The following is a 225,204-nucleotide window of genomic DNA, read 5'->3' as shown; positions in this document are numbered from 1 at the left end:
ACCTCCCTGACCGACGGCTTCGTCCAGATCGACGGGGGCGAGGCGTGGCTGCACAACGCCCACATCCCGGAGTACCACCAGGGCAGCTGGACCAACCACTCCGCGCGCCGCAAGCGCAAGCTGCTGCTGCACCGCGAGGAGATCGACAAGCTGGAGTCGAAGTCCCAGGAGACGGGTCACACGATCGTGCCCCTCGCCCTGTACTTCAGCAACGGCCGGGCCAAGGCCGAGATCGCCCTTGCCCGAGGCAAGAAGGAGTACGACAAGCGGCAGACGCTGCGCGAGAAGCAGGACCGGCGGGAGTCGGACCGGGCGATCGCGGCGGCCAAGCGCAAGGAGCGGGGCCAGTAGGGCGAGGCCGCCGGGAATACGGTGGCATCGGCGTGCGTTGGTCACGTACGATGGAGTCAACACCGGCCGTGGTCGGTGGGCGCATTGAAAACACAACATGGGGATGATCGGTTTCGACAGCGGCTGTTGAAGCAGGGGAAGCGTGTCGAGGAAGCGGCAATGATCTCGTTAACCATATGTCGCAACCAATAATCGCCAATTCCAAGAGCGATTCCCGCGCCTTCGCCCTCGCTGCCTAATAAGCAGTGAGTGAAGGCCCTAACGGGTGTCAGCCCGGGGGTGTTCCCGACCCGGACCCTGGCATAATCTAGGGGACTAAACCATTGAGCCCGGTCACGGGGTTCAATGGGAAATCAAACAGTGACTGGGCCCGTCGGCGACTTGTTCGCGTGATCGCCGGGGCCGAGAAAATCGCAGCGAACTGCACACGGAGAAGCCCTGATTCTGCACCGTTGGACGCGGGTTCGATTCCCGCCATCTCCACTCGTCCCTCCGGGGACAACCCCATGTGGGCGAAGGCCCCGCTGCTTCACGGCAGCGGGGCCTTCGTCATGTCCGGCCTTCACCGGCTTGCAGTCCGCCCCTCGCCGACCCGTCACGCCACCGTCCGTCGCCCCGTGCTTGCCCGTTCCGTCATTCTCGGTGGCAGCAGTGTCGACTCCGGTACGGCTGTTCCGGCGAGCTTCTTCATCAGGAGTTCCACGGCCCGCTCACCCACCTCCGTCGACGGAAGCGTCACCGACGTGATCGGGACGCGGGCCGATGCGGCGAGGTCGTCGGGGCAGATCGCGGTGACGGAGAGGTCGGTCGGAACCCGTAGGCCGAGGTCGGCGAAGGCGTCGAGCAGGGGCTCCAGCAGGGCCTCGTTGTGGACGACCACGCCCGTCAGCGCGGGCTGTTCGCGCAGGAGCCGCTCGGCGACCTCGCGGGCCGCGCCCGGCTTGCAGGGGTGGACGGTCGACGCCATCCCGCCGCGGTCCGCGGCCGCCGTGAAGCCCTCGACGACCCGCTGGGCGAAGGCCGTCCGGCGCACGTACACCTCCGGCGGGGAGCCCACCAGGGCCACCGACCGGTGCCCCAGCCTCGCCAGATGCTCCACGCACGCCTCGCCCGCCGCCCTGAAGTCGAGGTCGACGCAGGTCAGGCCCGCGGAAGAGGCAGGGAAGCCGATCAGCACCGACGGCAGGTCCAGGGACCGCAGCAACGGCAGCCGGGGATCGTCCAGCTGGACGTCCATCACGATCAGCGCGTCGACCAGTGCCGTGTCCGCGACCCGCGTCAGCCCGTCCTCGCCCTCCTCCTGGGTCAGCAGCAGCACATCGTGGTCGTACCTCCGGGCCGTCGTCACCACCGAGACCGCGAACCGCATCACGGTCGGCACATGGATCCCGTCCCGGAAGGGCACGACCAGCGCCAGCACGTTGGACCGCCGGCCGGCCAGGGCGCGGGCGCCCGCGTGCGGCCGGTAGCCCAGCTCCCGGATGGCGTCCTCGACCCGCTGCCGGGTCTCCTCGGAGATCGGGCGCTTGCCGCTGAGGGCGTAGGAGACGGTGCTGGGGGAGACCCCGGCCCGCCGCGCCACATCCGTGATCTTCACCATCAGCCCAGCTCCAGGGAGAGGAACCCGGTCCCGGCCCGCGCCCGCGCCGCCCTGTCCCCGGCCGCCAGGCCCCAGGGCGCCGACGGGTCACCGCAGGACGCCCGCAGTGTGTCCCCTTCGCGTACGACGGTGAAGGCGACCCCGTCGACCTGTACCGTCACCTGCTCGCCCCGCCCGAGACCGAAGGCCCGCAGGGTCACCCCGTCGGCGTGGTCGTAGTCGGGGCGGTCGTCCACCGCGCCGACCGGGATCACCGCACCCGGCCTGACCAGCAGCGGCACGCTCATGAAGTCGTGCTTCTCGCGCACCCAGCGCGGCCCGGTGACCGTCTCCCCGGTCACGAAGTGGGTCCAGGTGCCCTCGGGGACGTAGTAGGAGACCTCGCCCTCGTCGTCGAACACCGGCGCCACCAGCAGGTCCGGGCCGAGCATGTACTGCCGCTCCAGGTGCGCGCACCCGGGGTCGTCGGGGAACTCCAGGACCATCGCCCGCATCACCGGCACGCCCTCGGCGTGGGCGGTGCGCGCGGCCTCGTAGAGGTACGGCATGAGCTTCAGCTTGAGGCGGGTGAAGTGGCGCAGGACGTCCACGGACTCCTCGTCGAACAGCCACGGCACCCGGTAGGAGGAGCTGCCGTGCAGCCGGCTGTGGGAGGAGAGGAGTCCGAAGGCCAGCCAACGCTTGAACAGCGCCGGCGTCGGGGTGCCCTCGAAGCCGCCGATGTCGTGGCTCCAGAAGCCGAAGCCGGAGAGCCCCAAGGACAGCCCGCCGCGCAGCGACTCGGCCATCGACTCGTACGTCGCCTCGCAGTCGCCGCCCCAGTGCACCGGGAACTGCTGGCTGCCCGCGGTCGCCGAGCGGGCGAAGACCACCGCCTCCTGTTCGCCGCGGTGCTTGCGCAGCACGTCGAAGACGGTCCGGTTGTAGAGGTAGGTGTAGTAGTTGTGCATCCGCTCGGGGTCGGAGCCGTCCGACCACTCCACGTCCAGCGGCACCCGCTCGCCGAAGTCGGTCTTGAAGCAGTCCACGCCCTGCGCGAGCAGGGCCTCCAGTTTGGAGGCGTACCAGTCGCGGGCGGCCGGGCTGGTGAAGTCGACCAGGGCCATGCCCGGCTGCCACAGGTCCCACTGCCACACGCTGCCGTCGGGGCGCTTCAGCAGGTGGCCGAGCGCCTTGCCCTCCGCGAACAGCGGGGATCTCTGGGCGATGTACGGGTTGATCCACGCGGACACCCTCAGGCCCCGCGCATGCAGCCGGGCGAGCATGCCCTCCGGGTCGGGGAAGACCCGCGGGTCCCACTGGAAGTCGCACCAGTTGAACTCGCGCATCCAGAAGCAGTCGAAGTGAAAGACGGACAGGGGCAGTTCGCGGTCCTTCATGCCGTCGATGAACGACGTCACCGTCTCCTCGTCGTACGACGTCGTGAAGGACGTCGACAGCCACAGACCGAAGGACCAGGCGGGCGGCAGCGCCGGACGGCCGGTGAGGGCCGTGTACTTGCGGATGATCTCCTTGGGAGACGGGCCGTGGATGACGTAGTACGTCAGTTCCTGGGTCTCGGCGCTGAACTGGACCCGGGAGACCGCTTCCGAGCCGACCTCGAAGGAGACCTTGCCGGGGTGGTCGACGAAGACGCCGTAGCCCGCGTCCGTGAGGTAGAACGGGACGTTCTTGTAGGCCTGTTCGGTGGCCGTGCCGCCGTCGGCGTTCCAGATGTCGACGACCTGGCCGTTCTTCACCAGCGGCCCGAAGCGCTCGCCGAGGCCGTAGACCGAGGTGCCGACGGTCAGGTTGAGCTGCTCGCGCAGGTAGTGCGCCCCGGTCGCGTCCCGCAGGATGCCCATGTTCTTGGTGCCGCTGCTGGTGAGGACCCGGCCGTCGGCGAGGAAGTCGACCTGCCAGGGGCCGGTGCGGGCGAACCGGACCGACAGGGTGCCGGAGGTCAGGGTCGCGGAGTCCTCGTCGGACCCGGTGTGCGGAGCGAACTCCTCCTTCCTGAGCTCGAATTCGGGGCGGTCCGGCTGCTCGCCCTCGAAGTGGGTGAAGGTGACGCCGATGACGTCGGGCATCGGGGCGTGGGCGCTGATCGTCACGACCGGTCCCTTCAACAGGTCGCCGCGGTGGCGGATGGGCTGGGACGGCGCATGGATCTCGAGGCCGCCGTCGGAGGCGACGACCTCGTGGACCACGGCCGGATGGTCCGCGGTGACGCCCTCGCGCAGCAGCCAGTAGCCGTCGGTGAACTTCATCGGTGGGGGGTCCTTACTTCACGGCACCCACGGCGATACCGCGGGTGAGAGTTCGCTGGAAGACGAGGAAGAACACGATCGCGGGGAGCACCCCGAGCAGGGCGGCCGCGTTGGTCATCGTGGCGTCCATCAGGCGCTGGCCCTGGAGGACGCCGAGGGCGACGGACACCGTCTGGTTGTCGTTGGAGATCAGCATGACCAGGGGGAGCAGGAACTCGTTCCAGGTCCAGATGAAGAAGAAGACCAGCAGCACCCCGAGGGTGGGGCGGCTGACGGGGACGACGATCCGCCACAGGACCTGCCACTTGTTCGCGCCGTCGATGCGGGCCGCCTCGAGGATCTCGCGGGGGAACTGGCCGAGCACCGAGGCCAGCAGATACGTGCCGAAGGCCGCCTGGATCACCGTGAACACGATGATCACGCTCAGCCTGGTGTCGTAGAGGCCGACTTCCTTGCTCAGGTAGTAGACCGGGTAGACCAGCGCCTCCTGCGGCAGCATGTTCGCCAGCACGAAGAAGGCGAGGACCCAGGTGCGGCCCTTGATGCGGCCGATGCCGATCGCGTAGGCGTTGAGGACCGACAGGACCACGGCGAGCACCGCCACCGAGCCGCTGATCAGGACCGAGTTGGCCAGCTTCCGGCCGAAGTCGACGCGCTCCCAGAAGTCCTTGATGCCCTGCGTGTAGAGGCCGTCGGGGAGGCTGAGGGGGCCGTTCTGGGCGTACTCCGCGGGGGACTTGAACGCGTTGACCGTGACGACGAGGAACGGCACGACCATGAACAGGGCCGCGAGGCACAGGGCGATCAGCACCGGGTAGCGGCGCAGGGCGGTGGTCATGCGTCGGTCCTCTCCTGGAGCCGCAGACCGATCAGGGAGAGCGCCAGGATGATCACCGTCAGCACGGTGGAGATCGCGGCGCCGTAGCCGACCTGCGTCTTCTCGAAGAACGTGGTGAAGGAGAAGTAGGACGGCACGTTCGTGGCGCCGCCGGGTCCGCCCTTGGTCAGGACGTACACCGCGCCGAAGACCTTGAGCGCGGCGATCGAGCACCAGGTCAGGACGACGTAGATCTCCGGGCGGATCTGCGGCAGCGTGATGTGCCAGAAGCGGCGCCACCAGCCGGCGCCGTCCAGCTCGGCCGCCTCGTGCAGCTGGGGGTCGACGCGTTGCAGGCCGGCCATGAAGACGACCAGCGGGAAGCCGAGTTGGACCCAGACCATGACGCCCATGACGCTGTAGAGGGCGAGGTCGGGGTCGCCCAGCCAGTCCTGCTGCCAGGAGCCGAGGCCGATCGCCTTGAGGAGCGCGTTGAGGGAGCCGTTGTCCGGGGCGAGGATCCAGCTCCAGACGATGCCGGCGACCGCGATCGGCAGGACCTGGGGCAGGTAGAAGCAGGCGCGCAGGACGGCGGCGATCCGGGTGCCGAAGTGCCTGCCGACGTAGTCGAACAGGGCGGCGGCGAGGACGAGTCCCAGAGCCGTGGGGATCGCCGCCATCGCCACGACCATGAACAGGCTGTGCCGGAAGGACGCCCAGAACTCCGCGTCGTCCATCAGCTCGCGGTAGTTGGCGAGCCCGGACCACTCGGGGGAGCCCACGCCCTGCCAGTCCGTGAAGCTCACATACGTGTTCATCACGAACGGCAGGACGATGATCGCGGCGAAGGCGAGGGCGCCCGGCAGGAGGAAGAGGGCGTAGGAGTCGCGGGGGCGGCGCGGGGGCCGGGGGGCGCTGCCCTTGCCGACCGCCCGCGCACCGCGTTCGACGGTCACCGTCATTGCTTCGGCGCGCCCTTGTCGTAGGCGTCCTGGAGGTCGTCGAGGTAGCCGTCGGGCTTCTCGCTGCCGGTGATCAGCTTCTGGGTCCCGGAGACGAGGACGTCGTAGAACCCGGGGACCGGCCAGTCGGGGTAGAAGGCCAGGCCGTCGTTCTCCGAGAGGGCGTTGAAGTTCTCGATCAGGGTCTTGGACTGGGGGTCGGTGATGGCGGAGGCGTCCGCCGCGACCGGGACACCACCGGAGTTGCCGAGCAGGTTCTGGATCTTCTTCGACATGGTGATGTCGATGAAGTCGTAGGCGAGGTCCTTGTTCTTCGAACCCTGCGGCACGACCCAGAGGTTGCCGCCGGAGCCGAGGGTGAGCTTCGAGCCGGGCCAGCGGAAGGTGCCCCAGTCGAACTTGCTGTCCGTCTTGAAGCGGCCGTACCACCAGGTGCCGGAGAACAGGATCGGTGCCTTGCCGGAGGTGAAGGAGACCCCGGCGGCCTCCTCGTTCTGGCCGCTGGAGGTCTTGCTGAAGTAGCCCTTCCTGACCCAGTCGGCGAAGGTCTCGGCGCCGTAGGTCCAGGCCGCGTCGTGGAAGTCGGTCCTGCCCTTGTAGAGCTGGTACGCGTCGACCCAGGAGCGGTCGGCCTTCGACAGCGCCAGTTGGTAGAGGTACTGCTGGGCGGGATAGGCGGCGCCGCCGTTGGCGAGGGGGGTGACCTTGTTCTCGACGAAGGTGTCCATCGCGGCGGTCAGTTCGTCGAACGTCTTCGGCTCGGCGATGCCGTACTTCTTGAAGAGGTCCTTGTTGTAGTAGACCAGCGTGTACTCGGCGTAGTTCGGGATGCCGAACCACTTGCCGGAGCCCATCACGCCGTTGGTGTCGTAGAGGCTGGTCGTACGGACGCTGGGGCTGAGCTTCTTGTCCCAGCCGCGCTTGGCGGCCTCCTGCGTGAGGTCGGTGAGCAGGCCCTGCTTGGAGAGCAGGCCCGCGGTCGCGTTGCCCTTGTTGTACTCCATGAGATCGGGCGCGTCCGAGGAGTTGAGGACCATCGGGGCGGTCTTCTGGATCTGGTCGAAGCTCTTCTCCTCGAACTCCACCTTCACCCCGGGGTGCGTGGCCTCGAACTCCTTGATGGCCTCCTTCCAGGCGATGCCCATCGCGCTGCTCGGGCCCTCGTAGTGCCACAGCCGCAGTGTCTTCCCGTCGGAGGACCCGCTGTCGGAGCCTCCGCAGGAGGTCATCAGCAGCGATCCGGTCAGGACCGCCGCCGTCGCCACCGCACGCCTTCGTGCCGTCAACATCCCGTACCTCCGGGGAGTCGGATGGTGCTTCGGGCCGGGCGCCGCGCAGGAGTCGTCGAATCGACTCGATTCGACGACCCCTGTCGAAGCGCTTCGACGAAGGAACGTATGTGCCCCCTTCAAGGGTCGTCAATGGGTTATGCAGGATCAGGTGAAGCGGTTCGACGACTGGGGTGTCGCGAGCGGGGGGATCGGCGCTGCCGCGCGGGTGCTGTGGCGGGGGCTGCGGGCTGGGGCATTGGCCGGCTGGGGGCGGTCCGCTGCCGGGGGATGTGCTCCGGCGTACGGCCGCCGGGGGACGTGCTCTGGGCGTACGGCCGCCGGTCGCGTAGCTCCGGGCGGGCCCGGCAGGGTGGGGCCGTCAGAGCGCGGGGCGTGGCCGTGCGGGTTTCGTGCAGGTGAGCGCGATCATCAGGGCCGTCGCGGCCGCGGTGACCGGGACGCCGAAGCCCGCCACCGGCGACACGTGCTCCGCCGTCCAGCCGCCGGCCGCGCTGCCGCAGGCGATTCCGCCGAGCAGACCGGTCACCGCGAGGGTCATGCCCTCGTTGAGCCGGCCCGGCGGAGTGCGCCGCTGGACCAGGGTCATCCCGGTGACCATCGTCGGGGCCGTCGCCATCCCGGCGACCAGCAGCGCGGCCGCCAGGGCGAGCAGGGAGCCGGTGAGGGAAGCGGCCAGCAGGGGAAGCGTCAGCAGGGCCGTCATGGCGGCGACGCACCACACGTACCGGTCCTCGGCGGACCCCGTCCGTCGCACCGCCCCGTACGCCAGCCCCGCCGCGCACGAACCGGCCGCCTGCAGCGCGAGCACGACCCCCGCCGCCGAACGGTGCCCCTGCGCGTCGGCGAAGGCGATGGTGACGACCTCCATCGAGCCGAAGACGGCACCCATGGCGAGGCAGACGGCGAGCAGGGGCGGGATGCCGGGCGCGCGGAACGGCGACTTCGCGAGGCCGTGCCGGTGCACCGGCGGCTCCGTCGAACGCTGAGCCGCGAACACCAGCGCGCCCGTCACCAGCAGCACCACCCCGGCCAGCGTGCCCGCCTCCGGGAACAACGCCGTGCACAGGAAGGCCGCGAGGACCGGGCCCAGCATGAAGCACGCCTCGTCCACGGCCTGCTCGAAGGAGTTCGCGACATGCAGCGACCTCTCGTCGCCGGCGAGGAGGTGGGCCCAGCGGGCGCGGGACATGCCGCCGAGGTTGGGGGTCGTGGCGGTGGCGGCGTACGACACGAAGAGCGTCCAGGCGGGCGCTCCGAGGCGGACGCACAGCAGCAGGGCGAGCGAGCCGAGCGCGGCCAGCACCGTGGCCGGTACGGCGATCTTGGCCTGTCCATGACGGTCGACGAGCCGCGCGGTCCACGGCGCGACGACCGCGGTGGCCGCCAGTCCGGCCGCGACGACGGCGCCGGCGAGGGCGTACGACCCACGCGTCCCGGCGATCATGACGACCGCGCTGACGCTGAACATGCCCATGGGGAGCCGGGCGAGGAGATTCCCGATGGTGAACGCGCGGGCTCCGGGGGTGGCGAGAAGACGGCGGTAGGGGCCGGGGGCGCGGGCGGCGCCTCTGGGGCCGAAATCGACCACGACGAGTGCGTCGGCGGTCGTGGTGAACAGCAGCGGTCGGTCGGGTTGCGGCATGCTCCTACCGTCGCGTGGAGACGATCAAGGGGTCCAACACCTTCTCCGCACCGATTCACGCACCTGTGTTGTAAGTTCGCCCGATGTCCGTGCCCAGCCCGAGCCCCGGCCCCCACGGCCACCACATCGACCCTCGTCTCCTGCGCGCCTTCCTCGTCGTCGCCGACGAACTGCACTTCACGCGCGCGGCGGCCCGGCTCTACGTCGCCCAGCAGGCCCTCAGCCGCGATGTACGGCGGCTGGAACGGGAGCTCGGCACCGAGCTGTTCGTGCGCACCACCCGGCAGGTCGCGCTCACCGTCGACGGTGAGCGGCTGGTGCCGTACGCCCGCCGGGCCCTGGACGCCCAGGACGAGCTGCTCGCCGCCTTCGCCGAGGCCCGCCCCCTGCTCGTGGACCTGAACTTCCCCGACCAGGCCACCGCCCGTGCCGTGCTGCTGCGGGCCCGGGAACTCGCCCCTGAGCAGGAGCTGATGGCCCGCTACGAGAGCGGGCTGACCGGCGCGGCGGGGGAGCTGCTGGCCGGTCGCCTCGACGCGTCCTTCGGCCGGTTCACCGGTCTGGCCCCGGCCTTGCGGGCCGGCCTTGGCCACCAGCCCGTGCGCTACGAGCCCATGGCTGTCGTCCTGCCCGAGGACCACCGGCTCGCCTGCCTGGAGCGGGTGCCGCTCGCCGCCCTGGAGGGCGAGACCGTCTACGCCGGGGCCGGAAATCCCCGCACTCCGGAATGGACCGATCTCGCTCGTCGGCTGTTCGAAGGACGGGGCATCCGGATCGCCCCGCCGGCCCCGCTCGCGATCGGCGACGAGGAGTTCCGGCGCATCATGGCGAAGACCCGCAACCCCATTCTCGCGGTCGTGGACTTTCCGGCCATGCCCGCTACCGTGCTGCGTCCGCTGGTCGAGCCGGTGCCGCTGTCGCCGGTGTCGCTGGTGTGGCGCAAGGGTCTGGTGCACCCCGCTTTTGACGCGCTCCGGCGAGCCGCAATCGAACTCTCCGTCGAACATGGCTGGCTTCATCGGCCCGTCGATGGATGGATTCCAGCCACCGATGAGCCCGATATGAACATCCACAAATGACACGTGGCAAACACGCATCCTCCGTGTGCGCTACATTCGTGGCCTGAGCACGGTGTGGTAAGGGGGGCGCTCGGACCGGGTGGGGGCCCGGTTCAGCCGACGTGTGCTCAAGGTCGAAACGCGCCCAGAACAGCCCGTGGGGGGATTTGCGTGCGCGTGAAAAAGTGGCGAGAAGAAGCCCAACCGGAATGGCCCGAGGTCGCATCAGGCACCCAGGACATGGCGACAACGGGGGGCGCGACGCAGACGTTCCCGGAAACCGGAGCGAGCGGAGCCGTTAAGGCGGCCGGCTCTCCCGGAGGCACCGGCTCTGCCGGAAGCAGTCGCTCGGCCGGAGGCAGCGGCGCGAGTGGTGGGGCCGGAGTGAGTGGAGAGCCGGCCGTGGACTTCTTCGGGGCGGCTCCGTCGAAACGCCGCTCCGGCTCGACCGCGTCTGCGGGACCGGCCGCTTCGGCCGCGTCCGATGGCGCGTCCGCTTCGGCCGCGTCCGGTGACTCCTTCGGCTCGGCCGTGTCCGCCGGATCCGTCAACTCGGCCGAGTCCGCCGGCTCCGTCGCGTCCGAAGGGCCCGAACCGACGCCCGAGCGCACCGAGGTGCTGTCCGGGGAGAGCGGCGACCGGGACTTCCCGGGGGCTCCGAGGGCGGACCGCGGGGACGACGTCCTCGAACCGGCCGGCCGCAGAGCCGTCGTACGCGACCCGTGGGACGAGTCCGGCAGCGGTGGCGGGCACACCCACGACCCGCACGAGGTGACCGTCCAGCTCGACGCGATCAGCATGAACGGCGACGGCCGTATCGAGGGCGGCGGCCCTGCGGGCGACAGCGGCTCCGAGGGCTCCGACGGCCCCGTCTTCGTCGACGAGTCGGGCCGCCGCAGCCGCCGCTTCCGCCGGATCGGCATCGCCGTGGGCCTGGCCTGCGCGGTCTACGCCGTCGTCATCGTCGTCACCCTGCTGTCCGGCAACTCCAACGCGCCCTGGCTCCCCGTGACCGGCCCGAAGGACGACGCCCCGGCCGGGAAGGTCGACTCCAGCCCCATGCCGGCCGAGTCCGCCGAGTCCTCCGTCCCCACGGGGGTGATCCCGGGGACCACCCCGACGGTCAGCGGCGGGGTGACCCCGGCGCCCGGTGTCAGTGGTACCGCGCCCGGAGCCACCGTGAGCCCGGGCAGCTCGGGCGTGTCCGGCGCCCCCTCGGCGACCGCCACCAAGCCGGGCGGCAACCCGTCGGCCAGCGCCGACCCGTCGACCCAGCCGACCCAGTCGGCCACCCCGCCGCCCAGCCCCTCCGTCACCCCGCCCGTCACCACCAGCCCCGACCCGTCGGTCGCCCCGACCCAGACCACGGGCGGCGACAGCGCCGGCCCCGGCACGGTCGCCAACGGGCCGGCCGAGCCCTCGCCCATCGCGTCGGAGACCTCCGGCACCTCGGCCCCCGCGCCGTCCGGCGCCCCGCTCTCCTCCCCGTCCCCGGAGAACATCCTCTGATGGCATCCCGCACCCGCCGCCCGGGGACCGCACCAGGAGCCCCCGACGGCTCCAGGCGCCGTCGCCTGCCCATGCGCCTGCTGCTGCCCGTGCTCATCCTCGTCGCCCTGATGGCGATGCTGATGCTGCGCGGCTACGTCCACAGCGAGATCCTCGCCGACCACCGCATCCAGGCCGAGGCCTCCTCGGACAAGGTGCCGGAGAAGATCATCGACGGCGGGCCGGTGATCGACACCCGCAGCGGCAAGGCCACCAGCCTGAAGATGCCGGACCACAGGCTCGTCCTCACCTTCGACGACGGCCCCGACCCGACCTGGACCCCGAAGGTCCTGGACGTCCTGAAGAAGCACGACGCGCACGCCGTCTTCTTCGTCACCGGCACCATGGCCTCCCGCTACCCGGACCTGGTCAAGCGCATGGTCGACGAGGGCCACGAGATCGGCCTGCACACCTTCAACCACCCCGACCTGTCCTTCCAGTCGAAGAAGCGCATCGACTGGGAGCTCTCCCAGAACCAGCTCGCCCTCGCCGGCGCGGCGGGCATCCGCACCTCGCTCTTCCGTCCGCCGTACTCCTCCTTCGCCGACGCCATGGACAACAAGTCCTGGCCGGTCACCGAGTACATCGGCACCCGCGGCTACATCACCGTCGTCAACAACACCGACAGCGAGGACTGGCAGAAGCCCGGCGTCCAGAAGATCATCAGCAACGCCACGCCGAAGAACGGCAAGGGCGCGATCGTGCTGATGCACGACTCCGGCGGCGACCGCCACCAGACGGTCCAGGCCCTCGACCGGTTCCTGCCGGAGATGGGCGACAAGGGCTACGAGTTCGACAACCTCACCGAGGCCCTCGATTCACCCAGCGCGCACACCACGGTCGCCGGGCCCGAGCTGTGGAAGGGCAAGGCGTGGATCTTCCTGGTCCAGGCCTCCGAGCACATCACCGACGTCCTCGTCGTCGGCCTCTCGATCATCGGCTCCCTGGTCATCGGCCGCTTCGTCCTCATGCTGCTGCTCTCGGGCGTCCACGCCCGCCGGGTGCGCCGCAAGGACTTCCGCTGGGGAGAGCCGGTCGTCGAGCCCGTGTCGGTGCTGGTCCCGGCGTACAACGAGGCCAAGTGCATCGAGAACACCGTGCGTTCCCTGATGGCGAGCGAGCACCCCATCGAGGTGCTCGTCATCGACGACGGTTCCAGCGACGGCACCGCCCGGATCGTCGAGGCGATGGGCCTGCCGAACGTCCGGGTCGTGCGCCAGCTCAACGCGGGCAAGCCCGCCGCGCTCAACCGCGGTCTGGCGAACGCCCGTTACGACATCGTCGTGATGATGGACGGCGACACCGTCTTCGAGCCGTCCACGGTCCGCGAACTGGTCCAGCCCTTCGGCGACCCGCGCGTCGGCGCCGTCGCCGGCAACGCCAAGGTCGGCAACCGGGATTCGCTCATCGGGGCCTGGCAGCACATCGAGTACGTGATGGGCTTCAACCTCGACCGCCGGATGTACGACATCCTGCGCTGCATGCCGACGATCCCGGGCGCCGTCGGAGCCTTCCGCCGGTCCGCCCTGGAACGCGTCGGCGGCATGAGCGACGACACGCTCGCCGAGGACACCGACATCACCATGGCCATGCACCGGGACGGCTGGCGCGTGGTCTACGCCGAGAAGGCGCGCGCCTGGACGGAGGCACCGGAGTCGGTCCAGCAGCTCTGGTCGCAGCGCTACCGGTGGTCGTACGGCACCATGCAGGCGATCTGGAAGCACCGCAAGGCGCTGGTGGAACGGGGCCCCTCGGGCCGCTTCGGCCGCGTCGGCCTGCCCCTGGTCTCCCTGTTCATGGTCGTGGCCCCCCTGCTGGCCCCCCTGATCGACGTGTTCCTGCTCTACGGTGTCGTGTTCGGCCCGACCGAGAAGACGATCGTGGCCTGGCTGGGCGTCCTCGCGATCCAGCTGGTCTGCGCGGCCTACGCGTTCCGCCTGGACCGCGAACGCATGACCCATCTGATCTCGCTGCCCCTGCAGCAGATCCTCTACCGCCAGCTCATGTACGTCGTGCTGCTCCAGTCCTGGATCACGGCCCTCACCGGGGGCCGGCTGCGCTGGCAGAAGCTGCGCCGCACGGGGGTCGTCGAGGCACCGGGCGGACCGGTGCCGAGGCAGCGGGCACGCAGTGAGAGCGACGAGCGGAGGCCGGTCGGATGACGCAGGAGTACACGGGCACGGCGGGGCAGCGGGAACAGCGCGAGGCGACCGCCGCGCCCAAGGCACCGGGCCGGGACCGCTATCTGGATCTCCTCCGCTCCCTCGCCCTGGTCCGCGTCGTCCTCTACCACCTGTTCGGCTGGGCCTGGCTGACCGTGCTGTTCCCGTCGATGGGCGTGATGTTCGCGCTGGCGGGCTCGCTGATGGCCCGTTCGCTGAACCGTCCGGCGCTGAGCGTGATCAGGGGCAGGATCCGCCGACTCCTGCCTCCCCTCTGGGCGTTCAGCGCGGTGGTGCTGCCGCTGATGTTCGTCGGCGGCTGGAAGCTCTCGGAGGACCCTGACCACAGCGGCACCTGGGGCCTGCTGGAGCTGGTCAACTACGTCATCCCGATCGGGGCGCCGCCGTACCCCTGGGAGGTCGGCTTCCCGAAGGACCTGCTGGAGACCACGTGGGCGGACCAGGCGGTCGGCCCGCTGTGGTACCTCCGCGCGTACCTCTGGTTCGTGCTGGCGTCCCCGCTGCTGCTGTGGGCGTTCCGCAGGGTGCCGTGGGCGACCCTGCTCGCCCCGCTGGCCCTGACCGCGGTCGTGGGCACCGGAATCGTCACCATCCCGGGCGAACTGGGCAACGCGGTCACCGACTTCGCGGTCTACGGCAGCTGCTGGGTCCTCGGTTTCGCGCACCAGGAGGGTGTGCTGGCGAAGGTCCCGCGCTATCTCGCCGTCTCCGGTTCGTTCCTGGTGATGGCCTTCGGCCTGTGGTGGGCGTCCGGCCATCTGGGCCCCGAGGGCTGGGACCTCAACGACATCCCGCTGGCCCAGGCGGCCTGGTCGTTCGGTTTCGTGGTCATCCTGCTCCAGTACTCCCCGTCCTGGCAGGAACTCCCGGGCCGCCTGGCCCGCTGGGACAAGCTGGTCACCCTCTCCAACAACCGGGCCGTCACGATCTACCTCTGGCACAACCTGCTCATCATGGCCACGGTCCCGATCATCGACCTGGCCTACGACCTGCCCTTCATGCAGAGCGACCGCGCGGTCGCGGCCCTCGACTCGACGGACACCCTGTGGATGTTCTTCCTGGTGTGGCCGCTGATCGGGCTCGCCATCCTGGCATTCGGCTGGATCGAGGACCTGGCGGCGAAGCGGAGGCCGAGGTTGTGGCCGAACGGTTCGCGGCGGGGTCGGGCCCGGCGCGCGGCGACTGCGGGACAAGAGGCTGCCTGACCGCTCCGGGCTCCGCCCCTTGCGGGAGGCGGAGCCCGGCCGTGCTCATCCGATGGAGAGCCGTTTCGGCCAGTAGGTGTTCGGGTTGATGACCTGCGTACCCGAGCCGGACAACGCGGTCTTGCTCCCTGGATGGAACATCACGGCACCGTTGGCCGCGACGGCCCAGATGTCGGGGATGCCATCACTGTTGGCGTCAGGTGTGCCCATCAGCAGTGGAACGTCGGCGGTGTACCAGCCGGACGCACCGTACTCGGTGTCGATCTTGCCCGAGGAATTGGCGGCGGAGGCCAGGGAGTTGAGGTCGGTGCCTCCTGCGCTCGCGGCGATTCCCTGGCGGAGCAGTAGCCGCCCGGACGAGTCGGTGCGGTAGATCATGTCGGCGATGGTGTCGCCGCTGACGTCCATGACGGTCACCAGATCACGGCTGGTCCACCCACCGGACAGCAGGACTGCTTGGTCGACTGTCGCCCCGTGGTAACCGGTGAAGGCCCACAACTCATCCCCGGCGGTGGCGAAGAAGTCGGTCCGGCCATCGCCGGTGACGTCTCCGGCCGCGACGATCTGAGTCAGGGCCGAAGGGCTCGGAGCACCCGACGGCAGCAGGATCTCCTGACGTCTGTCGATGTTGACCGCACCGTAGCCGTCGCCCGGATAGACCCAGAGCCTGCCATCCACCCGGACGACGAGGTCCTGGAGGCCGTCCCCGCCGTAGATGTCGCCGTTGTGGGTGATCAGGGCACCCTTGAAGTGGTCCTTGGGGGCGGCGACGTAGGGCGGCAGATTGTCGGTGCCGTTGGGGTCCTTGTCGGGGTTCGGCCAATAGGCACCGGGCATCGAGTAGTTCAGATCGCCCGAGCCCTTGTCCGCATCCGTCGTTGTCGCTTCGGAGGGGTACAGCGCGAGATTGCCCTCGTCAGTGACGACCATCATGTCGGGGAACTGGTCACCGGTGAAGTCGCCGGGTTTGTCGGCCTGGTCACGGGGAGTGACGTAGAAGAAGTACTTGGTCGGCTCGGAGATGTTGCCGGCGGCGTCGATGGTTCGGACATAGAGCACGTTGGGCCCGGCAGCGGGTGGCTTGGCATTCCCGATGGTCGCGGAGACGCTGGTGGACGTGCCGTTGGTGCGTGACACGCTGCCCGAGTACGAGGCTGAGTTGTAGCCGTACTCGTAGCGCACCACGTCGGCGTTCACGGCACGTACGGAGAAGCTGCCTGCCGTGCCGAACTTCTTGACGGACCACTTGGAGTCCTCACCGCCGCTGCCGAAACCGTTCTGGCTTGCGTCCGCGTTGGGAAAGTCGGTGGACGTCACCACGGGCGGGCGCGGTGCGGTGGTGTCGAGGACGAAGCGGCAGGGTGTCTTCGGGTACCAGCCGGAGGTGACTCCAGCGTCGTCGAGAGCTCGGACTCGCCAGGAGTACGTGGCGCCGCTCTTGAGCTTGCTGGTGGCGAATCCGTTGGTGGTGCGCAGCGCGGTGCTGGTGTCACCGCCCACGGAGACCTTGCCGGTCGTCTTCAACAAGTCACCGGTGGAGTCCCACTTCTCCGTCTCCCACAAGTCGAAGTCGAAGTAGTCGAGGTTCTTGTCCTTGTCCGTGGCCTTGGCCGTGAAGGTCAGGTCACCGGAGCCCATACGGACGTAAGGCTTCGTGGTGGTGCACCTGCCGTCCGGGCCGAGGTCGAGAGAGTCGGAGACGATCGACGGCGGGCGGTTGTAGACCAGTTCGAGCACGGGAGCGTAGTCGCCGTTCGCCTGGAACTTCTTCCACGCGTACTGGGCGTTCTCGTCGCGAGCGCGCAAGCCGAAGGTGATCATGCTCTCACCCTTGTCGGCCCGCTTCTGTGCGCCCTTCTTCACGTCGAAGGTCTCGAAGGCATCGCGGCAGCCGGACTTGTAGCCGTGCGCGAAGCTCTTGGTTGCAAGCTTGTTCCCGTCATGGAGCTCGGGCGCGTTGTTCCAGTTGGTGTGCGAGTCGATCTCGCCCGTGATGTGCACGCTCATCGAGCGTGCCTGGCAGGACCAGGAGTAGGTCTCCAGCATGCGCAGCTTGGCGCTGGTGATCCTGGTTCCCTTGAGATCCTTGTCGAACTGGATGTTGAAGAACGATCGTGAGGTGCCCCAGGTGTCGGACTCGAAGCCGACCCGTGCCTCGTGCGTGCCGCCCTTGTTGAAGCCCTTGCCGTTGTAGAACGTGGCCTTCGGGAAGCGGTTGTAGGCGGTCGTCCAGTTCTGGGTGTGTTTCTTGACCGAGGGGTCGATGAAGACCGGGTAGGTGGTGGCAGGGTCGGTCAGGAAGTCCTGGTCCGGGGTGAGCGTCCACTGCCCGGCGGACAGGCCGGCCTTCACCACGTCACCGCGTGAGTCCGGCGAAGGACCGTCGAGAGACGTCAGGCCCAGCGTCGCGGAGGAGCCGCTCTGGGAGGGCGCGGGGGTCGGTTCGGCCGGCGCGGTGGGCAGTGGAGACTCCGAGACGCTCGGTGCCGGGCCGTCGGTCGCCGGCGGCAAGGTCTCGATGTCCGTATCGCTCTGTTCGTCTGACTCCACCTCTTCATCCTCGGAGGCGCTGGGGCTGTCCGAGATGGTTGGTGAGTCGGTCGGGTTCGGGGACTCGGACGTTGTCGGCTGCGCGGTGGCGCCGACAGCGCCGTCGGTGACGGCGGGGGCCCCGCTGCTGTCCCACATCAGCGGGGTGGGGGACACGGCCACCTCGTCGCGATAGCCGTTCACCGCGGTGACCACACCTGACAGGGGGTCCAGACTGAAGCTGAGGTTGGACGAGTTCAGTCCGTAGGCGAGTTGTTGGACGTGAGGGTCGGAGGCGGCCTGACGATTCTTGACCACGACCACCTGGCCGAAGCCGTCGTCGTCCGCAGTCAGCACCAGGTCGCCGCCCGGGAAGATCTCCGGGTACAGGATGCGGTCGCGGTCGACTATGGGTGTCGGTACCGTGCCTGGCCAGGTCAGCTGGACCTGGTAGCCGTCGTTCTCGCCGACATAGAGGGTGACGAGTGGGGTCCCGGCGTCAGCGGCGTCTTTGAGCAGGGAAACACGGCGTACGGTCGCGCGTGAGGCCCGCTGCCCGCTCCGGTCCTCCGACCCGGCTGAGAACACCATCCGGGTGTTGGTGGCTTTCGGTTCCCACCCTCGATCGGTGCGGCGCAGACTCGTGTCGATCTTCTTCCACTCGCCACCCACCTTGGCCCGAACCGGGGACGAGTACAGCTGTTTCGTCATCTGGCCGTCGGGCCGGGCCCAAGTGGTACTGCGCGCGGTCCGTGCAGCGGTCACCTCGACGGCCTTCCCCGTCCGTATCGCCTGGGTGAGCGCCGTGGATTCGGTGACTGTCGCAGTGCTGGGACCGCGGTGGGTGCCTTGGTGAGCGGCGTCGTCGGTCAGCCGGAAGCCGACGTAGACGACACCGGTCGTGGTGACCGCGGCGGCGAGCAGTGCCGCTCCGGCCCGACGGCCGGGCAGGCGGCGCCGGTTGTGCGTCATCGGGCGGGTTCCCCTTCCCCCTCGTGTGGCCAGCTGATGATGACCTATGGGGGAACTGTCGTCACCCTGTGGAGATCTCTGGAGGTGCTTGCGTGGTGCCGGTTTGGCGTCCCGCCTGAAGCGCCAAACATCCGCGAGTTCAAGTCCTCGAAATACGCGAGAAGGGACAATTTGACTGCACTGAGGGGGCTTACGTAAGCAAGGGTTCTAAATTTTCTCAATGGGCGATAAGGGTGAAGTCAAGCCCAGGTAAGTTCATATTCCACCTTGCGGCGCATTCGTAAAGTAATGATGCGTTACGCACGGCGATGATCATCACATCGATCCCGCATATCTGGCGCTTTTTCACAGAGTGATCACAGAATCTGTGCTCTCTGATAAGTCGTCACGCGTGGTCCTTCACCGGTCCCGCTTCAAGTGGTCCGGGGGGACCTGGTCGTGTTCGATCGACTTTCGCATGCTCGCAGGCGCCGTATGGCACGCGCAGCCGTCCCGGTCACGGCTGCGGCGCTGCTGGTCGGGCTGCTGCCCGCCCAGGCGATGGCGCTCCCCCCGGATCCGGCGAAGGCGGAGGTCGGCCGAGAGACCCTGACCCTGGAGGATCTCGATAAGGAGAAGCCGATCCCGGGCAAGGATTCCGGCCCGGATCGCTCGACACTGCGCGCCGAAGTACCCAAGGACCAGCTCGAAGCGGCAGCCAACACAACGATCACGCCCGCCGGATCGGCACCCGTCACCTTCGGTTCCACCACGACGACGGCTTCGGCCCGAACCGCCGGACCGACAGCGTCACAGACCGCGCTGACACCTGCTGGCACCCTGCCAGTGAGCCTGGGGCAGGCGGCCGGCCAGCCGGCGCCGACCGGCACCTGGCAGGTCACGATCCCGCAGCGCACCGCTTCGACGGCACAGGGAGTCGACGGCGCCGTCATCGTCGTAGAAGCCCCCGCCGCCGGGGCGGTCCCGATCTCGGTGAAACTGGACTACAACAAGTTCGAGAGTCTCTACGGCGCCGACTGGGCATCGCGGCTGCGTTTCGTGCAGTTCCCCGACTGCTACCTGACCACGCCGGACGACGAGGCATGCCAGACGTACGAGGAACTGGAGACCTCGAACGACCCGGCCTCGGCATCCGCGACGGCCACCGTCGACCCTGCGGCCGACGGCACGGTGACACCGGCCTCGGTAAAGCCCACGCCGTCCGCGAACTCCGGGGTTTTCCAAGCCGCTTACCGGAAGACGGCACAGATCGCCGCCGCTGGCAGTAGCACCGCGGTCGTCGGTGCGATCGATTCCGGCACCGGTGGCGGCGGCACCTTCAAGGCGACCCCGCTTGCCACGGACGGCAAGTGGACGGCGGGCGGGTCGTCAGGCGCGTTCTCCTTCTCGTACCCGCTGACAGTGCCGGAGCCGCCGGGCGGACCGGCGCCCCAGATCGCCTTCAACTACAACTCGCAGACCGTGGACGGGCGTACGGCCGTCTCCTCGCCCCAGGCGTCCTGGATCGGCGAGGGCTGGTCCTATGACCCCGGCTACATCGAGCGTCGTTACCGTCCCTGCCAGGACGACCGCAAGACCCTCGGCGCGAGTCTTCCCAACAACACAGCCAAGAAGGACAAGACATCCGACCTGTGCTGGGTGTCGTACAACGCGGTGATGTCGTTGGGCGGAAAGACCACCGAGCTGGTCAGGGACGCGCCATCCGGAAGCAAGCCCGAGTCGGAGACCGAGGCCTATCGTCTCCAGCAGGACGACGGCACCCGGGTCGAGCATCGCGTCGGCGGCACCAACGACGACAACAACGGCGAGTACTGGGTGGTCACCACGACCGATGGCAACCAGTACTACTACGGTCTGAACGCGGTCGGCGGTGGTCATGCCACCACCAACTCCGTGTCGACCGTCCCGGTCTTCGGCAACCACCCGGGCGAGCCCTGCAACGCCTCGGTCTTCGCCGACTCCCGCTGCGGCGCAGGAAAGCAGCAGGCCTGGCGTTGGGGCCTGGACAAGGTCGTGGACGTTCACGGCAACACAATGATCCTCAACTGGGCGCAGGAGTCCAACTGGTACGCCGTCCGTAAGAAGTTCAAGGCGCCCGAGCAGTACGACCGTTATGCCTACCCGACGTCGATCGAATACGGCATGCGCCCGGACGGGCTGACCAAACCGTCGGCGACCGTGGACTTCGGCGTCAAGCAGCGCTGCCTCAAGTCGGACACGGCGTGCGCGGCGACCAATTTCGCCAAGACCGACGACCCGGGCGCCTACCGCGCCTGGTGGGACACTCCGGGCAACCTCAACTGCAAGTCCACGTCCAAGCTGTGCCCGGCGTTCCCGTCGTTCTGGACCCAGATGCGTCTGGACACGGTGACGACCAAGGCGGCCCGCGCGGGTCAGACCGGCCTGGGTCCGGTCGACAAGTACACGCTCCGCCAGTCCTTCCCGGAGGACTGGTATGACACGGCGCCCGGCTTGTGGCTCAACTCCATCACCCGCACCGGATACGCGCCCGGCGACACCACCGGCACACTCCAGTCCAGCCAGGGCGTCAGCTTCGCGCCGTACACGGTTGGCTCCACTTCCCCCCTCGCCTCCCGCCTCAAGGACCGCCAACTCCCCGGCCTGGTGCTGAACGGCAAGAACGACCAGCGCCCCGGCTTCACCCGCCCCCGTATCGGTGTCGTCTCCACCGAGAGCGGCGGTGACATCGAAGTCGAGTACACGGGTGGTTGCGCCAGTCCGCCCGCTGAGGACAAAGGCAAAGCCAACGGCACCTGCTACCCGGTGCGTTGGTCCCCCGACGGCGATGAGAAGACTCCAGCGAAGGCGTGGTTCAACAAGTACGTCGTCGATTCCGTGACCGAGATCGACAAGGTCACCTCGCATGGCAGGCCGATCACCACGAGTTACTCGTACGAGGGAGCGGCCTGGGCCAGAAGCGACGACGAGTTCTCCCGTCCCTCGCTGCGCACCTACAGCGACTGGCGCGGCTACCGGCAGGTCAAGACCATCAAGGGCGCACACCTTGAGTCCACGGTGGGCGAAGGACAGACCCAGTCCCTCTCCGCGACCCGCTACTTCCAGGGCACCGGCGGCGAGGTCAAGGACTCCACCGGCACCTACACGCTTCTCGCGGACGACGCCCCGCAATACGCCGGCATGGCCGCCGAGACCGTCACCTACCGCGACTCCGACGGCCAGGACCTCAGGCGCACCCTGAACTACCCGTGGTCGAAGCAGACCGCTTCCCGCGCCCGCGAGAACGAGGACGGCACGACCGCGGACCCCCTGCTCGCCCACCGCACGGGCGTCAAGCGCTCCGACGAGTTCCAGCGACTGGAGGCCACTGGCTGGACCAACTGGCGAGCCGTCCGGACCCTCACCACGGTCGACGACACCTATGGTCTGCCCACTCAGGTCGAGACGTCCGTCGTCAAGCCCAACGGCAGCGGCGAGACCCTCTCCAACCAGACGTGCACCAAGACGTCGTACGTTCACAACACCACGGCGTGGTTGATCGGGTTGCCCACGGAACAACGCACCACCGCCACCTCCTGCTCCGGCTATGCCACCGCAGACCCGGCCACCAAGCTCATGGCCTCGACCCGCTACACCTACGACAGCCTTGCCTACGGGGCGGCGCCGACCAAGGGCATGGTCACCTCGACAGCCGAGATCGACGGGGCCGGCACCTCGCACTCGGTCGTCACCGCTACTACGTACGACGATCTCGGCCGCGTCCGTACGGTCACCCAGCCGGGCCTCGGTACCACCGAGACTCAGTACACGCCGGCGGGCGGCGGCCCGGTCACCGCCACCACGACCATCAACGCCAAGAGTCAGGCCACCACCACGACCTTCGAACCCGGACGCGGCCTTGCGCTGACGACCGAGGATCCCAACCACCGGGTGACGCGCACCGAGTACGACGCGCTCGGCCGCCTGGTGAAGGGCTGGTCAGCGTCCCGCTCCGGCGGGCTGTCGCCGAACGTGACGATCTCCTATCAGCCCGCGACCGCCGGCTCCGACGGGAGCAGGCCGGCCGCGGTGACCGTCAGAACCCTCAAGGACGACGGCTCCTACAGCACCGGCATCACCCTCTACGACGGCCTGAACCGCGAGGTCCAGCAGCAGACCGAGGCCCACGGCCCGGGCCGGGTCATTGTGGACACCACCTACGACGACCACGGCTTGGTCTACGAAAAGACCAGTGGCTACCTGGCGAAGGGCCAACCTGAGCCGGTCATGTTCGCTCCTCGGTCGAAGACGCTGGTGCCGTCCTTCACCAAGTACCGCTACGACGGCCTGGAACGCCAGGTGCGTGCCTCGGTCTACCACGAAGGTGGCTTCGAGTACTCGACAGCGACCACGTACGGCCTGTACAGCGTGATCGAGGATCCGGCGGGGTCCACGACGCCGAAGACACAGACGTTCAATGACGCGCTGGGCCGGACCACGTCCGTCAAGCACTTCACCCAGAGCGCCTCCGACGCGGGCCGCACGACCAACTACGAGTACGACGCTCGCGGTAACCGCTCCAAGGTCACCGACCCGGCGGGCAACGCCTGGACGTACACCTACGACGCCCGCGGCCGGGTGACCTCCGCCGGCGACCCCGACACAGGCACGACGGACACCTGGTACGACGCCGCTGACCGCCCCAACCGGGTGCGAGACGCGCGCGGTCAGGAGACCTTCACCGAGTACGACGTCCTCGGCCGGGTGCGCTACGTACGCCAAGGCTCGGCGACCGCCACACCCTCCAAGGAATATCTCTACGACGAGGCACCGGGCGGCATCGGTCGACCGACCTCCACCAAGCGCCACACGGACACCGGTGACTACGTCAGTCGTGTCACCGGCTACGACGCCGAGTACCACCTCACGGGCGCCGAGACGGTCATCCCGGCCAACTCGATGACCACCGGCCTCTCCGGCACGTACGCCTACACCTACACGTACACCTCCACGGGCAAGCCCCTATCCGTCACTCTGCCCGCCGTGGGCGGCCTGGCGCGCGAGAAGGTAGTCACCCGTTACACCGGCGACGGCCTGCCGGAGTCGACCTCCGGTCAGACCTGGTACACGAGCGACGCGACCTACTCGCCCTACGGCGAAGTCCTGCGCACGGTCTCCGCCGCCCAGCCCTACCGCGTCTGGACGACGAACTTCGTGGACCCGCACACGGGTCGTCTCCAGCGCACGGTCACCGACCGCGAGACTGCCGACCCGCACCGCATCACCGACAGCTACTACTCCTACGACATCGCCGGCACGATCACCTCCCAGGCCCGCCAACTGTCGGACGCGGCCTGGGACACGCAGTGCTTCACCTACGACGTGCAGGGTGAGCTGGTCCACGCCTGGACCTCGGGGACCACACCGAACGGCCAGGGCACCGGCTGCAAGTCGGCGAACGGCACCACTTGGGGTCCACGCACGGACTACGCGGCCTCCTCCGGGCCGGTGGCCGAGGCTCCGGATGCGGCAGCGGACACCTCCACCCCTGACAGCGCTCTGTCCGCCTCCCGCTCCGCAGCGGCCCCCGACTCGGCCGGCATCTCCACCGGCGGCACCTCCTATCGCCAGTCCTACACCTTCGACTGGCTCGGCAACCGCGCCGCGATGACCGACGGGGACACCGCTTACACGTACGGCTACGGCACGACAATCGCCGCGACGCCGACCACCCCGGCGTACAAGACTCAGCCGCACACGATGGTGTCGATCAGCTCGAACCCTTCAGGAAAGGGCAGCTCGTACACCTACGACGCGTCGGGCAACACCACGGACCGGGCCCTGGCCGATTCCACGCAGAACCTCACCTGGACCGCCGAGAACAAGCTCGGCACCATCACCGACGACGGCACGACGACGACGTACGTCTACGACGCTGACGGCAACCGTCTGCTGGAGAACTCGCCGTCGGGCTCGACCCTGTACCTCGGCGAGACCGAGATCACGACGAACGCCACAGGCACGGTCACGAAGGCATCCCGCTCCTACGCCCAGGCGGGCGCTCCCACGGTGGTCCGTACGGCGACGAACGGTTCGACGACCGGTCACAAGCTCAGTGTCCTGATCACCGACCACCTGGGCACGGCGAACACCTCGGTGGACGTGGCGAGCGGCCAGACGGTCACCAGACGGGACTTCAAGCCGTACGGCGAAGTACGCGGAGCGAAGCCGGCGTCCTGGCCGAACAAGCGGAGCTACCTGGGAGTCGGTGTCGACGACTCGGCAACCGGACTGACCCATATCGGAGCGCGGGAGTACGACCAGAGCAGCGGTCGCTTCCTCTCCGCAGACCCGATCATCGACCTCGCGGACCCGCTTCAGATGAACGGCTACGCGTACTCGAACAACAGCCCGGTCAGCTTCAGCGACCCTTCGGGCCTGTGCAGGCGAGACATCTGCGGAGACGGCTATCCGGTGGCCGGAGACGGGGAGCGGGCGGGTTACACGGGCCAGCGCAAGGGCGAGAAGCCCTGCTCGTACTGCAATGGCCCACAGGCCAGCTACCACTACGACCCGGCTGAGGTATTCCCCGGTGTCACTGTCCCGACGAAGTGGAATGGGCGCGCCGAGTTCATCCGGCGTTTCTACTACTACGTGAACACAGTCAAATCCACCAACGGTCGTCTGCCGGGATATCTGACCGACGGAACGAACCCTGAGGCGGCCGCAAACCAATTGGGCTACTGGGGTCTGAACGTTTGCTGGTCCATGAAGTCGTGCCCCAAGAGTGTGATGACCCAATTCCGCGACATGTCCATGGGATATGGCGGTGCGGTCAGTGCTGTAGCGGGCAGCCCCTTGCACGCCAGCGCAGAAAAACCGATGTCGGGCGGCAGTTCCAGGAAACCGGCGGGCGGTTGCACCCAGTGTTTCCTGGCAGGCGCCGATGTTCTGATGGCTGACGGGACCACCAAGGACATCGAGGACATCAAGCTCGGTGACGAGGTTGAGGCCACGGATCCCCGGACTGGTGAGTCAGGCCCCAGAAAGGTCACCCGCCTCATCGTCACGGAGGACGACAAGCAATTCAACGAGCTGTCCATCGCAACAGGGGACGGCATCGAGAAGCTGACGGCCACCTTCGAGCATCCGTTCTGGTCTCCGTCCGAAGGTGACTGGGTCGACGCGGGGGCACTGAAGTCGGGCATGACCCTGCTCACCGATGAGGGTGCGACCGTCATCGTCACCGGCAACCGTGCCTTCACCAAGTACGCACGTACTTACAACCTCACCGTCGACGACTTGCACACGTACTATGTGCTGGCGGGGGCAACGCCGGTACTTGTTCACAACAGCAACTGTGTGCCCGAGGTTCGGACCCTCCCGAGTCGTAGCTCGGCCTTCAGGGCGGCGAAGAGGGATCTTGGGATTCCGAACGGCCAGCAGCCTGACGAGTTGAACATGGTGCCAATGACGAACCGTAAGGGGGAAAATATCTTGAACCCCGACGGAACTCGAGTGATGACCCGCGAATACGTATTCACGCGCGGCGGCGGCGATCGCGTGATCATTCAGGATCATTCATACGGCCACTACTACGGCGAAGGGGGCGTGGGCGATCAAGGGGCGCATTTCAATGTCCGCCCGTACAGCAATCCGAGGACTGGGAAGGTCCCGGGTACGGCTCAGCATTATGAGTACTAGAGAGGGTGTTTGAGTTGCAGTGGATTGACGCCATCAGCAACCCGAAGCCGGTGCTGGCCATCTACGGAGAAGACGTACCTGCGCTCGAGGGTGTACGCATCGAAGAGATCTGCTTGAGTCCGAATGGTCCTACGCTTCGCCTGCGATTCGATCTGCCAACTTTCCCAGGGCAGCCCCCTGCGAAATGGCGGCGCGATGGCATGAACGTGGTTCAGCTCGAAGTCTCCTTTGGTGGTCTGCATGAGATCTCGATTGACAGACTGGCGACCAACTCTTTGTGTGATCTGAAGGTGGAAAAGAGCGGCTTGCTTCAGTTCTCCGCCGAATCCGATTCCGTAAGGCTTCGAGGCGCCGCGGACGAAGCGACGATCTTGCGGATCTCTGCGTACGCAGCAGGGAGCTTCTGACGGCGCAACACGGAAGCACGCGTCGGAGGGTTGCCATGCGAATTTGACTTGGTTTCCCTTGTGTGGGACGGCGTTCCTGAGCGCCCCTGACGGCAGTAGTTGACGGCAACGGCGGCGGACACCACGCGTCCGCCGCCGTTGCCGTGCGTATGTCAGGGACGGCCGAGGGCGCGGCCGAGGAGGTCGATGGCATCGCGCTGGAGGCGTAGTCGGACGTGGGCATAGACGGTGGCGGTGACGCCGATGTAGGCGTGGCCAAGGAGTTCCTTGATCACGATGAGTTCGACGCCGTGTCCAGGAGCAGGGTGGCGGTGGAGTGGCGGAGGTCGTGGAAGCGGATGCGGCGGAGGCCGGCCTTGTGGAGGAGCGTGAGGAAGGTGCGGGTGAGGTTGGTCGGGTCGATCGGTCGGCCCTGTGTGGTGGTAAACGCGTGCCCGTCGTGCTGCCATGTGATGCCCGTGGCCTCACGCTGCCGCTGCTTGTGTTGGAGCTTCAGCGACTGGACGCAGCGGGTGGGAAGGGCGATGCGGCGTGTGCAGCTGACTATCACCGATTACGCCTGAGTCGTGGTCTTCCGCTTGAGGCGTTCGTAGGGTGTCTGGCCGCCGAGACCGCCGTGCGGGCGACGGTAGTTGTAGTAGTCCTCCCACTCACGCAGCTTGTCGTTGAAGACCTCGGCATCGTCGATGATGACGCCGTCGAGGAGCCGGTAGAACTCCTCAGCGTCGATCCGGGGAGAGCGCTCAACCTTGCCGTTCAGGCGCGGGGTGGGCGGCTTGATGTAGGTGTGGGCAATGCCCTTGTCCAGAACGTGCCAGTGGAGCGCAGATTGGAACTCGGCGCCGTTGTCCGTCTGGATCACCTTGATCTGGAACGGCAGACGCTGGATGACGTAGTCGAGGAACTGGATCTCGGTGGCCTGGTTCAAGGTCGGGTAGATCCGCAGCACCCGTAGCCTCGTGCAGTCGTCGATTGTGGTGAACTGGAAGTACTTGTTGCGACCGCTGCGGCGGCCCCGGGGCATCGAGGCGAGCGGTTCGATGAACTTCACGTCGATCTGCACGCGGTGGCCGGGCAGTTGCTTCTCGTAGCGCTTCCATCGGCGGTCGTGGCGCTTGTAGCGCCGGGAGGTCGGCAGGCGGCCCATGTCCAGGCGGTTGAGGATCCGCCACACACCCGACTTGCTGATGGTGGCGTCGTGGTATCGCTTGAGGTGCATCGCGATCTTCTCGGGCCCGAAGTGGTAGTTCTGCCTCAGGTAGATGATCTTCCCGACCACCTCGACGTGCGTCGCGGTGGGGCTGTGCTTGGGGGCCTTGGAACGGGGGCGCAGGCCCTCGACGCCCTCGGCCCGGTAGCGGCGGTACCAGGTGCAGTACGCCTGCCAGCTGATCCCGAAGTACCTGTCAGGACATCGCGACGTTGCCGGTGACCTCTTCGACGTGGTGTATTACCGCCAGGCGCCGCTCGGTCTCACGGTCAAGGGGCGGATGGTTGGGCTGGGCTTCGGCATGTGGATCTCTGTAGTGATCGGAGACCCAGGTGTCAACGATGATCGGCAGTTCTAGATGCTCGACGTCACAGGGACAGGACTCACCGGCCCAACCGCGTACACGGTGGCCCGACAAACTCCGTGGTGACCGGCGGGCGAGCAATGGCACCAGTGCCAGCCGCCCGACTCCTGACGGCGGTAGCGACAGCAACCCCCACGGCTTCTCCCGCACAACCACGGACGCCAGCAGAACGTAAATCATGCGCTGACCTGCGACGTGTCTCACGCACGACCGTGCGGGTAACCGGTGACGTAACAAAGCTCGCCCCGTTCGCGCCGATGACCAGACCCCGGTGTCCTGGCCGTAGCCGATCTCGACGCCGTACTCCTTGAACCGGTGTGCCAGGCCGAGGCAGGACAGTGAGCGAGCCGCGGTCCCGTCGGCCGGGATGGCGGGCCGGATCTGGTTGGTGCCGGAGGGATCCCCGTGTTGTCGCGCGAAGTCGGCTGCCATCGCCTTCAGGACGGCTGGGACCCTGGTCATCCACGAGGTGGGCCAGACACTCACCGGGCACCAGACCAAGCTGGAGAGATTCGAGGTCAGTAGTGGACGCCGTCCCGAGCCCTTTCTCCCTGCTGATGCGCACCCTCCTCGACCGCGGTCTCCCCCAAGACGTGATCGACGTGCACGCGGCCTGCCAATACCGCTCCGCGATAGAGCTGGAGCAGTTGGGCGAGCTCGACCCGTGGGAGCTGGGGGAGCTGCGGGAGCGGCTCGAGAGTGTCGTATGGGTCGGTGACGAGGAGTTCGCCGCCTGTGGGCTCAGCCCCGAAGGCATCGCTGAGCTGCGGCGATGGGCTCTGGACTGGGAGTCCGATCTCGGGCTGCGGATCCTTGAGGAGTACGACGACTCTCAGGACGGTGAACACTGACGCGGAGGTTTTCGTAACACAAAGTACCCACGACCTCTCATCCCGCCCGTCCCCGGGGTGAGAGCGAAGTTCCTTTCCGGTCACCCGGTGAAACACAGGCAGGAAACGCGCCCTCCCTACCTTCGGGGTCAGTCACTCGTAGCAGGACCTGAGACCCGTCGCACCGTGGAGGCGTCATGACAGCCCCTAGTACAGCCCCCGCACCCCAGAACAGGGGCGGCCGCTGGATCGAGCAGTGGGATCCGGAGGACGAGACCTTCTGGAAGGAGACCGGCGAGAAGGTCGCGCGGCGGAATCTCTTCTTCTCCGTGCTCTCCGAGCACATCGGATTCTCGATCTGGACCCTGTGGTCCGTGCTGGTGCTCTTCATGGGCCCCGAGTACGGGCTGACCCCGGCCGACAAGTTCCTGCTGACCTCGATGGTGACGCTGGTCGGCGCCGTGGTCCGGGTTCCCTACACCTTCGCCGTCGCCATCTTCGGTGGCCGGAACTGGACGATCATCTCGGCCGGTCTCCTGCTCATCCCCACCATCGCCGCCTTCGCGGTGATGAAGCCGGGGACCTCCTTCTCCACCTTCCTGGTGGTGGGCCTGCTGGCCGGCATCGGTGGCGGCAACTTCGCCTCCTCCATGACCAACATCAACGCCTTCTTCCCGCTCAAGAAGAAGGGGTGGGCGCTCGGGCTCAACGCCGGTGGCGGCAACATCGGTGTCCCGGTCATCCAGCTGATCGCGCTCGCCATCATCGGTGCCAGCGGCGGACCGCGCGTGCTCCTCGGGATCTACATCCCGCTGATCCTGGTCGCCGCCGTCCTCGCCGCCCTCTACATGGACAACCTCTCGTCCGTGAAGAACGACACCGGCGCCGCCAAGGACGCCGCGAAGGACGCCCACACCTGGATCATGTCCTTCCTCTACATCGGGACGTTCGGGTCGTTCATCGGCTACGCCTTCGCCTTCGGCCAGGTGCTCCAGGTCCAGTTCGGCCGTACCCCGCTGCAGGCCGCGTACCTCACCTTCATCGGCCCGCTGCTCGGCTCCCTCATCCGTCCCTTCGGCGGCTGGCTCGCCGACAAGTACGGCGGCGCGAAGATCACCCTCTACAACTACGTCGCCATGGCCGCCGCCACCGGCATCCTGATCGTCGCCAGCATGCAGAAGTCGCTCCCGCTGTTCGTCTGCGTCTTCGTGGTGCTGTTCGTCCTCAGCGGGCTCGGCAACGGCTCGACCTTCAAGATGATCCCCGGCATCTTCCAGACCAAGGCGCTCGCCAAGGGCCTGGAGGGCGAGGCGGCCGCCGCGTACGGCCGGCGCCTCTCAGGTGCCTCCATGGGCCTCATCGGCGCCGTGGGCGCGCTCGGCGGTGTGGGCATCAACCTGGCCTTCCGCCAGTCCTTCCTCACCAACGGCTCCGGCACCGGCGCCTTCGTGACCTTCCTCCTCTACTACGCCCTCTGCTTCGGGGTGACCTGGGCCGTATACCTTCGCCGTACGGCCGTCCAGGGCCAGGCCACGGCCGCCGCGGAGACGAAGCCGCAGCTCAGCTACGCCGAGGTGTGACGTAACACTGGCGACATGAACCGGAACCGAGCCTGTCACGAGCCGTTGACAGGCTCGGTCGGCATGTAGGGACGACCCACGTACGACCGTGTACGACGACTCGAGTGCGGGACGAGAGCCATGTACGAGCAACAGCAGGCAGAGCACGGCCCCCTCGCGGGGTTCACCGTGGGAGTCACGGCCGCGCGCCGGGCGGACGAACTCGGTGCGCTGCTCCAGCGCCGCGGGGCCGCGGTCCTGCACGCGCCCGCCCTGCGGATCGTGCCCCTCTCCGACGACAGCGAGCTGCTGGCGGCGACGAAGGACCTCATCGACCAGGCCCCGGACGTGGTGGTGGCCACCACGGCGATCGGGTTCCGGGGGTGGGTCGAGGCGGCCGAGGGGTGGGGGCTCGGTGAGGCGCTCCTGGACCGGCTGCGCGGGGTGGAACTCCTCGCGCGCGGCCCCAAGGTCAAGGGATCGATACGGGCCGCCGGGCTGACGGAGGACTGGTCGCCGTCGTCGGAGTCCATGGCCGAGGTCCTTGACCGGCTGCTGGACGAAGGCGTCGAAGGGCGCCGGGTCGCCATCCAGCTGCACGGGGAGCCGCTGCCCGGCTTCGTGGAGGCGCTGCGGGCCGGGGGAGCGGAGGTCGTGGGCGTGCCGGTGTACCGGTGGATGCCGCCGGAGGACATCGGGCCGGTGGACCGGCTGCTGGACGCGACGGTCTCGCGGGGTCTGGACGCGCTGACCTTCACGAGCGCGCCGGCCGCGGCCTCGCTGCTGTCCCGGGCCGAGGACCGGGGGCTGCTGCCGGAGCTGCTCGCCGCCCTCAGCCACGACGTGCTGCCGGCGTGTGTCGGGCCGGTGACCGCGCTGCCGTTGCAGGCGCGGGGCGTGGACACCGTGTCGCCCGAGCGTTTCCGGCTCGGGCCGCTCGTGCAGCTGCTGTGCCAGGAGCTTCCCGGCCGGGCCCGGTCGTTGCCCGTCGCCGGCCACCGGGTGGAGATCCGGGGCCATGCGGTGCTGGTCGACGGGGGGCTGCGGCCGGTGCCGCCGGCCGGGATGTCGTTGCTGCGGGCGCTGTCCCGGCGGCCCGGCTGGGTGGTCTCGCGCGCGGAGCTGCTGCGGGCGCTGCCTGGCGCGGGCCGGGACGAGCACGCGGTGGAGACGGCGATGGCCCGCCTCCGTACGGCCCTCGGTGCCCCGAAGCTGATCCAGACGGTGGTGAAGCGGGGCTACCGCCTCGCCCTGGACCCGGCGGCCGACGCGAAGTACTCCGACGCCTAGCCGGTACTCCGACGCCTAGCCGGTCGGCCGACCGGTCGCGCCGGCGGCCCGACCGCCCGTGCCCGTCGCTTTCACCAGCAGGCCCAGCGCCACCGTCAGCAACACCGTCCGCACCACGTTCCACGCCACCCACGGGTCCTCGAACTCCTCGCTGAGCGCGCCGTAGGAGTCGTTCTTCGTGAGGCCGTCGTTCAGGGGGATGTTGAAGACGACGGTGACGAGGAAGGCCAGGACGGAGGCGGCCAGGGCCGCCCACACCCATCGTCGGTGGGCCCTGCCCCGCGCCTGCCAGGCCGCGATCGCCGTGAGGACCGGTGCGCCCAGGAAGGTCAGGAAGAAGACCGGGTTCTGGATGACCTCGTTGATGTCGCGCATCACCTCGACGTAGACGCGATCCTCGCTTCGCGCCAGGGCGGGCATCACGGCGCACGCGAAGATGTAGAAGGCCCCGGCGATCAGGCCGGTGGCGGCCGTGGCCGCGCCCAGGACGAATCGGCTGCTCCTGCTGGTCTGTGTCATGTCTCAAGTCAAGGGCGCCACCCCACCGCGCCGACATGGCCGAGACGCGCCGCCGCATACGTGTCCGTCCATGCATCGCTCCCGGTACGAGGGGTTCCGGCGGCGCGGGCGGGAAGGCACTGTAAGAGGGAGCCCCGGAACAGCCCCACACAGCCTCGAAGCACCTCACCGACCCCATACGACCGGGGCACCCCTAGGCGGTGACAGGCACATGGCACTGGGTACGGCCACGGTCGCGTACGAGCTGCGGTTCGACGCCGGACGGATCTGTCTCGATCTCCTCGCGACCACCCACCCCGAGGAACGCCTGGACTCGACGGAGGTGCTCGGCGCCTGGATCGTCGGCTCGGGGCTGGTGCCGGAGGGCACGGACCTGACGCACGCGGATCCCTCCTGGCTCCTCGGCTTCCGCGAACTGCGGCGATGCATCGGACAGTTGGTGCGAGGCGCCCCCGGCCACGGCTACGACCTCGCGCTCGCCCACGTCAACGACGCCGCCCGCGCCGCGCCCCCCGCCCCCCGGGCCGTACCGGGTGAAGGCGGTGCGCTGGTGCGCGAGTTGGACGGTCCGCCCGGCTGCGCGGCGCTGCTCGGGGCCATCGCCAGGGACGCCGTGGGGCTGCTGACCGACCCGGTCGCGAGGGCCGGGATCAGGGAGTGCGAAGGGGACAACTGCCCCATCGTCTACCTGGACACGTCACGGGGGCGCAGGAGGCGCTGGTGCTCCAGTGAGGTCTGCGGGAACCGCGAAAGAGTGGCCCGGCATCGTCGACGCGCGGCTCTCTCGCGCAACTGACTGGTCGTTATGTCCCTTCTGTGGAGGTGCTGTCGAAGTGATTTCGATTACATCTTGTTTACTCACTCAACCTCACGGGCCGTAGTCGCGATCTTGCCTGTGTGGCGGAAATGTAAAGATCGCGCGGCGGGAATGTGCGCGCATGTCCTGTCTCGTCACGTCACTCAGAAGAAAACTGTCGTCGCACTTTGAACACCCAACTCCTCGCGTGCGTACCTCTCGTCGAGCGACCGACTGGGGGAACCCGGGACATCGGAGGTGGGCGTGCGCAAGGATTCCGTCGTGGCCAATGAACGTGGATCGAGGGCCCGACATCGCATGTCCCAGCCCTCGGAACCTGATGAGGAGCTGATGCGTGCCCTGTACAGAGAGCACGCCGGGCCTCTCCTTGCGTATGTCCTTCGGTTGGTTGCGGGCGACCGCCAGAGAGCCGAGGACGTGGTGCAGGAGACGCTCATCCGTGCCTGGAAGAACGCCGGACAGCTCAATCGAGCGACCGGATCGGTACGCCCCTGGCTGGTGACGGTCGCCCGGCGCATCGTCATCGACGGACACCGCAGCCGGCAGGCCCGGCCGCAGGAGGTCGATCCGTCACCGCTGGAGGTCATCCCCGCGGAGGACGAGATCGACAAGGCGCTGTGGTTGATGACGCTGTCGGACGCGCTCGACGACCTGACCCCCGCCCACCGGGAGGTGCTCGTCGAGACGTACTTCAAGGGGCGTACCGTCAACGAGGCGGCCGAGACGCTGGGCATTCCCAGCGGCACCGTCCGCTCGAGGGTGTTCTACGCCCTGCGGTCGATGAAGCTCGCACTGGAGGAGCGGGGGGTGACGGCGTGATGGGTGTGTACGGGGGTAACCAGGGATTCGGCACAGGTGGTTCGGGTATGTCTGGTTCCATGATGGGATCTCCGGTGCCGAACGAGCACGAGACCGTCGGTGCCTACGCCCTCGGGATCCTGGACGACGCCGAGGCCACCGCTTTCGAGGCGCACCTCGCGACCTGCGAATGGTGCGCCCAGCAGCTCGACGAGCTGGCCGGCATGGAGCCGATGCTCGCCGCCCTCGCGGACCTGCCGGGTTCCGGCACCCCCGCGATCGGTGAGTCGCTCTCCGCCAAGCCCAGTCCACGGATCGTGAACAAGCTCGTGGACGAGGTCGCGGAGCGCCGTGCGCAGAAGCGGCGACGCAGCTTCTACATGGTCGCGGCCGCGGCCGCGCTGATCATCGGCGGTCCGTTCGTCGCGATGGCGGCGAGCGGCGGCGACTCGGGCGGCGGCGCCAAGCAGGGACAGGTCCTGGCGGCCACCCCTCAGGAGCTCTTCAACTCCATGCCCGACAAGGTGTCGGCGACCGACTCCTCCACCGGCGTCAGCGCGACCGTCGCCATGGCCCAGAAGAACTGGGGCACCTCCCTCGGCCTGGAGCTCAAGGGCGTCAAGGGACCGCTCAAGTGCTCCCTGATCGCGGTGGGCACCAACGGCGAGCGCTGGACGGCCTCCACCTGGTCCGTCGGCAAGTGGGGCTACGGCCTCCCGGACGGCAAGACCCCGGAGTCCAAGAAGCCGCTCTACATCGGCGGCGCGGTCGCACCGGCCCAGAACGAGATCGACCACTTCGAGGTCGTCGACTCCGACGGCAACAAGCTCGTCCAGGTCGACGCGTAGCTTCCGGGGCCCCCTTCGCGTACGGTTGACGGCTGCCCAGCACGTCAGAAGGGGGCCCGGTGGCCGCTCAGGCTCAACCAACTGCGGTCGGCTCGGTTCAGGACTCGGTTCGGGACCGTGAGATCAGCGTCGAACAGGAACATCTGGACCGGGTGTACCGGCGCCTCGAGGAGAAGATCCACGAGGCGGAGTTCCTGATGAACGACGCGGCCAAGCGTGGCCAGGTCGGCACACCCGGCGCGCTCGCCGAGCGGGACGCCCAGGTCTTCCGGGCCGGCGTCCACCTCAACCGGCTCAACAACGAGTTCGAGGACTTCCTCTTCGGCCGGATCGACCTGCTCCTCGGCAAGGACGGCAAGAAGGGTCCCGACGGCGCCTACACCGCCGTGGAACCCGCCGAAGGCGCGGTACGGGACGACAACACCGCGGACATCGCGGAGACCCTGCACATCGGCCGGATCGGAGTCCTCGACTCCGAGTACGCGCCCCTCGTCATCGACTGGCGGGCCCCCGCCGCAGCCCCCTTCTACAGGTCCACTCCGGTGGATCCCGGGCGTGTCGTACGACGCCGGGTCATCCGCTCCAAGGGCCGCAAGGTCCTTGGAGTCGAGGACGACCTCATGCGCCCCGAGCTCAGGGCCTTCCTCGACGGCCACCAGCTGCCCGTCATCGGCGACGGCGCCCTCATGGCCGCACTGGGCCAGGCCCGCAGTCACACCATGCGGGACATCGTCGCCTCCATCCAGGCCGAGCAGGACCTGGTCATCCGCGCCCCCGCCGCCTCCGTGACCTACGTCGAGGGCGGACCCGGCACCGGCAAGACCGCCGTGGCCCTGCACCGCGCCGCGTACCTCCTCTACCAGGACCGGCGCCGCTACTCGGGCGGCATCCTCATCGTCTCGCCCACCCCCCTGCTGGTCGCGTACACCGAGGGCGTCCTGCCCTCCCTCGGCGAGGAGGGCCAGGTCGCCATCCGCGCGATCGGCTCCCTGGTCGACGGCGTCGAGGCCACCCTGTACGACTCCCCGGCCGTCGCCCGCGCCAAGGGGTCGTACCGGATGCTGAAGGTGCTGCGGAAGGCCGCGCGCGGAGCGCTGGAACTGGGCGCCGACGGTTCCGGCCGGGCCCCCGGCCGGGCCCCCGGCCGGTCCTCCGACTCCGGGCAGCTCGCCTTCGGTGACTCCGGTGATCCCGACGACGGTGCCGGGGGCGGGAACGGCGCCGCTACCGCCGTATCCCCGAAGTCCGGACCCCCCACCCGCCTGCGCGTGGTCGCCTTCGGGCGGAGGCTGGAGCTGGAGGCGGACGAGCTGGAACGCATCCGCCGCAACGCCCTCAGCGGCACCGCGCCCGTCAACCTGCTGCGCCCCAGGGCCCGCAAACTGCTCCTCGACGCGCTGTGGGCGCGGTCGGGCGCCGGGTCCCGGCACACCGATCCGGAGCTGGCCGCCGAGCTGCGGTCCTCGTTCGACGAGGACATCGTCTCGGAGGACAGCTTCATCGAGTTCCTCGACGCCTGGTGGCCCGAGCTCACCCCGAAGGACGTGCTCGCCGCCATGGCCGACGAGCGGCGGCTCGGCCGCTGGGCCCGGCGCATCCTCAACCCCGGCGAGGTCCGCAGGGTCGCCCGCTCGCTCCGACGCGACGGCCTCTCCGTCCACGACATCGCCGTCCTCGACGAGCTCCAGGCGGTCCTCGGCGTCCCCGCCCGCCCGAAGAGACGGCGCGAGCTCGACCCGCTCGACCAGCTCACCGGCCTGGAGGAGCTGATGCCGGTCCGCGAGGAGACCCAGCGCGAGCGCGCCGAGCGGCTGGCCCAGGAGCGCGTCGAGTACGCCCACGTCATCGTCGACGAGGCCCAGGACCTCACGCCCATGCAGTGGCGCATGGTCGGCCGCCGCGGCCGGCACGCCACCTGGACGGTCGTCGGCGACCCGGCCCAGTCCTCCTGGTCCGACCCCGACGAGGCCGCCGAGGCCCGCGACGAGGCCCTCGGCACCCGCCCCCGCCGCCGCTTCCAGCTCACCGTGAACTACCGCAACCCCTCCGAGATCGCCGACCTCGCGGCGAAGGTGCTGGCACTGGCCATGCCGGGCTCCGAGTCCCCGAGGGCCGTACGGTCCACCGGCGTGGAGCCCCGCTTCGTCGCCGTGGGCCGGTCCCTGGCGGAGACCGTCCGCGCCGAGGCCGCACGCCTGCTCGAACTCGTCGACGGCACCGTCGGCGTCGTCGTCGCCATGCAGCGCCGCGAGGAGGCCGCGCGCTGGCTCGCCGGACTCGGCGACCGGGTGGTGGCGCTCGGCAGTCTCGAGGCCAAGGGTCTGGAGTACGACGCCACAGTCGTCGTGTCGCCCGCGGAGATCGCGGACGAGTCGCCGGCCGGGCTGCGGGTGCTGTACGTCGCCCTCACCCGGGCGACCCAGCAGCTGACCGTGGTCTCCGGGGACCGCGACCAGCCGGACACCCAGGGTGTCCCGGACCTTCTCAGGGACTGATCCGATGACTCTCAGGGACTGATCCCGATGAACTGTCGAGACGGGAATGGCCTTACGGGATCTGTTTGTTAGCCTGGATGTGGCACCGGCCCGATCCAAGCCCCCGGGCCCAACCTTCGTCCCTCAGAGGGACCACTTGCCGCGAGGCGAGCATGGCGGGTCGGTGCCACTTGGCTGATGAGAGGCCCACGTCCATGTGACGTGGGCCTCTTTCTCATGCACGACCACATGAACAAAACGTTCGCAATCCAGGGCGGCTAACGCCTACCCGGCAGTAGGTGCGACCATCGGACGGCATACAGCTCCGCAGGTGAAAGCAGAGGAAGTCGGCCATGGCAACGGCGCCCAGCGTCTCCTACTCGATGACGGTCCGGTTGGAGGTGCCCGCGAGCGGAACCGCTGTCTCGCAGCTCACCACCGCCGTGGAGTCCTCCGGAGGCTCGGTGACCGGCCTCGACGTCACCGCGTCCGGTCACGAGAAGCTCCGGATCGACGTCACGATCGCGGCCAGCTCGACCACGCACGCCGACGAGATCGTCGAGGAGCTGCGCGGCATCGAGGGCGTCACGCTCGGCAAGGTCTCCGACCGTACGTTCCTCATGCACCTCGGCGGCAAGATCGAGATGCAGTCCAAGCACCCCATCCGCAACCGTGACGACCTCTCCATGATCTACACCCCGGGCGTGGCCCGCGTGTGCATGGCGATCGCCGAGAACCCCGAGGACGCGCGCCGCCTCACCATCAAGCGCAACTCCGTTGCGGTCGTGACGGACGGCTCGGCCGTGCTGGGCCTGGGCAACATCGGCCCCAAGGCCGCCCTGCCGGTCATGGAGGGCAAGGCGGCCCTCTTCAAGCGGTTCGCCGGCATCGACGCCTGGCCGCTGTGCCTGGACACCCAGGACACCGACGCGATCGTCGAGATCGTCAAGGCGATCGCCCCCGGGTTCGCCGGCATCAACCTCGAGGACATCTCCGCGCCCCGCTGCTTCGAGATCGAGGCCCGGCTGCGCGAGGCCCTCGACATCCCCGTCTTCCACGACGACCAGCACGGCACCGCGATCGTCGTCCTCGCCGCCCTGACGAACGCACTTCGCGTCACCGGCAAGGCAATTGAGAACATCCGGGTCGTCATGTCCGGTGCCGGCGCGGCCGGTACGGCCATCCTCAAGCTGCTGATCGCCGCGGGCGTCAAGAACGCCGTCGTCGCCGACATCCACGGTGTCGTGCACGCCGGCCGCGAGGACCTCGTCGACGCCGCTCCCGGCTCGGCGCTGCGGTGGATCGCGGACAACACCAACCTCGAGAACCTGACGGGGACGTTGAAGGAGGCCGTGCGCGGCGCCGACGTCTTCATCGGTGTCTCGGCCCCGAACGTCCTGGACGGCGACGACGTGGCCGCCATGGCCGAGGGTGCGATCGTGTTCGCGCTCGCGAATCCCGACCCCGAGGTCGACCCGGCGGTCGCCCGTCAGACGGCGGCCGTCGTGGCCACCGGCCGCTCCGACTTCCCGAACCAGATCAACAACGTGCTGGTCTTCCCGGGTGTTTTCCGCGGTCTGCTGGACGCCCAGTCCCGCACGGTCAACACCGAGATGATGCTCGCGGCCGCGAAGGCCCTCGCGGACGTCGTCACCGAGGACGAGCTGAACCCGAACTACATCATCCCGAGCGTCTTCAACGACAAGGTCGCGGGCGCGGTGGCCGGGGCGGTGCGGGACGCGGCGAAGGCCGCGGGGGCGACGGCGTAGGGCCAGCGGGCGGGGGCCCCGGCCCCGCGTCTACAGTGGGCGTCGTATGTTTGTTCGGCTGTGAGGATCGCCACGGCGGTCCTTCGGCCCGGCGCGTCGCGGAACCGGGCGCTTCGCGGCACCCTCTAGGGTGGCGCCACGCCCAGGCCTCTGTTCGTGTGACCCCCTAGGGTGTTCATGCGAGTCCTACGGGTGCCGGATTGGCTTTCCCGCAGCAGGTAGGGGCAGGATGCGTCCCTGGGCGCGAGCGCATCGGCTTCGCTGTGCCTCGTGTGCGGCACCGCCGCGAGGCACACCCCAACGGCAAGAAGAACACGGGAGTAACAACATGAACCGCAGTGAGCTGGTGGCCGCGCTGGCCGACCGCGCCGAGGTGACCCGCAAGGACGCCGACGCCGTTCTGGCCGCGTTCGCCGAGACCGTCGGCGAGATTGTCGCCAAGGGTGACGAGAAGGTCACCATCCCCGGCTTCCTGACCTTCGAGCGCACCCACCGTGCCGCTCGCACCGCGCGCAACCCGCAGACCGGCGACCCGATCCAGATCCCGGCCGGCTACAGCGTCAAGGTTTCGGCGGGCAGCAAGCTCAAGGAAGCCGCCAAGGGCAAGTAAGCGCTCCGCTTCGAGCGCCGGGTGACTGCGGGCCGTCCTTCGGCTGACGGGATCGCCGTGGCTGGTCGCGCAGTTCCCCGCGCCCTTTCGGGGCGCTCAGCACAACGCCGATGGGGCGGTCACCCGGACTCGGGTGACCGCCCCATCGGCGTTCGTATGACTGCTGCGGCTAGCCGAGTGCCTTGCCCGGCAGTTCGACCTTCGCGCCCAGCTCGACGAGCTTCTCCATGAAGTTCTCGTAGCCGCGGTTGATGAGGTCGATGCCGTGGACGCGGGACGTGCCCTGGGCCGCGAGGGCGGCGATGAGGTACGAGAAGCCGCCTCGGAGGTCCGGGATGACCAGGTCGGCGCCCTGGAGCTTGGTGGGGCCCGAGACGACCGCCGAATGGAGGAAGTTGCGCTGGCCGAAGCGGCAGTTCGAGCCACCCAGGCACTCGCGGTACAGCTGGATGTGAGCACCCATCTGGTTGAGCGCGGAGGTGAAGCCGAGGCGGGACTCGTACACCGTCTCGTGGATGATCGACAGTCCCGTGGCCTGCGTGAGGGCGACCACCAGCGGCTGCTGCCAGTCCGTCTGGAAGCCCGGGTGCACGTCCGTTTCGAGCGCGATGGACTTCAACTGGCCACCGGGGTGCCAGAACCGGATGCCCTCGTCGTCGATCTCGAAGGCACCGCCCACCTTCCGGTAGGTGTTCAGGAACGTCATCATCGAGCGCTGCTGGGCGCCGCGGACGTAGATGTTGCCTTCGGTCGCCAGCGCCGCGGACGCCCAGGAGGCGGCCTCCAGACGGTCCGGCAGGGCGCGGTGGTTGTAGCCGCCGAGCCGGTCCACGCCCGTGACGCGGATGGTTCGGTCGGTGTCCATCGCGATGATGGCGCCCATCTTCTGCAGCACGCAGATGAGGTCCTCGATCTCCGGCTCCACCGCCGCGTTCGAGAGCTCGGTGACACCCTCGGCGAGGACCGCGGTGAGCAGCACCTGCTCGGTCGCGCCCACCGACGGGTACGGCAGCGTGATCTTCGTACCCCGAAGCCGCCGCGGCGCCTCCAGGAACTGCCCGTCCGCGCGCTTCTCGATCGTCGCGCCGAACTGCCGCAGCACCTCGAAGTGGAAGTCGATGGGCCGGCCGCCGATGTCGCAGCCGCCGAGGCCGGGGATGAAGGCGTGGCCCAGGCGGTGCAGCAGCGGGCCGCACAGGAGGATCGGGATCCGCGAGGAACCCGCGTGGGCATCGATGTCAGCGACGTTGGCGCTCTCGACATGCGTCGGGTCCATCACCAGCTCGCCCGGTTCCTCACCCGGACGGACCGTCACCCCGTGCAGTTGCAGCAGACCGCGTACGACACGCACGTCACGGATGTCCGGAACGTTGCGCAGTCGACTCGGCTCGCTGCCCAGCAGGGCGGCGACCATGGCCTTGGGTACGAGGTTCTTCGCACCGCGGACACGGATCTCGCCCTCCAGCGGGGTTCCGCCGTGGACAAGCAGTACGTCGTCAGAGCCGTTGACGGTCATGTATCTCGCGTTCCGATGAGTCGGGCAGGGGCCAGAAGGGACAAGGGTAATCGCCGCCCACCCCCCTTCCGTAAGCCCAAGTGCCGCCCAGCCACGTCATAGCTCTGTCACAACACGGCCTGCTAGCCGACGGGCACATGGGGTCACCGGCGCCCGGCGTGCGCTCACGGCGCATCGGTGCGCTCTGAGCTGCATCCACCGCCGAACAGGCATTGCCTCCCCACGCGGAGGGAAGATGCGGGATCATGTCTGGCATGACCGAGGTGTCCTCGCTCACAGGGCGGTTGCTCGTGGCAACGCCCGCCCTGGCGGACCCGAACTTCGACCGTGCGGTGGTGCTCCTTCTCGACCACGACGAGGAGGGCTCCCTCGGTGTCGTCCTCAACCGGCCCACCCCGGTGGACGTCGGCGACATCCTGGAGGGCTGGGCCGAGCTCGCGGGCGAACCGGGTGTCGTCTTCCAGGGCGGCCCGGTCTCCCTGGACTCCGCCCTCGGGGTCGCCGTCATCCCCGGCGGCGGGGCCGTCGACGGAGCCCCGCTGGGCTGGCGCAGAGTGCACGGCGCGATCGGCCTGGTCGACCTGGAGGCCCCGCCCGAGCTGCTCGCCTCGGCCCTCGGCAGCCTGCGCATCTTCGCCGGGTACGCCGGCTGGGGCCCCGGTCAGCTGGAGGACGAGCTGGTGGAGGGTGCCTGGTACGTCGTCGAGTCGGAACCCGGCGACGTCTCCTCCCCGTCCCCCGAGAGACTCTGGCGCGAGGTCCTGCGCCGCCAGCGCAACGAACTGGCGATGGTGGCCACGTACCCGGACGACCCTTCGCTGAACTGATCCATGTGACCTTCAGTACTCTTGGCGATATGAGCACTCTCGAGCCCGAGCGCGGGACTGGTACGGGGACCCTCGTCGAGCCCACGCCGCAGACTTCCCACGGCGACGGCGACCACGAGCGCTTCGCCCACTACGTCCAGAAGGACAAGATCATGGCGAGCGCCCTCGACGGGACTCCCGTCGTGGCGCTGTGCGGCAAGGTCTGGGTACCGGGCCGCGATCCCAAGAAGTACCCCGTGTGCCCCATGTGCAAGGAGATCTACGAGTCCATGGGTTCCGGGGACGACGACAAGGGCGGCGACAAGTAGGACTGCCGTCCGGCTGAGCTTCGCGAGGCCCCCGAGGCGCGTTTCGTGCGCCCCGGGGGCCTCTCGCGTGTCACGAAGTGGTTGAGACCTCTTGTGGGCGTGTTCATGCAAGCCATAACCTCCGTTGCGTTGAGCGAAATCGTCATTGCGTATGTTGCAACGCATGCTCCGGAGGAATCACTCCATGAAGCTCTCCCCCCGCATCCCCGCCCTGCTCCTGACCGCCCTGGTGGTCACGGCCTGCGCACCCCAGACCTCCTCCAACTCCTCCTCCGACAAGGACGAGAAGGACGGCACCCTGCGCGTCTGGCTCTTCCAGGAGGTCGGCAACAAGCCGAAGGAGAAGGTCGTCGACTCCGTCGTCGCCGCCTTCGAGAAGGCCCACGACAACACCAAGGTCGACGTCGAGTACATCCCCGTGGAGACCCGCGCCCAGCGCGTCAAGGCCGCCTTCAACGACCCCTCCTCCGCGCCCGACGTGATGGAGTTCGGCAACACCGACACCGCCGGCTATGTGAAGGACGGCGGACTTCTCGACGTCACCGAGGAGTTCGGCGACTGGAGCGAGGCCAAGGACACCGACCCCACGGCGAGGACGTCGGTCACCGTGGACGGCAAGGTGTACGGCTCGCCGTTCTACGTCGGCGTCCGCGCCCTGTACTACCGGACCGACGTCTTTCACGCCCTCGGTCTCCAGGTCCCGAGGACGATGGCCGAGCTGGCGGTGACCGCCCGCAAGATCCGCGCCGCGAAGCCCGAGTTGTACGGCCTGGTCGTCGGCGGCGCCTACACCTACGGCGCGATGCCCTTCATCTGGGCCAACGGCGGCGAACTCGCCACCGGCAAGGGCGGCTCCTACGCCTCCGCGATCTCCACCGCGGCCGCGCAGAAGGGCATCAAGGAGTACACCTCGCTCTTCACCGACGACAACTGCCCCGCCGCCAAGTGCGCCGGCATGGGCGGCAACGACACGATCACCGCGTTCGCGGCCGGCAAGGCCGGCATGGCGATCGGGGGCGACTTCAGCCATACGGCGGTGGAGGCCGGGAAGGTCAAGGGCAAATACGCGGTGGTGCCGCTGCCGGGGGTCTCCGCGGGCTCGATCGCACCCGCGTTCGCCGGCGGCAACAACATCGGAGTGCTCAAGAGCACCTCGCACCGGACGCTGGCGGTTCAGCTGATGGAGCAGCTCACCTCGAAGAAGACGCAGGCGGCGATGTTCGACGCGATGGGGTTCCTGCCGACCTTCGCTGACGTCCGGCAGCAGGCCGCGGCCGACCAGCCGTACGTGAAGCCGTTCGCACAGACCCTCGCGGCCGGGACGAAGTTCGTGCCCGCGTCGCCCGCCTGGTCGCAGATCGACTCCTCGCTGGTGCTGCCGACGATGTTCCAGGAGGTCATCAGCGGCAAGAAGGGGGTGGCGGCGGCCTCCGGGGAAGCCGCGAAGAAGATGAACGCCGCGTTCGGATCCGCCGGGTGACCTCTGTGAACCACCGCACCACCTGGACACCCTGGCTCTATCTCGCCCCCGCTCTCGTCGTCCTCGGCGGACTCCTCGTCTACCCCGTCTGGCAACTCGGCCTGATCTCCTTCTTCCAGTACACCCAGGCCCAGGTCAGCGGCGGTGAACCGACCACCTTCCAGGGGTTCGGGAACTACTCCGCGCTGTTCTCCGACCCGGAGTTCTGGCGGGTGCTGCTGGCCACCGTGCTCTTCGCGGCGGGCTGTGTCGGCTCGACGCTCGCCGTCGGGTGCGCGCTGGCCGTGCTGCTCACACGTGTGCGCGCCGTGCCGCGGCTGGCGCTGATGCTGGCCGCGCTCGGGGCCTGGGCCACCCCGGCGGTGACCGGCTCGACGGTCTGGCTCTTCCTCTTCGACCCCGACTTCGGCCCGGTGAACCGGCTGCTGGGGCTCGGCGAGCACTCCTGGACGTACGGCAGGCTCAGCGCGTTCTTCCTCGTCCTGCTCGAAGTCGTCTGGTGCTCCTTCCCGTTCGTCATGGTCACGGTCTACGCCGGGATCCGCGCCGTACCGGCCGAGGTGCTGGAGGCCGCTGCGCTGGACGGGGCCTCGCAGTGGCGCGTCTGGCGGTCGGTCCTCGCGCCGATGCTGCGGCCGATCCTGACCGTCGTGACCATCCAGTCGGTCATCTGGGACTTCAAGGTCTTCACCCAGATCTACGTCATGACGAACGGCGGCGGCATCGCGGGCCAGAACCTCGTCCTGAACGTCTACGCCTACCAGCAGGCCTTCGCCTCCTCGCAGTACAGCCTCGGCTCGGCGATCGGAGTGGTGATGCTGCTCATCCTGCTCGCGGTCACGCTGGTGTACCTGCGACTGCTGCACCGCCAGGGGGAGGAGCTGTGAATCCTCTACGGCGTCCCTGGCGGCTGGCCGCGGAGGCATCTGCGTTGCTCATCGCGGTCGTCGTCGCCTTCCCCCTCTACTGGATGGTGCTCGGCGCCTTCAAACCGGCCGGAGAAATCGAGTCGACCGCGCCCCGGCCCTGGACGCTCGCGCCCTCGCTGGATTCCTTCCGGCGCGTGTTCGAGCAGCAGGATTTCGGTCGGTATTTCGTCAACAGCCTTGTCGTCGCGTGCAGTGTCGTGATCGTCTCTGCGTTGATCGCGTTTCTCGCGGCGACCGCTGTCACACGATTCCGCTTCCGCTTCCGGAGCACCTTGTTGATCATGTTTCTGGTGGCCCAGATGGTGCCCGTGGAGGCCCTCACCATCCCCTTGTTCTTCCAGATGCGGGACTTCGGTCTGCTGAACACGCTGGGCTCGCTGGTCCTGCCCCACATCGCGTTCTCGCTGCCCTTCGCGATCTGGATGCTGAGGGGGTTCGTGAAGGCCGTTCCGGAAGCCCTGGAAGAGGCCGCGTACATCGACGGGGCGAGCCGTGCGCGATTCCTGTGGCAGATTCTGTTCCCGCTCGTCCTCCCCGGCCTGGTGGCCACGAGCGTCTTCTCCTTCATCTCGGCCTGGAACGATTTCCTCTTCGCCAAGTCGTTCATCATCAGCGACACTTCGCAGTCGACGCTGCCGATGGCCCTGCTGGTCTTCTACAAGCCGGACGAGCCCGACTGGGGCGGGGTCATGGCCGCGTCCACGGTGATGACGATTCCGGTGCTGGTGTTCTTCGTACTCGTACAGCGACGCCTGGTCTCGGGACTGGGCGGAGCGGTTAAGGACTGACGTGACGTCACTGATTCCGGCGCCGTCGAGCGTCGACACCTCGGACGGGCAGGTGTTCGTCCTCGACGAGGCCACCGAGATCGAGGCCGGCCCCGGCGCCGGAGGCGTGGCCCGCTGGCTGCGCACGACGGTCGGCGCGGCCACGGGCCTGCCCCTGGAGCCCTACGCCTCGGGCGAAAGCCGCATCCAGCTGCGGATCTCGCCGCCCCTCGCCGAGGAACTCGGCAGCCCCGAGGCGTACCGCCTCACCGTGGACGAGCACCAGGTCGTCGTCGAAGGGGCGAGCCCGCAGGGCTTGTTCCACGGCGCCCAGACCTTCCGTCAGCTGCTCGGCCCCGCCGCTTTCCGGCGCGCCCCCGTCACCTCCTCGCGCGCCTGGGAAGTGCCCCCGGTCACCGTCCGCGACGCCCCGCGATTCCGCTGGCGCGGTCTCATGCTCGACGTGTCCCGGCACTTCATGCCCAAGGACGGCGTGCTGCGCTACCTCGATCTGATGGCCGCGCACAAACTCAACGTCTTCCACTTCCACCTGACGGACGACCAGGGCTGGCGCATCGAGATCAAGAGGTACCCCCGGCTCACCGAGGTGGGCTCATGGCGGGCGCGCACCAAATTCGGCCACCGGGCCTCGCCGTTGTGGGAGGAGAAGCCGCACGGCGGCTTCTACACGCAGGACGACATCCGCGAGATCGTCGCCTACGCCGCCGAGCGGCATATCACCGTCGTCCCCGAAATCGACGTACCGGGGCACTCGCAGGCGGCCATCGCCGCGTACCCGGAACTCGGCAACACCGATGTCATCGACACGACCTCCCTCACGGTCTGGGACAGCTGGGGCATCTCTCTGAACGTACTCGCCCCCACTGACAACACCCTTCGCTTCTACGAGGGCGTGTTCGAGGAACTGCTGGAGCTGTTCCCTTCCGAGTTCATTCACATCGGCGGCGACGAATGCGCCAAGGAGCAGTGGCGGGAGTCACCTCTCGTCCAGGCCCGGATCGAGGAACTCGGCCTCGCGGACGAGGACGAGTTGCAGTCCTGGTTCATCGGGCACTTCGACAAGTGGCTCTCCGCGCGCGGGCGCAGGCTCATCGGCTGGGACGAGATCCTGGAGGGCGGGCTGGCCGACGGCGCCGCGGTCTCCTCCTGGCGCGGCTACGAGGGCGGGATCGCCGCCGCCCGCTCCGGCCACGACGTCGTGATGTGCCCCGAGCAGCACGTGTACCTGGACTACCGGCAGGACGCGGGCACGGACGAGCCGGTCCCCATCGCCTACGTCCGCACCCTGGAGGACGTCTACCGGTTCGAGCCCGTTCCACCGGAGTTGACGCCCGAGGAGGCCGTGCACGTCCTGGGCGCGCAGGCCAACGTGTGGACCGAGGTGATGGAGGACCAGGGGCGCGTCGACTACCAGACCTTCCCCCGGCTGGCGGCCTTCGCCGAAGTGGCCTGGAGCCCTCTGCCCGCCCCCGCGGAACGGGACTTCGCCGACTTCGAGCGGCGGATGGCCGCCCACTACGAGCTGCTCGACGCCCTGGGCGTCGGCTACCGGCCGCCCACGGGTCCGCACCCGTGGCAGAAGCGGCCCGGGGTGCTCGGCCGGCCCATCGAGGGGGCGCCCCCGAACAGGTAGGGGAAAAAGACCTCAAGAGTCACCGAAGAGTGTCAATCGGTGCGTGCCGGTGATGCCGTGCGAAAACGGAACATCTCCCTGATGGGGCGGGCGAAAGCCGCCGAACGCCTCCTAGCGGACCCCTGTCTTCGGGTGTTGCGAAGATGTGCCAGAGTTGCCACGTCCGCCCTGTCAGCACGTACCGTACGGCAGCAACAGGGCAGGACCAGGTGGGGCAGCGGGAAGGGGCAGCCGGTTTGACCACGCACGCACCGCAGGCGGCGCAGGCCGTCACGCTGCCCACGACGCTGGACGAGGCCGTGGCGGCGCTGACCGCCATGCCCGCCGCCGTGCCCGTCGCCGGCGGCACCGACCTGATGTCCGCCGTCAACTCCGGACAGCTCAGGCCCGCCGCTCTCGTCGGCCTCGGCCGGATCAGCGAGATCCGCGGCTGGCAGTACCAGGACGGGCACGCCCTGCTCGGCGCGGGACTCACGCACGCGCGCATGGGCCGCCCCGACTTCGCCGCGCTCATCCCCGCGCTGGCCGCAGCCGCCCGCGCCGCGGGCCCGCCGCAGATCCGCAACGCGGGCACCCTGGGCGGCAACATCGCCTCGGCGGCCCCCACGGGCGACGCGCTGCCCGTCCTCGCCGCCCTCGAAGCCACCCTGATCATCGCGGGCCCCGACGGAGCCCGCCGCGAGATGCCGGTCTCGCACCTGCTGGCCGGCATGGAGATGCTGCGCGCCGGCGAACTCATCGGCTACGTGCGCGTGCCGCTGCTGCACGCCCCGCAGGTCTTCCTCAAGGTCACAGGGCGCACCGGACCGGGCCGCGCGATGGCCTCCGTCGCGCTGGTCCTGGACCCGGCCCGGCGCGGGGTCAGGTGCGCCGTCGGTGCCATAGCGCCGATGCCGCTGCGGCCCCTGGACGCCGAGCAGTGGGTCGCCCGGCTCATCGACTGGGACAACAACCGCGCGATCGTCCCGGAGGCCCTGGAGGCCTTCGGCGAGTACGTCGCCGCGGCCTGCATCCCCGACCCGGCACCGGGCCCGGACGGCTCCGTGTCGCAGCATCCGCCCGCAGTACTGCACCTGCGGCGCACCGTCGCCGCGCTGGCCCGACGAGCACTGGGGAGGGCACTTTCGTGACCGACGACCAGCACGGAGAGGGCACGCCCCGGGCTGCGGGCCGCTGGGACCCGCTCCCTCAGGGCGACTACGACGACGGCGCGACCGCCTTCGTGAAGCTCCCCGAAGGGGGCATCGACGCCCTCCTGGCCTCCGCCGACAGTCCGCTCGCCGCGCCCGGTCACGGCTATGTGCCGCCGCAGATAACGGCCGCGCCGGGCGACGGGACCGACCCGGCGGGCAACGGCGGCTGGGCCGTACCGGCCGAGGGCGCGCAGTGGCCGGACCCGAGCACCCTTCCGCAGGGCCACACCGGGCAGTTCACGTACAACCCCGCGACCACCCAGCAGTGGAACGTCGAGGAGACCGCGGCCGCGCCCGCGCCGGGCCACGACGTCACGGGCCAGTGGTCGATCCCCGTCGCCGGCGGCGACCTCCCGGACGAATCGGGCGAGTTCACCACGTCGTCCCTGGTCGAGCAGTGGGGCGGCACCCCGCCGGCGACCCTGCCGGGCGGGGCTGCCGCACCCTGGGCGACCCCCCAGGTCCAGCCGTGGGGGGACCAGCCCCAGGGCGGCCCGGGAGCCGGACCCGAGCACGGTGGACCCGCCGGGGAAGGGCACCCGCACCTGCCCCACGGTGACGGGCACACGGGCGGCTTCGACAACGGTCAGGGCGGTCCGGCCGTCGACGGTCCCACCGGTCAGGGCGGCGACGGCCACCCGCGCGTGCCCGCCGACGGACCGGACGGCGAGGCGGACGAACGGCACGGAGACCCGGCCGCGGCCGCGCACGCCGTGACGGACGACACGCACCCGCCGTCCGCCGCGCACCCGGACGCCCCGCGGCCCCCCGAGGCGGGCGAGGCCTCCCACGGCCCCGCGCACCCGCACGGCGACGGCCACGGCGCCACGCTCGCCGACCCGCACGACACCGCCCAGCCCCACGACTCCGCCGAGTCCTACCCGGACAGCGCCTCCGCAGCCGCCTCACAGCCCTCACCCGGCCCTGGCGGGGCCTCGGTGGTCCAAGAGGCCGCCGAGGGCGCCGAAGAGGCCGTGGAAGCCGCTGAGAGCCCCGCCGAGCCCGGCGCGGAGCACGCCCCGGCCGACGGCGTCGACGCAGCGGCGCCGGAGGGCACGGAGGAACACGCGGGCGACTCCGACGAGGACCCCGACGACCCGGCTCCCGCGCACCCCGGCGAGGAACACCCCCTCGCCTCCTACGTCCTGCGCGTCAACGGCGTCGACCGCCCCGTCACCGACGCCTGGATCGGCGAGTCGCTGCTCTACGTGCTGCGCGAGCGCCTCGGACTCGCGGGCGCCAAGGACGGCTGCTCGCAGGGCGAGTGCGGGGCGTGCAACGTCCAGGTCGACGGACGGCTCGTCGCCTCCTGCCTGGTGCCCGCCGTGACCGCCGCAGGCAGCGAGGTCCGCACCGTCGAGGGACTCGCCGAGGACGGCCGCCCCTCCGACGTGCAGCGGGCGCTCGCCCGGTGCGGCGCCGTGCAGTGCGGCTTCTGCGTGCCCGGCATGGCGATGACCGTGCACGACCTGCTGGAGGGCAACCCCGCGCCCACCGAGCTGGAGACCCGCCAGGCGCTGTGCGGCAACCTCTGCCGCTGCTCCGGCTACCGGGGCGTGGTCGACGCCGTCAAGGAGGTCGTCGCCGAGCGCGAGGCCCACGCGACGGGCGACGCTGAGTCGGACGGCGACGAGGCACGTATTCCGCACCAGGCGGGTCCCGGCGCCGGAGGCGTCAACCCGTCGGCGTTCGACTCCCCGGGGTTCCCGGGCACCGCCGGACCGCATGAGCAGGCGTACGGACAGGGACAGGACGGAGGCCAGGCGTGAGCAACGAAGCCGCCACCGCGACCACCGCCGCGGAGGCAGCACCCGCCCCCGAGCCGATTCCGCACGGCATCGGCGTCTCCCTGCCGGCCGCCGACGCGCGCGCGAAGACCGAGGGCACCTTCCCGTACGCGGCCGACCTGTGGGCCGAGGGCCTGCTGTGGGCGGCCGTCCTGCGCTCCCCGCACGCGCACGCGCGCATCGTGTCCATCGACACCTCCCACGCGCGCGAGATGCCCGGAGTCCGCGCGGTCGTCACCCACGAGGACGTGCCCGGCAGTCCGGTGCACGGCCGCGGCCGTGCCGACCGCCCGGTGTTCGCCTCCGAGGTCGTGCGCCACCACGGCGAGCCCATCGCGGCCGTCGCCGCCGACCACCCCGACACCGCGCGCATGGCCGCGGCCGCCGTCATCGTCGAGTACGAGGTGCTCGACCCGGTCACCGACCCCGAGCAGGCCTTCGAGGCCGAGCCGCTGCACCCCGACGGCAACCTGGTCCGGCACATCCCGCTCCAGCACGGCGACCCCTCCGTGACCGGCGAGATCGTCGTGGAGGGCCAGTACCGCATCGGCCGCCAGGACCCCGCCCCCATCGGCGCCGAGGCCGGCCTCGCCGTGCCCCGCCCGGACGGCGGCGTCGAGCTCTACCTCGCCTCCACCGACCCGCACACCGACCGCGACACGGCAGCCGCCTGCTACGGCCTCGAACCCGAGCGCGTCAAGATCGTCGTCACCGGTGTGCCCGGCGCCACCGCCGACCGCGAGGACCAGGGCTTCCAGCTCCCGCTCGGCCTGCTCGCGCTCAAGACCGGCTGCCCGGTCAAGCTGACGGCCACGCGCGAGGAGTCCTTCCTCGGGCACGTCCACCGCCACCCCACGCTGCTGAGATACCGCCACCACGCCGACGCCGAGGGCAAGCTGGTCAAGGTCGAGGCGCAGATCCTGCTCGACGCGGGCGCCTACGCCGACACCTCCTCGGAGGCCCTGGCCGCCGCCGTGGGCTTCGCCTGCGGGCCGTACGTCGTCCCGAACGCCTTCATCGAGGGCTGGGCCGTCCGCACCAACAACCCGCCCTCCGGCCATGTGCGCGGCGAGGGCGCGATGCAGGTGTGCGCCGCCTACGAGGCGCAGATGGACAAGCTGGCCAAGAAGCTGGGCGTCGACCCGGCGGAACTGCGCCTGCGCAACGCCCTCGCCACCGGGGACGTCCTGCCGACCGGCCAGACGGTCACCTGCCCGGCCCCCGTCGCCGAACTCCTCCAGGCCGTACGGGACTTCCCACTGCCCGCGCTGCCCAAGGACACCCCCGAGGACGAGTGGCTGCTGCCCGGCGGCCCCGAGGGCGCCGGCGAACCGGGCGCCATCCGCAGGGGCGTCGGCTACGGCCTCGGCATGGTGCACATGCTCGGCGCGGAGGGCGCCGACGAGGTCTCCACAGCCACCGTGAGGGTCCAGGACGGCGTCGCCACCGTCCTGTGCGCCGCCGTCGAGACCGGCCAGGGCTTCACCACCCTGGCCCGTCAGATCGTCCAGGAGACGCTCGGCATCGACGAGGTCCACGTGGCCCCCGTCGACACCGACCAGCCCCCGGCGGGCCCGGGCTGCCGCGGCCGCCACACCTGGGTCTCGGGCGGCGCGGTGGAGCGCGCGGCCAAGATGGTCCGCACCCAGCTCCTCCAGCCCCTGGCGCACAAGTTCGGCATGTCCACCGAGCTGCTCCAGATCACCGACGGCAAGATCACCTCGTACGACGGCGTCCTGTCGACGACCGTCACCGAGGCCATGGACGGCAAGGAACTGTGGGCCACCGCCCAGTGCCGCCCGCACCCGACCGAGCCCCTCGACGAGGCCGGCCAGGGCGACGCCTTCGTCGGCATGGCGTTCTGCGCGATCCGCGCGGTGGTCGACGTCGACATCGAACTCGGCTCCGTCCGCGTGGTCGAGCTGGCGCTCGCCCAGGACGTCGGCCGGATCCTCAACCCCGCCCAGCTGGAGGCCCGTATCGAAGCGGGCGTCACCCAGGGCGTCGGGATAGCGCTCACGGAGAACCTGCGCACCGCGCGCGGGCTGATCCGCCACCCGGACCTCACGGGGTACGCGCTGCCGACGGCCCTGGACGCGCCGGAGATCCGGATCGTCAAGCTCGTCGAGGAGCGGGACGTGGTCGCCCCGTTCGGCGCGAAGGCGGCCAGCGCGGTGCCGGTGGTCACCTCACCGGCGGCCGTCGCCTCCGCCGTACGCGCGGCCACGGGCCGTCCGGTCAACCGGCTCCCGATCCGACCGCAGGCCGCGGTGGTGACGGACCGATGAGCTCTCCCGGCGGCCAGGAGCCCCGCGAGTACGAACCGCCGCCCGGTCTGGGCAAGCTGGCGCTGTGGATCCTGCTGTTCGTGGTCGCGGCGATCGTGGTCGTGCTGGGCGGCGTGTACTTCGCGTGATGCGCGGGGTCGTGGTGGTCACGGGCGTGATGGCGGCCGGGAAGTCGACGGTGGCGCAGGCGCTGGCCGAGCGGTTGCCGAGGGCGGCGCATGTCCGGGGGGACGTGTTCCGGCGGATGATCGTGTCCGGGCGCGCGGAGTACCTGCCCGGGGCCACCGACGAGGCTGCGGCCCAACTCCGGCTGCGGTACCGGTTGTCGGCCGCGACGGCGGACGCGTACGCCGAGGCCGGGTTCACGGCCGTCGTGCAGGACGTGGTGCTGGGCGAGGACCTGACGACGTACACCGGGCTGGTCAGGACCCGGCCGCTGTACGTCGTCGTCCTGGCACCGGACCCCGGGACGGTGGCCGCCCGGGAGGCGGGCCGGCCGAAGACGGGCTACGACGGCGAGGCCTGGACGGTCCCCGCGCTGGACGAGGCGCTGCGGACGTCGACTCCGCGGATCGGCCTGTGGCTGGACACCTCCGCGCAGACCCCCGACCAGACGGTGGAGGCGATCCTCGCGGGGCGGGAACGCGCGCAGGTGCTCTGACGTCTCCTTGGTACGGGGGCGTTGTCAGTGGCGGCGCGTAGTGTTTCGAGCAGTGGGGGACGAGCGCAGGCCCGACGGGTTCGCCGTGCCGTGCCCGGCCAGGGGACTGCGTACGAAGCACACGGGGGAGCCATGAGCACGACCGAAGCCGCCGTAGCGGCGATCACACTGACCGAGGACGAACTGCAGCCGTACATCTCACATGTGTCCACCCGCCGCTGGCTCAGCGGCCCCGGACTGCCCGGCGACAGCGACCTGTTCACCTTCGAGGAGCTGCGCCGCGAGGGCCTGCGGACGGTGGCGGACGCGACGGACGACCCGGGCGGACGGCTCAGCGAGGAACTGCGCCGCCAGCTGGTGATCGGCGGACTCACGGACCTGCGGGGCCGGGAGACGGAGTCGGTCCTGCTGGACGGGGTGACGGGCGAGGTCTCGACGACGGCGTTCTTCCCCGCCCGCCCCGACCTGATGGGCCGCACCCCACTGGCCCCGTCGCTCCCCACCCTGGTCCGCTTCGTGACGGCGACGGACGAACTGACGGAGGTCCGCGGCCAGTTCGCCGCCTACGCCGGCCGCTTCGGCCCCACCGCCGTGGAGGACGCCACGCGTCAGCTGATGACGGTGTTCGAGGAGGGCACGGGCGGCGAGGTGCCGACGTTCTGGAGGATCGCGGCGCTGATCCGCCCCCTGGCCCTGGTGGCGGGCCCGGGCACCGACTCCGGCCTGGCCCTGGACCTCCCGCCGCGCCTGCTGGACCACGAGTTCGGCCGCAACCGGGTCGCCCGCTTCGAGGACATCGACTTCCCCTCCACGCTCACCCACGCCCCGACCCGCCGCTTCCTGGCGGAGACGGGCCTGCCCGAGGACGGCGTCCTCTTCCACACCGACCCGGACGCCCCGCTGCCGACCCTCGCGGAGCACCAGGCCGACCGGCTGGTCGCCCTGCCGGCCGGCGCCGAACACCTGATCGTCCTCGGCCATCTGATCGAGGACAACACCCTGGTCGTCGACGGCGCGACGGGCGCGGTCCTGAACTGGAGCGAGCGCGAGGGGACCCTCCACCCCCTGAACACCGACATCTCCACCCTGGCGTTCACCCTCTGGCTCCTGCACCGGGAACGCCAGATGGACGAGTCGCTCGCCCACGAACTCACGAACACGCTGTACGCCCAGGTCGCCAAGACGATGATCCGGGCCCTGTCGACCATCGACCCCACGGGCACGACGACGGACGCGGACTGGCACTACTGGACGGAGCTGTTCCAGGACGAGGTGGGCGGGGTGCTGTGAGGCACCGGACCCACGCCATCACCCTCGGCCGGCTCGACATGCGACGCACCCCCCTCGCCTACGACATGCCCGACCTGGAACTGCCGCAGCCGTGAGCCGGCCCAGCCGTCCTTACGCGCCGTACGGATCCACGCGCGAAAACTCAGGTGGCCACGGCGCGCTATCCGGATAGGGTCGCCCGATGCCCGAGCTGAAGCGGCTCCACCCCGGTCACGCCCCGGCGGTCCTGGCCTTCGAGGTGGCGAACCGCGCCTACTTCGCCGCCTCGATCTCCGACCGCGGGGACACCTTCTTCGCGGAGTTCACCGCCCGGTTCGAGGCCTTGCTGGCCGAGCAGGAGGCCGGCATCTGCGCGTTCCATGTGCTCGTGGCCGAGGACGGATCGGTTCTCGGCAGGTTCAACCTCGTCGACATCGAGGACCACACCGCGGAACTCGGCTACCGGGTCGCCCAGCGTGCCGCCGGCCGCGGCGTGGCGACCGCGACCGTCCGGGAACTGTGCCGACGGGCGGCGACCGAGTACGGGCTGCACACACTCCGGGCGGCGACCTCCCACCAGAACACCGCGTCCCGCAAGGTACTGACCAAGGCCGGTTTCACCCCGATCGGCCCGGCCGACCCGTCCCACCTGGGCGGCAAACCCGGCATCTGGTACCAGCGCGCCCTGACACCGACCGAGCCGGAAACCGAGACAGAAACTGAGACGGACGACTGAAAGGGCGGCACCCGTCACGGGTGCCGCCCTTTCAGTCCTGGCTGGTCAAACACTTGAGGCCGTGGCGGGAATCGAACCCGCGTAACTCGCTTTGCAGGCGAGTCCCTGAACCACTCGGGCACACGGCCGGGTCGGTGGGAGTGGGTGCTCCTGCCGAGCTCGGTGGAATGACCGTACGGCCGGGGTGAGGAGGGGCTCAAGGGGAGCCCGGGGGCTGCAACGGGACTGCCACACGCCGTTCATGAACGGACGCGGGGCGGCAGTGGTCGTACGACCAAGGTCTCAGGCCGGAGCGGGCTTTCGACAGGGGTCAAAGGGGGCTGTGGACCTTACGCTGGCGGGCATGGCTGTCCTGGAACCGCGTGACGCCGGTGTCACCGATGACCCTGAGGTCCCGTCCGTCGACGAGCGGGAGGAGGGGGTGCTGGGGCGCTCGTACCGGGCGTTGAGCATCGGCATCGTCTCCGTCGTGCTGCTGATCGCGTTCGAGGCGACCGCCGTGGGGACCGCCATGCCGGTCGCCGCGCGGGAGTTGGACGGGGTGGCGCTCTACGCGTTCGCGTTCTCCGGGTACTTCACGACCAGCCTGTTCGGGATGGTGCTGGCCGGGCAGTGGGCCGACCGGAAGGGGCCGCTCGGGGCGTTGACCGCCGGGATCGCCGGATTCGGTGCCGGGCTGCTGCTGTCCGGGACGGCCGGCGCGATGTGGCTGTTCATTCTCGGGCGGGCCGTGCAGGGGTTCGGGGGCGGGCTCGTCATCGTCGCGTTGTACGTGGTCGTGGGGCGGGCCTACCCGGAGCGGCTGCGGCCCGCGATCATGGCCGCGTTCGCGGCGGGCTGGGTGGTGCCCTCGATCGTGGGGCCGCTCGCGGCCGGGGCGGTGACCGAGCACCTCGGGTGGCGGTGGGTGTTCCTCGGGATCCCGGTGCTCGTGGTGTTTCCGCTGGTGCTCGCCCTCCCGCAGATACGGCGGCTGGCGGGCGGCCCGGTCGACGCCGACACCGGGCGGGCCTCCTTCGACCTGCGGCGCATCCGGCTCGCCCTCGGGATCTCCCTCGGCGCCGGGCTCCTCCAGTACGCCGCCCAGGATCTGCGTCCCCTCGCCGTGCTCCCCGGTCTCGCGGGCGTCGCACTGCTCGTGCCCGCCGTGCTCGGGCTGCTCCCGCGCGGCACGTACCGGGCGGCGCGCGGGCTGCCCTCCGTCGTGCTGTTGCGCGGGGTCGCGGCGGGGTCCTTCGTGGCCGCCGAGTCCTTCGTGCCGTTGATGCTGGTCACCCAGCGGGGGCTGTCGCCGACCCTGGCCGGGTTCTCGCTCGCGGCGGGCGGGGGTACGTGGGCGCTGGGGTCGTGGGTGCAGTCGCGGGCGCGGGTGGAGCCGTACCGGGAGCGTCTGATGACCGTGGGGATGGTGCTGGTCGCGGCCGCGATCGCCGGTGCGCCGAGTGTGCTGATCGACGCCGTGCCGGTCTGGATCGTCGCCGTGGCCTGGGGGTTCGGCTGTTTCGGGATGGGGCTGGTGATCTCCTCCACCAGTGTGCTGCTGCTGCAGCTGTCTGCCCCGGAGGAGGCCGGCACCAACTCCGCCGCCCTCCAGATCTCCGACGGTCTCTCGAACTCCGTGCTGCTGGCGGCGGGCGGGGCGGCCTTCGCTGCGCTGGGCGGCGGCACGGTGAGCCACACGGCGACGGAGGCGTCCGGCTCGCACCCGGCCGCGTTCGCCGTGGTGTTCCTGCCGATGGCGGGCGTCGCGCTGGTGGGGGCGTGGGTGACGACGCGGCTGCACGCCAGGACGGCGCCGACGCCGAGCGGTACGACCTAGTGCCGGGGCCGAGCAGTTCGCGCCGGACGTCTGCCAGGGCCGCTTCCGGCGTACCCGGACTCACGGCGCGTCCGACGTCCGACGCGCTCCGCGCGATGACTGTGACCTCGGTCCCACCCAACGCCGACCCGGCCCCGTCCGCGCGTTGACGCGGCCGGGCCGCCGGTAAGGTGACCCGGTCGTCATACACAGGCGAAGAAGAAGCCGCAGAAGAAGAAGCCGCAGAAGAAGAAGCCGCAGAAGAAGAAGCAGCCGACCAGACGCCGCAGAACAAGACACCGCTGAGCCGCTCGACCCCGACGGAGACCGTGACTACCACCGCCGCCTCCTCCAGCCACCACCTTTCCCCCGCCTTCCCCGGCCGTGCCCCCTGGGGCACCGCCAGCAAGCTGCGTGCGTGGCAGCAAGGGGCGATGGAGAAGTACGTCCAGGAGCAGCCGCGTGACTTCCTGGCCGTCGCGACGCCCGGCGCGGGCAAGACGACCTTCGCCCTCACCCTCGCCTCCTGGCTGCTGCACCACCACGTCGTGCAGCAGGTGACCGTCGTCGCGCCGACCGAGCACCTGAAGAAGCAGTGGGCCGAGGCGGCCGCGCGGATAGGGATCAAGCTGGATCCCGAGTACAGCGCCGGGCCCCTCGGCAAGGACTACCACGGCGTCGCCGTCACCTACGCGGGCGTCGGCGTCCGGCCCATGCTGCACCGCAACCGCGTCGAGCAGCGCAAGACCCTCGTCATCCTCGACGAGATCCACCACGCCGGTGACTCCAAGTCCTGGGGCGAGGCCTGTCTGGAGGCCTTCGAGCCCGCCACGCGCCGGCTCGCGCTCACCGGTACGCCCTTCCGGTCCGACACCAACCCGATCCCCTTCGTGACGTACGAGGAGGGCAACGACGGGATCCGGAGGTCGGCCGCCGACTACACCTACGGCTACGGCAACGCGCTCGCCGACCACGTCGTCCGGCCCGTCATCTTCCTGTCCTACAGCGGGCAGATGCGCTGGCGGACCAAGGCCGGTGACGAGATCGCCGCCCGGCTCGGCGAACCCATGACCAAGGACGCGATCAGCCAGGCCTGGCGTACGGCGCTGGACCCGCGCGGTGAGTGGATGCCGAGCGTGCTGCGCGCCGCCGACCAGCGGCTCACCGAGGTCAGGAAGGCCATCCCGGACGCCGGTGCCCTCGTCATCGCCTCCGACCAGGACTCCGCGCGCGCGTACGCCAAGCTGATCCGCGAGATCACGGGCAACAAGGCCACCCTGGTCCTGTCCGACGACGCGGGCGCGTCCAAGCGGATCGACGACTTCAGCGAGAGCAACGACCGCTGGATGGTCGCCGTGCGGATGGTGTCCGAGGGCGTCGACGTGCCCCGGCTGGCCGTCGGGGTGTACGCCACCACCATTTCCACGCCCCTCTTCTTCGCCCAGGCCGTCGGGCGTTTCGTACGGTCCCGGCGGCGCGGCGAGACCGCCTCCGTGTTCCTCCCGACCGTCCCGGACCTCCTCACCTTCGCCAACGAGATGGAGGTCGAGCGCGACCACGCCCTCGACAAGCCGAAGAAGGAGGGCGAGGAGGACCCCTACGCCGAGTCCGAGAAGGAGATGGAGGAGGCGAACAAGGAGGAGGACGAGGACACCGGCGAGCAGGAGCAGTTCGCCTTCGAGGCGCTGGAGTCCGATGCCGTCTTCGACCGCGTCCTCTACGACGGTGCCGAGTTCGGTATGCAGGCGCACCCGGGGAGCGAGGAGGAGCAGGACTACCTCGGCATCCCGGGCCTGCTCGAACCCGACCAGGTGCAGTTGCTCCTCCAGAAGCGGCAGGCCCGGCAGATCGCGCACAGCCGCAAGAAGCCGGACACCGAGGCGGACCTCCTCGAGCTGCCCGCCGAGCGACGCCCCGTCGTCTCGCACAAGGAGATGATGGAGCTGCGCAAGCAGCTCAACACCATGGTCAGCGCGTACGTCCACCAGAGCGGCAAGCCCCACGGCGTGATCCACACCGAGCTGCGCCGGGTGTGCGGCGGGCCGCCGAGCGCCGAGGCCACGGCCGGGCAGCTGCGGCAGCGGATCGCCAAGGTGCAGGAGTGGGCCACCCGGATGCGGTGACGCGGACCGCCGGCCGGGGCGCGGCAGCGGACCGTACGTATCAGGACAAACGGAGTGGTCCGTACCGGCAGATGCCCGGATTCTGGACGGAGGCTTCCGCTGAGCGAACCCGCTTCGCTACTGTCCCGCTACGCACACGCCCCGTGGCAGCGCCGCCGCGGAGCGCAGCCGTGAAGCGACGCGGCCCGGAAAGAGACCGGGTCGCCGGCCGATCGGCGGCCTCTGAAGCGCGTGACCGACGGGACTCGGTGACGCACTGCCGCTCGGAGGCTGTCGACCTCACCACTTGGAGGAGTGGGCGTCGTGACCGCGGAGACCTCTCAGACGCTTGACCGGGGACTGCGTGTCCTCAAGCTCCTGGCCGACACGGACCACGGGCTCACCGTCACGGAGCTGTCCAACAAGCTGGGGGTGAACCGGACCGTGGTGTACCGGTTGCTGGCCACCCTGGAGCAGCACGCCCTCGTCCGGCGTGATCTGGGCGGCCGAGCCCGGGTGGGCCTCGGAGTGCTGCGGCTCGGACGGCAGGTGCATCCGCTGGTACGGGAGGCCGCGCTGCCGGCCCTGCGCTCGCTCGCGGAGGACATCGGGGCGACGGCTCATCTCACCTTGGTGGACGGGTCCGATGCACTGGCCGTGGCCGTCGTGGAGCCCACGTGGACGGACTATCACGTGGCCTACCGGGCCGGGTTCCGGCATCCCCTGGACCGGGGTGCCGCCGGGCGGGCGATCCTCGCGGCCCGGCAGCAGGGGTTCGGGGAGCCGGGCTACCTGCTCACGCACGGGGAGCTGGAGGCCGGCGCCAGCGGGGCGGCCGCTCCTCTGCTCGGGGTCACCGGCGTCGAGGGCAGCGTCGGGGTCGTGATGCTGGCGGACGCGGTGCCGGAGCGGGTGGGGCCCAGGGTGGTGGACGCGGCCCGGGAGGTCGCGGAGGCGCTGCGCTGACGTTCCTGGGCTCAACCGGCCGGCGTGCCGCGTCCGAGCCCGGCCAGTGTCCGCAGCTGCAGCCACAGCACCAGCCGTTCGTCGGGGTCGTCCAGGTCGATCCCGATGTGCTGCCGCACCTGCTTGAGCCGGTAGCGGCAGGTGTTCGGATGCACGGCGAGCAGCTTCGCCGCGCCCGCCATGTCGCATCCGGCGTCGAACCAGCTCATCAGCGTGCGCGCGTGGTCGGTGCCGTGCCCGGCGTCGTACGCCAGCACCCGCCGCCATGCTCCGGCGCTCAATTCCCGCCGCTCGCCGAGCACTTCGGTCAGCCGCAACAGCGTGACCCGTGGCCGCACCTCGTCGATCGTGGCCACCGGCAGCGACGGCCCGAGCACCCGCAGCACCAGATCGGCGTCCGCCCGTGACGCGGTCACCTCCGCGAGCCCCGCCACCACCTCGCCCAGCCCGGCCCGCACCGGCACCCTCAGCGCCTGCCCGGCCCGCGCCACGATGTCCTCGGCCAGCCGCCTGTGGCGGGCCCCCGGCGCCGGCAGCACCGCGTACACCACCCCGTCGGCCAGGACACACGCGTGCCGCCCGTACCGTGCCTCGCACTGCAGCCGTACGACGTCCAGCAGCCGCATCCCGGTCTGCTCGGCGTCCGGAAGGCCGGCCGCCTCCAGGACGAAGGCCGCCACCCGCACAGGACCCTCGATCCCCAGCCCCACGGCGGACGTCGCCGCGTCCGCCGTGCCGTCCAGCACCCGCCGCAGCAGATCGCTGTCGCGGTGCCGCGCCAGCTCCCGTGCCGCACGGGCCCGCAGGAGCAGCAGTGCCGCCGTCGACGCGCCCTGGGCGAGTGTGTCCGCCGCGTCCGCCGCGAGGGTGCCGTCGTCGACGACCCACACCGAGCCGAGGGTCTCCCCGCCGGCCCGGACGGCGACCGCGAGACGCGGCAGCACACCGTCGCGCAGCGCGGGCAGCCGCACCGGGCCCTCGGCCGCGAACAGCTCCCGGTACTGCTCGGAGTTGTCCAGGCTGACCGGCACCCGCAGGCCCAGGATGCCCTGCCGGCGGTCCTCGTCGACCGGCTGGCCGGGGACGGTGGAGTAGGCGAGGATCCGTTGGCGCGGGTCCTCCACGGCGGTGGCCCCGCCGGTCGCCGCCGCGATGGCGTCGGCGAGCGCGAAGAGGTCGCCGTGGCCGCCCGTGGACGAGGCGGGCCGGGCGCCGATCGCCGAGGCCAGCAGCAGGTGCGCCTGGTGCCAGGCCAGGTCCCCGGGGACGGACAGCAGTGCCACGCCGTACGTCTGAGCCTCGGCCGTCGGCCCGTCCGCACCCCGGACCACCAGGCCGGTCATCCCGGCCCCCGCGGCCGCCCGCACCAGCGGCCCGGCCGCGGCCGCCCGCACCCCGACCGCCAGCAGCAGCGCGCCGGGCACCGGGGGGAGCGGAGCGCCCGCGTCGTGGAGAAGCACCTCCGTGACCGGCGCGGTGAGCCCGGCGGGCGCGGTGTGCAGGCGTACGGAGGTCCCGCCGACGACGTCCAAGAGGTCACCGAGGGTGCAGGCGTCCATGGGCAGCTCCAGAGGAAGCAGTGGCCGACCGCGCGAGCTTTGGCCGATCCGCAAAGCAAGGTCCGCAGATGTTGTACGGCCGCACAACCCAGGATGCCCCACTGGGCCCAAGACTCGGCACATGACCGCAGTGAGCATCCGTACCGTCCACGACGTCGCCGGCCTCGATGCCGTCAGCGCGTACTTCGGCAGGGTGTGGCGGACCCCGTCGGCCCCGCCCTATCCGGCCGAAGTGCTGCACAGCCTGGTCCACGCGGGCGGCGCCGTGCACGCGGCCCACGACGGCGAGCGCCTCGCCGGAGCCTGTGCCGCGGTGTTCGGGCCACCGGGCTCGGGAGAGGCGTACTCCCTGGTCGCCGCCGCGGAGCCCGGGCTCGGCCAGGTGGTGAAGCAGGCACAGCGGGCCTGGGCGCTCGGCCTCGGCGCCCGCACCATGCGCTGGACCTTCGACCCGCTGGTCGCCCGCAACGCCCGCTTCAACCTGGCCAAGCTGGGCGCGGCCGGCACCGAGTACCTCGTCGACTTCTACGGCCCCATGCGGGACGGCGTGAACGGCGGCGACGAGAGCGACCGGCTGACCGTGACATGGGACCTGGCGGCGCCCGCGCAGCCGTACGAGATCCCCGGCCGCGAGGCCGCACCGGTGACCCACCGTGCCCCCGACGGGGCGGCCCTCGCCCGCCGCGACCTCGCCGACGTGCATGTCTGGTGCCGGGTCCCGGACGATGTCGTCGGGCTGCGGGCCGCCGACCCGCAGCTCGCGCTGCGCTGGCGGCGGGCTGTGCGCGAGGTGTTCACGGAGGCGTTCGGGCAGGGGTTCAGGGCGACCGGGATGTCCCGGGACGGCTGGTACACGCTCACCCGCGACCACGACGAGGAAGGCACCGTATGAAACTCGAACGCGTCGAGGTCGTCCACGTGGCGATCCCGCTGGTCAGCCCCTTCCGTACCTCCTTCGGCACGATGACCACGAAGGACACCTTCCTGCTGCACGTCGTCACGGACAGCGCCGAGGGCTGGTCGGAGTTCGCCGCCGACCCCCAGCCGCGGTACTGCTCGGAGTTCGTGGCGGGCGCGGAGCTGGTGCTGCGGGACTTCCTGGTGCCGAGGGTGGCGGCGCTGCCCGCGCTCACGGCACCGCTGGTGGGACCCGCCGTCAGCGGCATCAAGGGGCACGAACTGGCGAAGGCCGCCCTGGAGACGGCGGTCCTGGACGCGGAGCTGCGGTCGTACGGCATGCCGCTGGCGGTGTACCTGGGCGCGGTGCGCGAGCGGGTGCCGGCGGGGGTGTCGGTGGGGATCAAGGACTCCGTGCCGGAACTGCTGGACGACGTCGAGCGGTATCTCGCCGAGGGGTACGTCCGGATCAAGCTGAAGATCGAACCGGGCTGGGACCTCGAGCCCGTACGGGCCGTGCGCGAGCGCTTCGGCGCCGGGCTGCCCCTCCAGGTCGACGCCAACACCGCGTACACGCTCGCGGACGCGGAACACCTGCGGCGGCTCGACGAGTTCGGCCTGCTGCTCATCGAGGAGCCCCTGGACGAGAACAACCTGTACGGCCACGCGCGCCTCCAGAGCCGTATCGCCACCCCGGTCTGCCTCGACGAGTCCCTGCACAACGCCCGGGACACCGCCTCCGCGATCGCGATGGACGCCTGCCGGGTCGTGAACATCAAGCCCGCGCGCGTGGGCGGCTATCTGGAGGCCCGCCGCATCCACGACGTGGCCCGCGCCCACGGCGTGCCGGTGTGGTGCGGAGGCATGCTGGAGACGGGAATCGGCCGCGCCCCGAACCTCGCCCTGGCCGCCCTGCCCGGTTTCACGCTCCCCGGGGACACCTCGGCGTCCGCCCGCTACTTCGCCGAGGACATCACCGAGCCGTTCGTCCTGGAGGACGGCCACCTGCCGGTACCGCGCACCCCGGGCATCGGTGTGGAACCGCTGCCCGATGTCCTGCGGCGCTTCACACGCGCGCGGCGGGACCTGTACGGGGGCTGACCGGCTCGTGGCCGGAAGTGACCGCCGCGTTAGATTGATCCCGTGCTCTCTCGCCTCACGCGCCCCCGGGCCGTCGCCGTCTGTGCCCTGCCCGTCGTGGCGCTGATCGCCACGGCCCTCTTCGTGCCGCTGCCGTTCTCGCTGGCGCAGCCCGGGATGACGGCGAACGTCCTCGGCGACAACAAGGGCGCGGAGGTGATCACGATCGCCGGGGCCAGAACCCGTGCGACGAGCGGGCAGCTGCGGATGACGACCATCGAGGCGACCGGGCCCGACACCCATGTCTCGCTCGGTGACCTCTTCGACAGCTGGTTCCGCACCGACCGGGCGGTCATGCCCCGTGACGCGGTCTACCCGAGCGGGCAGAGCGTCAAGGAGATCGAGGAGCACAACACCGCGCAGATGAAGGAGTCCCAGGACGCGGCGACCGAGGCGGCGCTGAAGTACCTGGACCTGAACGACGGGAAGGTGAAGGTCACGCTGAAGCTCGCGGACGTCGGCGGGCCGAGCGCGGGGCTGCTGTTCACGCTGGGGATCATCGACAAGCTCGACGGTGACGGCGCCGGGGGCGACCTCACGGGCGGCCGCACCATCGCCGGGACGGGGACGATCGACGAGGACGGCACGGTCGGAGCGGTGGGCGGCGTGGCGCTGAAGACGCAGGCCGCGAAGCGGGACGGGGCGACGGTGTTCCTGGTCCCGAAGGAGGAGTGCGCCGACGCGAAGGCGGAGCTGCCGAAGGGGCTGCGGCTGATTCCGGTGAAGTCCCTGAAGGGGGCGGTGAGTGCGCTGACCGCACTGGAGTCGGGGAAGGGGTCCGTCCCCGCCTGCTAGTGCGCGAGGGCCGGCCGGGGGGAGGAGGCCAGCCGGAGTCCGACCTCCACGAGGGTCCAGCCGAGCCGGGTCCGGATGGCGTGCGGCCGCCTGGCCTCGGCGGCGAGGCGGTAGGCGTCGGCCTCGGCGCGCAGGTCCGCGGCGCGGAGGTGGTGCTGGGCGAGGTGGGTTCCGGTGTGCATGGCGGGGCTCCTTCAGTCCGTGGCGGAGGGGAACAGGTGCGTGTGGACGCGTACTTGCTCGGTGCCGGGGTCCTCGTCGGTGACCCGGCCGCGGTAGTCGTTGATCAGGGCGTGCATCCTGCCGATGAGTTCGGCGGCCAGCTCGGGGGTGAGCTGGAGCGTCATGTCGCTCATGTCGGAGCTCTGGGCCCACTCGGCCGGCCAGCGGTCCCGGGTGCTGAGCCAGCCGGACAGCTCGCGGGCGTGGGTGGCGGCCACCTCGTGCAGGTAGATCTCCGCCATCCCGCGCACTTCCGGTCCCGCGCCCTCGAACTCGGCGGTGTCGAAGGTCAGTCCCTGGTCCACGGCCTTCCACCACCGCTCGCGCCCCTTCCCGTGCTCCGGGGCGTCCGCGATGAAGCCGTGCTCGGCGAGCTGGCGCAGGTGGTAGCTGGTCGCGCCGCTGGACTCGCCCAGGCGCTCGGCGAGCATCGACGCGGTCGCGGGACCGCGCCGGCGCAGGGCGTTGAGCAGTTCCATCCGCAGGGGATGGGCCAGCCCGCGCAGTGAACGGGCGTCGAGTTTCCGTACGTCTGGCTCTTCCGGCATGCGTACAAAGATAGCGTTGCAAAGAGTCCTTTGCAACGGCTTCTTTGTAACTCGCGCGGTCACTCCCGAAGGGCCGGATCCGCCGCCTGCTCCACCAGCGGGATGATCCGCAGCGGAACGGGGTTCTCCATGACGATCGCGGTGGCGGCCCGGACGATCCCGTCGAAACCGACGACCCGGTCGATCACGCGCTGGAGATCGGCGTTGGAGCGGGCCACCAGTCGGCACAGCATGTCCCCGCTGCCGGTGGTGGTGTGCAGCTCCAGGACCTCCGGCACGGTCGCCAGGTGCGCCCGCACGTCGGCCCCCTGGCCCTGCCGGATCTGGAGCGTGGCGAACGCAGTCACGGGGTAGCCGAGGGCCGCCGGATCGACCTGCGGACCGAATCCCCGGATGACCCCGTTCGACTGAAGCCGGTCCAGGCGCGCCTGTACGGTCCCGCGGGCCACCCCCAGTCGCCGGGACATCTCCAGCACCCCGATCCGCGGCTCGCGCGCGAGGAGCACGATGATCCGCCCGTCCAGCTCGTCGATCCCCACGGCAGCCTCCCGCAGCGTTGGTCATCCTGTACAGAAAGGCCGTCTTCACGGCCGTACTGCTGAACAGATTGTCCAGTGGATATGCGAACTATTGCGCACCTTGCCGGGCGGAGCCAGGCTTCGAGCATGACGCAGACCACACACCGCACTCCCGACACCGCCCGGCAGGCCGACCCCTTCCCGGTCAAGGGAATGGACGCGGTCGTCTTCGCCGTCGGCAACGCCAAGCAGGCGGCGCACTACTACTCGACCGCCTTCGGCATGCGGCTCGTCGCCTACTCCGGACCGGAGAACGGCAGCCGCGAGACCGCGAGCTACGTGCTGGAGAACGGCTCCGCCCGGTTCGTGTTCACCTCGGTCATCAAGCCCGCCACCCCCTGGGGCCACTTCCTCGCCCAGCACGTGGCCGAGCACGGCGACGGGGTGATCGACCTCGCCATCGAGGTCCCGGACGCCCGCCGCGCCCACGCCTACGCCGTCGAGCACGGCGCCCGCTCGGTCGCCGAGCCGTACGAGCTGAAGGACGAGCACGGCACCGTCGTCCTCGCCGCGATCGCCACCTACGGCGAAACCCGCCACACCCTGGTCGAGCGCAGCGGCTACGACGGCCCGTACCTGCCCGGCTACACCGAGGCCGCCCCGATCGTGGAGCCGCCCGCCCACCGCACCTTCCAGGCCGTCGACCACTGCGTCGGCAACGTCGAGCTCGGCCGGATGAACGAGTGGGTCGGCTTCTACAACAAGGTCATGGGCTTCACGAACATGAAGGAGTTCGTGGGCGACGACATCGCCACCGAGTACAGCGCGCTGATGTCGAAGGTCGTGGCCGACGGCACCCTCAAGGTGAAGTTCCCGATCAACGAGCCCGCCATCGCCAAGAAGAAGTCCCAGATCGACGAGTACCTGGAGTTCTACGGCGGCGCGGGCGTCCAGCACATCGCGCTGAACACCAACGACATCGTGCAGACCGTGCGGACCATGCGGGCGGCGGGAGTCCAGTTCCTCGACACCCCGGACTCCTACTACGACACCCTCGGCGAGTGGGTCGGCGACACCCGCGTCCCCGTCGACACGCTCCGGGAGCTGAAGATCCTCGCCGACCGCGACGAGGACGGCTACCTGCTCCAGATCTTCACCAAGCCGGTCCAGGACAAGCCCACCGTGTTCTTCGAACTCATCGAACGGCATGGCTCGATGGGCTTCGGAAAGGGCAACTTCAAGGCGCTCTTCGAGGCCATCGAACGAGAGCAGGAGAAGCGGGGCAACCTCTAGCCCCCGATGATCGAAGGGGGACCGTGACCGACCGCTTCGACCTGTCCGTACCGGCCGACCACCGGCTGCGGAAGAAGCCGCTCCACGAGGCCACGGTCCTCCAGTCCTTCGCCTGCGACGAACTCGCGCCGGGCAGCGGCGAGCAGGGCGACCCGCATGGGCGCGCAGAACGCCGCCGACGGCACCGTGTGGATCCGGGCCGAGGCCGCCGCGCAGAAGGGCTACGGCCAGCGCGTCACCCGCTTCCGCCTCCTCGACGGCGCCACCCGCACCGGCGAGGACGTCGCCGTCCGCAGGCCGATCGCCGGGTCCACCGACAACCAGCCGTCGGTGTGCATGACGTCGAAGCGCGTGGCTGTCCGCCACCGCGTCGACAACGAGCCCCGCCACCGGACCCGGGACCTCGACGCCTTCGTGACCCGCGACCACGCCGCGGTACGCCCTCTACAGCGACCACTTGTACCCATTGGCCGGCACCCCACGGCTGTACCCGGGGCTCGCCTCGGGTCCGGTGGGCATCCGGCGATTCTCGCTCTACCGCAAGCCGCAGTCCGCGGAACGCTCGTAGGCTGGCCGTATGGCCAGGATCAACGACGTGGGCGGCACGCAGGGGTTCGGCGCGATCGACACCACCGACGACACCGAGCCCTTCCACGCGGACTGGGAGGCCCGGGTGGTCGGGCTCTTCAACACCCTGCGCGCACAAGGGCTCTTCAACACCAACGAGTTCCGGGACGCGATCGAGTCGATGCCGCCGGCTGAGTACCTGGCGGCGTCCTACTACGAGCGCTGGTTCACCGCGATCTGCGCCCTGCTGGAACGCAAGGGCGTGCTCGAGCCGGGTGAGCTCGATGACTGACGCGCACCCGGCACCCCCCGACCGTTTCCCGCCCGGCACCCGCGTCCGCACCTACCGCCACGACCCGCCCCACCACACCCGCCTGCCGCGGTACGCGCGCGGCAAACAGGGCGTGGTCGTCGAGCCGGAGGGCCCGGACGAACTGCCCGACATCAGCGCCCGGGGGCGCGGGGACGCACCCGTCGAGCAGATCTACGCGGTCCGCTTCGAGGCCCGCGACCTGTGGGGCGAGGGCGACCACCACGTCGTACTGGACCTGTGGGAAAGCTACTTGGAAGCGGACGAAGGGAGCGGGGCCCGATGAGCGGTGACCACCACACCGATGCGACGATCGCCCGGCGGGTACGGCGACTGGAAACCCTCCTGGAGGAGAAGGGGCTGATCACCGGCGAGCGGCTGGACGAGGCGATCGACGCGTTCCTCGCGGAGTCCTCCCCGGCGAACGGGGCCCAGGTCGTGGCCCGCGCCTGGACCGACGACTCCTACCGGGCCCGCCTGCTCGCGGACGGCACCGCCGCCGTCCAGGAACTCGGCTTCATGGACGGCTCGTACCAGCGCCTGCGGGTCGTGGAGAACACCGGGTCCCTGCACAACGTCATCGTCTGCACCCTCTGCTCCTGCTACCCGCTCCGCCTCCTGGGCCCGTCCCCCAGCTGGTACAAGTCCGAGGCCTACCGCTCCCGCGTGGTCCGCGAACCCCGTGCCGTCCTGCGGGAGTTCGGCCTGGAACTGCCCGCCGACACCGAGATCACGGTCTGGGACTCCAGCGCGGAGACCCGCTACATGGTCCTGCCCCGCAGGCCCGAGGGCACGGAAGCACTCGGCGAGCAGGAGCTCGCCGCGCTGGTGACGCGGAACGCCCTCATCGGTACGGCCGCGGTGTGACCCCCTTCGCGTCCATCACCGGCACGCCCTCGTCCGGCACGTCCCCCAGGGCCGCCAACGCCTCCCGCGCCGCCCGCGCCCGCGAGAGCGAGAACCAGGGGTTGATCCGCAGGGCCTCCTCGAGGTGCCGGCGCGCGGGGGCGTACTGTCCCAGCTCCCGCTCGATCATGCCCAGGTGATAGGCGTACGGCGCACTGCGCACCCCGCCCCCGTGCGCCTTGTCGGTCGCGATCCGGGCGTACCGCAGGGCCTCCTGGTCCGCGCCCGCCCGGTGCAGCGCCCAGCCCAGCGCGTCGGCCACCGCGATCCCCGGCTGCCGTCGCCACTCGGCCCGCAACCGCCGTACGGCCGCGGCCGGTTCGCCGTGGTCCGCCTCGAACTGCCCGAGCACCAGCTCCTCGTCGGCGCCGCCCGCCGCCGCGCGTTCCGCCGCCGCCCGCAGCAGGTCGTACTGCACCCGGGCCGCCTGCCCCAGCCCCAGTGACTCGTACAACTCGCCCAGCTCCAGGGCGTACTGCGGCAGCGGCTGCTTCGCGAACGCCATCCGGTAGGCGTTCAGGGCCTCCGTCGTGCGGCCCAGCGCCGCCAGCGCCCGCCCCTGCCCGGCCTGCGCGGCCCGCTGGTCGGGGTCGAGCCGGACCGCCTCCTGGAAGTACCGCAGCGCGTTCTCGCGGTCGCCGCGCTCCCACGCGAGCTGCCCCGCCCGCTCCAGATACGCGGCCCGCTCGGCCGGCGCCCGCGCCCCCGCCGCCGCGTCGGACAGCTGAGCCGCCGCGTCCTCACGCCACCCACGGTCCCGGTACACGGCCGCCGCCCGGGCCATCACCGCGGGACCCGAGCGCAGTTCCAGCAGCCGCTCCAGCGTCCGATGGGCCGCCTTGTAGTCGCCGAGCCCGGTGTACGCGTCGATCAGCGCCGGATATGTCGTCCACCGCTTCGGCTCCAGCCGCCGTGCCGCCTCGGCCCAGGTCCGCGCGGCCCCGAAGTCCCGGCGCGCGTTCGCGAGAGCGGCCAGACCTCCGAGGGCCCCCGCGCTCCTGCGCACCTTCAGGGACGTCCGCAGCGCGTCCTCGGCCTTCGGATAGAACGCCGTGTCGGCCGTACGCCGCCCCTGCTCGACGTACGCCGTCCCCAGCACCGCCCACGACTCGGCGTCCCCGGGGTGCCCGCGCAGATGGCTCTCCCGCTCACCGATCAGCGCCGCCAGGTCGGGCAGGGCGGCCGGCACCCCGGCCGTGACCGCCGTCAGCGCCTGGGCCCCCGGGGCCGGGGCGGGAGCGCGGGCCGCCGGAGGCTCGGCGGGCAGCAGCATCAGCACCGTACCGAGCACCGCGCAGCCCGCGAGCGCGGCGATCACCACCCGTCCGTGCAGCCGGGCCCGGCGCTCCTCCGGGCGCTCCTGCGGCAGCTCCTTCGGCCGGTTCTGCGTGGCTTGGTTCTCCATGGCGCTCACTGTGCGTCAGTACGACGAGCCCACCCCGGCATCCGGCAGCTGCCGTTGGTGGGGTTCACACCGATGGCCCCCGGTGCGACGCTGTGATCATGAGCCGTATCGAAGCCCCCCGCGACGAGGTCACCGGCAACCTGGTGGACCGCCTGCTCAGCGGTCTGCCCGCCGAGGCCGTCCTCATCGACCCGGACGTCACGGCCGCCTACGCCAACGACATGGCGAGCTTCTGCCCGGCCGGCATCCCCGCCGTGGTCGTCCTGCCGCGCACGGTCGAACAGGTCCAGCACGTCATGCGCGTCGCCACCGAACTGCGCGTCCCCGTCGTCCCCCAGGGCGCCCGCACGGGCCTGTCGGGCGCGGCCAACGCCTCCGACGGCTGCATCGTGCTGTCCCTGACCAGGATGGACCGCGTCCTGGAGATCAACCCGGTCGACCGCATCGCCGTCGTCGAACCAGGCGTCGTCAACGCGACCCTCTCCCGCGCGGTCGACGAACTCGGCCTCTACTACCCGCCGGACCCCTCCAGCTGGGAGATGTGCACGATCGGCGGCAACATCGGCACCGCGTCCGGCGGGCTGTGCTGTGTGAAGTACGGGGTGACGGCGGAGTACGTCCTCGGACTGGACGTCGTCCTCGCCGACGGACGGCTCATGTCCACGGGCCGCCGCACCGCCAAGGGAGTCGCCGGATACGACCTGACCCGCCTCTTCGTCGGCTCCGAGGGCTCGCTCGGCATCGTCGTCCGGGCGGTCCTGGCGCTCCGGCCGAAGCCGCCCGCGCAGCTGGTGCTGGCCGCCGAGTTCGCCTCCGGGGCCGCCGCCTGCGACGCGGTGTGCCGGATCATGGAGGGCGGGCACGTGCCGTCCCTCCTCGAACTGATGGACCGTACGACGGTCAAAGCGGTCAACGACCTGGCGCACATGGGGCTCCCGGAGACCACCGAGGCGCTCCTCCTGGCCGCCTTCGACACCACGGACCCGGCGGCCGACCTCGCCGCCGTCGGCGCGCTGTGCGAGGCCGCGGGCGCCACCCAGGTCGTCCCGGCCGACGACGCGGCCGAGTCCGAGCTGCTCCTCCAGGCCCGCAGGCTGTCCCTGACTGCCCTCGAAGCGGTCAAGGGCACCACGATGATCGACGACGTGTGCGTGCCCCGCTCGCGGCTCGGCGAGATGCTCGAAGGGACCGAGCGGATCGCCGAGAAGTACGGGCTCACCATCGGTGTCGTCGCCCACGCCGGAGACGGCAACACCCACCCCACGGTCTGCTTCGACGCCGCCGACCCGGACGAGTCCCGCCGGGCCCGCGAGTCCTTCGACGAGATCATGGCGCTCGGCCTGGAGCTCGACGGCACGATCACCGGGGAGCACGGGGTGGGCGTACTGAAGAAGGAGTGGCTGGCGCGCGAGATCGGACCGGTGGGGCTGGAGATGCAGCGGGCGGTGAAGGGGGTCTTCGACCCGCTGGGGATCCTGAACCCGGGCAAGCTGTTCTGAGACCTCGCGGTACGGCTCACTCCCCGTCCGCCGACTCGTCGCTCGGCCACGGGTCGCACAGCCACAGGTCGTCGGCCGGGGTACGGGCCAGCAGCTCGGCGAGGCCGTCGTCGATGCCGAGCTGCTCCGCCTCGGAGCCCGGGGGGACCGCCCTCAGCGTGCGCTCCAGCCAGGCCGAGACCTGGGCGGCCGGGGCCTCCAGGAGGGCGTCGCCGTCGGGGGAGCTCAGCGCCATCAGCACGACACCGCGGCCGGCGACCTTCGTCGGCCACACCCGCACGTCCCCGTGCCCGCACGGGCGGAACACCCCCTCCACGAGGAGTTCGCGGGCGAAGGTCCAGTGGACCGGGTGGTCCGAGCCGATGTGGAAGGTGACGTGGACGGCGAAGGGGTCGTCGCTGCGGTAGCCCAGCCGGGCCGGGACCGGGATGCTGCGCTCGGGCGACAGGATGAGTTTGAGCTCCAGTTCGCGCTCTACCACCGTGTGGTGCATGTCGTTCGTTCCTCTCTCGGCTCTCGTGCGGGTCCTGCGGTGGGCCCGTACGAGTGGAGAGAGGGGAGGGGCCGGGATCATTACGCGGGTTCGGCGAACTTTTTTCCGGCGGTATCACGCTCGTGCTCAAAAGGGGTGGGTCCGGTGGGACTGGCGGTGGGTCTTGCGCCGGTCTGATAGATGTGGAGCCCCCTCTATTGACCCCCGAGCAGATACGGGACGACGGACATGAGCGCCCCAACCCCGGCACCCGGTGACGACAGGCCCCGCGAGGGCTATTACCCGGACCCGTCCATTCCTGGATATGTCCGTTACTGGAACGGCGCCTCCTGGGTGCCGGGCACCAGCCGTCCCGCCCCGGCGGACGGCGAACCGCTCGCGCCCCCGCCCGGCAGCGGCCCCGCGCCGGCCCCGTCGCCGGTGGAAGAGACGGGCCCGCACTTCTTCGACGAGGACCCGGCCGAGGCACCCCCGCACCCGGACACCCAGCACGGCAGCCGTCCCGAACCCGCGTCCGCGTGGGCCGCCGACCGGGCCCACCAGGCGGGCTTCGGCGGCGACCAGGACCGCCGGGTCTCGTGGGGGTCCCCGCAGGCCCAGCAGGGGACGCCTCAGGGGATTCCTCCGCAAGGGGCCCAGCAGGGGCCGCAGGGCGCTCAGCACGGCGTGCCACAGACTCCGCAGGGCGCCGACCCCAGGGTGCCCGGCCCGGGGCGGCCCGTCGGCGACTCCTCCCCGGCCCGGCCGGACGGGCACGCGGCCCGTACTGACGGCACGGCGACGATCCCGCCCGCCGAGCCGGACGAGGACGGCGGCACCCGCGTCTTCCGCAGGCCCGCGGCCGCGTCCGGGGGAGCGGGAGCCGCCCGGCAGTCCGACGAGGGCACCATGACGTTCCGCGCGCTCTCCCCGCGCACGGCGCAGCAGGGCGCGGGTCCCGGGGCGCAGAACGGGAGCACGCCCGGACCCGCGTATTCCGGTCCCACCGCGCAGGGCGGCCCCGCCGTCGGCGCCCAGCCCTCCGCGGCGGGCGGCACCGCCACCCCCGAGAACTCCGGTGCACCCGGTTTCGGGGCCGGCAAGGCCGCCGCCCAGCGCGCCGCCGCGGGCCCCCAGGGTCCCGCCTCCGCCGCCGCTACGGCCCTGCCAGGCCCCCAGCAGTCCGCCCCCGCCTCCGGCCCGCAGACGGCCCCTCCGGGCGTGCCCCAGCAGGGCGTCGGAGCCCAGGTGGCCGCCACCCCCATGAGCCAGGGCCCCGGTGGCGGTCAGCCCTCCTGGGCGCAGCAGGTGCACCGGCTCGCCGGGCCCGACGAGGAGCAGCCCGCGCCCTGGAAGCCGCCGGTCGAGGACATCTTTCAGGCCGCCGCCCGCCGCCAGGCCTCCGCCAGGCCCGCCGGACTCGGCAAGCGTCTGGCCGCACGGCTCCTCGACACCCTGGTCGTCGGCGCGATCACCGCCGTGGCCGCCGTCCCCCTCGGCACCAAGGCGGCCGACCACATCAACGAGAAGATCGACGCGGCCAAGCTGTCCGGGCGGACCGTGACGGTCTGGCTCCTCGACGGCACCACGTCGGTGTACCTCGGCATCGTGGTCGCCGTGCTCCTCGTCGCCGGTGTGCTGTACGAGGCGCTGCCCACCGCGAAGTGGGGCCGCACCCTCGGCAAGAAGCTGCTCGGTCTGGAGGTGCGGGACATCGAGGGCCACGAGCCCCCGGAGTTCGGCGCGTCCCTGCGTCGCTGGCTCGTCTACAGCGTTCCGGGCCTGCTCGGCATCGGCCTCGTGGGCGTCGCCTGGTGCCTGTTCGACCGGCCGTGGCACCAGTGCTGGCACGACAAAGCGGCGCATACGTTCGTGGCGGGCTGAGCGGGTCCCTCGAACGGCGTACAGGATTCGGTACTCCGGACGGCCGCTCGCCGGATGCGGAGCCGGGGGGTTCGCGGTCGACTCGGGCCATGAGCAGTGAACCGCCCCCCGGCCCCGGCCCGCAGCAGCCGGATGACGACCCGTTCAGGAAGCAGCCCCCGCCTGCCGAGGGCTCGGGATCGCCGTACAACACCCCACCGCCACCGCCGTCGTACGGCGGAAGTCCCTACGGCGCCGGTGACCCGTACGGCGGCGGACCCACCGACCCGCTGGCCGGCATGCCCCCGCTGGCCCCCAGCGGCAGGCGCACGCTCGCCCGGATCATCGACCTGATCCTGGTGGGCATCGTCGTCTGGCTGATCACCTGGGGCTTCGGGGTGAGCGAGTACAACGTGGACAGCGACGACATGCAGTACGGCAAGTCGCTGGCCCAGTCGGCGCTCGCCGCGGTGCTCTACATCGCCTACGACACCGTCCTGATGTCCCGGTCCGGGCAGACGCTCGGCAAGAAGTGGCTGGGCATGCGGGTGGCGAACCTCGACAACGGCTCCACGCCCTCCGTGCAGACCACGCTGATCCGCTCGGCGGTCCTGTGGATCCCCTTCGCCTTCTGCTGCGCCTGCATCTGGACCGCCATCTCCGGCGGCTGGAGCTACTTCGACAAGCCCTACAAGCAGGGCCTGCACGACAAGGCGGCGAAGACGGTGGTGGTCACCGTCTGACCCACCGCCTCCCGGGGCACCCACGGCCCGGAACATGGGCGCAGCCGCCGGGCAACTGCTCCCGCGCGGCGCGCCCAGAGCCGTGACTTCGGGCCGGCGCGCTCGGTGTGAGCCGGGGTCGGCGTGGCCCGGGGGCGTGGTGCTGGAACGCCGGGTCGTGTTCTCCGGTCGGTGCGCTCGACGCAGGGATCGGGGGTGCGGTCCAGCTTGCCCCGGAGAGCGGCGCGCGGTGCGGCGAACTCGGGTTCAGGCGGCCGTCTTGGAGCTGGTGGCCGCCGGCGCTGGGCAACTGCCCCGCGCGGCGCGCCCAGACCGTGACCTCGGGTCGCCACACTCAGCGCAGGGGTCGGGGGGTACGGTCCAGTTCGCCCCGGAGAGCGGCGCGCGGTGCGGCGAACTCGGGTTCAGGCGGCCGTCTTGGAGCTGGTGGCCGCCGCGGGTACGGGCTCCTGCGTCGGCTGCTCGACGGGCCTGCTCACCGCGACGACGCGGGGCTTGGGCTGGGGCACCGTCATGGCGACCAGCAGGCCGAGGGCGAGCGCCGAGACGGCGATGACCGCTGTCCCCACGGCCGAACTCGTCTCTGACAGCAGCAGCATGGCGAGCGTCGAGAAGATGACGGTGATCGAACCGTAGGCGAGCTGTGCGGCGGTCGGACGAGGCATGGCAATCGTGTCCTCGGAATTGGGGGTCCACGGGGGGTGTCGGCCTGGCATTCCGCCGACATCCGGGCGTTCCGCCAATCGACTCTAATCGCCTGTCTGCCCGAGTGGAACGAACGGTAAGCGTGACCTAACCAACAGTGCCGGAGCACAGGGGGCGCACGGAGTCATGGCGTCCACCAAGTGGACATCTGTGCGCGCCCGTTCTGTTGCGGTCATGTGTCCGCAATACGAACACCAGCTCCCGATAATACATTTGACGGGTCCAAGTCAAGGTCTGTCTTTTCTCCCCAACCTTTAGTCAAATACCGGTCACTTGCCTGATAGGGGAGAGGTACAAGTGACTGACAGATCCTGGACGTTCAGGACGGCCGCGACGGTCGTGGCGATAGCCGCGGCCTCGGCCACGTTCTCGACGTTCGCCGTCGCACAGGCCGCGGACAAGCCCGCGAAGACCTCCGCGGCAGACCGGCAGGACCCGCAGCCGGCGAAGGCCAGGGAGCACGACTTCGACGGCCCTTACAGCCGTACACAGGACGCCCAGCGCGAGGAGGCGCTCCAGCAGGTCATCGCCGGCCAGGCCACGGTCAAGGAGAAGGACGGCTCGAAGGTCGTCCAGCTCAAGGGCCGCAAGGGCGACAGCAAGTACGTCGAGCTCGGCCGCGAGAAGACCGACAAGATCTTCACGATCCTCGTCGAGTTCGGCGACCAGGTCGACCCCCGCTACGGCGGCACGCCCGGCCCGCTGCACAACCGGATAGAGGCGCCGGACCGCAAGACGAACAACAGCACCGACTGGCAGGCCGACTTCGACCGGGCCCACTACCAGGACCTGTACTTCGGCGACGGCAACGCCACGCTCAAGTCGTACTACGAGAAGCAGTCCTCGGGCCGCTACTCGGTCGACGGCGAGGTCACCGACTGGGTCAAGGTGCCCTACAACGAGGCCCGTTACGGCTCCAACGACGCCGCGACCGGTGCCTGGTACGCGGTCCAGGACGGCGTCAACGCCTGGGTCGCGGAGCGCGAGGCCGCCGGTGACACGGCCGCCGAGATATCCGCGGAACTCGCCGAGTTCGACCAGTGGGACCGCTACGACTTCGACGGCGACGGCGACTTCAACGAGCCCGACGGCTACATCGACCACTTCCAGATCGTGCACGCCGGCGAGGACGAGTCCGCGGGCGGCGGCGCCCAGGGCGAGGACGCCATCTGGGCGCACCGCTGGTACGCGTTCGGCACCGACAAGGGTGTCACCGGCCCCGACACCAACAAGCGCGGCGGCACCCAGATCGGCGACACCGGCGTCTGGGTCGGCGACTACACCATCCAGCCCGAGAACGGCGGCCTGGGCGTCTTCGCCCACGAGTACGGCCACGACCTCGGCCTGCCCGACGAGTACGACACCTCCGGTGGCGGCGAGAACTCCACCGGCTTCTGGACGCTGATGTCCTCCGGCTCCTGGCTCGGCACGGGCAAGGACTCGATCGGCGACCTGCCCGGCGACATGAACGCCTGGGACAAGCTCCAACTGGGCTGGCTGGACTACGAGGTGGCCAAGGCCGGCAAGCGCTCGAGCCACAAGCTGGGCGTCGCGGAGTACAACACCAAGAACCCGCAGGCCCTCGTGGTCCAGCTGCCGAAGAAGTCGGTCACCACCGAGGTGACCACCCCGGCGCAGGGCGCCACCCAGTGGTGGAGCGACACCGGCGACGACCTCGAGAACACCCTGACCCGCACGGTCGACCTCACCGGCAAGTCCGCCGCGTCTCTCACCCTCGACGGCTGGTGGGACATCGAGCAGGACTACGACTACCTGTACGCCGAGGTCTCCACCGACGGCGGCGCCAACTACACCCCGATCGACGGCACGTTGGCCGACGGCACCGCGATCCCGCGGGACGGCAGCGGCAAGCCGGCCCTCACCGGCTCGGTCGAGGCCTACCAGAAGCTGACCTACCCGCTGAACGCCTACGCGGGCAAGAAGGTCAGCCTGCGCTTCCGTTACGCCACCGACGGCGGCACCTCCCTCAAGGGCTTCGCGGCCGACGAGATCACGGTGACCGCGGACGGCACGGCCCTCTTCTCGGACAACGCGGAGAGCGCGGACACGGCCTGGACGGCGAAGGGCTTCCGCCGGGTCGGCGCGTCCTTCACCGATGAGTACGCGCAGTACTACATCGCCGAGAACCGCCAATACGTGTCGTACGACAAGGTGTTGAAGGTCGGCCCGTACAACTACGGGTTCTCCACGACCCGTCCGGACTGGGTGGAGCACTACGCCTACCAGAACGGCCTGTTGATCTGGAAGTGGGACACCTCCCAGAAGGACGACAACACCAGCGCCCACCCCGGCCGGGGTCTGATCCTGCCGATCGACTCCCACCCGACCGCGCTGAAGTGGTCCGACGGCACGCTGATGCGCAACCGCATCCAGGCCTACGACTCGACCTTCAGCTGGTACCCGACGGACGGCATCACGCTCCACAAGGCCGACGTCCCGACGAAGATCAAGTCCAAGCCGGGCGTCCCGGTCTTCGACGACGGCACGTCGAACTACTACGACGCGACGAACCCGCTCGCCGGGGTCAACATCACTGACACCAACACCCGGATCAAGATCGTCAAGGAGCCCCTGAACGGCTCGACGATCACGCTCCAGGTCGGACCTTCGGCCAAGAAGAAGTAAAACCGCAGGTCAGAAGCGTATCGGCGGCAACCCCTGGCGGGTTGCCGCCGATCGTGTTTAGGTGCGTCCTGTGGCTTCCTTATTGACACCGACGCACACGGGGGTGTGACCGCATGGCCGCAGGAGGTTTCTGCAAGCTGCCGAACGGCAGGGTGGTGGTGGCGCTGAACCTGCCCCGCCCGCCCGCCGACGGCTACGGCAGCGTGCGGGTACTCGTCCACGCCCACAACCGGGCGCGCGCCCTGACCAGGCTGCGCAATCTGGGGCTGCGCGCGGTGTACCTGCGCGGCAACGGCGCGCCCCCGACCCCGGACGAGATCACGGCCGTGCTCCACCACCCGGACGGGCTGATATGGCGTACTGCCCCTGACAACGCTGTCGCGGGCGGACCCGAGCTGGTCCAGGAGCTGTGGCATCCGATCAGGTCACTGCTGAGGAGGCCGACGGCACCGGTCTGAGCGCCGGCCCCGCCACCGCGCGGCCGCTCCGGACGACCTGCTTCCCGCCGAGCGGCCGTTCCCTAGACGACCGGCTTCCCGGAGAGCTCCACGCCCGCCTCCCGCAGCTCCTCGATCGCCCGTTCGGTCGTCGCCTCGGCGACTCCGGCGGTGAGGTCGAGGAGGACGTGGGTGCGGAAGCCCTCCCGGGCCGCGTCCAGGGCGGTGGCCCGTACGCAGTGGTCCGTGGCGATCCCGACCACGTCCACCTCCGAGACCTCGCGCGCCCGCAGCCAGTCGCCCAGCGTGACGCCGTTCTCGTCGGCGCCCTCGAAGCCGCTGTACGCCGCCGCGTACGCCCCCTTGTCGAAGACCGCGTCGATCGCCCCGGAGGCGACGGCCGGAGCGAAGTTCGGGTGGAAGCCGACCCCCTCGGTCCCGGCGACGCAGTGCGCGGGCCAGGAGTGCACGAAGTCGGGGTTGTCGGCGAAGTGGCCCCCGGGGGCGATGTGGTGGTCGCGGGTGGCCACCACGTGCTGGTAGCCGGAGCCCGCCGCCTGCCCGATCAGTTCGGTGACGGCGGCGGCCACATCGGCACCTCCGGCCACCGCGAGACTGCCTCCCTCGCAGAAGTCGTTCTGCACGTCGACGACGATCAAGGCGCGGCGCATGGTGGGTGTCCTTCGACTAAGAGTGAACTTACGAGCCTAGAGACTTCGGGGACCGGGCGGGAGGGGGCATGGACGGGCGCGTTCGGGGCGACAGCCGCTAGTTACCCGTGCGCCCGTTGACATACTCCGTCGGAATGACGGGCTCCCCGCGCGAGAGCTGGGTCGCCGACAGCGGCAGGTTGGCCCGGGCGGCGGCGTGCCGGTCCCGTACGACGTCCAGCGGCTCGCGGGCGACGACCTCGCCGCCCTTGACCAGCTCCACCAGCAGCTGCCGCTCCGCGAGCCCCGGCGGCACCGGCCCGGTGCCCACCACCTCGGCCTCCGCGTACCCCTCCGCGTCCAGCCGCCTGGCCGCCCACTTGCGGCCGCCGACCGAGGTCTTGCCCCCGGACGACTTCTTCGCGACCGGGATCAGCGACGCCTTCGGGTCGTCGGACTCGGCGCGCGCGACCAGCTTGTAGACCATCGAGGCGGTCGGGTGCCCGGACCCGGTCACCAGCTGGGTGCCGACGCCGTACGCGTCCACCGGGGCCGCGGCCAGCGAGGCGATGGCGTACTCGTCGAGGTCGGAGGTGACGATGATCCGCGTCCCCTTCGCGCCCAGCTCGTCCAGCTGCTGCCGCACCCGGTGGGCGACCAGGAGCAGGTCTCCGGAGTCGATGCGCACGGCCCCCAGCTCGGGCCCGGCGACCTCGACGGCCGTACGGACGGCCTCGGTGACGTCGTACGTGTCCACCAGCAGGGTCGTGCCCCGGCCCAGCGAGTCCACCTGGGCCTGGAAGGCGTCCCGCTCCTGGTCGTGCAGGAGGGTGAAGGCGTGGGCGGAGGTGCCGACCGTGGGGATGCCGTAGCGGAAACCGGCGGCGAGGTCGGAGGTGGTGGCGAAACCGCCGACGTAGGCGGCGCGGGCGGCGGCCACCGCGGACAGCTCGTGGGTGCGGCGGGCGCCCATCTCGATCAGCGGCCGGTCGCCCGCTGCCGAGGACATCCGGGAGGCGGCCGCGGCGATCGCGGAGTCGTGGTTGAGGATCGACAGGATCACGGTCTCCAGGAGCACGCACTCGGCGAAGGAGCCCTCCACTCGCATGATCGGCGAGCCGGGGAAGTACACCTCGCCCTCCGGGTAGCCCCAGATGTCACCGCTGAAGCGGTAGGAGGCGAGCCAGTCCAGGGTCTCCTCGTCGACGATGTCCCGCTCCCGCAGGAAGCCGAGCACGTCCGCGTCGAAACGGAAGTTCTCCACCGCGTCCAGCACCCGGCCGGTGCCCGCGACGACGCCGTAGCGCCGCCCGTCCGGCAGCCGCCGGGTGAAGACCTCGAAGACACTGCGCCGTTCGGCGGTACCCGCCTTCAGGGCGGCCTGCAGCATCGTCAGCTCGTACTGGTCCGTGAAGAGCGCCGTCGAGGGAACGTCCACCGGCAGCCCAAGGTCCGCTGTGTTCATAACAAGAGATGCTACCCCACTTCGCGTCAGTGTGACGATTTGTGGGGTGCGTGGCAGCATGGGCCGTGTGACGTCACCCGCTCCCGTAGAGATCGAACGCACCGAGTCGGCGGAAGAGGTCTTCGCCGTCCCCGAGCCGGACGTTCCCTGGGTCACGATCGTCCACAACGACCCGGTCAACCTCATGAGCTACGTGACCTACGTCTTCCAGTCGTACTTCGGCTACACGAAGGACAAGGCCACCAAGCTGATGCTCGACGTCCACCACAAGGGCCGCGCGGTGGTCTCCAGCGGAAGCCGCGAGGAGATGGAACGCGACGTGCAGGCCATGCACGGCTACGGTCTGTGGGCCACCCTTCAGCAGGACCGGAAGTAGCGACAAACCCTGATGCCAGGAACCTTCGAACCGCTCCCCGGCGGCGGCGCGGCCGTCGCCCTCGACGACGTCGAGATCTCCATCATCCGGTCGCTGGCCGTCCAGCTCCTGGAACTCATCGGCCCGGGGCCCGCCGAGGACGCCCCCGACGACCCGCTCGCCGAGCTCTTCGCGGACGGGCCGAGCGAGCCGCCCTCCGACCCGGTGCTCAAGCGGCTCTTCCCGGACGCCTACAGCGACCCCGAGGGCACCCCCGAGGCCAAGCAGGCCGAGGAGCAGCGGGCCTACTCCTCGGAGTTCCGCCGCTACACCGAGAACGACCTGCGGGCCGGCAAGCGCGAGAACGCCCTCGCGGTGGTCCGCACCCTGGACGCGCTTCATGTCGCGGGCGACGGCGGGGCGGTCCTCAAGCTGTCCACGCCCGAGTCCCAGCAGTGGCTCGGCGCCCTCAACGACCTGAGGCTCGCGATCGGCTCCCGCCTCGACATCACCGACGAGGAGGACACCGACCTCCTCTACCGGCTCCCGGACGAGGACCCCCGCAAGCCGATGGTGATGGCGTATCTGTGGCTGGGCGGCCTCCAGGAGACCCTCGTGACAACGCTTATGCCGTGAAATGTGACGGTTCTGTGTTCGCTCAGAGGACGCTCAAATCCGGATAACGATCACGTCACCGCACTGACGGCTTTCGCGCATTCCGGGCGCCGTTTGTCCGCTTCTTCCTGTGTCCTGCGCCACATGCCGCTCGGGCGATCAACGTTGCGGCCGTGATAAATCTTCACGACCGCCCGGGCGAACACCACCCGAATGTTCGGCCGGGTGCGCCACCGAGCCGGTGATCGCCGGCCAGGCACCGCTCCATCATCCGGGGGGATCGAGAACCGATCCGAGGCCGACGAGAGGCCCGGTTCGGCATGGAGAAAGGCGCACCACCACATGACCTCCGCTCAGGTCGACACAGGCTCGGACTCGGAGAAGACCTCCGAAGAGGGGTACGAGCGCGGACTCGGCAGCCGCCAGGTCCAGATGATCGCGATCGGCGGCGCCATCGGCGTCGGCCTCTTCCTCAACGCCGGGGCGAACATCGCCAAGGCGGGTCCGAGCCTCATCCTGATGTACGCCGTCGCCGGCGTGATCATCTTCTTCATCATGCGGGCACTGGGCGAGCTGCTGCTCTACCGCCCGGTCTCCGGCTCCTTCGCGGAGTACTCCCGCGAATTCCTCGGCCCGTTCTTCGGCTACTTCACTGGCTGGACGTACTGGCTGCTGTGGGTCGTCACCGGCATGGCGGAACTCACCGCCGCCGCGATCTACGTCAACTACTGGTTCCCGGCCGTCCCCCAGTGGACGACGGCCCTGGTCTTCCTGGTCGTCCTGTTCGTGGCCAACCTGATCTCGGTGAAGCTGTTCGGCGAGATCGAGTTCTGGTTCTCGATGATCAAGGTCACCGCCCTCATCGGCATGATCGTGATCGGCCTCGGCGTCCTCACCTTCGGCTTCAGCGCCGCCGGTGACACCGCCGCGGTCTCCAACCTCTGGGCCTTCGACGGCTTCTTCCCCAAGGGCATCGGCTCGTCCCTGATGACCCTGCAGGGCGTGATGTTCGCCTACCTCGCCGTCGAGCTGGTCGGCGTCACCGCCGGTGAGTCCGAGAACCCCGAGAAGACCCTGCCCAAGGCGATCAACACCCTGCCCTGGCGGATCGGCCTCTTCTACGTCGGCGCCCTCACCGTCATCCTGTGCGTGGTCAAGTGGACCGAGTTCGCGGCCGGCGTCAGCCCCTTCGTGAAGGCGTTCGCCGTGATCGGCATCCCGGCGGGCGCCGGCATCGTGAACTTCGTCGTCCTCACCGCGGCCCTGTCCTCCTGCAACTCCGGCATGTACTCCACGGGCCGCATGCTGCGCACCCTGGCCGACAGCGGAGAGGCGCCGCAGGCCTTCAACAAGCTCTCCGTGACCCGCACCCCGGCACTGGCCATCACGGTCTCCGTGCTCTTCATGGGCATCGGCGTGGTCCTGAACTACGTCGTGCCGGAGAAGGCCTTCGGATACGTCGTCTCGGTCGCCACCGCGGCGGGCATCTGGACCTGGCTGATGATCCTGATCAGCCATGTGCGCTACCGCCGCGAGGTGGTGGCCGGCCGCCTGCCCGCCTCCTCCTTCCCGGCCCCGGGCGGCTCGGTCGGCAGCTGGATCGCCATCGTGTTCCTGCTCTTCGTGACCTGCCTGATCGCGTACGACGCCGACTCACGGGTGTGCCTGTACGTGATGGCCGGCTGGGCCGCGGCGCTGGGCGTGGGCTGGGCCGTGCTGAAGTCCCGCAACCCGGGGATCGCCGCACGGCCGGAGTCGGAGTTCGAGAAGATCGGTTAGCCCGCCGGCCGCGGCTGCGCGGGTGAGTGTCCGGCATGTGGGCCGCTTCGTACCGTCCCTCGGTACGAAGCGGCCCTCTGCTTATCCTTTTCCCCATGCTGACCATCACCCAGGACCTCGTCGACCGGATCGTCGCGCACGCGCGCAAGGACCACCCCGACGAGGCGTGCGGAGTCGTCGCGGGACCGGCGGGGTCGGACCGGCCCGAGCGCTTCATCCCCATGCTCAACGCGGCCATGTCGCCCACGTTCTACGAGTTCGACTCCGGCGACCTGCTGAAGCTCTACCGCGAGATGGACGACCGCGACGAGGAGCCGGTGGTCATCTACCACTCCCACACCGCCACCGAGGCCTACCCGTCCCGTACCGACATCTCCTACGCCAACGAGCCCGGCGCCCACTACGTCCTCGTCTCCACCGCCGACACCGACGGCCTCGGCGACTTCCAGTTCCGCTCCTACCGGATCGTGGACGGCGAGGTCACCGAGGAGGAGGTCACGGTCGTAGAGACCTACTGATCTCACAGTTCGGTCAGAATTCATCCAGCATGCGAGATCACACTCCGGGACCCCGGCCGGGAATCGATACGATGAGCCCATGGTTTCTAACGACGTGAGCGAGAAGACGCCGGGCGCCCTGCTCGTGGCGCGGCTGCACGTCGACCTGTGCAGGCTCGCCAGCGCCATCTGTTGACGCTGCCCCTGCCGCCGCACGGCCGTGAGCCGCGGCGCGCCACACATGCACGACCTGCTGTACCAGCGCTGCCGCGCGCCCACCGACCAGACACCATCCGACAGGAGCCCTGAGCCATGGCCATCGAGGTCCGCATCCCGACCATCCTCCGCACCTACACCGACGGCCAGAAGGCGGTGGAGGGCACCGGGAACACCCTCGCCGAGCTCTTCGCCGACCTCGAGACCCGGCATGCGGGCGTCCAGGCCCGCATCGTGGACGGCGGCGAGCTGCGCCGCTTCGTCAACGTCTACCTGAACGACGAGGACGTCCGCTTCCTCGACGGCATCAACACCAAGCTCACCGACGGCGACAACGTCACGATCCTGCCGGCCGTGGCCGGCGGCATGGCCTGATCGTCGATGCGTTACGACTCCCCGCTGGCCGCGGTGGGCAACACCCCTCTGGTGCGCCTGCCGCGGCTCTCGCCGTCCGCCGACGTACGCATCTGGGCCAAGCTCGAGGACCGCAACCCCACCGGCTCGGTCAAGGACCGCCCCGCCCTGCACATGATCGAGCAGGCGGAGAAGGACGGCCGCCTCACCCCCGGCTGCACCATCCTGGAGCCCACCTCCGGCAACACCGGCATCTCGCTGGCCATGGCCGCCAAGCTCAAGGGCTACCGGATCGTCTGCGTGATGCCCGAGAACACCTCGCAGGAGCGCCGGGACCTGCTCGCCATGTGGGGCGCCGAGATCATCTCGTCCCCCGCAGCGGGCGGCTCCAACACCGCCGTACGGGTCGCCAAGGAGCTGTCCGCGGAGCACCCCGACTGGGTGATGCTCTACCAGTACGGCAACCCCGACAACGCGGGCGCCCACTACGCGACCACCGGCCCGGAGATCCTCGCCGACCTCCCCTCGATCACGCACTTCGTCGCGGGCCTCGGCACCACCGGCACCCTCATGGGCGTCGGCCGCTACCTGCGCGAGCACAAGCCGGACGTGAAGATCGTCGCCGCGGAACCGCGCTACGACGACCTGGTGTACGGGCTCAGGAACCTCGACGAGGGCTTCGTGCCCGAGCTCTACGACTCCTCCGTCCTCACCACCCGCTTCTCGGTCGGCTCGGCCGACGCGGTCACCCGCACCCGTGAGCTCCTCCAGCAGGAGGGCATCTTCGCGGGCGTCTCCACGGGCGCCGCCCTGCACGCGGCGATCGGCGTCGGCAACAAGGCGCTCAAGGCGGGGGAGTCCGCCGACATCGCCTTCGTCGTGGCCGACGGCGGCTGGAAGTACCTGTCAACCGGCGTCTACACGGCGGCCACGACGGAGGAAGCGATCGCGACGCTGCAGGGCCAGCTCTGGGCCTGACCCGCTAGGTCGCCAGGTGACGGACCTGGTCCCACAGGACCGGGTCCACCACACCCGCCTTCCGCCGGAAGTCCCGCACCGGCACCTCCCGCAGCTCGTCCGTCTCCAGGAAGCTGGCCCGCCCCCGGGCATCGCCGACGGCACCCGGCGGCAACGGGATCACCCCGGTCCGCTCGTCGTGGTACTTGCTGGTGATCTTCGCGACCGTCACCCGCTCGCCGCGCACCAGGAGCACCAGACAGGGCCTGTCCTTGCCACCGGGCCCGTCCTCGTACGGCACGTTCGCCCACCAGATCTCCGCGGGCCGCGGCCGCAGCCCCGTACGCCCGGCCGGCCGAGTCGAGCGGTCCGCACGCCCTCGGGGCCGATGCCCCCGCCCCCACCCGTCCACCAGCGTGGCGACCAGCGCGAGCAGCACGACTGCGGCGAGCGCGAGCCACCAGGACGTGTCCATGAGGACGACGTTACCGGCGCGCGATCTGCCCCGCGCGCCCTCTGTGGAACCCGTGATCCCTCTCTCACTCCTCACGCGCCCCTGGTCCAGCCGAACCGGTGACACCACAGGTGAGTTCCCCCACAACAGCCCTTGGCGGAGGAGCGACCGGAGGTTTTGCGCCTTACGCTCGACGGACCGCACGACCCCCGTCTCTATCCCAGAAAAGTCCCGCCAGCGGAGGTTTCTGTTTCATGAAGCTCACCGTCGTCGGCTGCTCGGGGTCGTTCCCGTCCGCGGAATCGGCCTGCTCGAGCTACCTCGTCGAGGCCGACGGCTTCCGGCTGCTTCTCGACATGGGCAACGGTGCCCTTGGCGAGCTGCAGCGCCACTGCGGTCTCTACGACCTCGACGCGATCTTCCTCAGCCATCTGCACGCCGACCACTGCATCGACATGTGCGCGTACTTCGTCGCGCGCTACTACCGCCACGACGGCGGCCGCTGCGACCCCATCCCGGTCTACGGCCCCGAAGGCACCGAGCACCGTCTGACCACGGCCTACGCCGACACCCCCACGGCCTCCTCCATGAGCGAGGTCTTCGACTTCCACACGGTCAAGCCGTCCACCTTCGACATCGGGCCGTTCACGGTCCACACCGAGCGCGTGGCGCACCCGGTCGAGGCGTACGGCATCCGCGTCGAGCACGGCGGCAAGTCGCTGACCTACTCCGGCGACACGGGGCTGAGCGGGGCGTTGACCGAACTGGCCCGCGACACCGACCTGTTCCTGTGCGAGGCCGCCTTCACGCACGGCAAGGAGAACATCCCCGACCTGCACCTCAACGGCCGCGAGGCGGGTGAGACGGCGACCCGGGCAGGAGCCCGCCGCCTGGTCCTCACCCACATCCCCCCGTGGACCGACCCGCAGGTCAACCTCGCCGACGCGCGCGCGGTGTTCGACGGCCCGGTGTCCCTGGCGGCGCCGAGGGTGTCGTACGACATCTAGCCCCTGCGACATGCCGAAGGCCCCCGGAGCGGTTCAGGGCTCCGGGGGCCTTCGCATGCCGTACGGCCGGCCTACGCCTTGGTGAGGTCCTCGACCTCTTCCTCGGGCTCGCGGCCCGGGGTGGGGAGGTTGAACTTGACGATGGCGAAGCGGAAGACGACGTAGTAGATGGCGCCGAAGACCAGGCCGATCGGGATGATCAGCCATGGCTTGGTGGCCAGGTTCCAGTTCAGCCCGTAGTCGATGACGCCCGCGGAGAAGGTGAAGCCCGCGTGGACGCCCAGCGCCCAGGTCACCGCCATGGAGACGGCGGTCAGGACCGCGTGGATCGCGTACAGCACCGGCGCGATGAACATGAACGAGAACTCGATCGGCTCGGTCACACCGGTCACGAAGGAGGTCAGCGCGAGCGAGATCATCATGCCCATCACGGCCTTGCGGCGCTCGGGGCGGGCGGAGTGGGCGATCGCGATCGCGGCGGCCGGCAGACCGAACATCATGATCGGGAAGAAGCCGGACATGAACTGGCCGGCCGTCGGGTCGCCGGCGAAGAAGCGGTTCAGGTCGCCGTGGACGATGGTGCCCGTCGCGTCCTTGAAGTCGCCGAGCTGGAACCAGGAGACGGTGTTCACGAACTGGTGCATGCCGATGGGGATCAGCGCGCGGTTGATCAGGCCGAACAGTCCCGCACCGACGGCGCCGAGACCGGTCATCCACTCACCGAAGTCGGAGATGACCTCACCGATCGGCTCCCAGACCAGCCCGAAGAAGACGCCCATGAGGGTGCCGACGAAGGCCATGATGATCGGCACCAGGCGGCGGCCGTTGAAGAACCCGAGCCAGTCCACCAGCTTGGTGCGGTGGAAGCGCTGCCACAGCACGGCCGACAGCAGCCCCATCAGGATGCCGCCGAGGACGCCGGGGTTGTTGTAGGTCGCGGCTATGTCGGCGCCGGCCTGGACCTTCGCCTCGGTGACCGGGAACGCCTTGAGGACGTTGCTGTACACCAGGAAGCCGACCAGGGCCGCCAGTGCGGTCGAGCCGTCGGACTTCTTGGCGAAGCCGATCGCGACGCCGATACAGAACAGCATCGGCAGATTGTCGAAGATCGCGCCACCGGCGGTGGCGAACACGGACGCGACCTTGTCCCAGCCGAAGCCGTCCTTGCCGAACACATCGGGCTGGCCGAACCGGAGCAAGAGCCCCGCCGCCGGCAACACGGCGATCGGGAGCTGCAGGCTTCGGCCGACCTTCTGCAGGCCCTGGAAAAGACCGGATCCCCGCTTCTTGGCGGGGGCCGCCGTCTCGGTGGCGGTGCTCATAACGCTTCCTCCATCGGGTGGTGGTCTACACCACTCAGTGGTGTAGACCTGTTGTACACGATGGGGGCGTTATAAGGAACCCGTCAGTTCTGCAACCGGAGGACTACAGCTTGGTGACGTCCTCGACCTCCTCCTCGGGCTCCCTGCCCGGCGTCTTCAGGTCGAACCTGGTGATGGCGAACCGGAAGATCGCGTAGTAGACGGCCGCGAAGCACAGGCCGATCGGGATGATCGCCCACGGCTTCGTCGCCAGATTCCAGTTGATGACGTAGTCGATGAGCCCGGCCGAGAAACTGAATCCGTCGTGCACCCCGAGCCCCCACGTCACCGCCATCGACACACCCGTCAGCACCGCGTGCACCACGTACAACAGCGGCGCGATGAACAGGAACGAGTACTCGATCGGCTCGGTGATCCCCGTCACGAAAGAGGTCAGGGCCACCGAGAGCATCAGACCGCCCACCTCCTTGCGGCGGGCCGGCTTCGCGCAGTGCGTGATCGCCAGCGCGGCGGCCGGCAGCGCGAACATCATGATCGGGAAGAACCCCGAGGTGAACTGCCCCGCGTTCGGATCGCCCGCCAGGAACATGTTGATGTCACCGTGCACCTGGGAGCCGTCAGGCTTGGTGTACGTCCCGAACTGGAACCAGATGGGCACGTTCAGGAACTGGTGCAGACCGATCACCAGCAACGCCCGGTTCGCGACACCGAACAGCCCCGCACCCCACGACCCCGCGCCCTTCAGCCAGTCGCTGAAGTTCTCCAGCCCGTTCCCGATCGGCGGCCACACCCACAGACACAGCGCCGCGAAGGCGATCGCCACGAACGCCATGATGATCGGCACCAGCCGCCGCCCGTTGAAGAACCCGAGCCAGTCCACCAACTTGGTGCGGTGGTACCGCTGCCAGAAGAACGCCGTCAGCAGCCCCATCACGATGCCGCCGAACACCCCCGGGTTCTGATAGGTGAACGACACCACCGTGTGGTCCACCGTCGCCTGGCACCCGATGCCCTGCACGGTCGTCGACCCGCTCGGACAGTCCTCCGGAAACTGCCGCAACACCGAGAAATAGACCAGGAATCCGGCCACCGCGGCCAGCGCCGTCGACCCGTCAGACTTCTTCGCCATCCCGATCGACACACCCACGCAGAACAGCAGCGGCAGCCCCAGCGAACCGTCGAGCAGCGCACCGCCCGCTCCCGCCATCACCTTGGAGACGTTCGTCCACCCCAGGCCGTCGTCCCCGAACACATCCGGCTGGCCCAGCCGGTTGAGGATGCCCGCGGCCGGCAGCACGGCGATGGGCAGCTGCAGACTGCGGCCCATCTTCTGCAGTCCCTGGAACGCCGACTGCCACCGTCGGCGCGCGGGAGAGACCTCGGTCTCGGCGCTTGAGGGCTGGCTCATGAGTTGGCGACCGCCTGTCAGGTGGTGTAGACCAGTCACGGACGATTGGGTTGCTGTGACGTCATCTTTCGGTACGTACGGCGCAATCGCTCGCGAAGTTGGGCCAACTGTGCGTGAGGAGACCGACATGGCCACCAAGGCAGAGAAGATCGTCGCCGGACTCGGCGGCATCGAGAACATCGAAGAGGTCGAGGGCTGCATCACCCGCCTGCGCACCGAGGTCGTCGACGCGGGCAAGGTCGACGAAGCCGCCCTCAAAGCCGCAGGCGCCCACGGCGTCGTCAAGATGGGCACCGCGATCCAGGTCGTCATCGGCACCGACGCCGACCCGATCGCCGCGGAGATCGAGGACATGATGTGAACCACCCGTTCACTTGAAAGGGCCCCTTCCCACCGCGGGAGGGGCCCTTTCCCCTGGTGCCGATAGGCTCGGCGCCATGTCTCGAATCGACGGCCGCACCCCCGAACAACTCCGCCCTGTCACCATCGAACGCGGCTGGAGCAAGCACGCCGAGGGCTCCGTCCTCGTCTCCTTCGGCGACACCAAGGTCTTCTGCACCGCCTCCGTCACCGAAGGCGTCCCCCGCTGGCGCAAAGGCAGCGGCGAGGGCTGGGTGACCGCCGAGTACTCCATGCTGCCCCGCGCCACCAACACCCGCGGCGACCGCGAATCCGTCCGCGGCAAGATCGGCGGCCGCACGCACGAGATCAGCCGCCTCATCGGTCGCTCCCTGCGCGCGGTCATCGACTACAAGGCGCTCGGCGAGAACACCATCGTCCTCGACTGCGACGTCCTCCAGGCCGACGGCGGCACCCGCACCGCGGCCATCACCGGCGCCTACGTGGCACTGGCGGACGCCGTCTCCTGGGCCCAGGGCAAGAAGCTGATCAAGGCCGGCCGCAAACCCCTGACCGGAACCGTCAGCGCGGTCTCCGTGGGCATCGTCGGCGGAGTCCCCCTGCTCGACCTCCGCTACGAGGAGGACGTCAAGGCCGACACCGACATGAACGTCGTCTGCACCGGAGACGGCCGCTTCGTCGAGGTCCAGGGCACCGCCGAAGCCGAACCCTTCGCCCGCGACGAGCTCAACTCCCTCCTCGACCTCGCCGTCCTCGGCTGCTCCGAACTCGCCGCCCTGCAGAGCAAGGCGCTTGATACGGTCCTCGAAAGGTAAAGGGACCGCCAAGAACGGTGGGCCGGTACGCGCAACCCGACCGGCCGTCCCGGCGTCTTCGGGAGTACGGGCGCCCGCTGTGCACAACGGGCGCCCGGCCAGTCAACGGGGGCCTCCTGAGGCCTGCCACAGGGAGGGAACAGATCCATGGCCGCCAGCCGACGCCGCCGTAGTCGCCTTGTCACCATCGCCGCAGCGGTGGCCGCCGTAGGACTCACGGTCGGCCTCACCACAGGCTGCGACGCCGTCAGCAAGGCCCTGGACTGCGTCCAGACCGCCGAGGCCGTCGCCGACAGCGTCACCGACCTCCAGCAGGCCGTCGAGAACGCGTCGAACGACCCCACCCAGATCGACGAGGCCCTCACCTCCATCGACCAGAACCTCGACGAGATCGGCGACAAGACCGACAACGCCGACGTCAACCAGGCCGTCGACAACCTCGGCACAGCCGTGACCAACGTCCGTACGGCCGTCAAGAACGGCGACGAGACCCCGGACCTGAGCCCCATCACCGACGCGGCCGGCGAACTGACCAAGGTCTGCACGCCGTAATACTGGTGGGCATGACCCGCCTGATCCTCGCCACCCGCAACGCCGGGAAAATCAACGAGCTCCACGCGATCCTCGCCGACGCAGGTCTGCCCTTCGACCTCGTCGGCGCGGACGCGTACCCCGAGATCCCCGACGTCAAGGAAACCGGCGTCACCTTCGCCGAGAACGCCCTCCTCAAGGCCCACGCCCTCGCCCAGGCCACGGGCCTGCCGGCGATCGCCGACGACTCGGGCCTCTGCGTGGACGTCCTCAACGGCGCCCCCGGCATCTTCTCGGCCCGCTGGTCAGGGACGCACGGAGACGACGTCGCGAACCTGAACCTGCTCCTGGCCCAACTGTCGGACATCGCCGACGAACACCGCGGCGCCCACTTCGCCTGCGCGGCGGCACTCGCCCTGCCGGACGGTACGGAGCGGGTCGTCGAGGGCCGGCTGCGGGGCGTCCTGCGCCACGCCCCTGTGGGCACGAACGGCTTCGGCTACGACCCGATCCTCCAGCCGGACGGCGAGACACGGACCTGCGCCGAGCTGACGGCGGAGGAGAAGAACGCGATCAGCCACCGGGGGCAGGCGTTTCGGGCGTTGGTGCCGGTGGTGCGGGAGTTGTCGGGCTGAGGTGCGTACGGAAACGGCCTGCGCATCGATCCTTCGATTCGCAGGCCGTTTGTGTGCGGCGGAAGGGATTCGAACCCTCAAGCCCGATCAAGGGCCACAGATCCTAAGTCTGCTGTGTCGCCATTGCACCACCGCCGCTAGGCGTCTGCCATCGTACCGGGAGCCGCTCGGCGCCTGTTGCCTCCCCTGCACCAGGTGCTGGTGATCGCGTGGCAGTTGGGGCAGAGCAACCGCAGGTTCTCGCGCCGGTCGTCGCTCCAGTCCCCGTTGATGTGATCGACCTCCAGGGTCATGGGCTTGCCGAGCCATTCGGGGCCGACGCCGCAGTCCGCACACTCTTCGGGGACGCCGACTTCGCACAGAGCACGGCGCAGCAGGTGGGTCCTCGTTCGGCGCCTGCCGTCGTGTTGTACCAGGATCTCCTCCGGGTGCTTGAGGACGGCTGGGCGAGTCTTCCCTCGTTGATGGGCTTGCCCCAAGAAGTGCGCAGTTGTGAGGCCCTCCTCGGCGACCCACTGACGTAACAGCGCGCGCTGCCTGCCGTTGTCCGGGCGCTCCAAGCGGCGCAGCGCCTCCGCGATGGATTTGGACCTGGCGATTGCGCCGCGCAAGTCGTCGGGGGTGGGGCGGCGCTGCCCGCCGTTGGGGCTGAAGTGCGAGACGTCGATGCCGAAGTGCGCGAACCGTCGGATGAGGTAGCGGCGGAGTGTGGTGTACGGCTGGGTACCGAAGAAGGCGATGACCTCTTCGATGTCGGAGCACCGTGCTGCGGCTTCGGCCAGCCGCTCCCGGGTGTACTGCACACCGCTGCTCATGAAGCGCGCCCCTTGCCGCGCCCGCGGTAATTGTCCGTTGTCGAGTGGCAGTTGGGGCACAGAAGCCGCAGGTTCTCGGCGCGGTTGTCCCGCCAGTTGCCGTCGATGTGGTCGACCTCGAGGGGCAGCGGATACCCCCGCCAGACTGCTTCGACACCACACAGGGCACACCGCTCGGGTACACCGACGCTCGTCATCGCCCGCCTGAGGCGATCGCTATGGATGCGCCGGGCGTTGTCCGCGGGCTGCTCGGTGAGCAGTTCGCCCGGCGTCCGGCGACGCAACGCGTCCCCCCGCTGGATCGGCACCTGGAAGTGCGAGACATCGATGCCGTACGCCTTGATCCGCCGGCTGATGTGTGTGTGGTGCCCGCCCACCACCTCGAGTCCCAGCCGACGCAGCACCTCGCACATGTTCGTCGACGCCGAGACGGCTTCCTGGAGGATCTCCCGCGTCCACTTCACCCCCTCCCGCTCGAAGTGCGAGATGTCCACGCCCAGCTTCTTCATCCGCTCGGCGACGTACCGCCGAGTCGAACTCCGCGGATCCACCCCCAACCTCTGCAACGCCTCGGACAAGGTCCGAGCTCCCCGAGCCGCCTCCTCCAGTCGCTCCCTGGTGTACGCACTGGCCCCCACCGAACCCCCTCCGTCCCCGACCGCATGTTCGCGACCTCGTACGGAGTAACGAACCGCTTATCGGACAGTCACGCCCGAAACGTAAAGCGGCTCGCCCCGGGTGTTCCGGTGCGAGCCGCTCGGCAGGGGGACGTGGGGGCTCAGATACCCAGGTCCTTGATGATCTTCGCCACGTGGCCCGTCGCGCGGACGTTGTACAGGGCCCGTTCGACCTTGCCCTCCTCGTCCACGATGATCGTGGAGCGGATGACGCCCATGTAGGTCTTGCCGTAGTTCTTCTTCTCGCCGTAGGCGCCGTAGGCCTCGGTCACGGTCTTCTCCGGGTCGGCGAGGAGGGTGACCTTCAGGGACTCCTTCTCGCGGAACTTCGCCAGCTTCTCCGGAGCGTCCGGGGAGACGCCGATGACGTCGTAGCCCGCGCCGGCCAGCACCTCCAGGTTGTCCGTGAAGTCGCAGGCCTGCTTCGTGCAGCCGGGGGTCAGCGCGGCCGGGTAGAAGTAGACGATGACCTTGCGGCCCTTGTGGTCCGACAGGGACACCTCGTGGCCGTCGGCGTCGGGCAGGGTGAAGGCGGGGGCCACGTCCCCGGGCTGGAGTCGCTCGCTCATTGGGCCAGAGTAACCGGGGGTCCTGACAGTGCAGTCGCGCGCGGAACTGACAGACTGTCCAGGACAAGCAGAAGCGACCCCGGAGGCTCTACCGTGGCGGACACGTCGGACATCAGAACCCCGGCGCAGATCGAGGCGGACATCAAGCGCCGCCGCGACATGCTGGCCGAGACGCTCGACGAGATCGGGGTGCGGGTGCACCCGAAGACGATCGTCGGCGATGCCAAGGCCAAAGTAGTCTCCAACATCGACCACACGCTCGGGCGGGCCTACGTCTCCGTCAACAAGGCGGTCACCGACGTGAAGGCCCAGTTCGTGGACGAGGACGGCGCTCCCCGTCTGGAGCGTGTCGTGCCCGTCGCCCTCGTCGCCGTGGGACTCGTGGGGCTGCTCGCCCTGGGAACCCGGCGCCGCAAGGGCTGACCCGGCCGCGTACACGGCCGCCGAGGACAGGTAGGTTCAGTGGCGTGAGCGCCAAGAGAAACGACACCCCGCACGACAAGCTGCCCATCCGGATGCTGCACGACCGCGTACTGGTCCGGCAGGAGAACGGCGAGGGCGAGCGGCGGTCGGGCGGCGGCATCCTCATCCCCGCCACCGCGGCCGTCGGACGCCGGCTGGCCTGGGCCGAGGTCGTCGCCGTGGGTCAGAACGTACGGACCGTGGAGCCCGGGGACCGGGTGCTGTACGACCCGGAGGACCGGGCCGAGGTCGAGGTGCGCGGGACCGGGTACGTCCTGATGCGTGAGCGCGATCTGCACGCGGTGGCGGCCGACCGGTTCGAGGGCTCCGAGGACTCGACCGGCCTCTACCTCTGATTCAGCGGTTCAAAAGGGCTGGTGACCATCGTCACCAGCCCTTTTTGTCGTTCCTTTGCTAGTTTTGAAAGTGCCAGCCCGACGAGACGCGCCGTACCGGGACGGGAAACAGCCGTAGGCAAAGACGACGCACTCCCTGTCAGAGATCGAAGTCTCGGAGGTGCTCGTCATGGCCTGGGTTCTGCTCGTCGTCGCCGGTCTGCTCGAGGTCGGCTGGGCGGTCGGCATGAAGTACACCGACGGTTTCACCCGGCTCGTGCCGAGCCTGTTCACCGGCGCGGGCATCGTCGCCAGCATGCTGCTGCTGTCGTACGCCGCCAAGTCCCTGCCCATCGGTACCGCCTACGGCGTCTGGGTCGGGATCGGGGCGGCCGGGGCGGCGGTGCTCGGCATGGTGGTGCTGGGTGAGCCGGTCACCGCCGCCCGGATCTTCTTCGTCTGTCTGCTGGTGGTCGCCGTCGTGGGGCTGAAGGCGACCTCCGGTCACTGAGGGGCGACCGCGGGCACTGAGGCGCGGTCACTCCCGCCGGGTCGTGCCCACCAGGTTCTGGCCGCCGGTCGCCGCGCCGCCGCTCGGTGAGTCCCCGGTGGTGCCTCCGGTCGCGTCACCCGTGGTGCCGCCGTCGGTCGTGCCGCCACCGGTCGAGGTGTCCCCGGCGGTGCCGCCCGTCGTCGTGCCGCCGTCGGTCGTCGTGCCGCCGGTGTCGCCGCCGGTCGTGGTGTCGCCGGTGGTGCCGCCGTTGTCCTGGCCCTGGGTCTGCCCCTGGGACTGGCCCTGGGTCTGCCCCTGCGTCTGGCCCGGGGTCTCCTGGCCGCCGGTGGTGTCGCCCGTGGCGCCGCCGTTGTCCTGGCCCTCGGTGCTCGGGTCGACGGGGGCCTGGGTGCTCGGGGCCCGCTGCTCGGCGCCCGGCTGGAGTTCGAGGTCGAAGTCGCTGACCGACTTCCCCTTGAGGGCGGCCTTGGTGTACTGCGCCCAGATCTCGGCGGGCGGCCCGCCGCCGTTGACGCGCTCCAGGCCCATGGCGCCGTACAGCGACTTGTGCGCGGCGGTCACCGGGTCCTGGCCCATCACGGAGACGACCGTGGCGAGTTCGGGGGTGTAGCCGGCGAACCAGGCCGCGGTGTCCTCCTCGGCGGTACCGGTCTTGCCCGCGGCGGGGCGGTCCGCGCCCTGGGCGGCGGTGGCGGTGCCGTTCTCGACGACGCTCTGCAGGATCGAGGTGGTGGTGTCGGCGGCCTCGCGGCTGATGGCCTGACGGGTCTTCTGAGCGGGCAGCTCCACGGTCTCCTGGCCGTCCTTGGTGATCTTGTCGATCATCGTGTACGTGCCGTGCCTGCCGTGGTTGGCGAGTGTCGCGTAGGCCTCCGCCATGTCGAGGACGCTCGCGGTGTTCACACCCAGCGCGATCGAGGGGGTCGCGGTCAGGTCCGGGGTGTCGGCCGGGATGCCCAGGTCGATCGCGGTCTGCTTGACCTTGTCGGAGCCGACGTCGACGGCCATCTGCGCGTACACCGAGTTGACGGACTTGTCGGTGGCCTCGCGCACGGTGATCTCGCCGTAGGAGCCCTGGTCCTCGTTCTCGGGGGCGTAGTTGCCGCCGCTCCAGCCCACGACCGGACGCTTGTTGGTGCCGTCGTAGTAGGTGTTCGGGGTGATGGTCTGGCCGTCCTGCGTCTCGGAGTCGTTCTGGACGGCCGAGGCGAACACGATGGGCTTGAAGATGGAGCCGACCTGGAAGTCGCCGCGGGTCGCGCCGTTCGTGTACTGCTTGACGTAGTCGATGCCGCCGTACATCGCGACGACCTTGCCGGTCTTCGGGTCGACGGAGGCGCCGCCCGCGCGGACGTAGTTGTCGACCTTGTTGTCCTTCTTGTCGAGCTTCTTCATCACCTGGTCGTTGACCGCCTTCACGAAGGCGTCCTGCTTGCTCTTCTGCAGGGTGGTGGTGATGCGGTAGCCGCCCGCCTCCAACTGGTCCTTGGTGAGGATCTTGTTGTTGATGATGTAGTCCTCGACGGCGTCCTTGATGTAGCCGCGCTGCCCGGACAGACCGGTGGAGAGGGTCTGCTCCTTGGGCATCGGGAACTTCAGGCCGGTGCGCGCGGACTGGGCGAGCCAGCCCTTCTTGACCATGCCGTCCAGGACGTAGTTCCAGCGGGCCTCGGCCGCCGCCTTGTTCTCGGGGTGTGCGACGACGTCGTACTCGCTCGGGGCGTTGACCAGCGCGGCGAGGTAGGCGGCGTGGGCCGGGTCGAGGTCCACGGCGTCGACGCCGTAGTAGGCCTGGGCGGCGGCCTGGATGCCGTAGGCGTTGCGGCCGAAGTAGCTGGTGTTGAGGTAGCCCTCGAGGATCTCGTCCTTTGACTTCTCGCGGTCCAGCTTGATCGAGATGAAGAACTCCTTGGCCTTGCGGGTGACCGTCTGCTCCTGGGCCAGGTAGTAGTTCTTCACGTACTGCTGGGTGATCGTCGAACCGGACTGCTTGCCCTTGCCGGTCGCGGTGTTCCACGCGGCCCGCAGCATGGCCTTCGGGTCGATCGCGGACTCGGTGTAGAAGTCGCGGTCCTCGGCGGCGAGGACGGCGTGCTGGGCGTCCTTGGAGACCTGCGAGAGGGAGACGTTCTCGCGGTTGACCTCGCCGTCGCGGGCGAGCTGGCTGCCGTCGGCGTACAGGTAGACGTTGGACTGCTTGGTGGCGAGCGCGTTGGCCGGCGGGATCTTGACCATGGAGTAGCCGAGGTAGAACAGTCCGGCCAGGGCGATCAGCCCGAGGACGAAGGTGCCCAGCACCATGCGCCAGGTCGGGATCAGCCGTCGCCAGCCGGTCCGCTTGGGCCGCTTGGCCTTCTTCTTCCCGCCGGGCTCTTCAGCCTGCTGCGTCTCTCTCGGTGCCCAGCCCTCGGTCGGCTGCTGCGGCTGGTCGCTCATCTCGTGCACGGACTCCTGTTTCGCGTCGTACGTTCCCGTACGACCTCGTTACGCCTTCTGCGTCCCCTGTTGAAGACTCTCGCACCATGCGTTCCGTTCCCGGATATGGCGCGCGTCTCGCCCGGGAAAATGGGTGGCTCGCCCCATCACCTGCGCACTAGGCTCCTGCGCTTTGGTGTCGGCGCGCCGAGGAGGGCTGTTGATGTGGGTTCCTGGCGGTTGTACGCGGCCGTCGCGGCAGGGGGATTCAGACGGTACGCGACGTATCGCGCGGCCACGTTCGCAGGGGTGTTCACCAACACGGTCTTCGGTGTGATCCTCGTCTACACGTATCTCGCGCTGTGGGACGAGAAGCCTCACCTGGGAGGTTACGACCAGGCGCAGGCGGTGACCTACGTCTGGCTGGGGCAGTGCCTGTACTCGACGCTGGCCCTCCAGGGCGGCGGCGCCGAGAAGGACGTGATCGAGCGGATCCGCACGGGTGAGATCGCGGTCGACCTGTACCGTCCTGCCGACCTCCAACTGTGGTGGCTGGCGAGCGACTTGGGCCGCTCGCTGTTCCAGCTGATCGGGCGCGGGGTGATCCCCTTCGCCTTCGGCGCGCTGTTCTTCCCGATGGCGCTGCCCACCGACGTCATGTCCTGGGCGGCCCTGTTCGTGTCGCTGCTGCTCGCGATGATCGTCAGCTTCGGGATCCGCTATCTCGCGGCGCTGAGCGTGTTCTGGCTGATGGACGGCATGGGCATCATGCAGGCCGTGATGATCACGGGCGTCTTCTGCTCGGGCATCGTGTTCCCGCTCAACGCCTTCCCGGGGGTGCTGGGCGACATCGTGCGGGCGCTGCCGTGGGCGGCGCAGCTCCAGATGCCGGCGGACGTGCTGATGGGGGAGACCGACCCGCTCGGGGCGTACGCCTTCCAGGCGACGTGGGCGGTGGTGCTGCTGGCGGCCGGGCGGCTGCTGCAGTCGGCGGCGACGCGGCGGGTGGTGGTGCAGGGTGGCTGAGACGTCCCGGCTGGGCGAGGGGGTTCGCGCCTACTGGCTGATCGCGGGCATGTGGATCCGCTCCGCCATGACCTACCGCACCTCCTTCGTCGTCACGATGTGCGGAAACCTGCTGATGACCGGCCTGGACTTCGCCGGGATCCTGCTGATGTTCTCGCAGGTCGACTCGCTGGGCGGCTGGGGGCTGCCCGAGATCGCCTTCCTCTACGGCCTCTCGGTGACCGCCTTCGGGATCGCCGACCTGGTGCTCGGCTCGATGGACGTGCTGGGCTCCCGGATCCGTGACGGCTCCTTCGACATCCTGCTGGTGCGGCCGGCGCCGGTGCTCGCGCAGATCGGCGCGGACCGTTTCGCGGTGCGCCGGCTGGGCCGGATCACCCAGGGCACGGTGGTGCTGGTCTGGGCGCTGGCCTCGGTGGACGTCTCCTGGAGCGCGGCGAAGGTGCTGCTGGTGCCGGTGATGGTGGTCAGCGGCGCGGTGATCTTCTGCGCGGTGTTCGTGGCGGGCGCGGCCTTCCAGATCTACGCGCAGGACGCCTCCGAGGTGCAGAACGCGTTCACGTACGGCGGTACGACCCTGCTGCAGTACCCGCCGAGCGTGTTCGGGAAGGACTTCGTGCGCGGGGTGACGTTCGTGCTGCCCCTGGCCTTCGTCAACTGGGTGCCGGCCTCCTATGTGCTGGACAGGCCGTACCCGCTGGATCTGCCGCCGTGGGCGGCCTTCGCACCGCCGCTGGTGGCGGTGGCGTGCTGTGCGCTCGCCGGGTTCGCGTGGCGGGCGGGGCTCGGGTCGTATCGGAGTACGGGGAGTTAGTGGTGGACGTGGCGATGGATGCCTTCATCGAACTGGATCGCGTCGAGAAGGTCTTCGACGTGCGCAAGAAGACCGGCTTCCTGAAACGGGAGCGGCGCCAGGTGCGCGCGGTCGACTCGATCTCCTTCACCGTGGCGCGCGGCGAGATGGTCGGGTACATCGGCCCGAACGGCGCCGGGAAGTCGACGACGATCAAGATGCTGACGGGCATCCTGACGCCGAGCGGCGGCCGTCTGCGGGTGGCGGGCATCGACCCGTCCCGTGAGCGCACGCGCCTGGCCCACCGCATCGGCGTGGTCTTCGGGCAGCGCACGACCCTGTGGTGGGACCTGCCGCTGATCGACTCCTACAAGCTGATGCACCGCATGTACCGCATCCCGGACGCCCGTTACCGCGAGAACCTCGACCGCTGCGTCGAACTCCTCGAACTGGGCGAGCTGTTGGACGTCCCGGTGCGCCAGCTGTCCCTGGGGCAGCGGATGCGGGGCGACATCGTGGCGGCACTGCTGCACGACCCCGAGGTGCTGTACCTGGACGAGCCGACCATCGGGCTCGACGTCATCTCCAAGGCCAAGGTGCGTGGATTCCTGCGCGAGTTGAACTCCGAGCGCGGCACCACGGTCCTGCTGACCACCCATGACCTCCAGGACATCGAGCAGCTCTGCTCGCGTGTGATGGTCATCGACCACGGCCGTCTGATGTACGACGGTCCGCTCGCCGGTCTCCACGAGGTGGGCGAGAGCGAGCGCACGCTGGTGGTGGACCTGGAGCGGGAGTTGCCGCCGATCGAGGCGGCGCCCGCGCGCGTGGTGCGGGTGGAAGGGCCGCGGCAGTGGCTGGCGTTCCCGGCGTCCGAGTCGGCGGCGGCGCTGGTGGCGCGGGTCGCGGCGGAGTATCCGCTGGTGGATCTGTCGGTGCGGGAGCCGGACATCGAGGCGGTGATCGCGAAGATGCTGCATTCATTGGGGGACGCCCCCGAACCCCCGTCCGGAGAAGCGGAGAAAGCGGTGTCGTAGCCGTGCGGTGAGGTACCTCGTAGGCTGCTTCGTATGACGGAAGAACTCCCGGAGCTGCGTGCTTCCGACGCCGATCGTGAGCGAGTCGCCGAGGTCCTGCGGGACGCCCTCGCGGAGGGGCGGCTCGACATGGAGGAGTTCGAGGAGCGGCTGGAGGCGACGTACAAGGCGCGCACGTACGGCGAGCTCGCGCCGATCACCCGGGATCTGCCGGTCGGCCAGGTGGTCGCTCCCAAGGTGGACATGCAGAAGCGGCCCGAGCCGGACGGGAGTTGGGCGTCCCGGATCGTCGGCGGGGAGGGCTCCTCGACGTGGGCCGTCGCCGTGCTGTCCGGGTTCCAGCGCAGGGGGCGGTGGACCGTGCCCCGGCGGTTCAACTGCTTCGCCTTCTGGGGCGGCGGGGAGATCGACCTGCGGGAGGCGAACTTCGCCGACCGGGAGGTCGTGATCAACTGTGTCGCGATCATGGGCGGACTGCAGGTGATCGTGCCGCCGGGGGTGGAGGTCGTGGTGCGCGGGATCGGGATCATGGGCGGCTTCGACCAGCGCGAGGAGGGCGTGCCGGGTGAGCCGGGGGCGCCTCGCGTGATCGTGACCGGGTTCGCCTTCTGGGGCGGGGTCGGGGTCGAGCGCAAGCTCAGGAAGGCCGACCGGCAGCGGCTGCGGGAGGAACGGCGGCAGGAGAGGCTGGAGCGCCGGGAGGCGGCCCGGGAGCTGCGACGCGGGGAGCACTGAGCGGTCGGGGGCGGGGGAGCACCAGCGGTCGGGGGCGGGGGCGTGATCGGCCCCCCGCCGGCCCGTGGCTACAGCCTTGCCGCCGTCGACCCCTTCAGGAACCGCAGCTCGAACGCGGCCGCCATCCGCTCGTACCCCTTGTCGTTGGGGTGGAGCCGGTCCCCCGAGTCGTACATCGCGAGGAGACTGCGGGGGTTGTAGGGGTCCCTCAGCGCCTTGTCGAAGTCGATCACCGCGTCGTAGACCCGGCCCGAACGGATCTCCGCGTTGACGGTCTGGCGGACGCCCTCGCGGGCCTCGGTCCAGGTGGTGCGCCTGCCGACGGGCATGAGGGTCGCGCCGACGACCTTGATGCCGCGGGCGTGGGCCTGGCGGACCAGGTCGCGCAGGCCGGCGAGGAGCTTCTGGGGGTCGACGGTGCCCGGTGTGCGGAGGATGTCGTTGATGCCGAGGTCGATGACGACGATCTTGACGTTGGGCCGGTCGAGCACGTCCCGCCGGAAGCGGCGGATGCCGGCCTGGTTCTCCAGCGGGCGTCCGCGGGCGTCCGCGAGGACCCGGTTGCCGCCGATCCCCTCGTTGACCACGCTGTAGCGGGGCAGATTTTGGCCCGCGGCGAGCGCGGTCCGAAGGCGCCGGTTCAGGAAGTCGGGCCAGCGGGCGTTCGCGTCGGCGGTGGAGTTCTTGCCGTCGGTCAGCGAGTCGCCGAACGCGACCACCGTGCCGTCGGCCTCGTCGCTGAGCACGTCCAGCGCGGTCAGATACCGCCAGTGGTCGACCTGCTGCGTGTACCCCGTCCCGCTGCCGTCCTCGGTGAGGTCGCCCTCGCCGGCGTACGACGTCTGCCGGGCCGTCGGGTGGTAGGTGACCGGGCCGGACAGGGTGGGGGAGTAGGTGGTGACCAGGACGTCGCCGCCGGCCGGGACGGAGAGGGCGACGGCGTCGCTGAGCACCTGCCCGCCCGCCGCGATGACGACGGTGGTGTTCCCGGCGAACGTGAGCCGGCGCATGGTCCCGGGCTGCGCCGCGGCGGTCCGTGTGCCGGCGGCCAGGGCGAGGGAGGCGTGAGTGATGGTCAGCGCGGTCCGGCCGTAGAGATTGGACAGCGTGATGCGGGCACTCGTACCTCCGACGCTGGTGTGGACGACGTTGCGGACGGAACGGCCGGTCATGCCCTCGGCCTCGGTGCCGGGCTCGGCACCGACCGGGGAGGCGGACCAGGTGCCGACCCAGACTCCGGCGGAGGCGGGTGCGGCGGAGGGGCGTGCGGGCCGGGAGCCGGACAGCGAGGTCCGGTCCGCGGTGCCGTTGTCGGCCGCCACTCCGACGTAGATGGCGGTGGACAGGGCCACGATCACGGCGACGATCGCGGCGAGAAGGGCGTAACCATGACGCCGAGTCATGTGGTGCTGTTCTCCTAGGGCGATGGGAGCCCGAGGCTCCGATCTGATCAACCCATGATGAGGCATGAACCGGGGGACAAGTGACGTGACCCCCTCAGGTTCCCTCGTCCGGATTGACGCCGGGAACTCCTGTTCCGTTCCGGGAGTAGGTCAGGAAGGGACAATGTGTGGAGGATCACCGAACGGGTGGAGCGGATGGAACGCACGAAACCTGAGGACACGGGACCGTCCGACGTGGAGCGACGGGCGCGGACGGACGGACCGATGCCGTCCGCGAGCCGTGCCGCCCCCGCCTCGCCCGTCCGCGCGATGAACACCTTCAGCGAGGCGGACCTGGAGAAGCAGCGCGGGGTGCGGCGCATGAAGCTCACCGCGACCGGACTGCTGCTGCTCGTGGCGGTCGTGTACGTCCTGGCCGAGTGGGCGCACAACTCCGGGGCGGGCCCCTGGGCGGGCTACGTCGCCGCGGCCGCCGAGGCCGGCATGGTCGGCGCGCTCGCCGACTGGTTCGCGGTCACCGCCCTCTTCCGTCACCCCCTCGGCCTGCCCATCCCGCACACCGCGATCATCCCCACCAAGAAGGACCAGTTGGGGGTCTCACTGGGCGAGTTCGTCGGCGAGAACTTCCTCTCCGAGGACGTCGTACGGCAGCGGCTGCGTGCCGTCGGGATCGGCAGCCGGCTCGGCGCCTGGCTGGCCGAGCCCGAGCACGCCGACCGGGTCACGGCCGAGCTGTCGGCCGCGCTCAGGGGCGCCCTGACCGTCCTGCGGGACTCCGACGTCCAGGCCGTGGTCGGCGAGGCGATCACCCGGCGCGCCGACGCCCAGGAGATCGCGCCCGGCATCGGGAAGATGCTGGAGAAGGTCGTCGCCGACGGCGGGCACCGGCGGGTCGTCGACCTGGTGGTGACCCGGGCCCACGACTGGCTCGTCCTCCACGACGAGCAGGTCATGCACGCCGTGCAGGGCGGCGCGCCCGGCTGGACCCCGCGGTTCGTCGACAAGAAGGTCGGCGAGCGGGTCTACAAGGAGCTGCTGCGGTTCGTCACCGAGATGCGGGACATGCCGTCCCATCCGGCGCGCGGTGCGCTGGACCGGTTCCTGACGGACTTCGCCTCCGACCTCCAGTCCGACACCGACACCCGCGCGCGGGTCGAGCGGCTCAAGGGCGAGGTGCTGGGGCGCGGCGAGGTGCAGGACCTGATCGCGTCCGCCTGGACCGCCGTACGGTCGATGATCGTCGCCGCCGCCGAGGACGAGCGCAGCGAGCTGCGGCTGCGGGTGCGGGCCTCGCTGCTGTCACTGGGCGCGCGGATGGCCGTCGACCCGAAGGTGCAGGCGAAGGTCGACGGCTGGGTGGAGGGGGCCGCGGTGTACGTGGTCACCACCTACCGGCGCGAGATCACCTCCCTGATCACGGACACCGTGGCCGGCTGGGACGCCGAGCACACCACCAAGAAGATCGAGGCGCACATCGGCCGCGATCTGCAGTTCATCCGGATCAACGGCACGGTGGTCGGTTCGCTCGCGGGACTGTTGATCTACACGGTGGCGCGGGCGCTGGGGGCGTAGACGGGCTGGTCGGGGGCACCCGCGTGAGGTTCGCTCGACGAGGAGGGAGCCCATCCGTGACCACCGCCCAGGCCGGTACCGGCCGCACCGTGACGACAGACATCCCCGCCCGGCTCGACCGGCTTCCCTGGTCCCGCTGGCACTGGACGATCGTCATCGGACTCGGAACCGTGTGGATCCTCGACGGCCTGGAGGTCACGGTCGTCGGCAACATCGCGAGCCGGCTCTCGGAACCCGGGAGCGGGCTGGCCATCTCCTCCGGGCAGGTCACCGGGATCGCCGCGGCGCTGTATGTGGCCGGGGCGTGCCTGGGGGCGCTGTTCTGGGGGCGGCTCACGGACAAGTGGGGCCGCAAGAAACTGTTCATGATCACGCTGGCCGTGTATCTCGCCGCCACGGCGCTCACCTCGGTCGCCTTCGAGTCGTGGTGGTTCTTCCTGTTCCGCTTTCTGACCGGGTTCGGGATCGGCGGGGAGTACGCGGCGATCAACTCCGCGATCGACGAACTGATCCCGGCGCAGTACCGGGGCCGGGTCGACCTGATGATCAACGGGAGTTTCTGGCTGGGCGCGGTGGGCGGCTCGCTGCTGTCGATCGTCGCGCTGAACACTGACTTCTTCGCGAAGGACGTGGGGTGGCGGCTGACGTTCGCGCTGGGCGCGGTGCTGGCGTTCGTGATCCTTCTCGTACGGCGGCATGTGCCGGAGAGTCCGCGGTGGCTGCTGATCCACGGGCGGGACGACGAGGCCGAGCGGATCGTCTCCTCGATCGAGGAGCGGGTGGAGGCGGAGCGGGGTGGTGAGGCTCTGCCGCGGGCCGAGGGGGAGATCACGATCCACCAGCGGCGGAGTGTTTCCTTCGCCGAGATCGCGCGGACGGTGTTCTCCGACTACCGGCGGCGGTCGGTGCTGGGGTTCTCGCTGTTCATCGGGCAGGCCTTCCTCTACAACGCGATCACGTTCGGGTTCGGGGCGATCCTCACGCAGTTCTTCGACGTGCCGACGGGGGACACGGGGTACTACTTCGCGGTCATCGCGGTCGGCAACTTCTGCGGGCCGCTGCTGCTGGGGAAGCTGTTCGACACGGTGGGGCGGCGGGTGATGATCTCGTCGACGTATCTGCTGTCGGGGCTGCTGCTGTTCGGGACGGCGTGGCTGTTCGACCGGGGGTCGCTGAGCGCGGGCACGATGACGGCGTGCTGGTGTGCGGTGCTGTTCTTCGCTTCGGCGGGGGCGTCCAGTGCGTATCTCACGGTGTCCGAGGTGTTCCCGATGGAGACGCGGGCGATGTCGATCGCGTTCTTCTACGCGCTGGGCACGGCGGCGGGTGGCATCAGCGGGCCGCTGCTGTTCGCCGACCTCACGAGCACGGGGAAGGTCGGGGACACGGTGCTGGCGTTCCAGATCGGGGCGGGGCTGATGTGTGCGGCGGGGCTGGTGGCGGCGTTCCTCGCGGTGCGGGCGGAGCAGCGGTCGCTGGAGGACATCGCGAAGCCGCTCACGGCTGCGTGAGCCTGCGGCGGCCTGTGCGGGTGGGGTGGGGGCGTGCGTAGCGCGTGCGGGTGCGTTGTGGGTCGGGGCCGGGGTGGGGGGGGTATCCGTCCTCGGTCCGGCGGTTGCTGTTGCCTGGTCTGGTCTGGATAACGGACGCCGGCCGCTGCGGGCGGACACCCCCCACCCCGTCCCCTGCGCGCCGTCGGCGGCTTGCGGCCCGCCGTGCCGCACGGTCCGGCGAACGGCTGGTGGTGCCGCGCGGTCCGGCGAACGGCTCGTGGTGGCGTGCGAGGTGGCCTTCGGTCCGTGGTGGCGAACGGCCCGTCCTGGCGCTGGGTCACTGCAGCTCCCCAGGGGCGCGGGGAACTGCGCGACCAGCCCCCACCGGCCGGTAGCCACCCGACCACCTCACCTGGCACCCCCATAGGCGCCCGGCCCAAGCCCAGCGCAGCTGCCCGCGGGGAACTGCGCGACCAGCCCCCACCGGCCGGTAGCCGCCCGACCACCTCACCTGGCACCCCCATAGGCGCCCGGCCCAAGCCCAGCGCAGCTGCCCGCGGGGAACTGCGCGACCAGCCCCCACCGGCCGGTAGCCGCCCGACAACCGAACCCGGCACCCCCATAGGCGCCCTACTCCCCCTGCCGAACCCGATCCCGCCGCCGCAGCAGAAGCAGTCCCCCCGCGACCGCAGTGATCCCCGCAGCCGCAGACCACCCGACGATGTCGGAGGAACCGGTGGCGGCGAGGTCCCGCCCGGCGGTCGGCGTCGAGGAGGCGCTCGCGCTGGTCGTGGGGACGGGAGCGGCCCCGGCCGACGCCGCTCGGTCCCGCGTGAACGCCAGCGTGCCGAAGCCCAGTTGGTCGTAGCCGCCGCTGTTGGGGCCGTAGTCCCCGCCGCCCCCCTCCGGCGCCGACTTCGCCGCGATCCGGGTGACGTACGACGCCGGAAGTCCGCGGCGTTTGGTGTAGTGGTTGGCGATCATCGCCCAGATGGGCCGGGTCATCGCGGGGTCGACGCCGGCCGCCGCGGATGCCGTCTCTCTGCCCGACCAGCCCCCGACCGCCCCCTTCGCGCGGGTGTTCGCGGTGTAGGAGACCTCCCCTCCCAGGCTCCACTTCGCCACGTACTGGGCCCCCTTGAGGAACCGGCTGTCGTCGTGGCCGTAGAGGTCGTACCCCTGGTTCCACGCCATCTCGCAGAACGTGCCCATCAGGCCGACCCCGAGGAGCGCGTGCCCCTGGTCCCGGCCCGCCTCCAGCCACTCGGCGAGGCCGTCGTCGTGCACGACGGGGATGGCGTGCCGGAGGGAGCCGAGGCCGTCGCCGTGCTTGAAGTAGTCGACCGCGCGGGCGACCTGGGACCGGTCGTCGCAGAAGATGCCGGTGGCCAGGACGCAGGCCATGGCGGTGAGGTCCCAGTTGGGCCAGTAGTTGGTGATGACTGCGCCGTTGTGGCGGGCCAGGAAGTCCTCGCTGAGCGGGGCGAAGACCTTGGTGAGCATTTCCTGGAAGCGGGCGAGGTCGAAGTCCGGGTGGTCGCGGACGAGTTCGGCGGCGTTGGCGAACTGGTAGCCGTAGAGCCCGGCGGCGAGGAAGCGGTCCGCGGACCCGGCCAGTGACGTCAGTCGCGCCGACCAGGCGTTGAGGATCGCCACGGCCGTGTCGGCGTGCGCGCCGTCGCCGCCGACGTGGTGGCGGAGGGCGTTCTGGTAGGCGGCGTGGATGTCGTTGTAGAGCGTCGCGTAGTTCTGGGGGCTGCCCGCGCCCCGGTACACCGTCGTCTGCGGCTGGGGCGTCCAGCCGCTCTGCGCATGGCGGTTGGCCGTCAGTTTCGCGAAACCGGCCGTGTAAGGCGCGGCGCCGGCCTTCACCTTCGCGGCCATACGGGCCAGGTCGGCCCGCGTGTGCAGCAGGCCCGGGTGCGCGAAGCCGGAGTCGGCGGCGGTGGCGGGCAGGGCCGTCGCGGCGGTCACCGCGACCCCCGTGGCTCCCGCCGCCTTGAGCATGCTGCGGCGGCTGATCTGTGCAGTCGAAGTCACGAACGTCATTCCTCGCGTGCCGGTGGCTGGGACGGTCAGGAGACGCGAGGGTGGGACGGTCGATAACGGAAAAGGAACAGCGAAGGAGCCGCGCCCGTGAGTATTCGCAGGATCATGCCCGACATCCATGTCAGGTCCGGGGAGGCCCTGAGCGCCAACCGCGACTTCTACGGCCTCCTCGGCTTCGAGGAGGTCATGGACATGGGGTGGGTCGTGACACTGGCCTCACCCGCCAACCCGACCGCCCAGATCAGCTTCCTCACCGAGGAGCGCACCGCGCCCGTCGTCCCCGACCTGAGCGTGGAGGTCGAGGACGTCGACGCCGTGTACGCGCGGGTCGTGGCATCGGGCGCGGAGGTCGTACGGGAGCTGCGGAACGAGGAGTGGGGCGTACGGCGGTTCTTCGTCCGGGATCCGAACGGGCGGGTGGTGAACGTGCTCACCCACCGGGACGGAGGAGACCGGTGACCTCTCGGGTGTGGCGGTCGGGGGCCCCTCGGGCGTAGCGGTCGGCGGCCGCTCAGGCGCAGGGGTCGGCGGCTCTCAGGCCTTGCGGTCCGCCACCGCCCACGACGCCAGGGCCACCGCGCCCGCCACGCCGAACACCGCGGGCCACGCGCCCACCTTCTTGGCCAGCGGGTGGGAGCCCGCGAAGGCGGCGACGTACGCGGCCGACAGTGCCCCGGCCGCCTTCGAGCCGGCCCGCGCCCGCCACTGCTGGGCCGCCGCGGCCCCGGCGACGGCCAGCACCGCCCCGCCCAGCTGCCGCTTCTTCGTCCAGCGGGCCACGCCGTACCCGCCGACGAGCCCGCCCGCCGCGACCACCGCGCTGGGAACCCTCGCCATGTCTGCCTCCTCGGTCGATGTGTCCCGAGGCTAACTCCGGATCAGGACCGTCACCCGAACCTGAGTCGGGGCTTGTCAAGTTTCCTGGCTTCGAGCTATATAAGAAGGCGTAGGGCATCGCACCGCAGAGTCTGTGGAAAGGAGATGGACTGTGATGCTCATGCGTACCGACCCCTTCCGTGAGTTCGACCGGCTCGCGCAGCAGGTCCTCGGTTCCAGCAACCGTCCCGCCGCGATGGCCATGGACGCGTACCGGTCGGGGGACGACTTCGTCGTCCACTTCGACCTCCCCGGTGTCGACCCCGAGACGATCGACCTGGACGTCGAACGCAACGTCCTGAACGTCCGCGCCGAACGCCGAGTCCCCGCCCCCGAGGGCGCGGAGATGATCGTCGCCGAACGCCCCACTGGCTCCTTCACCCGTCAGCTCTTCCTCGGCGACACCCTCGACACGGAACGCATCGACGCCTCGTACGACGCCGGCGTCCTCACCCTGCGCATCCCGGTGGCCGAGCAGGCCAAGCCGCGCCGCATCCGGATCACGGGCGGCGACAGCGACCGCAAGCAGATCAGCCGCTGATCGCGGCGGCCGAAGAACGTACCCAGGCAGTCGCGCCCCCGCGGGCCGGCATCCGCCCGCGGGGGCGCAACGACCCCCAGGAGATCCGTACATGAGCGCACTCAGCGCGCAACGAGCGACCGGTACGACACGGTGGAGCGTCCTCGTCGACGCCGTGCGGGACGCCGGGCAGTACACGACCGCGGCGGAGGCGGAAGAGGTCGTCCGTGTCGTCCTGTCCGCCCTCGGCGGCCTGGTCACCGGCGACGAACGTGTCGACCTCGCCCGGGCCCTGCCCGAGGAGGCCGCCAGGCTTGTCGCCTCCCGGATCCCGCTCAACAGACCCCTGACGGCACCGGAGTTCGTCGACACGGTGGCCGGCCGGCTCGAGGACGCGACCCCGGCGACGGCCCGCTGGCACGTCAGCTCGGTCCTGAGCGTGCTGCCCGAGCTGGTGGGCGACGAGCTGGTGGACCGGGTGCTGGCCCAACTGCCCTCCGGTTACGCCCTGTTGTTCGGCAAGGCGGAGCTGGTGCCGATGGGCTGACCCGCCGCCCCGTTCAGGAGGCCCCGCCCTCGCGTGCCCCGGCGCGCAGCTGCAACTCCGCCATATAGGCGGAGGCGACGGCACAGCCGACGGCGGCGAGGGCGCAGCCCACGGCGACCGGATTGACGTACCCCGGGATCACCCCGGCCGAGTAGCTGCCACCGCCCGTCGTCTCGCAGTCGAAGGAGAGGGGGAGGAAGCTCACCGAGTAGTCGATGACATGGACGACCTGCGCGTTCCCACGGCACGGCGGCAGCGGCGCGGAGTTCGCGCCGCCGTCCTCCGCCTCCAGGATCGAGCCGGCGAGATGCAGCAAGCCCCAGATGTACACGACGAGCCCCACGAACGCCGCCAGCGTGGCGACTCCGCGCAGCCGCCGAATCAGCGACGACATCCCGGCCCCCTGACCACTCGCCTTCCCGGGCCCGCCGAGTCCAGCAGCCCGTTGACCGAACGGCTGTGACGGAGCCCACAGTTCCGGCAACAGGGCTGTCACAGACGAGCGCGCGCAGCGTCCGTAGGGGGCAGGGGCAGGGGCAGGGGCAGGGGCAGGGGCAGAGCCAGAGCCAGGGCCCGGGGCAGGGGCGAGAGGGCCATAGCGGCCGTAGCAGGTGACGTCGACCGATGCCGGCGGCTCCGGTCGTGGTGCTCAACCCGGCCGCTGCGCAACGCAGTTCATGAGAGTTATGCTCGCCCCGAACCTCAGTCGTCCGGTCCCCGGGGAGGCGACAGCGTGCACCGCGCCCTCCTCTACCTCGACGTCGACGGTCCCCTCAACCCCTACGCGGCCCGGCCCGAACGCCGTCCCGAGGGCTACACCACCCACCGCATGAAGCCCGAGGGCTGGATCGCCCAGCACCCCGGCCTGTCGCCGTCGGCCGTCAAGCCCCTGCGGGTCTGGCTCAACCCCGGCCACGGACGCGCACTGCTGGCCCTGACGGATCGCTACGACCTCGTCTGGGCGACCACATGGCGCCAGGAGGCCAACACCTTCATCGCTCCCGTCCTCGGCCTGCCGCCCCTCCCCGTCGTCGACTGGCCCACGACACTCGTGCCCGGCCCGGACGGCACCTTCTGGAAGACCCGCCACCTCGTCACCCACGCGGCAGGCCGTCCCTTCGTCTGGCTGGACGACGAACTGGACCACAGAGACCAGGAGTTCGTCGCCCGCCACCACGACGGCCGGGCTCTGCTGCGTCGAGTCGATCCCCGAGTCGGCCTGCGCGCCCCGGACTTCGACGCGGTCGCGGGTTTCGCCAGGGAACTGTGAGCGCCTGTCAGGGAATGAGCGTGAAACTCGCCCGGTCCTCATTCTGACAACGGCCGCCGCAGCCCACAGGGCGGAATCGAGCCCCCTCCTGGGCCCCCTTCCGAGCGCCTTCCCGAGTCCCTTGTCGAGTCTCCTGCCGCCAAGTGCCGCCTCACACCTCGTCCAGCAGCGCCGCGAGACCGTGGTCGAGATCCGGGCCCAGGTCCTCGGTGCCGGGCTCGACGACGTCGTAGGAGCGCAGCAGGAAGCGGCGGAGGGTGGCCGTGCCGAAGCGGATCACGGCGAGGCCGAGCGGTGAGTGGAACTCGATGACGGTTCTGGCCCGTCCGCACGGCCGTATCCGTACGTCCCCCTCCCCGGCCGCTGTCCCGAGCCCCTCCTCCAGCAGCGCCCGCCCGAACATCCACGTCACGCCCTCGCCGTCGGCCGAGACGTGCGCGGGGAAGTCGATGTGCACGGCGAACGGCTCGGCGGAGCTGTAGCGCAGCGTGGGACGCACCGGGAGTTCCGGGTGGTCGGAGGTGATCAGACGGGCGCGGACGGTCTGTTCCAGGGTGGTGAGGCGCATGGCGGCGGGTCTCCGTCTCGGGTGCGAGGTATGGCGGTTGTGTGTCGATTGCCCTGTCGAGCCGCGGGAGTGTCCCTTGATTACGCGGAGGCTCGCGTTCCTTCCTGTGATCTGAGTCACGGCCGGAACTGAATGATTGAAACTTTTGTCATCTACGCTGACAAACTCTTCCGCGCCCCGACCGCCGGGAACTGGAGCGTTCCTGCATGACCGACCAACCCGCCAGAGTGCCCGCTCAGACGTCCTCCTCCGCGACCGCCGCCTACGTGCGCGTCTACGAGGAGGAACAGCCGCGCCTCGTCGCGTACGCCCGCTCGCTCACCCGCAACACCTGGGCGGCCGAGGACCTCGTCGCCGAGGCGCACTTCCGCGTCTGGCGGCGGCTGTCCGCCGGGCACGAGATCGACAACGTCCCGGCGTACCTCATGACGACCGTCCGGCACCTCGCGTCCTCCGTCGCGAGCGCGACCCACGAGACCCCTCGGGATCCCCAGGTCCCCGAGCAGGCGTCCACCGGTCACGGGGAGGACCCCGCCGAACAGGTCTCCGCCACCGACCTGTTGGTCCGCGTCCTCGGTGAACTCCCCGAACGCTGGGTGCGGGCCCTGTGGCTCGCCGACGCCGAGGGCCAGCCGCTCGAGACGGTCGGCCGGCAGATCGGCGCCAAGCAGGGCGCGACGGCCGTACTGCTGCACCGGGCCCGCGAAGGCATGCGCCAGGCGTTCCTGCGCTCCCAGACCGAGGCGCCCGACGATCCCGCGTGCCAGGTCCATTGGAGCCGGATGCCGGCCTACGTCCGCGGCAACGCGACCTCGCGCCAGTCCGAGCGCCTCCTCGCCCACGTCGACGCCTGCGACGACTGCCGCGGGCGCCTCGCCGTCCTGATCAGCGCCAACAACCGGCTGCCCGCCCTCACGGGACCCGCGCTGCTGGTCTTCGCGGTGGGCGCGGGGGCCACGGGGAAGTTCTTGGCGTCGCTGACGGCGGGGGTCGTCGGGGCGGGGACGGGGGCGACGGCGGGAGCCGCGGCGGGGTCTGCCGGGTCCGTGGCAGGGGCTGCGGGGTCCGCCGGGTCCGCTACGGGGTCTGCGGGAGGTGTTTCGGCGGCCGGGTCGGGTCTTGTGCGGACCGTCCGTGCGGCGGGCCCGAAGACCAAGGCGGCGCTCGCCTCCGGTACGGCGGCGGCCGCGGCCATCGCGATCGTCCTGACCCTCGGGGTCAACGAGTCACCCTCGACGGTGACTTCGCCCGGGCGGGAGCCGGTGGCTCAGGGGCCGTTGGTCGGACCTGTGGTGGGGTCGACCGAGGGTGCCGTGGCGGAGACACCGGCAGGCCCCGGAACGGTCACGGCCGAGCGGGGCCGGAACCGGGACGGCGGGGCGGGGACGGTCGTAGCGGGGGACGGGGCAGGCGTACAGCTGGGTGGGGGTGGCCGGGAGGCCGGGAAGCCCGAGGACTCCGGTGGGTCCGGTGGGTCCGGTGGATCCGGGGGAGGTTCGGGGCCAACGGATCAGCCCGCACCGGAGGTGCCGGACCCGAGCCCCACCCCCGTGAAGCCCGCACCGGAGGTGCCGGACCCCAGTCCCAGCCCTGTCGAACCCCCACCGGGGGAGGACCCGCCCACACCGGAGCCCAGCAGCCCGACTCCCACAGAGCCTCCGTCCGCTGAGCCTCCGCCGGCCGAGAAGACACCGGACCCGCCGACGTACTCGGAGCCCCCGCCCGCCCCCGAGCCCTCCGAGACGCCGCCCCCGTCCGGCGGAGGCTGCGGCGGCGACGAGCCCCCACCAGGCAAACCCCTCACACAGGGGGAAGCCGAACCGGCGAACCGACAGCTCGCGCCGGCCGACGCCGATCAGGCGCCCTGAACCCGCACGGCCTCACTGGTGGTACGGCTGCTGCGGGGCCTGTCCGCCCTGCACCTGCCCGCCCTGCCCACCACCGGCGGCGGCCTGCGCCTGAAGCTGCTCCGCCTCCTGCGCGCTGAGCTTGCTCTCGGCACCGCAGAAGGTGCACTGCATCGCGTACTTGGTGGAGATCGGGAACAGCGGCACGAAGAACAGCGTGAACTTCGTGACCCGCTTGCGCAGGGTGTGCGCGGCCGGGTTCCCGCACCGCCCGCACACCAGGGTGAGTATCGCGAGCTGGTACAGGTACCCCTTGGTGCCAAACAGGATGAGCATGGTGTCGTCGCCTTCCGGGATCGGTGCTTGAGGGCAGTATCCACGCAGCCGCCCCCGGCACCGAGTGTCGATGCTTCCCGGGCCGGACCGGGAGTCGGTTCAGCCCTCCAGGCGGCTCAGTGCCTCCATGGCCTCGCGCTCGATGCGTGACAGTTCGAGGAGGGCGGTACCCGCCTGCGCGAGGTGCTGCTCCTCGCCCGACTCACCGGCCTTGGTGATCAGCACCGCGACCTCGGTCCACAGCGCGGCCGCCTCGGCGTACAACCGGTGGCCGGTGCGCAGATGATCACTGTCGACGAACTCGGCACACTCCGCGAGGAAGTCACGGTAGAGGTTGCGGAACAGGGCACCGCCGGTACCGGCCTTCTCCATCAGCAGGGCGGCCTGAGGCAGATCCCGCCCCGGGTCGTCGCTCCGCCGCAGCCATGTGCGTACGAGCTTGCCGCTCTTCTCGATGCCCCGGTGACCCAGGTTGGCGATGGGCGGGTTGAGGAAGGTGTGGGCGCAGGCGGTGATGGCGGGCACGATCGCTTCGTGAGGAGAGGGCAGCTCCTGGGGAGCGGTGAGGGTGAAGGACCGGTGCTTGGCGGTCATGGGCCCACGCGCGGCCCTGGCCTCGGCCAGACTCGTCAGACTGGTGACCACGGCACCGCCCTGCTGCTCGGTGTCCACGAGATGGGCAACCTGGTCGTCATAGCCGTACAGGGCGACGACATGCCCCCCGAAGTGCACCTTCGCCGTGAAGTAGTCGAGGTGATAGCAGTCCAGCTGCAGACCGACGGGTCGACCGGCGCCGATCGCCTCCACCACGTCGGCCCACGCCTTGCGCGGCGAACTGGTCTCCCGCACCGACAGCTCCACCCCGAGCGCCTCCGCCAGATTCCGCGTGAGCTCGAACGGCTTGACCCGCCCCCCGAGGAAGGGGAAGTCCATGCTCTTGCTGTCCCAGTAGATGAAGGACAGCCCGCGGCCGAGGCCGAAGAGCATGGGTTCGGAGAGGTCGATTCCCTGGTGCCGGAGGAGGACGCCGAGGGTTGAGGTCTCGCAGTGCTGTGTCCCGCGGGGGGCGATGCCGGTCACGGTGGTCATTCGAAGTCCTTGGGAGCAGTACGACGTGCTCCGGCTAGGAAGTCCCGCCAGGCCCTCACCGACACGGCGACGTACGGGCGTTCCGGTGCCTTTGAATCTCGTACGAGGACCTCGGGGTGAACGAAGGCGGCCTCCACGCACTCGGTTCCGCTGCCTCCGCTGTAGGAGGACTTGAACCACTGGAGCGTCGGGGCCGTCGTCATCAAAGCTCCTTGCTTATACGGCGGATGACCGCCGCCGAGGACTCAAGGTCGAGCGCCTGGGCGCTGAGGTACTCGAACGCCAATCTATAACGCTCCAGTTCCCGTTGCTTCTCCATGAAGAGGCCGCCGCCGAGCAGGTCCACGTACACCACGTCCAGTTCCGGAGCCGGCCCTCTCAGGACGGCGAAGCTGCCCACGGAAGCCGCGTGCGCGCCCGATGAGAAGGGGAGTACTTGGACGGTGACGTGCGGTCGGCGCGACATGGTCAGTAGGTGCTGGAGCTGGTTCTGCATGACCTCTCGGCCACCGACCCTGCGCCGCAGCGCCGCCTCATCGATCACACACCACAGCAGCGGGGGGTCGTCTCGTTCGAGAAGCTCTTGCCTCTTCATGCGGATGTCGACCATGTGCTGAACCTCGCGCTCGGGACACTGCACTTCCGAGGCTCGGTGGACGGCTTCCGCGTAGGCGCGGGTCTGTAGAAGACCGGGGATGTACATACACGCGTAGTGGTCCTCGCGTACGACTTCGTCCTCGAGCGTGAGCATGAGGTTCATCGACTCGGGGATGGGGTCGTCCAGAGACCGCCACCATCCCTGGATCTTGGCGCCTTTCGCGAGCTCTACGAGGGCGAGGCGTTCTTCGTCGGAGGCTTCGTACTCGCGGCAGAGGGCATCGACAGCGGGCCATTTGACGGACCCTTCCTTGGTCTCGTAGCGGCTCAAGGTCGCCTTCGAGATGCCGACGCGGGTGCCCGCCTCCTCAAGGGTCAACCCCCTCCGCTCGCGGAGACGGCGCAGGTCGGCGCCGAGTTGGCGCCTTCGTGTTGTGGGTCCAACTGCCATGCCTACGGCCCTTCGTGTCGACCTAGCAGATCGTCCTGGTTGTCCCAAGGGGACGGCAAGGTGGCGCGCGCCGGGGGCGCTCGTCGCATGCCTCCACCACCAGAGGTCAGAAATGAGAGTTCCATTTTGAGAGTTCCAATGCAACTCTCTGTATGTGATGAGTTGCACCCTGTAACTCCACTCGAAGGTAGAGGTGTTGGTGGATGGACTGCATTGCTGGTGTCCTGAGGAAGCCCTGGAGCCTTCCCTTCACCGCGGAACCGCAGGAGGTCGCGGCGCTCCGGCGGATCATGCGGCTTCACTTGGGGCTGTGGGGTCTTCACGGTGTGATCGACGCGGCTCAGCTCTGTGTGAGCGAACTCGTGTCGAATGTCATCAAGCACGTAGGCGCCGGTACCCCTACCACGCTGGTCGTCTCGATGAGGGGTAGTCGCGTACGCATCGAGGTGTACGACCCGGACCCTCGCGCTCTGCCAACGCTCCTCGACGGCGGGCTCGACGCTGAGTCGGGTAGAGGTATGGCACTGGTCAGTGCGGTTACCGATCGCTGGGGCGTTCAGCTCCAGGCCGAGCAGAAGGTGACCTGGTGTGAGCTGCCTTCTGGGTTGCCTTCAGCGGAGGGGCACTCCGGGGGGACGCGCGTGAACCGAGTAGAAGCTTTGCTGAGCAGCTACGGCTCCGGACAAGATCGATGGCGGGAGGCGGGGGCCGGAGCCGTATCAGTGGTGGAGGACGTAGCGATCGATGTCGTTGTCGACATCCTGCATTGGCTGTGGGCTCACGGGTGCGACGTCGACGAGGCCCTTGAACGCGCACAGACCCGCTTCGAGGCGGACGTTGAGTAGCGCTGTCGGGCGTTCGGTGGATTGGCGGCGTTTGATGCAGGCGCCGCCAATCCACCAACAGTAGCTCCGTCAGCAACTGCGAGGCTCAGGAAGCAAGTACAGGGCAGTCAATGCAGCGGAGACCTTGAGAGGGGATCGACGTCGGTGTATGCGCCTCGAACTCGGAGAAATTGCCGCTTTCATTTCTATACACGATACCAATCCCGTGTTCGGCGAGCAGGTCACGGAGGTCTTCGCGGGGGAGTGACGGAGTGAGGACCATCAGGTGAAGAGGCTGCTGGTGGGCTATGCGCCTCAAGTGGTGCCGTGCTTGGAGGAGTTGCGCAAGAGCCTGAGTGATTGACTCATTTGCTGCGCTGCCGGTCGGCTCATAGAGCGTGTTGTTCGTCTGGTTGTAGAGGTCAAATACCAGTTGAGATGTCGAGTTCCGCATCGACAGCTCGAGTTGCACGATGTTTTCCCCAGAGGCAGTCTCGCGATCCTCGAAGGCATCTGCCAAGTCATCACGTGTGGCCGTAGCTACCTGTTCTGGATTGGTTGGCTGCTGCTGACGTCTCGCGCGTCGATACGCCCGGGCAATACGGCCTGCGGTCTGGTGTAGCCGAAACCTAGACTGAGGCGCCGGCTGAAGCGTGTCGGAAGCGTCACGGATGTGAGGGCCTATAGGGCGCAATCGGAAGACAATGACGTTGCGGTTCTGGCCTAGTTCGTCTCTTGCTTCCTTTATCTCAAATGCGTTGCGTTCGTCAACTCTGAACTTCCCTATGTACTTGTGTGTTCGCGTATCGCTGCCCGGAATTTTGCCGACTGCAATGAATAAGTGTAATGTGCGGCCCTTGTTGGCGGCTTCCAGGATCGCCGAGTTGCCGCCACTAAGGGTTTGATCGCCTCGCTTACCAGCTCCGGTGTAGGTGAATATGGGGCCGATGTCGTCATCCTCGGCGAGCCATCCATCGCTGTATCCGTAACGCTCCCCAATTTTGCTGTCGGAGAACAGGAGGACGTTCCGCTTCTCCTTCGCTGGGCAGATTCCTGCGTAGCCGCTGCCGCCAAGTACGGGATGAATGTCTGCGCGTGTGAGGACTGCACCGGGTTGAAACTCGGGTATGGGTGTTGTCATAGGTCGAGGTTAATAGCTTCCCCGCTCGCTGAGTGCAGGGGGTGACGCGGGGCGCCCCGGAGGACGTTGTGGTCGCACTGGGCTCGGGCGAGGATGGTGCGATGAGTGATGCAACGGGGACGGTCATCTCTGGCGTTATCGCGTTCGCTGCCGCGGTCATCGGTGCTGTGATCGCTGGCAGGTACGCCAAACGTGGGGCGGAAACTGGTGGACGTAAGGCGGTCGAGGCAGCGCTGACGCAAGTGCACGGTCAGGCAGCAGCCGAGCATTGGCAGTGGGTGCGTAGCCAGCGGCACCAGTCCTTTGCCGCCCTCCTTGCGGCTTATGCCGCTCTTGATGAGGTGCTTGCCCGTATCGAGCCTGAGGTGCGAAGTGGGACTGGACTGGATGAACCCGCAGGGCGTGAGATGCAAGAACGTGCCCTTGAACTACAAGCCAAAACCAGCCAATTGGCGCTATGGGGACCAAGTGAGGCAAATTCATTAGCCTATGCGATCACGGGCAAGTCGGTAGCGGCCATGCGGACCTTGCTGCATATCGAGAGCATGAGCTCTTCAGGTGCTAGCGCGGATTGGTCCAGTTTTGAGCGGGCTAGGAGTGAGATGGTGCAAGCGCACGCGACCTTCCTCCATCGAGCTGGCGAGATCATTCGTGACCCACGTCAACCAGTTGGCTAGTGCCCGAGACACGTCCTCCAGGGCCCACTGCGCAGCCAGGGTTGTCGCTTGTTAGCCGGCGGCGATGGCTGAGTACGACCACACATCCGCAGGCAACTCATGATGCAGCTGCCAAGTGATGGCCATGGGCTTGCTGCCCTCATGTCGGACGTAGGTTGCGGGGCCCAGCAGCATCCACGGCTGCGCTTTGCCGATGTCGGTGTCCTTGTAACGCCTCATGAAGAGGAGCACATGGCTACCGCGTTTCACGTGCTCTTGGTAGCGCAGACCGGTGGGTGAGGTCTCTGCGGTGGTGCTCTGCGACTCCCAGTGGAAGAGAGAAGGACTCAACGCATAGTCCTTGTACCTGACAGTGGGGGAGAAGTCCTTCTCGTTCTTCTCCAGCGTGATCAGTAGCGCGTCCGTCTGGTTCGGCTGGTCCCATAGGACGCCCTGTGCGAACGAGCCGGGCATCTGCCCGTTGAGGCGAGCAACGCCAAGCGCGGCCAGGATCTCCGAGCGGTTGTATGCGCTGTGGATCTTCAGAGGGATGTGTGCGTGCGGGGCTTCCAAGGCAATGGGGAAGTGATCGGTCTGGCCCATCACGTGGTGGAGCACCTGACGTAGCTCGCTACGAAGCGCTCGCTGCTCGCGAAGAGACTCAAGTCCCTCCGCGTACGAGCCGAAGCCGCCGGCCTTGTCCCAGAGGTTGAAGAAGAGCATGCGAGCGTAGGTCTGGTTCCTCGGGTCCAGAGCCTCGTACGTCGGGGCGTCATCGCTCAGCAGGCGGGTGTATGCCGCGGCGCGCTCAGGGTCGTCGACGTGCAGGAAGGCGTGTACCCGCTTCAACAGGTCCTCTTCGCCGTCCTGTTCAGGCAGGTCGGCTAGGCCAGCTCGCCGCAGGACGGACGTCCATGAGTTGCTCGACTTGTACAACTCCTTGACTTCGCGGCGGCTTTCCCTGAGATAGTCCGCGAGGAGCCGTGTATCGAAGTCCCTGACTTCCTTGGCGAGAGTCTGAACGGTTGCCTTGATCTGGGTGCGAATATTGTCCAGCACGATGTCCTTGGACTTGCCTTCAAGGATGATCTGGCAGCCCGAGGGCAGTAGCGGGAAGTCGTGCTCGGCATGGTCGAGGAGTCGGTTGCGCGACAAATTTGTCATCGCGCGGAACTGCTCCTCGAACCGGAATTCGGCTCGATGCTGGCCGATGAAGTCCAGAACAGTGAGTACTGGTTTGTCCTGTGTGCGCCGCAGTCCTCGGCCAAGTTGCTGGAGGAAGACGGTTGCGCTGCTCGTTGGGCGGAGGAGTAGGAGCGTATCGACGTCGGGGATGTCCAAGCCCTCGTTGAACAGGTCTACGGAGAAGATGACCTGGATCTCACCGGCCTTGAGTTCGGCGAGGATCCGGTCACGGGTTTCGGGCTTTGACTCGCCGTCCAAGGCTTCAGCCTTGATTCCCGCTTCCTGGAAGCATTTCGCCATGAAGTGGGCGTGCTTCCTGGTCACGCAAAATCCCAGTGCCCGCATGCTCATCGGGTCGGATACTTTGTCCCTCACCTGCTTGAGGACGATACGAGCCCGAGCATGATCGGCCGAGAACAGGTCGCCGAGCTGACTCTGATCGTACGTTCCAGAACGCCAGTTGAGGCGGGTCAGATCCGTCCCGTCCGGCACGCCGAAGTAGTGGAACGGGCAGAGAAGGTCGTTATCCAGCGCCTCCCAGAGGCGCATCTCGGCGGCAATCCTGCCTTCGAAGAACTCGTTCTGCACATTGAGGCCGTCGGCTCGCTCAGGGGTGGCGGTCAGACCGAGGAGCTGCTTCGGCTTGAAATGGTTGAGAACGCGGCGATACGTCGTAGCCGTAGCATGATGGAACTCGTCGACGACGATGATGTCGAAGTGCTCCGGATCGAACTGGTCGAGTCGCTGGTCGGTAAGCGATTGGACGCTGGCGAAGACGTGCTGCCAGTCCCTCGGCAGTTCACCGCTGAAGAGCGGTTCACCGAAGGAGGCATCGTCGAGGACTTCCCGGTACTTCCGCAATGACTGTTTCAGGATCTCCTTGCGGTGAGCTACGAAGAGTAGCCGCGGGTACTTTTTGCCGCCCCACTGCTTGTGCAGATTGCGGTAGTCAAGGGCGGCCATGACGGTCTTGCCCGTTCCGGTTGCGGCGACCAACAGGTTGTGATGGTGACCGCGGACTTCACGCTCGACGCGCAGACGCTCCAACATGTCGGCCTGATGGGGGTACGGCCGAACCTCAAGGCCCGAGAGGCTGATCTTTGAGTCCTGCTGAGACGACGAGCCGCCAGCCACGCCCAACGCTTCGTCCAACTTACGGGCATCACGATCGGGGTCGTACGCCTCAAAAGCGATGTCGTTCCAGTAGGAGTCGAAGCTAGCTTCGAACTTGTTCAGCACAGCTGGAGTCGCGACAGACGACAGACGTACGTTCCACTCCAAGCCGTCGAGAAGAGCAGCCTTGGAGAGGTTGGAACTGCCTACGTACGCGGTGTCGAAGCCGCTGTTGCGGCGAAACAGCCAAGCTTTGGCGTGCAGACGAGTCGAGCGAGTCTCGTAGTTGACCCTTACTTCGGCGCCGAAGTCTCGGACGAGACGGTCGAGGGCATGCCGGTCGGTGGCACCCATGTACGTCGTGGTGATGACGCGAATCGGCACGCCTCGGTGTGCGGCTTCACGGAGTGAACTCTCCAGGACGCGGATGCCGTACCACTTGACGAACGCGCACAGCAGGTCGATGCGGTCGGCCGTGGCCAGCTCCGCGCGCAGTTCGGCACCCAGACTGGGATCGTCCGGAGCGTTGGTGATCAATGCGGTTTCGGAGAGAGGCGTCAGGGGGCGGATTGCATAGACGCCAGGGGCTTCCTGCTCCGCGAGGGCGAGCAACTGCCGGGGGCCGTCGACGATGGCGCCGTTGTGTGCGTCTTCATTCGGTTCGGGCGCACTGATGGTGAGCGACTGCATGATCTGGTTGGCGACCGCTACCTGCTCCTTCTGCGGCAGCTGAGCCAACCGGCGGCCGAGGACCTCACTGATGTGTCTGGCCAGCACGTGTGGCGTGGACTCTGCACTGACCTCTGCGTCGATGGTTTTCCAGCCCGCAGCCTCGAGTCCCTCTATCTGATCGTGTAGTTCCCGAGTGATCAGCCGTTCGTGGACGCCAGCCCTGAGGTCCCCCGATTCCGCCACGACCGCTCCTTCGTTCCCATGTGCCGCTGTGGATCTTTTGTAACAGCACTCACTGACAATCGGAGGCCCTCTGCTGAAAAGTGATCGTTTTCAAGCCGTGGGCCTTGGGTGTGGAAGATGTGCGTAAAGGCCGCTCGTTCCGTGGTTGCTGCGGTCCGCCCCCTTCTCTCTAGGGTCGGGCGAGCGGTCCGGTGGCCTCCGGTCCAGGTCCTGGGTGCCTTCCCGCCGCGGATATCTTGTCCGCCATGACTCAGATCCCGGGAACCAGTCAGCATCCCCAAACCCTGGCCGGCAAGGTCGTAGTCGTTACCGGTGCAGCCCGAGGGCAAGGTGCCGCTGAGGCTGCTGCGTTGGCTCGAACTGGGGCCACGGTGGTCCGGACGGACGTGCGGCCAGAAGGTGATGACTGTCGGCGGCTGGATGTCAGTCGTGAGGACGACTGGGCCGAGCTGGCTGCCGAGTTGCAAGAGGTCCACGGTCAGGTGCACGGGTTGGTCAACAATGCCGGGGTCATTCAGCGGGATCGGATCGACAGTGTTCGGGCTGCGGACTTCGCGCAGGTGCAGGCCGTGAATACCGTTGGGCCGCTGTTGGGGATTCAGTACCTTGCGCCGCTCATGCCGCCCGGGTCGTCCATCGTGAACGTCGGGTCTTCTGCTGCGCTCACCGGGTACTACCCCGTTGCGTACACCGCCAGCAAGTGGGCTCTGCGCGGGGTGTCCAAGGTTGCCGCCATGGAGTTGGGGCCTCGGGGGATTCGGGTCAATACCGTGCATCCGGGGTACATCGAGACCGAGATGACGGCCGGGGCCACGGAGACTTTCCGGGACGCGATGCTCGGGGAGACGCCGTTGGGGCGGAGCGGGACCGTTGATGACATCGCTCCGCTTGTGGTGTTTCTGATCTCCGATCAGTCCTCGTTCATCACGGGGGCGGAGATTCCCGTCGACGGCGGGCTCAGCGCGCACGGCGGGGTCAAGTCCATCTCGGATGCGATGAGGGCCGGTTGACCAGCGGCTCTTTACTCGTCGATGTGATGCTGCGGTTACGGGTGCAGGGGTGAAGCACCCCTTCGCCCGTGTCTCCGTGCCGGGAGCCCAGGGCCCGCCGACTTGTCGTCTTCGGGCGGAGATTTCGTGAAAAGGACGATGCTCATCCTGCGGCAGGCAGAGCATTCCGTGTGCACCTGTCATGTACCGGATCGACGGCATCTCATCACGGGAGTTGCGGATGAAGCGTCTGCGGAGAACACAGCTGCTGGGGATCGGTGTAATGGGGCTGCTGCTCGGGCTGGTCGCCGCCCCGGCCGCGCAGGCCGCGCCGGCCGGGGGCGCAACTGCTGCCGCTCCCGCGGCCGTTGAGTGCAGTGGCAGCTGGGACGGCAAGAGCTACTGGGCCAAGAGCCCTTCAGGGGCCAGCGGGGGCGGCTACGCGCGCACTTACTGGAACGCCTCGACCAAGCGGAACTGCGCGAAGTTCTTCTCCAGCCCCTACGACGGACTGGCGTCCAACATCACGCTCTATCTTCACGACGAGAGCGGCGACTACACCGCCGACCCGCCGCCGGAGCACCCGGCGAACTACCACTACTACGCCGGGCCGGTCTACACCTGGTTCGACGCGACCAACGAGTGCATCCACCTGAGCGGGTCACTGGTCCGGGGCGGGGTGAAGTACACCCTCAGCACCCCGGACATCCGGTGCGGCTGATCCCTGTCGGCGACCCATCACGACCAGTCCGTGGAAGAGGGGGGTGAGGAAGGTGCTCGCCCCCCTCTCCGCAGGTCAGGAGCCCGTCAGGGATATGGCCAGGTCTGTGATGTTCAGGGGGAACTGGCCGATCGAGGTGGCCTGGCCTGTGAAGACGTTGACGGTGTAGAGGGACGGGGTGGCGGCGCCGTTCGGGGTCAGGGTGGCGAAGGCGGCGTTGTCGGTGGTCCTGCCGCCGGACAGGGTGCTGTAGATGTCCAGGCCCGCGTTGAGGCCGGCGTCGAGGCCGAGGCTGCCGGTCGGGGCGAGCGTGCCGTTGTTCGCCGGGGACTGGAGGACGACCTGGTCGCTGGTCGTGTTGATGTCGACCAGCGTGGTCGCGGTGGTCGCGTCGAGGTCGTTGTTGGTGTAGGCGGCGGCCGAGACCCCCTTGGTCGTGCCCTCGATCGGTGGGGTGGTGAGGTTCAGGTCCTGGATGGTCGTGTGGTCGTTCAGGTTGTGGCGCAGGTTCTGGCCGTTGTCGCTGATCACACGCAGGCGGTCGGCCGCAGGGTTGAAGTCGACGCCGAAGTTGCTGCCGTTCAGCGCGTACTGGAGCTGGGACACCTTGGTGACCACGACGTCCATGGTGCCCGTCGGGAGCTTGATCGTGTAGATGCCGCCCTTGTTGCCGACGCCGTACAAGAGGCCGTTCTGGACCCGGAAGTCGATACCGATCAGGCCCGTGTCGCCGCTGAGGCCGGTGACCGCCCTGACCCAGTCGAGGACCTGTGGCCGGTCCGTGGTGAATGTGGCCATCAGGGTTCCGTCGCCGCTGATGCCGAACGCCCGCAGGCTGGGCGCGGCGGCGGGAGCTGCCGAACCGGTGCCCGGTGTGCCGAGCATGAGTGCCGTCGACGTGACCATGACCGCGACCGCCGCCATGACTCTTTTTCTCGTTCCTGCTTTCATCGAGTTTCCCTCCCGTTTGACCGTGCGCCATGCGAGGCGTCCGGATAAGAATGTGGGCGGATTCGCGCCGCGCTTATCGGTGCGGGTGTCCACGCGGTTCTCATTAAGGTCGCTTCACAGCTCCTCCACAAGTGAAATGAGTGACGGAAACGCCCTGGTCCGGGAATTTTGCGCACAGTGACAAAGAGGCTGCCGGTGTGTGTTCCGGCCTTTTGTGCCAAGTGATGAACCTCGTCCGGATCTCATCTGTCGCCCCGTTCGTCCCGAATGGCATGCTCACGCCCATGGGGAGTCTCTTCGCCGAGCTGGCCCGGCAGGCGTCGGCCAACGCCCGCCGCGAGGTCGAGACGTACACGCGGGAGATCCCGGAGTTCGGGTTCCTCGTGAAGGATCCGCGGGCACGGGTCGACACGCTGGAGCACGCGATGTGGCTCCGGCGAAGAACCGTCGAACTGTCTCCGGACAACAGCGAGTTGAGTCAGAGCGATCTCGGTTACATCGCCTCGATGGGGGAGCTGCGGGCCGCGGCCGGGATGTCGCTGGACACACGGCAGCGGGTGCTGGGCGTGCACACCGCGCTCATGCTGCGCGAGATCAACGAGGCGACCGAGGCCCAGCGCGGCGGCGACGTCGACGAACTCATGCGCATGATGGCCTGGTTCGCACCGCAGGGAGAACGTGGCATCGGTGCCTATCGCCAGGGATTCGTACGCGTACTCCGCCGCCGAATTCCGTATACCGAGCAGGTCGCCCTGCTGGCCAGGTCATTGTTGAGCGGAGATCCTATTGCGGAAGAACTCGCCGAAGCCGTCGACATGGAGCTGTCGGATTACTACGCGGTGACGGTGTTCCGGCTTCCGGAACGCCCCGTCGTCGATCGATTCCTGGAAAACGAGATCGGGGCACTGGTGAAGACCTGCCGGGCACCGGTCCTGTGGGGACCGGAGGGCGGCGACGGGAGCGGCGAGCTGATCGCCCTGCTTCCCCTGATCCCCGGAGTGGGAGCCGGAGCCGGTTCCGGCACCGCGGCGGACGTACCGCCGTACGTCGTTCCCGATCTCTTACCCGACCTCGAACCCGGCCATCTGCCGGACCTCGTACGGGACTTCGCCCATGCCCTCGGCCGCCCCTGTGCCGTCGGCACGGCCGTCGCACCGTCGGCGGAGCTGGCCGAGGCTCTGGAGCGCGCCCGGCGGATCGCTCTGGCGGCGCCGGTGCGCCGACCCTCCGCCCGGCTGCGGCCGCACTCCCTGGCCGACGTGTTCGTCGAACTCGCTGTTGCGGACGTGCCGTTCGTCGATGACTGGCTCCGCGCGGTGGCCCGTCGGCTGGAGCCCGGTCCCGATCTCCTCGTCACCCTCGACGCGTACTACCGGCACGACATGCACCGCGGTGCCACGGCGACCGCGCTCAACGTCCACACCCGCACGCTGGACTATCGGCTGCGCCGGGTCCGCGAGCTCACGGACATCGACCCCGGTTCCACGCGGGGGGTGCGGACGCTCAGCGCCGTCGTCACCCGGCATCTGTCGGGGGCGTGGTGCTGAGCGGTCCGGCAGCGCCGGAACGGGCCCGGAGCGGTCGACAGCTCCGGTGAAGCCCGCCCCGTCACCCAGCCGCTCAACCTCCGTGACACTCCCCGTAGATCCGTCCCGACCCGCACCAGCAAGCCGTCCCCCGCTGCGGCGGCCACTCCACCGCGCGGCCCCGGGCCGCCAGCGTCGTCGCGTACTGGGGGAGGAGTGAGGTCTCCGTCGGGGACGTGCCCTCCGAGGCTGCGAAGGCCTCGTAGGAGGGGACCGTGCCCGAGACGATGCCCAGGTTCGGGGTGCCGGAGGCGGCGAGCTCGCGCAGGGACGCCTCTATCGTCGCCAGGTGCTCCTCGTGGGAGGGGTACTCCGACTCCAGCGAGGGGTACGCCGTCAGCAGTTCCGACAGTTCGGAAGCCGGCCAGTGCAGGACGGCCACCGGGAACGGGCGGGACAACGCCTCCCGGTACGTGCCGAGTTCGGCGCGCAGGCGGGAGATCTCCGCCTCCAGTTCCGCCGGGTTCTCCGAGCCGAGGGACCAGACGCGCTTCGGGTCGTGCAGTTCGTCGAGGGAGACCGGCGAGGAGTGGAGGGTGTCCGCCAGGGTGTCCCACTCGTCGTGGGCCAGGCCGAGCATCCTCCGGACGCGGTGACGGCCGAACAACAAAGGATGCGTGGAGTACGGCGGCTCCGCCACGTCCGTCAGGAGGATCCTCGCGCCCTCCGTGAAGGTCTCCTGCGCCTGCTCCAGTTCGTCGTGGGACTCCAGGGCCTCCGCCACGATCACCCAGGGCGCCGGGTCCTTCGGTGCCGCCGCCCGGACGCCCTCGATGATCGCGCGGGCCTCGGCCTCATGGCCGTACTCCCAGAGGTTCGCGGCCTTCAGGGCGCGGACGAGAAACGGGTTCTCCAAACCGTCCTGCGCGGCCAGCAGGCGGTCGTAGAGAGAGGACGCGGCAGGGCGGTCGCCGGCCAGTTCCAGATGGGCCGCGGCCTGCAGGAGCAGGGCCTCGGCGTCCTCGGGATACCGGTCGGCGGTCCGCTCCAGGCGCGCCGCTTCGGCGTTGTGGTCGACGTTTTCGGCAGGCGTGTCGGGGCGCATGGGTGACACCGTACTGCCGATCAGTGTCAAAGAAGAGAGAGGTGCAGGCCAGGCCCGGTCAACGGGGGAAGAGCCCGGGGCCCGGCCCGCACCCGCGTCCTCAGATCGTCACGCCGTCGATCTGCAGGGTCTGCACCGCCTTCGCCGCGAACGGCACGGCCACCGACTTCCCGCTCAGGAAGGTGTTGGAGTACGAGGCGTACTTGTCGCCGCCCGTGGTCACCGTGTTCCAGCGCGGGACCAGGCCGCCGGAGCCGCCCGTCACCGTGGTGAAGCGGGACAGGTCGAAGGTCAGGGTCTGGGCCGAGGTGGCGGTGTTCAGGGCCACGATGACCAGGCGCCTGGCCGAGGAGTCGTAGGCCGCGACCGCGTTGCTCACCCCCGTGTCGAGGATCTTCATGCCGGGGCGGATGTGGCGGCTGAACTGGGCCAGCACGTAGTACTTCGTCTCGATCGCGCCGGCCTGGAGGGTGCCGGCGTCGTACTTGATCACGCCCCAGCCCGCCGTCGGGTCCATGACCTGCCAGTAGACCCAGGCCGTGGGGTGCAGCCAGCGGAAGTCGTAGAGGAGGTTGAAGGCCGTGGTGTAGCCGGTGCCGTCGCCGTCGCCGGTCTCGGAGTTCCACAGCTTCTTGCCGGCCGTGGTCACGACGTCCGTGTACAGCAGGTCCCTGCGGCCGTTCGAGCCCTGGTAGCCGTGCACGTTGACCTGGTTGACGTACCCCTTGGTGGTCGAGCTGAAGGAGTTCCAGGTGGTGCGGGCGAGGTCGTAGCTCGTCTCGTCGGAGGCCGAGATCTTCACGCCGGTCAGGCCGCGGTTGTTCAGCTCGCTGCGCAGGTACGGCAGTACGGCCGACTGGACCGTCGCGTCCATGTGGCAGCCCTCCTGCGTGCCGGTCGCCGTCCACCAGGACGAGGAGGGTTCGTTGAAGGCGTCGACCGTCGAGAAGTTCACGCCCCAGTTGTTCTTGGCGTACAGCGCGGTCGCGGCCAGGTGGGAGGCGTGCTGGCGGTAGTTCCAGGTCTGGAGGTTGTTGCCGCCGCCCGAGGCGCCCGACGGGTTGTGGTTGCTGCACATCCACCACATCGGGGAGTTGGCGAAGAGCTCCGAGGTCGCGCCCCTGGACGTGGCCTTCACCAGCATCGCCCGCTGGTTGGCGTCCGCCGTCCAGTCCCAGGCGCTCGACGTCGGGTCCTCGTTGTTCCAGTCCTGCCAGTAGCCCTCGATCTGCTTGAACGCGGGGATGTTGGCGGAGGCGACCATCGACTCGCCGTTCACGGAGTTCCAGCTGCACGCGCCCAGGTTGTAGCGGGCGATGTTCAGGCCGAGTCCGGGGAGCGAAGTGCCGTTGTAGGTCGTCGACTTGGTGGTGAAGAAGATGTCGGCGAAGTCGTCCCGGGCGCCGAACACGTTGGCCCACCAGGCCAGGGAGGTGCCCCAGCCCTCCCAGGTGCCGTACGAGGTCCCCGGGCTGACCGCGATCGTGGCGTCCGCGCGGGCGGTACCGGTTGCCAGCGCGCTGCCGAGGAGGGTGCCTCCTGCGGCTGTCAGCAGCGTTCTGCGTCGGATCATGGCTACTCCGAACTCCGATGGATCGACGCGGCCGTCTGACCCGCGTCGTGGCCTGCCCCGTTCATGCCAGACGAAGCATCGGGTGTGGCCAATGGGGTTGTCGAGAGTTCTGACAGCCCTTCTTAAAACCTGTGGAGGAAGTTCGGTATGCCGGACAGCCCCTCGGCCCTGGTGACTTGAGGGCCCGCCCCTTATCGTGCGGGCGGCCTTGTCCGAGGAGGCGTGACCCATGCGGCAGCGCATCATGCACCACGGAGCCCGGCGCCGGCGCGAGCGTCGCCGACGCGCGGTGTGGACCGGCGGCGAGCTCCTGGTCACCGTGGGCGTCGTCCTGCTGCTGCTCGTCGCGCACCAGCTGTGGTGGACCAACCACGAGGCCAAGGAGGGCGCCCGGCGCGGAGTCGAGGCGCTGGAGCGGGAGTGGGGCCGGGACGGGGGAGGCGACTCCGGTACCTCCTCGGACTCCGGGTTCCCGTCCTCCGACCGGGAGTACGCGGGCCCCTCGGAGTCCCCGGCCGACCGGCGACTCCGCAGCACCGCCGACCGGAACCCCACCCCGCCGGACCTCTCGCAGGCGTACGCCGTCCTCGACATCCCCCGACTCCACCTGCGCGTCCCCGTCGCCGAAGGCGTCGGCAGGCAGAGCGTCCTCAACAAGGGGTACGTGGGCCACTACCCCGGCACCGGGCAGCCCGGCCGGGCCGGGAACTTCGCGCTCGCCGGGCACCGCAACACCCACGGCGAGCCCTTCCGGTACATCAACCGCCTCGAGCCCGAGGACACCGTCCGGGTGGAGACGCGGAGCGCGGTGTACACGTACGCCGTGGACAGGACCCTGCGCCAGACCTCGGCCCGCGACTCGGGAGTGCTCCGCTCGGTCCCGCGCTCGACGGTCCATCCCTCCTACAGCTACACCGCGCCCGGTTACTTCATCACGCTCACCACGTGCACCCCGGAGTACACGTCCCGGTACCGGCTGGTGGTGTGGGGCAGGCTGGTCTCGATGCGGCCGCGGTGACGAGGCCGCTCCCGGCGTCACCGCTCCCGCAGTCCCGCCACGCTCGCGGCCGCCACCAGTGCCAGCCCCGCCGACACCAGCATCGCGATGTCCGCGCCGTGGGCGAGGCCGCCGCCGGAGGAGGTGGCGATCGCGATGGTCAGGGCGACTCCGGCGCAGGAGCCGATGTAGCGGAAGGTCTGCTGGGCGCCCGCGCCCATCGCCGCGCGCGAGGCGGGGACGGACTCCACGGCGAGCAGCGGGAGTGCCGCGTTGAGCAGGCCGCTGCCGACGCCGGCGATCACCAGGCCCGGCAGCAGCCGTACCCAGGACCCCGCGTCCAGCGAGCCCCGCCCCGCGACGAGTACGTCCTCACCGACCGCGGCATCGCCCTCGGGCCCACCCTGCGCGCCCTCGGCTGCTGGGGCCGCGAGCACCACGGCGACACTGTGCTGCTGGTCTTCCGGCACGCCGAGTGCGGCACCGAACTCGGCTCCTACGGCGAATGCCCCGCCTGCGCGGTCGTCGTACCGGTGGCGGACGTCCTCATGCTCCCCGGCCCCGGACTCGACCCCGACCCCGCGAACCCGCTCAGCCGCGCCCTGCTCAAGTCCAAGAGGCTCTTGCAGCCGATCGCGGTCGATCAGGTATAACCGGGGGAGGACCCGCAGCGAGAGGGGGAGTGGCCGTGACACGCACCTGGACGACACCGCGTCCTGCCGCCGTGCTGCTCTTCCTCCTCCTCGACCTCGTCCTGCTCGACGCCGGCAGCCTCTCCGCCGCCGTCGCGCTCGCCGCGACCGCGGCGGCCGGCTCCGCGCTCGCCGCCTGCTCGCTGCTCGCCTCGCGCTGCGCACCCGCCGTACCGCCCACCCGGGTCCGTACGGCCATCCGCGACCGCGACCGCCGCACGGCCTTCCTGCCGCAACGCGACCCCGACGCCAAGGGCCGCCCCCGCCCCCGAGCGCCCGGTCACGCCCTCCCGGCGACCGCCGCGTAGGGGCTCACTTCCTCAGGGACACCCCACGCGGGTCGTCATGCCGCCTTCATCGCTTCCGGCACGACGAGACCCCCGGAGGGCTCACCCATGTCCGTCTTCGCTGATCTGGTCCAGCATCTCGCCGACCTGCTCCACCCCCTGTTCGGCGCCACCGCGGCCGCCGCCGCGATCGTCCTGTTCACCGCTTTCGTACGACTGCTCGTGCACCCCCTGTCCCGCGCCGCGGCCCGCGGCCAGAAGGCCCGCACCAAGCTCCAGCCGAAGATCGCCGAGCTGCGCAGGAAGCACAAGGACAGCCCCGAGAAACTCCAGAAGGCCGTGATGGCCCTGCACGCCGAGGAGAAGGTCTCACCGCTGTCCGGCTGTCTGCCCGGCCTGTTCCAGCTGCCCGCGTTCTTCCTGCTGTACCACCTCTTCTCCAACACCACGATCGGCGGGCAGGCCAACGAACTGCTCGGCCACGAGCTGTTCGCCGCGCCGCTCGGCGGACGCTGGGCGGACGCGCTCGGCAACGGCGGGGTGTTCGGGGGAGCGGGGCTCGTGTACGTCTGCCTCTTCGCGTTCGTGGTCGTGGTGGCTACCTTCAACTACCGCCGCACGAAGCGGATGATGGCCGCCAACCCGGTCGTGCCGGTGACCGACGGGCAGCCGGTCCCCGGGGTGGGCGCGATGACCAAGGCCATGCCGTTCATGTCCTTCTTCACGCTCTTCACGGTGGCGGTGGTGCCCCTGGCGGCCGCGCTGTACGTGGTGACCAGCTCTACCTGGGCCGCCGTCGAGAGGGCCGCCCTCTACCGCTGACCGGCCCGGGCCGGTCCAGTCCGTGAACCGGGTATTGCGGACCGGACACTCAGCTTGGAGGATCGACCAGTCATCCGATGGCTGCACCCGTCGGCGGGCGCCCCGCGATAAAGGGAGATAGTGATCATGAAGCTGCTGCGAGTCGGTACGGCGGGAACGGAGACGCCCGCGCTGCTCGACGCCGACGGAGTCCTGCGGGACCTGTCCGGTGTCGTGGACGACATCGACGGGACGCTCCTCGCCGACGACGCGGCACTCGGCCGGGTCCGCGCGGCCGCGGAGGCCGGGGAGCTGCCGGCGCTGGACGCCACCGGGCTCCGCGTCGGGCCGCCGCTCGCCCGGATCGGGAAGATCGTCTGCATCGGCCTGAACTACCACGACCACGCGCGCGAGACGGGGGCCGAGCCGCCCGCCGAGCCGGTGATCTTCTTCAAGGCCGCGGACACCGTGGTCGGGCCCTACGACACGGTCCTGGTGCCCCGGACGTCGGTGAAGACCGACTGGGAGGTCGAGCTGGCGGTCGTGATCGGGCGTACGGCCCGGTATCTGTCCTCCGTCGAGGAGGCGCTCGCCCATGTCGCCGGGTACGCGGTGGCGCACGACGTGTCCGAGCGGGAGTTCCAGATCGAGCGGGGCGGGACCTGGGACAAGGGAAAGAACTGCGAGACGTTCAACCCTCTCGGACCGTGGCTGGTGACGGCGGACGAGGTCCCCGATCCGCAGAGCCTGTCGCTGAAGCTGTGGGTCAACGGGGACCTGAAGCAGAACGGCACGACCGCCGAGCAGATCTTCCCCGTGGGCGAAGTCGTGCGCTACGTCAGCCAGTTCATGACGCTGTACCCCGGTGACGTGATCAACACGGGCACGCCGGCCGGGGTCGCGATGGGCGAGCCCGAGCCCAAGCCGTATCTGCGGGCCGGGGACGTGGTGGAGCTGGAGATCTCGGGGCTGGGGCGTCAGCGCCAGGAGTTCAAGGACGCGTAGACGCTCCGCTGGGTGAGCCGGGGATGCACGTTGCCTTGCGACTGCGGGCCGTCTTCGGCTGGTCGCGCAGTTCCCCAGCGCCCCTGGTAGCTCATCTTCACGCCAGTAGCGACGCGAGCCTGCGCCAGGCCTCCCTCGGGAGGTCGTAGCGCGGGCCGCCGTCCACGATCTGCAGGGCCACGTGGTCCGCGCCCGCTTCGATGAACTCGTCGATGCGGGCGCGGATCCTTTCGTCCGTTCCCCAGGCGAAGACGGCGTCGACCAGACGGTCGCTGCCGCCGTCCTTCAGGTCGTCCTCCGTGAAGCCGTTGCGGAGGAAGTTGTTGGTGTAGTTGGGCAGACCGAGGTAGATGGCCAGGTAGTCGCGGGCCAGGGTGCGGGCGCGGGCCGGGTCGCTCTCCAGGACCACCTTCAGCTCGGGCGCCAACAGGGGCGCCTCGCCCAGGAGTTCGCGGGACGCTGCCGTCTGCTCCGCGGTGATCAGATACGGGATCGAGCCCGCCGAGCGGTCCCGGGCCAGCTCGATGGTCCTGGGGCCCAGCGCGGCCAGGACGCGCCCCTCGGCAGGCGCTCCCGCCTCGTCAAGGCCGTCCAGGTAGGCCACCAGGGCGGAGTACGGGCGCCGGTACTGCTCCGCGAGCTTGGCGTGGCTGACGCCCAGGCCCAGGACGAAGCGGCCGGAGTGGGCGGCGTTCAGGTCGGTGAAGCTCTTGGCGGCGGCCTCGGGTTCGTGGTCCCAGATGCTCTGGATGCTGGTGCCGACGACGATCCGCGAGGTCGCCTCGAGGAGCGGGGCGGCGTGGGCGGCGGAACTGCTGCCGCCCAGCCAGATCGCGCCGAACCCGAGCTCCTCCAACTCGGCGGCGGCCTCGGCGCGTTCACCCTGCTGCGATGGGTCCTCCCCGCGCAGACCGCCGCCGTTCCAGATGCCGAACTTTCCGATGGTCTCCTTCATGGCAGGTGCCAACGCGGGAGAACCCGGCGCTCATTCCTGTTCCGCTAAAGACTCTTGCCCAAGAACTCCTCCAGCGCCTCGACCACCATGCGGTGGTCCTGGAGCTGGGGCAGGCCCGAGACCGTCACCGTGCCGACGACGCCCACGCCCGCCACCGTGATGGGGAAGGAGCCGCCGTGCGCCGCGTACTCGTCCGGGTCCAGACGCGAGGACTCCTCGAAGGTGCTGCCCTTGGCGCGGAAACGGGCGCCGACCAGGTAGGAGGCGGAGCCGTAGCGCTCCACGACCCGGCGCTTGCGATCGATCCAGGCGTCGTTGTCCGGGGTGGAGCCCGGCAGGGCCGCGTGGAAGAGCTGCTGGCCGCCGCGGTGGATGTCGACGGCCACCGGGGCCTGCCGCTCCCGCGCCATCTCCACCAGCAGCGTGCCCAGCGCCCACGCGTCCTCGTACGTGAACTGCCGGAAGACCAGACGGCGTTCCTGCGCCTCCAGCTCCTCCAGGGGCGGGGTGAGTTCGGGATGGAACTTCGGGGTCAGCTCGGTGTTGTGCGTCACAGCTTCACCGCCACTCCGTCGTGGGCCGAACGGCGCGCCGCCTCCAGTACGTCGAGGGCGGCGGCCGCCTCCAGTGCGGTCACCGGGTTGGTGCCGCCGTCGGAAAGGGCCCTGGCCACGGCCGCATAGTAAGCGGGGTAGTCGCCGGGGAGGGTGGGGACGGGGCGGCCGCTGCCCGTCACGGGGGACTCTCCCTCAGAGGGGGTACCCCCAGCACCGAGTCGGCCCCACAGCGACTCGGGCTCCCGGCCCCAGTCGGCGGCGGTGCCGGGGCGCTCGCCCTCCCTCAGGGCCGCCTCCTGCGGGTCGAGGCCGTACTTCACATAGCCCGCCCTGGAGCCCAGCACCCGGAAACGGGGGCCGAGTTGGGCGGTGGTGGCCGAGGCGTAGAGGTGGGAGCGGACGCCGCTCGTGTGGGTGATCGCGATGAACGTGTCGTCGTCGACCTCGGCACCCGGGCGGCGGACGTCCGCCTCGGCGTACACGGAGGCGGCGGGCCCGAAGAGGGTCAGGGCCTGGTCGACCACATGACTGCCGAGGTCGTAGAGCAGACCTCCGATCTCTGCGGGGTCGCCGGACTCGCGCCAGCCGCCCTTGGGGTGCGGCCGCCACCGCTCGAAACGGGACTCGAAGCGCCACACCTCGCCCAGTTCGCCCTCGTCGAGGAGCTTGCGCAGGGTCAGGAAGTCGTTGTCCCAGCGCCGGTTCTGGAAGACCGAGAGCAGCAGTCCGCGCTCCTCGGCGAGGCCGGCGAGTTCGCGGGCCTCGGCGGCCGTACCGGCGACGGGCTTGTCGACCACGACCGGCAGGCCGGCCTTCAGGGCGGTGGTGGCGAGCGGGACGTGCGTCTTGTTGGGGGACGCGATGACGATCAGGTCCAGGTCGCCGGCGCGGGTGAACAGCTCGTCGGCGTCCGCGACCGTACGGACGTCCGGGAACTCGGCGCGGGCCTGTTCCTGCCGCTCGGGGTTGGAGGTGACCACCGTGTCGAGGGTGAGGCCCTTGGTGGCGGCGATCAGCGGGGCGTGGAAGACGGAGCCCGCGAGGCCGTAGCCGACGAGGCCCACGCGGAGGTCAGCAGCAGTCATGCACTCCACTTTCGCAACGCTGTTGCCAAAGTGCAAGCGTGGCGGACAATGGCAGACGTGAACAGGACGAACGGTGGCGTCAACCTCCTGGCCCTGCGCAGCCACAACACCGCGCTCGTGCTCGACCTGCTGCGGTCCGCGGGGGCCGGGGGGATCAGCCGCCTGGAACTCGCGGAACGCACGGGGCTGACCCCCCAGGCCGTCAGCAAGATCACCGCCCGGCTGCGGGAGGAGGGCCTCGTGGCGGACGCGGGCCACCGCGCCTCCACGGGCGGCAAGCCGCGGACCGTACTGCGGCTGGTGCCCGAAGCGGGCCACGCGATCGGCATCCACCTGGACCGGGACGCCCTGCGGGCGGTGCTGGTCGACCTGGCGGGAACGGTACTGGCGGACCGCTCCACCGCGCTGGACCTGGGCGCGGGGGCGGAGGCCGTCGTGGAGACGGTCGCGGGGGAGGTCGAGGCGCTGGTGAACGGGGTGGGTGCGGGGGCGGGGGGAGGACGTGGAGCGGGGGGTGCTGGGCTGGGCACCGGGCCAGCGGCCGGTATCTCGGCAGGGGCGGACGCCGGTTCAGTGGCCGGTGGCGCGACAGGGGCGGACGCCGGGTCGGCGGGCGGAATCGTGGCAGGGTGGGACGCCGGGCCAGCGGCCGGTATCTCGGCAGGGGCGGACGCCGGGTCAGCGGCCGCGGTCGCGGCGCACACGGCTGGGGGCTCCACCGCAGAGGCCTCCGGGCAGGCCCGGGCATCCGCACCGGCCCGGGCTTCCGCACCGGCCCGGGCTTCCGCACCGGCCCGGGCTTCCGCACCGGCCCGGGCTTCCGCACCGGCCCGGGCTTCCGCACCGGCCCCGGCTTCCGCCCTGCGCTCGGCCGCCGTGCCGGAATCGGACTCGACCTCGGCTGCGACTTCCGCGCAGGCCCCGGCCTCCCCGCCGGACCCGGGCTCGCCCTCCGCACGGCCCCCGGCCTCCACGCAACCCCCGGCCGCCGTGCCGGAATCGGACTCGGCCTCGGCTGCGACTTCCGCGCAGGCCCCGGCCTCCCCGCCGGACCCGGGCTCGCCCTCGGCACGGCCCCCGGCCTCCACGCAACCCCCGGCCGCCGTGCCGGAATCGGACTCGGCCTCGGCTGCGACTTCCGCGCAGGCCCCGGCCTCCCCGCCGGAACCAGCCTCGCCCTCGGCCCCGGCCTCCGCACGTCCCCCGGCCCCCACGCAACCCCCGGCCTCCGTGCCGGACCCGGGCTCACCCCCGGCCCCGGCCTCCGTGCAGGAACCCGCCCCCACGCACCCCCCGACCCCCCTACCGAAACCAGCCTCGACCTCTGCCCCGGCCCCCCTCCTCCTCGGCGTCGGCGTCGCGCTCCCCGGGCCCCTCGACCACACGCGGGGCGTGCTGCACCGGGTCACGGGCTTTCCCGAGTGGGGCGGGTTCCCTCTGCGGGACGCGCTCGTGCGGCGGCTCGGGGTGCCCGTGGCGGTCGACAAGGACACCAACGCGGCCGCACTGGGGCTCGCGGTCGCGGGGGAGCGTGGATCGTTCGCGTATCTGCATCTCGGCACGGGCCTCGGCGCGGGGCTCGTCATCGACGGGACCGTGCACCGCGGCGCGCGGACCGCGGCCGGGGAGTTCGGCCACCAGGTCGTTCAGCTCGACGGTCCGCCCTGCGGCTGCGGTGACCGCGGCTGCGTCGAGGCGCTGTGCCTCACGGCGGTGGCCCGCGGCGACCTCACCGAAGCCGCCCGCGTCCTCGGCATCGCGGCCGGCAACCTCGTCGCCCTGCTCGACATCGACCTGGTCCTGCTGGGCGGCCGTACCGTCGCCACCGCCCCGGACGCCTTCGTGCGCGGAGTCGCGGCGGTCCTCGACGAACGCGCCCGGCGCACCGGCGAGGAGACGGTCCCCGTCCGGGCCGCGGTCGGCGAGGTCGCCGAAGGGGCGGCACAGCTCGTGCTGGCCCCGCTGTTCGGGCGAGCCGACGCCTGACGTCCGCTGATCGAGGGGACTTCCCGGGCCTACCGGAGCGGCATCCCCGATCCGCCGCCCCCGCCCGGCACGGTCATGTGTTCATGCGACGGTATGTGCACGCCCATACGCCCGCCCCCCTCGGCCTCGCGGCGGCAGCCGCCCTGCTCTCCCTGTCCGCATCCCCCGCGCACGCGGACCCCGGCTCCGACGGACGCGACTTCCCGATCACCACCCGTATCCACGGCGGCCCCGACACCTACACGGCCGGTGGCGGCTTCGGGACCTGGTATCTGGACCTCACCAACACCACCGCCCACCCGCGCACCGGCATCCACCCGGTCGTCGTTCTCGTCGACGACCGCCGCGCACTGGAACCCGCCCAGCCCCGTCTGGAGTTCTACGACGGCGACCGCCCCCACCCGGTGCGCTTCGAGAAGACCGACGCCGACGAGCTGGTCGGCGCCTTCGACGACGGCTTCCCCGGGTTCACCGTCCCGCCGGGCAAGACCCTCACCGTGAGGGTCCGTCTCGCCCTCACCTCGGACACCGCCCCCGACACCGTCACCGTCAACGCGGCCGTCGTCCAGCGCCACGAGGACGACGGCGACTGGGTAGGGCAGTCCAACGACTACCGCTTCGGCATCGACGCCGAACCGGGCCGTACGCCCACCCCCGACAGCAGCGACGCCCCCCTCCTCTTCGCCGACGAACTCGCCCGCACCGGCCTCGGCTCACCCCCCGGCCTCGCACTCGCCGCCACGGGGGCGCTCCTCGTCACCGGAGGGGTGATCCTGCTGGCGCGCAGACGCCGGTGACGGTCAGACGCGGTCGACCAGGTCGGCGATGGAGTCCACGACCTTCGTGGGCCGATACGGGTAGCGGTCGATGTCGGACTTGGTCGTCAGCCCGGTGAGCACGAGGAAGGTCTCCATCCCGGCCTCCAGACCGGCCAGGACGTCCGTGTCCATCCGGTCGCCGATCATGGCGCTGGTCTCCGAGTGCGCGCCGATGGTGTTCAGCGCGGTCCGCATCATCAGCGGGTTGGGCTTGCCGATGAAGTACGGCTCCTTGCCGGTCGCCTTGGTGATCAACGCGGCCACGGAACCGGTCGCCGGGAGCGCGCCCTCGGGGGAGGGGCCGGTGTTGTCGGGGTTGGTGGCGATGAAGCGGGCACCGTTGTTGATCAGCCGGATGGCCTTGGTCAGGGCCTCGAAGGAGTACGTCCGGGTCTCACCCAGGATCACGAAGTCGGGATCGGAGTCGGTCAGCACGTACCCGGTGTCGTGCAGGGCCGTGGTCAGCCCCGCCTCCCCGATCACATAGGCGGTCCCGCCGGGATGCTGGTTGTCCAGGAAGCTGGCGGTGGCCAGGGCGGAGGTCCAGATGTTCTCCGCCGGCACGTCGAGGCCGATCCGGTTCAGCCGGGCGTGCAGGTCACGGGCCGTGTAGATCGAGTTGTTCGTCAGCACCAGGAACGGTCGTCCCGAGTCACGCAGCTTCTTGATGAAGGCGTCCGCGCCCGGCACGGGAATGCCCTCGTGCATCAGCACCCCGTCCATGTCGGTGAGCCACGATTCGATGGGCTTGCGCTCTGTCATGGGTGCGGACTCCTGGTGCATACGAACGTGTGAGACGACCATGCTATGCAGTCGCCCCAGGGCGGCAACGCCCCTGCTTCCGCCGTCTCAGCCCGCGGTCACCCGCGCACGACCCGCTGCCCGCACGGCTCACCCGTGTGGAGCAGCGTCGGGCCGTCCCGGGATGCACGGCCCGACCCACCGGGGGACTCTCCAGATATCTGGAGGTTCACGATGGGTTCCACACGCGTCACTCTCTGTACCGCGGTCCTGGCTGTCGCCGCCTTCGCCCCGGCCGCGCAGGCCGCGGACGGCGGCAGCGTCTCCGTGACCCCCTCGACCCCCGCCGCCGGCGCCGACCTCGCGCTGCGGGTGACCGGCTGCGCCGGGAAGACGGCCACCGCCGCCTCGGCCGCGTTCGTCGCGGACGCCCGGCTGACGGGGTCCGGCGGCAGCCTCGCGGGCGAGACCCGCGTCCGCTCCTCGATCGAGCCCGGCTCCTACGACGTCAAGATCACCTGTGCCGACTTCCAGGTGAAGGGCCGGATCACGGTCGTAGCGGCGAAGGGCGACCACGCCACCGCCCCCGCGACCCCCGCCGCCCCGGTGAACGCGGGCGGCGGCTGGACCGCCACCCATCTCTCCGGCATGGAGCCCCACGCCACCGGACCCGGCACCGGGCACGCGGTGACCGGTCTGGTGCTCGCCGGGGTCGCGGCGGTCGCCGTCGTGCTGCGCCGCAGCCGCCGGAGCCGCGGGACGGACTGACCGGCCATGTCCGACCGTTTCTCCGACCGCTTCAGCGACCAGGAGGGCGACCGCGCCCCGCACGAGCGCGGGTCCGGGACCGGACGGCTGCTCACCGGCGTGGCCTGGGCGATGCTGCTGCTCGGGCTGTGGCTGTGGGGGCGCGAGGTGACCGACGTACGGCACGGCGGGTCCGCGCCGACCACCGGTGACGTGGCCGCGGTCGGACGCCCGCCCGAGAACGTCGAACTGCCGCCCGCCGCACGACCCTTGAAGGGGGCGCTGCCGCAGCGCCTGGACATCCCGGAGCTCGGGGTCCAGGCGCCCGTGGTGGCCCGCGGCCTGGACACCCGGGGCGCCCTCGACCCGCCGCCCTTCGACCAGCCCGGCATCGTCGGCTGGTACGCGGCCGGCGCCAAGCCCGGGGCCGCCGGTACCGCGCTGATGGTGGGACACGTCGACACCGAGACCCGGCCCGCGGTGTTCTACAAGATCAGCGCCCTGAAGCCGGGCGAGACGGTCCGGGTGATCCGCGACGACGGCAGGGTCGCCGAGTTCACCGTCGACGACGTGCGGGTCCTCACCCGCGACGACTTCGACGCCCACCAGGCCTACGGCTCCCGCGAGTCGGGCCGCGCCGAACTGCGCCTGATCACCTGCGGCGGCACCTTCGACCGGGCGAGCCGCAGCTACACGGCGAACGTGATCGTCTCGGCGTATCTCACCGGCACCGGCCTCTAGCACTTCGGGACTTCGGGACTTCGGGACACAGGATGTCCGAGACCTCGGGCGGCCGCACCCGGCCCGGTCGGCGACCCGCTCCCCCCGAAGCCGCCGACCGGGCTGGTCCTCGACCGCGCGCGCTCGGGTTGCGGGAGTAACCCGGCGACGGCGCGGGAGGTCTGGGAAGCTCGGTGGTGATGACTGCGGCCAGGGGCTGGGGCCGTATGCGTATGAGAAGACTCTAGAACGGATGAGCGCCCGGGCCTAGAGGCTGATGTACGCCAAGTCCCGTCCCTGTGGCTCTGCGTCATACGCGCTGGTGGTTCAGGGTTCTACGGGGGATCGTCAGTGCTCGAGCCGATCTCCCGGCGCAGCTCGGCGTCGTCGGCGACACCCTCGATGACCGCGTTCGCCACTCGCTCCAGGGGCAGCCGGTGCCGTCGCGCGTACTGCCGCAGCGCCATGAACGCGCGGTCGGCGGCAACGCTCCAGCGCTCTGCGAGCATCCCCTTGGCCTGTTCGATACGGACCCTGCTCGACAGCGCTTCCTGCAACTGGCCGGACAGGGTGCGGTACTGGGCATAGGCGTGACGGTTCCGCAGACCGAGGGCGGCGGCGTCGGCGAGAGCCTGGGCGACCTGGAGCTCGGAGGGGACGTCGTCGGCCGGGGTGGGGTCGGGCAGCGTCGGCACGAACACGTTGAGGGCGCCCAGCAGGTGTTCGCGGCGGCGCAGCGGGACCGCGAACGTCGTCACCACGTCGTGCCGGAGGGCCCGCTCGGTGAAGTCGGGCCAGCGGGCGTCCGCGTGGGCGACCCGTATGGAGACCGGCGGTACCGGCTCCCCCGAGTCGTAGCTGTCCAGACAGGGCCCGCCGCCGTGCTGTGCCTCCAGCAGGTCCAGCGCCATCCGCTCGTGCCGGCTGCTGGCGGCCAGCGACACCGACCGGCCGCCGTCGATGAGCATCACCCCGGCCGCCAGGGCGTCGAGCAGTTCCACACAGTGGTCGGACACGGTCTGTAAGTACCGCGTAGCCTCGAAACCCTCGAAGAGGGTGTCCGCCGCCTCCACCAGTGCCGAGGCCAGCCGGATCTCCCTGGTGGCGTACCGCATCGCTGAGCACTCCCCTTCATCGACGAGCGCCCCTTCACGACGCGCACCTACCCCGACCGTCGAGGCTGTAACAGCTCCTGGACAAGGCTCGGGCGACCTCGTGGGCGGCGCGACCGGTGTGTCACGATTGAGACTTGCCACGGTGCACCCAGGGGGGAATTGGATGTACGTCAGCAGGGGGGCCAGGAGGGCGGCCCGCGCGCGGTTCGGTGCGGCGGTGCTGGGGGCGGCACTGCTGCTCGCCGCGTGTTCGTCCTCGGGAGACGGGAACGAAGAGGGGGAGGGCGACAAGGCGAGTGCCGGGATCACCCAGCAGCCCAAGGAGGCCGACCCGTTCTGGGTCAACCCGGACGGCAACGCGGCCAAGCAGGTCGCGGCCTACGCGAAGAGCGGCAAGGACGACGAGGCCGAACAGATCCGCAAGATCGCCCAGCAGCCGACCGGCGAGTGGATCGGCCCGGAGAGCCCCGAGCCGGAGGCACGCGGCTTCACCGAGGCCGCGGACAAGGCCGGCCGTACGGCCCTGCTGGTCCTCTACAACATCCCGCACCGCGACTGCGGCCAGTACTCCCAGGGCGGCGCCGCCGACGGCAACGCCTACCGGACCTGGATCGACGGGGTGGCGGCGGGCATCGGCGACCGCTCGGCGACGGTGATCCTCGAACCGGACGCGGTTCTGCACCTGGTCGACGGCTGCACCAAGGACGAGTTCCACGAGGAGCGCTACGACCTGCTCACCGGCGCCATCGACAAGCTCAAGTCCCTGAAGAACACGAAGGTGTACCTGGACGCGGGCAACGCGGGCTGGGGCCACCCCGACCAGATCTTCGAGCCCCTCAAGTGGGCCGGAATCGCCAAGGCCGACGGCTTCTCGGTGAACGTCTCCAACTTCTACTCCACCGAGGACTCCATCGCCTACGGCAAGCAGCTCTCCGCCAAGGTGGGCAACAAGCACTTCGTCATCGACACCAGCCGCAACGGCAACGGCCCGTACAAGGGCGGCGACGAGAACGAACGCTGGTGCAACCCGCCGGGCAGGGCGCTGGGGGAGACGCCGACCATAAAGACGGCCGACCCGCTGGTGGACGCCTACCTCTGGGTCAAGCGCCCCGGAGAGTCGGACGGCGAGTGCAAGGGCGGCCCGAAGGCGGGCGAGTGGTGGCCGACGTACGCATTGAAGCTGGCGCAGGCTTCAACACCCTAGGGGCGCGGGGAACCGCGCGGCCAACCACAACGCTCCCGCACCCGAGATCAGGGTGCGGGAGCGTTCTTGGTCCTACGGCACTCGAACCCACTGTGCCTTCGACGGCGTCCCCTGGTCGTCGTCGACGAACAGCATGTACCACCCCGACTGCACCAGATTCTTGTTCTCCGGCACCGTCACCTTCACCTTGTCACCGGAGACCGTGAACTTCAGCTCGATGGACCGCTGATCCACGTCGGTCACATGCGTCGACGCACTGGGCCGGATCAACCGCACCTTCTTGATCACGGAAGCCTGCGGAGAGGTGAACGTCCCGGAGGCACCCCGAGCGATCGTCTGCGGCCCCCCGGACAGCGAAGGACGCGAGTCCCGGTACAGATACGGCGGCGTGTAGATCTCGATCCGCTGCTCGAAGACCCCCGGCTTGGTGTTCGCCTTGTCCCCGTACAAGGAGTCCGACCCGAAGAACATCACCCGCCCGTCCGGCAGCAGCAGTGACCCGGAGTGGTAGTTGCGCCCCACCAGCGGATCGGCCACCGACTCGAACGTGTTGGTGTCCGGGTGGTACAGCCGGGCCTGCAGGATGTTGGAGTCACCGCGCCCGCGATAGTCCTCCGACCCCCCGGAGACCAGCACCGAGTCGTCGGGAAGGATCGACGCCTGCGGATACCGGGTCCCCTTCTCCAGCGTCGGCCCGTCCACGAACTTCGGGTTGTCCGCCTTCATGTCCACGATCCGGGTGCGGTTGCTGGACAGCTTGGACTCGCCGACCCCGCCGCCTCCGATCACCATGAACTTCTCGTCCTGCGCCGGAGGCAGCAGCACGGTCCCGGAGGTCTCCATCTCGTTCGCGTCGCTGAGCCCCGGGATCTTGGTGAACTTGTTGCTGGCCACGTCCCAGACGCCCGGTACGCGCCCCACGTTGTCCGGCCCGTACCCCGCGTTCGACCCCGAGTAGAAGATCTTGCCGTTCTGCATGAGGAACAGCGCGGGGTAGGTCGGGAACTGGCGGATCTTCGACGTGTACGTCCACTTCTTGGTCTTCGGGTCGAAGACCTCGTTCTTGCCCGGCACCAGCTGACCGATGTCGTCGAGCCCGGAGACGCTGAGGATCTTCCCGTCGCTCAGGGTCGTGAGCGTCGGATACCAGCGGGCCTCCTTCATCGGGTCGACCTTGATGTACTTCTCGGCGACCGGATCGAACTCGAAGGCGTCCCGGATCCCCTGGAAGTCCTTCTTGTCGAGCGCGAGCTTCTGCGCGATGCCGTACGTGTTGCGCGCGTCCGCCCCGGTCAGACCCTGGATCCGGTAGTTGTCCTGCGTACCCGTCTCGTACTTGGCGCCGCTCTTCTGCGCCTCCACGTAGATGCGCCCGAGCCCGGGGTCGTTGCGCAGGAACTTGCCGGTCGCCTTGTCGAAGACCTTCGTGGCCCGCTCCACGACCACCGGGTCCTTGGACACGAAGGTCCGGCCGTTCTCCTTGCCGGTGAACTTGGTGCCCGCCGGCAGGGTGATCGGCTCGTCCGGGTTCTCGTTGTGGACGATCATCAGGCCACCGGCCTTGGTGACGTCACCCTTGAGCTTCTCGTACCGCTTGGTGCCACCCGCGATCAGCAGATTGCCGTTCGCGAGCTGGGTGTGCCCGGTGCAGAACAGGTCGCTCGGGGTCGGCACCTTCTTGATCGTGCCCTTGACCGGGTCCCAGATCCGGGTGTCGAACTTCTTCGCGTCGAAGTTGTCCTGGTTGTTGCCCGAGCCCGCCACCAGCAGCACCTTCCCCGTGCGCAGCAGCGCCGCGTGGATGGTGTTCTGCCGGTACTTCTCGGGGAAGTCGACGATCTCCCACTTGCCGTTCTCGGCTTTGTACTCGGGCTTGTTGATCTGGTACTGGTGGTATTTCGCCGTCCCGAAGCGGTACAGCCACGGGCCGTTCATCCCGGCCAGCGCGAGCACCACCGCCGTACCGATCGCGAGTCGACGGGCGCGGCGGCGGCCTGCACGGTCGTTCATTCCTTACGTCCCCCAAGTCCACCAAGGGCGATCTGCATGGTCTGGTCGTTGCCCCCGTCGCCCCCGCCCGCGCTGCCCGGGGCCGACGCGGCAGCCCAGGTCGGCTTGTGGGCCGGCGCGTGCTGGGTCGGCAGCGGCTGCGGCTGGTACTGCGCCGCGACCTGAGCCGGAACCTGCGCCGGCACCACGGGCCCCTGGGGCTCCTCGGCGGTCGCGGCCGGCCGCTTCTTCGCCTGCCGCAGCATGTGCCGCCAGGTGAAGATCGGTGTCGCGGTGATCAGCATGGCGAAGGTCGCCCAGATGATCATCGCGGGGTGCGAGTGCCCGAGGGCGATGCCCGCGCCGATCGAGCCACCGAAGATCAGGATGAAGTACCAGTGGTAGCGGAAGGTCGCGAACCACCGGTCGGGGCTGGCCGAGTCGCCCTTGGGCGTGACCACGAACTTGCTCTTGCGCCGCAGCAGCGAGTCGACGAGCGCCTTCGCGTAGAGCGGGGCGGACAGGGCCGACATCACCATGCCCGCGACACCGCCGGAGCCCTCGGGCTCGTGCGGGGAGACGTTGTGCCGGCGGTTCCAGATGTACAGGCCGATCTGGAGCGCGGAGGCGTTGCCGTAGAGCATCAGCCACACGGTGGGGTCGATGTTCACACCCGAGGCGCCCAGGCCCAGGAACAGCGCGCAACTCAGGGCCGCGAGGATCCAGTTGAGGGCGGACATCGGGTAGAAGATGATCATCATCGTGTAGTTGAAGAGCTTGCTCGGCGGCAGCGAGTACCAGCCCTTCCAGTACTGCTTGAGGATCGTCTCGTACGTCCCTCGCGACCAGCGCATCTGCTGGGTGAAGAAGTCCGTCCAGGCGCTCGGTCCCTCACCGACCGCGAGCACGTCCGGGGTGTAGACCGAGCGCCACTTCCTGCCGGTGGCCGGATTCTTGTGGCGGTGGATCTCGAACCCGGTCGCCATGTCCTCGGTGATCGAGTCGTACAGGCCGCCGATCTGCTTCAGCGCGCTGATCCGTACGGCGTTGGAGGTGCCCACGAACATCGGGGCGCCGTACTTGTTGCCGGCGCGCTGGATCAGCGCGTGGAAGAGGAACTGCTGGGACTCGGCGGCCTTGGTGACGAAGTTGTCGTAGTTGCCGTAGACCTGCGGGCCGATCACGAAGCCGATGTCCGGGTCGCGGAAGAAGCCGAGCATCCGCTCCAGGTAGTTGGGCAGCGGCACGTGGTCGGTGTCCACCGAGGCGAAGAAGTCGTACTGGTCGCCGTGCGCGTCCAGCCAGGCGTTGTAGTTGCCGTGCTTGGTCTTGGCGCGGTGCGGGCCCTTGGGCTGGTTCCACTTCTCGACGCCCTTGCGGGAGAAGTGGTGCACGCCGAGCCGGGCGCACACCTCCTTGACCGCCGGGTCGTCGCCCTCGTCCAGGAGCCAGACGTGCATGAGGCCGCGGTGCCGGATCCTGACCGCGGCTTCCAGGGTCTTGGTCACCATCTCCAGCGGCTCCTTGCCGGGCACGAAGGAGGTGAGGAAGGCGACTCTGGTGCCGGTCTCGGGGACCACCGGGACCGGGTCCCGGGCGACCAGGGTGGCGTGCGCGTTGGACAGCACGTTCATGCAGCGGAAGAACTCGATCAGGCCGATCGAGACGAGCATGACGATGTCCAGGGCCGGCAGCCACGAGAAGGCCGGGTAGTCGCGCTCGGTCCAGTGCTCCGGCTGGAGCAGCCAGGCCAGCAGGACCAGCGAGAGCAGCGGGGCCGCGGCGAGCATCAGGGCGACCCGGATGCGGTGCGGCTCCTGCGAGATCAGCGAGCGGTACTGCACCTTGTAGGGCTTGCCCGGGTCGGGCTGCGTGAGGGGACCGGCGAGTCTGCTGTAGTGCTCGTAGTCGTACTTCGGAAGGGTTTTCTTTATCCGGCGCAGTGTGCCGGTCCGATGCGAAGGCAGCCTGAGCTGTGTGGTGTCGGACGGGTCGAAGTTCTGCCGGGCGCCCGTCGGCGTCGACGTCATGAGTCATCCCCCCACACGCGGACGAGCCGCGTGTCGTCGGTTCCTTACGACTGCTCTGGTCCCCCTCGACCTTCACAGACGTATCAGTGGTGGGCCGCAGTCACCACAATCTTCACAGCATTAGACAGGTAACAGCGACCTTCCGGTTGCAGACGCCCCCCTCGGCATCCTCCGAAGCGGGGCCCCTTTCCCCGCAACTCCGGCAACCGGATCCTTGCCCCCCAACTGCCGCGTATCCGCAGCATCTTGAAAAGCCAGGGTTCTACGGTGCTCATCATGATCGCAAGATGCGAAACGCGGTGTTTACCGGTCATACGCGTTCATTGTGGCGCCTGTGGGGGTCTTGTGGACCCGTTGTGCACATCCGCTCGAGCCTCCGCACGGCCACCACCCCGATCCGGTACACGCGGAAGGCCCCCCGCTTTCGCGGGAGGCCTTCGATCATGCGTGCGCCGCCAGGGACTCGAACCCCGGACCCGCTGATTAAGAGTCAGCTGCTCTAACCAACTGAGCTAGCGGCGCCTGCTGACCTGCACGACTCTACCGGACGTCGACGGGTGCTCGGGACCGCACCCCGGGGGTGGCGTACATCATTCGGACCGTCAGCATGCGCGTCCGGGCGACAGTTGAGAAACTGACCAATGTGCACAGTTGCGGACATTTCTACCTGGAGTGTGAGGGGCGTCCCATGGAGACTCCGGTATTCGAGGAAGTCGATCCCGCGAGCGACTGCGACTGCCCCGGTTGCGTCCACTGGCGACGCGTTCTCCCCCGGTCGACCGGCGCTCACCCCGCCGCCGCCCGAGCCGTGATCCTCGCCACCGCGGCCTCCACCGCGTTCGGCATGGTCCACGCGGCCCCGGCCTTCGCCGCCCCTCACGTCCCGGCCCGCCCCGGCGTCCCCGCGCGTGACGAGCCCGACACCCCGCAGGGCGACAAGGCCCCGCTGCACGGCCCCGGGGGAAAGCCCGCGGCCGTGAAGACGCCGACCACCACCCGCGCCGACATCATCCGGCGGGCCAAGCAGTGGGTCGCCGCGCGGGTGCCGTACAGCATGTCCACCTACTGGGGCGACGGCTACCGGCAGGACTGCTCGGGCTTCGTGTCCATGGCCTGGAGCCTGCCGCGCAACGAGTGGACCGGCAGCCTCGACCAGTACGGCATCAAGATCGCCAAGGATGACCTCCAGCCCGGCGACATCCTGCTCTTCCACAACCCGGCCAACCCCGAGCAGGGCTCCCACGTCGTCATCTTCGGCGGCTGGACGGACTACACGCACACCTACTACCTCGCCTACGAGGAGACCCGCCCGTACGCCCGCAAGCAGGCCACCCCCTACGCCTACTGGAGCAACTCGGACCGGTACGTCGCCTACCGGTACAAGGGGCTCGCGGGCGCCGCGGCGGGCGCGGAACCGGACCCGGCCGAGCCGGACAACGGCAAGCCGGCGGCGCCGGAGGCGACGCCGTTCCCGGGGGCCGCCTACTTCGGTCCCGGGGCCAACAACAAGTACGTCACCCAGCTGGGCCGCATGCTCGTGGAGCGCGGCGCCGGGCGCTACTACACCTCCGGTCCCGGTCCTCGCTGGACGGACGCGGACCGCAGGGCCACCCAGGCGTTCCAGCAGGCGCAGGGCTGGCGGGGCGAGGACGCGGACGGGCTGCCCGGGGCGCAGACCTGGACGCTGCTGGTGACCGGCGGCGGCAAGGACATCGCCGCGGGCGGCCGGGCCGGGGCGGCGGGCCCGCCCGCACCCTCCTCGCACGGCGTCCCCGGCTACCCGGGACGCGCGATGTTCCGGCCCGGCGCGAGCAACAAGTACGTCACCCAGCTCGGCAGACAGCTGGTGAAGAAAGGGTTCGGCAAGTACTACACGACCGGGCCGGGACCGCGCTGGGGCGAGCCGGACCGGCGAGGAGTCGAGGCGTTCCAGCGCGCCCAGGGCTGGCGGGGCGGGGCGGCGGACGGCTACCCGGGTCCGGAGACCTGGCGACGACTCTTCTCATGACCGCCCGGCCCGGCCGTCACCCGGGCCGCCGGCACCTGGCCCGGTCATCACCCGGGCCTGCATCACCCGGTCCGGTCGCCACCCGGGCCGTCGCACCTGGCCCGGCTACCACCCGGGCCGCCAGTACGTGGCCCAGTTACGACCCGGGCCCGTATCACCCGGTCCGGCTGTCACCCGGGCCCGCATCACCCGCTCGAATCACCTGTTGTGACGCATCTGGCGCGGAGGCTGGAGGCACTCATGAGCACGACCACTTCACACACGCCCGAGTCCGAGGGACCGTCCAGGCCCGCCCGGCTCATCCAGAACGAGGCGACCACTGAGATCCCGGTCCATCTGCTCTTCCGTGACGACCCGGACCCGGTGTCGGTCCCGCTCAAGCCGGCAGTGGTGGCCCGCAGACAGGGCACCGGAGAGCAGCCGCGCCTGCGCCGACCCGGCCAGGTCACCCCCCGCCCCGTCCCCGACGTCGACCCCGAGCTGGCCGAGCGCCCCGCGCGGGTGCTGCCGGGCTCGGTGGGTGTCCTCGCCGGTGCCTGCGGGCTGGCCGGGTGCGCGGTCACCTCGTGGTGGGCCGGACTGCTGCCCCCGCTCGTCCTGGAGGCCCTCCGGGTCCCGGCGTCCGCGGGTGCGGGGCTCGGTCCGGCGCAGTGGGCGGCGTACGCCGGAGCCGGTGCCCTCGGCCTCTTCGGCTTCGGCGGGCTGGCCCGGGGCCGCACCGGACGCGCCTGGGTGCTCGGGCTGTTCGGCCGCTACCGGGGGACCGTCCGGCGCACCGGCCTGCTGTGGGTCAACCCGTTGCTGCTGCGCCGCCGGGTCGACGTGCGGCTGCGGCACTGGCGCGGTGAGCCGATGCCGGCCGCCGACGCGAGCGGGGTCGCGCTCAGGGTCGTCGTCCTGGTGGTGTGGCGGGTGCGGGACACCGCGCGGGCCACGCTCGGCGTGGACGACCACGAGACGTACCTGCGCGAGTGCGTCGAGGCCGCGCTGGCCCGGGTCCCGGTGGAGGCGCCGGGTTCGGGGCGCGGTTCGGTCGACGCGGCGGGGGAGGCGCTGACCCGGCTGGTGGCCGCGGAGACCGCGCCGGTCGGCGTCCAGGTGTTCTCCGTCCAGCCGCTGCGCGTCGAGTACGCCCCGGAGGTCGCCGCCGCGATGCACCGCCGCCGCATCGCCGCGCTGGACGCCCAGCACCGGGCCACCATGCTGACGTCGGTGGTGGACTCGGTGGAGGACACGGTGACCCGGCTGACCATGCGGGGTCTGGTGGAACTGGACGACTACGAACGCAAGGCTCTGGTGAAGGACTTGACGGTGGCGTTCTGCGCGGGGCGCGGAGAACAGGGGGCGTGACTGGTATGGACATGTTCAACAACCGGCAATAATCTGGGACTTGGTCTAGACCTGCACCCCTCACGGAACATCCCCCACGTTCTCCAGGAGCGGCAGCATGCGCAGAAAGACCAAGTGGTACGCCGCCGTGGTGGGCCTCGCCACCACCGGAGCCGTAGTCCTCTCCTCCGGCGGCGCCAGCAGCCACGGCTACACCGACCTCCCCATCAGCAGGCAGAAGCTCTGCCAGAACGGCACCGTGACGAACTGCGGCTCGATCCAGTGGGAGCCGCAGAGCGTCGAGGGCCCGAAGGGCTTCCCGGCCGGCGGTCCGGCCGACGGGCAGATATGCAACGCCGGTCTGAGTCAGTTCAGCCAGCTCAGCGCGCCGAGGACACCGTCGGGCGGCGCCTGGCCGGCGACCAGGGTGACCGGCGGTCAGAGCTACACGTTCCGCTGGCAGTTCACCGCGATGCACGCGACGACCGACTTCAAGTACTACGTCACCAAGGCGGGCTGGAACCAGAACCACAACCTGGCCCGCTCCGACCTCAACCTGACCCCGTTCCTGACCGTCCCCTACAACGGCCAGCGGCCTCCCTCCACCCTCTCGCACAGCGGCACCCTGCCGTCCGGGCTCAGCGGACGGCATGTGATCGTCGCGGTGTGGACGATCGCCGACACGACGAACGCGTTCTACGCCTGCTCGGACGTCACGTTCTGAGCATCGCTTGAGACAGTCCAGGCTTCCCCCGGGGTAGGTTCCCCCACACGATCAAGCGATCGGTGCCTGACCTCGGGGGATCTGCCATGGGCGCCTTCTTCTACCTTGTTCCCGGCCTGATCATGGCCGTGGCTCTCTTCGGCGCGTACCTCATGGTGCGCCGCTGGCTCCGGATGCGCCGGGCCTGGCGCAGCGGGCTGACGGCCGAGGCGGAGTGCCTGCGGGTGTACGCGATGGCGCACGGGGGCGGCGACACGCGGGTGCGCACGAGCCTGCGCCATGTGTACGAGTTCAGAACCCGCGAGGGCCGAGTCGTCCGTTTCGAGGAGGAGGGCGGTCCGGGGACGACGCTCGAGGGGGACATCGTCACCGTCCACTACGCCGACGGCCCCGACGTCGTGGCCACGGCCCGTCCCGGCCGGGGCGGCCACGGGTGCGCCGCCTGTGCGGTGCTCGCCTTCGCCGGTCTGGTCGTGCTGGTCTGCGGGGGCTTCATGGTCGCCTTCGCCGCGATGTCCTAGCCCTCCACATCTGACGGTCCGTCAATTACCGTACGCCCCCATGGACTCCAGGAGGCGTACGGTCGCGGAGCTCGTCGCCGGGCGGTGGGGGGACCACCGGCCCGGACTGTGGTTCGAGGGGCGGGTGTTCACCCACCACGAGGTGGCGGCCGGTGCCGCCGCGCGGGCGGCACTGCTCGGTGACCTGCTGCCGGGCCCCGGCGCCCACATCGGCGTGCTCCTCGACAACACCCCGGAATACCCGATGTGGTTGAGCGCCGCTGCCCTCGCCCGCGCCGCCGTTGCCGGTATCAACCCCACCCGCCGGGGCTCCGAGCTCGCCCGCGACATCCTGCACACCGAGTGCCGCCTGCTGATCACGGAACCGGCCCGGCTCCCCTTGCTGCGGGGTCTCGACCTGCCCGGCGTCCGCCTCCTGGTGGCCGGGACCGAGGAGTACGACACCCTGCTCGCGCCCTACGCCGGTGCCGAACCGGACGCCTTCCGCGCCACCCCGGACGACCGTCTTCTCCTCTACTTCACCTCCGGATCCACCGGCGCCCCCAAGGCCGCGCTCTGCTCCCAGGGCCGGCTGGCCGCCGCCGGGCGCTCGCTGGCCGAGCAGTTCCGGCTCGGCCCGGACGGGGTGCACTACATCTGCATGCCGATGTTCCACGGCAACGCGGTGATCGCCGACTGGGCGCCCGCGCTGGCGACGGGGGCGGGCGTCGCGCTCAGGCGGCGGTTCTCGGCCTCGGGGTTCCTGGCAGACGTGCGCGCGTACGGGGCGACGTACTTCACCTATGTCGGCCGGGCGATCCAGTACGTCCTGGCCACGAGGGAGCGCGAGGACGACCGGGACAACCCGCTGCGGCTCGGTTTCGGCACCGAGGCGGGGGCCGTGGACGCGGCGGCCTTCGAGCGGCGGTTCGGGGTGCGCCTTGTGGAGGGGTACGGGTCCTCCGAGGGTGGCGCGGCGATCCAGTGGACGCCGGGGACTCCGCGGGGCGCGGTCGGTCGGGCGGGGCCGGGGCTCGTCGTACTGGATCAGGAGACGTGTGCGGAGTGTCCGCCGGCGGTGTTCGATCCGGCCGGGCGGCTGCTGAACGGGGACGAGGCGATAGGTGAGCTGGTGAACAGGGGCCCGAACCCCTTCGAGGGGTACTGGCGCAACGCGGAGGCGGATGCGGAGCGGCGCCGGGAGGGGTGGTACTGGACCGGTGACCTGTTCTGCCGGGACTCCGACGGCTACCTCTACTTCGCCGGACGCACCGACGACAGGATCCGCGTCGACAGCGAGAACCTGGCCGCGGCGATGATCGAGAACATCCTCGCGCGCTACGAGGGGGCGGTGGCCGTCGCCGTGTACGCGGTGCCCGACCCGGTGACCGGGGACCAGGTGATGGCCACGATCGCGGGGACCTTCGATCCGGTGGCCTTCGCGGACTTCCTGACCGCCCAGCCCGATCTCGGGACGAAGATGGCGCCCCGGTACGTGCGGGTGGTGGACCGGATACCGGTCACGGCCACGAACAAGATCCACCGAGCACTGCTGCGGAAGGAGGGCACCGAATGCACCGACCCGGTGTGGTGGCGCCCACCGGGCAGCACGGCATACGAACCCCACAACACCGAAGGGCGTCTCGCTCGCACGAATGGCCCCGCACCGGTCCGCCGCCAGGGACTCGAACCCCGGACCCGCTGATGCTGTGTCTTCTGGGGGGCGACCCCCAGACCCCCGGCCGTCGTTCTCGTCGGTGCGCGGGTAAACATCGAAGGGCCTCTCGCTCCCACGAGAGGCCCTTCCGAAGTGCGCCGCCAGGGACTCGAACCCCGGACCCGCTGATTAAGAGTCAGCTGCTCTAACCAACTGAGCTAGCGGCGCATGACTCTCGCCGTCCGCCTCTCGGCGGCTGGCGACGAGAAAATACTACCCGGTCCTGAGGGGTGCTTCTGACCACGCCAAGGGGCCCACGGAGGGGCTCGCGGGCGGCGCGGTGTGCTTCAGATCGCGAGGGACAGGAGAACCGGCGCCGCCCCCCGGTTCAACCGGTCCGTCGCCTGCCGCAGGCGGTGCGCCTGCTCGACCGGGAGCGACAGCGCGAGGCATCCCACCGACGACCCCGCGGTGATCGGCACCGCCGCGCACACCGTGCCCACCGCGTACTCCTGGAGGTCGAGGTGGGGGACCGTCGGCGGCTGGGTCTCCAGGCGGGAGAGCAGCAGCTTGTCGTTGGTGATGGTCCGCGAGGTGAGGCGGGTCATGCGGTGCCGGGAGAGATGGTCGCGGCGGCCGTTGTGGTCGAGCTGGCTGAGCAGGCTCTTGCCGAGCGCGGTGGCGTGCGCGGAGGAGCGGAAGTCCACCCACTCGTTGACCGCCGGGGTCGCGGGACCGTCGGCGTACTGGGCGATGGTGACCTCGCCGTCGACGTACCGGCTGATGTATACGGCCGCGCCGATCGAGTCGCGCAGTTCGTCGAGGGTGCGCTGGAGCTGGTCGCGCAGCGCCTCGTCACGGTCCTGGACGGAGGTCAGCCTGGTCAGGGCGTCCCCCGTCACATACGCGCCGTCGGCGACCTGCTCGACGTACCCCTCGCGGCGCAGCATCCTCAGGAGCGCGGTCAGTCGCTCCGGGTCGAGGCCGGTGGTACGGGCCAGTTCGGTGTCGGTGACTCCGGCGGTGTGCCGCGCCACGGTCTCCAGGACGCGGAGCGCGTCCTGGGCCGAGTGGTACGGCGCGGTCGGTTCGTGCTTCAGCGCCACGGTGTTCCCCCTGCGCTCGCTCGGACGCACTACTACTGGGCCGTAATCCAGACAGCGATCCCCTCCACGATAACCGGCAAAAGGGTTGCAGTGAGCGGCTGTTGGCGAGATTCCGTCCCCGGCCCGGGCCTCTCAGCAGGGGCGCTGACACGCTGGCATATGCCAGCGACATGACCCGGGTCCGGGACCTCGAAGGTTGAACACCGTTCACTTCTTGTCGTCAGAGAACCGCGCTGAGAAATTCCCGGGTGCGGTCCTGCTCGGGCTCGCTGAAGATCCGCTCCGGTGGGCCCGACTCGATGATGCGGCCCGAGTCGAACATCAGGACCTGGTCGGAGATGTCCCGCGCGAAGTTCATCTCGTGGGTCACGCAGAGCATCGTGATGTCGGTGGTGCGGGCGATGTCCCGCAGCACGTCCAGGACGCCGGCGACCAGCTCGGGGTCGAGCGCCGAGGTCACCTCGTCGAGCAGCAGCACCCGCGGCCGCATGGCCAGCGCCCGCGCGATCGCCACCCGCTGCTGCTGCCCGCCGGACAGCTGGGTCGGCCGGGCGTCGGCCTTGTCGGCGAGCCCCACCAGGTCGAGCAGCTCACGCGCGCGTGCCTCCGCCTCGTCCTTGGACATTCCGAGGACGGTGACGGGGGCCTCGGTGATGTTCCGAAGGACCGACATGTTCGGGAACAGGTTGAACTGCTGGAAGACCATCCCGATCTTCTTGCGGACCTCGCGCAGCTGCTTCTCCGGCGCCGGGAACAGCTTCTCCCCGCCCACGGTGACCGTGCCCTCGTCGGGCTTGGTCAGGGTCATCAGCATCCGCAGGATCGTGGTCTTGCCGGACCCGGAGGGGCCGATCAGCGTCACGTGCTTGCCGGAGTCGACCGAGAAGTTCAGCCGGTCCAGGACCGTGTTCGACCCGAAGCGCTTGGTCACGTCCTCGAAGCGGATCAGCTCGCTGCCGTCCACCGGCGGGTTGGTGTTCGCGTCGGGTTCCTTCATGAGGGGAGTGTCAGCGGACAAGACGTCGCTCCAGGGATCGCAGAAGAAGGGAGGCCAGATAGGAGATGACGATGAAGGCCACCCCGATGACGGTCAGGGGCTCGGTGAACTGGAAGTGCTCCTGGGCGAACAGCCGCGCCTCACCGAGCATCTCCAGGACCGTGATGACCATCAGCATCGGCGTGTCCTTGAGCATCGAGATCACGTAGTTGCCGAGGGCCGGCACGACCCGGCGGATCGCCTGCGGCAGGATCACCACCTGCCAGGTGCGCACCCGCGGCAGGTTCAGCGCCGTCGCCGCCTCCCACTGGCCGGCCGGCACCGCCTCGATACCGGCCCGGTAGACCTGCATGGTGTACGTCGAGTAGTGCAGCCCGATCCCGATGACACCGGTGGCCAGCGCCGAGAGGGTCACGCCCCACTCGGGCAGCACGTAGAAGAGGAAGAACAGCTGGACCAGCAGCGGGGTGTTGCGCACGAACTCGGTGACCACCCCGACCGGCCAGCGCACGAAGCGTGAGGGGGCGCGCATCAGCAGCGCCCACACCAGTCCGAGCGCGAAGGAGATCAGCGAGCCGAGCGCGAGGGCCTGGAGGGTGACCAGCAGACCGTCCCAGAACTGCGGCATGAAGTCGCTCACGGCGCTCCAGTCCCACTCCATCAGACACCACCTCCGACCGGCTCGGGCACCTTCACCTCACGGGTGGGCGCCTTGCCGACCCCCGCCTTGAGCTTCTTCTCCAGACCCCGCATCAGCCGGGTCAGCAGGAAGGCGATCACGAAGTAGATGAGCAGCAGATACGTGTAGATCCCGGCGCTCTCCTGGAGCGCGAGCCGCACCAGGTTGCCGCTGAAGGCCAGGTCGCCCATGCCCATCACGGACACCAGCGCGGTGCCCTTGAGCAGCTCGATCAGCAGGTTGGAGAACGGCGGGATCATCTCCGGCACCGCCTGCGGCAGCAGGATCAGCCGCAGCCGCTGCCAGGGCGTGAAGCTCAGCGCGATCCCGCCCTCCTGCTGCGCCGGGTCGACGGCCCCCAGCGCCCCGCGCACGATCTCGGAGCCGTACGCCCCGTAGGTCAGCCCGAGCGCGAGCGTGCCCGCCCACATCGGCACCAGCTGCCAGCCGAAGGCCGGGGGCAGCACGAAGAACACCCAGAAGATCATCACCAGCGCCGAGGTCCCACGGAACACCTCGGTGTAGAAGCCCGCGAGGAAGCGGACGATCCACATCCGGTGGGTGCGCAGGACGCCGACCACGAAGGACACGGCGGCGGCGAGGATCGCGCTGAAGAACAGCAGCTGGACGGTCGTCCAGATGCCCTTGAACACCAGTTCCCAGAGTCCGGAGGTCATCCGCCGCAGAGCTCCTTCGCGGTCAGGTCCGTCATCTCGGCCTGCGTGAACCCGAAGGGCTTGAGGACCCGGAACAGCTCCCCGCTCTTCTTCAGCTTCCGCAGCTCGGCATTGAAGGCGTCCCGCAGGTTCGTCTCGGTCCGGCGGAACGCGAAGGCGCCCCCGTCGACGTGCGGCTTGCCGCCCACGGTCGGGGTGAAGGCCTTCGTCGCCTCCGCCTTGGCCGACTTCTTCACCACCTCACGGGTGGTGAGCGCGGTCCCGGCGAACACGTCGACGCGGCCCGCCTCCACGGCGTTCAGCCCGGCGACCTGATCCGGAACGATCAGGATGTCGCTCTCCTTGTACCCCGCCTCGACGGCGTACCCGATCTCCGCATAGCCGGTACCGGTGGCGAACCTCGCCTTCTTCTCGACGACGTCCTTGTAGTTGTGAAGACCTTTTGGATTTCCTTTGCGCACGATGAAGGAATCGAGCATCTGATAGTCGGGATCGGCGAAGATCACCTGTTCGCAGCGTTCCGGCGTGACATACATCCCGGCCGCCACGACATCGAACTGCTGCGAATTCAGCCCGGGAATGAGCGAGCCGAACTCGGTCGGCACGGGCTGCACCTTGTCCACCCCGAGCCGCTTGAATATGACCCTCGCTAGTTCCGGCGCCTCACCGGTCAGGTCGCCGTTCTTGTCGATGTATCCGAAGGGGATCTCGCCCGCGATTCCCAGCCGTACGACACCTGCCGCCCTGAGCCGGTCGAGCAGTTCACCGCCGCCCGAGGTCGAGGCGGTGGCCACGCGTGAGCAGCCCGCGGCGCCCAGCGCGCCGAGCGCCGCGACCCCCGCGAGCAGCGACCGGCGGGTGGTCCCGGATATGTGTTCGCCATGTTCCAGTGGTGGAGCCATGGCGGCGCGGCTACCCGACCGGATGCGACTTATGCAGATCGATTTGAGCCCCGTTTTCCACCGAGGCCCTCTTGACCGGCGGGGGACCATGGAGTGCATGGCTGACCGCTACATCGAAGTCTCGCTGGTCAAGCGGGGAATCACCGCCACGGCAAAGCTCCTGGACGATCGGGCGCCGATCACCTGTGCGGCCGTATGGGATGCCCTCCCGCTCGCCGGTGACGTCTACCACGCGAAGTACGCACGCAACGAGATCTACGCACTTTTCCCACCTTTCGCAGAATCGGAACCACCTCTGGAAAATCCGACAGTTACCCCGATTCCCGGAGATCTCTGTTATTTCTCCTTCGCGGGCGCCGAACTCGGCACCAAGTCCTACGGCTACGACCGCGAGGTCCGCGCCGGCACGACCGTCGTCGACCTGGCCCTGTTCTACGAACGCAACAACCTGCTCCTGAACGGCGACGTCGGCTGGGTGCCGGGCATCGTGTGGGGTCAGGTGGTCGAGGGCCTGGACGCCCTGGCCGAGGGCTGCAACGACCTGTGGCGCGCCGGCGCCCTCGGCGAGAGCCTGCGTTTCAGCCGGGCCTAGCGCTCACTCGCGGGCGCCGGGGCGGGCGGACGGATGCCCGCCGCGCCCGCCTCGTACAGGGCGTGGGACGCCCGCAGCACCAGGTCGTCCCGGTGCCGGGCCGCCACGATCTGCAGTCCCACCGGCAGCCCGTCGCCGTCGGTCCCCACCGGGACGGACGCGGCGGGCTGCTGGGTCATGTTGAAGGGGTACGTGAACGGGGTCCAGCCCGTCCAGCGGCGGTGCCCCGACCCCTTCGGGACCTCGATGCCCGCCTCGAACGCGGTGATCGGCAGGGTCGGGGTGACGAGGAGGTCGTAGGAGTCGTGGAACCGGCCCATCCGGCGGCCGAGTTCCATCCGTACGTCCACCGCGGCGAGGTAGTCGAGCGCGCTCCTCCGCGCGCCCAGGGCGCAGATCTCCCGGAGCCCCGGGTCCAGCAGCTCCCTCTGGTGCGGCCCGAGATGCTGGGTCACCCGGGCCGCCCCGCTGAACCACAGGGTGTGGAAGGCGTCCACCGGGTCGGCGAAGTCGGGGTCGGTCTCGGTGACGTACGCGCCGAGTTCGGCCAGGCGCTGCACGGCTCGCCGTACCGCCGCGGCCACCGCCGGCTGCACGGCCACCTGGCCGCCGAGGGACGGCGAGTACGCGACCCGCAGCCCGCGGACCCCGCCCGCCAGGGCCGCCGTGTACGGGCCGGACGCCGGGCCCAGCGCCGACCAGTCACGGGAGTCCGGCACCCCGATCACGTCGAGCAGCAGCGCCGCGTCGGCCGCGTCGCGGGTCATCGGGCCCACGTGGGCGAGGGTGCCGAAGGCGCTTGCGGGGTAGAGCGGCACCCGGCCGTACGTCGGCTTCAGGGCGAAGATCCCGCAGAACGCGGCCGGGATGCGGACACTGCCGCCGCCGTCCGTGCCGAGCGCGAGCGGGCCCGCACCGAGCGCCACGGCCGCCGCGGCACCCCCGCTGGAGCCGCCCGCGGTGCGCGTCGGGTCGTACGGATTGCGGGTCACGCCCGACAGCGGTGAGTCCGTGACGCCCTTCCAGCCGAACTCGGGGGTCGTCGTCTTGCCGAGGAACACCGCGCCGCTCTCCCGCAGCCGGGCCACCGAGGGGGCGTCCTCGTCCCAACTCCCGTTCTCCGCGATCGTCCTGGAGCCCTTCAGTGTCGGCTCGCCGCGCGTCAGCAGGATGTCCTTCACTGTGACGGGGACGCCGTCCACCGCGCCGGACGGCTCCCCGCGCCGCCAGCGGTCGGCCGAGGCGCGGGCCTGCGCGAGGGCTTTGTCGCCGGTCAGCCGTACGAACGCGTTCACCTCCGGCTGGATCCGCTCGGCCCGTTCCAGGGCCGCCCGGGTCGCGTCCACGGGGCTGAACTCGCCCTTGCGGTAGCCCTCGACGAGTTGTACGGCGGTCAGTTCGGTGAGGTTGAGGTCCCGCATGTGCCCCTCCGCTTCGACGTTCAGTGCCCTGGTACGTACCCGCGCTTCTTGTCGACCACGTTCGTGAGTGATCTGCCCGCCTCCCAGCGGTCGTACATCTCCACGAACTGCGCTGCGAGTTCGTCGCGCCAGCCGATCGTGTCGCCGCTCATGTGCGGGGACACGATCAGTCCCGGGACGTGCCACAACGGGCTCTCGGAGGGCAGGGGTTCGGTGTCGAAGACGTCGAGGGCGGCTCCGGCGATCCACCGCTTGGTGAGCGCCTCCACCAGGGCTTCCTCGACGACCAGTTGGCCCCGGCCGATGTTGATGAACCGCGCGGAGGGCTGCATCATCCCGAACCGGCGGGCGTCGAACATGCCCTGGGTCTCCGGGGTGAGCGGGGCGGCCGCGATCACCCAGTCCGCTCGGGCCATCAGCCGGTCGAGGTCGTCGGGGCCGTGGATCCCGGTGCGGGAGCGGCGGCCGACCAGGGCGGTGGTGATGCCGAGCGCCTTGAGGGTGGCGACGATCGCCCGGCCGATGGGCCCGGAACCGACCACGCACGCGCGCGTGCCCGCGACCCGCTGGGACTCCCGGTGCCGCCACACGCCCTCGCGCTGCAGCTCCAGGGTCCGGGGCAGGTCCTTGGCCATCGTCAGGACCAGTGCGGCGACGTACTCGGCGATCGGCTGGTCGAAGACACCGCGCGCGTTGGTCACCCTGGTGTCCGAGGCCGCGAGTTCGGGGCACATCAGATGGTCCACGCCCGCGCTCGCCGTGTGCACCCAGCGCGGCCGCGGGCCCTCGCCCGGCCAGGCGTCGCGCACCGCGGTCGAGGTGAAGTCCCAGACCAGCAGCACGTCGGCGGACGGCAGCCGCTCGGCGAGCGTGTGCGCGTCCGCGTGCACGATCCGGGCCCGGCCGGTCAGCCGGCCGAGGCGGGGCAAGGGGTCGGCGTCGAGGACGAGGAGGGTGGGGACAGGCGCGGGGGCGGACATCGGGGCACCGTTTCTACGGAGATCTGCGCGGTTCCACGGAGACCTGCGCGGGCGTCTTCAGCGTATTCCTGCGAGGGCGGGCGACCTTTTTCGGCCGGTTTCCGCGGCGCGGCCGAGCGTCTGACGTGGGCGGGGACACCGGCTGCAACTCCGGCGTGACGTGAGCGTGACAGGGGCGGATTGACCACGCTCGCACCCGAACCTACCTTCGTCAACACGGGCGTTGCGCACGTTCCGCTGTCCCCCCGTCTCTCAGCGTGAGGCCGGTCCCTGCCATGGACGTTTCCTTTCTGGGTGGTCCGCGCCCGCAGCGCGGTGTCGGTGTCGTCGCCCCCTTCGACTTCGCGCTGGATCGCGAGCTGTGGCGCTGGGTCCCCGACGAGATCTCGCTCCATCTGACCCGCACCCCGTACGTCCCCGTCGAGGTCAGCCTCGACCTGGCACGGCTGGTCAGCGAGCACGAGACCCTGCACGATGCCGTGCGCACGCTCAACGCCATCGCCCCCGAGGTCGTCGCCTACGCCTGCACCTCCGGCAGCTTCGTCGGCGGGGTCGCCGGGGAACGCGCCATGTGCGCGGCCATGACCACCGCGGGCGCGGTGCCCTCCCTGACCACGTCCGGCGCCCTCCTGGACGCCCTCGCCGAGCTCGGCGTCCGCCGGGTGGCGCTGGTGACGCCGTACACGGTGTCGGTGACCAGGTCGCTTGAGGAGTACGTCGCCGAGGCGGGCGTCACCGTCACCGGGTGCGCCTACATGGGCCTGACGCGGCACATCTGGAAAGTGCCCTACCGGCAGGTCTCCGAGATGGCCCACAAGGCCGTACGGGCCGACGCCGAGGCGCTGTTCATCAGCTGCACCAACCTGCCGACCTACGACGTCATCCCGCAACTGGAGGCGGAACTGCGCATACCGGTGATCTCGGCCAACCAGGTGACCATGTGGGCGGCGCTGCGCCGACTGGGTACCCGAGCCGTGGGACCGTACCAGGCGCTGATCGATCCGGCGGCGAGGACCGGTCCCGTGCGCCCGGAGCTACCGGGCCTGAGCCCGGGGATTCCGGGCCTGAGCCCGGAGATACCGGGTCTGCCGGAAGTCCGGGGCCTGCCGGACGAAGAACAGCAGCAGGAAGGCTGGACATGACCGCACTCGGATTCCTCTACCCGGGCCACTCCGCCGAGGACGAGTACCCACGCATCGAACAGCTCCTGGGCAGCGACATCCGCCTGGACGTCGTCCACACCGACATCGGCACGGACGCCCACCGGGTGGACGCGCTCCTGGAGATGGGCTCCGCCGAACGGCTCGCCGCGGGCGTCGAGGAACTGCGCATGTCGGGCGCCGAGTCCGTCGTCTGGGCCTGCACCAGCGGCAGTTTCGTCCTCGGCTGGGAGGGCGCCCACGAGCAGGTGCGCGCCCTGGCCCGCACGGCCGGCATGCCCGCCTCCTCCACGTCCTTCGCCTTCGTGCACGCGGCCAAGGAGATCAGGGCCGGGCGGGTGGCGGTCGCGGCGACCTACCCGGACGACGTGGCGGACCTGTTCGCCCAGTTCCTGCGGGCGGGCGGGGTCGAGGTCCTCCAGGTCCGCGGCGCCGGGATCATCACCGCGGCCGAGGTCGGCACCTGGGGCGAGGAGGAGGTCTTCGCGCTGGCCCGGGAGGCCGACTCGCCGGACGCCGAGGCGGTGCTCCTCCCGGACACTGCGCTGCACACGGCCGGGCACATCCCGGCCCTGGAGAAGGAGCTCGGCAAGCCGGTCCTCACCGCGAACCAGGTCACCGTCTGGGAGGCCCTCAGGCTGACGGACCGCCGGGTGAACGCGCCGGCCATGGGGGCACTGTTCACGAGGGAGCCCCTCGTCCAGGTGTGAGGCGCGCCTGCTCGGTCAGGTACTCACCGCCGAGGGCCTCGGTCGGGTACTCACCGCCGAGGGCCTCGGGCGGGTACTCACCGCCGAGGGCTCCGGGCTGTTTCGCGGGCGTCCCGGGCTGTTTCGCCGGTGGCCCGGGGTACCTCGGCCGGTCCGGCAGCTCCGGCGGCTTCGGCAGCTCCGGCGGCTGCCGTGGCTTCGGCGGCTTCGGCAGCTCCGGCGGCTGCCGTGGCTTCGGCGGCTTCGGCAGCTCCGGCGGCTCCCGTGGCTCCGGCGGCTTCGGCAGCTCCGGCGGCTCCCGTGGCTCCGGCGGCTTCGGCAGCTCCCGTGGCTCCCGTGGCTTCGGCAGCTCCGGCGGCTTCGGCCGCTCCCGCGGCTCCGGCGGCTCCGGCGGCTCCGGCGGTGAGTTCCGCGTGCATGGCGCGCAGCCGCCGGTACTGGCGGTTCCCGTACAGGACGAGCCAGCCGAGGAAGACCCCGGTGAACAGAGCGATGCCGAGGGTCCGCGGCAGGTTCGCGGTCAGGGCCGTCGCGACCACGACCGCGCAGGACAGGACGGCGAGGCCGATCTGGGCCGCGACCCGGTGGCGGCCGCGGTGCAGACGGTTCTCGACCAGGTCGCGCATGGCCCGCCGCTCCTCGGGAGCCGTGGGGACCTCGCCCCGGCGCAGCTTCCGGTCCAGGGTCACGAGACCGTCCACCGAGCCTCCGGCGGCCCGCTTCTCCCTGCGCCGCACGGCGAGCAGGACCCCGATGCCGCCTATCGAGGAGAACGCCACGTACAGCAGGGTCGAGGCGGCCGAGCGCCGCGGGGACAGCAGCAGTGCCACGACGCACGCGACCAGGAGCGACAGGACGACCTGGACCCAGAGGTGCTTGCCGAGAAAGGAGTTGACGCGTTCCACGGCGGCCCCCGTCACATCCGGTCGCGGCGGCGGACGGCGCGCAACCGCATCGTCAGGCCGACGGCCAGCAGCACCAGGGACACCGCGCAGTAGGCCCACGAGCCGGTGCCGCGCACGGCGTCCACGACGGCCAGGACCGCCCACAGGGCGGCGACGACACTCAGCGCGGTCCACGCGATGTCGGCGATGCGGATGGACAACTGGGCGCGCTGTCTGGTGCCGGGCTCGAGCGGTCCGAGGTCCGACGGCCGCGAAGTGTTCTCCCGTGTCATGGGCGATCCCTCCGGTCTGTGAGGTTGTGGCGCCCTGGGTACCCGCGGGATCGTGCGGCAAGCGGTCAAGTGCCGTACGGGATACGGAAGTCGGCGTTCCAGAGCCGGGCCGCGGCGGCACCCGGGAATAACCGGGGACACTCTCCTGTTGTTGCCCGGAAGACAGCGCACGGCTCATGAGCAGGAGGCACCCCACCGTGGCGGAAGACGAGATCCGAGGTACCGCACAGGGCACCGCCCCCGTACCTCTCTCGGTACTGGACCTGGTCACCGTCGGCGCCGGACGCACGGCCACCGACGCCCTGCGCACCAGTGTCGCCATCGCGGGACTCGCGGAGGCGCGCGGCTTCCACCGCTACTGGGTCGCCGAGCACCACTCCATGCCGGGCGTGGCCTCCTCCTCGCCGGCGGTGATCCTCGCCCACCTCGCCGCCCGCACCACCCGCATCCGGCTCGGCTCGGGCGGTGTCATGCTCCCGAACCACGCCCCGCTGGTGATCGCGGAGCAGTTCGGCACCCTGGAGGCGATGGCCCCCGGACGCATCGACCTGGGCCTCGGCCGGGCCCCGGGCACCGACGGCGCCACCGCCGCCGCCCTGCGCCGCAGCGACCACCTGCGCGAGGGCGCCGACGACTTCCCCGAGCAGCTCATGGAGCTCACCCGCTTCCTGGACGACGACTTCCCCGACGGCCACCCCTACCGCCGTATCCACGCGGTGCCCGGCCCGATCCAGTCGACCTCTCCCGGCGGCGTCCAGTCCCCGCACCGCCCGCCGATCTGGCTGCTCGGCTCCTCGGGCTTCAGCGCCCGACTGGCCGGTTCGCTCGGGCTGCCCTTCGCCTTCGCGCACCACTTCTCGGCGCAGAACACCATCCCGGCCCTGGACCTGTACCGCGAGTCCTTCCGACCCTCCGCCGTCCTCGACGAGCCGTACGCCCTCATCGGCGTCTCCGTCCTCGCCACCGACGAGGAGAAGGAGGCCCGCCGCCAGGTCCGCGCCGCCGCGCTCAGCATGATCCGGCTGCGCACAGGGCGCCCCGGCCTGGTTCCCACGCCCGAGGAGGCGGAGGCCCACGAGTTCAGCCCCATGGAGGAGGAGTTCGCGAACTCCTGGAACGCCAACGTCATCCACGGCACCGCCGACGAGGTCCGCTCCGGCCTGGACGACCTCCACAAGCGCACCGGCACCGACGAGCTGATGCTCACGGGCAACGCGCACAGCGGTGACGTACGCCTGCGCTCGTACGAACTGGTCGCGGACACCTACGGACTGCCCACGGCGCCCGCCGCCCCCACGGCCTCCTAGGTCTTCACGCCCATCAGCCCGGAGATACGATCCGGCGACACCGGCCGCGAGTACAGCCAGCCCTGGCCGGTGTCGCAGCCGATGCGGCGCAGCCGGCTGGCCTGGGCCGAGGTCTCGACGCACTCCGCGGTGACGGTGAGGCCGAGGCGGTGGGCCAGCTGGATCATCGCCTCCACGACGACCTCGTCGGCCGGGTTCGGCGGGACGCCCTCGCCCTCGTACTGGAAGCCCCGTACGAAGGAGCCGTCCAGCTTCAGCACCGACACCGGCAGGCGGCTGAGGTAGGCGAGGTTCGAGTAGCCCGTGCCGAAGTCGTCGATCGCGATGCCGACGCCCATGTCGCTCAGCGCCTGGAGGGCCTGGAGCGGCCGGCCCGCCGAGCCCATCACGGCCGACTCGGTGAGTTCGAGCTGGAGGAGGTGGGGGGCGAGGCCCGTCTCGGCGAGGGTCTTGGCCACGTCCGCGACCAGGTCTGAGTCCCAGACCTGGCGGACCGCCACATTGACGCTGACGAAGATCGGCGGCTCGCCCGGGTGGTCCAGCTGCCACTGCCGGGCCTGGCGGCAGGCGGTGGCGAGGATCCAGCGGCCGAGCGGGACGATCGAGCCGTCCTCCTCGGCCAGTGCGATGAACCGATTCGGCGTCAGCATCCCGAACTGCGGGTGGTTCCAGCGCACCAGCGCCTCGACCCCGCGCAGCCGGCCGTCCTCCATGCCGACGAGCGGCTGGTACTCCAGCTGGAACTCGCCGCGTTCGATGGCCGGACGCAGGGTGGAGGCGAGGGCCTGGCGGGTCATGCGGTGGGCGTTGCGCTCGGGGTCGAACAGCGTCCAGCGGTCCCGGCCGTCGGCCTTGGCCCAGTAGAGCGTGGTGTCGGCGGCCTGCATCAGACCCGTCGCCGAGGTGCCCTCCGCCTGCCGTTCCACGACCCCGATCGACGCGGACACCGACATGCGGTGACCGGAGACGTCGAAGGGCGCCTGGATCGCCTTCAGCAGGGACTCCGCGAGGTCGGCGAGCTGTTCCGTACCGGTGGAGTCCTCGACGAGCAGTGCGAACTCGTCGCCGCCCAGTCTCGCCACCAGGGGAGTGGTCGCCCGGCCGTGGCCCGCCTCGTCCGCGCAGCGCGTGAGGCGCTCGGCGACGGCGGCCAGCAGCCGGTCGCCGACCCGGTGGCCGAGCGTGTCGTTGACGGCCTGGAAGCCGTCGAGGTCCAGATAGCACAGCCCGATCCGGCCCGTGCCGCCCTGCTCGTACGACTCCGGCTCCAGCGCGGCCGTCAGCCGCTCGAAGAACAGCGTGCGGTTGGGCAGCCGGGTCACCGGGTCGTGCATCTGCAAGTGCCGCAGCCGCGCCTGGAGTTCGCGCCGGGCGGTGATGTCGGCGACGGACAGCAGCACTCCGGGCGTCCCGTCGGCCAGTGGGGTGACCGTGATCTGCGCCCACATGGAGTGCCCGTCGGGGTGTTTGAGCCGCCGCTTGCAGCGCAGCTTCGCCTGCCGGCCGCGCAGCACCTCGCGGTAACTGTGCCAGGTGCGCGTGTCCGAGCCCAGGTCCACCAGATCGGCGGCCAGGGCCCCGGTCAACTCCCGGGGTGCGGCGCCGAGCAGTTCGCCGAAGGCGGGGTTGGCATCGACGACGATGCCCTCGCGGTCCACCACGGCCATGGCCAGCGGCGCCGCCGCGAAGGCCGCGCGATGCGACGGGGGCTCGGTACGAGCAGCTGTCGCAATGTCACTCTCTGTTACGGCTGACCCGTCGAGGTCTGCCGCGGGCGCCGGCCCTTCGGACGTTCCGTTCACCGCTAGCTCCCGCAGTGCACTCGATCGCTGTCCGCGCAGGAAAGTGTGCCGATCATAGAGGCTGCCCTGAGGCCCTTCCAGCCATTGCCCAGTCTCGCGGACCGGCAACCCCTTCTGGCAGATCGTTTCTGCCCGCACCTGGACGGGTTCTTCGGGCCCAGGACCGCTTGTGACGTTCCGTGAGCGATTCGGGGGTGTCGGCCGGTTTGCCAGGTCACGCCAAGTCACTCGTCCGGTGCAGATAAACAGGGCGTATTACCGCAAACTCACACAGGCTGGGTGCGGTGTCCCGTGAACCGCTCCCGGAGGTCCCGTTGCCGCGCCCGTTTCCGCGCAGTTTTCCGCGCCCCCGACTGCGCAGCACCGCCGCCGTGTTCACCACCATGGCGGCCCTCGCCGCCACCTCCCTCGTCACCGGCCCCTCGGTCGCCGAACCGTTCTCCTCGGCCCCCTGCACGCTGGAACGCACCGCGGCCCACCACTCGGAGGGCCTGGACACCTGGAACACCGCCTATCCGCGCCCGGCCCGCGCCCTCGACGCGGTGATGGTGTTCCTGTCCTTCCCGGACGCCCCGCCGATGACCACCCCGGCCCAGCTGACCGCCGATCACTTCCCGGCCACCACCCGCTTCTTCGAGCGCGCCTCCTACGGCCGCTTCACCCTGCGCCCGCACCCGCTGCGGCACTGGATCCGGATGCCGCGCCCGTCGACCGCGTACGCCATACAGCGCGACTGGAGTGCCGCGGACCGGGGCGCCTATCTGCACGACGCGCTCGCCGCGGCCGACGGTCAGGTGGACTTCTCGCGCTACGACGTCGTCTACTTCGTCGCCGACCCGGACGCGCCCGGCGTCGACTCGGACGCCACGAAGGTCGTCAACCTGGACGTGCCGCTGCGGGCCGACGGCACGGACATCCGCCGGGTCGTCACCGTCTTCGAGAAGCACCCGCCGGACCGGCTGGTGCTGGCTCACGAGACCGGGCACGTCTTCGACCTGCCGGACCTGTACCACCGGCCGATGGACGGCAAGGGGGACTGGGACACCTATGTGGGCGACTGGGATTTGATGGGCAGCCAGTTCGGACTGGCCCCCGATCTGTTCGCCTGGCACAAGTGGAAGCTGGGCTGGCTGGAGCGGCGGCAGGTGGTGTGCGTACGGGGGCCGCGGCCGACGCGGCTGACGCTGGAGCCGGTGGCGGCCGGTCCCGGCAGTGCCGGGATCTTCGGGCTCGGACGCGGCACCAGGCTCGCGGTCGTCCGCACCGGCACCGACAGCGTGCTCGCCTTCGAGGCGCGCGGGGCGGTGGGCAACGACCAGGCGGTCTGCCGGCAGGGCGTGCTGGTCTACCGCGTCCACGGCGGCGCGGCGTCCGGCGGCGGCCCGATCCAGGTCATCGACGCCCACCCCCGCACCGAGGCCTGCTGGGAGAACTCCGTCTACCCACCCCTCGCGGACGCCCCCGTCCAGGCCGGCGAGAGCTTCACGGTGCCGGGGGAGAAGGTACGGGTGAAGGTGACGGGACGCACGACGGCGGGGGCGTGGGACGTGGAGATCGGCGTCGGGTGACCTCCCGGCCGCCCCGCAGTGCCGCCAAAGGCGAAGGCCCCTCGCGCTTGCGAGGGGCCTTCACTGTCTGTGCGCCGCCAGGGACTCGAACCCCGGACCCGCTGATTAAGAGTCAGCTGCTCTAACCAACTGAGCTAGCGGCGCCTGCTGACGTCGTAGACCTTAGCATCCTGATCGGCCGGGGGAAAAATCGAAATCCGCACCGCCGCGCGGGCCGCCCGGACGGCCGCCCAGACCAGGATCTCCGGGCCCGGCAGCCAGGGGTGGCGGGTGTCAGGGGCGACCAGCCAGCGCGAGGTCAGTCCGGACTTCGCGGCGCTCAGCGGGGCCGGGACGGTCACCGCGTCGCCGGTGCCGTGGCACAGCAGCGGAGGGATCTCGGCCGTGCGTCCGAACTCCTCCCAGCGCAGCAGGAACGGCAGCCGCTGTGCCGTGCCCGGCGCCGCGAACAGCAGCATCCGGCCCCGCAGCGTCGCCACCGGGCCCGAACCCGGCCCCTCGTCCCACAGCCGGTCGAGCATCCGGCGCCCGAAGATCGCGGGCACGCTGACCACGTCGAACGCGGTGCCGCAGGGCAGCACGACCGGGGCGGCGGGGTGCTCCTCCCAGAGCGAGAGGGTGCTGCGCGGATACGTTCCCGCCGAGGCGAGCCAGGCGGCTCCGTCGGCGGTGACACCGGAGACGTCGAAACGGTCGGAGAACGGTTCGTCGCGAGTGCTCATGTCACTTACATCTACCGGGTGTGAGTGTGCGGCTCCGCAGAGTTGCGGGAAAACGGGACAGGAGAGAGGGGAGAGGGGTATCTTGCCCACCTGGCATATGCCAGGGATGGTTTACGGCGGCCAGGCGGCCAGGCGGCCAGGCGGCCAGGCGGCCAGGCGGCCAGGCGGCCAGGCGGTTACGGCGGCTACGGCCATGGCTGTGCCGACGGCTCACACCGGGTCGGCGTGCCCCGCTCCGCCCTCCGCGCCGCGCAGCAGATCCCGGCCGAACTCGACCATCTTCTTCGCGTAGTCCTCGGTCCACTCGGCCCGCTCGGCGATGTCCGCCGTCGTGAGCCGGTCGAAGCGGCGGGGGTCGGCCAACTGGGCCGCCGCCATCGCCTGGAACTCCACGGCACGGTCCGCCGCCGCGCGGAAGGCGTGCGCCAGCTCGGTGGAACGGGCCAGCAGTGCACGCGGGTCGTCGATCGACTCCAGGTCGAAGAAGTGCTCCGGGTCGTCGGCCACCTGGGTGGGCTCGAACAGCAGGGGCGCGGGGCGTAGCCGCGGTTCGTTCCGACGCGGCGTGGGCTCCGCCATGTCTTCATCCTCCTCGTACGTCGTCCGTACCGACGGCCCGTAGATGCATGGGCCACCGTCCATTGTCCCGCGCCCATGCAAGAGGGCCGGACGCCTCCGGCGACACCAAGCCCCACGACCCACGCGGTGTTCCCGCAAGCGGCCTCGACTCAGGGCCGCCACACCGCCCAGTGCCCCGCCGGCCGCGGGCAATCGCCGCTCAGGGCCGCCACCTCACCCGGTGCTCAGCCAGCCGTGCCAGTACCGCATGGTTCGCCTCCCAGCCGTCCGGGCTGTGTCCATCGGCCGCCTCCGGCGGCGGGCCGGACTCCGTCGGGCGGGTGGGGTGGGAGTCGCCGCTCAGGGCCGCCACCCCACCCGGTGCTCCGCCAGCCGTGCCAGTACCGCATGGTTCGCCTCCCAGCCGTCCGGGAACTTCACCAGGGTTCCCAGCTGGACCGGTTCCGTGGACGGGTAGTCGTCCAGCAGATCGCTCACGCCCGCGCGGCACACCACGATGCACGCGTGGCGGTGGCGGGAGGCCAGGACGCACAGGCGGCCCGTCTCGAGGTGGAAGGCGGTGGCGTCGGGGCGGCCGGAGAGCGGGTGGAGGACGACCGTGACGTCGTACTCGCGGCCCTGGAGACGGTTCGCCGTGTCGACGGTGACGTCCATGACGCCGAGGTCGGTCAGCGCCGCGCGGACCGCCGCCGCCTGGTCCCGGTGCGCGGTGCCGACGGCGATGCGCTCGGCGGTCAGAGGCGTCGGGTCCGGCGCCCGCTCCGACGTGGCCGCCCCGCCCCGGTCCAGGAGCCGCCGTACGACCGCCGCCACCGCCCGCACCGCCTCGGGGTCCGTGCGCGGGGTGTGCCGCGCGGGCAGCTCCAGCAGGCCCCAGCCCGACTCCGCCGCCGCGTCGATCACCCGGTCGGGGCCCGAGCCGTCGGAGGGGACCGCGAAGGCGAGCCGGCGGTCCTCGTGGCCGGTGCCGCTGCGGAAGGGCGTGTAGGGATAGAAGGCGTCCGAGACCAGGGGCGCCGCCGAGGCCGGAAGCCGCCAGGAGACCGGGAGGCGGTGCTGCGGCAGCTCGGGGTTGTGCGCCAGCAGGGTCGTCACGGCCGAGGCCGACGGGTCGTACGACAGCCCCGCCCACTGCTCGCTGCCCACGATCGCGAACGGGTCCAGCTGTCCCGGGTCGCCCACGAACAGCGCCCGCTCGAACAGCCCCGCCACCGCCAGCAGCGAGTCCGAACGCATCTGGTACGCCTCGTCCACGATCGCGTGCGCCCACGGCTCGTCGGTCTTCACATGCCCCCACTTGGCGGCCGTGGAGATCACGACGGGCAACCCGGTCAGATCACCCGCCTTCGCCGACTTCCGTACGTTCGCCAGCGCGTCCAGCGCCTTGTCGTACGGGTCGGCGTCACTGCTGTGCAGCCGCCCGACCGGCAGCTCGGGGTTCTTCTCGGCGAGCCTGAGCACGAGGTCGTCGACCTGGGCGTTGGTCTGCGCCACCACCATCAACGGGCGCCCCGCGTCGGCCAGTTCCAGCGCCGCGCGGACCACGAGGGTGGACTTGCCGGCACCGGGCGGGGAGTCGACGACGACACCGCGGGCGGTGCCGTGCAGCGTGTCGTCCAGGATCGCGTCGGTGGCCCGCGCGGCCTCGGCACCGGGGTCGAAGGCCCGGTGGTCCCGGGGGGCCTGGGTGGTCACAGCACGTCCTCCGGCGTCACGGGGTCGGCGGTCTCCTGCACGGCCTCACCGGGCGGCCCGCCGTGCGTCCACGGCGTGTCCTCCGGGTCGGGCAGCTTCGCGCCGCCCCGCTGCTCGTGCTCGAACAGCGTGAAGCACACCCGGTCGCCCTTCTCGGGTACGGACCCGGTCTCCGGCTCCTTGCCGCGGCCCATCTTGTCGAGGATCTTGAGGACGACGAGCACGCTGCCGTCGGCGGAGCCGTCGGGAAAGTCCTCGGCGGAGTCCTCGTACCCCACGAACTCCGCCGACTGCGGCTTGCCGCCCAGCGAGCGGTACACCTTGGCCCGCTCGCCCAGATGCGGCCGGTCGTCGGTCCGCACGGTCACCAGCGGGCGCGGGCTCGGCCGCTTGCCCTCGCTGTACGTCATCACGACGTCCGTGACCTCCCCGGCGAACGCCTCCCCGGCCAGCCGTCGCCCCGCCATCACCAGCGGGTCGTCGAGCGCCTCCTGCGCCTCCAGGCGCGCTTGTTCGCGCTCGCGCGAGGCGAGTTTGTTGGCGGCGGTGACCGCGTCGTCGCGACGCGGCTGCGGGGGCTCGCCCGCCACGACCCGGTCGCGGTGGCTCGTGAACGACCAGCGGTCGCGCGTCCACCGCTCCTCGACATGCGCCCCCTCGGGCAGCGCCCGCAGCAGGTCCAGGCCCCGCCACACCGCGTCCCAGGTCGGGCGCGTGCGGCTCAGGACGAGGGCGCGGATCTCCTGCTCGGCGGCGGTGAGCGCGCCCAGCCGGTCGTCGGCCTCCAGACCGTCCTCGGCGGCGGCCAGGGCGGTCCGCGCGCGGTTGTAGCGCTCGAAGGCGGGAGCGAGCAGCTTGTTGTCGAACGCCGGGTCGGTGGCCGGGCCGGCCGGCGGGTGCAGCAGCTGGCCCTGTGCGTCGCGGGCCAGCTCGGCCTCCAGCGCGGCCTCGGCGCCGGAACGGCCCTCGGGCGGGTCGATCCACGCCAGCAGCGCGCCCAGGTGCTGGTCCTCCAGGGTGGACTGCCCGGTGCACCAGTGCCGGGCCAGCAGGTCAGTCATCGCCGGCAGCAGCGAGGAGCCCGGCACCCTGGCCCGCTCCCCGAAGTGGGTCAGCCACCGGCCCAGCAACGGCACCCGGGGCGGGGCCGGATACGGGGTCTCCGGGTCCTGCTCCGCCGTGCGCCGAAAACGCATGGAGCGCCCGAGCAGTCGTACGAAATCGACGCCCGCGCGGCTCGGCAGGATCAGCTGCGGGGCGTCCGCGCACAGTTCGACCTCGACCTTGACCCGCTTGCCGGTCTCCGGATCGGTCTCGTTGCGCTCGGCGGCCTCCACCGACTCGGCGTAGGCGTCGAGGTACGGCAGCACGATGTCCGCCAGCTCGGCCAGGAACGCGAACCTGAGGTCGCGGTCGCGCGGCTGCGGTACGACCAGGAGGTGCGGGGCGTCCCGGTCGGTGCCGACGAGCGCGCCCAGTGGGGCACCGGCCTCGCCCGCGGTGGTGAGCGGGACCAGGACGAGGGGGTGGTCGGAGAGATGCCGGTGCCGGACGGTCGCGGCGGGCTGGGCGCGGCCGGTGCTCACGGCTTCCAGCCGGGCCAGGGTGGCGATCAGCGACATGCCGTCACCCCCAGGGCCTCCGCCCGCAGCTGTGCCGCTCTGCGCAGCGCCGCCACCGCCGGGTCGTCCGGATCGCAGGCCTCGCCGCGGGCCGCCGCCAGCACGTCTTCCACCGTCGTCAGACCGCCCAGCTCCGCGCGCACCGAGCGGCCCAGGGAGGTCACCGCGCCGTCCGCGCGGGAGCGGTCCCGGCAGTGGAAGGCCAGTTCGCACGCGGACAGGCACTCGGGGGCGTAGGTCGCCGGGACCGACTCGACCGCCGCGGTCAGTTCGGCGACGGGCAGGTCGGGGGCGAAGCAGGTGCCCTCGGGGAGGGTGTCGGCGATGTCCTGGACGCGGGTGAGGCGGACCAGCTGGCGGGCGGTGACCGCGCGCTGCTTGCGGATGTCGACGGCCGAGGCGGTGGGCAGGTTGGAGAAGTCCTTGGGGCACACCAGCAGGACCCGGTGGCGGACCTTCGGGGCCGGGTCCAGACGGGCGGCGACCTCCTCCAGGGCGAGGACGTACACCGCGGCCTGGCGGGCGGCGGCGCCGACCTTCGACGGGTCCGCCGAACCGTCCAGCATCGGGAAGGACTTGATCTCCACGACCGTCCAGCTGCCGTCGGGGTGCACGACCACCGCGTCCGGCTCCAGGAACGCGGGGGAGCCGGCGACGTCGAGAGCGAGCATGGGGTGGTCGAGCAGCGTCCAGGTGCCCGAGGCCTCGGTGGCCTCGCGCAGGGCCAGTGCCGTACGCGCGGTACGGCCCTCGGGGCCGATCGCGGTGAGATCGGGGACCTGCGCGCGGGCGGGGGGCTCGGCGCCGCGGTCCAGCCGCTCGTGCACCAGCCGCAGCAGCTCCGCGCCGCCGTCCGCCTTGACCTTCGCCTCGAAGGCGTTGCCCCGCGTCAGGGCGAACTGCGACTGGCCGAAGGCGGACGGCGCGCCCAGCGCGCTCGCCAGCGCCGTCTTGTTCACCCCGGCGCCGTCGAGGATCGCGCGCCGCTTGCAGCCGGGGTTGGCGGCGAGGGCCGCGAGGGCGCGCGCGTCCAGTGCCTTGGCCGCTGTCCCGGGCCCGCGCAGCTCAGCGAGCCGCTGCCGGAGCGCCGTCCCCCGCGTCCGTGGGAGCGGCACTGGGCTCGACTCCGCTTCCGAAGCGTGACTCGCGCTGCCGTGGAATGTGCTCACCCGCGGAAGTCTGGCATCCGCCACTGACAATTGAGGGCTCTGTGTCCCGAGAGGCGACCGAGACGGGGGCTATCCGGGCGCGGATGCCCGCCGCGGCCCGCTCCGCGACCCGGCTGACGTACGGCGCGAGCAGGAACCCGAGCCCCATCACGGCCGCGCCCGCGACCGCGTCGAGGAAGTAGTGGTTCGCGGTGCCCATGACCACGATCGTGGTGATCAGCGGATAGGCGACGGCCGCCGCCTTCGTCGTACGCGTCCTGCCGTAGCGCCACAGGATCACACCGCACCACAGCGCCCAGCCGACGTGCAGGCTCGGCATGGCCGCGTACTGGTTGGTCATGCCGCCCATGCCCCGCGGTGCGCTCGCCTCGCCGCCCCACCAGCCGTACGAGCTGTACTGGGCCATCGTGTCGACGAAGCCGTGGCTCGCCGAGAGGAGGCGGGGCGGGCAGGTGGGCAGCAGGGTGAAGCCGATCAGGCCCATGAACGTGGACGTCATCAGCCAGGTGCGGGCCGCGCGGTAGTGCACGGCGTGGGAGCGGAAGAGCCAGATGAGGACGGCCGGTGTGACCAGGTAGTGCAGCGAGGCGTACCAGAAGTCCGCCGGCACGCCGATCCAGGTCTCGCTGGTGAACAGCCGGTTCAGCGGGTGCTCGGCGTTGATGCGGAGGACCTTCTCGATCTTCAGGATCGTCAGGCCGTGGTCCACGGCGCCCGTGACATCGCCCCTGGCCAGGAGCCGTCCGGCGCTGTAGCAGGCGTACACCAGCAGGATCAGGGGCAGCTCGGTCCACCAGCGCAGCCGTTTGTCCGGGACTGCCTCGGTGCCTGGTGTCTCGGTCTGCGGCATCCGATCCTGTCCCCCTTCGTTTCGCGCGGCGTCCGGCGGTCGTTGTCCGGTCGTGCCACTTTACGGCGTATGTGCGGGCCCCTGTGGAGTGCCCCCACGCAGCGCCTCCGGTCCTCGAAGACGCAGAGATCGCCCCTCGGGTTGCCCTCCCACAGGGTGCGCGATGATGGAGGGGTTCCGCCTCCGTTTTCCCCCGGAAAGGTTTCTTCATGGCACCGCGCATCCTGCTGGCCCGGCATGGACAGACGGAGTGGTCGCTGTCCGGCAAGCACACCGGCAGGACCGACGTGCCGCTCCTGGAGGAGGGTCGCCAGGGTGCCAAGCTGCTCGGGGAGCGGCTGCACCGGGCGCCGTACGACGGGCTCGCCGGGGTCGAGATACGCACCAGCCCCCTGGCACGCGCGCGTGAGACCTGCGAACTCGCCGGGTTCGGAGAGCGGGCGGCCACCTGGGACACGCTCATGGAGTGGGACTACGGCGCGTACGAGGGCATGACCCCGGACGAGATCCAGGCGGTGCGGCCGGGCTGGCTGATCTGGCGGGACGGCGTCCCCGAGGGGGAGTCCCTGGGGGAGATCACCTCTCGCGCGGACGAGGTCGTCGCGTGGGCGCGCTCCTCGGACCGGGATGTGCTGGTGTTCGCACACGGGCACATCCTGCGGTCCATCGGGGCGCGGTGGCTGGGGCTGCCGATCGATTTCGCCGCGCGGGTGCGGCTCAATCCGACGTCCCTTTCGGTGCTGGGCTGGGCTTATGGCGAGCCGGCGATCGAGAGCTGGAACGACCTGGGCCATCTGGGCTAGGTGCTCCGCTGCGGCTGAGTGGGGGCCGGCAGCCGAACAGAACTCCCTCACGCAGTCCTCGGCGTCGACGCATGGCGTTCCAGGAACGCCGACACCCCCGACGCCCTGCGGTGCGGCAGCAGCACTCTTGCCGTGCCCGCCAGCATCGTCTGGATGCGGGAGGACTGGACCTCGCCCAGCAGCTCCAGAACCCGCAGCCCGGCCGCGGCCGCCTCGTCGGGCCGGCCGCCGCGCGCGAGGTCGTCGGCCAGTTCGGCGGTGTAGAGCGCGATGTTGCGGGTGAAGTGCGGGTCCTGGAGATCCGCCGCCCGGCGCGCGTGCCTGGCGGCCCGGCGCCAGTCGCCCAGCGTGGACCAGCACTGCGCCTCCAGCCCCTCCAGCTCTGCCTCGCCGTAGAAGCTCATCCACTCGGGGTCGGCGTCCGAGAGGCCTCGCTCGAAGAAGGCCTGGGCGCGGGCGAGAGCCTGCTCGCATCCCGTGCGGTCGGCGAGCCCCGCCCAGCCGCCCGCCTCGCGCAGCGCGAGCAGCGACATCAGCCGGGGCGAGCCCAGGGGGCGGGCGACCCGCTGCGCGGCCTGCGCGGCCCGTACCGCCTCGCGCGGCCGTCCGGCATCGCGCGCGAGGAAGGCCGTGTTGCAGAACGCGTGCGCCTCCAGGGCGTCGTCGCCGGTCACCCGGGCCGTCGCGAGCGCCTCCGCGTAGTGCGAGCGGGCGTCGTCGAAGCGTCCGGAGTCGTGCGCGAGCCAGCCCACCGAGATGGCGAGTTCGCCCGCGCCCGAGTGCAGCCGGTCGGCGGTCGTCTGCCGGGTCGCGCCCGCGTCAAGGAGCGCGTAGGCGGCGCGCAGTGGAGCCGCCGCGCGCCGGTACAGGCCGTCCGCGCCGTGCCGGTCGTCCAGCAGCCGGATCCTGCGCACGGCCTCTTCCAGGGCACCCGCCTCGCCCGTCCCGGCGCGGCGGACCGGCCGTCCGGCGGCCGTGGCGTCGGCGGCGAGCCCGAGGGGGCCCAGTGAGGCGGCGGCCACGGTGGCGCCCCCGCCGGTCATGAATGCGCGACGCAGCACGTCGCTCTCCTCGTAGTTGTCGTACGTGTCGTCCGTGTCCTGCGTGTCATACGGCTCGTGCGTCCCCGGCGTCTCATCCGCGCCGCGCGCCCGGCGGCCGCGTACGGCGGAGCGGGGCGCGAAGCCCAGGTCGGTGAGCGTGCGGCCGGGGAACATGTGCAGGAACACCCGTTCGTACGCGTAGTTGGGGCAGCGGATCTCGCCCGCCTCGACGCGGCCCACATAGCGTGCGTCGCAGCTGACCCGCTCACCGATCTCGCGCGCGGCCCGTCGCACCGCCGCGGCGAACTCGGCCGGCGAGCGCTGTCCGCGCAGGCGCCGGAACGCGAGGTTCGGCCGCGGTGGTGTGGGGGACTGGGACGAGGTCACCATTGACGACGCCATGGCCGGGTCCTCTCGTGCGAACCGTCGAACCATGCCGGAGGCGGGGCGAGTTGACTGGTTTGTCAGTGTGACGCCCTGTTTCCGGCGGGCAAGAACGTACCTGCTGTGTCCGGGTCGCCATGCGGGGTTTGGCTACAAACCGGATATCTCATACGGGATCTGCCATGAACTGCCATCCTTTGCGGCGGTCTTCCGCCGTAGCCGTTGACGCGGGCGCGCGTTGAACTCCATGGAGTCGGACGAGGGTTCCTCGGGTGGAGGCCGCGATGGAGATCAGCCGGAGCGTCGATCCTTGTACGCCGGTGTCGTGTGACGTGGTCACCGTGCCGACGCGACACGGCCTGGAGGCCGTCGACATCCTGCGGCGGGGGGTGAGCGAGGGGGTCGGCCCGGTGCTGCACGACGACGGTGGCCAGACGCTGGGCTTCCTGGTGCCGCCGGGGACGGCGGCGGGCTGGGACGTGCCGGGGAGCACGTGCACGGAGACGGACGGACGGGGTGTGCGGCTGGCTCCGGAACCTCCGGTGGAGGGGGCGGACTGGCTGCTGCCCCCGGGCGACGCGGACCTCGCGACGGACCCGGCGGTGCTGCGGGCGGCCCTGGACGAGGCGGCACGGCTGATCGAGGCCGCGGACAACTGCCGGTGACGGCACTGGCCGGGCCGACCCCGTCACGGCGCCCGATAATGGGCCCATGGGCAAGTCCAGAAGTCCCCGGCGCGGCGGCACCGCCGCCGAACCCGTCGTGGAAGCGGTCGACGGCGGCCTCGCCGAGCTCATCCCCGACCGCGAGCGCCCCCACGCCTGGACCCTGCTCATCGACGGTGCCCCCCAGTCCCACGTGGACCTTGACGACCCGCGGCACCTCTCCTTCGAGTACCAGCGCCGCCTCGGCCACGTCATCGACCTCGCCGCACCCCCCAACAAACCCCTGCACGCCGTGCACCTCGGCGGGGGCGCGCTCACCCTCGCCCGGTACCTCGCCGCCACCCGCCCCCGCTCCACCCAGCAGGTGATCGAGCGGGACGCGGCCCTCGTCCGACTGGTCCGGCAGAAACTGCCGTTGGAGCCGACCGCCCGGATACGTGTGCGGTCCGTCGACGCCCGCGAGGGACTCGCCAAGATCGCCGACGGATGGGCGGACCTCGTGATCGCCGATGTGTTCAGCGGGGCCAGGACCCCCGCGCACCTGACCTCCACCGAATTCCTGGACGAGGTCCGAAGGACCCTCGGGCCGGGCGGTCTCTACGCCGCCAACCTCGCCGACGGACCGCCGCTCGCCCATCTCCGCGGCCAGATCGCCACCGCCGCCGCCCGCTTCCCCGAACTCGCCCTCGTCGCCGACCCGACGGTCCTGCGCGGCAAACGCTTCGGCAACGCCGTCCTGGTCGCCTCCGACACCCCCCTGCCGATCGCGGAACTGACCCGCCGCGCCGCCTCCGACCCGCACCCCGGCCGCCTCGAACACGGCAGGGCGCTCCTCGACTTCACGGGCGGGGCCGTACCCGTGACGGACGCCGATGCCGTGGCCTCCCCGGCGCCGCCCCCCTCGGTCTTCCGCTAGGTCAGTAGGTGCCGATCTCCACCCGTGGCGGCCCGTCGTGCCAGGTGCAGAACACCGACACCCGGTCCGCGCCCGAGCTGAACTCCACCCGGATCCACGACTCCGTCTTCCACACCTGCATCGACCACCCCGTGCCCGGCGTCGCGGACACCAGGCTCGCCGACGTCTCACCGAGGTCGAAGACCGCGCGGCCGCCGTCCGTGTCGTAGCTCCTGACCTGTCCCGAGGCGGTCGGCGAAGGGCTCTTCGATGGGGTGGGGCGCGCCGACGAGGCACTCGGCGTGGGCGAGGGGCTCCGCGACGGGGCCGCCCGCTTCGAGGGCGTCGGCGTGGGCGAGGCCAGCGGTTTCGACTCCTGTGTCGTCGCCCGGCCCGCCGTGATGGGCAGGGCGCGGGGCGGATCGTAGGCCGTGCCCGCCATGACCGTGTGCACACCCCACCACGACAGCGTGACCGCCGCGCCCGTGGCGAGCGTCCAAGCCAGTACGTGTACGAGTCCTCTGCGCATCGCCCGCCATACTGCCCCACGCGCCTCACGGGCCGCACGGGGACTGAGTTATCCACAGGCCCCGACCGCGCTCGTCCGAATCGCGTACGGTGCGGCGCATGGCAAGTGTGCTCGTGGTCGAGGACGACCAGTTCGTTCGCTCGGCGCTCATCCGGCACCTGACCGACGCGGCACACACCGTGCGCAGCGTCGGCACGGCGCTGGAGGCGCTGCGCGAGGTCGCCCATTTCCGTTTCGACGTGGTCATCCTGGACCTCGGACTGCCGGACCTGGACGGCTCCGAGGCCCTGAAGATGCTGCGCGGGATCACCGACGTCCCGGTCATCATCGCCACCGCGCGGGACGACGAGACGGAGATCGTCCGCCTGCTGAACGCCGGGGCGGACGACTACCTCACCAAGCCCTTCTCGGTCGAACACCTCTCCGCCCGGATGGCCGCCGTCCTACGACGGTCCCGGGCCGCCGGCGGTGACGCCCCGCCCGAGACCGTGCTGCGGGTCGGCGGCCTGAGCGTCGACCCGCTGCGCCGCCAGGCAGAACTGGACGGCGTCCGACTCGACCTCACCCGGCGCGAGTTCGACCTGCTCGCCTTCCTGGCCGCCCGCCCCGGGGTGGTTGTACCCCGCAAGGAACTCCTCGCGGAGGTCTGGCAGCAGTCCTACGGCGACGACCAGACCATCGACGTCCATCTCTCCTGGCTCCGGCGCAAGTTGGGCGAGACGGCCGCACAGCCCCGCTATCTGCACACCCTGCGGGGCGTCGGCGTGAAGCTGGAACCACCGGGCGGGGGGCTGCCGCTGTGAGATGGGCTCTGGTCAAGGTCTGCCTGGCGGTCACCACCATGGTCGTGGTCGCCTTCGCGATCCCGCTCGGCCTCGTCATCAAGGAGATGGCCCGGGACCGCGCGTTCTCCAACGCCGAGCGGGAGGCGGCCGCCGTCGCCCCCGCCCTGTCCATCACCACCGACCGCGACCAGCTGGAGCGGGTCGTCGCCTCCGCGGGCTCGGACTCCGGGATGGCCGTCCACATACCGGCCGCCGGTGACCGCGGGAGCGAGCAGAAGGCCGTGGACATCGGACGGCGGCGGGCCGCCGCCGACGACATCGCCACCGTGCGCAGGCTGGGCCGGGCCTCCACCACCGAGGTGCCCGGCGGCTCCACCCTGCTCCAGCCGGTCGCGCTCAGCTCCGGCGAGATAGCCGTCGTCGAGGTGTACGTCCCCGAGTCCGAGGTGAGCAACGGCGTCGCGACGGCCTGGGCGGTGCTCGCGGGCGTCGGCATCGCGCTTGTCGTCGGCTCGGTCGCGGTCGCCGACCGGCTCGGCGTCCGGATGGTGCAGCCCGCGCAGAAGCTCGTCGAGGGCGCCCATGAACTGGGGGAGGGGAAGCTGGGCGCGAGGGTGCCGGAGGAGGGGCCGACCGAACTGCGGCTGGCGGCCGTCGCGTTCAACTCCATGGCCGACCAGGTCGTCCAACTGCTCGCGAACGAACGGGAGCTGGCCGCCGACCTGTCCCACCGGCTGCGCACCCCGCTGACCGTGCTGCGGCTCAACGCGGCCTCGCTCGGGGACGGTCCCGCCGCCGAGCAGACCCGGGCCGCGGTCGCGCAGTTGGAGCGCGAGGTCGACACCATCATCCGTACCGCCCGGGAGGCCAAGCCGCAGACCGCGGCCGCCGGGCCCGGCGCCGGGTGCGACGCGGCCGAAGTCGTCCGGGAGCGGATGGGGTTCTGGTCGGCGCTCGCCGAGGACGAGGGCCGCAAGTGGCGGGTGGCCGGCACCGAGCGGCCGGTGCGCATACCCGTGGCCCGGGCGGACCTCGCGGCCGCCCTCGACGCCCTGCTCGGCAACGTCTTCCGGCACACCCCGGAGGGCACCGCCTTCGCGGTCGACGTGCACAACGGCGAGGACGCCGTGATCGTGCTCGTCTCCGACGCGGGCCCCGGCATCCGCGACCCCGAGGCCGCCATGGCGCGCGGGCGGGGGTCCGGCAGCACCGGGTCGACCGGGCTCGGGCTCGACATCGTGAGACGGCTCGCCGAGGCGACCGGCGGGGACGTACGGATCGGCTCGTCGGTGCTGGGCGGCACCGAGGTGCGGATCTGGATCCAGCTGGACGGACGGGAACCGGTGCGCCGTGGACACCGGGTGCGCCGACGCCGGACGGGCAGACTGGTCTCGACCTTTAACCGGCCCCGATCCCTTCCTTAAGCGCGCCCTAAGATCCTCAACGCCCGCCCTGATCAGGTCATTTGCCCGATTCCGGATCGCTAGCGTGCCGCGTCATGAGCATGCATCGGCGCACAGTGAACGGCAGGAACAAGGTGATCGGCGGGGTGGTCGCCGCCGCCGTGGTGGGGACCGGCGCGGTCCTGTTGAGCGGCACCGCCCAGGCGGCCGGGATCGGCGCCGCGTACACGAGGACGAGCGGCTGGTCGACGGGGTACACCGCGCAGTACGTCGTGACCAACAATGACACCAGCGCGGACAAGGACTGGAAGCTGGAGTTCGACCTGCCGTCGGGCACCCGCCTCGGCTCCCTGTGGAACGCCGAGTCGGCGGTCAGCGGGCAGCACGTCACCGTGACCTCCGCGAAGTGGGACACGGACGGGCTGGCCGCCGGCGAGTCGGTCACCGTCGGCTTCGTGGTCGACGGCACGGGCGATCCCACCGGCTGTCGCGTCGACGGCGCCCACTGCTCCGCCGACGCCGGCGAGACACCCGAGCCGACGTCCACCCCCACTCCCACGCCCACGCCGACCTCCACGCCCGCGGGGAGCGCCGGCTTCGCCCCGTACGTCGACACCTCCCTCCACCCCGCCTTCGACCTCCTCTCAAGCGCGGCGGCCACCGGTGTGAAGGACTACAACCTCGCCTTCGTCACCGACGGCGGCGGCTGCACCCCCAAGTGGGGCGGGGTCACCGACCTGGCGAGCGACGCCGTGGCCGCGCAGATCGGCGCACTGCGGGCGAAGGGCGGTGACGTCCGGGTCTCCTTCGGCGGTGCCTCCGGCTCGGAGCTGGCCACGACCTGCTCCTCGGCGGACGCGCTGGCGGCGGCGTACGGCAAGGTCGTGGACGCGTACGGCCTCACCAAGGTCGACTTCGACGTGGAGGGCGGGGCGCTGCCGAACACGGCCGCGAACACCCGGCGGGCGCAGGCGATCGCGAAGCTCCAGGCGGCGCACCCCGCACTGGACGTCTCCTACACCCTCCCGGTCATGCCCGAGGGTCTCACCCAGGACGGTGTGGACCTGCTCGCGAACGCCAAGGCGAACGGCGTCGGCATCGACACCGTCAACATCATGGCCATGGACTACGGGCCGTCGTACAGCGGAGACATGGGGACCTACGCCGAGCAGGCCGCCACCGCCACCCAGGCTCAGGTCAAGGGCGTTCTGGGGCTGCCCGACAGCGCGGCCTGGAGCGCGGTCGCCGTGACGCCCATGATCGGGGTCAACGACGTGGCCTCGGAGATCTTCACGGTCGACGACGCCTCCCAGCTCGTGACCTTCGCCAAGGCGAAGGGACTGGGCGGTCTGTCGATGTGGTCCGCCACCCGGGACAAGCAGTGCCCCGGCGGTGCGAAGCCCTCCGCCGACGCGACCTGCAGCTCGATCGCCCAGGAAGCGTTCGCCTTCTCGAGGGCCTTCGCCGCCTACAACTGAACTCCCTCCCCGTGAGGCTCCTGTGTCACCGGCAGGCAGGGATGTCGGTCACGTTTCGACAAATCGGGTCGATAGCTATTGACGCATGACCTGACATACCGCTGTCATTGCGCCACCGTGTTCGGTCAAGTTGATTTCTGGTTGATTACGACCGGTCTTCAAATCCCTCCGTGACTGAACCCCTGCCCTTCAGGAGCCGTCGATGCGTGACCTCTCGTCTTCCCTTCCCTCGCCCAGCCGTCGTGGTCTGCTCAAGGGGGTGGGCGGTGCCGCCCTCCTCGGAGCAGGTATCCCGTTGCTGTCCGCCTGTGGCAGCAGCGGCAGCTCCAGCGACCCGAAGACCGTGAGCCTCGGGTCGAACGCGTCGGACGCGGTGCCGAAGAAGGCGTTCGCCGAGATCTACGCGGCCTTCAAGAAGCAGTCCGGGATCACGGTCGACGTGAACACCAAGGACCACAACACGTTCCAGGAGCAGATCAACTCGTATCTGCAGGGCACGCCGGACGACGTGTTCAACTGGTTCGCCGGGTACCGGATGCAGTTCTTCGCCGCGAAGAACCTCGCCTCCCCGATCGACGACGTGTGGGGGAAGATAGGCGACAACTTCCCGGACGCGATGAAGAAGCTGTCCAAGGGCGCCGACGGCAAGTACTACTTCGTGCCGCTGTACACGTACCCGTGGGCGATCTTCTACCGCAAGAGCGTCTTCCAGCAGCACGGCTACCAGGTTCCGACCACGTGGGACCAACTGGTCGCCCTGTCCAAGCAGATGAAGAAGGACGGCCTGGTCCCGATCGCGTTCGGCGACAAGGACGCCTGGCCGGCGATGGGCACCTTCGACCAGATCAACTTCCGCCTCAACGGCTACGACTTCCACGTCGAGCTGATGGCGGGCAAGGCCGCGTGGACCGACGCCAAGGTCAAGGCCGTCTTCGACCACTGGGCCGAGCTGCTGCCCTACCACCAGGACGGCTTCATGGGCCGCACCTGGCAGGACGCGGCGCAGACCCTGGTGTCCAAGAAGGCCGGCATGTACCTGCTGGGCTCGTTCGTGGCGCAGCAGTTCAGCAACAAGGCGGACCTGGACGACCTGGACTTCTTCGCCTTCCCGGAGATCAACCCCGCGTACGGCCAGGACACCGTGGAGGCGCCCACCGACGGCTTCATGGTCTCCAAGGCGCCGAAGAACAAGGCCGGTGTCACCAAGCTGCTCGAGTACCTGGGCACCCCGGAGGCCGAGCAGATCTACCTCAAGGCCGACTCCAGCGTGGTGGCCGCCTCCAGCAAGGCCGACACCTCCTCCTACACGCCGCTGCAGAAGAAGGCATACGAGATGATCTCGGGCGCCAAGAGCCTGACGCAGTTCATGGACCGCGACTCGCGCCCCGACTTCACCTCGACGGTGATGCAGCCCTCGCTGCAGAAGTTCCTCCAGAACCCCAAGGGCGTCGACAGCCTGCTGTCCTCGATCGAACGCCAGAAGAAGACGATCTTCGCGTCCTCCTGAGCTGAGCGGCTGAATGACTACCGACATCAACACGAAGAGCCCGGAGGCGGCCGCCGTGCCGCCTTCGGGCCCTGCCCCTGCCAAGCGGGTCCCGCAGGGCCACAAGCGCCTGCTGACCCGCCGTGACCGCATCACGCTCGCCTTCATGGCGGGCGTGCCCACGGTCCTGCACGTGGCCCTGGTCTGGGTCACCGCGCTGGCGTCGATCGCGCTGGCCTTCACCAGCTGGGACGGCATCGGCTTCGGCTCCATCAAGTGGGTCGGGCTGGACAACTTCCGTCAGCTGTTCACCGACAACCCGCAGTTCTGGCCCGCGGTCGAGCACAACATCATCTGGTTCGTCGTGCTCATCCTGATCCCGACGCCGTTCGGCCTGTTCCTGGCCGTGCAGCTGGACAAGCAGATCCGCTTCTCCCGCGTCTACCAGACCGCGTTCTTCCTGCCGGTCGTGGTCTCCCTCGCGGTGACCGGGTTCGTGTGGCAGCTGGTCTACAACCCCGACACCGGCCTGATCAACAGCCTCATCGGGGCCAACAAGCCCGGCCACTACATCGACTGGATCGGCGACCCGGACCTGAACCTGTGGGCCGTGCTGATCGCCGCGTCCTGGCGGCACACCGGCTACATGATGATCCTCTACCTGGCCGGGCTCAAGGGCGTGGACCCCTCCCTGCGGGAAGCGTCGTCGCTGGACGGCGCGAACGAGTGGCAGACGTTCAAGAACGTCATCTTCCCCACCCTGCGCCCCACCAACACCGTCGTCCTGGTCGTCACGATCATCGAAGCCCTGCGCGCCTTCGACCTGGTGTTCGTCTTCAACAAGGGCGCCCAGGGCACCGAGCTGCTGTCGATCCTGATCACCAACAACATCATCGGCGAGTCCAGTCGGATCGGCTACGGCTCCGCGATCGCCGTGGTCCTGCTGGTCATCTCCCTGGCGGTCATCATCCCCTACCTGATCGCGACCTTCCGGAAGGAGCGGCAAGCGTGAGCACCCTCGCTCTCAAGACCAGGACGCCGGTGCGCCCCGCCCGGGTCCTGCTGCACGTCTTCCTCGCCGGCACCGCACTGGCCTGGCTCGCCCCCCTGCTGTGGGCCGTCTTCGCCGCCCTGCGCCCCTACTCGGAGACCAGCACCAAGGGCTACGTGTCCTGGCCGGACACGCTGAACTTCGACAACTTCAAGAACGCCTTCCAGCAGTCCGACATGCTGCACTACTTCGGCAACACGCTGATCATCGCCGTGCCCGCGGTCCTGGTCACGCTGCTGCTGTCGTCGATGGTCGCCTTCTACGTCTCCCGCTTCGACTTCCGCCTGAACATCTTCCTGCTGCTGGTCTTCACCGCGGGCAACCTGCTGCCGCAGCAGGTCATCATCACCCCGCTGTACCGGCTGTACCTGCTTGTCGACCTGCCCGGCATCACCATGAGCGGCAAGCTCTACGACTCCGCCCTCGGCCTGGTCCTCATCCACGTGGCCTTCCAGTCCGGGTTCTGCGCCTTCGTGCTCAGCAACTACATGCGGATGCTCCCCCACGAGCTGACCGAGGCCGCGCTCGTCGACGGGGCGTCGGTGTGGCGGATGTACTGGCAGATCGTGCTCCCGCTGTGCAAGCCGGCCATGGCCGCGCTGGGCACCCTGCTGTCCATCTGGATCTACAACGACTTCTTCTGGGCCATCGTGCTGATCTCGACCGGCGAGAACATGCCCATCACCTCGGCCCTGAACAACCTCTCCGGCCAGTACTTCACCGACCCCAACCTGGTCGCCGCCGGCGCCCTGCTCACCGCGATCCCCACTCTGATCGTCTACTTCGTGCTGCAGCGCCAGTTCGTCAGCGGACTGACCCTCGGCGCCAACAAGGGCTGACCGCCCGCACCTGAGAGAGAACCACCGTGCCCCACCCCTTCACCCCGCTCGCCTCCGTGCCCGTGGATCCCCGCGGGGCCCGGGTCCACGAGGAGGGCTGGCAGTCCTGGAGCCCCAGCGGCGCCTACGCCCTCGGCGACAGGCCGTACCGCCCGGCGAACGACAACTGGGCGACGGTCTGCTACCGGCCGGGCGTCACCGTCCCCGAAGGCACCTTCCAGGGCGAGGGCCTGCTGGCGCTGGACCCGGGCGACGGCTCGCCGGTACGGCTGTGGGCGGCGGCGGAACCGACCCGTGAGGTCCCGTCGATCCGGCTGACCGTCGACGGCGACCTCGCGGAGATCAGCGCCGACGGCCCGGTGAAGGAGTTCACCGGCACGGACATCCAGGCGACGCTGGCCGAGTGGGCCGCCGGACTCGGGGTCCCGGCCCCTCGTCCGGCGCCCACCGTCTGGTGCTCCTGGTACGAGTACTTCACCGGCGTCACCGAGGACGACATCCACGAGAACCTCCGTGCGATGGACACCCTCGACCTGCCCGTCGACGTCGTCCAGATCGACGACGGCTACCAGAAGGCCCTCGGCGACTGGCTCACCCTCTCCGGCCGCTTCCGCTCCCGCGCGGGCATCGCCGACGCCATCCGGGCGCGGGGCCGTCGCGCCGGCATCTGGACGGCCCCCTTCCTGGTCGACCCGGCCGGCGACCTGGCCGCCGAGCACCCCGACTGGCTGGTCGAGGACCTCGACGGAGGCTTCCTGCACGCCGGCCGCAACTGGGGCCACGACCTGTGCGTCCTGGACACCACCCACCCCGACGCGGCGCAGTACCTGGCGTCGGTCTTCAGGACACTGGTGTCCGAGGGCTACGACTACTTCAAGGTCGACTTCCTGTACGCGGGGGCGCTGGAAGGCGTACGGCACTCCTCCGCGGACGCGCTCACCGCGTACCGCTCCGGGATCGAGCTGATCCGCGAGGCGATCGGCGAGGACGCCTACCTGCTCGGCTGCGGGGCGCCCCTGCTGCCCTCGATCGGCCTGTTCGACGCCATGCGGGTCAGTCCCGACACGGCCCCGCACCGGCGCCCCGAGGCCGACGACTTCAGCCAGCCCGGCCAGGACCCGGCCGAGTTCACCGGCGTCGGCCGCCAGTGGCAGCACGGCCGGCTCTGGGTCAACGACCCCGACTGCCTGATGGCCCGCCCGGCCGTGGAGACCCGCGAGCGCTGGGCGGCCCACGTGGAGGCGACGGGCGGCCTCATGGCGTCCAGCGACCGCCTGCTGTCCCTGGACCAGTGGGGCGTGGAGACGACCCGCCGGCTGCTCGGCGGAGACACCCGATGATCCCCGGGGGCATCGCCTACGGCGGCGACTACAACCCCGAGCAGTGGCCCGAGGAGGTCTGGGCCGAGGACGTACGCCTCATGCGCGAGGCGGGCGTGACCATGGTCAGCGTCAACATCTTCGCGTGGGCGCTGCTGGAGCCGCGCGAGGGCGAGTACGACTTCACGCGCCTCGACAAGATCCTCGCCCTGCTCCACGAGCACGGCATCGCCGCCGACCTGGCGACACCCACGGCGGCCCCACCGGCCTGGTTCTTCCGCAAGCACCCGGACGCGCTGCCCGTCGACAAGGACGGCAGGAGACTGTCGTACGGCAGCCGCCAGACGTTCTGCCCCTCCAGCCCCGCCTACCGGGAGGCGGCCCTGCGGATCGCCCGCGTCCTCGGGGAGCGGTACGCCGACCACCCGGCCGTGGTGATGTGGCACATCCACAACGAGTACGGCTGCCACAACGCCGAGTGCCACTGCGACACCTCGGCCCAGGCCTTCCGGGGCTGGCTGCGTCGGAAGTACGACGACGACCTGGGCGCCCTCAACCACGCCTGGGGAACCACCTTCTGGAGCCAGTGGTACTACGACTGGGACGAGATCATCCCGCCGCGCGCCACCGGAGCCGTGCCCAACCCGACCCACCGGCTGGACTGGCGGCGCTTCTGCAGCGACGAGCTGCTGGCGCTGTGCAAGGCGGAGCGCGAGGTGCTGCGGGAGGCCGCCCCTTCCGTGCCGGCCACCACCAACTTCATGGTGATGTACAACTTCGACGCGCTCGACTACTGGCGCTGGGCACCCGAGCTGGACGTCGTCTCCAACGACCACTACCTGCGCTCCACCGACCCCGAGTCCCAGATCGACATCGCGCTCAGCGGCGACCTGGTCCGTTCCCTGGCGGGCGGCCCGTGGCTGCTGATGGAGCACTCCACGGGCGCGGTGAACTGGCAGCCGGTCAACAGGGCGAAGAATCCAGGTGAGTTGCGCCGCAACGCTCTCGGGCATGTCGCCCGAGGTGCCGACGGCATCGCCTACTTCCAGTGGCGGGCCGCGAAGGCGGGCGCCGAGCAGTGGCACTCGGCGATGCTCCCGCACGCGGGCACGGACAGCCGGATCTGGCGTGACGTGGTGGCGCTGGGCGCGGACCTGAAGTCGCTGGCGGAGGTCCGGGGCAGCGGGAGCGCCGCCGAGGTCGCCATCGCCTGGGACTGGAACGCCCGCTGGGCCCTTGAGCTGCCCTCCCAACCGAGCGAGAACGTCCGCTACCTGGACGTGGTCCGCTCCTGGTACGAGCCGTTGTGGCGGGCCGGGGTGGCGGTGGACTTCGTACGTCCCGACGCGGACCTGTCGTCCTATCGGCTGGTGCTGGCCCCGGCGCTGTACCTGGTCGACGACGCCGGCGCCGCGAACCTCACCACCTTCGCCTCGGCCGGCGGCACCCTGGTCGTCGGCTTCCACAGCGGAGCCGTCGACGCCAACTGCCATGTCCGCCTGGGGGGTTACCCCGGCGCGTTCCGGGAGCCCCTCGGGGTCCGCACGGACGAACTCTTCCCGCTGCTGCCCGGCGAGTCCCTCGGCCTGAGCGACGGGGGCACGGCGTCCCTGTGGTCGGAGCGGGTGCACCTGGAAGGCGCGGAGGCCGTCACGTCGTACACCTCGGGCCCCCTGGCCGGAGTCCCGGCGGTCACCCGGCACACCCACGGCGAGGGCACGGCCTGGTACCTGGCCACGCACCCGGACCCGGCGACCCTCGCGGGCCTGCTGGACCGCATCAGCCGGGAGGCGGGCGTGGAGCCGGTGCGGGAGACACCGGACGGTGTCGAGGCCGTGCTGCGCAGGGGCGAGGACGCCGACTACCTGTTCCTGATCAACCACGGTGAGCGGCACGCCGAGATCCAAGTCGCCGGATCGGCAACCGAGTTGCTCAGCGGCAGGAGTGCCGAAGGCGGCCGGGTGACGGTCGCGCCGGGCGAGGTGGCGGTCGTACGGGAAGCACGCTGAGGCGACCTTGCCGACCGGGCGGGCCGCTCCTACCCTGATCGTCCGACCGTCCGGTCGTCGACAGGGGGAGCGGCCATGGCCGGAAGACCGTCCGACACCGAGATACTCGAGGCGGTCGAGGCCCATGCCGGCCGACGGGGAGTCGCCGGCCGTCTGACCGATCCCGGCGCCGCCGCGCTGACCTGGACGATCCTGCTGGACTTCCGCATCGTCCGGTCGCTCGAGACACGCGGCGAGCGTCCGATGCGGGAACCGGGCAGCCGGGACGACATCGCGAACCGCCCGACCTACACCGTCCTCGACTCGCACCCGGTTCCGCCGCCCGACGACCCCGAGCAGGCCCGCAGCATGCTGCTGGTGCGCGAGGGGTCGCTCGACGAGGAGCGCTGCCCGGACTGCGACGGCGGCACGAACAAGTGCGGGCCCTGCCGCGGACGAGGCGTCCTCGACTGCCCCCGCTTCGTCGACTGCCCCGTCTGCGAGGCCGGCCCGGACGCCTGCTGGGAGTGCGAGGGCACCGGCCGCCCGCGCTCCCGGAAGCCCCCGCGTCCACGGGCCGGGACGAACGCGGCCGACCGGGCTCGTCCACGGGCCGGGACGAGCGCGGCCGACCGGGCGGCCCGGGTCCGCTGCGCGCGCTGCCGTATCGACGACGTGGCCTGCCCGAAGTGCCGTGGCCGACGCCAACTCGACTGCCCCGACTGCCGCAAGAGCGGCCAGGTGGAGTGCACCGCGTGCTCCGGCACCAAGCGCGTCACGCACCCGGAGTGCCGGGGCACCGGCCGCTTCACCGTGTGGACCGAGGGCTGGATCCGGCACACCCCGCACCGGGCCAGGGAGCGCAGACCCGGCCGGGCGGACCTCAGACGCGCGACGGGCAACACCGGCGACTGGCACGAGAACGTCCTGCGCAGGACCACCGACAAACTCCCGGACGACCTGGACGAGTCGGACGAAGCCCTGATCGCGCCCCATCTGACCCCGCGCAAGAACGAGGTGGCCCGCCGCGCGACCCTGCGCCGCCTCCCCCTGGCCCAGGTGCGCGTCCACGCCGACCCGCACCGCGACTACTTCGCCTTCCCCTCCCGCACCGGCATCGAGGTCGTCTCTCGGCCCACCTCGGAACGCGTCCGCTACTTCGCCGCCGTCGCCACGGTCTCGGTGGTCCTGGTGACGCTGGCCGCGGTGCTGGCGGTGGCGTTGCTGCGGTGACAGCCGGCGGGGCGCGGCACCCCCCTCGGCTGCCGCGCCCCTTCCCCGTCCCCCGCCTCCGCAGTGGTCACTGAATGCTGTGGACCTCCGGGAGCGTGCCCGAGCGGGCCGCCCGGCCGTACCAGAGGGCACTGGACTTGGGTGTCCGTTCCAGCGTCGTGTAGTCCACGTAGACCGCGCCGAACCGCTTCTCGTAGCCGTACGCCCACTCGAAGTTGTCCAGCAGGGACCACAGGTAGTAGCCGCGCACGTCCGCGCCGTCGGCGATCGCGCGGCGGACGGCGGCGAGGTGGCCGTGCAGGTAGGAGATCCGCTCGGGGTCGTGGACGCGGCCGTCGGGGTCGGGCTTGTCGTCGTAGGCCGCGCCGTTCTCCGTGATGTACAGCGGCAGACCCGGGGCCTCGCGCGTGTAGCGCATGATCAGGTCGTGCAGGCCGGTCGGGTCGATCGTCCAGCCCATCTCCGTGCGCTCGCCCGGCGTCTGGTGGAACGTGACGTCGTCCGCGCCCGGCCACGGGGAGTGCGCGCTGTTGCCGTGACCGTCGGCGCGCGGTCCGGCGGTGTCCGCGTCGGCGGCCGACACCAGCGTGGGCGTGTAGTAGTTGAGGCCCAGCGCGTCGAGCGGCTGGTTGATCAGCGCGAGGTCGCCGTCCTCGACGAACGACCAGTCGGTGATCAGCTCGGTCGCCGTGAACAGCGTCTGCGGATACGCCCCGTGCAGGATCGGCCCGTGGAAGATCCCGTTGGCCAGGTCGTCGATCTTCTGCGCCGCCGCCAGATCCGCCGCGTCCCGCGAGAAGGGCCGCACCACCGAGGAGTTGAGGCTGAGCGCCACCGAGTTGCGGGCCGGCATCGCCGCGCGCAGGGCCGAAGTGCCGAGCCCGTGCGCCAGGTTCAGGGTGTGCGCCGCCTTCAGCGAGGCCGCGAAGTCCGTACGGCCCGGCGCGTGCACCCCGGAGGCGTAGCCCAGGAAGGCGGCGCACCACGGCTCGTTGAGGGTGATCCACTGCTCCACCCGGTCGCCGAGCGCCTCGCCGACGAGCTGCGCGTACTCCGCGAATCGGTACGCGGTGTCGCGCTCCGGCCAGCCGCCCGCGTCCTCCAGCTCCTGGGGCAGGTCCCAGTGGTAGAGCGTCACGGCCGGCTTGATGCCGTGCGCGAGGAGCTCGTCCACCAGCCGGCGGTAGAAGTCCAGTCCCCGCTGGACCGCGGGGCCCCGGCCGGTCGGCTGCACCCGGGACCAGGAGATCGAGAAGCGGTACGCCGTCAGGCCCAGGTCGGCCATGAGCGCCACGTCGTCGCGGTAGCGGTGGTAGTGGTCGACAGCGATGTCACCGTGCTCGCCGCCGGCGGTCTTGCCCGGCGTATGGCTGAAGGTGTCCCAGATGGAGGGCGTACGGCCGTCCTCCCGCACCGCCCCCTCGATCTGGTAGGCGGAGGTCGCGGCGCCCCACAGGAAGGCGGGGGGAAACGTCACCGGGGTCGCCGGCGATTCGGGTTCAGGCATGGAAGCGCTCCCATCGAAGGTCGTGGAAGACCGACTGATAGAGGGGGAGGGGGAGTGGAGGGGCCGGAGCGACGGCGGTCCGGCCCCAGGAGTCGTAGAACGGGCTGTCAGCCCTTGATCGCGCCCTGCATGATGCCGCCCACGATCTGCTTGCCGAACAGGATGAAGGCGATCAGCAGGGGCAGCGTGCCGAGCAGCGCGCCCGCCATGATCACGGCCTGGTCGGGGACATAACCGGTGCCGAGCGAGTTGAGGGCGACCTGCACGGTCGGGTTCTGCTGGTTCAGGGCGATGATCGGCCACAGGAAGTCGTTCCAGGCGAACACGAAGGTCAGCAGGCCCAGGACGGCCATCGCGGGCCGTGCGGCCGGGAAGACCACGTGCCACACGACGCGCAGACTGCTCGCGCCGTCCACCCGCGCCGCCTCGATCAGCTCGCTGGGCAGCGCCTGCACCAGGTACTGCCGCATGAAGAAGGTGCCGAAGGCCGTCACGAGGGTGGGCAGGATGACCGTCTGGAGCTGGTTGGACCAGCCGAGGTCCGCCATCCACAGATACAGCGGTACGACCGCCAGCTGCGGCGGGATCATCATGGTGCCGATCGTCAGCAGCAGCAGAAAGCCCGAGAACCTGAACTGCAGCTTGGCGAAGGCGAATCCGGCGAGCGTGGAGAACAGCACCGTGCTGATCGTGATGGCACCCGCCACGATCACGCTGTTCAGCATCGCGGTGCCGAGACCGGCCTCGTCCCACGCGGTCTGCATGTTCTTGAACAGGTTCCCACCGAACCACAGCGGCGGCGGCGTCTCGGCGAGCCTGCGGTCGGTGCGCGAGGCGGCGATGGCCGTCCACACCAGGGGCGCCAGCGAGATCAGCGCGAACACCGCCAGGACGAGATAGGTCACCGGGCCCGCGTGCAGCTGCTTGCCCGCGCCCATCACCCTGCGGGACCGCTTACGGGTCTGAGGGAGAGTCAGTTCACTGGTGGTCATTGGGACTTCCTCAGCCGTCGAGTGACCAGCAGGTTGATCGCGGCGATGATCAACAGGATCAGGAACATCGACCAGGCGATCGCGGACGCCTTGCCGAGGTTGCCGATGATCCAGCCCTGGTCGTACATGTACAGGCCGAGCGTCTGGTACTGGTGCTCGGAGCCGCCCTTGGACCCGCTGACCCCGCCGAACAGCAGGGGCTCACCGAAGAGCTGGGTCGCGCCGATGGTGGAGATCACCACGGTGAACAGGATGGTCGGCCGAAGCTGCGGGACCGTCACATGGATGAACTGCTGCCAGCGGTTGGCCCCGTCGATCGCCGCCGACTCGTACAGGTCGGCCGGGATCGCCTGCATCGCCGCGAGGTAGATCAGTGCGTTGTAACCGGTCCACCGCCAGATCACGATCGACGACACCGCGAACTGCGAACCCCAGTCGGACTCACGCCAGTTGATCGGGTCGATCCCGACGAAGTCGAGCAGCCAGTTGACCATGCCGCCGTCCCACGAGTACAGCAGCGTGAAGACGAGGGTCGCCGCCGCCACCGAGGTGGCGTACGGGGTCAGCATCACGACCCGCCACATGGTCGAGCCGCGCAGCCGGTAGTTGAGCAGATGCGCGAGTCCGATCGCCGCCATCAGCTGCGGCACGGTCGAGATCACACCGATGGTGAAGGTGTTCTTGAGGGCGTTCCAGAAGAAGTCCGAGGACAGCAGGTTCTGGTAGTTGTCCAGGCCCGCCCAGGTCTGGGTGTCCAGCGAGGACAGCTGTACGTCGTGCAGCGAGTACCAGGCCGTGTACAGCAGTGGGACCAGCGAGAACGCCCCGAAGATGACGAAGAAGGGGGCGATGAACACGTACGGGGACGCCTTCATGTCCCAGCGGTACAGCTTGCTCCGCCAGGGGCTCGGGCCCTTTGGCGGGGTACCGCCACCGTGAGCGCCCCGGGCCGCGCCCGGCTGGGAGCCGGGCGCGGCCTCGGCGCTCGACGCGGGATGCGCGAGTGCCTGCTTCGGGCTTGTCACTGGCCGAGCACGTCCTTGATCTCGTTCGTGGCAGCGTCCCAGCCCTGCTCGGGGGACTTGCCCTTCTGCTCGACCTGGAGGATGCCGATGTCGGTCAGCGCGGTGTTGATCGGCTGGTCCTTGACGCCGAAGACCTGCGCCGGGATCGTCTTCGCCGAGTCCGAGAAGATCTGGGTGATCGGCGCGTTGCTGAAGAACTCCGTGGTGGCGGCGGCCGGCTTCAGGGTCGAGTACGCCGACGGGGTCGACGGGAAGCTGGCCTGCTTGGCGAAGACCTTCGCCTGCTGCTCGGGCGCGGTCAGCCACTTCGCGAGCTCGATGGCCTCCTTCTGGTGCTTGCCCGCCGTCGGCACGCCGATGAAGGAGCCGCCCCAGTTGCCCGCGGTCGGCGCGGCCGCCACGTCCCACTTGCCCTTGCCCGCGTCACCGGACTTCTCCTGGATGTAGCCGATCATCCAGGCGGGGCAGGCCACGGTGGCGAAGGAGGCGTTCGCGTAGCCCTGGTCCCACGGCTTGTCGAACTGCTTGAGCTTCGCCGACATGTTGCTGGTGGCCACGGACATCGCGACGTCCCAGGCGTTCTTCACGCCGGTCGACTCGTCCCAGACGACCTTGCCGCTCTTGTCGTAGTAGCGCTCGCTCTCACCGTTGAGGACCGCGTTGTAGACCGAGGAGGCCGAGTCCACGAACTTGGTGCCGCTGGGCGCCTTCTTCATGTACTGCTTGCCGAGGTCGACGTACTTGTTCCAGTCGCCCTTCCACTGCGCGGCGAGCTTGGTGCGGTCGGTCTCCAGACCGGCCTTCTGGAACAGGTCCTTGCGGTAGCAGATCGCCATCGGGCCGATGTCGGTGCCGAGACCGATGAGCTTGCCGTCCGCGGTGGTGGCCTGGGCGTTCTTCCAGTCCAGCCACTGCGACTTGTCGACGTCCTTGCCGAGGTCGACGAACTTGGAGCCCTGCGTCTGCACGGCCTCGGTGATGTTGCCGACCTCGATGGCCTGGATGTCGTCGGTGCCGGAGCCGGCCTGGAGCCGGGTGAGTACCTTCGGCCAGTAGACGTCGGTGCGGGTGGTGACGTTCTCCTTGATGGTGATGTCGGGGTGCGACTTCATGTACTCGTCGTAGAGTCCGGCCTGCTTGTAACCGAAGACCCCGAAGGTGCCGATGGTCAGTGTGGTCTTGCCGCCTCCGGCGTTGTTGCCCGAGCCCGACGAGTCGCCGTCGTCGGAGTCGCCGGCGCAGCCCGCCAGCACTCCCGTGGTCAGTGCGGCGACGGCCGCCAGGGCCAACAGCCGGTGGGACCGGCGGGTAGTCGTGCGCATTGCGTCCTCCTGTTGCCTGACGTGCCGACCCCCCGGCCAACGGCGTTGTTGGACCCGTTTTTTCTCTGCTGCGGCTCGGGCGGGGAACGTGCGGGATGTTTATGTGTCAGGTACCGTGGGAGCGCTCCCACTCGTGATGTGTTGAAGGTTCGCGGGTTGGAGCGAGGGTGTCAAGGGAGTCGACGCGGAGATATGCGTTCAGTTATCAGCCTGTTAACTGGCCCCAGTTCAGGCCGTCCTGGGGTCCCCCCGCGCGAGCGAGATCGAGAGCGGGGAGCCCGGGGACGAGGCCTTTCGGGGCCGAGGCGGGGGTCCGGAGGCGGCAGCCCCCGGTGCCGTCCACCTCAGCAGGCAGGACTGTTAGATTCCAGGCCAGCTAAGAGACACGGCGGGGAAGGCGGAGCCCATGGCAAGCCACGGAGCGCGGAGCCGGAGCGGTGGCCGGCCCACCCTCGAGGAGGTCGCCGCGCGCGCCGGCGTCGGCCGGGGCACCGTTTCCCGGGTGATCAACGGCTCGCCCCGGGTCAGCGACGCCACCCGTGCGGCGGTCGAGGCGGCGGTGGCGGAGCTCGGGTACGTCCCGAACACGGCCGCGCGCGCCCTGGCGGCCAACCGCACGGACGCGATCGCGCTGGTCGTGCCCGAGCCGGAGACACGGTTCTTCGCGGAGCCGTACTTCTCGGACATGCTCAAGGGCGTCGGCGCGGAGATCTCGGAGACCGAGATGCAGCTCCTGCTGATCTTCGCGGGCAGCGACCGCGAACGCCGCAGGCTGGCCCAGTACCTGGCCGCGCACCGGGTCGACGGGGTGCTGCTGGTGTCGGTCCACGCCGACGACCCGCTGCCCGACCTGCTGTCCCAGCTGGAGATCCCGGCGGTGATCAGCGGCCCGCGCTCGGCGGCGGAGACGCTCCCGTCGGTGGACTCCGACAACTACGGCGGCGGCCGCTCGGCGGTGGAGCACCTGCTGGCCCGCGGCCGCCGCACGATCGCGCACATCACGGGCCGCCTCGACGTGTACGGCGCCCAGCGACGCGTCGACGGCTACCGGGACGCGCTGCTCGACGCCGGGCACGAGGTGGACGAGCGGCTGATCGAGGCCGGTGACTTCACGGAGGAGGGCGGCCGCAGGGCGATGACGAAGCTGCTGGCCCGCCGCCCCGACCTGGACGCGGTCTTCGCCGGCTCGGACGTCATGGCGGCGGGCGCCCGCCAGGTCCTGCGCGAGGAGGGCCGGGCCATCCCCTCGGACGTGGCCCTGATCGGCTACGACGACTCGGCCATAGCCCGGCACATGGACCCGCCCCTGACCAGCGTCCGCCAGCCCATCGAGGAGATGGGCCGCCACATGATCGACCTTCTCCTCTCGGAGATCGCCGACCGCCGCCCCGCGGTCTCCCGGGGCCTGGAACGCCGCCAGGTGGTACTGGCCACGGAACTGGTGGAGCGGACGTCGTCCTGAGGCCACGGGCCAGGTCCCGCGGACGTCGTCCTGAGGCCACGGGCCCGTGCCCGGCGTGCGTTCCGTTCCTTCCGTGAACGGGGTCCCGGCGAAGTGCTCAGTCGGTCTTGAAGTAGTGGCCCGCCTCCAGATCCGGGATCAGCGCGGAGTGCTCCGGCCGCCAGCCGAGCAGCTTCTGCGTGCGGGCGCCCGAGGCCCGCATGTCGATGGCGGCGAAGCGGCCCAGCCAGCCGAAGTGGTCCGTCGCCTCCTCGGGGGCCACGTTCACCACCGGCACATCGAGCCCGCGCCCGATCGTCTCGGCGATCTCGCGGAACGGCACCCCCTCGTCGCCGATCGCGTGCAGCCGTACGCCCGCCGGTGCCGCCTCCAGCGCCAGCCGGAACAGCCGGGCCGCGTCGAGCCGGTGGACGGCCGCCCACCGGTTGGAGCCGTCGCCGACCATGCCGGAGACGCCCTTCTCCCGCGCGAAGTCGATGAACATGGGCACGAAGCCGGCGTCGCCCTCGCCGTGCACGCTCGGGGGAAGCCTCAGCACCGACGACCGCACCCCGCGCTCGGCGAGCGCGAGCGTCGCGGACTCCGAGGCGTGCCGGTGCTTGGCGGGGGAGTCCGGGTCGGCCGGGTCCTCCTCGGTGCCGAGGCGTCCGGGCGCGGTCAGCAGCCCCGAGGTGACCACGAAGGGCTTGCCGCTGCCTTCGAGCACCTCCCCGATGGCCCGTACCGCCTCGAGGTCGGCCTCCCCCGAGGCGGTCAGGTTGGTGAAGTCGTGGATGAACGCCAGGTGGGCGACCCCGTCGGCCGCCTCGGCGCCCCGGCGCAGACTGTCGAGGTCGGTCAGGTCCCCGCGGTGCACCTCCGCTCCCGCCGCCTTCAGTGCCTCGGCGGACCGGTCAGAACGGGCCAGGCCCACGACCTCGTGCCCGGCGTCGAGAAGCTCACGGGTGACGGCGGACCCGACGAAGCCGGTCGCACCGGTGACAAACACACGCATGGTGATCCTTCGTTGTGGTGAGTGAGGAGTTCCAGCGTGCGAAGGAGCGGCCGCGCGGGTCCAAGGCTTGTTCCGCATAGCGCAATACGCAACAGGCATGACAGCAGGTGAGGCCCTGTTTCTCGGAGAAGCGGTCGTGACCCCGGGCGTACGCTTCAGGCATGACCGACCTCGACCTCCGGCTGGTCCGGTACTTCACGGCCGTCGCCGAGCACCGGCACTTCGGGCGGGCCGCGGAGGCGCTGCACATCACCCAGCCGTCGCTGAGCCGGCAGATCCGGCGGCTGGAGCAGCAGTTGGGCGCGCGGCTGCTGGAGCGGACCCCGCAGGGGAGCCGGCTGACCGAGGCGGGGGAGGTCTTCCTGCCCCGGGCGAAGGCACTGCTGCGTTCGGCGGCCCAGGCGGCGAGCCTCGCCCGGGCGGCCGCCGAGCCCAGCCGGATCACCGTCGGGTACACGGCGGGGATCATCGTCACCCCGGCGGTGCGCGCACTGCGCGAGCGGTACCCGGACGCCGAGGTCAGGACCGCGCACGTCGACTGGAGCGAGCGGACGACGGCCCTGTCCGAGCTCAAGGTCGACGTCCTGGTGACCCGGCTGCCCTTCCCGACCGAGGGGGCGCAGGTGACGGTTCTCTACGAGGAGCCCCGGGTGCTGGTGCTCCCGGTCGGCCACCGCCTCGCCGGCAAGGAGTCCGTCACCCTCGACGACATCGCCGACGAACCGCTGGTCCGGGTCGCCGACCCGGCCTGGAACGCGTACTGGCGCATCGACCCCCGCCCGGACGGCCGCCCGGCGCCCGACGGCCCTCTGGCCGACGCCCTGGAGGACAAGTTCGAACTCGTCGCCTCCGGACAGGCCCTGGCCATCACGGCGTTGCCCCGGGCCGGCGCGCTGCGCCCCGATGTGACCGCCGTCCCGCTGCACGGAGTCGAGCCGGCCCATGTGGTCCTCGCGACCCGCGCCGAGGAGCGGAGCCGGCTGGTCACGGCCTTCCGCAAGGCCGCGCGCACCGTCCTCAAGGCGCCCGGCTCCTGAAACGACCTCAGCCGGTGACCTTGTTTCCAAGGTCACCGGCTGAGGTGAATGGGGTGAGTGACGGGACTTGAACCCGCGGCCACCTGGACCACAACCAGGTGCTCTACCAACTGAGCTACACCCACCATGTTCGGCTGTTCGGATTTCTCCGACCGGCCGAGAAAAAGTGTACAGGGTCTGAAGGGGTGCTCGCGCCCGGCTTTATCGCGCGGGCAGCACGTGCTTCGCGGCGATCGTCTTCGCGGTCTCGGAGTCGGGCCCGGGCTGCGGGACGAAGATCGCCTCGCGGTAGTAGCGCAGCTCCGCGATGGACTCGCGGATGTCGGCGAGGGCGCGGTGGTTGCCGTTCTTGTCCGGGCTGTTGAAGTAGGCCCGCGGGTACCAGCGCCGGGCGAGCTCCTTGACGGAGCTGACGTCCACGATCCGGTAGTGGAGGTAGTCCTCCAGGGTGGGCATGTCCCGCAGCAGGAAACCGCGGTCGGTGCCCACGGAGTTGCCGCACAGCGGGGCCTTGCCGGGCTCCTTGACGTGCTCGCGGACGTAGGCGAGGACCTGCTCCTCGGCGTCGGCGAGGGTCGTGCCGCCGGACAGCTCGTCGAGCAGCCCGGACGCGGTGTGCATCTGACGCACCACCTCCGGCATCGTCTCCAGCGCCTGGTCCGGCGGGCGGATGACGATGTCCACACCGTCGCCGAGCACGTTGAGCTCGGAGTCGGTGACGAGGGCGGCAACCTCGATGAGCGCGTCGTCGGACAGCGAGAGGCCGGTCATCTCGCAGTCGATCCACACCATGCGATCGTTCATGCGAACACCCTACGGCTGACGTCCGTCTTTGTGGCGCCCCATGTCGGTGCCGGGCGGCCGGAACGCCGGGCGGGGCCTTCACAGGCCGCGCCCGGCGTCAGGACGTCATGCTCCGCTGCGCTGCCCCGGCAGGCTGGCCCGGCCGCCGCCGACGTACAGCTCGCGGCCGTTGTCGGAGGACGGGCCCACGGGGGCCGGGGTGCGACGGGTCTGGAGCGGTACCGGACCGCTGTCCGGGTGCAGCGGCACGGGCGCGCCGGGCGCCGGACCTGCCGGGCCCCCCATCGGACCGTCGCTGTCCACCGGCTTGTCGCCCTGCGGACGGCGGGCGCGGTACGCGGCCCGGTAGGCGGCCGGGGACGAGCCCAGCTGCCGCCGGAAGTGCCCGCGCAGCGCCACCGGCGAGCGGAAGCCGCAGCGACCCGCGACCTCGTCCACCGAGTAGTCCGACGTCTCGAGCAACCGCTGCGCCTGCAGCACCCGCTGGGTGATCAGCCACTGCAGCGGGGCCGAGCCCGTCAGCGAGCGGAACCGGCGGTCGAACGTACGACGGCTCATGTACGCCCGCGCCGCCAGCGTCTCCACGTCGAACTGTTCGTGGAGGTGCTCCAGCGCCCAGGCGACGACCTCGGCGAGCGGGTCGGCGCCGATCTCCTCTGGTAAAGACCTGTCGAGGTAGCGCTCCTGACCGCCCGAGCGGCGCGGCGGGACCACGAGTCGGCGGGCCAGCGCGCCGGCCGCCTCGTTGCCGTGGTCCGTCCGCACGATGTGGAGACAGAGGTCGATTCCGGCCGCGGTACCGGCCGAGGTCAGTACGTCGCCGTCGTCCACGAAGAGTTCTCGTGGATCGACGTGCACCGACGGGTAGCGCTTGGCCAGTGTCGGTGCGTACATCCAGTGTGTCGTCGCGGGGCGGCCGTCCAGCAGGCCCGCGGCGGCCAGCACGAAGGCGCCGGTGCACAGGCCCACGATGCGGGCACCCTCTTCATGGGCTCGGCGCAGTGCGTCGAGCGCCTCCTCCGGTGGCGGAGAAGTGATCGAGCGCCAGGCCGGCACGACGACCGTGCCCGCGCGCGAGATCGCTTCCAGGCCATGCGGTGCGGTGAGTTCCAGGCCCCCTGTGGTCCGCAGTGGGCCTTCCTCGCCGCCGCACACCAATAGGCGGTAGCGCGGCACGCCGGCGTCCTGGCGGTCAATCCCGAACACCGACAAAGGTATGGAACTCTCGAAAATGGGGCCGCCGCTGAACAGCAGCACCGCGACGATCTCCTTGCGGCGTCGCCCGGAGAGCTTCCGGGCCGCGGCTTCCGGCGCGGCAGTGGAGTCGTGGCTCATACTGCTAAGCCCCCCTCGGTGGTCGCGGCGCCCCTAACTTGTCGGGCATGTCGCTCCAGCACGTTTCCCCTCGGTCCGGCACGAGTCCCCCGCCGTAAGACGTCAAGATCGAATCTACTGTGTCCCGTGGTGTCGGCGTGACCAGTTCGTCATCCGGCACATTGTCGACTTGGCAACTTGGCGTAAAGCATTCGATCACGAAGCGTTGCACTCGTGGGCCGTGCAGGGAAGTGCGCCTTGTGGCAGTGGCTAATCCACGTAGGGTGCACAGGACCCCGGAGACCCTATCCGTGCAGGTGGAACGGGGGTTGAGGGGTGGTCGGGGCAAGGGACACGCCCAACCTGGAAGTTGGCTGAAAAGAATCGTCGCGGTGCATGGAAACCGGTCAGCCGACCGGTGTATTTCCCCCAGTGTGACGACCGCCTCGATGGGCCCCGGTACCGCCCTTGTGACGACGGCCACGATGGGGCGCCCGCTCCTCGGCGTGCAGGCGGGCCGCGCCGCGCTCCGACTGGCGCAGGAGAATACGGCAGACGGCTGTGACGGCGGCCAGACCGAGGGCGGTGCCCGTCGCGCCGGCCAGCGAGGTGCCGTACCCGAGGAGGACCACGGGGACGAGGACGCAGCTGAAGGCGGCCCAGCGGACCACGTCCGTGGTGGAGTCCTCGGAGGGCGGTCGGTGTCCGGTCATCGCGTGCTCCCTGTGGCGTCCCCCTGCGGCGTGGCTCACGGGGTTCAACGCGTGTTCGACCCGTCGGTCACTGTGTCGAGGGGCCGTCCGGTGGGAACGGGGCGCGGGCGGCGCGTGAATCCTGTGCAAACCGCCTGTACAGCGCAGCAACCATTGCGTTACGGGCGCCCCCTCGTGCATGCTCCCTGGAACCCCCACGCACCGTGGTCGGGATCTGGGCTAAGGAGGCGTGCCGCCGTACCCTTGGGGGTATGGGGTTGGGAAGATGATTCCCGGACACAGCTCCGCCGCACACGGTCGTCCCTCCCACACAAGGATCACAACGCCGAGACAGCCATGGCCGGTCACGAATTCTTCGAACCAGCGGACCGCAAGCGGCCCGTCGCCGACCCTACGGCGGCCGAGCCCCTGGCGGCGGAAGAGCCACGCCACTCCTGCGACCCCGCCTTCAAGCACGGCGTCGTGGTCGGCTTCGACGGCTCCACGTCCAGCGAGCGCGCCCTCGCCTACGCGATCGGCATGGCCCATCGCTCCGGCTCGGGCCTGATCATCGTGCATGTCGCCAACCGGCTGCCCACCACCGTGTGGGCCGGCTGCGAGCCACCGGTCTTCGTCGACGTGCCGGACCATCGCACCGAGGTGCTCGGCCTCGAGCTCGCCTGTGCGGACTACCTGGCCGAGGTGCCCTGGATTCTCGTCGAGCGCGGCGGGGACATCTGCCACGAGCTCGAGGAGGTCGGGCGGGAGTACGAGGCGGACGCGATCGTCGTCGGCTCCACCCACGGCATCGTCGGGCGCATCTTCGGCTCCGTCGCGGGGCGGCTCGCCAAGCGGGCGAAGCGGCCCGTCATCGTCATCCCGTAACTCCCCTTCCGTGCAGGCGGAATGAGCGAACCTACCCGCGCGTAGAGGTGTTCGTGCCCTTGTGAAGGGCATATACCGGTCACCGACGGCTGCCTGCCGGGGCGTGACGGTCACCGGCCAAGTGGCAGCCGGCGCCGGGCTATTGGGCGGCCCCGGCGCATCGAGCGGACCCCCTGTGAGCGGTGGCATCACATGGGGGTCCGTCCTGCGAGGATCCGCTACTCGACGGTGACCGACTTCGCCAGGTTCCGCGGCTTGTCGATGTCCCGGCCCAGGGCCAACGCCGTGTGGTACGCCAGGAGTTGGAGGGGGATGCCCATCAGGATGGGGTCCAGTTCGTCCTCGTTCTTCGGGACCACGATCGTCTCGTCGGCCTTCTCCTGGTGCTGGTGCGCGACCGCCAGGATCCTGCCGCTGCGGGCCTTGATCTCCTCCAGCGCGGCGCGGTTCTTCTCCAGCAGGTCGTCGTCGGGGACGATCGCCACCGTGGGAAGGGCGGGCTCGATGAGGGCCAGCGGGCCGTGCTTGAGCTCGGATGCCGGGTATGCCTCGGCGTGGATGTAGGAGACCTCCTTGAGCTTCAGGGAGGCCTCGCGGGCCACCGGGTAGCCCCGGACACGGCCGACGAAGAGCATCGAGCGGGCCTCGGCGAACTGCTCGGCCAGCTTCTTGATCTCCTCCTCCTGCTCCAGGATCTCGGTGATCTGCGCCGGGAGCCTGCGCAGCCCCTCGATGATCCGCTTGCCGTCACGGACGGACAGGTCCCGGGTCCGGCCGAGGTGCAGGGCCAGCAGGGCGAAGGCCACCGTGGTGTTGGTGAAGCACTTCGTGGAGACCACGCAGACCTCCGGGCCCGCGTGCACATAGATGCCGGCGTCCGCCTCGCGGGCGATCGCCGAGCCGACCACGTTCACGACGCCGAAGACCCGCGCGCCCTTGCGCTTCAGCTCCTGGACGGCGGCCAGGACGTCGTAGGTCTCGCCCGACTGGGAGACCGCCACGTACAGCGTCTCGGGGTCGACGACCGCGTTGCGATAGCGGAACTCCGAGGCCGGCTCGGCGTCCGCGGGGATGCGGGCCAGCTCCTCGATCATCTGGGCGCCGATCATGCCCGCGTGGTACGAGGTGCCGCAGCCGAGGATCTTCACGCGGCGGATCTGGCGGGCCTCGCGGGCGTCCAGGTTCAGGCCGCCGAGGTGCACGGTGGAGAAGCGGTCGTCGATGCGGCCGCGCAGCACGCGGTCCACGGCGTCGGCCTGCTCGTGGATCTCCTTGTGCATGTAGGTGTCGTGGCCGCCCATGTCGTAGGAGGCGGCCTCCCACTCGACGGTGGTGGGCTCGGCCGTCGTGCGGGTGCCCTCCGTCGTGTAGGTGCGGAAGTCGTCGGCCTTCAGCGTGGCCATCTCGCCGTCGTCGAGAGTCACTATCTGCCGCGTGTGGGCGACCAGCGCGGCGATGTCCGAGGCGACGAACATCTCCTTCTCGCCGATGCCGAGGACGACGGGGGAGCCGTTGCGGGCCACCACGATGCGGTCGGAGAAGTCGGCGTGCATCACGGCGATTCCGTAGGTGCCCTCGATCACCCGCAGGGTGTCGCGGACCTTGTCCTCCAGCTTCTCCGCCTGGGAGCGCGCGATCAGGTGGACGAGGACCTCGGTGTCGGTCTCGGACAGGAACTCGACACCGTCCGCCTCCAGCTTGCGGCGCAGGTCGGAGGCGTTGTCGATGATGCCGTTGTGGACGACGGCGACCTTGCCCTCGGCGTCCATGTGCGGGTGGGCGTTCACGTCGGAGGGGGCGCCGTGGGTGGCCCAGCGGGTGTGGGCGATGCCGGTCGTGCCCTTGAAGCGGGCCGGGACCTTGGCCTCCAGGTCACGGACGCGGCCCTTGGCCTTGACCATCTTCAGGCCGGCCGTCTTCGGCGAGGTGACGACTATGCCGGCCGAGTCGTAGCCGCGGTACTCCAGGCGCTGCAGACCCTCCAGGAGCAGCGGGGCGACATCGCGCCTCCCGATGTATCCGACAATTCCGCACATAAAGATGTGTCCCCTAGCCGTAGACCATGCGGCGCAGCTGCCTCAGCGTCAGCTCCGGCGGCGCCACCGCTCGATATTTCAGGTCCGCCTCGATCCGTCCGAAGATCTCCGTGTTCACCAGGCCCTGGGCCTGGAGCTCGCGGTGGCGGCGACGGACGAACTCCACGGTCGTCTCGTCGAAGTAGGCGAGCACGTCCTGGATCACCCGCAGCGCCTCGCCCCGGCTCAGGGGCGTGGACCGCGTCAGATGATCAACAAGTTCGTCGTGCACCCGGTAGATCCTGGGGTAACGGAAGCCGTTTCGCAAGAATCCTGCCCGATATCGGGCAGGACACTGTTGATGTTCTTATGAACGTCTGTTCGCGAGCTGTCCATTCTGCGTCCCACACCTCGTTGCCCATGGGGACGAGTTTCAGACGCCATGGACATTCCTCGCATGGGCGTACCCGAGCAGCTCGCCGAGCGCATGAGCATGGCCGAGCAGCACGAGTACCTGCGCACCAGATTCTCCCGGCGCACGATGATCAGGGGCGGCGCCGTCACGCTGGGCGCCGTCGCCGGTGGCGCGTTCGTGCCGGGCGCCGTCGCCCAGGCCGCCACACCCACCCGGACCTTCGCCTCCGCCACGACCGTCGACGGCGCCCTGGTCGCCCCCTTCGGCCGTCACCTCGCCTACGGCAACGACCCGCGCACGGAGATGACCGTCTCCTGGCAGGTGCCGGTCGCGGTCAAGAAGCCGTTCATCCGGATCGGCGCCCACCCCTGGGACCTCTCCCGCAAGATCGAGGCCGAGGTGCGCACCCTGTACACCCCGGCCGGTGTCGGCGCGAGCGCCGACCACACCCAGTACTACGTGCACGCCAAGCTGAGCCGGCTGCGCCCGGGCCGGACCTACTACTACGGCGTCGGCCACCAGGGCTTCGACCCCGCCGAACCGCACCTGACCGGCACCCTGGGCACCTTCACCACCGCGCCCGCCCACAAGAAGCCGTTCACCTTCACGGCCTTCGGCGACCAGGGCGTCAGCTACCACGGCCTGGCCAACGACAGCCTGCTCCTCGGCCAGAACCCGGCTTTTCACCTGCACGCCGGCGACATCGCCTACGCCGACCCGACGGGCCAGGGCAAGTCGGCCGACACCGGCTTCGACTCGCGGGTGTGGGACCAGTTCCTGGCCCAGACCGAGTCGGTCGCCAAGTCCGTGCCGTGGATGGTGAGTTACGGCAACCATGACATGGAGGCCTGGTACTCGCCCAACGGCTACGGTGGCGAGGAGGCCCGCTTCACGCTCCCCGACAACGGGCCGGACAAGGCACACCTGCCGGGCGTCTACTCCTTCGTCTACGGCAACACGGCGATCATCTCGCTGGACCCCAACGACGTCTCCTTCGAGATCCCGGCCAACCTCGGCCTCTCCGGCGGCACCCAGACGAATTGGTTCGAGGGGCAGCTGAAGAAGTACCGGGCCGCGAAGGACATCGACTTCATCATCGTGTTCTTCCACCACTGCGCCTACTGCACCTCCACCGCCCACGCCTCGGAAGGGGGCGTGCGCCAGGAGTGGGTGCCGCTGTTCGAGAAGTACACGGTGGACCTGGTCATCAACGGCCACAACCACCAGTACGAGCGCACCGACGTCATCAAGGGCGACAAGGTCGCCAAGAAGCTCCCGATCGGCGAGACCGCGTACCCCGAGACCGAGGGGGTCGTCTACGTCACGGCGGGCGCCGCGGGCCGCAGCCTGTACGCGTTCACCGCGCCGGACTCCTACGAGGGGCACCTCAACGAGCAGGAGTCCGTGGCCTCCTTCATCAACACCAAGGACGGCAAGGTCAACGAGACCGTCGCCTGGTCCCGGGTGCGCTACCTCAACTACTCCTTCCTGCGCGTGGACGTGGAACCCGCCTCCAAGGGCCACTACGCCAGGCTGAAGGTGTCGGGCATCGCCGAGACCGGTGACCGCATCGACCACTTCACGGTGGCGCGCAGGGCGAAGTAGCCGCCTCGGCAGGGGCTGTCACATCCGCTTGAGGATCGCCTGCTTGGCCATCGTGAACTCCTCGTCCGTCAGGACACCCGTGCGGTGCAGCTCGCCGAGCTCGCGCAGTCGGCGCAGGAGGGCGTCGTGGCCGTCCTCGGCGGAGGCGACCGGAGAAGAAGGCGTTTCCGGTCGCAGCTCCTTCTTCGCGGGTACGTCGACGGCGGCGGCCCGGGCCGGGTGCGGAAGCCTGGCCTGGACCGCCGCCGCGACCAGCGCCATCAGCGGGTCCTTCTTGAAGCCCCACAGCTCCACCGCGTTGGGGTCGTACTTCGGCGGGGCCTTGGTCGGGGCGTGCCGCACGGTGAAGCGCAGGTGGCCGTTCTCCAGGCCGGCCGCGGGCTGCCACTCCACGGCGACGACGTCGGTCAGGGCGAGGGTGCGGGGGCCTGCCGAGGCCTTGGCGTCCTCCGTCTTCCAGTTCCACTCCAGACGGATGTGCTCGCCGTCGAAGCCGGCGGTGCCGTCCCCGGCGGACACCGCGAGAGGCACGGCCGGGCCCGGGAGCAGATACCCGTCCACGGGGGCGGTCGGGACCTGGTCGAGAAGCAGCGCGTTGCGCACCTCGTCCACGAAGTACTCGGCGACGCCGTAGCGGTCCGACTCGACGGTCAGCTGGTAGGGGTCGTGCGGCTCGGTCAGCCGGCCGCCGGTCGCGTGCAGCAGCGGGTCGGCGCCGTCGCGCAGCCGCAGCCTCAACCGGCCCGTCTTCCGGCCCTGTTCAAACGAGATGCCCGCCAACGCGCCCAACGGTACGACGAGTTCGCCCAGGGTCTTGCGGAGCAGTCCGACGTTCTTGTCTCTTCCGGGGGTCAGCCGCAGAGCGTCGCCGTCGAAGACCCATGTGCCGTCCTTCTGGAGGATTTCCGCCATGGGGAAATTCTGGCATTCGGGGCTCAGTTGGCCAGCGCCCCGGCCAGGGCGTCGTCCAGGACGAAGCGGATCGCGCTCCCGGCCGCCTTGGCCGACAGCATGCGCAGCTCGCCGCCGGTGATTCCCAAGGCGATGGCGGGGTTGTCCTGGCAGACCAGTGCGAAGGTCCTGTCCTGCCGGGTCTCCAGGAGGAACGCCTGGTCCTCCGGGTAGGGGGCGGAGTCTCCCTGCGCGTAGGCGCACGGCCGCAGCTGCATGGGGTCGCCCACGGCCCGGTAGCCGGCGATGTCCAGACAGAACGTCGACGCCACGTGCTGGAGGGCCACGGCCCCGCTCCCGATGTCGACGACCCGCCACCGCTGAGTCGTGCCCGCGTCGCAGGCGGCCGGCGCCGGGGAGCCACCGGCGGCGGCACCGACACAACTCCCGGCCCCGGCCGCGCTCTTCAGGGCGACGGTCGCGAGCACGGTTCCCGCCTGCCGGGGGGAGGCCGAGGGCGAGGCGGCCGGGGAGCGCGGGGGACCGGCGGGCGGCGGACCGTAGGAATCCACGGCGGCTCCGGTCCCGGTGTCGGACAGCAGGTTCAGCGTCACGGCGGTGGCGACGGCCGTGACCAGGACGGCGAGGACCAGAGCGAGCACGGGACGGCGTGGCGCCGGTACGGCGGGGGCGGTGTGCGTGGGCGCGGTGCCGGGCGGGGGAGCCGCGAGGGAGGTCCGGGGCGCGCCGGCCGGTTCCGCTGACGGGGCCGCGGCTGCCGGCGGCTCCGTCGCCGTCCCCGTCCCGCGTCCTGCCGTGACCCGCGAGGCCACCGCGGCCCACGAGCCCCGCTTGGCCCGCTCGGCTCTCTCCGAGGGCGCCGGAACCGCCCCGTCGGACCGGCCGGGCCGCGCCGCACGGTAGGCAGGGCCGCCCCACACCAGGAGCTGGTCGACGAGCAGGGGCCGTAACTCCCGCGTGCCCCCTGACGTGAGCGTGCGCAGCAGCGCGATGTCGTGGGTGCAGAACTCGCATGCATCCAGGTGCTGTTCGAGATCGGCCGGGGTCTCGCGATGGGTACCGCGGGCGATCGCGCCCAGCATGCCGCCGTAGTGCACACAGCGGGCGTCGGCCGTGTGCTCGGTGCGCAGCCGCAGGAAGGTGTCCGCGAGCCGGGAGCGGGCCGTCTCGGCCATCGAGGCGGCGAAGTCCCGCGAGGTGTTCAGCACCCGGGCGGCGCTGTCCGGTTCACCTTCCGCGAGGCACAGCCACAGCGCGGCCCGCGACTGGTCGGCCAGCTCCGCGAACGCCCGCAGCAGCAGCGCGTGGTGCTCCACCCGCCGCAGCGTGTCCGCCGTGCCGAAGGTCTCGCCCGCCTGCCGCGCCCACTCCCGGAAGGCGGGGCGCAGGAGTCCGGCGCGGTCGTCCCGCAGCCACCCGAAGGCCGTCCGCCGTACGTCGGCCAGGAGGGTGTGGCGCGCGGCGGGTTCCCGCTGTCCGTCCAGCACCGCCGCCGCGAGGTCCGCCGCCGCGGCCGGCCTGCCGCAGAACGCGCCCGCGTAGGTGTGGACGGCCGCGACGTCCTCCGCGGGGATCGCGGTCGCCGACTCGTGCAGGACCCGCTGTGGCGTGTGCTCGGACATCATCGTCTCGTCTCCCCCAAGGAGCGCGGTCCCGGCAGGATGGGGACCGTAGTGGCACTCACTATGACGATGCTGTGCACGCCGTGTGCTCAAGAGGCACGAGAAGAGCCGGAAATGGGCGGGGCCCGAAAGGACCGTACTTTCGGGCCCCGCCTGGTGGTCGGGCCGTGCTACAGACCCGCGATGGGGTTGCGCAGCGTGCCGACCAGCTGGAGTGCGCCCGACGGATCCGCCAGGTCCACCATCTGCCTGTTGTTGCGCAGCTGGAGGCGGTTGAGGCAGGAGAGCGCGAATTCGGGCGCGAACATGTCGTACTGCGCGAACTTGTCGGCCAGTTCGGGCACCGACTGCTGGTAGTCGCGGGTGACCTCGGCGACCGTGCGCCAGAAGTCCTCCTCCTCCAGGATTCCCTCGGCGGCGAGGTTCGCGGCGAGGAAGCGGAAGAAGCAGTCGAAGACGTCCGTGAAGATCGACAGCAGCTTCTTGTCGTCGGGGACCTCGACGCGCAGCCGCTCGACCGTGGGCGGCAGTACCGCCTCCGGGTCCATGACGGCGATCTCCTCGGCGATGTCCTTGTAGACCGCCCGCTCGACCACGCCGTCCTTCAGCACCAGGACGACGTTCTCGCCGTGCGGCATGAACACCAGGTCGTAGGCGTAGAAGCTGTGCAGGAGCGGGGTGTAGTAGGCGCGCAGATAGCGGCGCAGCCAGTCCGTCGAGGTGAGTCCCGACCGCTCGACGAGGGCGCCCGCGAAGGAGCGGCCCTCGTGGTCGACATGGACCAGCGAGGCCATCGTCGCGAGCGACTCACCGTCCTGGAGGGAGGGGACCGGGCTCTCGCGCCACAGTGCGGCCAGCATCTTGCGGTACGGCGAGTAGCGGTCCGTCGCCTGCTCGTACTCCAGGTGCCGGTAGCCCACGGCGGCCCGCTCGCGGATGATCGACAGACCGGTGGACTTGAGCACCGGGTCGCCGTCGATGAGTCCGGCGAGCCAGTCGTTGATGGCCGGGGTCGCCTCCATGTACGCGGCCGAGAGTCCGCGCATGAAGCCCATGTTGAGGACGGACAGGGCCGTCTTCACGTAGTGCTTCTCGGGGTGCGAGCGGTTGAAGAAGGTCCGGATGGACTGCTGGGCCAGGTACTCGTCGTCGCCCTCGCCCAGACAGACCAGCAGCTCGCGGGCGACCTCGGCGGCGAAGGTGACGGCGAGCTTGTTCCACCACTGCCAGGGGTGGACCGGGATGAGGAGGTAGTCGGCCGGGTCGAGGCCCTTGGCGCGCAGGACGCCGTGGAACCGCTCGACGTTCTCCTCGCCCAGCTCCTGCCGTACGAAGGACTCGTACTCGATGCCGACCCCGGCCGTGAACGCGGCGCGGGAGCGGTGCGCGGCGAGCCAGACCAGGCGGACCGGGTTCGCGGCCTCGGGGGCGTACGAGAGGTACTCGTGGATGCCGAAACCGAGCCGGCCGTTGTTGGCGACGAAGCAGGGGTGGCCCTCGGTCATGCCGGTCTCGATGTCCTGGAAGGAGCTCCTGGCGAGTTCGGCGACCGGGATCTGCGGCTTGGCGAGCTTGTAGCAGGTGCCCGAGAGGGTGGAGGAGATCTCCTCCAGGTAGACCGGCAGGATCTCGTCGCTCAGGCCCAGGGTCTGCTTCAGCTCGATGAAGAAGTCCAGCGCGGCGAGGGGGAGTTCGGTGCCGTCGCGGTGCCGGGTGATGGAGTCGGCGTCGACCTGCCAGTGGTCGAGGGAGCGGCGTACGGCGGTGAAGTCGTAGCGGGTCTTGCCGTCGTCGCTGCGGACGACGTACTGGTCCTTGTCCGTCTCCTCGGGTTCGATCAGCCGCTCGTGCGCGAACTCGGCGAGACCCTTGCGGACCAGATGGCGGTTGGCCGTCTCCCAGCGCTCGGGGGAGAGGTGGGACACGGCGTCGGCGAGGCTCATGCGGACACCCCCGTCGCGGCCACGCCGTGTTGAATCTCAAAGAAGCGTTCCCGTGTGCAGAAGCTCAACAGGGCCCTTTTCTCCGGCTTCTGGATCTCACGCTCGGGCACGAACCCGACCGCCTCGTTGAGGGCGTGGACGGCCTTGTTGGAGACGTCCGGCTCCACGACCACCCGCCGGACGGCCGGGTCCTCGAAGAGGTGGGCCATCACGGCGGTGATGACGGACCGGGTGAACCCGTGCACGGGCCGGTCGGTCGCCGGGGTCAGGAAGTGCATGCCGACGTCCCCCGGCCGCGGCTCGTACAGCCCGACCAGCTCGCGGTGGGCGGGGTCGTACTTCTCCATCAGGAAGGCGGGGACGCCGTCCTCGGTGAGGCCGAGCAGCGCGTGATGGTGCTCGTCGGCCGCGATGTCCAGGTAGGCGCGCTCGACGTCCTCCGGATTCGCGTCCTGCATCATCCAGAACGCGGCCTTGGGGTGGGTGACCCACCCGTGCAGCAACTCGGCGTCCTTCAGCGGGTCGAGGGGGCGGAAGGTGAAGGTCATACGGAGAACTCCTGGAACGCGATCGTCTTCTCGACCGGGTAGTACTCGGTGCCGAGCAGCTCGCGGATGATGCAGCTGTTGCGGTAGGCACCCATGCCCAGGTCGGGGCTGGTGATGCTGTGGGTGTGGACGCCGGCGTTCTGCAGGAAGACGCCTCTGCCCGTCACGTCGATCGCGTAGGTGCGGGACACGTCGAAGTTGCCCTGGGAGTCGTACACCAGGCGGTCCTTGACCGGCGCCAGGAACTTCGGCTCGGCGTACTTGTAGCCGGTCGCCAGGACCAGGCCCTGCGACTCGATCTCGAAGTCCTTCTCCTGCTCCTCCTGGCGGAAGGCGAGCGTGTACGTGCCGTTCTCGTACCGCGCGCTGTTGAGCGAGGAGTTGGTGAGCAGCCGGGTGGGGACCGGGCCGCCGAGGTTCTTCCGGTAGAGCAGGTCGAAGATCTCGTTGATGAGGTCGCCGTCGATCCCCTTGAACAGGCCCTTCTGCTCGGCGGTGAGCCGGTAGCGGGTGGCCTCGGGCAGCTCGCGGTAGTAGTCGATGTACTCCGGGGAGGTCATCTCCAGGGTGAGCTTGGTGTATTCGAGGGGGAAGAAGCGCGGTGACCGGGTGACCCAGTTCAGCCGGTAGCCGTGGACGTCGATCTCGCCGAGGAGGTCGTGGTAGATCTCGGCGGCGGACTGCCCCGAGCCGACCAGGGTGATCGACTCCTTCTTCACGAGCTCCGAACGGTGCTGCACGTAGCGGGAGTTGTGGATGAAGTCGCCGTCCAGGCCCTTGCAGGCCTCCGGCACGTACGGCGGGGTGCCGGTGCCGAGGACCAGGTGGCGGGCGCGGAACTCCGCACCGGCCGTGGTCCTCACGACGTAGACCTCGTCCTCGTCCTCGTACGTCACCTCGGTGACCGTGGTGCCGAAGCGGATGCTGCTCAGCTTGTTCGCGGCCCAGCGGCAGTAGTCGTCGTACTCCACCCGCAGCGGATAGAAGTTCTCGCGGATGTAGAACGAGTACAGCCGCCCTTTCTCCTTCAGGTAGTTGAGGAAGGAGTACGGCGAGGTCGGGTCGGCGAGGGTGACCAGGTCCGACATGAACGGGGTCTGGAGGTGGGCGCCGTCCAGGAACATGCCGGCGTGCCATTCGAAGTCGGGCTTCGACTCCAGGAAGATCCCGTCGAGTTCGTCGATGGGCTCGGTGAGACAGGCGAGGCCCAGGTTGAACGGGCCCAGGCCGATCCCCACGAAGTCGTGGACGGTGGACGGGTTGTCAGGACGCGCGGTCAAGGGACTCTCCCAGGTACTGCTCGGCGTGGCCGGCGATGAGGTCGAGGACGACGGACATGTCCTCGACCGTCGTCTCGGGGTTGAGCAGGGTGAACTTCAGGTAGTGGCGGCCCTGGACCTTCGTGCCCGCGACCACGGCGTCCCCGGAGGCGAACAGTGCCTTGCGGGCGTACAGGTTGGCGCGGTCGATCTCCGCGGGATCGGTGACGGAGGCCGGGATGTAGCGGAAGACGAGCGTGGACAGCGAGGGCTCCACGACGACGTCGAAGCGCGGGTCGGCGGCGAGCAGCTTCCAGCCCTCGGCGGCCAGGTCGCAGACCTCGTCGAAGAGCTGGCCGATGCCGTCGGCGCCCATCACGCGCAGGGTCATCCACAGCTTGAGCGCGTCGAAGCGGCGGGTGGTCTGGAGGGACTTGTCCACCTGGTTGGGGATACGTTCCTGCACCATGCGGCGCGGGTTGAGGTACTCCGCGTGGTAGGTGGCGTGCCGCAGCGTGGCCGCGTCGCGGACCAGCACGGCGGACGAACTCACCGGCTGGAAGAAGGACTTGTGGTAGTCCACGGTGACCGAGTCGGCGCGCTCGATGCCGTCGATGCGGTCCCGGTGCCTGACCGAGGCGAGCAGTCCGCAGCCGTAGGCGGCGTCGACGTGCATCCAGGTGTCGTACTGCTCGCACAGCTCGGCGATCTCGGGCAGGGGGTCGATGGAGCCGAAGTCGGTGGTGCCGGCGGTGGCGACGACGGCCATCGGGACCAGGCCGTCGCGGCGGCAGCGCTCCAGCTCCCGGGCGAGGGCGACGGTCTGCATCCGCTTGTCGTGGTCGACGGGGACGGACACCACCGAATCGGCGCTCAGGCCAAGGAGTTTGGCCGACTTCCTGACGCTGAAGTGGCTGACCTCGGAGGCGAAGACACGCAGGTCGGCGAAGGACTCGGCCTTCGCCTCCTCGCGGGCCAGCAGCAGCGCCTGGAGGTTGGACTGCGTCCCGCCCGAGGTGAACACGCCGTCCGCGACGGGACCCAGGCCGATGCGGGCGGTCGTCCAGTCGATCAGCTTGCGTTCGATGAGGGTGCCGCCGGCGGACTGGTCCCAGGTGTCCAGGGAGGAGTTGACGGCGGAGAGGATGGCCTCGCCGAGCACGGCAGGGATGACGACCGGGCAGTTGAGGTGGGCGAGGTAGCGGGGGTGGTGGAAGTAGACCGCGTCGCGGAGGTAGACGTCCTCCAGCTCGTCGAGCACCGCCGTCGTGTCCAGCAGGGGCTTGTCGAGGTCGATCTCGTCGATGCGGGGAGTGAGTGCGTCGACGGTGACGCCGGTGAACGGCCTTGTGGTGGTGGCGAGTTTGGCCGCCACCCGCTCGATTCCTTCGGTCACGGAGCGCCGGTAGCTCTCCGCGGTCGTGTCATTGAGCAGGTGCGAGCGCATGTGGGGCCCTCCGGTGGGGACAGTCCGTGCGGGACAAGGCAGGAGCGGGGAGATCCCGGCTTCAACTTAGGTAAGCCTAACCTAATTAAGTTGCGCGGAAACCCGCCCTGCCCGTGACCGAAGTCACGTCTGCGGGAGTCACTCGGCCGCGCGCAACTGCTCCTCGGTCATCCCCTGCCGCCAGTACCCCACGAAGGTCACCCGGCGCCGGTCGACCCCCCGCTCCCGCACGAAGTGCCGGCGCAGCTCCTTCACGCACCCGGACTCGCCGGCGATCCAGACGTACGGCCGTTCGGCGGGCGGGAGCGGGGTGTCCCGGAGGGCGCCGAGCGCCATGGGGGAGCACTCGGCACCGTCCTTCTCGGCGACGAGCCAGGTGATCTCGGCGTCCGCCTCGGTCGCCAGGTCCTGGATGTCCCCGGCGTCGTGCACCTCCAGCCACACGCGGGCGCGCTGTCCGGCGGGGAGGGCCTCGAGGATCGCGGAGACGGCGGGGAGGGCGGTCTCGTCCCCCCAGAGCACCACGAGGTCGGTGTCCGTGGGGGGCCGGAACCGGATGGCCCGGTTGTCGGCGACGGCGGGACCCAGCAACTGGACCCGGTCGCCCGCGCAGGCCCGCGCGGCCCACCGGGAGGCGGGCCCGGCGGGCTCGTGCAGCACGAAGTCGATGTCGATCTCGTCGGGATCGCGGCGGAGACCTCGCAGGGTGTACGAGCGCATCACGGCCCGCTCCGCCTCCGGTGTCTCCCGCCAGGCCTGCCACCACCCGTCCCCCAGCTCGACGGGAACCCCCGGCTCGGTCCGCCCCTCGGCGGGGAGGAACAGGGACAGCGACTGGTCGTGTCCGTGGGAGAAGAAGTGCTGGAGGTCCTCCCCGGTGAAGCTGACCCGGACGAGAGACGGGCCGAGCCGCCTCGTCCGTGCCACCTGGAGGGAGAAGAAGCGGAACGGGGCGGCCACGGCCGTAGTCATGCGAGTCTCCTGACGTTCAGGAAGGTGCAGGGGGGTCAGCTGACCTTCTTCGCGGTCTCGATCGCCTTCGCCAGGTTCTCCACCATGGCCACGCACTTGTCGTACGACAGAATCGGCTCGGGGGAACGCGCGATGACCTGTCCCGCCTTCACCGCGGGCAGCTTCTTCCAGGTCGCCTCGGTGATGTCGGCCGGCTGGATCGTCGCCGTGCGGTCGTCCATCATGATGATGTCGGCCTTGTACTTGTCGACGTTCTCCCAGCTCAGCGACTCGTACCAGCCGCCGGACGCCTTGAGCACGGACGCCGGGGGCTCCACGAAGTTCACGCCGAGCGCCTTGAAGTACTCGAGGTCGACGGAGAGGTTGGAGCCGGAGACGTAGAAGACGTCCTGCGCCGCGGACCCGGCGAGCACCTTGATGTCGGGGTGGGCCTTGGCGGCGGCACGCAGCCGCTCCGACGCCGACTCGAACCGCTTCTTCGCGTCGGTGACCTTCGCCGCCGTCATGTCCGCGCCGAGCGACTCGGCCAGCTCCCACACCTTCTGGAGCGGCGTGGTGATCTGACGGTCGTACACGGACACGGCCACGCTGGGCGCCAGCTTGGCGATCTTGGACGCCGAGGCCGCGGGAACGTACCAGAGGGTGCCGGCGCTGTCGAAGGTCGTGGTGATGAGGACCTCGGGCGCGAAGGCCGCGTACTCCTCGACGTTGAACTGGTCCCAGACGTTGCCGAAGACCGTCAGCTTGCTGACGTCCATGTCGCCGGCCTGGACGTCGGCCTTGCCGTCCTTGGTCTTGGTGGGCCCGAAGACACCCTTGACCTCGATGCCGTAGTCGTGGAGCGCGGCGGCGACGCCGACGAAGGCGACGATCTTCGTGGGGACCTTGTCGAGCTTCACGGTCGTGCCGCGGTCGTCCTTGAAGGTCCACGCCCCGGACTTGGCGGCCGTGGTCCCCTTGCCAGAGCCCTCGTTGCTGGAGTCGTCGTCACCGCAGGCCGCGAGCACGGCGCCGAGGCCGAGTGCGCCGCCCGCGGCGAGGATGCCACGGCGGGTGAGGTGGGCGGCTCTTGCGTTGGACATGTGTGGCTGCTTTCGAACGGGGCGGAGCGCCCGCCGGACAAGTTCAATGTAGGTTAGCCTAACCTCAGTGAATGTCCAGAGGGTGGGGCGCCGCCCCGTCCGAGCTGTGGGTGCTCTGTGAGCTGCGGCTTAACCCACCAGGCCCAACTCCCGTGCGATCAGCATCCGTTGCACCTCGCTCGTGCCCTCGCCGATCTCCAGGATCTTGGAGTCGCGCCACATGCGGGCGACCGGGTACTCGTTCATGAAGCCGTAGCCGCCGTGGATCTGGGTGGCGTCACGGGCGTTGTCCACGGCGACCGTGGAGGAGTACAGCTTGGCGAGGGCCGCCTCCTTCTTGAAGGGCTCGCCGGTGACCAGCCGCGAGGCCGCGTCCCGCCAGGCAAGGCGCGCGGTGTGGGCCTTCATCTCCATGTCGGCGATCTTGAACTGGATCGCCTGGTTGGCGCCGATGGGCCGCCCGAACGCCTGCCGCTCCTTCGCGTACTTCACCGACTCGTCCACACAGCCCTGCGCGAGTCCGGTCGCGAGCGCCGCGATGGCGATCCGGCCCTCGTCGAGGATGCGCAGGAACTGGGCGTAGCCGCGGCCCTGTTCGCCCAGCAGGTTCGCCGCCGGGACCCGCACGTCGGAGAAGGACAGCTCGCGGGTGTCGGAGGCGTTCCAGCCGACCTTCGAGTACGGCGCCGCGACTCCGAAGCCCGGGGTGCCCGAGGGGACGATGATCGAGGAGATCAGGGGCTTGCCGTCGGGCTTGCGGCCGGTGACCGCGGTGACGGTGACCAATCCCGTGATGTCGGTGCCGGAGTTGGTGATGAAGCACTTGGTGCCGTTGATCACCCACTCGTCGGTGTCGGGGTCGAGGCGGGCCGTCGTACGCGTGGCTCCCGCGTCGCTGCCGCCGTCCGGCTCGGTCAGCCCGAAGGCGCCCAGGATCTCCCCCGAGCACAGCCGGGGCAGCCACTCGCGCTTCTGCTCCTCGGTGCCGAAGAGGTGGATCGGCATGGCGCCCAGGGAGACGCCGGCCTCCAGGGTGATCGCCACCGAGGAGTCCACGCGCGCGAGTTCCTCCAGCACGAGGCCGAGGGCCAGGTAGTCGCCGCCCATACCGCCGTACTCCTCGGGGAACGGCAACCCGAACAGGCCCATGCGGCCCATCTCGCGGACGATCTCGTACGGGAACTCGTGGTGCTCGTAGTACTCGCCGATCTTCGGCGCCACTACGTCATGGGCGAACTCCTCGACCGTACGGCGGAGTTCTTCCAGCTCGGGGGAGAGGCGGTGGTCCATCGGGGGTTCACTCCTGGTGGGAGAGGGCGCGGACGGTGCGGGACGGGCTGGGTCGGCCCAGGTGTTCGGCCATCCAGACGCTGGTGGCGACGAGACGGTCGAGGTCGACACCGGTGTCGATGCCGAGGCCCTGAAGCATCCACACGAGGTCCTCGGTGGCGAGGTTGCCGGTGGCGGACTTGGCGTACGGGCAGCCGCCGAGGCCGCCCGCGGAGGCGTCCACGGTGGTGACGCCGTGCTGGAGGGCGGCGTAGGTGTTGGCGAGGGCCTGGCCGTAGGTGTCGTGGAAGTGCACGCCCACCTTCTCCACGGGGACGTCGAGTTCGGTGAGCAGCGCCCGTACGTGCCCCGGTGTCGCCACCCCGATGGTGTCGCCGAGGCTCAGCTCGTCGCAGCCCATGTCGAGCAGGGCGCGGCAGACCTTGACGACCTGCGGGACCGGGACCGCGCCCTCCCAGGGGTCGCCGAAGCACATCGACAGGTAGCCGCGGACGTGCACACCCTCGGCCTTGGCCCGGCCGACCACCGGCTCGAACATCGCCAGCGCCTCGTCGACCGTGCGGTTGAGGTTGGCCTTGGCGAAGGACTCGGTGGCGCTGGCGAACACGGCGACGCGGGTGGCGCCCAGCGCGAGGGCGCGGTCCAGGCCGCGTTCGTTCGGCACCAGCACCGGGAGGTCGGCCGGGACGTCGCTCACCTGCGGGAACAGCTGCTCCGCGTCGGCGAGTTGGGGCACCCACTTCGGGTGGACGAAGCTCGTCGCCTCGATGGTCGTCAGTCCGGCCTCGGCGAGGCGTCGGACGAACTCCGCCTTGACCTCCGTCGGCACGGTCGACTTCTCGTTCTGCAGTCCGTCGCGGGCGCCGACCTCGTGGATGCGGACGCGGGCCGGGAGCCCTGCCTCAGGTACGACCATGGGGAGTGTCATTTCTCCTCCTCCACCGGGGTGATGACCGCGAGCACCTGGTCCATGGCGACCGTCGTGCCCGGGGTGACGTCCAGCTCGGCGACCGTGCCGGCGTGCGGGGCGGAGATGACGTGCTCCATCTTCATCGCCTCGACGACGAGCAGACTCTGTCCCGCGGCGACCTCGTCCCCGACGGCCACCTTCACGACGGTCACCGTGCCGGGCATGGGGGCGGTGAGCGAGTCGGCGCCTGCGTGGGCGGACCCGGTGAGGGACGCGGCCACCGGGTCGTGGTCCCGCACCTGCCAGGCGTCGCCGTCCCGGCCGACCCAGTCGCCGGCCCGGTGGAAGGTGTGACGGACACCGTCGAGGGTGACCGAGACCTGGTCCTCGGTGACGGTGTGGGCGCCGCGCGGGACGTGCTCGACGGGGTCCTGCACCCGCAGGTGGAAGCCGACGGGCTTCGGGGTGCCCCCCATCCGCCAGCCGCTCGGCACCGAGAACGGGTCCGTCCACCCGCCGCCCTCGGGCCGCAGCTGTGCGAGCCGTACGGCCGCCGCCGCCTCGTACACCTCCTCCGGCACGTCGGTGGAGACCAGGTCGTCCACCACCCGCTCCACGAGCCCGGTGTCCAACTCGCCCTTCACCACGTCCGGATGGGCCAGCAGCCGCCGCAGGAACCCCGCGTTGGTCTGCACGCCCAGCGTCACCGTCTCCGCGAGGGCCGCCCTGAGCTTCCTGAGCGCGGTCTCCCGGTCCGGGCCGTAGGCGATGACCTTGGACAGCATCGGGTCGTACAGGCTGCCGACCTCCGTGCCCTCGCTGAGCCCGGAGTCGGTGCGGACGCCGTCGCCCTGGGGCTCGCGCAGCTTCAACACCGTGCCGCCGGACGGAAGGAAGCCGCGCGCGGGGTCCTCCGCGCAGACGCGGGCCTCGACGGCGTGCCCGGTCAGCCGGACGTCCTCCTGCCCGTACGGCAGCCGCTCGCCCGCCGCGACCCGCAGCTGCCACTCCACCAGGTCCAGGCCGGTGACGAGCTCGGTGACCGGGTGCTCCACCTGGAGGCGGGTGTTCATCTCCATGAAGTAGTACGAGGACGGGTCGTCGCCCGGCACGATGAACTCCACCGTGCCCGCGCCCCGGTAGCCGCAGGAGCGGGCCGCCTCGACCGCGGCCCGGCCCATCGAGGCGCGCGTGCCCTCGTCGAGGAGGACGCTGGGCGCCTCCTCGATGATCTTCTGGTGGCGTCGCTGGAGCGAGCACTCGCGCTCGCCGAGGTGGATCACCTGGCCGTGGCCGTCGGCGAGGACCTGGATCTCGATGTGCCGGGGCCGGTCGACCCACCGCTCCACGAGCAGCGTGTCGTCGCCGAAGGAGGCACGGGCCTCGCGGCGGGCGGCGGCGATCTCCTCCTCCAGGACGGTCAGGTCCCGGACCAGCCGCATGCCCTTGCCGCCGCCGCCCGCGCTGGGCTTGAGCAGCACCGGCGCGCCCAACGTGCGTGCGGCCTCGGCGAGTTCGGGGTCCCGGCCGCCGGGCACGACCGGCACTCCGGCCGCCTCGACGGTCTCCTTGGCGCGGATCTTGTCGCCCATGAGGGCGATCGCGTCCGCGGGGGGCCCGATGAAGACGAGCCCGGCGTCGGCGCACGCGCGCGCGAAGGCCGCGTTCTCGGCGAGGAAGCCGTAGCCGGGGTGGACGGCCTGGGCTCCGGTGCGGGCGGCGGCCTCCAGGAGCCGCTCGACGGACAGATAGCTCTCCGAGGCCGGCGCCGGTCCGAGACGTACCGCGGTGTCCGCCTCCCGGACGTGCCGCGCGTCGGCGTCCGCGTCGGAGAAGACGGCCACCGAGCGCACACCGAGCGCGCGCAGGGTGCGGATGACGCGGACCGCGATCTCGCCCCGGTTGGCGACAAGCACTGTGTCAAACATGGGTCCTCACATCCGGAAGACGCCGAACTGGGGGTCGCCCAGCGGCGCGTTGGCGCATGCGGTCAGGGCGAGTCCCAGCACCTGCCGGGTGTCGAGCGGGTCGATGACCCCGTCGTCCCAGAGGCGGGCGGTGGCGTAGTAGGCGTTGCCCTGGCGGTCGTACTGGGCGCGGATCGGGTCCTTGAAGGCCTCTTCGTCCTCGGCGGCCCAGTCCTCCCCGCGGGACTCCAACTGGTCCCGCTTGACGGTCGCGAGGACCGAGGCGGCCTGTTCGCCGCCCATGACGGAGATCTTGGCGTTGGGCCACATCCACAGGAAGCGGGGGGAGTAGGCCCGGCCGCACATGGAGTAGTTCCCGGCGCCGTAGGAACCGCCGACGACCACGGTCAGCTTGGGCACGCGCGTGCAGGCGACCGCGGTCACCATCTTGGCGCCGTGCTTGGCGATGCCGCCGGCCTCGTAGTCCTTGCCGACCATGAAGCCGGAGATGTTCTGCAGGAACAGCAGCGGGATGCCGCGCTGGTCGCACAGCTCGATGAAGTGGGCGCCCTTCTGGGCCGATTCGGAGAACAGGATGCCGTTGTTGGCGACGATCCCGACCGGGTGCCCGTGGATCCGGGCGAAGCCGGTGACGAGGGTCTGCCCGAACTCGGCCTTGAACTCGGCGAACCGGGAGCCGTCCGTGATGCGCGCGATGATCTCGCGGACGTCGTAGGGGGTGCGGGAGTCGGTGGGGACCGCGCCGTAGAGGCCGTGGGGGTCGACCTTGGGCTCCACGGCGGCCTCGACGGACCAGGGCAGCGGCCCGCGCGCGGGCAGGGTCGCGGCGATGTTCCGGACGATCCTCAGCGCGTGCGCGTCGTCCTCGGCGAGGTGGTCGGTGACGCCCGAGATCCGCGAGTGCACCTCGCCGCCGCCGAGCTCCTCCGCGGTGACGACCTCGCCGGTGGCGGCCTTCACGAGCGGGGGCCCGCCGAGGAAGATCGTGCCCTGGTTGCGGACGATGACGGCCTCGTCGCTCATGGCGGGGACGTAGGCGCCCCCGGCCGTGCAGGACCCGAGGACCGCCGCGATCTGCGGAATGCCCGCGCCCGACATCCTGGCCTGGTTGTAGAAGATGCGCCCGAAGTGCTCGCGGTCCGGGAAGACCTCGTCCTGCATGGGCAGGAAGGCGCCGCCGGAGTCCACGAGGTAGACGCAGGGCAGCCGGTTGTCGAGGGCGACCTCCTGCGCGCGCAGGTGCTTCTTCACCGTCATCGGGTAGTAGGTGCCGCCCTTGACGGTGGCGTCGTTGGCGACGACGACGCACTCGCGCCCGCTCACCCGCCCGATCCCGGCGATGACGCCGGCGGCCGGGGCCTGTCCGTCGTACATCCCGTCGGCGGCGAGCGGGGCCAGCTCCAGGAAGGGCGAGCCGGGGTCGAGGAGTGTGTCGACCCGGTCCCTCGGCAACAGCTTCCCGCGCGCGGTGTGCCGCTCGCGCGCCCTCTCCCCGCCGCCCAGCCTTGCGGCGGCGAGTTTGGCCCGCAGCTCGTCCACGAGGGCCCGGTGGGCCTCCTCGTTGGCCTTCCAGGCCTCCGACGCGGGGTCCGCCGCGCTCGTCAGCTCGGGTGCCTGATCCATGTCCCGCGGTCCCCTCACCCAGTGATCGCCTGTTAATGAGCGTTAACCATTTCCTTCAGGTTAACGACCGCTAACCTCCCTGTCTAGAATTGCTTCCATGGCCACCAGAACCGACGCCCCCACCCGCCGCGAGCAGATCCTCAAGGAGGCCGCGCGGCTGTTCGCCGAGCGCGGGTTCCACGGCGTGGGCGTGGACGAGATAGGCGCGGCGGTCGGGATCAGCGGACCCGGGCTCTACCGGCACTTCGCGGGCAAGGACGCGATGCTGGCGGAGCTGCTGGTCGGCATCAGCGGCCGGCTGCTGACGGGCGGCAAGCGGAGGGCGGCCGAGTCGAACGGCGGGGACCCGGAGGCGCTGCTGGACTCGCTGATCGAGGGGCACATCGACTTCGCCCTCGACGACCGTCCCCTCATCACCCTGCACGACCGGGAGCTGGACCGCCTGCGCGACAGCGACCGCAAGCTGGTGCGGCAGCTCCAGCGGCAGTACGTCGAGCTGTGGGTGGAGGTCCTGCGGGAGGTCTACCCCGCGCTCGCCGAACCCGCGGCCCGCTCGGCCGTGCACTCCGTCTTCGGGCTCCTGAACTCCACTCCGCACCTGGGCCGCCCCGGCTCGATTCCGGGCCGCGGGGCCACGGCGGAGCTGCTGCACCGCATGGCCCGGGGCGCGTTCGCGGCCGCGGCGGCGTGACGAGCGTTACGGGATCTCCTCTGGACGCGTCTCCTTACCGGCCGGTACCTTGAACATCTGAGCAAGCGCTTAGACATGGACTCTCAGTCAGGTGGAGGTGGCGGCGGTGCGCCGTACGGTGTTCAACGAGGACCACGAGGCGTTCCGGGAGACCCTGCGCGCCTTCATCGAGGCCGAGGTCGTCCCCGTCTACGACGAGTGGTTCGCGGCCGGCCAGGCGCCGCGCGACTTCTACTACAAGCTCGCCGAGCTCGGCGTCTTCGGCATCCGCGTGGACGAGGAGTTCGGCGGCGCCGGCATCGACTCGTACAAGTTCGAAGCCGTGATGTACGAGGAGACCGCCCGCGCGGGTGTGCAGTTCGGCGGCTCCGGTGTGCACGTCCTGCTCGGACTGCCGTACATCAAGATGCTCGCCACCGACGAGCAGAAGAAGCGCTTCCTGCCGAAGTTCGTCTCCGGTGAGGAGATGTGGGCCCTGGCGATGACCGAGCCGGGCACCGGCTCCGACCTCGCGGGCATGGAGACCACCGCCAAGCTCTCCGAGGACGGCACGCACTACGTCCTCAACGGCTCCAAGACCTTCATCACCGGTGGCGTCCACGCCGACCGCGTGATCGTCTGCGCCCGCACCTCCGCGCCGACCGCCGAGGACCGCCGCCACGGCATCTCCCTCTTCGCCGTCGACACCAAGTCCGAGGGCTACTCCATCGGCCGCAAGCTGGACAAGCTCGGCCTGAAGACCTCCGACACCGCCGAGCTGGCGTTCGTCGACGTCAAGGTGCCGGTCGAGGACCTCCTCGGCGAGGAGAACAAGGGCTTCTACTACCTCGGCCACAACCTCGCCTCCGAGCGCTGGGGCATCGCCTTCGGCGCCTACGCGCAGGCCAAGGCCGCCGTGCGGTTCGCCAAGGAGTACGTCCAGGAGCGCACCGTCTTCGGCAAGCCGGTCGCCTCCTTCCAGAACACCAAGTTCGAGCTGGCCGCCTGCCAGGCCGAGGTGGACGCGGCCGAGGCCGTCGTCGACCGCGCCCTGGAGGCCCTCGACGCGGGCGAGCTGACCCCCGCCGAGGCCGCCAGCGCCAAGCTGTTCGCCACCGAGGTCGCCCACCGCGTCATCGACCGCTGCCTCCAGCTGCACGGCGGCTACGGCTTCATGAACGAGTACCCGATCGCCCGCCTGTACGCGGACAACCGCGTCAACCGGATCTACGGCGGCACCAGCGAGATCATGAAGTCGATCATCGCGAAGGACATGGGCCTGTAAGCCGCGCGCAATTACTGCCCGATACAACTGACTCCATGAGCCAGGCACTCCAGGACCTCCTCGATCTGCTCGACCTCGAGCAGATCGAGGAGGACATCTTCCGCGGCGCCTCCCGCCCCGCCGTCGTCCCCCGCGTCTTCGGCGGGCAGGTCGCGGCGCAGGCGCTGGTCGCCGCGGGGCGGACGGTCCCCGAGGACCGTCTCGCCCACTCCCTGCACGCGTACTTCCTGCGCCCCGGCGACCCGGGCGCGCCGATCGTCTACACGGTCGACCGGATGAACGACGGGCGTTCCTTCACCGCGCGCCGCGTGCTCGCGGTCCAGCACGGCCAGCCGATCTTCGCCCTCTCCGCGTCCTTCCAGCGGCACGAGGAGGGCTTCGACCACCAGGCCCCCATGCCCTCCGCCCCCGACCCGGCGACGCTCCCCACCTCCGCGGACCGGCTGCGCGGCTACGACCACCTGGACCCCAGGGTCGTCGAGCGGTTCCTGGAGGCCCGCGAGGCGATCGACCTGCGCTACGTCGAGGAACCGCCGTTCGGGAAGTTCGGCGAGCCGCGCGAACCGCACTCACAGGTCTGGTTCCGCACCAACGGCAAGCTGGCCGACGACCCGCTGCTGCACGTCGTCCTCGCCACCTACGTCTCCGACATGACCCTGCTCGACTCGATCCTGCTGGCGCACGGCCGGGGCGGCTGGGCCGTCGGTGACGTCGTCGGGGCCTCGCTCGACCACGCCATGTGGTTCCACCGCCCCTTCCGCGCCGACGAATGGCTCCTGTACGACCAGGAGTCCCCGTCGGCCTCCGGCGGCCGCGGCCTCGGCCAGGCCCGCATCTACACCCAGGACGGCCGACTGGCCATCTCGGTCATCCAGGAGGGCGTGGTCCGCGCACCGCGGCGAGCCTGAGCGTCCCGGTCCCGCCCAGGGCCCGTCCGGTGGATCATGCCCGGCGTCACGGGACCCGGTGCGCGGTCTCCCCGACGCGGTGACCCCGGCAGCCTCGCAGTCGGGCGCCGCCCCTCGCCTTCCCCGGCTCGGACGACTCGCACGGCAGCCCTCCCGCCGAGTCGCTCGCCCGCCGCGGCAGCGGCCGACCGCCTCGGCTCCGCCGCCGGGCAGGCCCTAGAGCAGCCCGGCCTCGCCGAGCAGATACGCCGTCATCGGGTCGTAGTGGCGCGGGCTCACCACGTGGTCGTCGAGGGGGACCGTCACCTGGACCGTGCCCTCCGACTCGCCGACGAAGAGGGCCGGGTCGTTGGAGTCGGCGTAGCCCACCGAGTCGACGCCGTGCTGTCCGGCGTAGCCCGCCCAGCCGTGGTCGGCGACGACCAGGTCGGGCAGCGGACGGCCCTCGCGCTCCAGGGCCGTGAGGATGGCCTTCATCGGTTCGCCCGAGTGGGTGTGCCACAGCGTGGCGCCGTGCTCCAGGACCGCCACGTCCGCGAACTGCATGACGTACCCCTCGTCCGTCTGCAGCCCGTCCGGGATGACCACGATCTCGCAGCCGGCCGATCGCAGTGCGGCGGCGGTGGCGTGGTGGACGTCGAGGAGCCCGCCGGGGTGGCCGGTGGCGAACAGCACCCGCTGCTGCCC

Annotated in this window: 201 protein-coding genes, 6 tRNA genes, 1 other RNA gene and 5 pseudogenes (2 of these 213 cut by a window edge); 117 read left to right on the top strand and 96 right to left on the bottom strand. The window is 70.1% G+C overall.

Annotated elements, in window-relative coordinates:
- Window positions 1-351, top strand: the 3' portion of a protein-coding gene (gene smpB, locus IOD14_RS39350; protein ID WP_123992672.1) for an SsrA-binding protein SmpB. 192 nt of this gene lie to the left of the window's left edge; 351 of the gene's 543 nt are visible here — the last part of the coding sequence; the start codon falls outside the window, past its left edge; it ends in the stop codon at window positions 349-351.
- Between the two features lie 99 nt (window positions 352-450).
- Window positions 451-837, top strand: a transfer-messenger RNA (tmRNA) gene (gene ssrA, locus IOD14_RS39345).
- 109 nt (window positions 838-946) lie between these two features.
- On the opposite strand, the gene IOD14_RS39340 is transcribed toward ssrA, so the two are convergent.
- From IOD14_RS39340 to IOD14_RS39315, 6 genes are all read right to left on the bottom strand, one after another.
- Window positions 947-1,951 carry a LacI family DNA-binding transcriptional regulator gene (locus IOD14_RS39340; protein WP_212672799.1) on the bottom strand — a complete coding sequence of 335 codons (1,005 nt, stop codon included), beginning with the start codon at window positions 1,949-1,951 and terminating at the stop codon, window positions 947-949.
- Window positions 1,951-4,200: an alpha-xylosidase gene (gene yicI / locus IOD14_RS39335; RefSeq protein ID WP_123989662.1), complete on the bottom strand. Its 2,250-nt coding sequence runs from the start codon at window positions 4,198-4,200 to the stop codon at window positions 1,951-1,953. Before yicI ends, IOD14_RS39340 begins: the two co-directional genes overlap by 1 nt.
- A gap of 13 nt (window positions 4,201-4,213) precedes the next feature.
- Window positions 4,214-5,038, bottom strand: coding sequence for a carbohydrate ABC transporter permease (locus tag IOD14_RS39330; RefSeq protein WP_123989661.1), 825 nt, complete (start codon window positions 5,036-5,038; stop codon window positions 4,214-4,216).
- Complete coding sequence (locus tag IOD14_RS39325; RefSeq protein ID WP_123989660.1) at window positions 5,035-5,979, bottom strand: sugar ABC transporter permease; 945 nt, start codon at window positions 5,977-5,979, stop codon at window positions 5,035-5,037. Before IOD14_RS39325 ends, IOD14_RS39330 begins: the two co-directional genes overlap by 4 nt.
- Window positions 5,976-7,268, bottom strand: a complete 1,293-nt coding sequence (locus IOD14_RS39320; protein WP_174269147.1) for an extracellular solute-binding protein — start codon at window positions 7,266-7,268, stop codon at window positions 5,976-5,978. The genes IOD14_RS39325 and IOD14_RS39320 overlap by 4 nt, the downstream gene beginning before the upstream one ends.
- Before the next feature lie 361 nt (window positions 7,269-7,629).
- Entirely contained in the window at window positions 7,630-8,913 is a 1,284-nt protein-coding gene (locus tag IOD14_RS39315) for an MFS transporter (RefSeq protein ID WP_123989659.1), read from the bottom strand.
- 83 nt (window positions 8,914-8,996) lie between these two features.
- Here IOD14_RS39315 and IOD14_RS39310 point away from each other — a divergent pair, with 83 nt between their 5' ends.
- From IOD14_RS39310 to IOD14_RS39295, 4 genes are all read left to right on the top strand, one after another.
- The gene (locus IOD14_RS39310; RefSeq protein ID WP_212672798.1) at window positions 8,997-9,992 is read left to right on the top strand and encodes a LysR family transcriptional regulator; all 996 of its coding nucleotides are present in this window, start codon (window positions 8,997-8,999) and stop codon (window positions 9,990-9,992) included.
- Between the two features lie 363 nt (window positions 9,993-10,355).
- A complete protein-coding gene (locus IOD14_RS39305) occupies window positions 10,356-11,480 on the top strand; it encodes a hypothetical protein (protein ID WP_212672797.1) in 1,125 nt (374 codons plus the stop codon).
- Complete coding sequence (locus IOD14_RS39300; RefSeq protein ID WP_123989657.1) at window positions 11,480-13,681, top strand: glycosyltransferase; 2,202 nt, start codon at window positions 11,480-11,482, stop codon at window positions 13,679-13,681. The genes IOD14_RS39305 and IOD14_RS39300 overlap by 1 nt, the downstream gene beginning before the upstream one ends.
- The gene (locus IOD14_RS39295; protein ID WP_212672796.1) at window positions 13,678-14,907 is read left to right on the top strand and encodes an acyltransferase; all 1,230 of its coding nucleotides are present in this window, start codon (window positions 13,678-13,680) and stop codon (window positions 14,905-14,907) included. The genes IOD14_RS39300 and IOD14_RS39295 overlap by 4 nt, the downstream gene beginning before the upstream one ends.
- A 45-nt stretch (window positions 14,908-14,952) precedes the next feature.
- Here IOD14_RS39295 and IOD14_RS39290 read toward each other — a convergent pair whose 3' ends face one another.
- Window positions 14,953-18,408 carry a DNRLRE domain-containing protein gene (locus IOD14_RS39290; RefSeq protein ID WP_212672795.1) on the bottom strand — a complete coding sequence of 1,152 codons (3,456 nt, stop codon included), beginning with the start codon at window positions 18,406-18,408 and terminating at the stop codon, window positions 14,953-14,955.
- A 474-nt stretch (window positions 18,409-18,882) separates the two neighbouring features.
- On the opposite strand from IOD14_RS39290, the gene IOD14_RS39285 reads away from it, so the two are divergent.
- Window positions 18,883-26,070, top strand: coding sequence for a polymorphic toxin-type HINT domain-containing protein (locus tag IOD14_RS39285; protein WP_212672794.1), 7,188 nt, complete (start codon window positions 18,883-18,885; stop codon window positions 26,068-26,070).
- Between the two features lie 5 nt (window positions 26,071-26,075).
- Window positions 26,076-26,477, top strand: a complete 402-nt coding sequence (locus IOD14_RS39280) for an Imm50 family immunity protein (protein WP_212672793.1) — start codon at window positions 26,076-26,078, stop codon at window positions 26,475-26,477.
- A gap of 152 nt (window positions 26,478-26,629) precedes the next feature.
- Here the strand turns inward: IOD14_RS39280 and IOD14_RS39275 are convergent.
- A pseudogene (locus IOD14_RS39275) lies at window positions 26,630-27,009 on the bottom strand (site-specific integrase); the annotation flags it as partial.
- A 21-nt stretch (window positions 27,010-27,030) separates the two neighbouring features.
- On the bottom strand, window positions 27,031-27,870 hold the full coding sequence (locus IOD14_RS39270; protein ID WP_249126335.1) for an IS481 family transposase: 840 nt from the start codon (window positions 27,868-27,870) through the stop codon (window positions 27,031-27,033).
- On the opposite strand from IOD14_RS39270, the gene IOD14_RS44650 reads away from it, so the two are divergent.
- The 4 genes from IOD14_RS44650 (at window position 27,848) to IOD14_RS39255 (ending at window position 31,730) form a co-directional block, all read left to right on the top strand.
- On the top strand, window positions 27,848-28,045 hold the full coding sequence (locus IOD14_RS44650; protein ID WP_249126179.1) for a hypothetical protein: 198 nt from the start codon (window positions 27,848-27,850) through the stop codon (window positions 28,043-28,045). The genes IOD14_RS39270 and IOD14_RS44650 overlap by 23 nt on opposite strands.
- A gap of 530 nt (window positions 28,046-28,575) precedes the next feature.
- Window positions 28,576-28,902: a hypothetical protein gene (locus tag IOD14_RS39265; protein WP_249126178.1), complete on the top strand. Its 327-nt coding sequence runs from the start codon at window positions 28,576-28,578 to the stop codon at window positions 28,900-28,902.
- Between the two features lie 176 nt (window positions 28,903-29,078).
- Window positions 29,079-30,461, top strand: a complete 1,383-nt coding sequence (locus IOD14_RS39260; RefSeq protein WP_123989647.1) for a nitrate/nitrite transporter — start codon at window positions 29,079-29,081, stop codon at window positions 30,459-30,461.
- 120 nt (window positions 30,462-30,581) lie between these two features.
- On the top strand, window positions 30,582-31,730 hold the full coding sequence (locus tag IOD14_RS39255; protein WP_123989646.1) for a uroporphyrinogen-III synthase: 1,149 nt from the start codon (window positions 30,582-30,584) through the stop codon (window positions 31,728-31,730).
- 15 nt (window positions 31,731-31,745) lie between these two features.
- Here the strand turns inward: IOD14_RS39255 and IOD14_RS39250 are convergent, their stop codons facing one another.
- Window positions 31,746-32,249, bottom strand: coding sequence for an anthrone oxygenase family protein (locus tag IOD14_RS39250; RefSeq protein ID WP_212672792.1), 504 nt, complete (start codon window positions 32,247-32,249; stop codon window positions 31,746-31,748).
- 211 nt (window positions 32,250-32,460) lie between these two features.
- Here IOD14_RS39250 and IOD14_RS39245 point away from each other — a divergent pair, with 211 nt between their 5' ends.
- The 6 genes from IOD14_RS39245 (at window position 32,461) to IOD14_RS39220 (ending at window position 39,565) form a co-directional block, all read left to right on the top strand.
- Window positions 32,461-33,045 (top strand): ABATE domain-containing protein, encoded by a 585-nt coding sequence (locus tag IOD14_RS39245; RefSeq protein WP_212672791.1) that lies wholly within the window; start codon window positions 32,461-32,463, stop codon window positions 33,043-33,045.
- A 318-nt stretch (window positions 33,046-33,363) separates the two neighbouring features.
- Entirely contained in the window at window positions 33,364-33,885 is a 522-nt protein-coding gene (locus tag IOD14_RS39240; RefSeq protein WP_010039908.1) for a sigma-70 family RNA polymerase sigma factor, read from the top strand.
- Between the two features lie 59 nt (window positions 33,886-33,944).
- Window positions 33,945-34,712: a zf-HC2 domain-containing protein gene (locus IOD14_RS39235; protein ID WP_160160147.1), complete on the top strand. Its 768-nt coding sequence runs from the start codon at window positions 33,945-33,947 to the stop codon at window positions 34,710-34,712.
- Window positions 34,713-34,771: 59 nt separating this feature from the next.
- Window positions 34,772-37,207 carry a UvrD-helicase domain-containing protein gene (locus tag IOD14_RS39230; RefSeq protein ID WP_212672790.1) on the top strand — a complete coding sequence of 812 codons (2,436 nt, stop codon included), beginning with the start codon at window positions 34,772-34,774 and terminating at the stop codon, window positions 37,205-37,207.
- Window positions 37,208-37,539: 332 nt separating this feature from the next.
- Window positions 37,540-38,955: an NAD-dependent malic enzyme gene (locus IOD14_RS39225; protein ID WP_123989641.1), complete on the top strand. Its 1,416-nt coding sequence runs from the start codon at window positions 37,540-37,542 to the stop codon at window positions 38,953-38,955.
- Window positions 38,956-39,283: 328 nt separating this feature from the next.
- Window positions 39,284-39,565 (top strand): HU family DNA-binding protein, encoded by a 282-nt coding sequence (locus IOD14_RS39220; RefSeq protein ID WP_007382399.1) that lies wholly within the window; start codon window positions 39,284-39,286, stop codon window positions 39,563-39,565.
- A 169-nt stretch (window positions 39,566-39,734) separates the two neighbouring features.
- Here the strand turns inward: IOD14_RS39220 and murA are convergent, their stop codons facing one another.
- Complete coding sequence (gene murA, locus IOD14_RS39215) at window positions 39,735-41,081, bottom strand: UDP-N-acetylglucosamine 1-carboxyvinyltransferase (protein WP_123989640.1); 1,347 nt, start codon at window positions 41,079-41,081, stop codon at window positions 39,735-39,737.
- A gap of 254 nt (window positions 41,082-41,335) precedes the next feature.
- On the opposite strand from murA, the gene IOD14_RS39210 reads away from it, so the two are divergent.
- The 13 genes from IOD14_RS39210 (at window position 41,336) to IOD14_RS39155 (ending at window position 54,980) form a co-directional block, all read left to right on the top strand.
- Entirely contained in the window at window positions 41,336-41,908 is a 573-nt protein-coding gene (locus tag IOD14_RS39210; RefSeq protein ID WP_123989639.1) for a YqgE/AlgH family protein, read from the top strand.
- 29 nt (window positions 41,909-41,937) lie between these two features.
- Window positions 41,938-42,216 carry a DUF3039 domain-containing protein gene (locus tag IOD14_RS39205; RefSeq protein WP_123761082.1) on the top strand — a complete coding sequence of 93 codons (279 nt, stop codon included), beginning with the start codon at window positions 41,938-41,940 and terminating at the stop codon, window positions 42,214-42,216.
- Window positions 42,217-42,400: 184 nt separating this feature from the next.
- The gene (locus tag IOD14_RS39200; protein ID WP_123989638.1) at window positions 42,401-43,696 is read left to right on the top strand and encodes an extracellular solute-binding protein; all 1,296 of its coding nucleotides are present in this window, start codon (window positions 42,401-42,403) and stop codon (window positions 43,694-43,696) included.
- Entirely contained in the window at window positions 43,693-44,583 is an 891-nt protein-coding gene (locus IOD14_RS39195) for a sugar ABC transporter permease (protein WP_212672789.1), read from the top strand. The genes IOD14_RS39200 and IOD14_RS39195 overlap by 4 nt, the downstream gene beginning before the upstream one ends.
- A complete protein-coding gene (locus tag IOD14_RS39190) occupies window positions 44,580-45,413 on the top strand; it encodes a carbohydrate ABC transporter permease (protein WP_123989636.1) in 834 nt (277 codons plus the stop codon). Before IOD14_RS39195 ends, IOD14_RS39190 begins: the two co-directional genes overlap by 4 nt.
- A gap of 1 nt (window position 45,414) precedes the next feature.
- Entirely contained in the window at window positions 45,415-47,046 is a 1,632-nt protein-coding gene (locus tag IOD14_RS39185) for a beta-N-acetylhexosaminidase (protein WP_212672788.1), read from the top strand.
- Window positions 47,047-47,282: 236 nt separating this feature from the next.
- A complete protein-coding gene (locus IOD14_RS39180; protein WP_123989634.1) occupies window positions 47,283-48,176 on the top strand; it encodes an FAD binding domain-containing protein in 894 nt (297 codons plus the stop codon).
- Complete coding sequence (locus tag IOD14_RS39175) at window positions 48,173-50,008, top strand: 2Fe-2S iron-sulfur cluster-binding protein (protein ID WP_212672787.1); 1,836 nt, start codon at window positions 48,173-48,175, stop codon at window positions 50,006-50,008. Before IOD14_RS39180 ends, IOD14_RS39175 begins: the two co-directional genes overlap by 4 nt.
- Window positions 50,005-52,314, top strand: a complete 2,310-nt coding sequence (locus tag IOD14_RS39170; protein WP_123989632.1) for a molybdopterin cofactor-binding domain-containing protein — start codon at window positions 50,005-50,007, stop codon at window positions 52,312-52,314. Before IOD14_RS39175 ends, IOD14_RS39170 begins: the two co-directional genes overlap by 4 nt.
- On the top strand, window positions 52,311-52,442 hold the full coding sequence (locus IOD14_RS44830; RefSeq protein ID WP_280844216.1) for a hypothetical protein: 132 nt from the start codon (window positions 52,311-52,313) through the stop codon (window positions 52,440-52,442). Before IOD14_RS39170 ends, IOD14_RS44830 begins: the two co-directional genes overlap by 4 nt.
- The gene (locus IOD14_RS39165) at window positions 52,442-52,975 is read left to right on the top strand and encodes an AAA family ATPase (protein ID WP_212672786.1); all 534 of its coding nucleotides are present in this window, start codon (window positions 52,442-52,444) and stop codon (window positions 52,973-52,975) included. The genes IOD14_RS44830 and IOD14_RS39165 overlap by 1 nt, the downstream gene beginning before the upstream one ends.
- 132 nt (window positions 52,976-53,107) lie before the next feature.
- Complete coding sequence (locus IOD14_RS39160) at window positions 53,108-54,265, top strand: SUKH-4 family immunity protein (protein ID WP_123989630.1); 1,158 nt, start codon at window positions 53,108-53,110, stop codon at window positions 54,263-54,265.
- Between the two features lie 181 nt (window positions 54,266-54,446).
- The gene (locus IOD14_RS39155) at window positions 54,447-54,980 is read left to right on the top strand and encodes a GNAT family N-acetyltransferase (RefSeq protein WP_212672785.1); all 534 of its coding nucleotides are present in this window, start codon (window positions 54,447-54,449) and stop codon (window positions 54,978-54,980) included.
- A gap of 56 nt (window positions 54,981-55,036) precedes the next feature.
- On the opposite strand, the gene IOD14_RS39150 is transcribed toward IOD14_RS39155, so the two are convergent.
- Window positions 55,037-55,108 (bottom strand) — tRNA-Cys (locus IOD14_RS39150).
- Window positions 55,109-55,323: 215 nt separating this feature from the next.
- Here IOD14_RS39150 and IOD14_RS39145 point away from each other — a divergent pair.
- The 3 genes from IOD14_RS39145 to IOD14_RS39135 all read left to right on the top strand — a co-directional run bounded on the left by IOD14_RS39145 (window position 55,324) and on the right by IOD14_RS39135 (window position 59,846).
- Complete coding sequence (locus IOD14_RS39145) at window positions 55,324-56,799, top strand: MFS transporter (RefSeq protein WP_123989625.1); 1,476 nt, start codon at window positions 55,324-55,326, stop codon at window positions 56,797-56,799.
- A gap of 308 nt (window positions 56,800-57,107) precedes the next feature.
- Window positions 57,108-58,901, top strand: coding sequence for a DEAD/DEAH box helicase (locus IOD14_RS39140; protein ID WP_212672784.1), 1,794 nt, complete (start codon window positions 57,108-57,110; stop codon window positions 58,899-58,901).
- A 303-nt stretch (window positions 58,902-59,204) separates the two neighbouring features.
- On the top strand, window positions 59,205-59,846 hold the full coding sequence (locus IOD14_RS39135; protein ID WP_123989623.1) for a helix-turn-helix domain-containing protein: 642 nt from the start codon (window positions 59,205-59,207) through the stop codon (window positions 59,844-59,846).
- Between the two features lie 11 nt (window positions 59,847-59,857).
- Here the strand turns inward: IOD14_RS39135 and IOD14_RS39130 are convergent, their stop codons facing one another.
- A complete protein-coding gene (locus IOD14_RS39130) occupies window positions 59,858-61,405 on the bottom strand; it encodes a helix-turn-helix domain-containing protein (protein WP_123989622.1) in 1,548 nt (515 codons plus the stop codon).
- 121 nt (window positions 61,406-61,526) lie between these two features.
- Between IOD14_RS39130 and IOD14_RS39125 the strand changes: the two genes are divergently transcribed.
- Genes IOD14_RS39125 through IOD14_RS39115 form a run of 3 tightly spaced genes read left to right on the top strand, consistent with a single transcriptional unit; the run spans window position 61,527 to window position 64,237 of the window.
- Window positions 61,527-62,297: a chorismate synthase gene (locus tag IOD14_RS39125; RefSeq protein WP_212672783.1), complete on the top strand. Its 771-nt coding sequence runs from the start codon at window positions 61,527-61,529 to the stop codon at window positions 62,295-62,297.
- Window positions 62,294-63,403 carry an o-succinylbenzoate synthase gene (gene menC, locus IOD14_RS39120; RefSeq protein WP_123989620.1) on the top strand — a complete coding sequence of 370 codons (1,110 nt, stop codon included), beginning with the start codon at window positions 62,294-62,296 and terminating at the stop codon, window positions 63,401-63,403. The genes IOD14_RS39125 and menC overlap by 4 nt, the downstream gene beginning before the upstream one ends.
- Before the next feature lie 42 nt (window positions 63,404-63,445).
- The gene (locus IOD14_RS39115) at window positions 63,446-64,237 is read left to right on the top strand and encodes a S16 family serine protease (RefSeq protein WP_123989619.1); all 792 of its coding nucleotides are present in this window, start codon (window positions 63,446-63,448) and stop codon (window positions 64,235-64,237) included.
- Here IOD14_RS39115 and IOD14_RS39110 read toward each other — a convergent pair.
- The 3 genes from IOD14_RS39110 to IOD14_RS39100 are packed head-to-tail and all read right to left on the bottom strand — an operon-like array spanning window position 64,234 to window position 65,546.
- On the bottom strand, window positions 64,234-64,419 hold the full coding sequence (locus IOD14_RS39110; RefSeq protein ID WP_123989618.1) for a hypothetical protein: 186 nt from the start codon (window positions 64,417-64,419) through the stop codon (window positions 64,234-64,236). The two genes, IOD14_RS39115 and IOD14_RS39110, sit on opposite strands and share 4 nt — an antisense overlap.
- A gap of 12 nt (window positions 64,420-64,431) precedes the next feature.
- Window positions 64,432-65,007 carry a helix-turn-helix domain-containing protein gene (locus IOD14_RS39105; RefSeq protein ID WP_123989617.1) on the bottom strand — a complete coding sequence of 192 codons (576 nt, stop codon included), beginning with the start codon at window positions 65,005-65,007 and terminating at the stop codon, window positions 64,432-64,434.
- Between the two features lie 59 nt (window positions 65,008-65,066).
- Window positions 65,067-65,546, bottom strand: a complete 480-nt coding sequence (locus IOD14_RS39100) for an Lrp/AsnC family transcriptional regulator (RefSeq protein WP_212672782.1) — start codon at window positions 65,544-65,546, stop codon at window positions 65,067-65,069.
- Between the two features lie 126 nt (window positions 65,547-65,672).
- On the opposite strand from IOD14_RS39100, the gene hppD reads away from it, so the two are divergent.
- The 4 genes from hppD (at window position 65,673) to nthA (ending at window position 68,562) form a co-directional block, all read left to right on the top strand.
- Window positions 65,673-66,818 (top strand): 4-hydroxyphenylpyruvate dioxygenase, encoded by a 1,146-nt coding sequence (gene hppD, locus IOD14_RS39095; RefSeq protein ID WP_123989615.1) that lies wholly within the window; start codon window positions 65,673-65,675, stop codon window positions 66,816-66,818.
- A gap of 577 nt (window positions 66,819-67,395) precedes the next feature.
- Window positions 67,396-67,677, top strand: a complete 282-nt coding sequence (locus IOD14_RS44825; protein ID WP_123989614.1) for an SH3-like domain-containing protein — start codon at window positions 67,396-67,398, stop codon at window positions 67,675-67,677.
- Window positions 67,670-67,981, top strand: a complete 312-nt coding sequence (locus tag IOD14_RS44820; RefSeq protein WP_123989613.1) for an SH3-like domain-containing protein — start codon at window positions 67,670-67,672, stop codon at window positions 67,979-67,981. Before IOD14_RS44825 ends, IOD14_RS44820 begins: the two co-directional genes overlap by 8 nt.
- Window positions 67,978-68,562 (top strand): nitrile hydratase subunit alpha, encoded by a 585-nt coding sequence (gene nthA, locus IOD14_RS39080; protein WP_212672781.1) that lies wholly within the window; start codon window positions 67,978-67,980, stop codon window positions 68,560-68,562. The genes IOD14_RS44820 and nthA overlap by 4 nt, the downstream gene beginning before the upstream one ends.
- Here the strand turns inward: nthA and IOD14_RS39075 are convergent.
- The gene (locus IOD14_RS39075) at window positions 68,540-70,006 is read right to left on the bottom strand and encodes a tetratricopeptide repeat protein (protein WP_212672780.1); all 1,467 of its coding nucleotides are present in this window, start codon (window positions 70,004-70,006) and stop codon (window positions 68,540-68,542) included. The two genes, nthA and IOD14_RS39075, sit on opposite strands and share 23 nt — an antisense overlap.
- A gap of 92 nt (window positions 70,007-70,098) precedes the next feature.
- Between IOD14_RS39075 and IOD14_RS39070 the strand changes: the two genes are divergently transcribed.
- On the top strand, window positions 70,099-71,505 hold the full coding sequence (locus IOD14_RS39070) for an FAD-linked oxidase C-terminal domain-containing protein (protein ID WP_123989610.1): 1,407 nt from the start codon (window positions 70,099-70,101) through the stop codon (window positions 71,503-71,505).
- A gap of 16 nt (window positions 71,506-71,521) precedes the next feature.
- Here the strand turns inward: IOD14_RS39070 and IOD14_RS39065 are convergent, their stop codons facing one another.
- Window positions 71,522-71,998: an SsgA family sporulation/cell division regulator gene (locus IOD14_RS39065; RefSeq protein ID WP_123989609.1), complete on the bottom strand. Its 477-nt coding sequence runs from the start codon at window positions 71,996-71,998 to the stop codon at window positions 71,522-71,524.
- 228 nt (window positions 71,999-72,226) lie between these two features.
- On the opposite strand from IOD14_RS39065, the gene IOD14_RS39060 reads away from it, so the two are divergent.
- Both IOD14_RS39060 and IOD14_RS39055 read left to right on the top strand, forming a co-directional pair.
- On the top strand, window positions 72,227-73,861 hold the full coding sequence (locus IOD14_RS39060; protein ID WP_212672779.1) for an RDD family protein: 1,635 nt from the start codon (window positions 72,227-72,229) through the stop codon (window positions 73,859-73,861).
- Window positions 73,862-73,950: 89 nt separating this feature from the next.
- On the top strand, window positions 73,951-74,583 hold the full coding sequence (locus tag IOD14_RS39055; protein WP_123989607.1) for an RDD family protein: 633 nt from the start codon (window positions 73,951-73,953) through the stop codon (window positions 74,581-74,583).
- 404 nt (window positions 74,584-74,987) lie between these two features.
- Here the strand turns inward: IOD14_RS39055 and IOD14_RS39050 are convergent, their stop codons facing one another.
- A complete protein-coding gene (locus IOD14_RS39050) occupies window positions 74,988-75,248 on the bottom strand; it encodes a hypothetical protein (protein WP_123989606.1) in 261 nt (86 codons plus the stop codon).
- A gap of 337 nt (window positions 75,249-75,585) precedes the next feature.
- On the opposite strand from IOD14_RS39050, the gene IOD14_RS39045 reads away from it, so the two are divergent.
- A complete protein-coding gene (locus tag IOD14_RS39045; RefSeq protein ID WP_123989605.1) occupies window positions 75,586-77,934 on the top strand; it encodes an immune inhibitor A domain-containing protein in 2,349 nt (782 codons plus the stop codon).
- A 113-nt stretch (window positions 77,935-78,047) separates the two neighbouring features.
- Window positions 78,048-78,392, top strand: a complete 345-nt coding sequence (locus IOD14_RS39040; RefSeq protein ID WP_123989604.1) for a hypothetical protein — start codon at window positions 78,048-78,050, stop codon at window positions 78,390-78,392.
- 62 nt (window positions 78,393-78,454) lie between these two features.
- Here the strand turns inward: IOD14_RS39040 and IOD14_RS39035 are convergent, their stop codons facing one another.
- Window positions 78,455-79,042, bottom strand: a complete 588-nt coding sequence (locus IOD14_RS39035) for an isochorismatase family protein (RefSeq protein WP_123989603.1) — start codon at window positions 79,040-79,042, stop codon at window positions 78,455-78,457.
- A gap of 97 nt (window positions 79,043-79,139) precedes the next feature.
- Entirely contained in the window at window positions 79,140-80,486 is a 1,347-nt protein-coding gene (locus IOD14_RS39030; protein WP_212672778.1) for a nicotinate phosphoribosyltransferase, read from the bottom strand.
- Between the two features lie 58 nt (window positions 80,487-80,544).
- On the opposite strand from IOD14_RS39030, the gene clpS reads away from it, so the two are divergent.
- From clpS to IOD14_RS39000, 7 genes are all read left to right on the top strand, one after another.
- Entirely contained in the window at window positions 80,545-80,862 is a 318-nt protein-coding gene (clpS, locus tag IOD14_RS39025) for an ATP-dependent Clp protease adapter ClpS (protein ID WP_123992669.1), read from the top strand.
- 12 nt (window positions 80,863-80,874) lie between these two features.
- Entirely contained in the window at window positions 80,875-81,477 is a 603-nt protein-coding gene (locus IOD14_RS39020) for a DUF2017 domain-containing protein (protein WP_123989601.1), read from the top strand.
- A 321-nt stretch (window positions 81,478-81,798) separates the two neighbouring features.
- Window positions 81,799-83,235: an amino acid permease gene (locus IOD14_RS39015; protein ID WP_123989600.1), complete on the top strand. Its 1,437-nt coding sequence runs from the start codon at window positions 81,799-81,801 to the stop codon at window positions 83,233-83,235.
- 95 nt (window positions 83,236-83,330) lie between these two features.
- Window positions 83,331-83,753, top strand: a complete 423-nt coding sequence (locus tag IOD14_RS39010; RefSeq protein WP_123989599.1) for a M67 family metallopeptidase — start codon at window positions 83,331-83,333, stop codon at window positions 83,751-83,753.
- 79 nt (window positions 83,754-83,832) lie between these two features.
- Window positions 83,833-83,928, top strand: coding sequence for a putative leader peptide (locus IOD14_RS44945; protein WP_348540871.1), 96 nt, complete (start codon window positions 83,833-83,835; stop codon window positions 83,926-83,928).
- Between the two features lie 116 nt (window positions 83,929-84,044).
- Entirely contained in the window at window positions 84,045-84,323 is a 279-nt protein-coding gene (locus tag IOD14_RS39005; RefSeq protein WP_123989598.1) for a MoaD/ThiS family protein, read from the top strand.
- A gap of 6 nt (window positions 84,324-84,329) precedes the next feature.
- On the top strand, window positions 84,330-85,280 hold the full coding sequence (locus IOD14_RS39000; RefSeq protein WP_123989597.1) for a cysteine synthase: 951 nt from the start codon (window positions 84,330-84,332) through the stop codon (window positions 85,278-85,280).
- A 4-nt stretch (window positions 85,281-85,284) separates the two neighbouring features.
- Here the strand turns inward: IOD14_RS39000 and IOD14_RS38995 are convergent, their stop codons facing one another.
- A complete protein-coding gene (locus IOD14_RS38995; protein WP_123989596.1) occupies window positions 85,285-85,734 on the bottom strand; it encodes a type II toxin-antitoxin system PemK/MazF family toxin in 450 nt (149 codons plus the stop codon).
- 233 nt (window positions 85,735-85,967) lie between these two features.
- On the opposite strand from IOD14_RS38995, the gene IOD14_RS38990 reads away from it, so the two are divergent.
- Complete coding sequence (locus IOD14_RS38990) at window positions 85,968-86,720, top strand: MBL fold metallo-hydrolase (RefSeq protein WP_123989595.1); 753 nt, start codon at window positions 85,968-85,970, stop codon at window positions 86,718-86,720.
- 71 nt (window positions 86,721-86,791) lie between these two features.
- Here the strand turns inward: IOD14_RS38990 and IOD14_RS38985 are convergent, their stop codons facing one another.
- Entirely contained in the window at window positions 86,792-88,042 is a 1,251-nt protein-coding gene (locus IOD14_RS38985; protein WP_123989594.1) for a PTS transporter subunit EIIC, read from the bottom strand.
- Window positions 88,043-88,145: 103 nt separating this feature from the next.
- Window positions 88,146-89,450 (bottom strand): PTS transporter subunit EIIC, encoded by a 1,305-nt coding sequence (locus IOD14_RS38980; RefSeq protein WP_212672777.1) that lies wholly within the window; start codon window positions 89,448-89,450, stop codon window positions 88,146-88,148.
- A gap of 127 nt (window positions 89,451-89,577) precedes the next feature.
- Here IOD14_RS38980 and IOD14_RS38975 point away from each other — a divergent pair, with 127 nt between their 5' ends.
- The 4 genes from IOD14_RS38975 to rdgB all read left to right on the top strand — a co-directional run bounded on the left by IOD14_RS38975 (window position 89,578) and on the right by rdgB (window position 91,791).
- Entirely contained in the window at window positions 89,578-89,811 is a 234-nt protein-coding gene (locus IOD14_RS38975; RefSeq protein WP_123989592.1) for a PTS glucose/sucrose transporter subunit IIB, read from the top strand.
- A 76-nt stretch (window positions 89,812-89,887) separates the two neighbouring features.
- The gene (rph, locus tag IOD14_RS38970) at window positions 89,888-90,625 is read left to right on the top strand and encodes a ribonuclease PH (RefSeq protein ID WP_123989591.1); all 738 of its coding nucleotides are present in this window, start codon (window positions 89,888-89,890) and stop codon (window positions 90,623-90,625) included.
- A 147-nt stretch (window positions 90,626-90,772) separates the two neighbouring features.
- Window positions 90,773-91,177, top strand: a complete 405-nt coding sequence (locus IOD14_RS38965) for a hypothetical protein (protein WP_123989590.1) — start codon at window positions 90,773-90,775, stop codon at window positions 91,175-91,177.
- Window positions 91,178-91,188: 11 nt separating this feature from the next.
- A complete protein-coding gene (gene rdgB, locus IOD14_RS38960; protein WP_212672776.1) occupies window positions 91,189-91,791 on the top strand; it encodes an RdgB/HAM1 family non-canonical purine NTP pyrophosphatase in 603 nt (200 codons plus the stop codon).
- A gap of 54 nt (window positions 91,792-91,845) precedes the next feature.
- Here rdgB and IOD14_RS38955 read toward each other — a convergent pair.
- From IOD14_RS38955 to bcp, 4 genes are all read right to left on the bottom strand, one after another.
- A tRNA-Leu gene (locus IOD14_RS38955) sits at window positions 91,846-91,929 on the bottom strand.
- Window positions 91,929-92,606 (bottom strand): HNH endonuclease, encoded by a 678-nt coding sequence (locus IOD14_RS38950; protein WP_212672775.1) that lies wholly within the window; start codon window positions 92,604-92,606, stop codon window positions 91,929-91,931. Before IOD14_RS38950 ends, IOD14_RS38955 begins: the two co-directional genes overlap by 1 nt.
- Window positions 92,603-93,244 carry an HNH endonuclease signature motif containing protein gene (locus IOD14_RS38945; protein ID WP_123989587.1) on the bottom strand — a complete coding sequence of 214 codons (642 nt, stop codon included), beginning with the start codon at window positions 93,242-93,244 and terminating at the stop codon, window positions 92,603-92,605. Before IOD14_RS38945 ends, IOD14_RS38950 begins: the two co-directional genes overlap by 4 nt.
- 140 nt (window positions 93,245-93,384) lie before the next feature.
- Window positions 93,385-93,852, bottom strand: a complete 468-nt coding sequence (bcp, locus tag IOD14_RS38940) for a thioredoxin-dependent thiol peroxidase (RefSeq protein WP_123989586.1) — start codon at window positions 93,850-93,852, stop codon at window positions 93,385-93,387.
- A 93-nt stretch (window positions 93,853-93,945) separates the two neighbouring features.
- Here bcp and IOD14_RS38935 point away from each other — a divergent pair, with 93 nt between their 5' ends.
- The 3 genes from IOD14_RS38935 to sugE all read left to right on the top strand — a co-directional run bounded on the left by IOD14_RS38935 (window position 93,946) and on the right by sugE (window position 95,160).
- Entirely contained in the window at window positions 93,946-94,275 is a 330-nt protein-coding gene (locus IOD14_RS38935; RefSeq protein ID WP_123989585.1) for a DUF3618 domain-containing protein, read from the top strand.
- Window positions 94,276-94,319: 44 nt separating this feature from the next.
- Entirely contained in the window at window positions 94,320-94,670 is a 351-nt protein-coding gene (locus IOD14_RS38930; protein ID WP_123761009.1) for a co-chaperone GroES, read from the top strand.
- 169 nt (window positions 94,671-94,839) lie between these two features.
- Complete coding sequence (gene sugE, locus IOD14_RS38925; protein ID WP_123989584.1) at window positions 94,840-95,160, top strand: quaternary ammonium compound efflux SMR transporter SugE; 321 nt, start codon at window positions 94,840-94,842, stop codon at window positions 95,158-95,160.
- Window positions 95,161-95,187: 27 nt separating this feature from the next.
- On the opposite strand, the gene IOD14_RS38920 is transcribed toward sugE, so the two are convergent.
- Window positions 95,188-97,599, bottom strand: coding sequence for a transglycosylase domain-containing protein (locus IOD14_RS38920; protein WP_212672774.1), 2,412 nt, complete (start codon window positions 97,597-97,599; stop codon window positions 95,188-95,190).
- A gap of 204 nt (window positions 97,600-97,803) precedes the next feature.
- Between IOD14_RS38920 and IOD14_RS38915 the strand changes: the two genes are divergently transcribed.
- The 4 genes from IOD14_RS38915 to IOD14_RS38900 are packed head-to-tail and all read left to right on the top strand — an operon-like array spanning window position 97,804 to window position 101,169.
- Window positions 97,804-98,604 carry an ABC-2 family transporter protein gene (locus IOD14_RS38915; protein ID WP_123989582.1) on the top strand — a complete coding sequence of 267 codons (801 nt, stop codon included), beginning with the start codon at window positions 97,804-97,806 and terminating at the stop codon, window positions 98,602-98,604.
- On the top strand, window positions 98,597-99,418 hold the full coding sequence (locus tag IOD14_RS38910; protein ID WP_212672773.1) for an ABC transporter permease: 822 nt from the start codon (window positions 98,597-98,599) through the stop codon (window positions 99,416-99,418). The genes IOD14_RS38915 and IOD14_RS38910 overlap by 8 nt, the downstream gene beginning before the upstream one ends.
- A 14-nt stretch (window positions 99,419-99,432) precedes the next feature.
- On the top strand, window positions 99,433-100,434 hold the full coding sequence (locus tag IOD14_RS38905) for an ATP-binding cassette domain-containing protein (protein WP_123992668.1): 1,002 nt from the start codon (window positions 99,433-99,435) through the stop codon (window positions 100,432-100,434).
- 33 nt (window positions 100,435-100,467) lie between these two features.
- Window positions 100,468-101,169, top strand: coding sequence for a DUF1707 domain-containing protein (locus IOD14_RS38900; RefSeq protein ID WP_123989580.1), 702 nt, complete (start codon window positions 100,468-100,470; stop codon window positions 101,167-101,169).
- Window positions 101,170-101,237: 68 nt separating this feature from the next.
- Here IOD14_RS38900 and IOD14_RS38895 read toward each other — a convergent pair whose 3' ends face one another.
- Entirely contained in the window at window positions 101,238-102,572 is a 1,335-nt protein-coding gene (locus IOD14_RS38895) for an SGNH/GDSL hydrolase family protein (RefSeq protein WP_212672772.1), read from the bottom strand.
- 195 nt (window positions 102,573-102,767) lie between these two features.
- Here IOD14_RS38895 and IOD14_RS38890 point away from each other — a divergent pair, with 195 nt between their 5' ends.
- Together IOD14_RS38890 and IOD14_RS38885 are read left to right on the top strand one after the other, a co-directional pair.
- Window positions 102,768-104,144: a DUF445 domain-containing protein gene (locus tag IOD14_RS38890; RefSeq protein ID WP_249126177.1), complete on the top strand. Its 1,377-nt coding sequence runs from the start codon at window positions 102,768-102,770 to the stop codon at window positions 104,142-104,144.
- Window positions 104,145-104,200: 56 nt separating this feature from the next.
- Window positions 104,201-105,655, top strand: a complete 1,455-nt coding sequence (locus IOD14_RS38885; protein ID WP_212672771.1) for an MFS transporter — start codon at window positions 104,201-104,203, stop codon at window positions 105,653-105,655.
- Between the two features lie 612 nt (window positions 105,656-106,267).
- On the opposite strand, the gene IOD14_RS38880 is transcribed toward IOD14_RS38885, so the two are convergent.
- The gene (locus IOD14_RS38880; protein WP_212673493.1) at window positions 106,268-107,644 is read right to left on the bottom strand and encodes an alginate lyase family protein; all 1,377 of its coding nucleotides are present in this window, start codon (window positions 107,642-107,644) and stop codon (window positions 106,268-106,270) included.
- Between the two features lie 129 nt (window positions 107,645-107,773).
- Here IOD14_RS38880 and IOD14_RS38875 point away from each other — a divergent pair, with 129 nt between their 5' ends.
- Window positions 107,774-108,145, top strand: coding sequence for a VOC family protein (locus IOD14_RS38875; protein ID WP_123989576.1), 372 nt, complete (start codon window positions 107,774-107,776; stop codon window positions 108,143-108,145).
- A 75-nt stretch (window positions 108,146-108,220) separates the two neighbouring features.
- On the opposite strand, the gene IOD14_RS38870 is transcribed toward IOD14_RS38875, so the two are convergent.
- Window positions 108,221-108,523, bottom strand: a complete 303-nt coding sequence (locus IOD14_RS38870) for a hypothetical protein (protein ID WP_123989575.1) — start codon at window positions 108,521-108,523, stop codon at window positions 108,221-108,223.
- Window positions 108,524-108,677: 154 nt separating this feature from the next.
- Here IOD14_RS38870 and IOD14_RS38865 point away from each other — a divergent pair, with 154 nt between their 5' ends.
- Window positions 108,678-109,103: an Hsp20/alpha crystallin family protein gene (locus IOD14_RS38865; RefSeq protein WP_123989574.1), complete on the top strand. Its 426-nt coding sequence runs from the start codon at window positions 108,678-108,680 to the stop codon at window positions 109,101-109,103.
- Window positions 109,104-109,194: 91 nt separating this feature from the next.
- Complete coding sequence (locus IOD14_RS38860) at window positions 109,195-109,629, top strand: DUF2267 domain-containing protein (protein WP_123989573.1); 435 nt, start codon at window positions 109,195-109,197, stop codon at window positions 109,627-109,629.
- 13 nt (window positions 109,630-109,642) lie between these two features.
- Here the strand turns inward: IOD14_RS38860 and IOD14_RS38855 are convergent, their stop codons facing one another.
- Complete coding sequence (locus IOD14_RS38855) at window positions 109,643-110,023, bottom strand: hypothetical protein (RefSeq protein WP_212672770.1); 381 nt, start codon at window positions 110,021-110,023, stop codon at window positions 109,643-109,645.
- A gap of 339 nt (window positions 110,024-110,362) precedes the next feature.
- Between IOD14_RS38855 and IOD14_RS38850 the strand changes: the two genes are divergently transcribed.
- Window positions 110,363-110,899, top strand: coding sequence for an HAD domain-containing protein (locus IOD14_RS38850; RefSeq protein WP_123989571.1), 537 nt, complete (start codon window positions 110,363-110,365; stop codon window positions 110,897-110,899).
- A gap of 151 nt (window positions 110,900-111,050) precedes the next feature.
- Here IOD14_RS38850 and IOD14_RS38845 read toward each other — a convergent pair whose 3' ends face one another.
- Window positions 111,051-111,467, bottom strand: coding sequence for an SsgA family sporulation/cell division regulator (locus IOD14_RS38845; protein WP_123989570.1), 417 nt, complete (start codon window positions 111,465-111,467; stop codon window positions 111,051-111,053).
- 206 nt (window positions 111,468-111,673) lie between these two features.
- Between IOD14_RS38845 and IOD14_RS38840 the strand changes: the two genes are divergently transcribed.
- Window positions 111,674-113,335 (top strand): sigma-70 family RNA polymerase sigma factor, encoded by a 1,662-nt coding sequence (locus tag IOD14_RS38840; RefSeq protein ID WP_212672769.1) that lies wholly within the window; start codon window positions 111,674-111,676, stop codon window positions 113,333-113,335.
- A 12-nt stretch (window positions 113,336-113,347) separates the two neighbouring features.
- On the opposite strand, the gene IOD14_RS38835 is transcribed toward IOD14_RS38840, so the two are convergent.
- The 4 genes from IOD14_RS38835 to IOD14_RS38820 form a co-directional block, all read right to left on the bottom strand.
- Window positions 113,348-113,650: a zinc-ribbon domain-containing protein gene (locus IOD14_RS38835; RefSeq protein ID WP_123989568.1), complete on the bottom strand. Its 303-nt coding sequence runs from the start codon at window positions 113,648-113,650 to the stop codon at window positions 113,348-113,350.
- A gap of 99 nt (window positions 113,651-113,749) precedes the next feature.
- Window positions 113,750-114,739, bottom strand: a complete 990-nt coding sequence (locus IOD14_RS38830; RefSeq protein ID WP_212672768.1) for a BtrH N-terminal domain-containing protein — start codon at window positions 114,737-114,739, stop codon at window positions 113,750-113,752.
- Window positions 114,736-114,942 (bottom strand): DUF397 domain-containing protein, encoded by a 207-nt coding sequence (locus IOD14_RS38825; protein WP_212672767.1) that lies wholly within the window; start codon window positions 114,940-114,942, stop codon window positions 114,736-114,738. The genes IOD14_RS38830 and IOD14_RS38825 overlap by 4 nt, the downstream gene beginning before the upstream one ends.
- A complete protein-coding gene (locus tag IOD14_RS38820; RefSeq protein WP_212672766.1) occupies window positions 114,942-115,787 on the bottom strand; it encodes a helix-turn-helix transcriptional regulator in 846 nt (281 codons plus the stop codon). The genes IOD14_RS38825 and IOD14_RS38820 overlap by 1 nt, the downstream gene beginning before the upstream one ends.
- Window positions 115,788-115,990: 203 nt before the next feature.
- Between IOD14_RS38820 and IOD14_RS38815 the strand changes: the two genes are divergently transcribed.
- Window positions 115,991-116,632 carry an ATP-binding protein gene (locus tag IOD14_RS38815; protein ID WP_212672765.1) on the top strand — a complete coding sequence of 214 codons (642 nt, stop codon included), beginning with the start codon at window positions 115,991-115,993 and terminating at the stop codon, window positions 116,630-116,632.
- A gap of 85 nt (window positions 116,633-116,717) precedes the next feature.
- Here the strand turns inward: IOD14_RS38815 and IOD14_RS38810 are convergent, their stop codons facing one another.
- The gene (locus IOD14_RS38810; RefSeq protein ID WP_212672764.1) at window positions 116,718-117,752 is read right to left on the bottom strand and encodes a hypothetical protein; all 1,035 of its coding nucleotides are present in this window, start codon (window positions 117,750-117,752) and stop codon (window positions 116,718-116,720) included.
- A 101-nt stretch (window positions 117,753-117,853) separates the two neighbouring features.
- On the opposite strand from IOD14_RS38810, the gene IOD14_RS38805 reads away from it, so the two are divergent.
- On the top strand, window positions 117,854-118,429 hold the full coding sequence (locus IOD14_RS38805) for a hypothetical protein (protein ID WP_212672763.1): 576 nt from the start codon (window positions 117,854-117,856) through the stop codon (window positions 118,427-118,429).
- A 51-nt stretch (window positions 118,430-118,480) separates the two neighbouring features.
- Here the strand turns inward: IOD14_RS38805 and IOD14_RS38800 are convergent, their stop codons facing one another.
- Window positions 118,481-121,621 (bottom strand): DEAD/DEAH box helicase, encoded by a 3,141-nt coding sequence (locus tag IOD14_RS38800; RefSeq protein WP_212672762.1) that lies wholly within the window; start codon window positions 121,619-121,621, stop codon window positions 118,481-118,483.
- Window positions 121,622-121,866: 245 nt separating this feature from the next.
- On the opposite strand from IOD14_RS38800, the gene IOD14_RS38795 reads away from it, so the two are divergent.
- Window positions 121,867-122,631 (top strand): SDR family oxidoreductase, encoded by a 765-nt coding sequence (locus tag IOD14_RS38795; protein ID WP_212672761.1) that lies wholly within the window; start codon window positions 121,867-121,869, stop codon window positions 122,629-122,631.
- A 220-nt stretch (window positions 122,632-122,851) separates the two neighbouring features.
- A complete protein-coding gene (locus IOD14_RS38790; protein WP_249126176.1) occupies window positions 122,852-123,331 on the top strand; it encodes a hypothetical protein in 480 nt (159 codons plus the stop codon).
- 75 nt (window positions 123,332-123,406) lie between these two features.
- On the opposite strand, the gene IOD14_RS38785 is transcribed toward IOD14_RS38790, so the two are convergent.
- Entirely contained in the window at window positions 123,407-124,255 is an 849-nt protein-coding gene (locus IOD14_RS38785) for a DUF4394 domain-containing protein (protein WP_123989554.1), read from the bottom strand.
- A gap of 311 nt (window positions 124,256-124,566) precedes the next feature.
- Between IOD14_RS38785 and IOD14_RS38780 the strand changes: the two genes are divergently transcribed.
- Window positions 124,567-125,829: a helix-turn-helix domain-containing protein gene (locus tag IOD14_RS38780; RefSeq protein ID WP_174269146.1), complete on the top strand. Its 1,263-nt coding sequence runs from the start codon at window positions 124,567-124,569 to the stop codon at window positions 125,827-125,829.
- 73 nt (window positions 125,830-125,902) lie between these two features.
- On the opposite strand, the gene IOD14_RS38775 is transcribed toward IOD14_RS38780, so the two are convergent.
- Entirely contained in the window at window positions 125,903-126,913 is a 1,011-nt protein-coding gene (locus IOD14_RS38775; RefSeq protein WP_212672760.1) for an SEC-C domain-containing protein, read from the bottom strand.
- A gap of 100 nt (window positions 126,914-127,013) precedes the next feature.
- The gene (locus IOD14_RS38770; RefSeq protein ID WP_123989551.1) at window positions 127,014-128,486 is read right to left on the bottom strand and encodes a beta-1,6-galactanase; all 1,473 of its coding nucleotides are present in this window, start codon (window positions 128,484-128,486) and stop codon (window positions 127,014-127,016) included.
- Between the two features lie 229 nt (window positions 128,487-128,715).
- Between IOD14_RS38770 and IOD14_RS38765 the strand changes: the two genes are divergently transcribed.
- Window positions 128,716-129,504: a class E sortase gene (locus IOD14_RS38765; RefSeq protein ID WP_212672759.1), complete on the top strand. Its 789-nt coding sequence runs from the start codon at window positions 128,716-128,718 to the stop codon at window positions 129,502-129,504.
- 17 nt (window positions 129,505-129,521) lie between these two features.
- Here IOD14_RS38765 and IOD14_RS38760 read toward each other — a convergent pair.
- Window positions 129,522-129,833, bottom strand: a pseudogene (locus tag IOD14_RS38760) (MFS transporter); the annotation flags it as partial.
- Between IOD14_RS38760 and IOD14_RS38755 the strand changes: the two are divergent.
- From IOD14_RS38755 to IOD14_RS38740, 4 genes and pseudogenes are all read left to right on the top strand, one after another.
- Window positions 129,819-130,136: pseudogene (locus IOD14_RS38755) on the top strand (transcriptional regulator); the annotation flags it as partial. The pseudogenes IOD14_RS38760 and IOD14_RS38755 overlap by 15 nt on opposite strands.
- 35 nt (window positions 130,137-130,171) lie before the next feature.
- Window positions 130,172-130,483, top strand: a complete 312-nt coding sequence (locus IOD14_RS38750; protein WP_212672758.1) for a DUF6412 domain-containing protein — start codon at window positions 130,172-130,174, stop codon at window positions 130,481-130,483.
- Between the two features lie 87 nt (window positions 130,484-130,570).
- On the top strand, window positions 130,571-131,284 hold the full coding sequence (locus tag IOD14_RS38745; protein WP_212672757.1) for a YidC/Oxa1 family membrane protein insertase: 714 nt from the start codon (window positions 130,571-130,573) through the stop codon (window positions 131,282-131,284).
- Window positions 131,285-131,410: 126 nt separating this feature from the next.
- A complete protein-coding gene (locus IOD14_RS38740; protein WP_212672756.1) occupies window positions 131,411-132,268 on the top strand; it encodes a fumarylacetoacetate hydrolase family protein in 858 nt (285 codons plus the stop codon).
- A 97-nt stretch (window positions 132,269-132,365) separates the two neighbouring features.
- On the opposite strand, the gene IOD14_RS38735 is transcribed toward IOD14_RS38740, so the two are convergent.
- From IOD14_RS38735 to IOD14_RS38725, 3 genes are read right to left on the bottom strand one after another with little or no spacing between them, the layout of a single operon-like run.
- Window positions 132,366-133,223, bottom strand: coding sequence for an LLM class F420-dependent oxidoreductase (locus tag IOD14_RS38735; RefSeq protein ID WP_212672755.1), 858 nt, complete (start codon window positions 133,221-133,223; stop codon window positions 132,366-132,368).
- A 44-nt stretch (window positions 133,224-133,267) separates the two neighbouring features.
- A complete protein-coding gene (locus IOD14_RS38730) occupies window positions 133,268-133,777 on the bottom strand; it encodes a heme-degrading domain-containing protein (protein WP_123989545.1) in 510 nt (169 codons plus the stop codon).
- Window positions 133,774-134,865, bottom strand: a complete 1,092-nt coding sequence (locus tag IOD14_RS38725; RefSeq protein WP_212672754.1) for a Gfo/Idh/MocA family oxidoreductase — start codon at window positions 134,863-134,865, stop codon at window positions 133,774-133,776. Before IOD14_RS38725 ends, IOD14_RS38730 begins: the two co-directional genes overlap by 4 nt.
- A 48-nt stretch (window positions 134,866-134,913) precedes the next feature.
- On the opposite strand from IOD14_RS38725, the pseudogene IOD14_RS38720 reads away from it, so the two are divergent.
- The 3 genes and pseudogenes from IOD14_RS38720 to IOD14_RS38710 form a co-directional block, all read left to right on the top strand.
- Window positions 134,914-135,336, top strand: a pseudogene (locus IOD14_RS38720) (winged helix-turn-helix transcriptional regulator); the annotation flags it as partial.
- A gap of 870 nt (window positions 135,337-136,206) precedes the next feature.
- A pseudogene (locus tag IOD14_RS38715) lies at window positions 136,207-136,851 on the top strand (ROK family protein); the annotation flags it as partial.
- A gap of 83 nt (window positions 136,852-136,934) precedes the next feature.
- Entirely contained in the window at window positions 136,935-137,648 is a 714-nt protein-coding gene (locus IOD14_RS38710; RefSeq protein ID WP_212672753.1) for a hypothetical protein, read from the top strand.
- A gap of 3 nt (window positions 137,649-137,651) precedes the next feature.
- On the opposite strand, the gene IOD14_RS38705 is transcribed toward IOD14_RS38710, so the two are convergent.
- Entirely contained in the window at window positions 137,652-138,431 is a 780-nt protein-coding gene (locus IOD14_RS38705; protein ID WP_123989541.1) for an HAD-IIA family hydrolase, read from the bottom strand.
- A 213-nt stretch (window positions 138,432-138,644) separates the two neighbouring features.
- Here IOD14_RS38705 and IOD14_RS38700 point away from each other — a divergent pair, with 213 nt between their 5' ends.
- On the top strand, window positions 138,645-139,178 hold the full coding sequence (locus IOD14_RS38700) for a hypothetical protein (RefSeq protein WP_212672752.1): 534 nt from the start codon (window positions 138,645-138,647) through the stop codon (window positions 139,176-139,178).
- Between the two features lie 6 nt (window positions 139,179-139,184).
- Window positions 139,185-139,898, top strand: a complete 714-nt coding sequence (locus tag IOD14_RS38695) for a class F sortase (RefSeq protein WP_212672751.1) — start codon at window positions 139,185-139,187, stop codon at window positions 139,896-139,898.
- A 314-nt stretch (window positions 139,899-140,212) separates the two neighbouring features.
- On the opposite strand, the gene IOD14_RS38690 is transcribed toward IOD14_RS38695, so the two are convergent.
- Window positions 140,213-140,992, bottom strand: a complete 780-nt coding sequence (locus IOD14_RS38690; RefSeq protein ID WP_123989538.1) for a GAF and ANTAR domain-containing protein — start codon at window positions 140,990-140,992, stop codon at window positions 140,213-140,215.
- A 163-nt stretch (window positions 140,993-141,155) separates the two neighbouring features.
- Here IOD14_RS38690 and IOD14_RS38685 point away from each other — a divergent pair, with 163 nt between their 5' ends.
- Complete coding sequence (locus tag IOD14_RS38685) at window positions 141,156-142,196, top strand: glycoside hydrolase family 6 protein (protein WP_123989537.1); 1,041 nt, start codon at window positions 141,156-141,158, stop codon at window positions 142,194-142,196.
- A 72-nt stretch (window positions 142,197-142,268) separates the two neighbouring features.
- Here the strand turns inward: IOD14_RS38685 and IOD14_RS38680 are convergent, their stop codons facing one another.
- The 3 genes from IOD14_RS38680 to IOD14_RS38670 form a co-directional block, all read right to left on the bottom strand.
- Window positions 142,269-144,206, bottom strand: a complete 1,938-nt coding sequence (locus tag IOD14_RS38680; protein WP_123989536.1) for a kelch motif-containing protein — start codon at window positions 144,204-144,206, stop codon at window positions 142,269-142,271.
- A complete protein-coding gene (locus tag IOD14_RS38675) occupies window positions 144,203-146,215 on the bottom strand; it encodes a cellulose synthase catalytic subunit (protein ID WP_212672750.1) in 2,013 nt (670 codons plus the stop codon). The genes IOD14_RS38680 and IOD14_RS38675 overlap by 4 nt, the downstream gene beginning before the upstream one ends.
- Window positions 146,216-146,663: 448 nt before the next feature.
- Window positions 146,664-146,737: transfer RNA gene (locus IOD14_RS38670), tRNA-Lys, on the bottom strand.
- A gap of 166 nt (window positions 146,738-146,903) precedes the next feature.
- Here IOD14_RS38670 and IOD14_RS38665 point away from each other — a divergent pair.
- The 5 genes from IOD14_RS38665 to IOD14_RS38645 all read left to right on the top strand — a co-directional run bounded on the left by IOD14_RS38665 (window position 146,904) and on the right by IOD14_RS38645 (window position 152,481).
- Window positions 146,904-148,223, top strand: a complete 1,320-nt coding sequence (locus IOD14_RS38665; RefSeq protein WP_212672749.1) for a peptidoglycan-binding protein — start codon at window positions 146,904-146,906, stop codon at window positions 148,221-148,223.
- A gap of 240 nt (window positions 148,224-148,463) precedes the next feature.
- Entirely contained in the window at window positions 148,464-149,573 is a 1,110-nt protein-coding gene (locus IOD14_RS38660) for an SPFH domain-containing protein (protein ID WP_123989533.1), read from the top strand.
- A gap of 97 nt (window positions 149,574-149,670) precedes the next feature.
- Window positions 149,671-150,276: a lytic polysaccharide monooxygenase gene (locus IOD14_RS38655; RefSeq protein ID WP_212672748.1), complete on the top strand. Its 606-nt coding sequence runs from the start codon at window positions 149,671-149,673 to the stop codon at window positions 150,274-150,276.
- A gap of 86 nt (window positions 150,277-150,362) precedes the next feature.
- On the top strand, window positions 150,363-150,797 hold the full coding sequence (locus IOD14_RS38650) for a DUF3592 domain-containing protein (protein ID WP_123989531.1): 435 nt from the start codon (window positions 150,363-150,365) through the stop codon (window positions 150,795-150,797).
- A gap of 40 nt (window positions 150,798-150,837) precedes the next feature.
- Window positions 150,838-152,481, top strand: a complete 1,644-nt coding sequence (locus IOD14_RS38645) for a long-chain-fatty-acid--CoA ligase (protein WP_212672747.1) — start codon at window positions 150,838-150,840, stop codon at window positions 152,479-152,481.
- A 106-nt stretch (window positions 152,482-152,587) separates the two neighbouring features.
- Here IOD14_RS38645 and IOD14_RS38640 read toward each other — a convergent pair.
- The 6 genes from IOD14_RS38640 to ehuB all read right to left on the bottom strand — a co-directional run bounded on the left by IOD14_RS38640 (window position 152,588) and on the right by ehuB (window position 156,794).
- Window positions 152,588-152,661, bottom strand: a tRNA-Lys gene (locus IOD14_RS38640).
- Between the two features lie 119 nt (window positions 152,662-152,780).
- Complete coding sequence (locus IOD14_RS38635; RefSeq protein WP_212672746.1) at window positions 152,781-153,539, bottom strand: IclR family transcriptional regulator C-terminal domain-containing protein; 759 nt, start codon at window positions 153,537-153,539, stop codon at window positions 152,781-152,783.
- Between the two features lie 220 nt (window positions 153,540-153,759).
- Window positions 153,760-154,536: an ectoine/hydroxyectoine ABC transporter ATP-binding protein EhuA gene (ehuA, locus tag IOD14_RS38630; protein ID WP_123989528.1), complete on the bottom strand. Its 777-nt coding sequence runs from the start codon at window positions 154,534-154,536 to the stop codon at window positions 153,760-153,762.
- 10 nt (window positions 154,537-154,546) lie between these two features.
- Window positions 154,547-155,197, bottom strand: a complete 651-nt coding sequence (gene ehuD, locus IOD14_RS38625) for an ectoine/hydroxyectoine ABC transporter permease subunit EhuD (protein WP_123989527.1) — start codon at window positions 155,195-155,197, stop codon at window positions 154,547-154,549.
- Window positions 155,197-155,892 carry an ectoine/hydroxyectoine ABC transporter permease subunit EhuC gene (gene ehuC, locus IOD14_RS38620; RefSeq protein ID WP_212672745.1) on the bottom strand — a complete coding sequence of 232 codons (696 nt, stop codon included), beginning with the start codon at window positions 155,890-155,892 and terminating at the stop codon, window positions 155,197-155,199. Before ehuC ends, ehuD begins: the two co-directional genes overlap by 1 nt.
- Entirely contained in the window at window positions 155,889-156,794 is a 906-nt protein-coding gene (gene ehuB / locus IOD14_RS38615) for an ectoine/hydroxyectoine ABC transporter substrate-binding protein EhuB (protein ID WP_123992663.1), read from the bottom strand. Before ehuB ends, ehuC begins: the two co-directional genes overlap by 4 nt.
- Window positions 156,795-156,891: 97 nt before the next feature.
- On the opposite strand from ehuB, the gene IOD14_RS38610 reads away from it, so the two are divergent.
- Entirely contained in the window at window positions 156,892-157,386 is a 495-nt protein-coding gene (locus IOD14_RS38610) for a DUF3830 family protein (RefSeq protein ID WP_174269145.1), read from the top strand.
- Here the strand turns inward: IOD14_RS38610 and IOD14_RS38605 are convergent.
- Together IOD14_RS38605 and IOD14_RS38600 are read right to left on the bottom strand one after the other, a co-directional pair.
- Window positions 157,383-158,807, bottom strand: a complete 1,425-nt coding sequence (locus IOD14_RS38605; protein WP_212672744.1) for an amidase — start codon at window positions 158,805-158,807, stop codon at window positions 157,383-157,385. The two genes, IOD14_RS38610 and IOD14_RS38605, sit on opposite strands and share 4 nt — an antisense overlap.
- Window positions 158,808-158,827: 20 nt before the next feature.
- Window positions 158,828-159,787, bottom strand: a complete 960-nt coding sequence (locus tag IOD14_RS38600) for a D-2-hydroxyacid dehydrogenase (RefSeq protein ID WP_212672743.1) — start codon at window positions 159,785-159,787, stop codon at window positions 158,828-158,830.
- A gap of 275 nt (window positions 159,788-160,062) precedes the next feature.
- Between IOD14_RS38600 and IOD14_RS38595 the strand changes: the two genes are divergently transcribed.
- Together IOD14_RS38595 and IOD14_RS38590 are read left to right on the top strand one after the other, a co-directional pair.
- On the top strand, window positions 160,063-160,929 hold the full coding sequence (locus tag IOD14_RS38595) for an aspartate/glutamate racemase family protein (RefSeq protein ID WP_212672742.1): 867 nt from the start codon (window positions 160,063-160,065) through the stop codon (window positions 160,927-160,929).
- Window positions 160,926-161,657: an aspartate/glutamate racemase family protein gene (locus IOD14_RS38590; RefSeq protein WP_123989521.1), complete on the top strand. Its 732-nt coding sequence runs from the start codon at window positions 160,926-160,928 to the stop codon at window positions 161,655-161,657. Before IOD14_RS38595 ends, IOD14_RS38590 begins: the two co-directional genes overlap by 4 nt.
- 77 nt (window positions 161,658-161,734) lie before the next feature.
- Here the strand turns inward: IOD14_RS38590 and IOD14_RS38585 are convergent, their stop codons facing one another.
- Together IOD14_RS38585 and IOD14_RS38580 are read right to left on the bottom strand one after the other, a co-directional pair.
- Entirely contained in the window at window positions 161,735-162,562 is an 828-nt protein-coding gene (locus tag IOD14_RS38585; protein ID WP_212672741.1) for a hypothetical protein, read from the bottom strand.
- Window positions 162,563-162,573: 11 nt separating this feature from the next.
- Window positions 162,574-162,834, bottom strand: coding sequence for a hypothetical protein (locus IOD14_RS38580; RefSeq protein WP_212672740.1), 261 nt, complete (start codon window positions 162,832-162,834; stop codon window positions 162,574-162,576).
- Window positions 162,835-163,010: 176 nt separating this feature from the next.
- Here IOD14_RS38580 and IOD14_RS38575 point away from each other — a divergent pair, with 176 nt between their 5' ends.
- Entirely contained in the window at window positions 163,011-164,141 is a 1,131-nt protein-coding gene (locus tag IOD14_RS38575) for an LLM class flavin-dependent oxidoreductase (RefSeq protein WP_212672739.1), read from the top strand.
- Here the strand turns inward: IOD14_RS38575 and IOD14_RS38570 are convergent.
- A complete protein-coding gene (locus IOD14_RS38570; RefSeq protein WP_123989518.1) occupies window positions 164,138-165,943 on the bottom strand; it encodes an EAL domain-containing protein in 1,806 nt (601 codons plus the stop codon). The genes IOD14_RS38575 and IOD14_RS38570 overlap by 4 nt on opposite strands.
- Before the next feature lie 284 nt (window positions 165,944-166,227).
- Here IOD14_RS38570 and IOD14_RS38565 point away from each other — a divergent pair, with 284 nt between their 5' ends.
- Window positions 166,228-167,511 carry a M6 family metalloprotease domain-containing protein gene (locus IOD14_RS38565; RefSeq protein ID WP_174269144.1) on the top strand — a complete coding sequence of 428 codons (1,284 nt, stop codon included), beginning with the start codon at window positions 166,228-166,230 and terminating at the stop codon, window positions 167,509-167,511.
- A gap of 70 nt (window positions 167,512-167,581) precedes the next feature.
- Here the strand turns inward: IOD14_RS38565 and IOD14_RS38560 are convergent.
- The 7 genes from IOD14_RS38560 to IOD14_RS38530 all read right to left on the bottom strand — a co-directional run bounded on the left by IOD14_RS38560 (window position 167,582) and on the right by IOD14_RS38530 (window position 174,148).
- Window positions 167,582-167,655 (bottom strand) — tRNA-Lys (locus tag IOD14_RS38560).
- On the bottom strand, window positions 167,646-168,233 hold the full coding sequence (locus IOD14_RS38555; RefSeq protein ID WP_123989516.1) for a bifunctional DNA primase/polymerase: 588 nt from the start codon (window positions 168,231-168,233) through the stop codon (window positions 167,646-167,648). The genes IOD14_RS38560 and IOD14_RS38555 overlap by 10 nt, the downstream gene beginning before the upstream one ends.
- A gap of 210 nt (window positions 168,234-168,443) precedes the next feature.
- On the bottom strand, window positions 168,444-168,812 hold the full coding sequence (locus tag IOD14_RS38550; RefSeq protein ID WP_123989515.1) for a hypothetical protein: 369 nt from the start codon (window positions 168,810-168,812) through the stop codon (window positions 168,444-168,446).
- 339 nt (window positions 168,813-169,151) lie between these two features.
- Window positions 169,152-170,507 (bottom strand): AAA domain-containing protein, encoded by a 1,356-nt coding sequence (locus tag IOD14_RS38545; protein WP_123989514.1) that lies wholly within the window; start codon window positions 170,505-170,507, stop codon window positions 169,152-169,154.
- Window positions 170,504-172,129 carry a hypothetical protein gene (locus IOD14_RS38540; RefSeq protein WP_212672738.1) on the bottom strand — a complete coding sequence of 542 codons (1,626 nt, stop codon included), beginning with the start codon at window positions 172,127-172,129 and terminating at the stop codon, window positions 170,504-170,506. Before IOD14_RS38540 ends, IOD14_RS38545 begins: the two co-directional genes overlap by 4 nt.
- Window positions 172,120-173,244 (bottom strand): hypothetical protein, encoded by a 1,125-nt coding sequence (locus IOD14_RS38535; RefSeq protein WP_212672737.1) that lies wholly within the window; start codon window positions 173,242-173,244, stop codon window positions 172,120-172,122. Before IOD14_RS38535 ends, IOD14_RS38540 begins: the two co-directional genes overlap by 10 nt.
- The gene (locus IOD14_RS38530) at window positions 173,195-174,148 is read right to left on the bottom strand and encodes a phosphatase PAP2 family protein (protein WP_123989511.1); all 954 of its coding nucleotides are present in this window, start codon (window positions 174,146-174,148) and stop codon (window positions 173,195-173,197) included. The genes IOD14_RS38535 and IOD14_RS38530 overlap by 50 nt, the downstream gene beginning before the upstream one ends.
- Before the next feature lie 209 nt (window positions 174,149-174,357).
- On the opposite strand from IOD14_RS38530, the gene IOD14_RS38525 reads away from it, so the two are divergent.
- Window positions 174,358-174,951, top strand: a complete 594-nt coding sequence (locus IOD14_RS38525; RefSeq protein WP_123989510.1) for a histidine phosphatase family protein — start codon at window positions 174,358-174,360, stop codon at window positions 174,949-174,951.
- Window positions 174,952-174,998: 47 nt separating this feature from the next.
- On the opposite strand, the gene IOD14_RS38520 is transcribed toward IOD14_RS38525, so the two are convergent.
- Window positions 174,999-176,396, bottom strand: a complete 1,398-nt coding sequence (locus IOD14_RS38520) for a tetratricopeptide repeat protein (RefSeq protein ID WP_212672736.1) — start codon at window positions 176,394-176,396, stop codon at window positions 174,999-175,001.
- Window positions 176,397-176,662: 266 nt separating this feature from the next.
- Between IOD14_RS38520 and IOD14_RS38515 the strand changes: the two genes are divergently transcribed.
- Window positions 176,663-177,043 (top strand): hypothetical protein, encoded by a 381-nt coding sequence (locus IOD14_RS38515; protein ID WP_123989508.1) that lies wholly within the window; start codon window positions 176,663-176,665, stop codon window positions 177,041-177,043.
- A 46-nt stretch (window positions 177,044-177,089) separates the two neighbouring features.
- Window positions 177,090-177,959 carry a fused MFS/spermidine synthase gene (locus IOD14_RS38510; RefSeq protein WP_212672735.1) on the top strand — a complete coding sequence of 290 codons (870 nt, stop codon included), beginning with the start codon at window positions 177,090-177,092 and terminating at the stop codon, window positions 177,957-177,959.
- A gap of 1 nt (window position 177,960) precedes the next feature.
- Here IOD14_RS38510 and IOD14_RS38505 read toward each other — a convergent pair whose 3' ends face one another.
- Window positions 177,961-178,467, bottom strand: coding sequence for a hypothetical protein (locus IOD14_RS38505; RefSeq protein WP_212672734.1), 507 nt, complete (start codon window positions 178,465-178,467; stop codon window positions 177,961-177,963).
- A gap of 98 nt (window positions 178,468-178,565) precedes the next feature.
- Here IOD14_RS38505 and IOD14_RS38500 point away from each other — a divergent pair, with 98 nt between their 5' ends.
- The 9 genes from IOD14_RS38500 to IOD14_RS38460 all read left to right on the top strand — a co-directional run bounded on the left by IOD14_RS38500 (window position 178,566) and on the right by IOD14_RS38460 (window position 190,049).
- Entirely contained in the window at window positions 178,566-179,270 is a 705-nt protein-coding gene (locus tag IOD14_RS38500) for a response regulator transcription factor (protein ID WP_020123282.1), read from the top strand.
- Entirely contained in the window at window positions 179,267-180,676 is a 1,410-nt protein-coding gene (locus IOD14_RS38495; protein ID WP_212672733.1) for a HAMP domain-containing sensor histidine kinase, read from the top strand. The genes IOD14_RS38500 and IOD14_RS38495 overlap by 4 nt, the downstream gene beginning before the upstream one ends.
- A gap of 74 nt (window positions 180,677-180,750) precedes the next feature.
- Window positions 180,751-182,133 carry a cellulose binding domain-containing protein gene (locus tag IOD14_RS38490; RefSeq protein WP_212672732.1) on the top strand — a complete coding sequence of 461 codons (1,383 nt, stop codon included), beginning with the start codon at window positions 180,751-180,753 and terminating at the stop codon, window positions 182,131-182,133.
- Window positions 182,134-182,335: 202 nt separating this feature from the next.
- The gene (locus IOD14_RS38485; RefSeq protein WP_123989502.1) at window positions 182,336-183,640 is read left to right on the top strand and encodes an extracellular solute-binding protein; all 1,305 of its coding nucleotides are present in this window, start codon (window positions 182,336-182,338) and stop codon (window positions 183,638-183,640) included.
- Between the two features lie 13 nt (window positions 183,641-183,653).
- A complete protein-coding gene (locus tag IOD14_RS38480) occupies window positions 183,654-184,631 on the top strand; it encodes a sugar ABC transporter permease (protein ID WP_123989501.1) in 978 nt (325 codons plus the stop codon).
- Window positions 184,628-185,509, top strand: a complete 882-nt coding sequence (locus IOD14_RS38475) for a carbohydrate ABC transporter permease (RefSeq protein ID WP_123989500.1) — start codon at window positions 184,628-184,630, stop codon at window positions 185,507-185,509. Before IOD14_RS38480 ends, IOD14_RS38475 begins: the two co-directional genes overlap by 4 nt.
- Window positions 185,510-185,535: 26 nt before the next feature.
- A complete protein-coding gene (locus tag IOD14_RS38470; protein ID WP_212672731.1) occupies window positions 185,536-186,849 on the top strand; it encodes a glycoside hydrolase family 36 protein in 1,314 nt (437 codons plus the stop codon).
- Window positions 186,846-188,837: a beta-galactosidase gene (locus IOD14_RS38465; RefSeq protein ID WP_212672730.1), complete on the top strand. Its 1,992-nt coding sequence runs from the start codon at window positions 186,846-186,848 to the stop codon at window positions 188,835-188,837. Before IOD14_RS38470 ends, IOD14_RS38465 begins: the two co-directional genes overlap by 4 nt.
- Before the next feature lie 75 nt (window positions 188,838-188,912).
- Window positions 188,913-190,049, top strand: a complete 1,137-nt coding sequence (locus tag IOD14_RS38460) for a hypothetical protein (protein ID WP_212672729.1) — start codon at window positions 188,913-188,915, stop codon at window positions 190,047-190,049.
- A gap of 67 nt (window positions 190,050-190,116) precedes the next feature.
- Here IOD14_RS38460 and IOD14_RS38455 read toward each other — a convergent pair whose 3' ends face one another.
- From IOD14_RS38455 to IOD14_RS38440, 4 genes are all read right to left on the bottom strand, one after another.
- The gene (locus IOD14_RS38455; RefSeq protein WP_123989496.1) at window positions 190,117-191,556 is read right to left on the bottom strand and encodes a GH1 family beta-glucosidase; all 1,440 of its coding nucleotides are present in this window, start codon (window positions 191,554-191,556) and stop codon (window positions 190,117-190,119) included.
- 107 nt (window positions 191,557-191,663) lie between these two features.
- On the bottom strand, window positions 191,664-192,548 hold the full coding sequence (locus IOD14_RS38450; RefSeq protein ID WP_174269143.1) for a carbohydrate ABC transporter permease: 885 nt from the start codon (window positions 192,546-192,548) through the stop codon (window positions 191,664-191,666).
- A complete protein-coding gene (locus IOD14_RS38445; protein ID WP_212672728.1) occupies window positions 192,545-193,573 on the bottom strand; it encodes a sugar ABC transporter permease in 1,029 nt (342 codons plus the stop codon). The genes IOD14_RS38450 and IOD14_RS38445 overlap by 4 nt, the downstream gene beginning before the upstream one ends.
- Window positions 193,570-194,895, bottom strand: coding sequence for an ABC transporter substrate-binding protein (locus IOD14_RS38440; protein ID WP_123989494.1), 1,326 nt, complete (start codon window positions 194,893-194,895; stop codon window positions 193,570-193,572). The genes IOD14_RS38445 and IOD14_RS38440 overlap by 4 nt, the downstream gene beginning before the upstream one ends.
- 406 nt (window positions 194,896-195,301) lie before the next feature.
- Here IOD14_RS38440 and IOD14_RS38435 point away from each other — a divergent pair, with 406 nt between their 5' ends.
- Window positions 195,302-196,357 (top strand): LacI family DNA-binding transcriptional regulator, encoded by a 1,056-nt coding sequence (locus tag IOD14_RS38435; RefSeq protein ID WP_123989493.1) that lies wholly within the window; start codon window positions 195,302-195,304, stop codon window positions 196,355-196,357.
- A 97-nt stretch (window positions 196,358-196,454) separates the two neighbouring features.
- On the opposite strand, the gene IOD14_RS38430 is transcribed toward IOD14_RS38435, so the two are convergent.
- Window positions 196,455-197,351 (bottom strand): SDR family oxidoreductase, encoded by an 897-nt coding sequence (locus tag IOD14_RS38430; protein ID WP_212672727.1) that lies wholly within the window; start codon window positions 197,349-197,351, stop codon window positions 196,455-196,457.
- A 161-nt stretch (window positions 197,352-197,512) separates the two neighbouring features.
- Between IOD14_RS38430 and IOD14_RS38425 the strand changes: the two genes are divergently transcribed.
- Window positions 197,513-198,388, top strand: coding sequence for a LysR family transcriptional regulator (locus IOD14_RS38425; RefSeq protein ID WP_212672726.1), 876 nt, complete (start codon window positions 197,513-197,515; stop codon window positions 198,386-198,388).
- A 49-nt stretch (window positions 198,389-198,437) separates the two neighbouring features.
- Here IOD14_RS38425 and IOD14_RS38420 read toward each other — a convergent pair.
- From IOD14_RS38420 to IOD14_RS38405, 4 genes are all read right to left on the bottom strand, one after another.
- Window positions 198,438-198,513: transfer RNA gene (locus IOD14_RS38420), tRNA-His, on the bottom strand.
- Between the two features lie 76 nt (window positions 198,514-198,589).
- Window positions 198,590-199,192, bottom strand: a complete 603-nt coding sequence (gene orn, locus IOD14_RS38415; protein WP_123989414.1) for an oligoribonuclease — start codon at window positions 199,190-199,192, stop codon at window positions 198,590-198,592.
- Between the two features lie 105 nt (window positions 199,193-199,297).
- Window positions 199,298-200,527, bottom strand: coding sequence for a helix-turn-helix domain-containing protein (locus IOD14_RS38410; protein ID WP_123989413.1), 1,230 nt, complete (start codon window positions 200,525-200,527; stop codon window positions 199,298-199,300).
- A 386-nt stretch (window positions 200,528-200,913) separates the two neighbouring features.
- Entirely contained in the window at window positions 200,914-201,219 is a 306-nt protein-coding gene (locus tag IOD14_RS38405) for a hypothetical protein (protein ID WP_123989412.1), read from the bottom strand.
- A gap of 336 nt (window positions 201,220-201,555) precedes the next feature.
- On the opposite strand from IOD14_RS38405, the gene IOD14_RS38400 reads away from it, so the two are divergent.
- The gene (locus IOD14_RS38400; protein WP_020123262.1) at window positions 201,556-202,083 is read left to right on the top strand and encodes a universal stress protein; all 528 of its coding nucleotides are present in this window, start codon (window positions 201,556-201,558) and stop codon (window positions 202,081-202,083) included.
- 218 nt (window positions 202,084-202,301) lie between these two features.
- Here the strand turns inward: IOD14_RS38400 and glmS are convergent, their stop codons facing one another.
- The gene (glmS, locus tag IOD14_RS38395) at window positions 202,302-204,119 is read right to left on the bottom strand and encodes a glutamine--fructose-6-phosphate transaminase (isomerizing) (protein WP_123989411.1); all 1,818 of its coding nucleotides are present in this window, start codon (window positions 204,117-204,119) and stop codon (window positions 202,302-202,304) included.
- A gap of 13 nt (window positions 204,120-204,132) precedes the next feature.
- A complete protein-coding gene (locus tag IOD14_RS38390; RefSeq protein WP_123989410.1) occupies window positions 204,133-204,390 on the bottom strand; it encodes a hypothetical protein in 258 nt (85 codons plus the stop codon).
- A 165-nt stretch (window positions 204,391-204,555) separates the two neighbouring features.
- On the opposite strand from IOD14_RS38390, the gene IOD14_RS38385 reads away from it, so the two are divergent.
- The gene (locus IOD14_RS38385; RefSeq protein ID WP_212672725.1) at window positions 204,556-206,118 is read left to right on the top strand and encodes a metallophosphoesterase family protein; all 1,563 of its coding nucleotides are present in this window, start codon (window positions 204,556-204,558) and stop codon (window positions 206,116-206,118) included.
- Between the two features lie 18 nt (window positions 206,119-206,136).
- Here IOD14_RS38385 and IOD14_RS38380 read toward each other — a convergent pair whose 3' ends face one another.
- The 12 genes from IOD14_RS38380 to IOD14_RS38325 all read right to left on the bottom strand — a co-directional run bounded on the left by IOD14_RS38380 (window position 206,137) and on the right by IOD14_RS38325 (window position 221,654).
- Window positions 206,137-207,030 carry a DUF4429 domain-containing protein gene (locus IOD14_RS38380; RefSeq protein ID WP_123989408.1) on the bottom strand — a complete coding sequence of 298 codons (894 nt, stop codon included), beginning with the start codon at window positions 207,028-207,030 and terminating at the stop codon, window positions 206,137-206,139.
- Window positions 207,031-207,053: 23 nt separating this feature from the next.
- Entirely contained in the window at window positions 207,054-208,655 is a 1,602-nt protein-coding gene (locus tag IOD14_RS38375) for an RICIN domain-containing protein (protein ID WP_212672724.1), read from the bottom strand.
- Between the two features lie 167 nt (window positions 208,656-208,822).
- Entirely contained in the window at window positions 208,823-210,595 is a 1,773-nt protein-coding gene (locus tag IOD14_RS38370; protein ID WP_212672723.1) for an IucA/IucC family siderophore biosynthesis protein, read from the bottom strand.
- Window positions 210,592-211,143 carry a GNAT family N-acetyltransferase gene (locus IOD14_RS38365; RefSeq protein ID WP_212672722.1) on the bottom strand — a complete coding sequence of 184 codons (552 nt, stop codon included), beginning with the start codon at window positions 211,141-211,143 and terminating at the stop codon, window positions 210,592-210,594. Before IOD14_RS38365 ends, IOD14_RS38370 begins: the two co-directional genes overlap by 4 nt.
- Entirely contained in the window at window positions 211,140-212,423 is a 1,284-nt protein-coding gene (locus IOD14_RS38360) for a lysine N(6)-hydroxylase/L-ornithine N(5)-oxygenase family protein (protein WP_212672721.1), read from the bottom strand. Before IOD14_RS38360 ends, IOD14_RS38365 begins: the two co-directional genes overlap by 4 nt.
- The gene (gene desA / locus IOD14_RS38355; protein ID WP_123989403.1) at window positions 212,407-213,849 is read right to left on the bottom strand and encodes a lysine decarboxylase DesA; all 1,443 of its coding nucleotides are present in this window, start codon (window positions 213,847-213,849) and stop codon (window positions 212,407-212,409) included. The genes IOD14_RS38360 and desA overlap by 17 nt, the downstream gene beginning before the upstream one ends.
- A gap of 138 nt (window positions 213,850-213,987) precedes the next feature.
- Window positions 213,988-214,821 carry a siderophore-interacting protein gene (locus tag IOD14_RS38350; protein WP_212672720.1) on the bottom strand — a complete coding sequence of 278 codons (834 nt, stop codon included), beginning with the start codon at window positions 214,819-214,821 and terminating at the stop codon, window positions 213,988-213,990.
- Window positions 214,822-214,856: 35 nt separating this feature from the next.
- The gene (locus IOD14_RS38345; protein ID WP_123989401.1) at window positions 214,857-215,903 is read right to left on the bottom strand and encodes an ABC transporter substrate-binding protein; all 1,047 of its coding nucleotides are present in this window, start codon (window positions 215,901-215,903) and stop codon (window positions 214,857-214,859) included.
- 129 nt (window positions 215,904-216,032) lie between these two features.
- The gene (locus IOD14_RS38340; protein ID WP_212672719.1) at window positions 216,033-217,193 is read right to left on the bottom strand and encodes an acyl-CoA dehydrogenase family protein; all 1,161 of its coding nucleotides are present in this window, start codon (window positions 217,191-217,193) and stop codon (window positions 216,033-216,035) included.
- Between the two features lie 7 nt (window positions 217,194-217,200).
- A complete protein-coding gene (locus IOD14_RS38335; protein ID WP_123989399.1) occupies window positions 217,201-218,121 on the bottom strand; it encodes a hydroxymethylglutaryl-CoA lyase in 921 nt (306 codons plus the stop codon).
- Window positions 218,118-220,031 carry a biotin carboxylase N-terminal domain-containing protein gene (locus IOD14_RS38330; RefSeq protein ID WP_212672718.1) on the bottom strand — a complete coding sequence of 638 codons (1,914 nt, stop codon included), beginning with the start codon at window positions 220,029-220,031 and terminating at the stop codon, window positions 218,118-218,120. The genes IOD14_RS38335 and IOD14_RS38330 overlap by 4 nt, the downstream gene beginning before the upstream one ends.
- A 6-nt stretch (window positions 220,032-220,037) precedes the next feature.
- Window positions 220,038-221,654 (bottom strand): carboxyl transferase domain-containing protein, encoded by a 1,617-nt coding sequence (locus IOD14_RS38325; RefSeq protein WP_123989397.1) that lies wholly within the window; start codon window positions 221,652-221,654, stop codon window positions 220,038-220,040.
- A 97-nt stretch (window positions 221,655-221,751) separates the two neighbouring features.
- Here IOD14_RS38325 and IOD14_RS38320 point away from each other — a divergent pair, with 97 nt between their 5' ends.
- The 3 genes from IOD14_RS38320 to IOD14_RS38310 all read left to right on the top strand — a co-directional run bounded on the left by IOD14_RS38320 (window position 221,752) and on the right by IOD14_RS38310 (window position 224,517).
- A complete protein-coding gene (locus tag IOD14_RS38320; protein ID WP_123989396.1) occupies window positions 221,752-222,345 on the top strand; it encodes a TetR/AcrR family transcriptional regulator in 594 nt (197 codons plus the stop codon).
- A 106-nt stretch (window positions 222,346-222,451) separates the two neighbouring features.
- A complete protein-coding gene (locus IOD14_RS38315) occupies window positions 222,452-223,609 on the top strand; it encodes an acyl-CoA dehydrogenase family protein (protein ID WP_212672717.1) in 1,158 nt (385 codons plus the stop codon).
- 35 nt (window positions 223,610-223,644) lie between these two features.
- Window positions 223,645-224,517 (top strand): acyl-CoA thioesterase II, encoded by an 873-nt coding sequence (locus tag IOD14_RS38310; RefSeq protein ID WP_123989395.1) that lies wholly within the window; start codon window positions 223,645-223,647, stop codon window positions 224,515-224,517.
- A 216-nt stretch (window positions 224,518-224,733) separates the two neighbouring features.
- Here IOD14_RS38310 and IOD14_RS38305 read toward each other — a convergent pair whose 3' ends face one another.
- A protein-coding gene (locus tag IOD14_RS38305) for a phosphatase (RefSeq protein WP_123989394.1) crosses the window boundary here: on the bottom strand, window positions 224,734-225,204 show its 3' portion. Its footprint extends 318 nt past the window's final position; the window shows 471 of its 789 coding nt (coding positions 319-789); its start codon lies off the right edge, out of view; its stop codon occupies window positions 224,734-224,736.

The sequence above is a fragment of the Streptomyces sp. A2-16 genome (genome assembly GCF_018128905.1).
Classification (GTDB): Bacteria; Actinomycetota; Actinomycetes; order Streptomycetales; family Streptomycetaceae; genus Streptomyces.
This window is presented reverse-complemented; position numbering and strand designations above follow the sequence as displayed.

Bases quoted from the DNA above. Each gene is read 5' to 3' on its own strand.
- IOD14_RS39225 (WP_123989641.1), top strand. From the start codon at position 37,540: ATGGCAACGGCGCCCAGCGTCTCCTACTCGATGACGGTCCGGTTGGAG.
- IOD14_RS38655 (WP_212672748.1), top strand. From the start codon at position 149,671: ATGCGCAGAAAGACCAAGTGGTACGCCGCCGTGGTGGGCCTCGCCACC.
- IOD14_RS38350 (WP_212672720.1), bottom strand. From the start codon at position 214,821: ATGACTACGGCCGTGGCCGCCCCGTTCCGCTTCTTCTCCCTCCAGGTG.
- IOD14_RS38830 (WP_212672768.1), bottom strand. From the start codon at position 114,739: ATGACCACCGTGACCGGCATCGCCCCCCGCGGGACACAGCACTGCGAG.
- IOD14_RS39160 (WP_123989630.1), top strand. From the start codon at position 53,108: ATGAGCACGACCGAAGCCGCCGTAGCGGCGATCACACTGACCGAGGAC.
- IOD14_RS38665 (WP_212672749.1), top strand. From the start codon at position 146,904: ATGGAGACTCCGGTATTCGAGGAAGTCGATCCCGCGAGCGACTGCGAC.
- IOD14_RS38340 (WP_212672719.1), bottom strand. From the start codon at position 217,193: ATGGACCACCGCCTCTCCCCCGAGCTGGAAGAACTCCGCCGTACGGTC.
- IOD14_RS39000 (WP_123989597.1), top strand. From the start codon at position 84,330: ATGCGTTACGACTCCCCGCTGGCCGCGGTGGGCAACACCCCTCTGGTG.
- IOD14_RS38310 (WP_123989395.1), top strand. From the start codon at position 223,645: ATGAGCCAGGCACTCCAGGACCTCCTCGATCTGCTCGACCTCGAGCAG.
- IOD14_RS38540 (WP_212672738.1), bottom strand. From the start codon at position 172,129: ATGTCGCTGATCGCCACCCTGGCCCGGCTGGAAGCCGTGAGCACCGGC.
- IOD14_RS38710 (WP_212672753.1), top strand. From the start codon at position 136,935: ATGCGACGGTATGTGCACGCCCATACGCCCGCCCCCCTCGGCCTCGCG.
- IOD14_RS38685 (WP_123989537.1), top strand. From the start codon at position 141,156: ATGTACGTCAGCAGGGGGGCCAGGAGGGCGGCCCGCGCGCGGTTCGGT.
- IOD14_RS38605 (WP_212672744.1), bottom strand. From the start codon at position 158,807: ATGCGGGACCTCAACCTCACCGAACTGACCGCCGTACAACTCGTCGAG.
- IOD14_RS38335 (WP_123989399.1), bottom strand. From the start codon at position 218,121: ATGACACTCCCCATGGTCGTACCTGAGGCAGGGCTCCCGGCCCGCGTC.
- IOD14_RS39015 (WP_123989600.1), top strand. From the start codon at position 81,799: ATGACCTCCGCTCAGGTCGACACAGGCTCGGACTCGGAGAAGACCTCC.
- IOD14_RS38805 (WP_212672763.1), top strand. From the start codon at position 117,854: ATGAGTGATGCAACGGGGACGGTCATCTCTGGCGTTATCGCGTTCGCT.
- rph (WP_123989591.1), top strand. From the start codon at position 89,888: ATGTCTCGAATCGACGGCCGCACCCCCGAACAACTCCGCCCTGTCACC.
- IOD14_RS39020 (WP_123989601.1), top strand. From the start codon at position 80,875: ATGCCAGGAACCTTCGAACCGCTCCCCGGCGGCGGCGCGGCCGTCGCC.
- IOD14_RS38740 (WP_212672756.1), top strand. From the start codon at position 131,411: ATGAAGCTGCTGCGAGTCGGTACGGCGGGAACGGAGACGCCCGCGCTG.
- orn (WP_123989414.1), bottom strand. From the start codon at position 199,192: ATGAACGATCGCATGGTGTGGATCGACTGCGAGATGACCGGCCTCTCG.
- IOD14_RS38735 (WP_212672755.1), bottom strand. From the start codon at position 133,223: ATGAAGGAGACCATCGGAAAGTTCGGCATCTGGAACGGCGGCGGTCTG.
- menC (WP_123989620.1), top strand. From the start codon at position 62,294: ATGAAACTCGAACGCGTCGAGGTCGTCCACGTGGCGATCCCGCTGGTC.
- IOD14_RS39220 (WP_007382399.1), top strand. From the start codon at position 39,284: ATGAACCGCAGTGAGCTGGTGGCCGCGCTGGCCGACCGCGCCGAGGTG.
- IOD14_RS38370 (WP_212672723.1), bottom strand. From the start codon at position 210,595: ATGAGCCTCGCCGACGCCGTGTCCCACCTCTCCCCCGAGCGCTGGGAG.
- ehuD (WP_123989527.1), bottom strand. From the start codon at position 155,197: ATGGAGTGGGACTGGAGCGCCGTGAGCGACTTCATGCCGCAGTTCTGG.
- IOD14_RS38855 (WP_212672770.1), bottom strand. From the start codon at position 110,023: ATGTCGTCGCTGATTCGGCGGCTGCGCGGAGTCGCCACGCTGGCGGCG.
- IOD14_RS39325 (WP_123989660.1), bottom strand. From the start codon at position 5,979: ATGACGGTGACCGTCGAACGCGGTGCGCGGGCGGTCGGCAAGGGCAGC.
- IOD14_RS39210 (WP_123989639.1), top strand. From the start codon at position 41,336: ATGACCGAGGTGTCCTCGCTCACAGGGCGGTTGCTCGTGGCAACGCCC.
- IOD14_RS38480 (WP_123989501.1), top strand. From the start codon at position 183,654: ATGACTACCGACATCAACACGAAGAGCCCGGAGGCGGCCGCCGTGCCG.
- IOD14_RS38520 (WP_212672736.1), bottom strand. From the start codon at position 176,396: ATGGCGTCGTCAATGGTGACCTCGTCCCAGTCCCCCACACCACCGCGG.
- IOD14_RS39030 (WP_212672778.1), bottom strand. From the start codon at position 80,486: ATGAACACAGCGGACCTTGGGCTGCCGGTGGACGTTCCCTCGACGGCG.
- bcp (WP_123989586.1), bottom strand. From the start codon at position 93,852: ATGAGCGAGCGACTCCAGCCCGGGGACGTGGCCCCCGCCTTCACCCTG.
- IOD14_RS44830 (WP_280844216.1), top strand. From the start codon at position 52,311: ATGAGCTCTCCCGGCGGCCAGGAGCCCCGCGAGTACGAACCGCCGCCC.
- IOD14_RS38780 (WP_174269146.1), top strand. From the start codon at position 124,567: ATGGGGAGTCTCTTCGCCGAGCTGGCCCGGCAGGCGTCGGCCAACGCC.
- IOD14_RS39035 (WP_123989603.1), bottom strand. From the start codon at position 79,042: ATGCGCCGCGCCTTGATCGTCGTCGACGTGCAGAACGACTTCTGCGAG.
- IOD14_RS38610 (WP_174269145.1), top strand. From the start codon at position 156,892: ATGGCTGACCGCTACATCGAAGTCTCGCTGGTCAAGCGGGGAATCACC.
- IOD14_RS38455 (WP_123989496.1), bottom strand. From the start codon at position 191,556: ATGCCTGAACCCGAATCGCCGGCGACCCCGGTGACGTTTCCCCCCGCC.
- IOD14_RS38840 (WP_212672769.1), top strand. From the start codon at position 111,674: ATGACCGACCAACCCGCCAGAGTGCCCGCTCAGACGTCCTCCTCCGCG.
- IOD14_RS44825 (WP_123989614.1), top strand. From the start codon at position 67,396: ATGGCCAGGATCAACGACGTGGGCGGCACGCAGGGGTTCGGCGCGATC.
- IOD14_RS39235 (WP_160160147.1), top strand. From the start codon at position 33,945: ATGATGGGATCTCCGGTGCCGAACGAGCACGAGACCGTCGGTGCCTAC.
- IOD14_RS39300 (WP_123989657.1), top strand. From the start codon at position 11,480: ATGGCATCCCGCACCCGCCGCCCGGGGACCGCACCAGGAGCCCCCGAC.
- sugE (WP_123989584.1), top strand. From the start codon at position 94,840: ATGGCCTGGGTTCTGCTCGTCGTCGCCGGTCTGCTCGAGGTCGGCTGG.
- IOD14_RS39005 (WP_123989598.1), top strand. From the start codon at position 84,045: ATGGCCATCGAGGTCCGCATCCCGACCATCCTCCGCACCTACACCGAC.
- IOD14_RS39260 (WP_123989647.1), top strand. From the start codon at position 29,079: ATGACAGCCCCTAGTACAGCCCCCGCACCCCAGAACAGGGGCGGCCGC.
- IOD14_RS38345 (WP_123989401.1), bottom strand. From the start codon at position 215,903: ATGTCCAACGCAAGAGCCGCCCACCTCACCCGCCGTGGCATCCTCGCC.
- IOD14_RS38465 (WP_212672730.1), top strand. From the start codon at position 186,846: ATGATCCCCGGGGGCATCGCCTACGGCGGCGACTACAACCCCGAGCAG.
- IOD14_RS38835 (WP_123989568.1), bottom strand. From the start codon at position 113,650: ATGCTCATCCTGTTTGGCACCAAGGGGTACCTGTACCAGCTCGCGATA.
- IOD14_RS38725 (WP_212672754.1), bottom strand. From the start codon at position 134,865: ATGACTGCTGCTGACCTCCGCGTGGGCCTCGTCGGCTACGGCCTCGCG.
- IOD14_RS38430 (WP_212672727.1), bottom strand. From the start codon at position 197,351: ATGCGTGTGTTTGTCACCGGTGCGACCGGCTTCGTCGGGTCCGCCGTC.
- IOD14_RS38595 (WP_212672742.1), top strand. From the start codon at position 160,063: ATGGACGTTTCCTTTCTGGGTGGTCCGCGCCCGCAGCGCGGTGTCGGT.
- IOD14_RS39295 (WP_212672796.1), top strand. From the start codon at position 13,678: ATGACGCAGGAGTACACGGGCACGGCGGGGCAGCGGGAACAGCGCGAG.
- IOD14_RS39130 (WP_123989622.1), bottom strand. From the start codon at position 61,405: ATGGACGCCTGCACCCTCGGTGACCTCTTGGACGTCGTCGGCGGGACC.
- IOD14_RS38380 (WP_123989408.1), bottom strand. From the start codon at position 207,030: ATGGCGGAAATCCTCCAGAAGGACGGCACATGGGTCTTCGACGGCGAC.
- IOD14_RS44820 (WP_123989613.1), top strand. From the start codon at position 67,670: ATGACTGACGCGCACCCGGCACCCCCCGACCGTTTCCCGCCCGGCACC.
- IOD14_RS38980 (WP_212672777.1), bottom strand. From the start codon at position 89,450: ATGAGCCAGCCCTCAAGCGCCGAGACCGAGGTCTCTCCCGCGCGCCGA.
- IOD14_RS38770 (WP_123989551.1), bottom strand. From the start codon at position 128,486: ATGATCCGACGCAGAACGCTGCTGACAGCCGCAGGAGGCACCCTCCTC.
- IOD14_RS38515 (WP_123989508.1), top strand. From the start codon at position 176,663: ATGGAGATCAGCCGGAGCGTCGATCCTTGTACGCCGGTGTCGTGTGAC.
- ehuB (WP_123992663.1), bottom strand. From the start codon at position 156,794: ATGGCTCCACCACTGGAACATGGCGAACACATATCCGGGACCACCCGC.
- IOD14_RS38820 (WP_212672766.1), bottom strand. From the start codon at position 115,787: ATGGCAGTTGGACCCACAACACGAAGGCGCCAACTCGGCGCCGACCTG.
- IOD14_RS38905 (WP_123992668.1), top strand. From the start codon at position 99,433: ATGGATGCCTTCATCGAACTGGATCGCGTCGAGAAGGTCTTCGACGTG.
- IOD14_RS38590 (WP_123989521.1), top strand. From the start codon at position 160,926: ATGACCGCACTCGGATTCCTCTACCCGGGCCACTCCGCCGAGGACGAG.
- IOD14_RS38550 (WP_123989515.1), bottom strand. From the start codon at position 168,812: ATGGCGGAGCCCACGCCGCGTCGGAACGAACCGCGGCTACGCCCCGCG.
- IOD14_RS38410 (WP_123989413.1), bottom strand. From the start codon at position 200,527: ATGAGCCACGACTCCACTGCCGCGCCGGAAGCCGCGGCCCGGAAGCTC.
- nthA (WP_212672781.1), top strand. From the start codon at position 67,978: ATGAGCGGTGACCACCACACCGATGCGACGATCGCCCGGCGGGTACGG.
- IOD14_RS38500 (WP_020123282.1), top strand. From the start codon at position 178,566: ATGGCAAGTGTGCTCGTGGTCGAGGACGACCAGTTCGTTCGCTCGGCG.
- IOD14_RS38385 (WP_212672725.1), top strand. From the start codon at position 204,556: ATGGGCGTACCCGAGCAGCTCGCCGAGCGCATGAGCATGGCCGAGCAG.
- IOD14_RS38680 (WP_123989536.1), bottom strand. From the start codon at position 144,206: ATGAACGACCGTGCAGGCCGCCGCCGCGCCCGTCGACTCGCGATCGGT.
- ehuA (WP_123989528.1), bottom strand. From the start codon at position 154,536: ATGAAGGAACCCGACGCGAACACCAACCCGCCGGTGGACGGCAGCGAG.
- IOD14_RS38510 (WP_212672735.1), top strand. From the start codon at position 177,090: ATGGGCAAGTCCAGAAGTCCCCGGCGCGGCGGCACCGCCGCCGAACCC.
- IOD14_RS38785 (WP_123989554.1), bottom strand. From the start codon at position 124,255: ATGGCGGCGGTCGCGGTCATGGTCACGTCGACGGCACTCATGCTCGGC.
- IOD14_RS39205 (WP_123761082.1), top strand. From the start codon at position 41,938: ATGAGCACTCTCGAGCCCGAGCGCGGGACTGGTACGGGGACCCTCGTC.
- IOD14_RS39315 (WP_123989659.1), bottom strand. From the start codon at position 8,913: ATGCCGCAACCCGACCGACCGCTGCTGTTCACCACGACCGCCGACGCA.
- IOD14_RS39250 (WP_212672792.1), bottom strand. From the start codon at position 32,249: ATGACACAGACCAGCAGGAGCAGCCGATTCGTCCTGGGCGCGGCCACG.
- IOD14_RS38555 (WP_123989516.1), bottom strand. From the start codon at position 168,233: ATGAGCACTCGCGACGAACCGTTCTCCGACCGTTTCGACGTCTCCGGT.
- murA (WP_123989640.1), bottom strand. From the start codon at position 41,081: ATGACCGTCAACGGCTCTGACGACGTACTGCTTGTCCACGGCGGAACC.
- IOD14_RS39310 (WP_212672798.1), top strand. From the start codon at position 8,997: ATGTCCGTGCCCAGCCCGAGCCCCGGCCCCCACGGCCACCACATCGAC.
- IOD14_RS39240 (WP_010039908.1), top strand. From the start codon at position 33,364: ATGTCCCAGCCCTCGGAACCTGATGAGGAGCTGATGCGTGCCCTGTAC.
- IOD14_RS39340 (WP_212672799.1), bottom strand. From the start codon at position 1,951: ATGGTGAAGATCACGGATGTGGCGCGGCGGGCCGGGGTCTCCCCCAGC.
- IOD14_RS38705 (WP_123989541.1), bottom strand. From the start codon at position 138,431: ATGACAGAGCGCAAGCCCATCGAATCGTGGCTCACCGACATGGACGGG.
- IOD14_RS38870 (WP_123989575.1), bottom strand. From the start codon at position 108,523: ATGGCGAGGGTTCCCAGCGCGGTGGTCGCGGCGGGCGGGCTCGTCGGC.
- glmS (WP_123989411.1), bottom strand. From the start codon at position 204,119: ATGTGCGGAATTGTCGGATACATCGGGAGGCGCGATGTCGCCCCGCTG.
- IOD14_RS39105 (WP_123989617.1), bottom strand. From the start codon at position 65,007: ATGCCGGAAGAGCCAGACGTACGGAAACTCGACGCCCGTTCACTGCGC.
- ehuC (WP_212672745.1), bottom strand. From the start codon at position 155,892: ATGACCTCCGGACTCTGGGAACTGGTGTTCAAGGGCATCTGGACGACC.
- IOD14_RS38995 (WP_123989596.1), bottom strand. From the start codon at position 85,734: ATGGACACGTCCTGGTGGCTCGCGCTCGCCGCAGTCGTGCTGCTCGCG.
- IOD14_RS38890 (WP_249126177.1), top strand. From the start codon at position 102,768: ATGGAACGCACGAAACCTGAGGACACGGGACCGTCCGACGTGGAGCGA.
- IOD14_RS38530 (WP_123989511.1), bottom strand. From the start codon at position 174,148: ATGCCGCAGACCGAGACACCAGGCACCGAGGCAGTCCCGGACAAACGG.
- clpS (WP_123992669.1), top strand. From the start codon at position 80,545: ATGGGCCGTGTGACGTCACCCGCTCCCGTAGAGATCGAACGCACCGAG.
- IOD14_RS38490 (WP_212672732.1), top strand. From the start codon at position 180,751: ATGAGCATGCATCGGCGCACAGTGAACGGCAGGAACAAGGTGATCGGC.
- IOD14_RS39050 (WP_123989606.1), bottom strand. From the start codon at position 75,248: ATGCCTCGTCCGACCGCCGCACAGCTCGCCTACGGTTCGATCACCGTC.
- IOD14_RS38745 (WP_212672757.1), top strand. From the start codon at position 130,571: ATGTCCGTCTTCGCTGATCTGGTCCAGCATCTCGCCGACCTGCTCCAC.
- IOD14_RS38975 (WP_123989592.1), top strand. From the start codon at position 89,578: ATGGCCACCAAGGCAGAGAAGATCGTCGCCGGACTCGGCGGCATCGAG.
- IOD14_RS39065 (WP_123989609.1), bottom strand. From the start codon at position 71,998: ATGCACCACACGGTGGTAGAGCGCGAACTGGAGCTCAAACTCATCCTG.
- IOD14_RS38675 (WP_212672750.1), bottom strand. From the start codon at position 146,215: ATGACGTCGACGCCGACGGGCGCCCGGCAGAACTTCGACCCGTCCGAC.
- rdgB (WP_212672776.1), top strand. From the start codon at position 91,189: ATGACCCGCCTGATCCTCGCCACCCGCAACGCCGGGAAAATCAACGAG.
- IOD14_RS39245 (WP_212672791.1), top strand. From the start codon at position 32,461: ATGGCACTGGGTACGGCCACGGTCGCGTACGAGCTGCGGTTCGACGCC.
- IOD14_RS38790 (WP_249126176.1), top strand. From the start codon at position 122,852: ATGAAGCGTCTGCGGAGAACACAGCTGCTGGGGATCGGTGTAATGGGG.
- IOD14_RS38985 (WP_123989594.1), bottom strand. From the start codon at position 88,042: ATGAGCACCGCCACCGAGACGGCGGCCCCCGCCAAGAAGCGGGGATCC.
- IOD14_RS38330 (WP_212672718.1), bottom strand. From the start codon at position 220,031: ATGTTTGACACAGTGCTTGTCGCCAACCGGGGCGAGATCGCGGTCCGC.
- IOD14_RS38325 (WP_123989397.1), bottom strand. From the start codon at position 221,654: ATGGATCAGGCACCCGAGCTGACGAGCGCGGCGGACCCCGCGTCGGAG.
- IOD14_RS38365 (WP_212672722.1), bottom strand. From the start codon at position 211,143: ATGACCTTCACCTTCCGCCCCCTCGACCCGCTGAAGGACGCCGAGTTG.
- IOD14_RS39285 (WP_212672794.1), top strand. From the start codon at position 18,883: ATGGCACGCGCAGCCGTCCCGGTCACGGCTGCGGCGCTGCTGGTCGGG.
- IOD14_RS39320 (WP_174269147.1), bottom strand. From the start codon at position 7,268: ATGTTGACGGCACGAAGGCGTGCGGTGGCGACGGCGGCGGTCCTGACC.
- IOD14_RS39075 (WP_212672780.1), bottom strand. From the start codon at position 70,006: ATGGAGAACCAAGCCACGCAGAACCGGCCGAAGGAGCTGCCGCAGGAG.
- IOD14_RS38320 (WP_123989396.1), top strand. From the start codon at position 221,752: ATGGCCACCAGAACCGACGCCCCCACCCGCCGCGAGCAGATCCTCAAG.
- IOD14_RS38920 (WP_212672774.1), bottom strand. From the start codon at position 97,599: ATGAGCGACCAGCCGCAGCAGCCGACCGAGGGCTGGGCACCGAGAGAG.
- IOD14_RS38860 (WP_123989573.1), top strand. From the start codon at position 109,195: ATGAGCGCACTCAGCGCGCAACGAGCGACCGGTACGACACGGTGGAGC.
- IOD14_RS39165 (WP_212672786.1), top strand. From the start codon at position 52,442: ATGCGCGGGGTCGTGGTGGTCACGGGCGTGATGGCGGCCGGGAAGTCG.
- IOD14_RS39125 (WP_212672783.1), top strand. From the start codon at position 61,527: ATGACCGCAGTGAGCATCCGTACCGTCCACGACGTCGCCGGCCTCGAT.
- IOD14_RS39060 (WP_212672779.1), top strand. From the start codon at position 72,227: ATGAGCGCCCCAACCCCGGCACCCGGTGACGACAGGCCCCGCGAGGGC.
- IOD14_RS39010 (WP_123989599.1), top strand. From the start codon at position 83,331: ATGCTGACCATCACCCAGGACCTCGTCGACCGGATCGTCGCGCACGCG.
- IOD14_RS38845 (WP_123989570.1), bottom strand. From the start codon at position 111,467: ATGCGCCTCACCACCCTGGAACAGACCGTCCGCGCCCGTCTGATCACC.
- IOD14_RS38810 (WP_212672764.1), bottom strand. From the start codon at position 117,752: ATGACAACACCCATACCCGAGTTTCAACCCGGTGCAGTCCTCACACGC.
- IOD14_RS38990 (WP_123989595.1), top strand. From the start codon at position 85,968: ATGAAGCTCACCGTCGTCGGCTGCTCGGGGTCGTTCCCGTCCGCGGAA.
- IOD14_RS38575 (WP_212672739.1), top strand. From the start codon at position 163,011: ATGAGCAGGAGGCACCCCACCGTGGCGGAAGACGAGATCCGAGGTACC.
- IOD14_RS38425 (WP_212672726.1), top strand. From the start codon at position 197,513: ATGACCGACCTCGACCTCCGGCTGGTCCGGTACTTCACGGCCGTCGCC.
- IOD14_RS44945 (WP_348540871.1), top strand. From the start codon at position 83,833: ATGGTTTCTAACGACGTGAGCGAGAAGACGCCGGGCGCCCTGCTCGTG.
- IOD14_RS38435 (WP_123989493.1), top strand. From the start codon at position 195,302: ATGGCAAGCCACGGAGCGCGGAGCCGGAGCGGTGGCCGGCCCACCCTC.
- IOD14_RS38450 (WP_174269143.1), bottom strand. From the start codon at position 192,548: ATGACCACCAGTGAACTGACTCTCCCTCAGACCCGTAAGCGGTCCCGC.
- IOD14_RS38795 (WP_212672761.1), top strand. From the start codon at position 121,867: ATGACTCAGATCCCGGGAACCAGTCAGCATCCCCAAACCCTGGCCGGC.
- IOD14_RS38580 (WP_212672740.1), bottom strand. From the start codon at position 162,834: ATGACACGGGAGAACACTTCGCGGCCGTCGGACCTCGGACCGCTCGAG.
- IOD14_RS38765 (WP_212672759.1), top strand. From the start codon at position 128,716: ATGCGGCAGCGCATCATGCACCACGGAGCCCGGCGCCGGCGCGAGCGT.
- IOD14_RS39330 (WP_123989661.1), bottom strand. From the start codon at position 5,038: ATGACCACCGCCCTGCGCCGCTACCCGGTGCTGATCGCCCTGTGCCTC.
- IOD14_RS39145 (WP_123989625.1), top strand. From the start codon at position 55,324: ATGGCTGTCCTGGAACCGCGTGACGCCGGTGTCACCGATGACCCTGAG.
- IOD14_RS38880 (WP_212673493.1), bottom strand. From the start codon at position 107,644: ATGCTCAAGGCGGCGGGAGCCACGGGGGTCGCGGTGACCGCCGCGACG.
- IOD14_RS38525 (WP_123989510.1), top strand. From the start codon at position 174,358: ATGGCACCGCGCATCCTGCTGGCCCGGCATGGACAGACGGAGTGGTCG.
- IOD14_RS38865 (WP_123989574.1), top strand. From the start codon at position 108,678: ATGCTCATGCGTACCGACCCCTTCCGTGAGTTCGACCGGCTCGCGCAG.
- IOD14_RS38825 (WP_212672767.1), bottom strand. From the start codon at position 114,942: ATGACGACGGCCCCGACGCTCCAGTGGTTCAAGTCCTCCTACAGCGGA.
- IOD14_RS38815 (WP_212672765.1), top strand. From the start codon at position 115,991: ATGGACTGCATTGCTGGTGTCCTGAGGAAGCCCTGGAGCCTTCCCTTC.
- IOD14_RS38440 (WP_123989494.1), bottom strand. From the start codon at position 194,895: ATGCGCACGACTACCCGCCGGTCCCACCGGCTGTTGGCCCTGGCGGCC.
- IOD14_RS39255 (WP_123989646.1), top strand. From the start codon at position 30,582: ATGTACGAGCAACAGCAGGCAGAGCACGGCCCCCTCGCGGGGTTCACC.
- yicI (WP_123989662.1), bottom strand. From the start codon at position 4,200: ATGAAGTTCACCGACGGCTACTGGCTGCTGCGCGAGGGCGTCACCGCG.
- hppD (WP_123989615.1), top strand. From the start codon at position 65,673: ATGACGCAGACCACACACCGCACTCCCGACACCGCCCGGCAGGCCGAC.
- IOD14_RS38405 (WP_123989412.1), bottom strand. From the start codon at position 201,219: ATGACCGGACACCGACCGCCCTCCGAGGACTCCACCACGGACGTGGTC.
- IOD14_RS38505 (WP_212672734.1), bottom strand. From the start codon at position 178,467: ATGCGCAGAGGACTCGTACACGTACTGGCTTGGACGCTCGCCACGGGC.
- IOD14_RS39055 (WP_123989607.1), top strand. From the start codon at position 73,951: ATGAGCAGTGAACCGCCCCCCGGCCCCGGCCCGCAGCAGCCGGATGAC.
- IOD14_RS39290 (WP_212672795.1), bottom strand. From the start codon at position 18,408: ATGACGCACAACCGGCGCCGCCTGCCCGGCCGTCGGGCCGGAGCGGCA.
- IOD14_RS38660 (WP_123989533.1), top strand. From the start codon at position 148,464: ATGAGCACGACCACTTCACACACGCCCGAGTCCGAGGGACCGTCCAGG.
- IOD14_RS38600 (WP_212672743.1), bottom strand. From the start codon at position 159,787: ATGTCCGCCCCCGCGCCTGTCCCCACCCTCCTCGTCCTCGACGCCGAC.
- IOD14_RS39110 (WP_123989618.1), bottom strand. From the start codon at position 64,419: ATGCACACCGGAACCCACCTCGCCCAGCACCACCTCCGCGCCGCGGAC.
- IOD14_RS38965 (WP_123989590.1), top strand. From the start codon at position 90,773: ATGGCCGCCAGCCGACGCCGCCGTAGTCGCCTTGTCACCATCGCCGCA.
- IOD14_RS38950 (WP_212672775.1), bottom strand. From the start codon at position 92,606: ATGAGCAGCGGTGTGCAGTACACCCGGGAGCGGCTGGCCGAAGCCGCA.
- IOD14_RS38485 (WP_123989502.1), top strand. From the start codon at position 182,336: ATGCGTGACCTCTCGTCTTCCCTTCCCTCGCCCAGCCGTCGTGGTCTG.
- IOD14_RS38375 (WP_212672724.1), bottom strand. From the start codon at position 208,655: ATGATGTCCGAGCACACGCCACAGCGGGTCCTGCACGAGTCGGCGACC.
- IOD14_RS38650 (WP_123989531.1), top strand. From the start codon at position 150,363: ATGGGCGCCTTCTTCTACCTTGTTCCCGGCCTGATCATGGCCGTGGCT.
- IOD14_RS39155 (WP_212672785.1), top strand. From the start codon at position 54,447: ATGCCCGAGCTGAAGCGGCTCCACCCCGGTCACGCCCCGGCGGTCCTG.
- desA (WP_123989403.1), bottom strand. From the start codon at position 213,849: ATGCGCTCGCACCTGCTCAATGACACGACCGCGGAGAGCTACCGGCGC.
- IOD14_RS38900 (WP_123989580.1), top strand. From the start codon at position 100,468: ATGACGGAAGAACTCCCGGAGCTGCGTGCTTCCGACGCCGATCGTGAG.
- IOD14_RS38460 (WP_212672729.1), top strand. From the start codon at position 188,913: ATGGCCGGAAGACCGTCCGACACCGAGATACTCGAGGCGGTCGAGGCC.
- IOD14_RS38700 (WP_212672752.1), top strand. From the start codon at position 138,645: ATGGGTTCCACACGCGTCACTCTCTGTACCGCGGTCCTGGCTGTCGCC.
- IOD14_RS38690 (WP_123989538.1), bottom strand. From the start codon at position 140,992: ATGCGGTACGCCACCAGGGAGATCCGGCTGGCCTCGGCACTGGTGGAG.
- IOD14_RS38695 (WP_212672751.1), top strand. From the start codon at position 139,185: ATGTCCGACCGTTTCTCCGACCGCTTCAGCGACCAGGAGGGCGACCGC.
- IOD14_RS38400 (WP_020123262.1), top strand. From the start codon at position 201,556: ATGGCCGGTCACGAATTCTTCGAACCAGCGGACCGCAAGCGGCCCGTC.
- IOD14_RS38775 (WP_212672760.1), bottom strand. From the start codon at position 126,913: ATGCGCCCCGACACGCCTGCCGAAAACGTCGACCACAACGCCGAAGCG.
- IOD14_RS38645 (WP_212672747.1), top strand. From the start codon at position 150,838: ATGGACTCCAGGAGGCGTACGGTCGCGGAGCTCGTCGCCGGGCGGTGG.
- IOD14_RS39200 (WP_123989638.1), top strand. From the start codon at position 42,401: ATGAAGCTCTCCCCCCGCATCCCCGCCCTGCTCCTGACCGCCCTGGTG.
- IOD14_RS39040 (WP_123989604.1), top strand. From the start codon at position 78,048: ATGGCCGCAGGAGGTTTCTGCAAGCTGCCGAACGGCAGGGTGGTGGTG.
- IOD14_RS38895 (WP_212672772.1), bottom strand. From the start codon at position 102,572: ATGACTCGGCGTCATGGTTACGCCCTTCTCGCCGCGATCGTCGCCGTG.